172 protein-coding genes (2 of these 172 cut by a window edge) are annotated in these 230,686 nt (G+C 58.8%); 85 read left to right on the top strand and 87 right to left on the bottom strand.

From position 1 onward, the window contains the following. The 5 genes in view from SE16_RS01575 to SE16_RS01555 are tightly spaced (at most 23 nt apart) and all read right to left on the bottom strand, a layout consistent with a single transcriptional unit that may run on beyond the window. Positions 1-491, bottom strand: the 5' end (the start) of a protein-coding gene (locus SE16_RS01575; RefSeq protein WP_054492794.1) for a glycosyltransferase family 4 protein. The gene continues 814 nt to the left of window position 1, outside the view; the window shows 491 of its 1,305 coding nt (coding positions 1-491); its start codon is at positions 489-491; the stop codon falls past the left edge of the window. 23 nt (positions 492-514) lie between these two features. After that, complete coding sequence (locus tag SE16_RS01570; RefSeq protein ID WP_054492793.1) at positions 515-2,479, bottom strand: hypothetical protein; 1,965 nt, start codon at positions 2,477-2,479, stop codon at positions 515-517. A gap of 3 nt (positions 2,480-2,482) precedes the next feature. Continuing rightward, positions 2,483-3,796 carry a glycosyltransferase family 4 protein gene (locus SE16_RS01565; RefSeq protein WP_054492792.1) on the bottom strand — a complete coding sequence of 438 codons (1,314 nt, stop codon included), beginning with the start codon at positions 3,794-3,796 and terminating at the stop codon, positions 2,483-2,485. Further along, positions 3,789-5,015 carry a glycosyltransferase gene (locus SE16_RS01560; protein WP_082374195.1) on the bottom strand — a complete coding sequence of 409 codons (1,227 nt, stop codon included), beginning with the start codon at positions 5,013-5,015 and terminating at the stop codon, positions 3,789-3,791. Before SE16_RS01560 ends, SE16_RS01565 begins: the two co-directional genes overlap by 8 nt. Further along, on the bottom strand, positions 5,012-5,986 hold the full coding sequence (locus SE16_RS01555; RefSeq protein ID WP_054492790.1) for a class I SAM-dependent methyltransferase: 975 nt from the start codon (positions 5,984-5,986) through the stop codon (positions 5,012-5,014). Before SE16_RS01555 ends, SE16_RS01560 begins: the two co-directional genes overlap by 4 nt. A 174-nt stretch (positions 5,987-6,160) precedes the next feature. Between SE16_RS01555 and SE16_RS01550 the strand changes: the two genes are divergently transcribed. From SE16_RS01550 to SE16_RS01535, 4 genes are all read left to right on the top strand, one after another. Next, complete coding sequence (locus tag SE16_RS01550; RefSeq protein WP_054492789.1) at positions 6,161-7,198, top strand: homoserine dehydrogenase; 1,038 nt, start codon at positions 6,161-6,163, stop codon at positions 7,196-7,198. A 9-nt stretch (positions 7,199-7,207) separates the two neighbouring features. After that, on the top strand, positions 7,208-8,665 hold the full coding sequence (tilS, locus tag SE16_RS01545) for a tRNA lysidine(34) synthetase TilS (protein ID WP_054492788.1): 1,458 nt from the start codon (positions 7,208-7,210) through the stop codon (positions 8,663-8,665). A gap of 114 nt (positions 8,666-8,779) precedes the next feature. Continuing rightward, a complete protein-coding gene (locus SE16_RS15220; RefSeq protein ID WP_082374193.1) occupies positions 8,780-9,676 on the top strand; it encodes a sulfotransferase in 897 nt (298 codons plus the stop codon). 18 nt (positions 9,677-9,694) lie between these two features. Then, positions 9,695-10,603, top strand: coding sequence for a sulfotransferase domain-containing protein (locus tag SE16_RS01535; RefSeq protein ID WP_054492786.1), 909 nt, complete (start codon positions 9,695-9,697; stop codon positions 10,601-10,603). Here the strand turns inward: SE16_RS01535 and SE16_RS15640 are convergent. Beyond that, on the bottom strand, positions 10,583-11,968 hold the full coding sequence (locus SE16_RS15640; RefSeq protein WP_152918080.1) for an ABC transporter ATP-binding protein: 1,386 nt from the start codon (positions 11,966-11,968) through the stop codon (positions 10,583-10,585). The genes SE16_RS01535 and SE16_RS15640 overlap by 21 nt on opposite strands. Before the next feature lie 231 nt (positions 11,969-12,199). Between SE16_RS15640 and SE16_RS01525 the strand changes: the two genes are divergently transcribed. Next, positions 12,200-13,168 (top strand): DMT family transporter, encoded by a 969-nt coding sequence (locus SE16_RS01525; RefSeq protein ID WP_054492785.1) that lies wholly within the window; start codon positions 12,200-12,202, stop codon positions 13,166-13,168. Between the two features lie 50 nt (positions 13,169-13,218). Here the strand turns inward: SE16_RS01525 and SE16_RS01520 are convergent, their stop codons facing one another. Genes SE16_RS01520 through SE16_RS01505 form a run of 4 tightly spaced genes read right to left on the bottom strand, consistent with a single transcriptional unit; the run spans position 13,219 to position 17,318 of the window. Next, positions 13,219-14,220 carry a lysylphosphatidylglycerol synthase transmembrane domain-containing protein gene (locus SE16_RS01520; protein WP_082374190.1) on the bottom strand — a complete coding sequence of 334 codons (1,002 nt, stop codon included), beginning with the start codon at positions 14,218-14,220 and terminating at the stop codon, positions 13,219-13,221. 16 nt (positions 14,221-14,236) lie between these two features. Further along, on the bottom strand, positions 14,237-15,076 hold the full coding sequence (locus SE16_RS01515; protein WP_200907246.1) for a WecB/TagA/CpsF family glycosyltransferase: 840 nt from the start codon (positions 15,074-15,076) through the stop codon (positions 14,237-14,239). Between the two features lie 41 nt (positions 15,077-15,117). After that, positions 15,118-16,284 (bottom strand): tetratricopeptide repeat protein, encoded by a 1,167-nt coding sequence (locus SE16_RS01510; protein WP_160316968.1) that lies wholly within the window; start codon positions 16,282-16,284, stop codon positions 15,118-15,120. A gap of 50 nt (positions 16,285-16,334) precedes the next feature. Further along, complete coding sequence (locus tag SE16_RS01505) at positions 16,335-17,318, bottom strand: GDP-mannose 4,6-dehydratase (protein ID WP_054492782.1); 984 nt, start codon at positions 17,316-17,318, stop codon at positions 16,335-16,337. A 147-nt stretch (positions 17,319-17,465) separates the two neighbouring features. Here SE16_RS01505 and SE16_RS01500 point away from each other — a divergent pair, with 147 nt between their 5' ends. From SE16_RS01500 to SE16_RS01490, 3 genes are read left to right on the top strand one after another with little or no spacing between them, the layout of a single operon-like run. Beyond that, complete coding sequence (locus tag SE16_RS01500) at positions 17,466-18,617, top strand: glycosyltransferase family 4 protein (RefSeq protein WP_054492781.1); 1,152 nt, start codon at positions 17,466-17,468, stop codon at positions 18,615-18,617. Further along, positions 18,614-19,738: a glycosyltransferase family 4 protein gene (locus tag SE16_RS01495; protein WP_054492780.1), complete on the top strand. Its 1,125-nt coding sequence runs from the start codon at positions 18,614-18,616 to the stop codon at positions 19,736-19,738. The genes SE16_RS01500 and SE16_RS01495 overlap by 4 nt, the downstream gene beginning before the upstream one ends. Further along, positions 19,681-21,054, top strand: a complete 1,374-nt coding sequence (locus SE16_RS01490; RefSeq protein WP_082374188.1) for an MFS transporter — start codon at positions 19,681-19,683, stop codon at positions 21,052-21,054. The genes SE16_RS01495 and SE16_RS01490 overlap by 58 nt, the downstream gene beginning before the upstream one ends. A gap of 229 nt (positions 21,055-21,283) precedes the next feature. Here the strand turns inward: SE16_RS01490 and SE16_RS01485 are convergent, their stop codons facing one another. From SE16_RS01485 to SE16_RS16300, 8 genes are all read right to left on the bottom strand, one after another. Beyond that, the gene (locus SE16_RS01485) at positions 21,284-22,645 is read right to left on the bottom strand and encodes an ammonium transporter (RefSeq protein WP_054492778.1); all 1,362 of its coding nucleotides are present in this window, start codon (positions 22,643-22,645) and stop codon (positions 21,284-21,286) included. Positions 22,646-22,868: 223 nt separating this feature from the next. Next, complete coding sequence (locus SE16_RS01480; RefSeq protein WP_054492777.1) at positions 22,869-23,390, bottom strand: MogA/MoaB family molybdenum cofactor biosynthesis protein; 522 nt, start codon at positions 23,388-23,390, stop codon at positions 22,869-22,871. 20 nt (positions 23,391-23,410) lie between these two features. Next, positions 23,411-26,053 (bottom strand): LuxR C-terminal-related transcriptional regulator, encoded by a 2,643-nt coding sequence (locus SE16_RS01475; RefSeq protein ID WP_054492776.1) that lies wholly within the window; start codon positions 26,051-26,053, stop codon positions 23,411-23,413. Then, positions 26,050-26,997, bottom strand: coding sequence for a non-homologous end-joining DNA ligase (ligD, locus tag SE16_RS01470; RefSeq protein WP_054492775.1), 948 nt, complete (start codon positions 26,995-26,997; stop codon positions 26,050-26,052). Before ligD ends, SE16_RS01475 begins: the two co-directional genes overlap by 4 nt. Before the next feature lie 217 nt (positions 26,998-27,214). Further along, entirely contained in the window at positions 27,215-28,210 is a 996-nt protein-coding gene (locus SE16_RS01465; protein WP_054492774.1) for an electron transfer flavoprotein subunit alpha/FixB family protein, read from the bottom strand. A gap of 54 nt (positions 28,211-28,264) precedes the next feature. Beyond that, the gene (locus SE16_RS01460; RefSeq protein ID WP_054492773.1) at positions 28,265-29,047 is read right to left on the bottom strand and encodes an electron transfer flavoprotein subunit beta/FixA family protein; all 783 of its coding nucleotides are present in this window, start codon (positions 29,045-29,047) and stop codon (positions 28,265-28,267) included. Positions 29,048-29,166: 119 nt separating this feature from the next. After that, positions 29,167-31,950 carry a glycosyltransferase family 39 protein gene (locus SE16_RS01455; protein ID WP_060687114.1) on the bottom strand — a complete coding sequence of 928 codons (2,784 nt, stop codon included), beginning with the start codon at positions 31,948-31,950 and terminating at the stop codon, positions 29,167-29,169. Between the two features lie 77 nt (positions 31,951-32,027). After that, entirely contained in the window at positions 32,028-32,741 is a 714-nt protein-coding gene (locus tag SE16_RS16300) for a hypothetical protein (protein ID WP_054492771.1), read from the bottom strand. A gap of 340 nt (positions 32,742-33,081) precedes the next feature. Here SE16_RS16300 and nrdR point away from each other — a divergent pair, with 340 nt between their 5' ends. Beyond that, positions 33,082-33,573, top strand: a complete 492-nt coding sequence (gene nrdR, locus SE16_RS01445; protein ID WP_054492770.1) for a transcriptional regulator NrdR — start codon at positions 33,082-33,084, stop codon at positions 33,571-33,573. Positions 33,574-33,704: 131 nt separating this feature from the next. Next, entirely contained in the window at positions 33,705-37,424 is a 3,720-nt protein-coding gene (locus SE16_RS01440) for an adenosylcobalamin-dependent ribonucleoside-diphosphate reductase (RefSeq protein WP_054492769.1), read from the top strand. Between the two features lie 71 nt (positions 37,425-37,495). Here the strand turns inward: SE16_RS01440 and SE16_RS01435 are convergent, their stop codons facing one another. Next, positions 37,496-39,841 (bottom strand): amino acid permease, encoded by a 2,346-nt coding sequence (locus SE16_RS01435; RefSeq protein ID WP_054492768.1) that lies wholly within the window; start codon positions 39,839-39,841, stop codon positions 37,496-37,498. A gap of 131 nt (positions 39,842-39,972) precedes the next feature. Further along, entirely contained in the window at positions 39,973-41,391 is a 1,419-nt protein-coding gene (gene purB, locus SE16_RS01430; protein ID WP_054492767.1) for an adenylosuccinate lyase, read from the bottom strand. Positions 41,392-41,589: 198 nt separating this feature from the next. Between purB and mtnP the strand changes: the two genes are divergently transcribed. The 4 genes from mtnP to SE16_RS01410 are packed head-to-tail and all read left to right on the top strand — an operon-like array spanning position 41,590 to position 46,114. Continuing rightward, positions 41,590-42,462 carry an S-methyl-5'-thioadenosine phosphorylase gene (mtnP, locus tag SE16_RS01425; protein ID WP_054492766.1) on the top strand — a complete coding sequence of 291 codons (873 nt, stop codon included), beginning with the start codon at positions 41,590-41,592 and terminating at the stop codon, positions 42,460-42,462. Positions 42,463-42,468: 6 nt separating this feature from the next. Further along, positions 42,469-43,812, top strand: coding sequence for an FtsW/RodA/SpoVE family cell cycle protein (locus tag SE16_RS01420; protein WP_054492765.1), 1,344 nt, complete (start codon positions 42,469-42,471; stop codon positions 43,810-43,812). Further along, positions 43,809-44,645 carry an SDR family oxidoreductase gene (locus tag SE16_RS01415; RefSeq protein WP_054492764.1) on the top strand — a complete coding sequence of 279 codons (837 nt, stop codon included), beginning with the start codon at positions 43,809-43,811 and terminating at the stop codon, positions 44,643-44,645. Before SE16_RS01420 ends, SE16_RS01415 begins: the two co-directional genes overlap by 4 nt. Continuing rightward, positions 44,645-46,114, top strand: coding sequence for an ArnT family glycosyltransferase (locus SE16_RS01410; RefSeq protein WP_060687112.1), 1,470 nt, complete (start codon positions 44,645-44,647; stop codon positions 46,112-46,114). Before SE16_RS01415 ends, SE16_RS01410 begins: the two co-directional genes overlap by 1 nt. A gap of 91 nt (positions 46,115-46,205) precedes the next feature. Here SE16_RS01410 and SE16_RS15630 read toward each other — a convergent pair whose 3' ends face one another. From SE16_RS15630 to SE16_RS01400, 3 genes are all read right to left on the bottom strand, one after another. After that, the gene (locus SE16_RS15630) at positions 46,206-46,784 is read right to left on the bottom strand and encodes a hypothetical protein (protein WP_152918078.1); all 579 of its coding nucleotides are present in this window, start codon (positions 46,782-46,784) and stop codon (positions 46,206-46,208) included. A gap of 69 nt (positions 46,785-46,853) precedes the next feature. Further along, entirely contained in the window at positions 46,854-47,528 is a 675-nt protein-coding gene (locus SE16_RS01405; protein ID WP_054492762.1) for an anti-sigma factor family protein, read from the bottom strand. Then, complete coding sequence (locus SE16_RS01400) at positions 47,525-48,088, bottom strand: RNA polymerase sigma factor (protein WP_054492761.1); 564 nt, start codon at positions 48,086-48,088, stop codon at positions 47,525-47,527. The genes SE16_RS01405 and SE16_RS01400 overlap by 4 nt, the downstream gene beginning before the upstream one ends. A gap of 347 nt (positions 48,089-48,435) precedes the next feature. Here SE16_RS01400 and acs (SE16_RS01395) point away from each other — a divergent pair, with 347 nt between their 5' ends. The 10 genes from acs (SE16_RS01395) to SE16_RS01350 all read left to right on the top strand — a co-directional run bounded on the left by acs (SE16_RS01395) (position 48,436) and on the right by SE16_RS01350 (position 66,572). Then, positions 48,436-50,361: an acetate--CoA ligase gene (gene acs, locus SE16_RS01395; RefSeq protein ID WP_054492760.1), complete on the top strand. Its 1,926-nt coding sequence runs from the start codon at positions 48,436-48,438 to the stop codon at positions 50,359-50,361. A 121-nt stretch (positions 50,362-50,482) separates the two neighbouring features. Then, positions 50,483-50,749 (top strand): DUF4212 domain-containing protein, encoded by a 267-nt coding sequence (locus tag SE16_RS01390; protein WP_054492759.1) that lies wholly within the window; start codon positions 50,483-50,485, stop codon positions 50,747-50,749. A 12-nt stretch (positions 50,750-50,761) separates the two neighbouring features. Further along, a complete protein-coding gene (locus SE16_RS01385) occupies positions 50,762-52,456 on the top strand; it encodes a sodium:solute symporter family protein (RefSeq protein WP_054492758.1) in 1,695 nt (564 codons plus the stop codon). A gap of 66 nt (positions 52,457-52,522) precedes the next feature. After that, positions 52,523-52,924 (top strand): hypothetical protein, encoded by a 402-nt coding sequence (locus SE16_RS01380; RefSeq protein ID WP_054492757.1) that lies wholly within the window; start codon positions 52,523-52,525, stop codon positions 52,922-52,924. A gap of 33 nt (positions 52,925-52,957) precedes the next feature. Further along, entirely contained in the window at positions 52,958-54,769 is a 1,812-nt protein-coding gene (locus SE16_RS01375; RefSeq protein ID WP_054492756.1) for a DUF294 nucleotidyltransferase-like domain-containing protein, read from the top strand. A 20-nt stretch (positions 54,770-54,789) separates the two neighbouring features. Further along, positions 54,790-54,984, top strand: coding sequence for a hypothetical protein (locus SE16_RS01370; protein ID WP_054492755.1), 195 nt, complete (start codon positions 54,790-54,792; stop codon positions 54,982-54,984). 19 nt (positions 54,985-55,003) lie between these two features. Beyond that, complete coding sequence (locus tag SE16_RS01365) at positions 55,004-57,751, top strand: sensor histidine kinase (RefSeq protein WP_054492754.1); 2,748 nt, start codon at positions 55,004-55,006, stop codon at positions 57,749-57,751. Beyond that, complete coding sequence (locus SE16_RS01360) at positions 57,738-58,151, top strand: response regulator transcription factor (protein WP_054492753.1); 414 nt, start codon at positions 57,738-57,740, stop codon at positions 58,149-58,151. The genes SE16_RS01365 and SE16_RS01360 overlap by 14 nt, the downstream gene beginning before the upstream one ends. After that, positions 58,148-60,157, top strand: a complete 2,010-nt coding sequence (locus tag SE16_RS01355; protein ID WP_060687108.1) for a 3'-5' exonuclease — start codon at positions 58,148-58,150, stop codon at positions 60,155-60,157. The genes SE16_RS01360 and SE16_RS01355 overlap by 4 nt, the downstream gene beginning before the upstream one ends. A 124-nt stretch (positions 60,158-60,281) precedes the next feature. Then, on the top strand, positions 60,282-66,572 hold the full coding sequence (locus SE16_RS01350; RefSeq protein ID WP_054493867.1) for an SdrD B-like domain-containing protein: 6,291 nt from the start codon (positions 60,282-60,284) through the stop codon (positions 66,570-66,572). Positions 66,573-66,644: 72 nt separating this feature from the next. Here SE16_RS01350 and SE16_RS01345 read toward each other — a convergent pair whose 3' ends face one another. From SE16_RS01345 to SE16_RS01315, 7 genes are all read right to left on the bottom strand, one after another. Next, complete coding sequence (locus tag SE16_RS01345) at positions 66,645-67,628, bottom strand: oxamate carbamoyltransferase subunit AllH family protein (RefSeq protein WP_054493868.1); 984 nt, start codon at positions 67,626-67,628, stop codon at positions 66,645-66,647. Beyond that, entirely contained in the window at positions 67,625-68,824 is a 1,200-nt protein-coding gene (locus SE16_RS01340; RefSeq protein WP_054493869.1) for a CaiB/BaiF CoA transferase family protein, read from the bottom strand. Before SE16_RS01340 ends, SE16_RS01345 begins: the two co-directional genes overlap by 4 nt. Positions 68,825-68,980: 156 nt before the next feature. After that, entirely contained in the window at positions 68,981-71,341 is a 2,361-nt protein-coding gene (locus SE16_RS01335) for a penicillin acylase family protein (RefSeq protein ID WP_054493870.1), read from the bottom strand. A gap of 83 nt (positions 71,342-71,424) precedes the next feature. Next, positions 71,425-74,001: an endopeptidase La gene (gene lon / locus SE16_RS01330; RefSeq protein ID WP_082374407.1), complete on the bottom strand. Its 2,577-nt coding sequence runs from the start codon at positions 73,999-74,001 to the stop codon at positions 71,425-71,427. Positions 74,002-74,034: 33 nt separating this feature from the next. Beyond that, a complete protein-coding gene (locus tag SE16_RS01325) occupies positions 74,035-74,457 on the bottom strand; it encodes an Hsp20/alpha crystallin family protein (protein WP_054493871.1) in 423 nt (140 codons plus the stop codon). Between the two features lie 106 nt (positions 74,458-74,563). Further along, positions 74,564-75,325, bottom strand: a complete 762-nt coding sequence (locus SE16_RS01320; RefSeq protein WP_054493872.1) for a CoA-transferase subunit beta — start codon at positions 75,323-75,325, stop codon at positions 74,564-74,566. A gap of 31 nt (positions 75,326-75,356) precedes the next feature. Continuing rightward, a complete protein-coding gene (locus SE16_RS01315) occupies positions 75,357-76,241 on the bottom strand; it encodes a CoA transferase subunit A (RefSeq protein ID WP_200907420.1) in 885 nt (294 codons plus the stop codon). A 295-nt stretch (positions 76,242-76,536) separates the two neighbouring features. Here SE16_RS01315 and SE16_RS01310 point away from each other — a divergent pair, with 295 nt between their 5' ends. The 7 genes from SE16_RS01310 to SE16_RS01280 all read left to right on the top strand — a co-directional run bounded on the left by SE16_RS01310 (position 76,537) and on the right by SE16_RS01280 (position 84,211). After that, a complete protein-coding gene (locus tag SE16_RS01310; protein WP_054493874.1) occupies positions 76,537-77,670 on the top strand; it encodes a sigma-70 family RNA polymerase sigma factor in 1,134 nt (377 codons plus the stop codon). A gap of 191 nt (positions 77,671-77,861) precedes the next feature. Further along, complete coding sequence (locus tag SE16_RS01305; protein ID WP_054493875.1) at positions 77,862-78,995, top strand: S1C family serine protease; 1,134 nt, start codon at positions 77,862-77,864, stop codon at positions 78,993-78,995. A 32-nt stretch (positions 78,996-79,027) separates the two neighbouring features. Next, positions 79,028-80,044, top strand: a complete 1,017-nt coding sequence (locus tag SE16_RS01300) for a sigma-70 family RNA polymerase sigma factor (RefSeq protein WP_082374414.1) — start codon at positions 79,028-79,030, stop codon at positions 80,042-80,044. Positions 80,045-80,112: 68 nt separating this feature from the next. Then, the gene (locus SE16_RS01295) at positions 80,113-81,129 is read left to right on the top strand and encodes a phosphotransferase enzyme family protein (RefSeq protein ID WP_054493877.1); all 1,017 of its coding nucleotides are present in this window, start codon (positions 80,113-80,115) and stop codon (positions 81,127-81,129) included. A gap of 1 nt (position 81,130) precedes the next feature. After that, positions 81,131-81,670 carry a SelL-related redox protein gene (locus SE16_RS01290; RefSeq protein ID WP_235472411.1) on the top strand — a complete coding sequence of 180 codons (540 nt, stop codon included), beginning with the start codon at positions 81,131-81,133 and terminating at the stop codon, positions 81,668-81,670. Between the two features lie 94 nt (positions 81,671-81,764). Beyond that, positions 81,765-83,117, top strand: coding sequence for an acetyl ornithine aminotransferase family protein (locus tag SE16_RS01285; RefSeq protein WP_054493879.1), 1,353 nt, complete (start codon positions 81,765-81,767; stop codon positions 83,115-83,117). A gap of 128 nt (positions 83,118-83,245) precedes the next feature. After that, the gene (locus SE16_RS01280; protein WP_054493880.1) at positions 83,246-84,211 is read left to right on the top strand and encodes an SMP-30/gluconolactonase/LRE family protein; all 966 of its coding nucleotides are present in this window, start codon (positions 83,246-83,248) and stop codon (positions 84,209-84,211) included. A gap of 48 nt (positions 84,212-84,259) precedes the next feature. On the opposite strand, the gene SE16_RS01275 is transcribed toward SE16_RS01280, so the two are convergent. Both SE16_RS01275 and SE16_RS01270 read right to left on the bottom strand, forming a co-directional pair. Beyond that, complete coding sequence (locus SE16_RS01275) at positions 84,260-85,108, bottom strand: tRNA (adenine-N1)-methyltransferase (RefSeq protein WP_054493881.1); 849 nt, start codon at positions 85,106-85,108, stop codon at positions 84,260-84,262. 103 nt (positions 85,109-85,211) lie between these two features. Beyond that, positions 85,212-85,433, bottom strand: a complete 222-nt coding sequence (locus SE16_RS01270) for an Rdx family protein (protein WP_082374410.1) — start codon at positions 85,431-85,433, stop codon at positions 85,212-85,214. Positions 85,434-85,654: 221 nt separating this feature from the next. Between SE16_RS01270 and smc the strand changes: the two genes are divergently transcribed. The 4 genes from smc (at position 85,655) to mvaD (ending at position 94,714) form a co-directional block, all read left to right on the top strand. Next, complete coding sequence (smc, locus tag SE16_RS01265) at positions 85,655-89,314, top strand: chromosome segregation protein SMC (RefSeq protein ID WP_054493882.1); 3,660 nt, start codon at positions 85,655-85,657, stop codon at positions 89,312-89,314. A 14-nt stretch (positions 89,315-89,328) separates the two neighbouring features. Further along, positions 89,329-90,273: an asparaginase gene (locus SE16_RS01260; protein WP_054493883.1), complete on the top strand. Its 945-nt coding sequence runs from the start codon at positions 89,329-89,331 to the stop codon at positions 90,271-90,273. Between the two features lie 152 nt (positions 90,274-90,425). Beyond that, positions 90,426-93,674 carry a DEAD/DEAH box helicase gene (locus SE16_RS01255; RefSeq protein ID WP_161804497.1) on the top strand — a complete coding sequence of 1,083 codons (3,249 nt, stop codon included), beginning with the start codon at positions 90,426-90,428 and terminating at the stop codon, positions 93,672-93,674. Between the two features lie 59 nt (positions 93,675-93,733). Beyond that, positions 93,734-94,714: a diphosphomevalonate decarboxylase gene (mvaD, locus tag SE16_RS01250; RefSeq protein WP_060687105.1), complete on the top strand. Its 981-nt coding sequence runs from the start codon at positions 93,734-93,736 to the stop codon at positions 94,712-94,714. Between the two features lie 5 nt (positions 94,715-94,719). Here mvaD and SE16_RS01245 read toward each other — a convergent pair whose 3' ends face one another. Together SE16_RS01245 and SE16_RS15875 are read right to left on the bottom strand one after the other, a co-directional pair. Then, positions 94,720-95,550, bottom strand: a complete 831-nt coding sequence (locus tag SE16_RS01245) for a VOC family protein (protein ID WP_054493885.1) — start codon at positions 95,548-95,550, stop codon at positions 94,720-94,722. Next, entirely contained in the window at positions 95,534-95,779 is a 246-nt protein-coding gene (locus SE16_RS15875) for a hypothetical protein (RefSeq protein ID WP_160317031.1), read from the bottom strand. The genes SE16_RS01245 and SE16_RS15875 overlap by 17 nt, the downstream gene beginning before the upstream one ends. Here SE16_RS15875 and SE16_RS01240 point away from each other — a divergent pair. From SE16_RS01240 to SE16_RS01225, 4 genes are all read left to right on the top strand, one after another. Then, positions 95,778-96,704, top strand: a complete 927-nt coding sequence (locus SE16_RS01240; protein ID WP_054493886.1) for a S1 RNA-binding domain-containing protein — start codon at positions 95,778-95,780, stop codon at positions 96,702-96,704. The genes SE16_RS15875 and SE16_RS01240 overlap by 2 nt on opposite strands. 91 nt (positions 96,705-96,795) lie before the next feature. Further along, positions 96,796-98,376 carry a bifunctional metallophosphatase/5'-nucleotidase gene (locus SE16_RS01235; protein WP_054493887.1) on the top strand — a complete coding sequence of 527 codons (1,581 nt, stop codon included), beginning with the start codon at positions 96,796-96,798 and terminating at the stop codon, positions 98,374-98,376. A 3-nt stretch (positions 98,377-98,379) separates the two neighbouring features. Then, positions 98,380-99,456: a potassium channel family protein gene (locus tag SE16_RS01230; RefSeq protein WP_054493888.1), complete on the top strand. Its 1,077-nt coding sequence runs from the start codon at positions 98,380-98,382 to the stop codon at positions 99,454-99,456. A 39-nt stretch (positions 99,457-99,495) separates the two neighbouring features. Continuing rightward, positions 99,496-100,542 (top strand): apurinic/apyrimidinic endonuclease family protein, encoded by a 1,047-nt coding sequence (locus tag SE16_RS01225; protein WP_054493889.1) that lies wholly within the window; start codon positions 99,496-99,498, stop codon positions 100,540-100,542. A 29-nt stretch (positions 100,543-100,571) separates the two neighbouring features. On the opposite strand, the gene SE16_RS01220 is transcribed toward SE16_RS01225, so the two are convergent. From SE16_RS01220 to SE16_RS16290, 4 genes are read right to left on the bottom strand one after another with little or no spacing between them, the layout of a single operon-like run. Beyond that, positions 100,572-101,174, bottom strand: a complete 603-nt coding sequence (locus tag SE16_RS01220; protein WP_082374413.1) for an HD domain-containing protein — start codon at positions 101,172-101,174, stop codon at positions 100,572-100,574. Then, entirely contained in the window at positions 101,171-102,346 is a 1,176-nt protein-coding gene (locus SE16_RS01215) for a pyridoxal phosphate-dependent aminotransferase (RefSeq protein WP_054493891.1), read from the bottom strand. Before SE16_RS01215 ends, SE16_RS01220 begins: the two co-directional genes overlap by 4 nt. 15 nt (positions 102,347-102,361) lie before the next feature. Beyond that, the gene (locus SE16_RS16295; protein ID WP_152918198.1) at positions 102,362-103,300 is read right to left on the bottom strand and encodes a vWA domain-containing protein; all 939 of its coding nucleotides are present in this window, start codon (positions 103,298-103,300) and stop codon (positions 102,362-102,364) included. Between the two features lie 35 nt (positions 103,301-103,335). Next, positions 103,336-104,457 carry an ATP-binding protein gene (locus SE16_RS16290; RefSeq protein WP_152968806.1) on the bottom strand — a complete coding sequence of 374 codons (1,122 nt, stop codon included), beginning with the start codon at positions 104,455-104,457 and terminating at the stop codon, positions 103,336-103,338. A 164-nt stretch (positions 104,458-104,621) separates the two neighbouring features. Here SE16_RS16290 and SE16_RS01205 point away from each other — a divergent pair, with 164 nt between their 5' ends. The 7 genes from SE16_RS01205 (at position 104,622) to SE16_RS01170 (ending at position 113,168) form a co-directional block, all read left to right on the top strand. Further along, positions 104,622-105,830 carry a zinc-dependent alcohol dehydrogenase gene (locus SE16_RS01205; protein WP_060687104.1) on the top strand — a complete coding sequence of 403 codons (1,209 nt, stop codon included), beginning with the start codon at positions 104,622-104,624 and terminating at the stop codon, positions 105,828-105,830. Positions 105,831-105,851: 21 nt separating this feature from the next. Continuing rightward, positions 105,852-106,763, top strand: a complete 912-nt coding sequence (locus tag SE16_RS01200; RefSeq protein ID WP_054494086.1) for an ROK family protein — start codon at positions 105,852-105,854, stop codon at positions 106,761-106,763. Further along, a complete protein-coding gene (locus tag SE16_RS01195; RefSeq protein ID WP_054494085.1) occupies positions 106,760-108,718 on the top strand; it encodes an alpha-amylase family glycosyl hydrolase in 1,959 nt (652 codons plus the stop codon). The genes SE16_RS01200 and SE16_RS01195 overlap by 4 nt, the downstream gene beginning before the upstream one ends. Positions 108,719-108,891: 173 nt before the next feature. Continuing rightward, positions 108,892-109,560, top strand: a complete 669-nt coding sequence (locus tag SE16_RS01190) for an SDR family NAD(P)-dependent oxidoreductase (protein ID WP_054494084.1) — start codon at positions 108,892-108,894, stop codon at positions 109,558-109,560. A gap of 33 nt (positions 109,561-109,593) precedes the next feature. Then, on the top strand, positions 109,594-110,559 hold the full coding sequence (locus SE16_RS01185; protein WP_054494083.1) for an aldo/keto reductase family protein: 966 nt from the start codon (positions 109,594-109,596) through the stop codon (positions 110,557-110,559). Positions 110,560-110,769: 210 nt separating this feature from the next. Then, entirely contained in the window at positions 110,770-111,876 is a 1,107-nt protein-coding gene (gene ald, locus SE16_RS01175; RefSeq protein ID WP_054494081.1) for an alanine dehydrogenase, read from the top strand. Continuing rightward, positions 111,873-113,168 (top strand): acetyl-CoA hydrolase/transferase family protein, encoded by a 1,296-nt coding sequence (locus SE16_RS01170; RefSeq protein WP_161804496.1) that lies wholly within the window; start codon positions 111,873-111,875, stop codon positions 113,166-113,168. Before ald ends, SE16_RS01170 begins: the two co-directional genes overlap by 4 nt. Positions 113,169-113,239: 71 nt before the next feature. Here the strand turns inward: SE16_RS01170 and thrC are convergent, their stop codons facing one another. The 8 genes from thrC to SE16_RS01130 form a co-directional block, all read right to left on the bottom strand. Beyond that, positions 113,240-114,883 carry a threonine synthase gene (gene thrC, locus SE16_RS01165; protein WP_152918222.1) on the bottom strand — a complete coding sequence of 548 codons (1,644 nt, stop codon included), beginning with the start codon at positions 114,881-114,883 and terminating at the stop codon, positions 113,240-113,242. A 24-nt stretch (positions 114,884-114,907) separates the two neighbouring features. Next, entirely contained in the window at positions 114,908-117,622 is a 2,715-nt protein-coding gene (locus SE16_RS01160) for an ATP-binding protein (RefSeq protein ID WP_161804495.1), read from the bottom strand. A 263-nt stretch (positions 117,623-117,885) separates the two neighbouring features. Continuing rightward, entirely contained in the window at positions 117,886-118,701 is an 816-nt protein-coding gene (locus SE16_RS01155; RefSeq protein WP_054494079.1) for an SAM-dependent methyltransferase, read from the bottom strand. 20 nt (positions 118,702-118,721) lie between these two features. Continuing rightward, the gene (locus SE16_RS01150) at positions 118,722-119,543 is read right to left on the bottom strand and encodes an SAM-dependent methyltransferase (RefSeq protein ID WP_054494078.1); all 822 of its coding nucleotides are present in this window, start codon (positions 119,541-119,543) and stop codon (positions 118,722-118,724) included. A gap of 20 nt (positions 119,544-119,563) precedes the next feature. Continuing rightward, positions 119,564-120,391, bottom strand: a complete 828-nt coding sequence (locus SE16_RS01145) for an SAM-dependent methyltransferase (RefSeq protein WP_054494077.1) — start codon at positions 120,389-120,391, stop codon at positions 119,564-119,566. A gap of 116 nt (positions 120,392-120,507) precedes the next feature. Continuing rightward, positions 120,508-126,321 (bottom strand): GAF domain-containing protein, encoded by a 5,814-nt coding sequence (locus SE16_RS01140; protein ID WP_060687102.1) that lies wholly within the window; start codon positions 126,319-126,321, stop codon positions 120,508-120,510. A gap of 6 nt (positions 126,322-126,327) precedes the next feature. Continuing rightward, positions 126,328-128,031, bottom strand: a complete 1,704-nt coding sequence (locus tag SE16_RS01135) for a HAMP domain-containing protein (RefSeq protein ID WP_082374264.1) — start codon at positions 128,029-128,031, stop codon at positions 126,328-126,330. 9 nt (positions 128,032-128,040) lie between these two features. After that, on the bottom strand, positions 128,041-128,439 hold the full coding sequence (locus SE16_RS01130) for a response regulator (protein WP_054493149.1): 399 nt from the start codon (positions 128,437-128,439) through the stop codon (positions 128,041-128,043). 313 nt (positions 128,440-128,752) lie between these two features. Here SE16_RS01130 and SE16_RS01125 point away from each other — a divergent pair, with 313 nt between their 5' ends. Beyond that, positions 128,753-129,178 (top strand): hypothetical protein, encoded by a 426-nt coding sequence (locus SE16_RS01125; protein WP_054493150.1) that lies wholly within the window; start codon positions 128,753-128,755, stop codon positions 129,176-129,178. A gap of 52 nt (positions 129,179-129,230) precedes the next feature. Here the strand turns inward: SE16_RS01125 and SE16_RS01120 are convergent, their stop codons facing one another. The 4 genes from SE16_RS01120 to SE16_RS01105 form a co-directional block, all read right to left on the bottom strand. Further along, positions 129,231-131,189, bottom strand: a complete 1,959-nt coding sequence (locus SE16_RS01120) for an AMP-binding protein (RefSeq protein ID WP_054493151.1) — start codon at positions 131,187-131,189, stop codon at positions 129,231-129,233. Between the two features lie 124 nt (positions 131,190-131,313). After that, positions 131,314-132,105, bottom strand: a complete 792-nt coding sequence (locus SE16_RS01115) for a potassium channel family protein (protein WP_082381957.1) — start codon at positions 132,103-132,105, stop codon at positions 131,314-131,316. Positions 132,106-132,110: 5 nt separating this feature from the next. Continuing rightward, positions 132,111-133,496 carry a TrkH family potassium uptake protein gene (locus SE16_RS01110; protein ID WP_054493153.1) on the bottom strand — a complete coding sequence of 462 codons (1,386 nt, stop codon included), beginning with the start codon at positions 133,494-133,496 and terminating at the stop codon, positions 132,111-132,113. Between the two features lie 8 nt (positions 133,497-133,504). Beyond that, a complete protein-coding gene (locus tag SE16_RS01105; protein WP_054493154.1) occupies positions 133,505-134,797 on the bottom strand; it encodes a glycoside hydrolase family 1 protein in 1,293 nt (430 codons plus the stop codon). Between the two features lie 156 nt (positions 134,798-134,953). On the opposite strand from SE16_RS01105, the gene SE16_RS01100 reads away from it, so the two are divergent. From SE16_RS01100 to SE16_RS01090, 3 genes are all read left to right on the top strand, one after another. Further along, a complete protein-coding gene (locus SE16_RS01100; protein ID WP_060687098.1) occupies positions 134,954-135,664 on the top strand; it encodes an anti-sigma factor in 711 nt (236 codons plus the stop codon). A 10-nt stretch (positions 135,665-135,674) separates the two neighbouring features. Further along, positions 135,675-138,596: a CHAT domain-containing protein gene (locus tag SE16_RS01095; protein ID WP_060687096.1), complete on the top strand. Its 2,922-nt coding sequence runs from the start codon at positions 135,675-135,677 to the stop codon at positions 138,594-138,596. A gap of 114 nt (positions 138,597-138,710) precedes the next feature. Next, positions 138,711-140,252, top strand: coding sequence for a S8 family peptidase (locus SE16_RS01090; RefSeq protein ID WP_054493158.1), 1,542 nt, complete (start codon positions 138,711-138,713; stop codon positions 140,250-140,252). 28 nt (positions 140,253-140,280) lie between these two features. On the opposite strand, the gene SE16_RS01085 is transcribed toward SE16_RS01090, so the two are convergent. Genes SE16_RS01085 through SE16_RS01075 form a run of 3 tightly spaced genes read right to left on the bottom strand, consistent with a single transcriptional unit; the run spans position 140,281 to position 143,345 of the window. Next, entirely contained in the window at positions 140,281-141,093 is an 813-nt protein-coding gene (locus SE16_RS01085; protein WP_054493159.1) for an enoyl-CoA hydratase/isomerase family protein, read from the bottom strand. A 9-nt stretch (positions 141,094-141,102) separates the two neighbouring features. Further along, positions 141,103-142,395 (bottom strand): glutamate-1-semialdehyde 2,1-aminomutase, encoded by a 1,293-nt coding sequence (gene hemL, locus SE16_RS01080; RefSeq protein ID WP_054493160.1) that lies wholly within the window; start codon positions 142,393-142,395, stop codon positions 141,103-141,105. Positions 142,396-142,409: 14 nt separating this feature from the next. Further along, the gene (locus SE16_RS01075; RefSeq protein ID WP_060687094.1) at positions 142,410-143,345 is read right to left on the bottom strand and encodes a diacylglycerol/lipid kinase family protein; all 936 of its coding nucleotides are present in this window, start codon (positions 143,343-143,345) and stop codon (positions 142,410-142,412) included. Positions 143,346-143,543: 198 nt separating this feature from the next. On the opposite strand from SE16_RS01075, the gene SE16_RS01070 reads away from it, so the two are divergent. Continuing rightward, positions 143,544-147,233 (top strand): sensor histidine kinase, encoded by a 3,690-nt coding sequence (locus SE16_RS01070; protein WP_054493561.1) that lies wholly within the window; start codon positions 143,544-143,546, stop codon positions 147,231-147,233. Then, complete coding sequence (locus tag SE16_RS01065; protein ID WP_054493562.1) at positions 147,214-148,296, top strand: adenylate/guanylate cyclase domain-containing protein; 1,083 nt, start codon at positions 147,214-147,216, stop codon at positions 148,294-148,296. The genes SE16_RS01070 and SE16_RS01065 overlap by 20 nt, the downstream gene beginning before the upstream one ends. A gap of 49 nt (positions 148,297-148,345) precedes the next feature. Here SE16_RS01065 and SE16_RS01060 read toward each other — a convergent pair whose 3' ends face one another. From SE16_RS01060 to SE16_RS01035, 6 genes are all read right to left on the bottom strand, one after another. Beyond that, positions 148,346-149,578: an NYN domain-containing protein gene (locus SE16_RS01060; RefSeq protein WP_054493563.1), complete on the bottom strand. Its 1,233-nt coding sequence runs from the start codon at positions 149,576-149,578 to the stop codon at positions 148,346-148,348. 46 nt (positions 149,579-149,624) lie between these two features. Then, positions 149,625-150,344, bottom strand: a complete 720-nt coding sequence (locus tag SE16_RS01055; protein WP_054493564.1) for a DUF554 domain-containing protein — start codon at positions 150,342-150,344, stop codon at positions 149,625-149,627. A 140-nt stretch (positions 150,345-150,484) separates the two neighbouring features. Next, positions 150,485-152,806 (bottom strand): DUF2079 domain-containing protein, encoded by a 2,322-nt coding sequence (locus SE16_RS01050; RefSeq protein ID WP_054493565.1) that lies wholly within the window; start codon positions 152,804-152,806, stop codon positions 150,485-150,487. Between the two features lie 2 nt (positions 152,807-152,808). Further along, positions 152,809-154,020: a ribonuclease D gene (gene rnd, locus SE16_RS01045; RefSeq protein WP_054493566.1), complete on the bottom strand. Its 1,212-nt coding sequence runs from the start codon at positions 154,018-154,020 to the stop codon at positions 152,809-152,811. Positions 154,021-154,041: 21 nt separating this feature from the next. Then, complete coding sequence (locus SE16_RS01040) at positions 154,042-154,647, bottom strand: CDP-alcohol phosphatidyltransferase family protein (RefSeq protein WP_054493567.1); 606 nt, start codon at positions 154,645-154,647, stop codon at positions 154,042-154,044. Positions 154,648-154,662: 15 nt separating this feature from the next. Continuing rightward, positions 154,663-155,475 carry a 3'(2'),5'-bisphosphate nucleotidase CysQ family protein gene (locus SE16_RS01035; protein WP_054493568.1) on the bottom strand — a complete coding sequence of 271 codons (813 nt, stop codon included), beginning with the start codon at positions 155,473-155,475 and terminating at the stop codon, positions 154,663-154,665. A gap of 417 nt (positions 155,476-155,892) precedes the next feature. Here SE16_RS01035 and speD point away from each other — a divergent pair, with 417 nt between their 5' ends. The 3 genes from speD to SE16_RS01020 all read left to right on the top strand — a co-directional run bounded on the left by speD (position 155,893) and on the right by SE16_RS01020 (position 158,149). Beyond that, positions 155,893-156,288, top strand: a complete 396-nt coding sequence (gene speD / locus SE16_RS01030) for an adenosylmethionine decarboxylase (protein ID WP_082374334.1) — start codon at positions 155,893-155,895, stop codon at positions 156,286-156,288. Further along, positions 156,242-157,195 carry a spermine/spermidine synthase domain-containing protein gene (locus SE16_RS01025; protein ID WP_082374335.1) on the top strand — a complete coding sequence of 318 codons (954 nt, stop codon included), beginning with the start codon at positions 156,242-156,244 and terminating at the stop codon, positions 157,193-157,195. The genes speD and SE16_RS01025 overlap by 47 nt, the downstream gene beginning before the upstream one ends. 321 nt (positions 157,196-157,516) lie before the next feature. Further along, complete coding sequence (locus SE16_RS01020; RefSeq protein ID WP_152918163.1) at positions 157,517-158,149, top strand: hypothetical protein; 633 nt, start codon at positions 157,517-157,519, stop codon at positions 158,147-158,149. An 82-nt stretch (positions 158,150-158,231) separates the two neighbouring features. Here SE16_RS01020 and SE16_RS01015 read toward each other — a convergent pair whose 3' ends face one another. The 7 genes from SE16_RS01015 to SE16_RS00985 are packed head-to-tail and all read right to left on the bottom strand — an operon-like array spanning position 158,232 to position 166,490. Then, on the bottom strand, positions 158,232-159,146 hold the full coding sequence (locus SE16_RS01015; protein ID WP_054493571.1) for an LLM class F420-dependent oxidoreductase: 915 nt from the start codon (positions 159,144-159,146) through the stop codon (positions 158,232-158,234). A gap of 24 nt (positions 159,147-159,170) precedes the next feature. Continuing rightward, on the bottom strand, positions 159,171-159,806 hold the full coding sequence (locus tag SE16_RS01010) for a YigZ family protein (protein ID WP_054493572.1): 636 nt from the start codon (positions 159,804-159,806) through the stop codon (positions 159,171-159,173). Continuing rightward, a complete protein-coding gene (locus SE16_RS01005) occupies positions 159,803-160,642 on the bottom strand; it encodes an XdhC family protein (RefSeq protein ID WP_054493573.1) in 840 nt (279 codons plus the stop codon). Before SE16_RS01005 ends, SE16_RS01010 begins: the two co-directional genes overlap by 4 nt. Next, positions 160,635-160,967: an XdhC family protein gene (locus SE16_RS01000; RefSeq protein ID WP_054493574.1), complete on the bottom strand. Its 333-nt coding sequence runs from the start codon at positions 160,965-160,967 to the stop codon at positions 160,635-160,637. Before SE16_RS01000 ends, SE16_RS01005 begins: the two co-directional genes overlap by 8 nt. 13 nt (positions 160,968-160,980) lie before the next feature. Beyond that, the gene (locus tag SE16_RS00995) at positions 160,981-162,393 is read right to left on the bottom strand and encodes a peptidoglycan D,D-transpeptidase FtsI family protein (protein WP_054493575.1); all 1,413 of its coding nucleotides are present in this window, start codon (positions 162,391-162,393) and stop codon (positions 160,981-160,983) included. A gap of 20 nt (positions 162,394-162,413) precedes the next feature. Beyond that, entirely contained in the window at positions 162,414-163,655 is a 1,242-nt protein-coding gene (odhB, locus tag SE16_RS00990) for a 2-oxoglutarate dehydrogenase complex dihydrolipoyllysine-residue succinyltransferase (RefSeq protein WP_060687092.1), read from the bottom strand. Between the two features lie 48 nt (positions 163,656-163,703). Beyond that, positions 163,704-166,490, bottom strand: a complete 2,787-nt coding sequence (locus SE16_RS00985) for a 2-oxoglutarate dehydrogenase E1 component (protein WP_054493576.1) — start codon at positions 166,488-166,490, stop codon at positions 163,704-163,706. Between the two features lie 252 nt (positions 166,491-166,742). On the opposite strand from SE16_RS00985, the gene SE16_RS16115 reads away from it, so the two are divergent. The 5 genes from SE16_RS16115 (at position 166,743) to SE16_RS00960 (ending at position 170,686) form a co-directional block, all read left to right on the top strand. Continuing rightward, positions 166,743-167,078, top strand: coding sequence for a hypothetical protein (locus SE16_RS16115; RefSeq protein ID WP_054493577.1), 336 nt, complete (start codon positions 166,743-166,745; stop codon positions 167,076-167,078). A 143-nt stretch (positions 167,079-167,221) separates the two neighbouring features. Continuing rightward, the gene (locus SE16_RS00975; protein WP_060687090.1) at positions 167,222-168,061 is read left to right on the top strand and encodes a CDP-alcohol phosphatidyltransferase family protein; all 840 of its coding nucleotides are present in this window, start codon (positions 167,222-167,224) and stop codon (positions 168,059-168,061) included. After that, on the top strand, positions 168,058-169,314 hold the full coding sequence (locus SE16_RS00970) for a 6-carboxytetrahydropterin synthase (RefSeq protein ID WP_054493579.1): 1,257 nt from the start codon (positions 168,058-168,060) through the stop codon (positions 169,312-169,314). The genes SE16_RS00975 and SE16_RS00970 overlap by 4 nt, the downstream gene beginning before the upstream one ends. 29 nt (positions 169,315-169,343) lie before the next feature. Further along, positions 169,344-169,994: a GTP cyclohydrolase I FolE gene (gene folE, locus SE16_RS00965; RefSeq protein WP_082374337.1), complete on the top strand. Its 651-nt coding sequence runs from the start codon at positions 169,344-169,346 to the stop codon at positions 169,992-169,994. Continuing rightward, complete coding sequence (locus tag SE16_RS00960) at positions 169,991-170,686, top strand: SDR family oxidoreductase (RefSeq protein ID WP_054493580.1); 696 nt, start codon at positions 169,991-169,993, stop codon at positions 170,684-170,686. The genes folE and SE16_RS00960 overlap by 4 nt, the downstream gene beginning before the upstream one ends. A 69-nt stretch (positions 170,687-170,755) precedes the next feature. Here the strand turns inward: SE16_RS00960 and SE16_RS16550 are convergent, their stop codons facing one another. Further along, a complete protein-coding gene (locus SE16_RS16550; protein ID WP_201782263.1) occupies positions 170,756-171,109 on the bottom strand; it encodes a Trm112 family protein in 354 nt (117 codons plus the stop codon). 71 nt (positions 171,110-171,180) lie between these two features. Here SE16_RS16550 and SE16_RS00950 point away from each other — a divergent pair, with 71 nt between their 5' ends. Beyond that, positions 171,181-171,930, top strand: a complete 750-nt coding sequence (locus tag SE16_RS00950; protein WP_054492689.1) for a hypothetical protein — start codon at positions 171,181-171,183, stop codon at positions 171,928-171,930. Positions 171,931-171,963: 33 nt separating this feature from the next. Here the strand turns inward: SE16_RS00950 and pgeF are convergent, their stop codons facing one another. Both pgeF and add read right to left on the bottom strand, forming a co-directional pair. Further along, the gene (gene pgeF / locus SE16_RS00945) at positions 171,964-172,737 is read right to left on the bottom strand and encodes a peptidoglycan editing factor PgeF (RefSeq protein WP_054492690.1); all 774 of its coding nucleotides are present in this window, start codon (positions 172,735-172,737) and stop codon (positions 171,964-171,966) included. Continuing rightward, entirely contained in the window at positions 172,734-173,750 is a 1,017-nt protein-coding gene (gene add, locus SE16_RS00940; protein WP_200907233.1) for an adenosine deaminase, read from the bottom strand. Before add ends, pgeF begins: the two co-directional genes overlap by 4 nt. Positions 173,751-173,926: 176 nt before the next feature. Between add and SE16_RS00935 the strand changes: the two genes are divergently transcribed. Continuing rightward, the gene (locus SE16_RS00935; RefSeq protein ID WP_054492691.1) at positions 173,927-174,265 is read left to right on the top strand and encodes a LysM peptidoglycan-binding domain-containing protein; all 339 of its coding nucleotides are present in this window, start codon (positions 173,927-173,929) and stop codon (positions 174,263-174,265) included. Positions 174,266-174,377: 112 nt separating this feature from the next. Further along, positions 174,378-175,907 carry a histidine ammonia-lyase gene (gene hutH, locus SE16_RS00930; RefSeq protein WP_200907234.1) on the top strand — a complete coding sequence of 510 codons (1,530 nt, stop codon included), beginning with the start codon at positions 174,378-174,380 and terminating at the stop codon, positions 175,905-175,907. A 27-nt stretch (positions 175,908-175,934) separates the two neighbouring features. On the opposite strand, the gene SE16_RS00925 is transcribed toward hutH, so the two are convergent. Beyond that, positions 175,935-177,359: a vWA domain-containing protein gene (locus SE16_RS00925; RefSeq protein WP_054492692.1), complete on the bottom strand. Its 1,425-nt coding sequence runs from the start codon at positions 177,357-177,359 to the stop codon at positions 175,935-175,937. 13 nt (positions 177,360-177,372) lie between these two features. Continuing rightward, complete coding sequence (locus SE16_RS00920) at positions 177,373-178,311, bottom strand: AAA family ATPase (protein WP_054492693.1); 939 nt, start codon at positions 178,309-178,311, stop codon at positions 177,373-177,375. A gap of 280 nt (positions 178,312-178,591) precedes the next feature. Between SE16_RS00920 and SE16_RS00915 the strand changes: the two genes are divergently transcribed. The 3 genes from SE16_RS00915 to SE16_RS00905 are packed head-to-tail and all read left to right on the top strand — an operon-like array spanning position 178,592 to position 185,015. Further along, the gene (locus SE16_RS00915) at positions 178,592-181,972 is read left to right on the top strand and encodes a hypothetical protein (RefSeq protein WP_152968805.1); all 3,381 of its coding nucleotides are present in this window, start codon (positions 178,592-178,594) and stop codon (positions 181,970-181,972) included. Beyond that, positions 181,972-183,285 (top strand): Ig-like domain-containing protein, encoded by a 1,314-nt coding sequence (locus SE16_RS00910; protein ID WP_054493029.1) that lies wholly within the window; start codon positions 181,972-181,974, stop codon positions 183,283-183,285. The genes SE16_RS00915 and SE16_RS00910 overlap by 1 nt, the downstream gene beginning before the upstream one ends. Continuing rightward, positions 183,282-185,015 carry a glycoside hydrolase family 2 TIM barrel-domain containing protein gene (locus SE16_RS00905; RefSeq protein WP_054493028.1) on the top strand — a complete coding sequence of 578 codons (1,734 nt, stop codon included), beginning with the start codon at positions 183,282-183,284 and terminating at the stop codon, positions 185,013-185,015. The genes SE16_RS00910 and SE16_RS00905 overlap by 4 nt, the downstream gene beginning before the upstream one ends. On the opposite strand, the gene SE16_RS00900 is transcribed toward SE16_RS00905, so the two are convergent. Next, positions 184,994-185,635 carry a response regulator transcription factor gene (locus tag SE16_RS00900; RefSeq protein ID WP_054493027.1) on the bottom strand — a complete coding sequence of 214 codons (642 nt, stop codon included), beginning with the start codon at positions 185,633-185,635 and terminating at the stop codon, positions 184,994-184,996. The two genes, SE16_RS00905 and SE16_RS00900, sit on opposite strands and share 22 nt — an antisense overlap. After that, the gene (locus SE16_RS00895; RefSeq protein WP_054493026.1) at positions 185,628-186,296 is read right to left on the bottom strand and encodes a sensor histidine kinase; all 669 of its coding nucleotides are present in this window, start codon (positions 186,294-186,296) and stop codon (positions 185,628-185,630) included. Before SE16_RS00895 ends, SE16_RS00900 begins: the two co-directional genes overlap by 8 nt. Positions 186,297-186,597: 301 nt before the next feature. Here SE16_RS00895 and acs (SE16_RS00890) point away from each other — a divergent pair, with 301 nt between their 5' ends. Beyond that, entirely contained in the window at positions 186,598-188,664 is a 2,067-nt protein-coding gene (gene acs / locus SE16_RS00890; RefSeq protein WP_054493025.1) for an acetate--CoA ligase, read from the top strand. Between the two features lie 129 nt (positions 188,665-188,793). On the opposite strand, the gene SE16_RS00885 is transcribed toward acs (SE16_RS00890), so the two are convergent. From SE16_RS00885 to SE16_RS00870, 4 genes are all read right to left on the bottom strand, one after another. Then, on the bottom strand, positions 188,794-189,390 hold the full coding sequence (locus tag SE16_RS00885; protein WP_054493024.1) for a cytochrome c3 family protein: 597 nt from the start codon (positions 189,388-189,390) through the stop codon (positions 188,794-188,796). Beyond that, positions 189,390-190,517, bottom strand: coding sequence for a molybdopterin-dependent oxidoreductase (locus SE16_RS00880; RefSeq protein WP_054493023.1), 1,128 nt, complete (start codon positions 190,515-190,517; stop codon positions 189,390-189,392). The genes SE16_RS00885 and SE16_RS00880 overlap by 1 nt, the downstream gene beginning before the upstream one ends. A gap of 80 nt (positions 190,518-190,597) precedes the next feature. Beyond that, positions 190,598-191,878, bottom strand: a complete 1,281-nt coding sequence (locus SE16_RS00875) for a sensor histidine kinase (protein ID WP_054493022.1) — start codon at positions 191,876-191,878, stop codon at positions 190,598-190,600. Beyond that, positions 191,875-192,561 (bottom strand): response regulator transcription factor, encoded by a 687-nt coding sequence (locus SE16_RS00870; protein ID WP_054493021.1) that lies wholly within the window; start codon positions 192,559-192,561, stop codon positions 191,875-191,877. The genes SE16_RS00875 and SE16_RS00870 overlap by 4 nt, the downstream gene beginning before the upstream one ends. Positions 192,562-192,734: 173 nt before the next feature. Between SE16_RS00870 and SE16_RS00865 the strand changes: the two genes are divergently transcribed. After that, positions 192,735-193,505, top strand: a complete 771-nt coding sequence (locus SE16_RS00865) for a spondin domain-containing protein (RefSeq protein WP_054493020.1) — start codon at positions 192,735-192,737, stop codon at positions 193,503-193,505. A gap of 82 nt (positions 193,506-193,587) precedes the next feature. On the opposite strand, the gene SE16_RS00860 is transcribed toward SE16_RS00865, so the two are convergent. From SE16_RS00860 to SE16_RS00850, 3 genes are all read right to left on the bottom strand, one after another. After that, the gene (locus SE16_RS00860; RefSeq protein ID WP_054493019.1) at positions 193,588-194,025 is read right to left on the bottom strand and encodes an Hsp20/alpha crystallin family protein; all 438 of its coding nucleotides are present in this window, start codon (positions 194,023-194,025) and stop codon (positions 193,588-193,590) included. Positions 194,026-194,129: 104 nt separating this feature from the next. Further along, a complete protein-coding gene (locus tag SE16_RS00855) occupies positions 194,130-194,804 on the bottom strand; it encodes an HAD family hydrolase (protein WP_054493018.1) in 675 nt (224 codons plus the stop codon). Between the two features lie 183 nt (positions 194,805-194,987). Continuing rightward, complete coding sequence (locus SE16_RS00850) at positions 194,988-196,760, bottom strand: SUMF1/EgtB/PvdO family nonheme iron enzyme (protein ID WP_060687086.1); 1,773 nt, start codon at positions 196,758-196,760, stop codon at positions 194,988-194,990. 160 nt (positions 196,761-196,920) lie between these two features. Here SE16_RS00850 and SE16_RS00845 point away from each other — a divergent pair, with 160 nt between their 5' ends. Next, positions 196,921-197,997 carry a BON domain-containing protein gene (locus SE16_RS00845; RefSeq protein ID WP_054493016.1) on the top strand — a complete coding sequence of 359 codons (1,077 nt, stop codon included), beginning with the start codon at positions 196,921-196,923 and terminating at the stop codon, positions 197,995-197,997. A 69-nt stretch (positions 197,998-198,066) separates the two neighbouring features. Here SE16_RS00845 and SE16_RS00840 read toward each other — a convergent pair whose 3' ends face one another. After that, positions 198,067-199,077, bottom strand: coding sequence for a helix-turn-helix transcriptional regulator (locus tag SE16_RS00840; RefSeq protein ID WP_054493015.1), 1,011 nt, complete (start codon positions 199,075-199,077; stop codon positions 198,067-198,069). Between the two features lie 212 nt (positions 199,078-199,289). Here SE16_RS00840 and SE16_RS00835 point away from each other — a divergent pair, with 212 nt between their 5' ends. The 9 genes from SE16_RS00835 (at position 199,290) to SE16_RS00795 (ending at position 208,416) form a co-directional block, all read left to right on the top strand. Continuing rightward, positions 199,290-199,625: a winged helix-turn-helix transcriptional regulator gene (locus SE16_RS00835; protein ID WP_054493014.1), complete on the top strand. Its 336-nt coding sequence runs from the start codon at positions 199,290-199,292 to the stop codon at positions 199,623-199,625. 18 nt (positions 199,626-199,643) lie between these two features. Next, positions 199,644-200,981: a molybdopterin molybdotransferase MoeA gene (locus tag SE16_RS00830; RefSeq protein ID WP_054493012.1), complete on the top strand. Its 1,338-nt coding sequence runs from the start codon at positions 199,644-199,646 to the stop codon at positions 200,979-200,981. A 38-nt stretch (positions 200,982-201,019) separates the two neighbouring features. Further along, complete coding sequence (locus SE16_RS00825) at positions 201,020-201,724, top strand: DsbA family protein (protein ID WP_054493010.1); 705 nt, start codon at positions 201,020-201,022, stop codon at positions 201,722-201,724. Positions 201,725-201,862: 138 nt separating this feature from the next. Further along, the gene (locus SE16_RS00820; RefSeq protein ID WP_054493009.1) at positions 201,863-202,357 is read left to right on the top strand and encodes a bifunctional nuclease family protein; all 495 of its coding nucleotides are present in this window, start codon (positions 201,863-201,865) and stop codon (positions 202,355-202,357) included. A 126-nt stretch (positions 202,358-202,483) separates the two neighbouring features. Beyond that, positions 202,484-203,866: a replicative DNA helicase gene (gene dnaB, locus SE16_RS00815; RefSeq protein ID WP_054493007.1), complete on the top strand. Its 1,383-nt coding sequence runs from the start codon at positions 202,484-202,486 to the stop codon at positions 203,864-203,866. An 8-nt stretch (positions 203,867-203,874) separates the two neighbouring features. Continuing rightward, entirely contained in the window at positions 203,875-204,582 is a 708-nt protein-coding gene (locus tag SE16_RS00810; protein WP_054493005.1) for a DnaD domain-containing protein, read from the top strand. Next, positions 204,506-205,897: an ATP-binding protein gene (locus SE16_RS16280; RefSeq protein WP_082374234.1), complete on the top strand. Its 1,392-nt coding sequence runs from the start codon at positions 204,506-204,508 to the stop codon at positions 205,895-205,897. Before SE16_RS00810 ends, SE16_RS16280 begins: the two co-directional genes overlap by 77 nt. Before the next feature lie 62 nt (positions 205,898-205,959). Further along, positions 205,960-206,685 carry a histidine phosphatase family protein gene (locus tag SE16_RS00800; RefSeq protein ID WP_054493003.1) on the top strand — a complete coding sequence of 242 codons (726 nt, stop codon included), beginning with the start codon at positions 205,960-205,962 and terminating at the stop codon, positions 206,683-206,685. A 21-nt stretch (positions 206,686-206,706) separates the two neighbouring features. After that, a complete protein-coding gene (locus tag SE16_RS00795) occupies positions 206,707-208,416 on the top strand; it encodes an NAD(P)H-hydrate dehydratase (RefSeq protein ID WP_054493001.1) in 1,710 nt (569 codons plus the stop codon). Between the two features lie 69 nt (positions 208,417-208,485). Here SE16_RS00795 and SE16_RS00790 read toward each other — a convergent pair whose 3' ends face one another. The 5 genes from SE16_RS00790 to SE16_RS00775 all read right to left on the bottom strand — a co-directional run bounded on the left by SE16_RS00790 (position 208,486) and on the right by SE16_RS00775 (position 213,413). Further along, positions 208,486-210,036, bottom strand: a complete 1,551-nt coding sequence (locus tag SE16_RS00790) for an ABC transporter ATP-binding protein (RefSeq protein ID WP_054492999.1) — start codon at positions 210,034-210,036, stop codon at positions 208,486-208,488. 3 nt (positions 210,037-210,039) lie between these two features. Continuing rightward, the gene (locus SE16_RS00785; RefSeq protein ID WP_082374238.1) at positions 210,040-211,017 is read right to left on the bottom strand and encodes an ABC transporter permease; all 978 of its coding nucleotides are present in this window, start codon (positions 211,015-211,017) and stop codon (positions 210,040-210,042) included. Positions 211,018-211,087: 70 nt separating this feature from the next. Further along, positions 211,088-211,249, bottom strand: a complete 162-nt coding sequence (locus tag SE16_RS16275) for a hypothetical protein (protein WP_200907273.1) — start codon at positions 211,247-211,249, stop codon at positions 211,088-211,090. Beyond that, positions 211,224-212,201 (bottom strand): ABC transporter permease, encoded by a 978-nt coding sequence (locus tag SE16_RS00780; RefSeq protein ID WP_201782258.1) that lies wholly within the window; start codon positions 212,199-212,201, stop codon positions 211,224-211,226. Before SE16_RS00780 ends, SE16_RS16275 begins: the two co-directional genes overlap by 26 nt. Before the next feature lie 138 nt (positions 212,202-212,339). Continuing rightward, the gene (locus tag SE16_RS00775; RefSeq protein ID WP_054492995.1) at positions 212,340-213,413 is read right to left on the bottom strand and encodes a BMP family lipoprotein; all 1,074 of its coding nucleotides are present in this window, start codon (positions 213,411-213,413) and stop codon (positions 212,340-212,342) included. Positions 213,414-213,658: 245 nt separating this feature from the next. Between SE16_RS00775 and SE16_RS00770 the strand changes: the two genes are divergently transcribed. The 7 genes from SE16_RS00770 to SE16_RS15195 all read left to right on the top strand — a co-directional run bounded on the left by SE16_RS00770 (position 213,659) and on the right by SE16_RS15195 (position 225,652). Continuing rightward, positions 213,659-214,075 (top strand): GYD domain-containing protein, encoded by a 417-nt coding sequence (locus tag SE16_RS00770; RefSeq protein ID WP_054492993.1) that lies wholly within the window; start codon positions 213,659-213,661, stop codon positions 214,073-214,075. 26 nt (positions 214,076-214,101) lie between these two features. Beyond that, complete coding sequence (acnA, locus tag SE16_RS00765) at positions 214,102-216,888, top strand: aconitate hydratase AcnA (protein ID WP_082374233.1); 2,787 nt, start codon at positions 214,102-214,104, stop codon at positions 216,886-216,888. A 117-nt stretch (positions 216,889-217,005) separates the two neighbouring features. Then, entirely contained in the window at positions 217,006-217,917 is a 912-nt protein-coding gene (locus tag SE16_RS00760; RefSeq protein ID WP_054492991.1) for a R2-like ligand-binding oxidase, read from the top strand. Continuing rightward, complete coding sequence (locus SE16_RS00755) at positions 217,889-218,908, top strand: BtrH N-terminal domain-containing protein (protein WP_054492989.1); 1,020 nt, start codon at positions 217,889-217,891, stop codon at positions 218,906-218,908. The genes SE16_RS00760 and SE16_RS00755 overlap by 29 nt, the downstream gene beginning before the upstream one ends. Positions 218,909-219,122: 214 nt before the next feature. Beyond that, positions 219,123-220,262, top strand: a complete 1,140-nt coding sequence (locus SE16_RS16545) for a thermonuclease family protein (RefSeq protein WP_060687084.1) — start codon at positions 219,123-219,125, stop codon at positions 220,260-220,262. Between the two features lie 393 nt (positions 220,263-220,655). Beyond that, complete coding sequence (locus tag SE16_RS00745; protein ID WP_054493338.1) at positions 220,656-221,138, top strand: hypothetical protein; 483 nt, start codon at positions 220,656-220,658, stop codon at positions 221,136-221,138. Positions 221,139-221,191: 53 nt separating this feature from the next. Beyond that, entirely contained in the window at positions 221,192-225,652 is a 4,461-nt protein-coding gene (locus SE16_RS15195; RefSeq protein ID WP_082374297.1) for a DUF3883 domain-containing protein, read from the top strand. Positions 225,653-225,966: 314 nt separating this feature from the next. Here SE16_RS15195 and SE16_RS00735 read toward each other — a convergent pair whose 3' ends face one another. Then, positions 225,967-230,686, bottom strand: partial view of a DEAD/DEAH box helicase gene (locus SE16_RS00735; RefSeq protein ID WP_054493336.1) — the 3' portion only. It continues 383 nt past the right edge of the window; 4,720 of the gene's 5,103 nt are visible here — the last part of the coding sequence; its start codon lies beyond the right edge, outside the window; it ends in the stop codon at positions 225,967-225,969.

Genomic DNA, 230,686 nt, shown 5'->3' with positions numbered 1-230,686 from the left:
GCGCGCACCGTTGCACAATCTACACAATTGAGCCCCCACTGTGGCCCCCCACACACCTGCCCATCAGGACGAATCAGCTGGCTATTGGGGCAAAAGAACCAGTAGTCATGGAGTGTCAAAAGTGTTGGAATCGCCTTTGCCAATTCCAGCAGACGTGCTGAAACACCTTGCACATGCTGAAAATGAATAATCTCGGGGTGCACTTCTTGCAAAAATTGCGTGAACTGTCGCTCAATCGCACCATTACGGAATGTATGCCAAAATTGACGAGCGGCGTTTTCTTGCTGGTGAGGAAGCAATGCACGCCATACGTGTATGCCATCCCGCTCGAGACGGGCAGGAACGGCGGCATCTGGTTCCACCCAAAACGGGTAGAACACATGGACGTCATGCCCGATACGCGCCAAAGCCCGCGCCAGGCTCCATGTGTAGATTTCGGTTCCCCCCAAACTTTCGGGGGGGAATTTATGTACAACAAATGCAATACGCATATCAATCTCGTTTCCGTACCCTTCTAGCGCGGTATGAGTCTATACACGTAAATTGGATGAGCAAATTGCCACACGAGAAACGGATAGGGGGCTCGCTGTTGACCAATCATCGTGGACGCCCAAACATCGCGAGCAACCTGTTCGACAGTGTAGCCTTCTGGTACGAGCGCACGCGGCGGTTCAGGTTTTTGCGCTACAAGGTACAACGGACGCCCCAACGCGATATAGGTATCAGCCGCCCGACGCAAGGCGAGCGCATCAGGGCTGTCGCTATCCAAAAGAAGCGCCCACCGCCCATCAAACGCATACAGTGGTGCAGCCAACCACCCCACCCAGGAATCGTTATCCTGGGCTTCAAACCAAATAACGGCATCGGCGGGGAGACTCTCTGCCAAACGCGCAATGGTTTCCGGTGTTTGTTGTCCCGTCGCCACGTCCATACGTGGCCAGCTCAGGGCGCCTTCCCACAAAATGGCTATACACATGACAACACCAGCCAACCAGCGCCAGCGGCGTTGTGGCATCTGCAAGAGAACATCAAATACACAAGCGATAAAGATCGCCATCAATGGGAGAACATCACTCACCAAACGGCGCATCGAGACAGGGTAGACAGGTGCGGAAGTATACCGTGTGAGGAACACTGCGCTCAGGCTGATGAGTAAAAACCCTAATACCCCTTGCGGCAGGCGCACACCACGACATGCCACCGCAAACAACCCTAACCCCGCCAGCCAGAAGAAAAGGGGCGACGTGTACGATCCCGTAAACCAGACAATTTCCTGCAAAGGCGCAGGGGTTTCCCAGCCAGGAATCACCAAGGGCAACGTTCCCCACACGACAAGCCCACACCATGCTACGACGGCCCCCCACACAAACAGCGGCGCAGCTGCCTCCATCCATCGAACAACTTGTTTCCCCCACAACCACCCCACCGGCCACGCGACGACACAGCCCAAGAATGCCGCCAGCACAGCCCATGCAAACCACCACCATCGCGCCGCAACGAGTTCATACGTAGCGCCAACATACGCCCTATTTGTGCCCACCCCCAGCAGGAACACCATCGCCACCAGCACAAGCAGAGTCGAAGGTGCGCGTCCCCGCTCATGCCAAAGCCCTGCCAGAAACAACGCCAGCGCGACCGTGGGCAACAAGAGCAACGCATCGAGACGCGCCGCCCACGTTGTCGTCCATGCCAACAAGGTCAGCCATAGCCAGCGCTCATCACGCGTGCGTAACCAGACCAACAGCGTGGCGCAGCCCGCCATCATCCAAAATTGCCCCACAATTTCGGCATACGCCATGCGCCCAAAATGCACCTGCGGAAAGCTCAACGCCAGCAACAGGACGCCCCCCACTGCCGCCCAGCGCATCACAAACTGGCGTGCGACGGCATACACAGCCCATATCCCCAGAAGAGCAAAGAGCGGTGTGCTGAACAACATGGCACGCAAGCCCCCCCACTTGAACACGAACGCCAGCCAGGTACTCCATAGTGGGGGGCGGCTGACGTGGATACGCATGGTGGCCGGATCCAGGATATACCAGGCGCCATAGAGCAGTCCATCATACGAGCGCAGGTCGCGACGATGGGCTTGCTCGGTATCGGCTACCCAAAAGGGGTCGCTCTCACTGGTGGAAAGGGGCGCCAGCGGCTCATACACACCATGCAAAGCGCCTGTGCGTGCAATCCAGGTGGCTTCATTCACGTAAATGGAGGCGTCGCCATGTAAAGCAATGTTCGTATCGGGGGGAAGAAAGAGGAGCACTACGAATGACAATCCCGCCACAGTCCACCGCTCACGTGGCGCTAACCGCCACCACCCGACCACGGCAAGCCCCGCAGCAGCTACCAGCAGAGGCCACGCCAACCACCAGCCTTGGCGAAACATGCCCCACGCCGCCAGTCCAATGAGCACCCAATGGACCAGCGCCAACACCGCCAAGGCGCCACCCAACGCTGTGCGGCTCGTCAAGCGTGTCATAGGCTACCCATGAATGTGTGGCGCAACCTGTGCCGCCAAACGCACCAAGTTGGCGCGTTCACCACGCCGATGTGCTTGCACAATCGCCGTGTATACCCGCTCTAAGCGGTCAATGTAGCGATCGAATGTCCAACGATGTCGCACATCAGCAGCACCATTTTGGCTCAAACGGTGGTACAAGTCGGCATCGTGCATGAGCCGTACAAGCGCCTGTTCGAGCGCCGCGGGGTCATCCGGGGGAACAAGCAAGCCATTTTCGCCATCGCGAATCGCTTCTGGTGTGCCGCCTGTGGTTGTGGCAATGGTGGGGATTCCAGTTGCCAGCGCCTCCAACAACCCTCCCGAAAACGGTTCATCCCAAATCGAGCAGAAGAGATACACATCACCTTCTTGGAAGACACGCGCCAATTGCGCACGCGGCACAAACCCATGCACACGCACCACATCGCCAACACCCAGATCGGCTATCTTCTTGTGCAGGAACGCCATGAAATTGTCGGTCCCGGAACCGTAAATATCCAGCATCACCGGCGGTATATCGTTGCGTGCACGCAAGCGTGCCACAGCTTCAATTGCCACTTGCGGACCTTTGCCATGCCACAATTGCGCCGCAAACACAAGCCGCCAGGGGCGTTCACCGGGGAATGTGCGTTCGCGGTAAGCGAACATATCCGCCGGTACACCAAGATACGTCGCCAGGCTTTGTTCAGCGGGAAAACCGCGCGCGATATGAAGTTGACGAATAAACTCAGAGACGGCTAACACATAGTCAGGCATGGCAAATCGGCGCACCACAGGCTGAACACCCGAGCGCAACAACGTCAATGCCATCTGTTGCTTGCGATTGTGAACCGGCACTTGCAAACCGACATCCCACAAGCCGGCCACCAGCCATTTATCCGCCGGATGCGCCACAACAGGCCAATCGCCACCACGCGCCGCCGCCAACGGCGACATAGAAGCCTGGTATAAATTCCACGCGATGACCATGTCAGGGCGCAATGCCGCCAATGTAGCGCGAACGTTGCGATACGTGCGTGTATTGAAAATTTTCCAACGCATCACACGCGCCGCCGTCAATGGCAAACCGCCTAAAAACAGATCCTCCTTGCGGTCCAAATTGATATCAAGCACACCATGCGTGAACCCATCACGGGGAAGTTGTTCACCATACCCGGTCAGGATATGGACTGTGTGCCCACGGGCGCGCAAGGCTTCGGCTACATCACGCGCCAAAATTTCGTTCCCACCAACAATGTAAGGCGGGTATAAGTTGCAAATAAGAGCAATCGTCAAAGGTTCAATGGATTCAGACATGCGTCCGCACCTGTTGTTTGGCGTGTTGGGCAACCTCAAAGCAAAAATCGGCAAAATCGGCGCCAAGTTTGCGCCAGGAATAGCGTTCTTCCGCAATACGGCGCGCCTTGCGCGTCATCTCGGTGATTTCTTCGGCGGGAGCTTGCAAAAGGCGCACCAGCGCTTCGACAAATGCGTGTGGGGTATCAGCCAGCACAAGAGCGCCTTCCTCGGCCACATCCAATAACCCCTGTGCGCCCACGCTTGTACTCACTACCGGCACGCCCGCCGCCATCGCCTCAACAATTTTGAGGCGCGTCCCCCCACCGAGACGCAACGGCACCATAAGGACATGTGATTGCGCTAAATAAGGACGTACATCGGGCACCTTGCCGGTGACAATGACATTCGCATATTGCTTTTCCAATGCGCGAATGTCAGGCACAGGATTTTGCCCCACGATCAAAATGCGCACATTGGGCACACGGGTTTGCAACAAAGCATACATTTCATCAAAGAAATAGCGCACAGCATCAATGTTGGGATAGTAGGACATCGTGCCCATAAACATGATCGTTGGCTCATCAGCCGGCTGGCGCTGGGCAGGCGTAAAGAAATCGGTATCAGCGCCATTGATAATGACACGTGTCGGGACATCGGCATACAAATCTTTCAAAAGCGCCTCATCCTCCGGCGAGCAGACTACGGCTCCATTAAAAAAAGGCGCCACCTGACGCAGCATACGTTTCAATTTCACCGATTCCACCCAATCCAGCACTTTGTCAACCCCCCAGGGGCGGGCTTGCGCGAGCTCTCGATAATGCATCCAGTCTATTTTATGTAAAATCGAAACCAGTGGCACACCAACATGTGGTAAATGTGCCACATACGGCCACATGGCTAATTCATCACAGACAACCAAGTCATACCCGCGCAGCAATTCACTTTGCAGATAGAGCAAACTTTGCGCTGTATGGAAATGCTGCAATAAACGCGGTAATGGACGCAGGGCGCGCCGGTAAGGCTCATAGCGCGACCAACGCCGCCGCAATTGAATACTCTCAACACGTGCGCACATCTCTGCAAGTGGTCCGGGCTCAGGCGGTTGTTCTCCATAGTGCACAGTAAAGAGATCTACATCCGCCCGTTCCGCCAGCCCACGCAACAAATGGAATGAGCGCAGTTTTCCACCTGTATCTGCAGGCCAAGGCATAAATGGGGTGACGACTGCGGCTTTCATGAAAGAGCCCCCTCGCTTTTCTCAGGATCGGCTGGCTTGCGTCCTGTTACATACACCTCGCGCGGCGGATGAAGCCAGCGGATAGCGCGTTCAAGGCGTTCTGTGTACCGCTCCAATGCTTCAGCATACTGTGTAAGGCTTTGCTGCTGTTCCCAAGTGTGGCGCAAGATGTTTTCCATGGCTTGCAAATACATGTGCTGAAAAGATAATTGGCGGCGCATATCTACAAAAAGTGGTGCAAGCCAACGCCCCAAGCGCGGAAAAAGGATAGACCACAAACGCCCGCGCCACGTGTTCGGCCACTCAAAGGGAGGCGGCGTAGGGACATCGAGCGCGGGAAATGGGAGGGACGTGCCGTGTGGCAAATTCTTGGGAAACGGCGGGCGTTCACCGAGTATTTTGTCTATACCTTCCCACTTCGTTACCTCAAGAGAGCCGCTCTCTATCCCCTCAAATCCCGCAGCATAAAAGAAAAATTCCAGCAATTGGGAACTATAGAGACGCACGTGCGTTGGGTCGCGCCAAAATTCATGCAAATGCACCACAATCGAGGCCGCATTGGGAGTCCCAATCACCAAAAGACCGCCTGGGCGCAAAGCAGTGTACGCCGCACGGATGAGCGCCTGCACCTGTTCAGGCGACATATGTTCTACCACATTGGTTGAAAAAACCGCATCGAAGGCTTGCGGTTGCGCCTCTAACCACTCGATCGCGTCAGCATGATACGCCGTCAGTCCACGAGCACGACACGCTTCTATCATGCCCTCGTCAATATCAACGCCAATGGCTTCATGCCCATTGGCTTCGAGCAGTGCGAGAAACTCCCCGCGCCCACATCCGACATCAACGACACGAGGATACCCTTCAAAAAGCGGCAAATAGGCCTGTAAAACACGTTGCAAGGCTTCGGGGCGGCTGTATCCACGTGTATAGAGGTATTCGTAATATTGATGCTCTACATCGTTTGCCATACGATACACTCCATGTGTGCAAAAAGATGCCCCACATCTGTGGGGCGGGTTCATTATACGAAAACACGCCTTCACGCCAAAACGTCTTCTTGCCCCTCTTACTCAAGGTTTACATTTTCCGCTAAGCCCCATACAATCAAAACACCCGCATTCCCTGACAACAAGGAGCAAACCATGCAGACTATTGATGTTGTTTTGCACGGTGTTGGTCATGTTGGGCGGCATCTGCTGCGCCTATTTCAAACACAAGCCGACCTGTTGCGCGAACGCCACAACCTGACGGTACGTGTCATCGCTGCCGTGGATAGCCGTGGAGCGGCACTCAACCTCAACGGGCTTGACATTGCCGCACTCCTCGACGCCAAACAGCGCTCCGGCTCGGTCGCCGAAGCGCCACATGGGCAACGCGGCATGACGCTTCAAGGTGTCATGGCAAATGTGCGCACGCACGCTGTCTTGCTGGAAGCCACGCCGGTCAACCTTGAGACGGGGGAACCGGGGCTCAGTGCAATGCGCACCGCCCTTGAACGCGGATGGGATGTTGTTTCCGCCAACAAGGCCCCCCTGGTGCTCGCCTACCGTGACCTGGTGCAAATCGCCCATCAACGCCATGCTCGTCTTGCTTTTTCGGCCACTGTGTGCGGTGGACTTCCTGTTATCAATGTCGGACGCTACGACCTCGCCCATGCCACCATCACCCGTATCGAAGGCATTGTCAACAGCACCACCAACTACATTCTCAGTGAAATGCGTAAAGGGCGCTCGTTTGACGAAGCCTTGCGTGAAGCCCAACACGCCGGCATCGCCGAAGCCGACCCGACGCTCGATGTGAGTGGGTGGGATGCCGCCAACAAACTCATCATCATGGCGAACGCGATTTTGCACATTCACGCGACACGCCACGATGTTGACGTAGAAGGCATTGAACACCTCACACGCGAGCAACTCCTGGATGCTGAAACCAACGGGCAGACGATCCGGCTGGTCGCGAGCGCAGAACGGCAGGCAAATGGAACATACCGCTTGCGTGTCGCGCCACGCGCTCTTCCGAAAACCCATCCGCTTGCCATACTCGAAGGGCACCAAATGGGCGTTGTCTTTGAGACCGACATCAATGGGCGCATCTTCCTGGCTATCGAGGAAGAAGACCCTACACCCACCGCCGCCGCCATGCTGCGCGACATCGTTTTGCTCGCCAATCCACGCGGCTAGGAAAAGGGTATGGACGCCCTGGAACAAACCGTCAAGCAGGTCATACAACGATTGAACCTGCTCCGCCAAGGCGAGCGGGTTGTTGTCGCTGTAAGCGGCGGCCCCGACAGCCTGGCGCTTCTGCACATTTTGCACACCTTGCGCACACACTGGGACCTCACGCTTATTGTCGCCCATCTCGACCATGCCCTGCGCCCCACATCGCGTGAAGACGCCGCTTTTGTGGGACGTATTGCCGCGCAACTGGGGCTGTTTTGCGTGCGCGAACGGCAAGATGTGCGTGCCTATGCCAAAGCACACCGCTTGAGCCTGGAAGAAGCCGCCCGCGAAGTGCGCTATCAGTTTCTCGCGCAGGTCGCCCGCGCCACACAAGCAACCGTCATCGCAACAGGGCATACCGCCGACGACCAGGCTGAAACGGTGCTGATGCATTTCCTGCGTGGTGCGGGGCTCAGCGGTTTGAAAGGCATGCTTGCACGCAGCCGCCTTGTATTGCCCCCCCGTGAACCAGATACGCCGGCAGAACCGCCTGTTGATCTTGTACGCCCCCTCCTCTTCACCCCTCGGCGCGACATCGAAGCCTATCTTGAACGCAAGGGGCTGCATCCGGTTCAAGATGAAACCAACTTCGACACGGCATTTCATCGGAACCGCCTGCGTCACGAACTGCTGCCGCTTTTGGAACGTGAATATCAACCCCAACTGCGCACACGTCTGGCGCGCACCGCCGAAACACTGGCCGTTGACTGGGACTTCATCCAGCAGGCGGTCAACACCGCCTGGGAGCAACTTGCCCAAATCCATCCAGGTAGCATCACATTCCCGCGCGACGCGTTTTTGGCGCTACACCCGGCACTTCAACGTCGGCTTGTGCGGCGCGCTCTGTTCACATTGCGCCCACTGCTCCGCGATGTGGCATGGGACCATATCACCAACGCGCTTTTCATCGCCACCCACGGTGAAACTGGGGCGCAGGCCACCTTACCAGGGCATCTCATGCTTCGCCGCGAATACGACCAGATTCGCATCGAAAGCGACCCCGTTGTGCAAGAGTGGCCGCAATTGTCCGAACCAATGACACCTCCCCTCGATACCAATGCCACTTTCACCATTGGAGACTGGACGCTGACATTGCGCACCATACCTCGAGAGGCTTTGGACGTTTCGCCTTTCGAGAACACAGACCGCTGGCAAGCCTTCCTTGACGCCAATCGCATTCACTTCCCCGTGCGGCTCCGCACACGTCAAAAAGGCGACCGCTTTCACCCCTTGGGCATGCCGGGCGATGTCAATCTGGCCGATTTTCTCACGGCGCAAAAAGTGCCGCAGGCTGTCCGCGATGCTCTCCCACTGCTTGTTGACGCCAACGATCGCATTTTGTGGGTAGCGGGTGTACGCATCAGCGCCGATGCGGCTGTTCAAGAGACCACCACACACATACTCCATCTTATGTTCCAGAAAAGGTAAAAAGCCCCTAACACGTATCCCCCCACTTCTTTTATTGAAAATTCTGTTGACGAAAGACGCCTTTCTCATATGATAGTGGTTTGCTATCCTTGAGACATCTGGTGTTGCGAGCCCATGTCAACCAACAATCAACGCGTTCTTTGGCTTATCGGTAGTGGCCGAAGCGGCACAACCTGGCTACAGCGCGTCTTGGCGACGCTTCTCGATGGTGAAATTTGCTTTGAGCCGCTTCACCCAGAGTACGTCAACCTCCCCAACCTACACCCACCAATCAAACATTCAAACAGTCGCCCCTATCTTCGCGCGACACAGCACGCACCCTCGTGGGCTACATTTGTTCAGATCATTCAGACGGGGAAAGTGCATTCCCCCTGGCTGGATGTAGGCTATACCACTTCACGATGGCGATGGAAATGGCATCGCTTGCAACAGATGATTCGCTCACCTTTTCAAGCGCGAATCATCAAATCGATTCGTGCGACACTCCTTCTGGGATGGCTCAAATCCCATTTTGATGTACCAATTATTTTTCTCATACGCCATCCATGTGCTGTTGTGAGCAGTCAAGCGCGCCTTGGATGGTTCATGAACGCCCAGGAATTCCTGGAAGATAGCCTTCTTGTTGAGGACTACCTCCAACCGTATGTCAACCAGATTGCTCATTTACAAGGGGCTTGGGCACATCGTGCCGCCTTTTGGGCAATTGAAAACCTGGTTGGAATGCAACTAGCACAACAATTTGATATCCCCATTGTCTTTTACGAGCATCTTGTGTGCTCACCGCAAGAAACATTGCAATCCCTTCTTCACCAACTTGGTTATACCTGGCATGAACATCGATGGCGGCATGTGCAACACCGCTTGCTCAGGCCGGCAAGCCCAAAACATCTTGCTGCCTGGCGAAATACACTCGATCCCCAAACCATCCAGACCATCCTTGAGGTGGTGCATACGTTGGGGGTCTCAGTGTATGACGAAGATCCTTTGCCATCACCACGCATGTTGCATTGAGTGAAGCAGGAGAAGACAATGCCACAAAAGCATGTTTGGCTCGCAGGAAGTGGTCGTAGTGGGACAACCTGGTTTCACAATCTACTCGGCCTTGTCCCCAAAACAATGAAACTATTTGAGCCACTCAACCCCGATTTTGTGCGGCTTCCTCCATTGCGCCCACCCGTGCGAACGACCCATTCGCGTCCTTACTTACCACCTGAGAGCAGTTCTCTGACGTGGAGTCTTTTTATCAAATCCATTTTCGCGGGGTTCTTCTTGAATGACTGGGTTGTCTATACGTATGCTGCCCCCAAAATCAAGCAGAAAGCGCCCCGGTGGCAACGGTGGCAACAGCTCAGATATGCAGAACACGTTGTTGTCAAGGCTATCCGCTCAAATTTGCTGGTCGGCTGGATTGCTGCACGCAATCTTGCAAAAGTCGTTTTTATCATTCGCCACCCATGTGCCACTATTTGGAGCCAATACCAGCAGGGATGGCAAATGTCCATTGATGAATTTCTCGCGGATAAAAAATTGCTCCAAGATCATTTGCACCCCTATTTGCCCATTATCCATCAGTACAACCGAACCGAATGGCAACAACGGGCGCTTTTTTGGGCAATTGATAATCTTGTACCTCTTCACTATGCGCGCACTCTTCCTTTGCTCGTGGTCAGCTATGAGCAACTCGTGCTGAATACAGAACAGGAATTACAACGTGTGTTCTCTTTCTTGGAGTGGGATGTTGATGAACAAACATGGACGCACTTACGCCAACGCATCCACGCACGTGAAAAAAGGATAGACATCCTGGAGCGATGGAAAAAAGAAATGCCGGCCGAAGCGGTGGCCGACATTTTACAAATCACGCATGCCATGGGGCTGGATATGTACGATGAACAACCAACCCCACATGCATTCGACTTATTCACTCGATGGCTGTGAATGTTCCATCACCATATGTGGGGCTTCATGCTTCCATTCCACCGGCATGGCAATATCACCGTGAGCTGGCATATCTGAAACAACTTGGAACGTATAAAGCCATTGATGAAAATCACTTGGACGCTGCCAACGTGGATACTGCGGCTCTGGATAGCACGCAGCAGACAAATAATACCGCCCCATAGGCAAGGCCAAAACCGGCACACGCACAACAACACGCCCTGCCCCAGGTGACAAAATAGGATCTACTGGGTTGTCATAGGTATTTGACGCCCAGAGATAATGACCATCTAATTTGTGAATAAGCACGCTGAAAATTGGCTCTTCTACGGGTTCAACTGCTTCATACTCAATCACAAACTCAACAGGTGCAAGCGATTCAACCGACCACGTCGCCGCCCCCTCGGCATTGCGCATTTCAACATTCGTAATCTTGATAGGCCCATTCCCCCAACGGCGCGGAGGCGGATGATCGGGCACTTTGACGGGATAACGACGCGCCCACTTACTCAACGCCTCATCAACTTCTCCCGAGAGATCACCATCCCCTGTAGCCTGTTGCTCCTCTGCTTCCTTCAAAAGCATGCGTTTGATTGCTTCGTTGCGCTGAATAAGTTCCTCAGCTTCACGCTCGTTGACGGTATCCACATAGGCACGCACAACATCTTCAATCGCGCCCGACGCCTGCACCTCACCATCTTGCAACCAAATGGCGTGGCTACAAAATTCCACCATCTGCCCTAAATTGTGTGAAACCATCAAAATCGTTTTTCCTTGCGCCTGACGAATACGTAATAAATCAAGACACCGCCGCTGAAAACGCTCATCACCTACAGCAAGCACTTCATCAATCACCAGAATATCGGCATCAACATGCGCTGCGATGGCAAATCCCAACCGTGCTTTCATCCCGCTTGAATAGTTTTTGATGGGTGTATCAATAAAACGCCCCAATTCGGCAAAATCCACGATGTCATCAAACCGTTGGTCAATATACTCTTTGGAGAATCCCAAGAGTGAACCATTCAAGTAAATATTTTCACGCCCCGTCAATTCTGGGTGAAAACCAGCCCCTAATTCCAATAATGCTGCAACCCGCCCATTGACTTCAATCAGCCCTTCGGTGGGCTGTAAAATGCCGGCTACCATTTTGAGCGCCGTACTTTTCCCACTTCCATTCGGGCCAATAATCCCCACAGTACGCCCATATGGGACTGAAAATGAGACATCACGCAAAACCCAAAACTCATCATGTCCGTGGGAACGTCGTGCAAGCAAGTCAACAAAACGTTGTTGCCATGAGCGCGTCTCTTCGTGACGCAGAATAAATTTTTTGGAAACATGTTCAAAACGTATGGCATCCATCGCTACACTCCTCGCATTCAGACGCCCGATTATACGTTTCCATCAAGAGAAACCAAATCAAGCCTGCCTTTTTGCTTTGCCAGTAAAACTATGTCAAACTTTTTTCATCAGCAAAACCGAATGAAAAAATTACCAATCAAACAAATACGCATCTTCAAGCAAATGAAACGTAAAAACAATATGGTGTCTCCTGTCACAATCAAACGACGCTTGCCGACAGGAGCCCAACGCATGCGAAATCGAGATTACACGGTTGGCATCACGCTCACGTTGCTTTCAACGTTTGCAGCGGCGACGGCGCCTATCATTGGGAAACTTGCCTATCGGGCATCGGTGACACCCTACACGCTTGTTGCGCTTCGTACGGTTGTCGCTGCCACGACACTCTGGCTCTTTTATCTGCTCTTCTGGCGCGATGCTATCCGCATCAAATGGCAACACTTGCTTGGCTGCATCGGCATGGGTATTGCCAATGGTGTTGGCTCGCTGATGTACTATCCTGGGCTGGCGCGCATTGATGCCTCTCTGGCGCAACTCTTCTATGCGCTTTATCCGGTATGGGTGTTTATCTTTCTGAGCGCCGCCGGCCATCCCATCTCGCGTCTCGCCTTGGTACGGCTGGGGATAGCATTGGCCGGTGTCTTCTTCCTGACATTTTCGCCCGGCGCCCATTTTGATTTCCTCGGCGCTATGCTCCTTATTGCCGCCGGCGCTATGTATGGCTGGCACCTCGTTTTGGGGCAATGGACACTGGCCGACGCAGATTCGCGCAGCGTGACCTTGTACGTGATTACTACAATGGCCATTGTTGTGAGCATCGCCCGTATTGCCATCGGGCAGCCGCTTGAACCAATCTCCCTGGAAGGCTGGCTCGCTATCATCGGGTTGGGGTTGATTCCCATGGCGTTGGCGCGTTTGCTTGTTTTCGCCGGGCTCAGCCGCTTGGGTGGCATTCAAACCAGCATCCTCAGTGTCGCTGAGCTGGTGATTGCCCTTCTCCTGGCCTATTTGCTCCTGGGAGAACGCATGACAGCCTGGCAATGGGTCGGCGCGGCGCTGATTATGTTGAGTATGCTCCTCATCGGGCGGGAATCCAACCTCGATGTTGAAGGCCCCGAAAAGTGGTTGTGGGAGATGCAAAACGGGGTGCTGGAAGGAAAGACAACACTCCATGAAAATCGCCATCATGCTGTTTCATAAGACAAGAGGTTGCACAAATACAAAACCTCCGCGAATATGCGGAGGTTTTTTTATGAGGCATGGACGCGCTTCTGCTGACCAGCCTCATACCATGCAAGAAGCAAAAGCGCGCCTATCGTCGGCGGCAGAATCACCACAGCATGCAAAAGAACCCCAAACGTGACGCCCTGCACAGTTTCCGCACCAAAAAACCCCAATCCCACCATCGCCAAATACTCGAAAACACCAATACGCCCCGGTACAGTGAGAATTGAGGTCCCAACCAGCAAGACCAACATGGTGATCAGGGCTGCATCAAACCCAAAAGGCAGGTATAACGCGCGCAAGACCGCGTAGTTATTCAGCACCATGGTGAACCACACAATTACCGTTGCGAGGAGAATCTGCCAGGCGTGACGACTTTCCCGCAAAGCCTGCAAACTATCCAACATCGCCAACAGGCGTGATGCAATCCGTTGCCGCCCCCGCACTGGCACCATCTTCACCAGCCATACGACAAAGCGAGCAAGCGGCTCATGGGCGATAACCGCCCCTGCCAAGCCCAACCCAAGCACCAGAGCAATCACAAAGGCTTGTATTGAGGGGGGCGCAAACTGCGTCGGGAGGGGCGCCAGCACCAGGGAAAGGCCAAAAATTAACCCGAACGCTATCAGGTCAATGGTTTTCTCAAGCACAATCGTCCCCAATACAAAGGCGCGCCCCCGTTGTTCGGAATTGACTAAATACAACCGCCCAATTTCACCAACCCGACCAGGAACAAACGTGTTGACCAATTGTCCCACAAGATGCCCAGTCGCCAGGATACCCCACCCCAAGCGTGGGCCTTCTTCACCAAGCAAAGCGCGCCAACGCCATACTTTGGCTCCATTGTTGAGAAGCACACTGAGCAAAGCAAACACCAACCAGCCCAAATGGGCATGCCGCATCGCACGCCATACATCCGCCCACGGGATTCCCTGAATTGTTGCCCAAGTGAGCAAGCCGGTGAGGCACCCCCACACCAGAGGACGTATGGGCAGCGCAGACATGCTGAACGCGCGTCGTTGGTTCATAAAAGCGCCCCGGGCCTTATTGAGCAGATGAGAACACAGACCACCGTAGCAAGCGCCACAAGAAAAGCGGATTGCCTATCAAATACCGACGCCACAACCGCCGCGGCTCAATCAGCAAGCGCCCCAACCATTCCAAACCGTGGTCTGTCATCCAGCGGGGGGCGCGTGGCACAACGCCTGCGAGGTAATCAAATGCTGCCCCCACGGGCAACGCCACGTTCACGTGCAAATCATGCCAATTTTCATACAACCAGCGCTCCTGGAGCGGCATCCCAAATCCCACAAGAAGCAAGTGGGGTCGAACAGAGTTGATATGCGCTACCACGGCACGGTTCTCGGCGCTTTCACGACGCTTGTCGAAATAGCCATGATGCGTCCCCACAACGAACAAACCTCGTGCGGCTTCATCACGCTGCAAGGCAATGGCTGCTTCACTCGCAATACCTGGGCGTGCGCCAAGCAAATAAACACGCCAACGCTGTTGTGCCGCCAGCCGCGCCAAATCCGGCAACCAATCAGGCGGTGTCATGCGTTCGGGCAAATGCCGCCCCACCAACGCCGCCCCCCATTTGACGCCAAATCCATCGCAAAACACCAAAGCGCTTGTGTTCAAGTATTCACGAAACCAGGGCTGTTCATACGCCAGATTCATGGCACGCACATTGACGTTCGTGACAATAGCGCGGCGGTCTTCGGCAATGGTGCGCGAAATATAGTCAAGCAGTTCATGCAGGTGCACAGGGTGAATACGCACACCGAGCAAGTCAATCGGCTCAACGGGCGCTGGCAAAGGTGTTGTATCAAACAGGGGTGTCCACTCTGATTCATCCTGAGGTGATGAGGAAAAGTTGTGCATACGTCTTCGTCCATTTGATCGTCTTGTTTGGTGCATCTCCATTAGGGAGATTGCTGCAAGGCATCCAGTTCTTTGCGCGCCGCTTCGTGTTGCGGGTCTGCGTCTAACACCCGTTCATAGGCGCGGCGTGCTTTCTCTATCAGCCCCATATCGCGATACAAGCGGGCAACGCCAAGTTGCCAATCCACAGGAATATCCAGCGGCGCGATACGGTCAAGCGTTTGTTCCGCTTTTGCCGCAGCGCCAAGCTGCCAGTAGAGTCGCGCCATGTTCAATTGCAAATTGGGCGGTGGGTCGAACGCCCACAAGTCATCCAACGCTTGCTCGGCTTCGGCGGGACGTTCGGCTTGCATGGCTGCTTGTGCATAACTATACCATACCCACGGCGAATCCGAGCCTTTTTCAACCGCGCGGCGAAAATGCTCCAGTGCCGTTTCCCATTCGCCGCGTTCGCGTGCCAGAACCCCCAGCATATTCCAGGCGCGCCAATCATCAGGCCAACGCTCAACGATACGCGTGTACCATTGCTCCGCTGCGGCGGTATCCCCCTGCTTGCGCGCTACCTCAGCCGCAAGGAAATACAAACCAGCCGTATCCGGAAATTGCCTCACAGCATCATCCAACAATGCGGCCGCCTCATCCCAGCGTTCCAATCCCATAAGGATACGCGCCTGCCGCTCATAGAGCCACGGCGCATCCGGACTCAAGGCAAGGGCGCGCTCATTCGCTACGAAGGCTTCCGCATACCGTTCCTCAGCGAGGAGATACCCCGCCAGCACACTCCACGCCTCGCCATTCTGCGGATCACGCTGCGTCGCCACTTCGGCCGCTAAAATCGCCGCCTCGCGCTGTTGATCCCGCCATAATGCTTGCGCCTCCATCACAAGCAAAAATGGCTGCATGGCATTGCCCGCACAATAGCGTTCCGCCGCCGGCCGGTCGAGACGGCGCAACGCTACACGGCAAAGCCCCTTTTGGGCGGGAAACGCCGCACGCGCATCATGGCGCGCCAGTTCCCAATGGTATGCGGCGCTATCCCACTCGCCTGCATTGAAGGCGGTATTGGCTGCCAACAGGTGCAACGCCGCAGGCGCATCATCAGGCAATGGGGTGGGCACGCCTTCTTTCAAAGCACGCACCAACAACAGGTTTTCGCGCGCGTGTGGCACTGTCAAAAGCAAACCCGCCAGACTTGCAACAAGCGTCATGAGCCCCACACGCCCGCGCAACGACAATTGTCGCCATCTTTCCGCCAACATCATGCGTGAAGCCGCTCGCGCTCGTATGCAATCACCCGCCGCAAAATATCGTCCAAGCCCAACTTGGGCGACCAGCCCAAAAGCGTGTGAATGCGTGTGATATCAGGTACACGCCGCTGCATATCTTCAAACCCCTCGGCATACGCCTGCTCGTAGGGGATATGCACAATCGGCGATTGGCTTTCCGCCAAGGCGCGCACACGCTGCGCTAATGCATTGATTGTCGTCTCCTCGGTGGACCCAATGTTGTACACACGCCCCGGCGCATCGGGATGAAAGGCTAACCCAATAATCGCCTGCACGACATCACTCACATCACAAAAACAACGGCTCTGCTCCCCGTCGCCATAGACGGTGATAGGCTCACCACGCAACGCCTGGCGCACAAACCGCGGAATCACCATGCCATAGCGTCCCGTTTGGCGCGGGCCTACGGTGTTGAAAAAGCGCATAATCACCACAGGCAACCCAAATTCACGCTGGTAGGCAAGCCCCAAAAATTCATCCACCATCTTGCTGGCGGCATACGCCCAGCGGCTACGGCTTGTAGGTCCCAAAAGCACATCATCTTCTTCGGCAAAGGGGACTTTGCTCCCCTTCCCATACACTTCGGACGTGCTGGCGATAAGGGTACGACACCCATAGCGCAACGCCGATTTGAGCACCGCCTCCGTTCCCATAATGTTGGTCTCAATGGTGTGCACGGGGTGTTCAACAATCAATTTGACCCCCACCGCCGCCGCCAAATGCACAATCACATCCGACTGCGACGCCAGACGGTCCATGACAATCGCGTCGGTAATGCTGGCACGCGCAAAATGAAACCGCTCATGCGGCAACAAGTGGGCAATGTTTTCCAAACGTCCTGTGGAAAGGTCATCCACAACCGCAACAACATGTCCTTGCTCAAGCAAAGCTTCGGCCAAATGCGAACCGATAAACCCTGCACCGCCGGTAATCAAAAAACGTGTTGGGCTTTGCATACAACCTTTTCCTGTTGGTTTCTTTGTGGAATGCAGAGGTCAGTATATGCATGATTGCTCATCATGTCGAACATTCAACAGGCTTGCATCTTCCCCGTTCTCATGCTACCACTTGCCCCAACACACACAGTAAGGATGAACAAGCCCATGACCCGACGCATTTTGTTTGTTGACCACGCCGCCGGACTTGGTGGAGCCGAACGCAGTCTGTTGCTGCTGTTGCGCACACTCGACCAGACGCGCATCAAACCGCACCTGGCAACGGTCGAAGGCGACCTGGCGGCAGAAGCCCGCCACCTTGGCGTTCCTGTGCACATTGTCCCGTTGCCGCGCCTGCGCAACCCCTTGCGCTTTTTTCTCGATTGGCACATCGGCTCGTGGGGGCTGGTACACGTCGCGCGCGCCATCGAAGCAGACGCCCTCTACGCCAACACAGTACGCGCCGCCATGTTCGCCGCGCCCGCCAGCCGCATCGCTCGCCGTCCCTTCATCTGGCACATGCGCGATTTCTGGCTCAGCGAATCACGCCCACGCTTCACATGGGCTGACACCCTCATCAAGCGCGCGCTCTGCGCCACTGCTCGGCTGGTTATAGCCAACTCACACGCCACCGCCGCGTATCTCCCTTGCGCCAACACCGCCCAGGTGGTGTACAACGGGCTCGCGGCTGACGCCTTCGCGCAAGACCCCGCCTGGCGCGAGACCTTCCGCCGCCAGCACCACATCCCGCCCAATGCGCCCCTTGTGGGCATGGTCGGGCGCTTGCGTCCCTGGAAGGGGGCACACCGCTTTGTGGAAATCGCCGCCCACGTCCACGCGCACCGCCCCGACGTTCACTTTGTCATCGTAGGCGGCACACCGCTCACACGCGATATGGAATACCCGCGCTTCGTGCGTGCGCGCGTCGCCGAACACGGCCTGACGCGCTTCATCCACTTCACCGGCCACCTGACAGACGTTCGCCCAGCCCTCGCCGCCATGGACATCTTCGTCCACCCCGGCGACCCCGAACCGTTCGGCATGGTCGTGCTCGAAGCCATGGCGGCTGGTAAACCCGTTGTTGCTTTTGCACACGGCGCACTGCCCGAACTGGTTGAACACGAACAGACCGGCATCCTTGTGCCCCCTACCGAAAGCAGCGCCGCGGCAAACGCCATTCTCGCGCTGCTGGAACAGCCCGAACGAGCGCACGCATTGGGCGTTGCAGGGCGTGAACGCGCCCGAAACACCTTCTCCATCGAAACCACTGCGACGCGCATTGCCACCCTGCTGGAAGAGGCGACAGGAGCGCACCGGTGAAACACCACTACGTGTTGGACGCACGCACAGCAACCAACCACTTTCCCGGCATTGGGCGCTATGTGGCGCACCTCGCGCACGCCCTCGACCGCCTGCTGACGCCCGATGAAGAAATGACGGTGCTCTACCGCCCCAACGCTCCCGCACGTCAGCCGGTCTGCCCACACGCCTGGCAACGCACAACCTGCCTGCCCATCAACACATCGCCGTTCACGCCGCCCCAACAATGGCAAATCCCATCGCTCTTGCATCACCTGCGCGCCACTCTCTACCACAGCCCCTACTACCTCATGCCCTACCGTCCACAACGCCCAACCTTGCTGACTGTGTACGACGTCATCCCCCTGCGCTACCCCTACTACGTCTCATGGCGGGCGCGCTTGCTGTTCCGCCTCATGAAGCGCCTGGCGATTCGCACCGCCGACGCCATCATCGCCATTTCACACGCCACCGCGCGCGACATGCAAACCTTTTTCAACGTGGATCCAACCCGTATGCACGTCATTCCACTCGCCGCCGACCGCCATTTTCGCCCTTTGCCCCCCGAAAAACAGGCCGAAGCCCGCACGCGCATGGGGCTGCCTGCGCGCTACGTGCTCTATGTCGGCTCGAACAAGCCACACAAAAATCTCACGCGGCTTGTCCGTGCGTGGGCAACCCTGCGCCCCCCCGATACCACACTCATTATCGCCGGCGCGTGGCTACCAGCCTACCCGGAACCGCTCCAACTAGCCATGCATTTGGGGCTTGGCGAGCAACACATCCGCTTCCTCGGCCCTGTGGAAGAACACGACCTGCCCGCGCTCTACGCCTCCGCGCTGGCGTTCGTCTTCCCCTCGCTCTACGAAGGCTTTGGGCTCCCCGTGCTTGAAGCCATGGCGTGTGGCGTCCCCGTCGCATGCAGCAACGTCTCAAGCCTGCCCGAAGTCGCCGGCGAGGCCGCCTTGCTCTTCGACCCTCACGACGCCAACGCAATCGCCGCCGCGCTCGAACGCCTCCTGTACGACACAACACTCCGCGAGACGCTGGCGGCGCAAGGGCTGGCGCAAGCCGCACGCTTTTCATGGGAAGCCACCGCCCAACAAACAGTGGCGCTCTACCGCCAAACAGCCAACGGGTGAAACGCCCCCATGACGGCATCGTTTTGCATGTTCCACTCACCAATTTCCTCTCCCCAATTTGCCTTTTCGCCTCTCTTTACTACGATTGCGCCTACTTTCACAAGCGGGAGAGGAAAGCCAGCCCTATGAAACGCAAAAAAGAACTGCTGATTATTTTTGCCATCATCTTTGTCAACCTGATTGGCTTTGGCATCATCATTCCCCTCTTGCCACTCTACGCCGTCGAATTTGGCGCTACCGAGTGGCAAGTGGGCTTACTTTTCGCCTCCTACTCCGTGGCACAATTGATTGCCACACCTGTTTTGGGCGCACTCTCCGACCGATATGGTCGCCGCCCCATTTTGCTCCTGAGCCTGTTGGGCACTGTCATCTCGTTCGTGATGATGGCGCTGGCCAACTCGCTCGCCATGCTCTTCCTCGCGCGCATCGTGGACGGCATTTCGGGGGGGAACATTCCCACAGCACGCGCCTACATCAGCGACATCACCACGCGGGAAGAACGCGCCGGTGCCTACGGCCTGATTGGCGCCGCCTTTGGGTTGGGGTTCATTTTGGGGCCGGTGCTGGCCGGTCTGCTTGCCAACTTTGGGCTTGCCGCTCCAGCCTGGGGTGCGGCGCTTCTGGCGGCGATTGCCCTTGTGATGACTTTCTTCGGCTTGCCGGAAAGCCACACCGAACGCGGTCCTATGCGCATCCAGTTTCCCTGGCACGATATTCCCGAACTGCTGCGCCGTCCGGTGCTTGGGAAATGGCTGGTCATTGACCTGGTTTATTGGGCTGCCGCCGCCGTGTATCAGACCACATTTGCGCTCTTTGCCGCTCAACGCTTCGGCTTTGGCGTGAAAGAAGTCGGCTATGTGCTTGGCATTGTGGGCACGATTGGCGCGCTGGTGCAAGGCGGCGCTGTACGCATCATTGCGCGCCGCATCGGTGAACGCCGCACGCTGGCGTACGGCTTGCTCTTGGGGGCCATTTCCCTGGCGGCAGCCGCCTTCACCTACCACCCCATCATCTTCGTCGCCATTCTTGTCCCTGCAGCCGTGGGGCAAGCCATGGCGCAACCGGCACTCATCGCGCTGCTCAGCCAATCCGCCGACCCCCGCGAGCAAGGGCGCGTGCAAGGCGCCAGCAGCGCTCTGGAAAGTTTGGGGCGCATTATCGGCCCTGTTTGGGGCAATAGCGCGCTGGGCTGGTTTGGCGGCTGGGCGGCTTACTTTTCCGCGGCTGTTGTGCTGTTCATCGTGGGGCTTTTTGTCCTGGTTCGCATGCCCGCCACAGAAGGCGCGCCCCTGCCGGCTTCTTCCCGTCCGTCTTGAAACGCGCTTCAAACCGCCAAAGAACGCCAATAAAAAAAGCGACGCACCATGCAGGTGCGTCGCTTTTTGCGTGAAGAGAAGGCTTGGCGGTGTGTGTTGATTTACTCACGCTCTTCGGCGCGGAAGTAGCGGGGGGCAATCACCCACATCCCGAACATGACGACAAACGCTGCGGCTCCCAAAATGGCTTCCATTGTGCTTGCTCCTTTCTGTTCCTTTGGTTTCTTGTTTACGCACTTTGCGGTTCAGAGACGTAAGCCGGATAGCCGTGCTCACTCACATCCAGGCCTTTTTCTTCGTCTTCGTCGGGGACACGCAAGCCCATGGTCTTGTCCAGCAGGGTGAAGAGCACGAACCCGACGCTCCCCGTCCAGGCGAGCAAGGCCACCACACTCACCACTTGCGGAACGATGAGGCTGGTGCTGCCTGCCACCAGACCCGCCACATCGCCATATGTGCCATCCGCAAAAATCGCGACCGACAAGACACCCCAAATGCCCGTTGCGCCGTGTACTGCAAATGCGCCCACAGGGTCGTCAATTTTGAGCGTGCGCTCAGTGAACGAAGTCGCCCAGAGCATAATCGCTCCACCAATAGCCCCGATGACAATCGCCGCCCACGGAGCAATGAAGGCGCACGGCGCTGTGACAGCCACCAACCCGGCCAGAATGCCGTTGCATGTCGCCAGTACATCAATGCGTCCGGTGCGCATCAAGCCCACATACATGACCAGCACGCCACCCGCCACACCAGCCAATGCCGTATTCGCGGCGATAATCGAGATACGCAATTCAGTCGCTGCCAATGTGCTGCCGGCATTGAAACCGAACCAGCCGAAGAAGAGGATGAAGACCCCTAGCACCACATACACAACGTTATGCGCGGGTATCGTCTGCGGGCGGCCTTCAGCGTCAAAGCGCCCTTTGCGCGGTCCCAGTTTCCAAGCGCCGATGAGCGCCAACACACCGCCCACCGCATGCACCACACCAGACCCCGCAAAGTCCACCGCACCCAATTCACCCAGCCAACCGCCGCCCCAGACCCAGTGACCATAGACGGGATAAATGAGCGCGCTCACGAGGAACGAGTACGCCAGATAGGTTTCAACCTTCGTGCGTTCGGCCATCGCGCCGGAAATAATAGTTGCCGCAGTCGCCGCAAACACCATCTGGAAGAGCCAGAGCAAAATCGTGTTCACGTCATAGGCGGCGTTCAGCAGGAAGAACCCCGACGTGCCAATGAAGGCGTTGCCGGATTCCAACCCCGGCGCACCCGAACCGCCAAACATGAGCGCAAAGCCGAAGGCAAAGAACGCCAGTGCCGCAATACAGAAATCCAACAGGTTTTTGGTCAGAATGTTGACGGTGTTTTTGGCGCGTGTCAGTCCGGCTTCCACCAGGGCAAAACCCGCCTGCATGAAGAAGACCAACACCGTCGCCAGCAACACCCACACAAAGTTGACCGGCGCCCAGGGGTCGGCTGCGAGCGTCGCCGCACCGTCGGGATCGCCGCCTTGGGCAAAGGCCGGCGTGCTCCAGACCGCCAAGAGCACCGTGAGTACCAGTCCGATCGTGATGAGACGTTTCCGCATAAACAAACCCTCCTCCGTTCAGGTTGACAGGGTGAAAGCAAAAAGTGCACGCCCCTGCTGGGGGTGCACTCGGCATTGAGCGCTCTGCCGGCTTCCATCGTGCTTCTATGGTACTGTTGCACAAAAGGATTTGCTACGGGCAAGAGCGGCAAAACAGATCGCTGTTCAGTTGTGCAAGGTGCGCAAACATTCGTCAGAGGGGTACCCAAACGGAGAAGAGCGGCTACCGCCGATGGTCGTGACGTTCGGACGCGCCCGGCGCTTCACGCAACAATTCCAGCCCATGCGGCAAGGCAGGCAAAATTGTTTGCAGATTTTCACGCACGGCTTTGGGGCTTCCCGGCAAGTTGATGATGAGCGTTTGCCCACGCATGCCCGCCGCCGGGCGGCTCAGCATGGCATGGGGCGTCACCTGCAAACTGGCAACGAGCATCGCCACCACCAGCCCCGGCGCTTCACGATCAAGCAGTGGGCGGGTGGCTTCGGGGGTGCGGTCGCGCGGGGCGAAGCCTGTGCCCCCCGTGGTGAGGATAAGGTCGAGGCGCACATCGTCCGCCCAATGGCGCAAAACCCGCTGAATCGCCTCCACGTCATCAGGAACCACGGCACGCTCGGCAACCACCGCCCCCGCCAATTCGGTCTCGATGAGTTCAGCAATCACGGGACCACTGCGGTCTTCGTATTCGCCGCGTGCTGTGCGGTCGCTCACGGTCAAAATCCCAACGCGAATTGTGCCTGTGCTCATTGCATGTCCCCCTCTTGGTTTTATGTCAACCCAAGTTGGCGTGCCGCTTCCACGGCTTCGACTTTGTTATGCACGTTGAGTTTGCGGTAAATGCTCTTGATATGCGTGCGTACAGTGCTTGGGGCAACGGTCAGTTGCTCAGCAATCTGGGGGGCTGTCAAACCGGCGGCGAGCAAGCGCACCACTTCGATTTCGCGCTCGGTCAATGGTTCTTCCAACACCATTGCAGACGCCGGCATGTGTTCGCCCTGCATCATGTCCAGCAGGTCCGCCGCAAACGCCCAAGCATCGCTGTCGGGTTTGTGGCGGCGAAACGCCAGCAACATTTGCCGCATCAGTTCGCCTTCATCCAAAAAGAGGCGCACGTATGCTTCGGGAGCAGCCAGGCGCAAGGCTTCTTCCAGCACATCCAGCGCCGCCGTCAAAGTGCCTTTCTGGTAGAGCGCCATCGCACGCAACAGACGCAGTTCAATACGGTGCCGCCCCGCCAGCCCAGGCGAAAACGGCATGGCGCGTTCCAACATCTCCAACGCTTTGTCCGGCTGACGGTCGGCAAGATAGACGCGCACGAGCACCAGCATGGTGAGTTCGTGCATGGCGGGCAAATGCTCACTCTGTCGCCCGTTGGGCTGGCGTGCCGCCCAGGCGCGCGCCTCTTCCAAACGCCCCTGGCGCAACGCCAGAAGCGCATCCAGCGCCTGCAAATCACGCTGGGCGGAGAGCAGGGGCAACCGCGCCACATGTTGACGCACAATCTCCATCTGCTGCGACGCTTCTTCCGCTCGCCCGCGCGCCTGCCAGATGAAGGCGCTCATGGCGTGCAAGCCCATGACAAGCACGGGCATCTCGTCGCCCACCATCGCCAATGTCTGCTGGATGAGCGCCTCGGCTTCGTCGAGACGGTTCCACTGGTAGAGCAATTGCACCAAACCAAACGCCGCCACGCTCCGATAGAAAGGGCTTTCTTCCTGGTTGAGCAGAAAGCGAAACTGCTCGGCGGCAAGGCGCAAATGTCCCTGCATCAGGTGCAACGCCGCCCGCATGAGGCGAATGGGCGTCCCTTCGGCGCGCTGTGAGAGCCTTTCAATTCGCGCCAGGGCTTCATTGGCGGCGTCGTTTTCACCTTGCAGGCGGTAGGCGTAGGTCAGCATGAGCGAAAGCAGCCCCCGCAATAAGGTTTCATCATGCGGCAACAAATCCAGCGCGGCTTCGGCATGCTCCACCGCCAGGTCAGGCTTGCCGTCGGTCAGGGCGGCGTATGCGTGCAGGGCTTCCAGTTGCCCTTCGAGCAAGCGGCGTTCATCAGGGGGAAGCCCTTCGGCTTGTGAAAGCACCTGTTCGGCAAGGGCAATCTGTTCATCAAGCAGGTGGCGGTGTGTGGGGTCGAGCATGGTCCACGCAAAGAGCATCGCCATGTGCGGTTCGCGCCGCCGCCAGGCGTCGGGCAAGCGTTCCAGCCAGGTGCGCACGGTGTGCCATTCCCCTTTGAGCAACATGACCGGCCCGGCGTGCTGTAAGAGTGAAACCGCCAGGGGCCATTCTTCGGCGGCAAGCGCATGGTGAACCGCTTCGCGCACCATGTCGCGCGCGGCATACCGGTGCGCAGCGCGGCGGTGTACCAGGCGCACACCCTCAGGGTGTTCGCGTTTCAGCATGGCGCGCAAGAAGGTTTGCATCAGTGGGTGGTAGCGATACCACTCGCGGCGGGCGTCGAGCGGTTCGATGAACAGGTTGCGCTGTTCGAGTTCATCCAGCAGTGCGCGGCTATCCTCACGCTGAAGCACGGCGTTGCACAAATCAGCGTTGAACGTGTCGAGTGGGGCGGTGAAGAGCAAGAAGGTGCGCACCGTTTCCGGTTGTTGCACCAACACTTCCTGCGCGAGATAGTCAACAATGTAATGATGGTCGCCTTCAAACGAATTGAGCAGGCGCTGGACGTCGCCTGTTTCTTGCAACGAAAGCGCCGCCAGGTGCAACGCTGCCGCCCAGCCATCGGTGCGGGCTTCCAGCGTCGCCACCACGTCATCCGCCAGGTGCAACCCCATGATTTCGTTGAGAAACGCGCCGGCTTCTTCGATGGTGAAGCGCAAATCGGCGGCGCGCAATTCGCTGATACGGTTGCGCACGCGCCAGCGCGCCAACGGCAATGGGGGGTCGCTGCGCGTGGCGAACACGACATGCACGTTGGGCGGCTGGTGTTCCAGCCAGAAGGTGAGCGCGCGATGAATACCCGCATGGTGGATAAGGTGGTAATCGTCAAGCACCAGGATGACGGGTTCGCCGAGGTCGAGCAGGACATTGAGCACATTCATCACGAAGGCGTGCTCGTCGAACGGTTGGGGGGCTTCCAGCCAATGCGCCACCTGTGCCACAGCAGGCCAATGGGTGCGCAACGCTTGCACTACATACGCCCAAAACCGCACCGGCTCGTTGTCGGTTTCGTCAATGGTGAACCAGGCGACGGGTTGGCGGCGTTCACGCGCCCAATGGGCGAGCAAGGTGGTTTTGCCATACCCAGCGGGCGCCGAAACCAGCGTGATGGCATTCTGCACAGCGGCGTCGAGTGCATCGAGCAGGCGCGTGCGCACAACCAGTGTTTCCCGCGTGGGGGGAATGCGCCATTTGGTTGCCAATAACAGGGTGGTCGGTTCTCGCTCGGTCATCGTCTCTCATCCTCTGGGCTAGGATTGATACCGTGGCGCTGAAGGGCGTTGTGCAAGGAACGCACTGAAACCGCCCGGCGGTCTATCTCCCGCCAGGGGTCGGGTTTTTGCGCCAGGCGGCGAAAAATGGTGCGCACGGTGAACCGTTGGGCGTGCATGTCGGGACGTTGCACGTCGCGCCAGTCAAGCGGTGTGGCAACCGGTGCACCAGGACGCGCCCGAACGGCGTACGGGGCGACGGTGGTTTGCCCGTAGGCGTTGCGCAGGTAATCGAGGAAGAGCCGCCCCCGGCGTTCTTCACGCCGCAGGGCGGTGGTGTAGCGTTCAGGGAATTGCCGCGCCAGGTGTTCAGCAATGGCGCGCGCCAGTGCGCGTGTTTCTTCAAACACGGCGTCGGCTTGGAGCGGCACCACGACATGCAAACCGCGCGAGCCGGTTGTCATGGCAAACGCGGGGACGTCGAGTTGCTGCAATGTAGCGCGCAAGTCGAGCGCGGCGCGGCGCACCACCTCAAACGACGCGCCTTCGGGTGGGTCGAGGTCGAAAATGAGACGGTCGGGGCGCGTGATGTGCGGCACACGGCTCAGCCACACATGGGGGGTGATGGTGGCTTGCGCCGCCAGGTACACAAGCGTCGCGGCGGTATCGAGATAGACTTGGGGCTGGTGGCGCTCATCTTCATGCACATAGACAGACCAGCGGGGCATCCAGTCGGGAAAGTAGTCGGGGGCTTCTTTCTGGAAAAAGCCCGCTTCGGCAATGCCATTGGGGAAGCGTTGTAGAGAGACGAGGCGACCACGCACATGCGGCAACATGGTCGGGGCGATACGCTGGTAATAGCAGACCAGATCGCCCTTGGTCAGCCCATCATCGGGAAAGAGCACCTTGTCCCAACGCGGCACTTCGATTGTGCGCCCGTCAACTTCCACACTGCGCGTGGTCATGCGCTTGCTCCTGCATGGTTGCATTGCACGCTACACGATAGCACAAAACAAGAGGCATCAAAAGCCGGTTTTTCGGGTATGATGGGGGAAGGAAAGAGGGCACGCGCTCTTTGGAGGGGGCGTCGCCCTCGTGTATGCCGCAAGTGCCTGAACACTCCGCCCCATAAACAAACCCCGTGTGGGTACACGGGGGTTTGTTGGGTGCGCTCACGCCGATTTACGCTTCGGCTTCTTTGAGTTTCTTGATTTCCTCAATGAGCAACGGCACGATCTTGTGCAGGTCGCCCACAATGCCGTAATCGGCGATTTTGAAGATGGGCGCTTCGGGGTCTTTGTTGATGGCCACGATGTACTTGCTGGTGCGCATACCGGAGATGTGCTGAATCGCGCCGCTGATGCCGATAGCGAAGTAGAGTTGCGGCGAGACCGTCTTCCCGGTCTGCCCCACCTGTTCTTCGTAGGGGCGCCAGCCGGCGTCCACCACAGCGCGGGTTGTCCCGACAGCTGCGCCGAGCAGGTCGGCCAGTTCTTCGATAATCTTGAAGTTTTCAGGACCGCCGACGCCACGCCCACCAGACACCACGATTGAGGCTTCGGTGAGTTCAGGGCGTTCGCTCTTCGAGACTTCCACTTCGAGCACTTCGGTGCGTGGTTCGGGCAAGTCGTCCACGTCGAGTTCTTCAACATCGGCGGCGTCACCATCACCGGGCTGGGCGACAGGCCAGGTGTTGGGACGCACGGTTGCCATCTTCACGTCGCTAGCAATCTTGACGGTGGCAATCGCCTGCCCGGAGTACATGGGGCGGATGAAGAGGATGTCGTCGTCTTCCACGCGCAAGCCGGTGATGTCGGTCGCCAGGCCGGCTTTCACACGCGCCGCCACGCGAGGCGCAAGGTCGCGCCCGGTGGGGGTGAAGCCAAACAAGACCAAGGCGGGCTCTTCATCTTCGATGAGTTGCGCGAGAATCGCGGCATACGGTTCGACGGCGTACTCAGCCAGCCCTTCGTCATCGGCAACGAACAACACGTCAGCGCCGCGCGCCCCAAAGGTTTCAGCCAGGCCGTCGGCGTCCAGTTCGTTGCCAATGGCGAGCACCGCCACTTCGTAATCGAGTTCATCAGCCACTTCGCGAGCGGCTGTCAGCATTTCGTAGGTAATCTTCTTCGGCTTCCCGTCCGCCAGTTCGGCCACAACCAGCACTGTTTCTGCCATGGGAAAACTCCTTCTGCTTGTTTCAAACGCCACACTGGGCGGTTATCGTCGCGATTAGATGACTTTGGCTTCTTCGTGCAGCAGGCGCACCAGTTCGCGCACCACTTCTTCGGGTTCGCCTTCGAGAATGCGACCAGCGGTACGCGCCGGCGGCGGTTCGAGTGTTACCACTTCAACGAGTGGTTGCAGTTCGTCAGTGTCCACGCCAAGGTCGTCGGCGTTCCAGACGGTGAGCGGTTTCTTCTTCGCACCCATAATGCCGCGCAGGCTGGGGTAGCGGGGTTCGTTGGGTCCCTGCGCTTCGGCGAGGACGCAGGGCGTGGGCACTTTCACCTTCTTCACGCCGCCTTCGGCTTCGGCACGCACGATAATGTAGCCGTCGCCCACTTCTTCGACGGTCATCACCGCCGAGACATGCGGCAAATCAAGCAGTTCGGCGAGCATGATGGTGGTTTGGGCGTCGTTCGTGTCGGACGATTGCATACCGCCCCAAATGATGTCATACTCGCCAATTTTTTCGATTGCGGCGGCCAGCACGCGCGCCCGCCCCAGTGCGTCCAGGTTTTCAAAGGCTTCATCCTGGCACTGGTAGGCGTCGTGGGCGCCCATGGCAAGCCCCTTGCGAATTGTTTCCTGGGCTTCTTCGGGGCCAATGTTGAGCAGCGTCACGGTGCCTTCGCCCAGTTTTTCGACCAGACGCAAGGCTTCTTCAATGGCGTACTCTTCGTTGGGACCAATTGCCCATGTTTGCACGGCTGCGAGGTCCACGCGCCCATCGCGCACCGTCACGGGGTCCGCTGTATCGGGCACGCGCTTCATCGGAATGATGATTCTCATTGCCAGCCTCCATCGGGGGTTGCTCTATCACTTGTTGTTTGACGGCGCGGCTATTGTATCAAGCCTTGCAAAGGGCGTCAAATTCAACCAAACAATCGTTTGGTTGGGGAATTGTTGTATCACGGGGTTTCGAGACGCACGTGGGCAATCACCAGCATATCGCTGCCATCAGGAAGGCGCAAACGTTGCCCGGTTTCGGCGTCGTACACGCCGACGACAAGGCGATACGTACCGGGGGGCACATGCGGCGGTATGCTCAGTTGATGGTCATCGGTGATGTATTCGTCCGCCACCCACGCCGAAGAAGGCACAAGCGGCAGATGGTCGCTCACGGCAAAAAGTCGGCTTTGCTCGTCCAACAGTTGGACAAAGGTGCGCAACGATGGTTCAGGTGTGCGGCGCGGCTGCCACACCAGCGTGATGGGCACCGTGTCGCCGGGGTGCAGAACGGCGTCGGGGCGGGGCCAGGCAATGTTGACACCGTAGAGCACGACCATATCGGCAAAAAGCACGTCCATCTGCTCCGCCACGGCGGGCGGCGTGAAGGTGTGCGGGCGTTCTTCAACCGTAAAGCGCCCCAGGATGATGTGGTCTTGGCCGTCGGGCGTCGTGAGGCGTGCGCCGGTTTCGCGGTCATACAATCCCGCCTGCAAAACCCACTCGCCGGCGGGGCCCGTGGCGGGAATGCGCAAGGTATGCGGGTCGCGCACCAGGTCGCCGGCGCGCCAGCGTGTGGTGGGGAAAGCGCCATCCACCGGCGGCACGTCGCGGGCGGCGCGCAGTTCGCCGTTGGGGGCAAAGGCTTGCACAAACACCCAGTAGTCGCGTTCGAGATTGCGCTGGGCACGCCAGAAGAGCGTGAGCGGCAAGGTATCGCCCGTGCGCACGGTGCCGGTAAAGACCGTGGCGCCAATCAGTTCCACCGCCTCGCCCAACGGCGCCCGATACCACTGGGTGGCGGGCACGGCTTCGGCGGGAAGGGCGTGCGGGGGGCGCACAACCTCAATGTCGGCGAGACGCCAGGCGGGGGCGATTGGTGCGCCCTGCGGGTCGAGTACGTCGAGCGTGCGCCCATCTTCGGCACGGTAGAAGCGCAGTTCGATGTGGTAGGAGCCGGGCGGTGTGCCGGGGTCAATCAGCAATCCGACGCGCGTCAGCGGCGACTCGGTGGGAACGTCCATCTCGCCCCAGACCTTGCCGCGCTCATCCACTGCTTTGATGACGGCACGCGGTTGGGTAGCTTCCACGTCCAGCCCCAAAAGCATGGAAAAGACCCCCACACCGGAAGCCACCTGGGGAGACGATGTCGCCAACGTGGTCAACCGCACGCCATCGGCAAAGGCAAGGTTGAGCGTCTGCGGGGTGGATTGAGGCGCACGCGCCATCAGCCAGAGACGTGTGTTGCCATACCATTCATCCCACACATAGACGCCCGCGGTGTGCAGGCTTTTGGCGAGGCGCTCTTCCAAAATGCGCCCCTTGACCTGATAAGCGGGAAACCAAATGCGCGGATGTTCCGCATAGAGGCGTTGCACGCCTTCCCGTCGTGCGGCTTCATCATCCGACCACACCAGCGGAATTTCGATACTCTTCAAGCGGCGGTCGGGCACATAGGCGCGCAAGTAGCCTTCTTGCCAGGGGTACGTCCAGAGGTAGGCGTCGCCATCGGTCTGATGTGCGGCGATGTAGGCCAGAAGCGGGCGGTAGTCTTCATCCGCGTAACGCGGAATGGTGTAGAAGCCCGCAAGGCTAACCGCCATGGCCAGGGTCGGAATCATGAGCATGCCGGTGGCGCCGGTAATGGCGCGGCGTGGTTCAACACCGGGGCGCGTGGCAAAGCGCCACATGGCTTGAATTCCCAGCACCACCAGCATGAGATAGGCGGGCAAAACGGGAATCAACTGGCGCTCAATGCGTGGGTCTGTGAATGGAGCCAGCAGGTTGACGATGAAAACCCCCACGAACGGCAAACCAAACCAGATGAGCAGAAGCCCGGTCTGGCGGCGATAGGTACGCCAGCCATACACGCCTCCGACGATGGCAAAGCCCAGCACCACAGCGGCCGCCGGTGCAAGCCATTCCTGCTGCGGCATGAGATGTCCCAATGCAAACGTGCGCACATGCCGCCAGAGGAACATGAGGGGCGTCAGCGGCTCATCGGCTTCGATGGCGACTTTGCCGCGCACGTAGGTATAGAGACGCGGCGCGGCATAGAGCACCCAGGGCGCATAAGCGAGCAGGCTCGCCCCCAGCGCCATGCTCAAATGGCGCAGTGAGGGCGCGTGTGCGGCATGCCGACGCCACCACGCCCACATCAGCACAATCGCGGCGACGATGAACGCGGCGTAGTACTGGGTGTAGAGTAAGGCGGTCAGCGCGCCGGCGAGCACCGCCCCCCAAACAGGGCGGCGCGTTTCACTCCATTCAACCAGCGCAGAGACGGCGAGGATGGTGAGCAGCAAAAAGAGGGCGTACATGCGCACTTCTTGGGAGTAGTAAATGTGAAAGGGGGCGGTTGCCAGAAGCGCCGTTGCCAGCACCGCATCATCCCAGCCAAAAAGGCGCCGCGCGACACGCCACATCAGCGGCACCGCCAGCACGCCCAGCACCACACTGAGCAAGCGGGCTTGAAGTGCGCCCACGCCCACCAACCCAAACCAGATTTTCAAGAGGACGTAGTAGAGCGGCGGGTGAATATCCAGCGAGGTCAACTCAACCAGCCGCCCAATCGGCTCGGTGGCGAAAAAGATCGAGTAGCCCTCATCCCACCAAAGCGGTTGGAGATTGAGCGCATGGACACGCAAAGCGGCGGCAAGCACCAGAAGCCACCCCAGTGTCAGGAGTGTCCGCTGGCGGTTCGTGAGACGGTATCGCGTTGGGCGTCTCTGTGCTCGGCGTGCCATGCGCTGCCTCACCTTCATTCAAGCAAAAGCCCGGTGCTTCCCGCAGAAACACCGGGCTCATTTTCAATGCAACGTGACTAGCCGCAAATCTCCGGCTTGACGCACTGGAAAATCACCGTCGCGACCTGGTGGCCACTGCCGCCCGGCTCACACGGACCGGTATCGAAGTCCACCACCACGTCGTTGGAAATCTTCTCGCCATTGGGCGAGTAGAGCGCCACCGAAATGGGGTCTTCAAGCAAGCCTTGCTGCCAGCGCCCCCAGTCCCAACCACCTTCGCCCAGGTAGCTATACTGCGGACCGGTCGGCGCATCAATGATGGTGCCATACAGGTTCACCTTGACGACCAACCCGTTGACGGGTGAACCGCCCGACGTGTAGACATAGCCTTTGACCTGGTTGCCCCCACAGTTCGGTTCCCACTGCGTCAACGTGCCCTTGTAGGGGAAGGGGAACGTTGGTGTCGGTGTTGGCGTCGGCGGCGCGGGGGTCGCCGTGGGGAGTGGCCGCGGCGTGTTGGTCGGCAATGGGGTCGCCGTCGGTTCAGGCGTATCAGTCGGCGTCGGGGTCGCCGTTGCTTCGGGCGTCGGCGTGGGCGAGGGCGTAAACGTCGCCGTCGGCGTTGCGGTCGCCTCAGGGGTTGGCGTGAAAGTTGGCTTTGGCGTCTTGGTGGGTGTGGCGGTAAATTGCGCCTGGGCGAGTTCGCCATTGCTGCCAGAACCGCACGCCACAGCAACCAGAACCAGCAACAACATGAGCGCTATCAGGCTCACGGTTTGCTTGCGTTTCATTGAAAAAGCCTCCTCAGTTCTTCCACATTGCTTTGAAACGGCGGTCAGTATAATCGGGATGGGGCATCACGCAAGGTATTTTGCCCATGTGCACACGCTTACGCGAGAGGCTGAAACGCTCAATGAAAAAATTGTCATCATGCAGAACAAGAATTTTAAGCCAAATCGGGCGTGAAGGGCTTGCCCACCGTTCAGTTTTATGCTAGAATGGCGCTCGCTTACACCACTACATGTAGTATTCAACCTCAACGAAAACCACAACATATAGTTTTTGCAATTTTCAAGCTATTGAGGTTATCCTTCTAAAACAAGTGGGCTCATTGAGGAGGGTTTTGCAAAGATGAAATGCCCCTTTTGCGCAGAAGACCAACACCGCGTCATTGATACGCGCTCGGTCGGTGAAGGGATTCGCCGACGGCGCGAATGCCTGGCGTGCGGGCAGCGTTTTACGACATACGAGCGCATTGCACGCGCCAACCTCATGGTCATCAAGGCAGACGGGCGCCGTGAGGAGTTCGACCAGGACAAAATCTTCATGGGCATCAAGAAAGCCTGCGCCAAACGCCCCATCTCCATTGAAGCGATTGACCGCATCGTCAATGAAATCGAAGCCGAGTTGTACAGCCTGGGGCAATCGGAAATCCCCAGCAAGTTGATAGGCGAAAAGGTGATGGAGCGACTGGCTGAATTGGATGACGTTGCCTACGTGCGCTTCGCCAGCGTCTACCGCCGCTTTGCCGACCTCGACAGCCTCGCCGAAGAAATTCAGCGACGGAAAGCACAAAAGGCGTTGGAAGCCGAACGGCAACGCCAATTGGCGCTGAACCTGTAAACCATCCTTTCGCGTTCCCACCCCACAACGAGGACCACAATCGCACAACCACGCGCCAAAACGTGCGTGGTGGGGTTTTTGTTGTCTGTTGTCAGCCAATCCACAGGATGAATTGGAGGAGGTTTTTTCACATGGTGCAATCGCACACGCCAACCGAAACGCTGGAAACACCGCCTGTCCCAGAACATTTGTTGCAACGCGAGATTCCGCTCACCGAAAACGCGCGCAAAGTGCTGGAAAAACGCTATTTGCGCAAAGGGCTGGACGGCAAGCCGATTGAAACCATTCATGAAATGTTCTGGCGCGTCGCCTGGCATGTGGCGGCGGCGGAAGATGTGCTGGGAGGCGACCGCCAAAAATGGGCCGAAACGTTTTTTGATATGCTGACGCGCCTGGAGTTCTTGCCCAATAGCCCCACGTTTACGGGCGCGGGAACGCCTTTGGGGCAGCTTGCGGCATGTTTCACAGCCGATATGCGCGTGGCAACCATTGATGGGCTCAAACGCATTGCCGATTTGCAAGTGGGCGATTTGGTTTTGACCCATCAAGGGCGTTTCCGTCCAGTCACACAAACAATGCAACGTTCATACAATGGCCCGCTGTATCGCATCAAGGTCAAACTGATTGGAACGACGTTAGAGGTAACACCTGAACACCCGCTTCTGACGCCAACCGGTTGGACACGCGTCGAGGATTTGCGTGTGGGGGATAAGGTAGCAGTCGGCTTCCCGCAGGGCGAAATCCCAGCGCCAACGTTCGACCTCGCTGAATTGCCGTTTCCTGAAGAAATTGAAAGCGAAGCCACTAAAACCCAAGTGCGTGCACGACGCCCTGCAACGTACCAACATTCGGGGCGTCAATCGCAATGGTGCCGGCGTTTTATCACACTCACACCAGAATTTGCACGTCTCTGTGGGTACTATGTCGCTGAAGGAACGATTGATACTGAAGGGCGTTACGTACGATTTACATTGAGCACCGAAGAACGCGAGTATCAGCGCGACATCGTGAACCTCATTGAGTCCACGTTCGGCATCTCGCCTACCGTCAACGATTCACAGCAAGGGCGCTGGACGAATATTGACCTGTACAGCCGCACCATTGCGACCTGGTTCCAGGCTCATTTCGGGCGTGGTTCGGCGCACAAGCGGCTTCCAGCCTGGCTCCTCTTTGCTTCGCGTGAGGTGCAAGAAGAGTTTCTCGTCGGTTTGTTCCGTGGAGATGGCTTGTTTTTTGAACGCATCTACACTGTCAAGGGACGGAAAAGCCCAAAGACTTTCCGATCTTTCCGTATCACGCTCGCCAATCCCGGGCTGGTACATCAAATTTGGCAAATGGTTCTTCGTCTCGGCTACCACGCGGCTATCCGCCCGACTGATACCACTTACGTCACGCCCAATGCGAGTGAAACCGCCCAAGTCAGCATGCCGCCACTCCAATCACGTGATTTGATTCATCGTATCTTTGGTATCGAACTACCAGAGCCAGATGAACGTTTTGTGCGAACATATGTCACGGAGATTGATGGGCGTCCCTTCTTTGAAATCGAACGCATTGAAATTGTTCCATTCAGCGGCACAGTCTATAACTGTGAAGTCGCCGAAGATCATTCCTACATCACCGAAGGTATCGCCGCCCACAACTGTTTCGTCCTTCCTATCGAAGACGACATGGGCAAAATCGAAGGCGGTATTTTCGACACGTTGCGCAACGCGGCGCTCATCCAGCAAACGGGGGGCGGCAATGGGTTCTCGTTTAGCCGCTTGCGCCCCAAAGGAGCGCCTGTGCATTCCAGCGCAGGCATCGCGACAGGCCCTGTGGGGTTCTTGCGGGTGTACGATAAAGCGTTCGGTGAAATCGCCCAGGGTGGCTCGCGGCGTGGCGCGAATATGGGGGTTCTGCGTGTTGACCACCCCGACATCCGCGAATTTATCTCGTGTAAAGCGCAGGAAGGCGAACTGGAAAACTTCAACATCTCCGTCGCCATCACCGACGCCTTCATGGAAGCCGTCAAGAACGACGCTGAATTCGAGTTGGTCAGTCCACAAGATGGCAGTGTGTGGGAGCGCGTGCGCGCCCGTGAGTTGTTCGACGAGATTGTGAAATACGCGCACCACAACGGCGAGCCCGGCGTGCTCTTCATTGACGCCGCCAACCGCGATAACCCGGTGCCGCATTTGTATGAGTTAGAAGCAACAAACCCATGCGGCGAACAATGGCTTGGTCCCTACGAAAACTGCTGCCTCGGCTCGGTCAATCTGGCGCGCCACCTGGCGTGGGAAAACGGCCGCGCCCGCCTCGACTGGGAGAAACTAGCGCAGACCGTCCGCAAAGCCACCCGTTTCCTTGACGATGTGGTCACCGCCAACAAGTACGTGCCGGCCGTGCCCGAACTGCGTGAAGCCGCGGAACGCGCCCGCCGTATCGGGCTGGGCATTATGGGGCTGGCGGATGTGCTCTACGCGCTGCGTGTGCGCTACGGTTCGCCCGAAGGGCAAGAACTGGCAGCGCAAATCATGGAATGGGTGCGCTACCATGCCATGCTCACCAGCATCGAACTGGCGCAAGAGCGTGGTCCCTTCCCCGCTATCGAAGGTTCCATCTACGACCCGAACAACCTCAAATGGCAGCCGCCCACGCCGCTGGAACCCTACACCCACGATTGGGGACGCCCCGCCGTCGAGTGGGAGCGCGTTGTGGAGGGCATCAAGCGGCATGGGATTCGCAACGCCGCCCAAACAACGATTGCGCCAACAGGCACGCTCAGCACGGTCAGCGGTGTGGAAGGCTACGGCTGTGAACCCGTCTTCGCGCTTTCGTACGTCCGCCACGTGAGCGACGGCGACAAGACGCTCGACCTCTACTACTTCAGCCCGTTGTTCGAGCAAGCCCTGACGCATGAAGGCGTGGACGAAGAAACCCGCACGCGCATCAAAGAAGCGGTGGCGCTGACGGGGAGTTGCCAAAACGTGGAAGGCGTCCCCGAAGCGTTGCGCCATGTCTTTGTCGTGGCGTCGGACATCACGCCCGAAGAGCACGTGCGCATGCAAGCCGCACTGCAACGTTTTGTGGACAACAGCATCTCCAAGACCATCAACTTCCCCGAAACCGCCACGGTGGAAGATGTCGCCAAAGCCTATTTCCTGGCGTGGGAACTGGGATGCAAAGGGATCACCGTCTACGTCACAGGCTCGCGCGAGAAGGTGGTGCTGGAAACCAAGAAAACCCTGCTCGAAAAGAAGGGCGAAAAGGCGAGCGACGCTCTCAAGCAAAGCGTGCCCGTTTATCAAGCCGCCGAGCAGCAGACGGCACAGCGCAAGGCGCGTCCACGCTCGCTGACAGGCACAACCTACTTCATCCATACACCACTGGGCAAAGCCTACGTGACGGTGAACCGCGACGAAGAGGGGCAACCCTTTGAAGTGTTCGCGAACGTGGGCAAAGCCGGTTCGGATATTGCGGCGGTGAGTGAAGCGATTGGGCGGCTCATCAGCCTGATTTTGCGCCTGCCCTCGCCCATGTCGCCTGAGAAGCGGCTGGAAGAAGTGATTGACCAGTTGAGCGGCATTGGCGGTGGTCGCCCCATGGGCTTTGGCGCGAACCGCGTGCTCAGCCTGCCCGATGCGCTGGCGCGCGTCCTGAAAGAAGACCTGCAAAAGCATGGCGCTCCCGTGCATGAAACGGGCAACGGCAATGGCTCACATGCGCCCACGCCGCCGCCCAGCGCCGAGCAACCCGATCTCTTCCGTGGGGTGTTGAACGCGGACATCTGCCCCGATTGTGGGCACGCCAGCCTTGTCAACGAAGAAGGGTGCCGCAAGTGCTACTCGTGCGGCTATAGCGAGTGCTAAACCTGCCTGAGAGCAAAGAGCGGCGCACCGAACATGTGCGCCGCTCTTTTTTTGGCGGTTTTCCCGGCGGTTCAGGCGTTTTCTTTCTTCAACCCGTGCAACTCTGGGTCGGTCAGGTCAATCGGTTCCGGGGTGAACAACCGCCGCAACAGGCTCGCCACCTGCCCGCGGTACGCCTTGCACATGACCACGGTACGCGGCGAGCGGCGCATCACCTGTTCGGGAATGTTGCCGAAAAGCCGCTGTTCAAACAACCCCTGTTCCGACGCCCCCATGATAATCAAGTCGGCGTCATGACTTGCTTCGACAATGCCGTCCACCACGTTGTCCGCCTCGTACTCAATGGCGGAGATACGCACCCCCAATTCATCCGCCACGCGGTTCACCATCTGGTAGAACTGCTCTGTTTCGCGTGCATCAGTTGAAGGCAAGCGCAAGTGCAACGGTTGAACTTCTACCTCATAGCCGCCATGCGCCGGGTCGGCGTAGAAGGTTTGCAAATCGCGGGCGATAGAGAGCGCCAGGCGGGCATTCAAACCGGCGCCACGCAAAGGCACGACAATGCGCTTGGGTGGTTGCCACGCACCACGGAAGCGCACCACCGCCAAATCGCACGGGGGGTCTTTGCTGATGAGGTCAATGACGGAGCCAAACGCCACATCGCGCGAGCGGGTGTAGCCCGGCCACCCCAGCAACATGAGGTTGGCTTTGCGTTCGCGCGCCGTCTGCAAAATCGTCTCGCCGATGCGACGCCCCAGGCGAATCATGGTGCGCACGGGCACATCGTACTGCTTGCCTTTGGCAATCGCCAGGTCAAGCACGTGGCGGCGCTCTTTCAGCAACACGCGCCCCTCGCTCATGGTCAACGCCCGTGGCACGCGCACCACATGCAGCGCAAAGAGTTCGCCATCGTGCACCTTTGCCAAAATCGCCCCCAACTCACCCAGGCGGTCGGCTTGCCCCAAGTCGCTCACGGGCACCATCACGCTATACTCTTTCACCGCCACAACTTCTTCCAGCAAAATGGGGCGTTCCTCGGCGGCGCGGCGTTCCCGCTGGCGCACACCATACGAGAAGTAAATCACCACACCCGCGAGAATCCAGCCCAGGGCGGTGTACCAAGCGATAGGACTCAACTCGAAGAGGGTCAGCGAGAGCAGAAGGCAGAGAATGATGCCCAGCCAAGGCAGATAGGGGAAGAAGGGCACCATAAACTGACGGTCGAGGTCGGGGCGGCGTTCGCGCAAGGTGATGAGCGAGTAGCACACCATCATGAAGAGCAGCAAGAACATGATGTCGGCGCTGGCGGCAACGTCTTCGATGGGCAGGGCAATCGCCATCAAGATGATGAGGGCGCCGCTGATGAAGACCGCCCAGTGCGGCGTATGCGTGATGGGGTGAATGCGCCCGAAAATGTCGGGCAGGTTGCCATCGCGCCCCATGGCAAAACTGACGCGGCTACTGCTGTAAATGGTGGCGTTGAGGGCGCTCATGGTGCTGGCAAGCCCCGCCAACAACAAGATGACTTTCCCATAGGGCATGATTTGCCCGGCGGCTTCCGCCATCCCCAATTCGCCCAACTGCCCCAGATACTTGTAAATCGGTACGCCCGGCGGCGGTTCAATCGCGCCGAGCACCACAAAAGCCACCAAAAGGTAAATGGTCACCGCGATGACGATACTCAGAAAAATGGCGCGTGGAATGTTGCGGGCGGGGTCTTTCACTTCTTCGCCACTTTGCGCAATGATTTCGTAGCCCTCAAAGGCGATGAAAGTGAGCCCCATCGCCACAAAGACGCCTAACCAGCCTTCGGGCAAGAAGGGCGTGTAGTGCTCGAACGAGGTGGGGTTGCCAAAAATCTTCACCAAGCCAAACCCCACCAGCAACAGCAGAATGAAGATTTTGATGCTGGTGACAATGTTGCCCACCAACCCCGTTTCAGAAGCGCCGCGAAAGTTGATAAAGGTGAAGAGCGCGGCAATCGCAACACCCGCGCCAACTGCAAAGAGATGCTGTTCAACAGGCGGCGTCCCAAACCAGATTTTGTAGAGTTCGGCAGCGAACGAACCAAAACCAAGGGCGTAGAGCGAGCAAGCGACAGCGTGCGCAAACCAGGACATCCACCCCGACAAGAAGCCAAACATGTCGCTCATGCCCTGCTTCACCCAGAGATAGCCGCCGCCTGCTTCCGGGAAGCAACTCCCCAATTCGGCGTAGGCGGAGCCGATAATCGTGGCGATGATGCCGTTCAAGAAAAACGCGAGCATCAACCCCGGCCCGGCATGCCCGGCGGCAATGCCTGTCAGCACGAAGATGCCGGCGCCAATCATCGCTCCCACGCCAATCATGGTAATGTCGAGCAAACCGAGGTCGCGGCTGAGGGAGACTTCAACAGCATGGTTGTTTTCGCGGGACATGTGAGCCTCCATGTACACATTCAATCCTCATACGGAGCGCTATTCTGCTCCATTTTCAAAAAAAGCCGAAGCGCGTATACGAAAAGACCTGACGGGGGGTTGTGTGCGCCGCCAGGTCTTGCCAGGTGCTCTCACGCCGATGCATTCGCCTTTTCAAGCAGACGCCGAATCTGCGCCGCGAGTTCGCGCGCACGGTTGGGGGCGTCGCCGATGTGTGTGGTGGCGTCCAGCAATGTGCGAATTGTCTCAGCGGGCAAAAGCGCTGTCAAACGGGGGTCGTTGGCGAGCAAGTCGGGCAAGGGATTGGGTTCGCCACGCTGTACCGCCGCCCACGCCGCCATGCTGTGCTCGCGGATGACTTCGTGCAGATGCTGGCGGTCGCCCCCGGCGCGCACCGCTTCCATGAGCACGCGCTCGCTGGCGGCAAAGGTGCCGTAGATGCTCAGCGTGCGTTGCACAGCGTGCTCGTCAATCGTCAGGCGTGCGAGAATGCGCTGCGCGCGCAAAACCGCTTCCTCGGTCGCCAGGAAGGCTTCGGGCAAGACCGCGCGGCGGTTGCCGGAGTCGTCGAGCGTGCGTTCGAGCAGGGAATGGGCGGCGTTGTCCCACGCGACACGCGGCAAAGCGGCGACAAAGCGCGTCAGGCTGTCAATGTTTTCGGCGTTGATGGGGTTGCGCTTGAAGGGCATGGCGGATGAACCAACTTGCTTTTTACCGAAGGGTTCGCGCCATTCGCCAAAGGGGGGCGATTGCAGCAGACGCACATCAAACGCCAAGCGGTAGAGCGTCATCGCCACGCCGGCAAGCGCGTTCAGCACCAGCCAATCCTGACGGCGGGGGTAGGTCTGGTGGGCAATGAGGAAAGGCTCCAGCCCCAGCGCTTCCATGACGCGGCGTTCCATTTCGCGCGGTGTCATGCCTGTGCCCGCCAGCAGCTCCGCGTAGGAAGCCGCCGTGCCGACCGCGCCCTTGAAGCCCTTGCCGCGAATAGACGCCCGCACCTGTTGCAAAAATTCGTAATCCGCCAGCAGGTCTTGGGCGTAGTTTGCCAGCCGATAGCCGACGGTGGTCGGTTCGGCGGGTTGCAGGTGGGTGAAGCCCATGCACACATGGTCGGCTTCACGCTCGATGAGGTCGGCGAGGGTGGCAAGCAAGCCGCGCACCCGCTCGATCAGCACATCCAGGGCGCGGCGGATACGGAGCGCGTCGGCGTTGTCTTCAATGTCCATGCTGGTTGCGCCCAGGTGAATGATGCCGCCCCCCACGGGGCACTGTTCGGCAAACGTGCGCACTTCCGCCATCAGGTCGTGGTGGATTTCGGCTTCAATTTCGTGCGCCCGCTCAATGTCAATTTCATCCATGTGGGCGCGCAAGTCGGCCACCTGCTCGGCAGTGACCAAGCCCGCGGCTGCCTGGGCTTCCGCCAGCGCCACCCAAATGCGACGCCACAAGCGGCGCTTTTCCACTTCGGACCAAATGGCGCGCATTTCGGGCGAACCATATCGCCACGTGAAGGGGCTGATGAAGGTACGGTGCGAAAAGGTTTCCATCTTCTCCCTCTTTCTGTCTGGTTGGTTGACGTTGGTATTATCAACGCCTTTGGGGGGAAGGCAATCTCGAACAATCTGCGCTCAACGACCACATACGCCGACGCTTCTCCAAAACACTTTGTCGCAAACTTCCACATCCGCTACAATCGCGCCTGCCAAACCACCAGAAACAGTCCAACAATCCAAGGAGGCACCCCCATGGAAGAAGTCACAATCGGTGTCATTGGCGGGAGTGGCTTGTATCAGATGGAAGGTCTCACCGACATTGTTGAAGTTGACCTTGATACCCCCTTCGGCAAGCCGAGTGATAGCATTGTCATCGGCACGCTCGAAGGCCAGCGTGTCGCTTTCCTGCCGCGGCATGGGCGCGGGCACCGCATTCTGCCCGGCGAACTTCCCACCCGCGCCAACATCTACGCCATGAAGATGCTGGGTGTGAAATGGCTGATTGCCGTCAGCGCGTGCGGCAGTCTCCGCGCCGACTATGCGCCGGGGCACATCGTTATTCCCGATGGCTTGTTCGACCGCACACGTGGCCGCCCGCTCACCTTCTTTGGCGATGGGATTGTCGCCCACATCAGCATGGCAGACCCCTTCTGCCCGGTGTTGAGCGACGTGCTCTACAAGGCGGTGAAAGAGACCGGCGCAACCGTGCACAAAGGCGGCAATTTCATCGTGATCGAAGGACCGCGTTTCAGCACACGCACCGAATCGCACGTCTTCCGCGCGTGGGGCATGGACATCATCGGGATGACAGCCGTCCCTGAAGCGCAACTGGCGCGCGAAGCCGAGATCGCCTACGCGGTCATGGCGCACGTCACCGATTACGACGTCTGGCACGAAAGCGAAGAACCGGTCACCGTCGAGATGGTCATTCGCACGCTGAAGCAAAACGTCAAACACGCGCAAGAAGCGGTGCGCAACGCCGTGCGCCTGCTGAGCAGCCAGCCCGACCTCACCAGCCCGGCGTGGGACGCGCTGCGCGATGCGTTGATGACGGCGCCAGAGATGGTACCCATTGAAACGCGCCGCCGCTTGTCGCTTCTGCTCGACAAATACTGGAAGCAGTAAACGCGTATGCTGGCACGCTGGCAACAGACACTCGCAACCGCTTTGCCAACCTGGCGCTGGCGGGAAGCGGCGCTTTTGCTCTTCCCGCTGGCGCTCGCTGTCGCTGGCTTCTGGCTGTTGAACACGCTGGAAGCCAGCGCCTTCGGACCTCGCTGGTGGCCCTGCTGGCTCTTTGTGGGGCTGGTGCTGGTGGGGCATGTCGGGCTGGCGCGCTTTGCGCCTACCGCCGACCAAACCATCTTCCCCATCGCCATCACCCTGACCACCATCGGCGTGTTGCTGATTGAGCGCCTTGCCCCCAATTTCACCCTGCGCCACCTGCTCAATTTTGGCGTTGGCATTGCGCTGATGGTGGGGCTGGCGGGGTGGCCGTATTTACTGCGCACGCTGGAACGGTATCGCTACACCATCATCTTGCCGGGGATTGTGCTGCTCTTCTTCACGATTTTGCTCAGTTTCACCCCACTGGGGAATGGGCAAAGCCTTTTTCTGCGGATTGGTCCGTTTGGTTTTCAGCCGTCCGAACCGCTGAAGGTGTTGCTGGTGGCGTTTCTGGCCGGGTATCTGGATTTTCACCGTGAAAAGTTCAAGCACATTCGGCTGGGGCGGCTCTGGCGCGACCGGCGTTGGCTCTGGGTTTACTTCCCCATGCTCATCATGTGGGGCTTTGCGATGCTGCTGGTGGTGGCGCAGCGCGACCTCGGGGCGGCGTTGCTCTTCTTTGGCACGTTCCTCATCCTCACCTACCTGGCAACCGAACGCGCGGATTATGTCCTCATCGGGATGGGGCTTTTCCTCGGCGGTGCGTTCCTCGCAACCATGCTCTTCAGCCATGTGCAGGTGCGTATCGCCGTCTGGCGCGACCCGTGGAGCACGGCGACCACGACCGGCTACCAGATTGTGCAAGCCTTGCTGGCAATCGCCGCCGGCGGCATTTTGGGGCAAGGACTGGGGCAAGGGTTTCCGGACCTGGTGCCGGTGGTGCACAGCGATTTCATTTTTGTGGCAATCGCCGAAGAGTTTGGGCTGGTGGGCGTCTGCGCGGTCATTGCTTTGTACATGTTTCTGCTCGACCGCGGTTTTCGGTTGGCGCGCCGTCAAGCGGATTCGTTTTACTTCTTGCTTGGCGCGGGGCTGGTGTCGCTCATCTGCTTGCAAGCCTTTATCATCATGGCCGGCTCGGTCAAACTGATGCCGCTGACGGGTATCACGCTCCCCTTCATCAGTTACGGGGGGAGCAGTATCATGACGATGTACGCCACCGTTGGTATCCTGCTGAACCTGTCGGCTTACGCCAATCCCCCCACGCCCGCCAAACGCCAACACCCACCGAGGGAGGTGCGCGCATGAAAAGTATCCTCATCACCGGCGCTTCAACCGGCATTGGATACGCAACCGCCCGCCATTTCGACCAATTGGGCTGGCGCGTTTTTGCCGGTGTGCGCAAAGAAGCGGATGCGCAACGCCTGCGCGAAGCCTCTTCCACGCGGCTCACGCCGCTCATGCTCGATGTGACGCACAGCGAACAAGTCGCCACGGCGCTCGCCCAGGTGCGCGAAGCCGTCGGCGATCACGGGCTGGATGCGCTGGTCAACAACGCGGGCATCGCTGTGGGTGGTCCGGTGGAATATGTGCCACTGGAACGCTGGCGGCGTCAATTCGAGGTCAACGTTTTTGGCGTGGTAGCCGTCACGCAAGCGGCGCTCCCCTTGCTTCGGCAAGCCCGCGGGCGTATCGTCAATATCAGCAGTGTGAGCGGCTTGATCGCCGCCCCCTTCTTTGGTCCCTACGCGGCATCCAAATTCGCCCTGGAAGCGCTCAGCGACAGCCTGCGCCTGGAAGTTGCGCCGCAAGGCATCCGCGTCATTCTGATCGAGCCGGGGGCGGTTGCCACGCCGATCTGGGAAAAGGGGCGGCAAGAAGCCCAAACCTTGCGCGAACATTTACCCCCCGAGGGCATGCAATGGTATGGGCGGCTTGTCGCACGCATGGAACGCTGGATTGCCGCCAGTGAACGCAACGCCATGCCGGTTGAACACGTTGTGCGCGTGATTGAAGAAGCGGTCGCCGCGCCGCGCCCCAAGCCGCGGTATGTTGTTGCGCGTGGGGCGTCGCGGTTTGCGCCGCTCATGCGGTGCCTGCCCACCGCGCTGCGCGACACGCTATTCAAGCGACTGGGATGATGCGCACGCCATCGCTCGCACGCCTGGTCTGGTGGGCGCTGGCGTTGCTCTGCGCAACGGCCAGCCTGCTGACCTTTGCCAGCCCCACAGCCCCCTGGTTGGACGGCGCGTTGTGGGCGTTCCTTGCAATGCTGGCCGCACGTGCGGCGTTTCAGCGCCCACGCACTGCCTCCACACTGCCGCCCATCTGGGAAGCCCTGTGGGACGCCGCCGTCCAGCGTCCCTGGCGGGCGGTGAGCATGGGGGCGGCGTTCGCGCTGACCATCTGGGTGCTGCATCGCCTGCCCATTCTGCCCCCTGGCGGGACGTATCGCGCCTATGTGGTGCTTTGGGTGCTCGCCATCGCGCTCTATCTGCTCGCCGTCGCGCCGCCGCGCGGCTGGCCGCGCACGGATTGGAGCATCTGGTGGGAAGTCAACCGGCGCACTGCGCTCGCCGGCTTCACGATTGTGGCGCTTGCCTTCATCGTGCGGCTTGTGCCGCTCACGCCGCCCACTTCGCTTTCGCTCCTGACGCTTCCCGCGCCGCCGACCGGCAACCCGTTCACCATCACGCCCGAAGGCATCCCCACAATGAGCCTGCTCATCACCAGCAGCGCCACCCGTCTGGCGGGCGGCGCACTCGTCGGCGGGCGATTGGTCTGGGTGCTCATCGGGACGCTGACGGTGGCCAACGCCTTTTGGATTGGTACGCGCCTCAAAGGCGTGCAGATTGGCTTGCTCACGGCCTTCTTCGTGGCGCTCTGGCCCTTGCACGTGCAAGCCTCGCACCATGCTGAACCCACCACCGCCCTGCTGTTCGGTCTCACGTTGAGCACGCTCATGCTCCAACGCGGCCTCGACCGCCGCAGCCCCCTCGACTGGGGATGGGTGGGGGTTGCCTGCGCCGCGACGTTCTACACAGCGCCCGGCGGATGGCTTGCGGGGGTGGTCGTGTTGGCGGTGCTGGGGTATCTTCTGCTCGCCGAGCGCCGCGCCATGTGGGTGCTCCACCGCGATGGTCTGTTCATCGCCTTGGGGGCGTTCTTCCTCACCATTGCGCCACTATTGCAATTTGTGTGGCGCACGCCCCAACGCGCCGCCTTGCTTGCGTTGCCGCAAACGCTCCATCTCACGAGTACACTCAATGCGCTGGCGTCCATCGGCTCGCGTGAGACGTTGTCGCCCCTTGTCGCCGCCTTGTTCCTCTTCGGGCTGTTTTACGCCACGCTGCGGCTCTTTTTGCGCGAGGCGGAGTATCGCATGGCGCCCATGGTGCTCTGGTTCTGGTGTGTGCTTCTGTTGCACGCCAACAGCCCCACGCCATCCACACCCACAATCACCCTTGCGCTCGGCGTTCCGCTGCTCTTCTTCATCGCTCTTGCGCTCTGGCATCTTGCTTTGCTGGGACAACGCGCCTGGCGGGGGCTTTCCATTCCCACCACACTGATCACGGGGGCGCTCCTTGTGGCGCTCGCGCTCGTCGCGTGAACGCGGCGGGTTCGCTCACATTCAGGTTGCACCAAACAAAAACGGGGCGGGCTCTTGCGAGCCTGCCCCGTCGAGGTGGTTCGCCGGCGTCCTAGCGGCGGCGACGCGCCACGAGGGCTACCACGCCGGCGGCTGCGAGCGCCATCGCGCCAACGAGCACGCCAACCGGGCGGCCGGTTTCGGTGGCGGCGGCGCCGCTAAAGACTTCCAGCGTGACGGCGGTGGGACCTGTGCCTGTTTCGAGATAACCAGCATTATAAACCACAGGAATTGCGTTTTGGGTAAATTGATACTGAATGGTAGCAGGTGTCCCTTCTGGTGGATTACAAGGTGTTCCTACACCCATATAACATGTAAAATCAATCAAAATCTCCAGGGTTTTGCCATTATAAGCAGCCGCTGTGCAATCAACAACTCCACTCGCACCCAAGGCATTATCAGACCCCGTTAAAGATAAATTGAAATTACCATTGGCACCCAACACACCTGTCGCACAAACATTTCCTGTATTTGGATCGTAAACCCATACTTCACCTCCATACGTCCAGCCCTGTTTCGTTTTGCTGTCAATGACCTTCCCTGATACCCCACTGAAGGCAGCAACAGGACCAGCGAGAACAACCAGGGACACAAAAACAACCATGAAAAATAGACTCAGAAAACGTTTCATCATTACTCCTCCTTTGAAAACTACACGGTTGACGGTTGAACAGCCCAACACCTCACTCTCCGCAAAGGCTCACAACCGAACAGACGACAAGCGCGGGGAAACGCGCAAAAGGGGCGTCATCAAACGCGCCAACGCCAACCCAACCACAAGGGCGACCGCCAGCGTCAGCACCTGATAGAAGAGGGCACTCCGTCCACGTTCATGCGCCGAAAGTGTCGCCAGGGCTCGCCCTTGGGCGTCCACCGCCACAACGCGATAAACATACTCGCGGTCGGGACGCACGAACGAATCCACAAACACGAAGGTCGTGCGGTCTCCAGCCGGCAAGAGCGCCATTTGCTCCGGCGCGCCCTCATCCATCTGCCGATAGACCACAAACGCCGCGTAGGTATCCGCCGCTGTGGGGTCCACCGTCCAGCGCAGGACAATGCCGGGCGAGACCGCAGCCCAGACCAGCACCGCCACGATAATCAGCAAGCAAGCGTGCCACGCCCACGCCAGCAGGCGCGAGGGTTGCGGTTCGACCGCGTGTAAAAGCGCCTCGCGCAGGTGCGGCGACGGAGCGGGGGGCGTGCGTGTGGTCCACGCTTGTTGCAGCATCCGCATCTCGTGAACGGCCTCTTGCATCTCCGTTGAAGTGGCCAGCGCGACTTCCACCTGCGCGGCTTCCTCCGCATCAAGCGTACCGTTGACGTAGAACGGGAGCAACGCCTCGATTTCTTGTTGCATATGCGGCGTTTTCATGCTTCCTCCTCACGTGCGGGTATCGCTGCTCCCCGCAAGTAATGCAACTGTTCGCGCAAGGCTTTCAACGCATAACTGACGCGGCTCTTGACCGTCCCGATCGGGCATCCCAGCACGTCAGCCGCCTCGCGATACGAGAGCCCAAACCCAAAGACAAGTTCCAACGCTTCGCGGTGATGAACCGGCAACTGCGCGACAGCCCGGGCAATTTGCATCTCTCGCCAGATACGGCTGAACGTCTCAAATCCATCCTCACCCACCAAACCATCCACCATCTGCTCATCCAACTGTTCTTCATAGCGTCCGTTGAGCCGCGTATACGCCTTGTAGCGTGCAATCCCCAAAATCCACGTTTTCACACGCGAATCACCGCGAAATTGCCGCGCCTGTTGCCAAACCGCCAAAAACGTCTCTTGCAAAACATCTTCAGCCGCGTCTTTTTCTCCCAAGAGGATGAGCAGATACCGATACACATCCGCCGCAAGCGCGTCATACAAAGCGGCAAAGGCTGTCCGGTCGCCATGTGCAATGCGTTCGAGCAAACGTTTGTCCTGGTTCATGGGACGTTTGATGATTCCCTTCTACTTATGAGTCTGTTTTCGGGGGGAAATGGTTCAAAAGAATTCATGGGACAAAGGCACTATTTTCAAAAAAAGGACAAAGGTCCTGCATTGTTGGGGCATCTTTTGCCAGGCAGTATAGCAACACCCCCTGTTTTGCGCACGCCACAAGGCTACACGAACGGGTAGGTGGCGACTACACAGACACAAGCCCCACAACCATCCACAGGCATGTTGAGGGCGTGCGGGCTGCTTGCTATGGTGGTATCGCCCCTTTTCGCCAGCAACACCACCGGGGAACCCACACCCAACAGCAACTGGTTGCACGCTTGCAAAGGAGCAGGACCATGCAAAACGTTGATCTCATCAATCCCATCGTTCGGCGCAAAATGGCCGCCGCCCGCGAGCGCCCGGAGCACTTTTGGGCGCAAGAAGCCCGCCGTCTCCACTGGTTCCGCCTCTGGGACAAGGTCTTCGAGTGGAATTACCCCGAACGCTATCGCTGGTTCATCGGTGGCGAAACCAACCTCTGCTACAACGCGCTCGACCGCCATGTGGAACAGGGACACGGCGGCCACACCGCCCTCATCTACGCGAATGAACGCGGCGAACAACGCCTTTTCACCTACGCCCACCTTTTGCACCACGTCGAACGCGTCGCTGCCGCCTTGCGTGGCATGGGTGTACAAAAAGGCGACCGTCTCACCATCTACATGCCCGTCTGCCCCGAAGCCATCATGCTCATGCTCGCAGCGGTACGCATCGGGGCGATTCACGTGGTGGTGTTTGCGGGTTTCGGCGCGAAAGCGCTAGCCAGCCGCATTCAAGCCAGCGGCGCCAAACTCGTTTTCACCGCCGATGTCACCTACCGCAAAGGGCGCGATATCGCACTCAAAGGCATTGTGGACGACGCCCTCGCGCTTGGAGAGCACCAGGTGGAGCATGTGGTGGTGCTCAACCGCACGGGCATGGATTTGCCTATGCAAGCGGGGCGTGATCTCACCTGGGACGAATTTCTCGCACGTGGCGAGGAGCAAAGCGGCGCCGTTCAGCCCATGGAAGCGAACGAACCCGCGTTCATCATGGCGACTTCGGGAACAACGGCACGCCCCAAATTGACCGTCCATTGCCACGGCGGCTACGGCGTCTGGATTTTGAGCACGGGCGATTGGCTTTTCAAACTGCGTCCGTCCGATGTCTGGTGGGCGACATCGGACATCGGGTGGATTGTGGGGCATTCGTACATTGTGTACGCCCCGCTCATGGTCGGAGCGACCACCATCGCCTATGAGGGGGCGCTCGATTACCCCGGACCTGAGATGTTTGGCTCGCTGATTGAAACCTTTGGCATCACAGGCATCTTCACCGCCCCCACCGCAGTCCGCATGCTCATGTCCTACGGCACAGGTCCCGCCCGCCGCCACAACCTCTCTTCGCTCCAACGCATTGTGTGCGCCGGCGAACCGCTCAACGCCCCCGCCTGGGAATGGCTGCAAAAACATGTCTTGCTCGACCGTGTGCCGGTGATTGACCACTGGTGGCAAACCGAAACCGGCGGTCCCGTCATCGGCAACCCCTATGGGCTGAACATGGTCCCCATCAAGCCGGGCTCTGCCGCACTCCCCATGCCCGGCATCGAGATTGAAGTGATGACGCTGGAAGGCCAGCCCTGTGCGCCCAACGAAAAAGGCATTCTGACCATCAAGCACCCCTTCCCTGGGCTGACATCCACGCTTTGGGGGGAACACGACCGCTACAACCGCGACTATTGGGAACGCATCCCCGGTCAGCGCGTCTATTTCACAGGCGACGCTGCCCATCTCGATGAAGACGGCTACGTCTGGTTTGCCGGGCGGGCGGATGAAGTCGTGAACGTTGCCGGACACCGCATTGGCACCATCGAAGTCGAAACGGCGCTCCTCACGCATCCCGCCGTTGCCGAAGCAGGCGTCACAGGACGCCCCGACGAGGTGCGCGGCGAGGTGCTGTCGGCGTTCGTCGTGCTCAAACCGGGGCACACACCCAGCCCCGAATTGGAGCAAGAACTGCGCCAAGCGGTACGCCAATCTCTGGGACCAGTGGCGGTCATCGGCGAAATCAACTTCGTCAACATGCTGCCCAAGACACGCAGCGGCAAAATCATGCGCCGCGTGCTCAAAGCCGTCATTCTGGACAAGGACCCCGGCGACATCACCACGATTGAGGAAGAAGGCTCTGTGGAAGAAGCACGCGCCGCCTGGCGCACGATGAAAGAAGCGCGCCGCACCGAGTAAGCAAGCCGTTTGCCCACGGCTGCCATTTTCCAATGAAGGGGGGTGAGAAACGCCATCAAGTCCAAGCCGTGCGTGTTGTGTCGTGAGCCCAATCAACCAGCACAGAGAGGAGGGACAACAGATGAACCAGCAGCAACAAGAGAAAGCGCAAGCCTACTGGCGCGCCAATGTACGCCTCATCACCACATTGCTCATCATTTGGGCGCTCGTCTCCCACGTTGCCGCCATTTTGCTCGCCAAGCCGCTTAGCGGCATCACCTTTGGGCGCATCCCGCTCAGTTTCTGGTTCGCCCAGCAGGGTTCTATGATTATTTTCGTGATTCTCATTTTCGTCTACGCCTGGCGCATGAACAAACTCGACCGCGAATTTGACGTGCATGAAGAATGAGAGGAGCCAGCCATGAACACTGAATCCTGGACTCTGCTGATTGTTGGCATCACCTTCGCGTTCTACCTCTACATCGGGTATCTGAACCGCGTGCGTGAAACCGCCGGCTTCTACGTCGCCGGGCGTGGCGTGCCAGCCATCGCCAACGGCGCCGCCACCGCAGCCGACTGGATGTCGGGGGCGTCGTTTGTCTCCATGGCGGGGCTGATTGCGTTCCTGGGCTACGACGGCGCGGTCTACCTCATGGGCTGGACAGGTGGGTACGTGCTGCTGGCGCTCCTGCTCGCCCCCTACCTGCGCAAATACGGCAAGTACACCGTGCCCGACTTCATCGGCGACCGCTACTACTCGAACCGTGCGCGCGCCGTTGCCGCCGTCGCCACCGTCTTCATCTCGCTGACCTACGTCGCGGGACAAATGCGCGCGGTGGGCATCGTGTTCAGCCGTTTCTTGCAGGTGGACATCATCATGGGGGTTGTGATTGGCATGGCGATTGTCGCCTTTTTCGCCATTTTGGGCGGCATGAAGGGCATCACCTGGACGCAGGTCGCCCAATACGGCGTGCTCATCCTCGCCTATCTCATCACGGCTGTCGCCATTTCGGCGCGCCTGACCGGCAACCCCATCCCCCAATTGGCGCTCACGTTCAGCGACATTGCCCCCCGCCTCAACCAGATTCAAATTGAACTGGGCTTGAAGGAATACCTGGCGCCGTTCCAAAACTTCTCCCAGTTGAACGTGCTCTTCATCACCCTGGCGCTCATGCTCGGCACCGCCGGCTTGCCCCACGTCATTATCCGATTCTACACAGTGCCGAGCGTCGCCGACGCCCGCAAATCGGCCGGCTGGGCGCTGTTGTTCATCGCCATTCTCTACACCACCGCGCCGGCGCTGGCCGTTTTCGCCAAGTACAACATTCTGGAAACGCTGAACGGCAAGACGGTGCAGGAAGCCCGCAGCATTGACTGGGTGGTGAAGTGGGAAGAAACCGGCTTGCTCAAACTGGAAGACAAAGACGGCGACGGGCGGCTGGTGATGACGAGCGACAACGCCACCAGCGAAATCATCTTCGACCGCGACATCATCGTCCTTTCCACGCCCGAAGTGGCGGAACTGGCGCCCTGGGTGGTGGGGCTGGTCGCCGCCGGTGGGCTCGCCGCCGCACTTTCGACCGCTTCGGGACTGTTGCTCGCCATGTCGAGCGCCTTCTCCCACGACATCTACTACCGCATCCTGCGCCCCGACGCCGACGAACGCCAACGCCTGCTGGTGGGGCGTGCCACCATCTTTGTCGCCATCCTCATCGCGGGCTACTTTGGCGTCAACCCGCCCGGCTTTGTGGGTGAAGTGGTCGCGTTCGCATTCGGGCTCGCCGCCGCCAGCCTCTTCCCCGCCATCATCCTGGGCATCTTCGACAAGCGCATGAACCGCGAAGGGGCGATTGCCGGCATCCTCACGGGGCTGGTTTTCACACTGGTGATGATCATCCTCATCCGCTCCGACCGCCTGCTCGGTACAGAAGCCCCCATCCTCAACTCGTTCCTGGGCGTCAACGCGCAAGGCGTCGGGGTGTACGGCGCAATTCTCAACTTCATCGTGTCGTATGTGGTCTCGCGCATGACGCCGCCGCCGCCCGAACACATCCAGCACCTGGTGGAAGACATCCGCGTCCCGCGCGGTGCAGGCGCCGCCGTTGCCGAACACTAGCCGCAAACGGGGGATGGCGCATCGTGCGCCATCCCCCACTTTCAGCAACCGGCAAGGAGTAGACGCATGGCTACGCGCAAACAAGAACCCACATTCGTTGTTCTGCCCAACCTGCCCTTGCGCCTGATACGCACGGCGCTGGGGGTTGCGCTCTTTTTCTTCGCCTTCTACATCGGCGGGCACTACCTCTTTGGCTGGGTTTTTCCCACGCCACTCGCACTGGCGCACATCCTCATCACCGCATCGGGCGGCGTGCTGCTTGGGTGGGCGTTCAGCCGCGTCTGGCCGCTGCCCCCCACCGTGGGCTTTGAGCGCGTCGTCCGCACATGTCTGCTCATGGTACCGGCGCTGGGTATCGGCATCGCCCTGCATGTCTGGCTGCAAGGTCCCCAACCCGAACGCGCCCTCTACTTGATTTTTGCACTTGCCGCGTGGCTGGGCTCAGGCTACATTGTGCGTACCACCTGACCCAAAACGGGCTCGCACCAACGGGGGAGCGCCATGCAACCGTCCGACTTTCTGCGCCAAACACCACCTTTCGACCAACTGGACGAGGCGACCATCCAGCAGATTGTCGCCACACTCAAAATTGTGCGCTACCCCGCCAAAACGCCCATTCTGGAAGCCGGCGGCGAACCAAGCCACTTCCTCTACATCGTGTACAGCGGGAGTGTGCGGCTGGAACGCAACGGGCGCACCGTCCTCTTGCTGGAAGAAGGCGACCTGTTCGGGTTTCCATCCTTGCTCGCCCAACGTCCCCCCGTGTTCGACGTCATCACCGACGAGGAGAGCGTCATCTACCAGATTCGCGAGCCCGTGTTCCGCGACCTTTTGCAACGCATCCCCGCTTTTGCCGACTATTTTTTGCGGGGGCTGGGCGAACGCCTGCGGCGCACCACCACCATCGAGCCAACCGCTCCCACAGGATTGGCTGATTTCACCACCAGCGTGCAAACGCTCATCCAGCGCCCCCCCGTGTTTGTCGCCCCGCAGAGCAGCGTCGCCGAAGCCGCCCGCACCATGCACCGGCACAACATCAGTTCTGTGCTGGTGGAACACGACCCCGTGGGCATTCTCACCGTGCGCGATTTGCGCAGCCGTGTGCTTGCCGCCGAACGCCCCCCCGAAACGCCCGTGCACTCGGTGATGAGTTGCCCCGCCATCACCATTCCCGCCACCGCCACCCTGCTTGAGGCGCTGCTGGTGATGATCGAACACGGCATTCACCACCTGCCCATCGAACAAGCGGGGCGCATTATCGGCGTCATCACCGACACCGACCTGCTGCACCATCAGTTGCACAACCCCCTGCTCCTGTTCGAGCGCCTGCGCCGCGCCCAACGGGTGGACGACGTGCGCACCTACACACGCGACCTCACCGCCACAGTCGTCTGGCTCTTTGAAAACGGGCTGGACGTGCTGCACATCGGGCGCATTGTCGCCACGCTCAACGACACCCTCACCACGCGCCTTATCACGCTTGCTGAACACGAACTGGGCGCGCCCCCCTGCCCCTACGCCTGGCTGGTGTTTGGCTCCGAGGGGCGCATGGAGCAACTCCTCATCACCGATCAGGACAACGCGCTGGTGTACGCCGAAACAACGCCCGAACACGACGCCTACTTCGCCCAATTCGCCGCCTTTGTGGTGGAAGGGCTGATGGCGGCGGGGTTTCCCCCCTGCAAGGGGGGCTACATGGCGACCCATTGGCGGCGTCCGCTGGACGAGTGGGAGCGGCTCTTCCGCACGCTGGTGGACACCCCCACCCCCGACGCCCTGCTTGAAGCGGGGATTTTCTTTGACATGCGCCGCGTCCACGGCACGCTTTCGCTCGCCCCGCTGGAAACCATCATCCGCCACAGCGGCACGCAACCGCGCTTTCTGGCACACATGGCGCGCGCCGCGCAAGCGTGGCAGCCACCGCTGGGGTTCCTGCGCCGCATTCGCGATGAGCAAGGCAAAGTAGACCTCAAACGTGGGGGCATCGCGCCCATTGTAGCGCTGGCGCGGCTCTACGCGCTCGAAGCCCAAAGCCCCGCGCGCGCAACAGTCGAACGCTTGCATGACGCCATCGCCCGCGGTATCCTCAGTGAAGAAGGGGGGGAAACGTTGCAAGAAGCCTTTCGCTTTCTCATGCGCTTGCGTTTGCGCGCCCAACTTGACGCCGTGCGCGCCCACCAGCAACCTGGCAACGCCATCACGCTCGCATCGCTCTCATCGCTGGAACGCCGCATGCTCAAAGAGACATTTCTCGCCATTCGCGATATGCAAGAAGCCATCGGCTTGCGGTATCAAACAGACTTGCTGGGCTAACTGAACCTACACGGGGAACCATGAACCGCCAACGTTTTCTCGGACAACGCCTTGCCGCGCTTGCCATCGTTGGGTTTTTGCTGCTCAACTACCCGATTTTGTCGCTTGTCAACCGCCCCCATCTGCTGGGGGGGATTCCCGTCCTGTACATCTACCTGTTCGGGGTCTGGCTGGGATTGATTTGGTGCATGGCTTTCTTGCTTGAACGGCGATAGGCTTGCGGAGAGAGCCGCCATGTCGCTTCTGCTCATTGCGCTGGCATCGTTTACATACATCGGCATTCTGTTCGCCATCGCCTACTATGGCGACCAACAAGCCGAGCGTGAGCGCAGCCTGGTCAACAATCCCTACATCTACGCCCTCTCGCTCGCGGTCTACTGCACCGCGTGGACGTTCTACGGAAGCGTCGGGCGTGCCGCCACCAGCGGCGTGGACTTTCTGCCCACCTATCTGGGTCCCACGCTCATGGCGGCGCTCTGGTGGTTCGTTCTGCGCAAAATCATCCGCATCAGCAAAACCCAGCGCATCACTTCCATCGCCGACTTTATCGCCTCGCGCTACGGCAAAAGCACCTTGCTCGGCGGCATCGTCACCCTGATTGCCGTGCTCGGCATTACCCCCTATATCGCCTTGCAACTCAAAGCCGTCTCCGTCAGTTTCACGCTGTTATGGCACTACCCATCGCTCACCCTGCCCGACCTGGAAACCATCCCCTTCTTGCGCGACACGGGATTTTATGTCGCGTTGATGATGAGCCTCTTCGCCATTCTGTTCGGCACACGCCATCTTGACGTCACGGAGCATCACGAAGGGCTTGTGCTCGCCATCGCTTTTGAGTCGGTTGTCAAACTGGTCGCGTTTTTGTCCGTTGGCGTTTTCGTCACCTTCGGGCTGTTTGGCGGTCTGGGCAATCTGTTTCAGGCGGCGGCGGAACATGCTGAATTGCGGGCGCTCTTCACCTTCCCCGACACACCGCATGTGTACGAAAACTGGTTCTGGCTGACCACGCTCGCCATGCTCGCCATCATTCTCTTGCCGCGCCAGTTCCAAATGGCGGTTGTTGAAAACGTGGACGAGCGGCACGTGCGCACCGCCATCTGGCTCTTTCCACTCTACCTCTTCCTCATCAACATCTTCGTCTTGCCGATTGCCCTCGCGGGGCGGCTCACCTTTGCAGGCGACGCACCGCCCGACATGTACGTCCTGCTTCTGCCGCTTGTGCAAGGGCACAACTGGCTGGCGTTTCTGGCGTTTTTGGGCGGGCTGTCCGCCGCCACCGGCATGATCATCGTCGAAACCGTCGCACTCAGCACCATGCTCTCGAACGACCTCATCTTTCCGTTGCTGTTGCGTTCGGGCATCTTGCGCGAGGAGCACAACCTGCCCGCCATTCTCCTGCGCCTGCGCCGCGGCGCGATTGTCATGCTCGTCTTCCTGGGCTATCTCTACTTCCGCCTGACGGGCGACACCATCTCACTGGTCTCTATCGGGCTGATTTCGTTCGCCGCGGTTGCGCAATTTGCGCCCGCCTTGCTCGGCGGCATCTACTGGAAAGGCGGCACGCGCCTGGGCGCTTTCCTGGGGCTGGCGGGCGGTTTCCTCATCTGGTTCTACACCCTGCCACTCCCCACCTTCATCCAAACCACCGGCTGGCTCTCGCCCGCCCTGCTCGACCGGGGACCCTGGGGGCTGGCATGGCTGCGCCCCTACGCGCTGTTTGGGCTGGAAGGGTACGACCCCATCGTCCACGCACTCTTTTGGAGCCTCACCGCCAACAGTCTGCTCTACATCCTCGGTTCGTTGTGGAGCCGCCAAAGCGTGCTCGAACACCGCCAGGCGGCGCTCTTTGTGGACGTGTTCCGCCATATTGACACGTCGCAACTCCACCTCTGGCGCGGCACCGCCTCGCCGCTCGACCTGCAAACATTGTTGGAACGCTTCCTGGGGCGGGCGCGCGCCCACGAGGTGATGAGTGAATTTGCCGCCCGCAAAGGCGTCAACGATTGGCACGACCTGGAACCGGACGCTGAAATGGTGGAATACGTTGAGCGGCTGCTCGCCGGTTCCATCGGGGCGGCATCTGCACGGGTGGCGATTGCCAGCATCGTCACCGAAGAACCGCTGGACATCGCCGAAGTCATCCACATGCTCGATGAAACATCACAGGTGGTGGCGTACAGCCGCCGCCTGGAACAAAAATCGCGCGAACTGGAAGCCGCCACCGCCGAACTGCGCGAAGCCAACCGCCGCTTGAAAGAACTCGACCGCCTGAAAGATGAATTCATCTCCACCGTGACGCATGAACTCCGCACGCCGCTCACATCCATCCGCGCCCTGACCGAGATTTTGCGCGATAACCCCGACCTGCCGCCCGAACAACGCCAGGAATTTCTCGCTATCATCACCAAGGAAAGCGAACGCCTTTCACGCCTCATCAACCAGGTGCTCGACTTCGCCAAACTCGAATCGGGGACGTTCAAATGGGAAATGGGCGCGGTCAACCTGGCGAACGTCGTGCGCAACGCCATTCACGCCACCCAACAACTCTTCGACGAACGGGGGATTACCCTCGAAGCCACCATCCCCGACGACGTGCCTACCATCATCGCCGACGAAGACCGCCTCATGCAGGTCATGCTCAATCTGCTTTCCAACGCCGCCAAATTCGCCCGCTCGCACGTCCAGGTGCGCCTGCGCGTCGAAAACGCCTATCTTCGCGTGGACGTGCAAGACGACGGTCCAGGTGTCGCCCCCGAATACCGTGAAGCCATCTTCGACAAGTTCAGCCAGGTGCCGCTCCCCGACGGCAGACGCCCCCACGGCACCGGCTTGGGGTTGCCCATCAGCCGCGCTATTATCACCCAACTTGGTGGGCACATCTGGGTCGAAAGCGAAGTCGGAAAAGGCGCAACATTTGCGTTCATCTTGCCCATCGTTTCATCGGAAGAACAAGCCAGGGAGTTGTCGCATGTCGCACCATGAAACCAACTCATCCCGCCCGCGCGTGCTCATCGTGGACGATGAGCCGAACATCGTGATTTCCATCGAGTTTCTCATGCGCCAGGCAGGCTACGACGTGCAGGTCGCCCACAGTGGGGAAGACGCCATGGCGCTCATCAGCACAAACCCGCCAGACCTCGTCATTCTTGACATCATGCTGCCGGGGATTGACGGCTTCGAGGTGTGCCAGTGGATTCGCGAACACCAAGAGTGGGACGACGTGAAAATCGTCATGCTCACCGCCAAAGGGCGCGACGTGGAAATCTCCAAAGGGTTCGCCCTGGGGGCAAATGCCTACATCACCAAGCCCTTCTCCACACGTCATTTGGTCGAAGAAGTCCAGCGCGTGTTGCGTGAACGGCGCAACGTCAAGGAGTCATGAACCGCCGTGTGGAACCCTGGGCGGCGCTGGCGCTGGGCGGCTTTGCGCTGGGCGTCGGGCTTGGCGTGGCGCTCGCCACGCGCTTCACCCCCACTCAACGGCTGGCGCTCATCCTGGGGGTGGGGCTGGTTTTGCTGGTGGTGGTGGGGGCTGTCTGGCGTCGCCTGCGCGAAACAAGCCGGCTGGCGCGCCGCCTCGCTTCGGACGTGCAGACGATTACCACCGTCAACACCGCCCATCGCCTGAAAACCGAGCCTCTCCCCGACGGGTTCGACGCGCTTGCCCACGCCGTCAACGCCCTGGCGAACCGGTATGACCGCCTGCTTTCCACCCAACACCTGGCGATTGAACATGCCCGCCGACAATTTGCGGACGAGCACGCCCGCCTGGTGGCGCTGCTCCACAATCTTGCCGAAGGGGTTCTCATCTGCACACCCGACGGGCGCATTGCACTCTACAACCAGCACGCCGAAACCCTGCTTGGGCAGCGCATTGCCCTGGGGCGCTCCCTCTTCGACAGCCTCGACCGGTCTACGCTGGCGCCCATTCTGGAAGCCATGCGCAACGCTCCCGCATCGCACGCCCGCACGCTGGTTGTGCGCACACATGCGGGGCGGTTCGTTCGCGTGCGCATCGCCCCCGCTCTCGACGCCGACGAGCATGTGCGCGGCTTTGTACTCGCGCTGGAAGACATTACCCACCAGGTGGAAGCCAGCAGCCGCCGCGACCAACTGGTGCAAACGCTGAGTGAAGCCGTGCGCCGGCGCATCGCCGCCATTCGCGCCGCCATCGAAACGTTGCGCGAATTTCCCGCGGTGGACGCCTCACTGCGCGAGGAACTGGAAGCCGTCATCGCCGAAGAAGCCACCCGCCTGAGTGCCGAACTGGATGAGACGCTCCGCGAGTACGCCGATGTGCTGCGCGCCCGCTGGCGGCTGGATGACATTCCTCTGAGCGACTTTTTGAATGTGCTGGCGCAACGCTTGAACGCCCCCCTCGACGAGACGCCGCCCCCCGCCGTCTGGGTACGCACCGAAACGCACGCGCTGGTGCAGGCGCTGGCGGCTTTGCAAGCCCATCTTGGGCGTCCTCGCCATCTCGCCGCAACCAGCGACGGCGATTTTGTGCGCCTGGTCATTCACTTCCCGACGACGCCGCCCGAAACCGGCAGACTGCGCCGCATCTTCCAGACGAGCAGCCCCACAACGCCCGCCCTCGCCGACGTTATCGCCTACCACGGCGGCGAAATCTGGGCACAGCGCACCACGGACGGGCTGGATGTGGTGGTTTTGCTCCCACGCGCCACGCTCCCCACGCCAACGCCCACAGAAGCGCGTGTCGCACCGCGCCCCGAATACTACGACTTCGATGTCCTGTTCCGCACGGCAACACCACCCCCGGACGTGAACGCCGCCCCGTTGCGCACACTGGCGTACACCGTCTTCGACACCGAAACGACCGGGTTGGACCCGCTGGGCGATGAAATCGTTGCGATCGGCGCGGTTCGCATCGTCAACATGCACCTGCTCGAAAACGAAACGTTTGACGAACTGGTGCGCCCACGCCGCCCGATTCCCCCAAGCGCCACACGTGTGCATGGCATTCGCCCCGAAGATGTCGCGGACGCGCCCCCCGTGGAAGCGGTTGTGCGCCGCTTTCATGCGTTCGTCGGCGATGATGTGCTTGTCGCGCACAACGCCGCGTTTGATATGCGCTTCTTGCGCACCGCTGAACAAGCCGCCGATGTGCGCTTCAATCACCCGGTGCTCGACACCCTGCTACTCTCGGCGCTCGTCCACCCCGAACATGACGACCACAGCCTGGAAGCCATCGCCGCCCGCCTGGGCGTGCCCGTAGTGCGTCGGCACACGGCGCTGGGCGACGCCCTTACCACCGCCCACATTTTCCTGAAACTCATCCCCTTGCTGGAAGCACAAGGCTTGCGCACGCTCGGCGAGGTACGCGCCGCGGCAGAACAAACCTACCTGGCGCGTATTCGGTATTGATAGGCGTTTTGCAGGAGTCTTTCTCAAATCAAATAATCTTTTTGTTGTAATATACATCGTAATATATTTCTATTATACTTCAATGCACTTTTTTTAACTTAATTAAACATACAAGGAGCAGAGCATGCGTTCACGCCGTGCCGTCTTTGTTTTTTTCCTGCTGGTAGGTGTCCTATGGACATTTGTTCATATGACACCACTTCACTCTGCCGGAACTCTCTCTGTGGAAATCATTGCCGCCCCCAACCTCGTTGTTGACTCAAATGTACTCACACCTGCCACCTATGCCCCTAAAGTAGCGACCGTCATTGGGAAATTTTGTAATACGGGCACTACCCCCATCACCAGCGCCACCGCTTACATTGGTGATTACACTGGAAGCGGTTCTCTACTCGGCACCCCCGGAGTATATCCCAGCAAAACAAACCCCACAGTCGGTGGGTTGACGTATAGTGGCACATACGTATTCATCCATCTCGGGGGCAGTGCCGATGCAGCCCGCTCACTCGGCACGCTGAACCCCGGCCAGTGCAAATACCAGTACTGGTCTTTTGAGTATCCACACCTCGCGGTAAACGATGCCGACGGCAGCACCATTCCAACGTGGGGCACATCCGTCAAGCCGGATGACGACCTGTCGCTCGACTTCGACATGTGGGCCATCGGGTCAGACGGGGTCTCGACACTTTCGGCCAATGCCACGCACACGGCTACCATGCGCAATGAAATCAGCGCCATGGCTAACAAGATCAAACCCAATGGCAATCCACCAGGCAAATGGTTCAACACCGATACAAGCACGGTGTACCCCGGGCAAATCATCACAACCAACGGCGTTCTCTATCGCTTGGGGAATGTCAATCAAGGGTTTGATAACAATAATGACGGCGTTCCAGATTACAATGCCTGGCTTCAACCCTTTGGCGATCCCTCCTACGACCCATCCTGTTTCCGCTTGATTGGGGCCAGAGGGGTTTTGACCGTAACCCGCAGTGGCGGCAATCCAGACCTCATTATTCCCTTTGAACATACACTCTACTTCACCGATTTACCCTCTGACAACACAGACGTGCGCGGCGAAGTTTATTACACTTTCCAGGCATTGCGCGGCCCATGCGTTGTACCCATCTCACCGTATCAAGAAGTGGCGTCAGGGTCGGACAACGAGAAATTCAACGGTGACTATGGGACTGGTGTCCCCTTCCCCATGAGCTATGCGCCCACCGTTACACTCTCCAAGTCCGCACCGGGGACGCAGGCCGAAAACACCACCTTCACCTATAGCATCCCCTTTGAAAACACCTCCAGCACCACGCAGGCTGGATTGGTCCTGAGCTCAGGTGAGTATACTGGCACGTTGATGATCAGCGACACTGTTCCTATCGGCCTCACGTATGTTGGCGGTAGCGCTGCAGCCAACAACACCATCCCAGCCGGCAACAGCGTCACCATCCGCTACTCGACCGACGGCGGACAGACCTGGAGCAACACTGATCCCGGCAACGCCACAAGCACCAGCACGAACCCGGTCGTCATCCAATGGTGGCTGGATGCCCCACTTGACGTGCAGGGCAGTGGGAAGAACAGTGGTACGGTCACCTTCCAGGCGACCATTCCATCAGGGTATATTGCTGGTGGCGGAGATCCCTTCGTCGAAAACTGCACGACAGGCCACTTTGGGGATGCCCCTTCCTTTGCCCAAGCATGCGCCACAACATTGGTCGAAGGTACGAACAGCATTGGCGACTTCGTCTGGCAGGATGATGATGGCGATGGCATCCAGGACACAGGCGAAAGCGGCATCAGTGGTGTGCAAGTCTCCCTCTACTGGGATCGTAACGGCGATGGCACGCTAGACAGCAACGACGTACTCATCTCAACGCAAGACACAGATGCCAATGGGAATTACGACTTTGCCAACTTGCCCGACGGCAATTACCTTGTGCAGGTAAACACCACAGACGCGGATCTCCCCACAGGATATGGTCCGACCACAACAACCACATGGCCAGTCAGCGTCAGCGGCAGCCAGGACTACAACGACGCCGATTTCGGTTTTGGCCCTATCTTGCAGATCGCCAAGACGCTGAATACCTTTGACCCAGCCTACAACGGAGAATTGATTACCTTCACCATCAGCCTCAACAACCTGCTGCCTGGAGATGGCACATCCAATGGCGCCTGCCAGTACCCCGTCTGGGCCACTATCGCCATTCCGGACAGCAGCGGCACGCCACCAGGTGGCAACTCGGCCAACGCGCAGTGGATCAATCCCAACAACGCGCTGACCCCACCGGATGGCGAGTATGCGAGTACGAATTTGAGCGACAACGCCGACTTACTTGGGTTGAGTGGCTTTAACACCGCCGGAAAACTGGGGAATATCACCAGCGTCAAGGTGATGGCGTATGTCAAGGAATTGAAGGATCTGCAAAGTGGTGACACATTCGAGATCCGCGTGTATCGCAACGATAGCACTTACGAGACCTTTACTTTTGATGGCACCACCGACTTCACCGGCCCAGCTGGTACAATCTACACATTTGAAAGCACAGTAACCCCGCCCGCTGGGGGTTGGACATGGGCCGATTTCCAGAATAACGTGACTGAAGCCCAACTCTACGCTAACAAAGGCACCGGCAACGTCAACGGTGACATCGGAGTAGATGCAATCGCATTTGTGATCACCACTGACCAGACCTGCGGCGGCGCAGACAGCACTATCGTCACTCTGCCGCTGACTGATACCTACGACGCAGATATTCTCGAATTTGTGCGCGCCAATCCCGCTCCCGCAAGCGCTACCACCAGTGGCACGCCGCCAAATAGCGTGGGCACACTCACCTGGGAGAATCTGGGACCGCTCTATGCTGGCGGGCGGCGCAATGTGCAGGTAGTTTTCCGTGCCCTGGACACTGCCTCGCCGACGCCCACAACCAATACGGCTACGGTGACCAATGCATATTTGGCTAATGGTAAACGCGCCAACGATGACTCGGATACCGCCACTGTCGAAATCAAGACGTCCGGCTCTATCGCCGGCACCATCTGGGCTGATACGAACGGTACCACCGGTTGGGCAGGTACCACAGGCTATGACGGCAGTGATACCTTCATCCCCGAGGCAACAGTCCAACTCTACGCCTGTACATTGCCCAACGGGCTGCTGTTACACCCCGCGGATGCGTCAACGAACAAGGACTGCGGACAAAACGGCGGCACCTGGAAACTGGTTGCCACCACCACAACCGATAGCAGCGGCAACTACACGTTCTCTGGCCTGCGTGATGGCTTCTACAACGTGAAAGTGGATACGACCACGCTACCGGCGGGCTTCACGGTCACCAGCGCCGAGGCCGACCCGGCCGGAAACGGCGCCGGCTCGACCTGCAGCACGTGCGACAACCAGTGGAACAGCGATTCGGCGAACCTCGGGACCTTTAACTCGGTGGACAACTCCGGCGGTTCGGACAACATTACCAACGTCAGTTTTGGCTACCGTAACGCAAGCAACAATGGGGCCGTCACCGGTTACGTGTGGAATGATCGCGACGGCCAGGGCGACTGGAATGCCGGCGAAGAGCCCATTGCTGGGGTAACTGTTTCCCTTTGCAGCGACAGTTCCTGCAACACCGTTACAGCTACGACGAATACCGATGCCAACGGCTTCTACTCCTTCGGCAACGTCACGCCGGGCACCTATTACGTTCGGGTGGATACGACTGATTTACCCGGCATGAGCCAATCCGGCGACCCGGATGAGACCGGTGCTTGCACCACGTGTGATAGTACGACCACCAGCGGCTTCACCGTGAGCGCCAACGAAGTCGAGGGCACCTACAACTTCGGCTACACTGGCGGCCTGAGCATCGGTGATACAGTGTATGCCGACTGGGACGGCGACGGCACGCAGGAGAGCGGCGAAGAGGGCATCAGCGGCATCACCGTCTACCTCTACCGCGACTGGGACGGCGACGGCGTGATTGACAGCAACGACACGCTGCTCGCCACCGATACGACCGACGCCAGCGGTGTATACGGCTTCAGCAACCTGCCCGGCAACGGGGCGAAATACATCGTCAAGGTGGCCGATGGCGACATCCCCAGCGGCTATAGCCAGACCGGCGATCCGGATGAGGCGGGCACCTGCAGCACCTGCGATAGCCAGGCATCCGTCACGCTGAACACGACCAACGTGGACACCGCCGACTTCGGCTATCAACCTCAGGGTTTCGGTAGCATCGGCGACACCATTTGGAACGATGCTGACGCCGACGGCACGCAGGACAACGACGAGAGCGGCATCCAGAACGTGGTCGTCAACCTCTACCAAGACCAAGACGGTGACGGCGTCATTGACCCTGAGGATGCCCTGGTGGATACCCAGACCACCGATGCCAGTGGCAACTACGCCTTTTCCAACCTGCCCGCCGGAGACTTCATTGTGCAGGTTGGCAGCAGCAACTTCAACGTGGGCCAACCTCTGGCTAATCTGACCATCAGCGGCGACCCGGACAGCACAAAGGACAGCCAGCACGCTGTGACGCTCACGGCTGCCCAGTCTTACCTGGACGCCGATTTCGGCTACACCTCCAGCTCCATCGGAGACTTCATCTGGGCCGACTACGACGGCGACGGCAACCCCGACCCCGGCGAACCGGGCATCAACGGCGTGGTGGTCGAACTCTACGCTGACACCGACAATGACGGAAATCCCGACGGCGCCGCCATCGCCACCACGACCACGGCGAACAACAGCAGTGGTGCCCCTGGCTACTACCTGTTCGGCGGCTTGGGCGAGGGCAACTACATAGTCAAGGTGGCCTCCAGCAACTTCAACGCCGGCGGCACGCTGTACGGTTACACCCAAACCGGTGACCCCGACGCGCCCAGCCAGCCCTGCTCCGGTGGCGACTGTGACAACACTAGCCTCCTGGAAGGCTACACCGCGCCGGATAGCACGTTCTTCTACGGCCTGCAACTTGGCCAGAACGACCTGAGCCACGACTTCGGCTATAAGCCGTCGGGAGCCTCCATCGGCGATACGCTCTGGATTGACACCGACGGAGACAACGTGCGCGACGCCGGCGAGCCGGGTATTGCCGACATCACTATCAAGCTGTGCAGCGATGCGAGTTGCACGTCGGTGGTCGCAACTACCAGCACGGATGCCAACGGTGAGTACGCCTTCGGCGGTGTAGCGGACGGCACCTATTACGTCCAGGTGGACACCAGCGATCCCGATTGGCCGGGTAGCCTGACGCAAACCTACATGCCAGACGGCGGCAACGCTGACAATCAGGCTGACAATGTGGTCGTCAGTGGCGGTAACGTGACGCAAATTGGCACGAATTCCTGCAGCAATTGCGATCTGGACGTGGACTTCGGCTATCGCTTCGACGGCACGAACAGCCTCAGCGGTACGGTCTGGCACGACACGGATAGCGGCGGGCAGACGAGCGGCATCGGCGACATTGACGCCGACGAGACCGTCCGCTACAACGGCGTGCCAGTCTACCTCTGGTACTGCGGCGCCGACAACACCTGCGGCAATAGTGATGACATTCTGGTCGGCTCGACCACCACGGCCAGCGACGGGACATACGCATTCCCCAACCTTGCTGATGGCACCTACCGCGTGGTGGCGAACGCCAACGCCTACAGCCTGCGTGGTACAAGCCCCACAACCACCACGGACTACGACGGCAACCCAGCCACTGACCCAGCGGTTACCTTCTCCGGCGGCGGGAATTCGGCCACCCGCGACTTCGGCTTTATCTCCACTGTGGACTTGGGCGACCTGCCTTCGTCCTACAACTTGACCAAACTGGCGGTGGACGGCGCCCGCCACACTGTGGGCACGTTAAAACTGGGTTCGGTCGCAGACACTGACCCGGACGGACAGGAAAGCCCTGACGCAACAGGCGACGACAACGATGGTAGCAACGATGATGATGGCGTGACACGCACAGCCGGGGTCAAATGGAGCGCAGGCAACAATGGCGGAAGCGTGGACATCACCGTGAGCGGCTGTTCCGGCACCTGCTACGTGAGCGCCTGGATTGACTGGAACCACGATGGCGATTTCTACGACAGCGGAGAACAAATCCTGACCGACCAGTCCGTGGTCAACGGAACGCAAACCATCACCTTCGACATCCCGTCCGGTACGAACATTGGGGCTACTTTCAATGCTCGCTTCCGTCTGTACGAGCGGAGCACAAACGGGCTGGCACGTCCCACAGGGCTAGTAACAAATGGTGAAGTAGAAGACTACCAATGGCAGTTTGCACCAACAGCCATTACGCTGACAGCCTTTGACGGGGCTGTTGCCCATCAACGGCTCACGGCATTGGTGGCTAGCGCATTACTGACTCTGATGGGTATGTTCGTGCTGTGGCGCCGACGCCACTAACGCTTGACGACATGCACACACAAAAAACGGGGCACACCATGTGCCCCGTTTTGCATCTCACAAGAAGCCGCTTTATTCCGCTTCCCCGTGTCGCTGATCCCACAAAAACGGCAACAAGAACCCCGCTAACCCACTCGACGCCAGCGCGTCCGGCCGTTTCAACCATGCCTGCAAGAGCGCCATCAGCGCCTCGCGCTGCTCATCCGGGGGGCGTGCGTCGGGTGGTTCACGCAACAACGCCGCCAGATGATGCCAGGGTTCGGCATAGACGTGGTTGAGTGCATCGTTGAGAAGCATCCAGCCCAGCAAACTGGTGCGCTCTGCGGCACCGGCAATCATGCGCTTCAACACCGGTTCCACGCGCAAGCCGCTCGCTTCAATCACCGCAGGCCACAAGCGCAAACCGGCAATCAGCCCCATCAAAAAATGGTCGCCCGCCGGTGGGGAGCCCGGTCCCAAGCCGGCGGCGCGGTTCGTCAGCGTTTCCACCGTGCGCATGTCGCCATTTTGCAACGCCGGCATCAGCCCGCGGAGCACACGCGCCGCCCGCCAGCGGAAAAGCCGCACATCGCGGGGAAGGTCGGCGCGGTCGGGCATGGGTTGCTCGGCAAGGAGTTCGGGCAACAAGCCGGCGAAAGAGCCTTCGGGCGCCCGTGCCAGCAACGCATCACCCAGCCAGGCCAGGCGACGCGCCAGCACGTCGGGCGGGGTGTCGAACGCCCGCCAATCCAACGCCCCCGACCACGGGGGGCTTTCGGGCAGGCGCACAGTGAGGCTATCGCCAATCCACAACTCGTTTCCAACGCGCCAGGCGTATGTGCCGCGCGGAATCAGCCGTTGCAAGGGGGGCGCGTCGGCGTCCAGCACCAGGTAAAAATCACCGTCGCCAATGGTATGCGGCACAATGCGCACCATCTCACCATCATCGGTGAGCAGCAACGCCCCCTCGGCTTCCGACGTCCAGACACGAGCCAGCCAATCATGATGCAACTGCGCCGCGGCGCGTTCACCCCATGAAATGGCGTTTGCCCGTGCAATAATGCGTGTCCGACTCACACAATCACCCCTTCTCTCCGCAGTGTTTCAATCGCTTCTTGATTATAGCCAAGTTCGCGCAAAATCTCTTCCGTATGTTCACCCAACAACGGCGACGCCCGATGCACGCTCGGCGGTGTACGCTGTAAATGCACAGGGTTGCCCAAGGTGCGCACACGCCCCGCCGCCACGTGCTCCATCTCCCACACCATGTTGCGGGCGAGCACGTGCGGGTGCGCCAGCGCCTCTTCGGGGCGCAAAATGGGCCCACACGGAACGCCCGCCGCTTCCAGCGCCTGCAACCACGCCGCCACAGGGCGTTGCTTGAAAATCGCCGCCAGCCGCGGCACTAACACATCCCGATGCCGCACGCGGTCGGCATTGGTGGCAAAACGGGGGTCCTGACGCAGGTCGTCCGGCGCTTCGATGGCGTCCAAAAAGCGTTGCCACAACCGTTCGCTCCCGACCGCCACGATAAACCAGCCGTCGGCCGCTTCAAACGGTTGATACGGCACAAGGTTGGGGTGGGCGTTGCCCAATTTGCGCGGTTGTACGCCCGCCATCAAAAAAGCAGAAGCGACATTCGCTAACCAGGTGAGTTGTGAATCCAGCAACGCCATGTCAATCACCTGCCCCCGCCCACTGCGTTCGCGTTCAAACAGCGCCGCCAAAATCCCCAGCGCCGCATACACCCCGGTGGTGATATCCGCCATGGGCGTCGGGAAACGTACCGGTCCCTGGTCGGGTTCGCCAGTGAGCGCCATTGTGCCGCTCATCGCCTGCGCCAGCACATCATAGCCCGGCTTCTCGGCTTCGGGACCCGTCAAGCCAAAACCGGTGATACTCACCCAAATGAGGCGTGGATTGCGCGCCATGAGCGTTTCCGCATCAATCCCCAACGCGCGCCGACTGGACGCCCGCGGCACATTGTGAATGAGCACATCCGCCGCATCAACCAGACGCCACAGAATCTCACGCCCCGCCGGCTGCTTCAAGTCCAGCGTCAGGCTGCGCTTGTTGCGATTGGTGCCCATGAAGTACGCACTCTCCCCGGCGAGGAAGGGCGGTCCCCACCCACGCGCCTGGTCGCCGCCGCGCGGATGCTCAATCTTGATGACGTCAGCGCCGAGGTCGCCCAGCAGTTGCGCACAGTAGGGTCCCGCCAGGGCTTGCGTCAAATCGAGCACGCGAATGGAATGCAACGCCGTTGTTGCCATACAAAAACCCCTTTCGTGTTGTCATGGTGGTTGGTGTGAGAAATAGGCTCTTGGTCCGAATATGATAGCACAAAACGCAACATTGCGCGCTGTGTGAGGAAGAAAAAACGGCGCGCCGCTTGCCGCAGCGCGCCGTCCGCTTTGCGTGGCGGTTCGTCAATCCACGCCCGGCTCCAACACCAGGCGGTGCGCCTGCACCCGTTCGACCGCTTCCCGCGAGAATGCCAGCGGGTGCGATTGCCCCACATACCACTCATCCAGCAAATTGGTGGTGTACAGCGTACCGGGAACACCGCACTCGCCGCCGGGCAACGCCGCGCGACAGGCGTCCCAATCGTGCAGGTCGGCGATGAAACGCCACGAAGGCCCTGCGTAGAGGTCGCTTTCGGCCACGTAAGCGAACGCCGCCGTCATGCTCGCAAACGGCGCGCTGGGGCTTCCCGAAATCGGGCGGGCTTCCGGTTCAAACAGCCGCCCCACCAGCGGCAATTGCCCCAACGGGTGCGCCAGCCGCGCCCGGTTCAGTTCGCCCCACGTGGGCAAGCGCCCGTCGAAGCGTGCGCGCAAATCATTCACCGCCAGTTGCAAGGCTTGCACCAGCATACTTTCATACGTTGCCGACGGGTCGCCGCGGACATGCCACCAGGTATCGTGAGGGTTCTGCACCTTCTCAATCACCCATGCAACCGAGCGATAGACCAGTGGCGTTGTGGGCCAATGAGCGCGGTCTGCCATACGCCGCCCGACAAAGTGCACACCCACCGCCCCCAGTTTGTCGCTCACCAACAGCCAGCGCAAGCGGTAGAGCGTCGTGGCTGCGAGCGCCGCCGCCACACTGTCAGCATTCATGTGCCCATCCCACGCCGCCAACGCCTGCTGCGCCACCACCAGGTCAGGCGGGACCTCTTCGAGGCGGGCGATGGCTTGCGCCAGTGCATGCTCAGGGCGTCCATAGGTGTCAAGTTGAATGTCGGCAAACGTGCTGGTGTCATGTTGCGGCTCGGCTTCCAGGCGTTCGCTGATACGCTGCGCGCGATACCCTGGGAAGAAGGATTCGCCAATGGGATACGGGTAAGAATCATCCACCGGGCGGTTGTTGGCGTGCACCACATAGCCGGCGTCGGGGTTGAAGACGGCGGGCATTTCATCCATGGGAATGTAGCCATCCCACTCATACGCCCCCGATGCACCGTCCACGGGCAGTGTGCCATCGTGTGCGCGGCGGATAGGCAAGCGACCACCCACCACCCAGCCAATGTTGCCGTCCACGTCGGCATACGCCACATTGAGCGGCGGTGCGCCAATCTCGTAGAGCGCCGCGCGGAATTCGTCCCAGTTTTGGGCGCGGTTGAGTGCAAAAATCCCGCCCAGCGAGAGCACGGGGTCGTAGAACGTCCAGCGCAGGGCAAGGTCGCGCGTTTCGTCGGGCAAAAAGTCGCTCACCAGCGGCCCATGATGCGTGACGACCACCCGCAGGGCTTCGGGTTGCTTGCGTCCGCGCACCCGGATACGCTCTTCGACAATCTCCGCCTGACGCCACTCATCACGAAAGCGGAACAGGTGCGGCTCGTCGGGGTGGCGTTCTTCAATGTAAAGGTCTTGGCAATCCGTCATGCTGTTGGTGATGCCCCACGCAATACGCTCGTTGTGCCCAATCACCACACCGGGCACACCGGGCAAACTGCCGCCAATGACGTGGAAATCACCCCCATGCAGGTGAATTTCGTACCACGCGGCGGGGGTTGTGCAGGTCATGTGTGGGTCGTTCGCCAGCAGGGGCGCGCCTGTGCGGCTGCGTTCCCCAGCCACAACCCAGGCGTTGCTGGCGCTCACCCCACGTTTGACGCCCGGCAGGGAGATGATAGGCGTATCCACGGGGTACGCTGGCCAAATCTCTTCCCAGCCGTCACCAACCAGGCGCTTCAACGCATCACGCACCAGTTCGACCTCAAAATCCTCGGAGAAGCCCAGCACCACCTGCGCAAGCACGCTCAGCGTATCCACAGCCGTCCAGCGTTCAGGGCGATACCGCAGCAGCCGAAACTCCGGCGGCCAGGCGTCGGTCGCTTCCATGCGGTCAATCGCCGCATTGATGCCGGCAACATAAGCCACCACACGGTTGCGTGTGTGTTCATCCTGGCGCTCCCAATGGCGTTCGGCTGTGCGCCGCAAGAGCAAAATACGCGCCCAGCGGTCGAGTTCCAACGTCGCCTCACCAAAGACCTCGGAAAGCCGCCCGCTTCCCATGCGGCGCAAGAAGTCCATCTGGAAGAGGCGGTCAGTGGCGTGCAGATAGCCCTGCACCCAAAAGAGGTCGTGCTCGTTTTGGGCGTACACATGGGGAACACCCCACGTATCGCGCACGATTTCAACCGGTTCGCGCAAGCCGGGGAAGTGCAAAGTGCCATCAAGGATAGGGACGGCACGCTTCTGGAAGCGTTCGTAGAGCTGCCAGGCGGCGGCTCCCGTCGCCGAGAGCGCCGTGGCAACACCCATCAACCGTTTGAGTCCTTTCATCGTCGCGTCTCCCCCTTGTGTGCTCTCCATTCACATGCAGAAGCGTGGGGCACGCTCCCATGCCCCACGCTCCCCACCGTTCGCTATTCCGTCTGCGCCGTTTCAGGCGTCGTTTCAGCGGTTGTTGCGGCGGCTTCGCCCACCGTTTCGGCCGCATCAGTGGACGGCGTCGGTTCCAGTGCGGCGGCGAGCACTTCATCCACCGTTTCAACCAGAATGAAATTCATCTTTTCGCGCACTTCGTCGGGCAGGTCGTCCAGGTCTTTCTCGTTGCGCTTGGGCAAAATGACCGTATCCAGCCCGGCGCGGTGCGCCGCCAGCACCTTTTGCTTGACACCGCCAATCGGCAACACTTGCCCACGCAAGGTGACTTCACCCGTCATGCCAACGTTGCTCCGCACCGGTCGCCCGGTCAAGAGCGATACAATCGCCGTGACCATGGTAATGCCGGCGCTCGGACCATCTTTGGGCACAGCGCCCGCCGGCACGTGCAGGTGAATATCGCTGTGCGAGAAAAAGTCCGGGTCAATGCCCAGGCGCTCGGCGTTGGCGCGCACATATGAAAGGGCGATTTTGGCCGATTCGCGCATCACGTCGCCCAGTTGCCCGGTCAGCGTCAAACCTTTTTGGCCAGGCATGCGCGTGGCTTCCACAAAGAGCACATCGCCACCCACGGCGGTCACCGCCAATCCGGTCGCCACACCGGGCACAGACGTGCGTTGCGCCACCTCGAAGAAGTAGCGCGGTTTGCCCAAAAAGTCGGTCAGGTTCTCGGCGGTCACGTGTACAGGCGTTTCGCCCTTGCCCTCGGCAACCCGCGCGGCAACCTTGCGCATAATGCGCCCAATCTCGCGTTCCAGGTTGCGCACGCCCGCTTCGCGTGTGTATTCGCGGATGATGCGCAAGAGCGCCTCGTCGTCAATGGTCACTTCATCTTCGCGCAGGTGGTGCGCTTTCAACTGGCGCGGAATGAGATAGCCACGCGCGATGTGCATCTTTTCATGCTCGGTATAGCCATCCAGGTAGATGACTTCCATACGGTCGAGCAAGGGCGCCGGAATCGTCTCGACCCAGTTCGCCGTAGCGATGAAGAGCACCTTCGACAAGTCGAAGTCCACGTCCAGGTAATGGTCGCGGAAGGCGTGGTTTTGCGCCGGGTCGAGCACTTCCAGCAGCGCGGACGTCGGGTCGCCGCGAAAGTCGCGCCCGATTTTGTCCACTTCGTCCAGCATGAAGACGGGATTTTTGACGCCCACGCGCTTCAACGCCTGAATAATGCGCCCCGGCATCGCGCCAATGTAGGTGCGGCGGTGCCCACGGATTTCGGCTTCATCACGCACGCCGCCCAAACTCATGCGCGTAAACTTGCGCCCCAATGCGCGCGCAATGCTCTGCCCCAGGCTGGTTTTCCCCACACCAGGGGGTCCCACGAAGCAGAGAATGGCGCCCTGGGCTTCGGGTTCTTCGGGCGTCGTCGCGCCTTCGCCTTCGCCTTCTTCACCTTCCGACGCAGCGGCTTCCTGCGCCGCACGTTCATGCGCCAGTTTGCGCACCGCCAGGTATTCGATGATACGGTCCTTGATTTCTTCCAGGTCGTAATGGTCTTCATCAAGGACACGGCGCGCGTGCTCAATGTCCAGATTATCGGGCGTGACCTTGTCCCACGGCAGGTCAAGCAACCAGTCCAGATAGGTTTGAATCACGCCATACTCCGCGGCTTGGGGCGGGATTTTTTCCATGCGCGAGAGTTCGCGCAGGGCTTGCTCGCGCGCTTCCTCGCTCATGCCGCTTTCTTCAATGCGGCGGCGGTATTCTTCGATGACCTTTTGCTCTTCGTCCTCGCCCAGTTCGCGCTGGATGGCTTTCATTTGCTCGCGCAGGAAGTACTCGCGCTGCATGCGCTCCATTTCGGATTGCGCTTCGGACTGGATTTTGCGCCCCAGTTCGAGCACTTCCAGTTCGCGGTTGAGAATGCGCGTCAACAGGCGCAGTTTTTCGGTGACGGTCGGCGCTTCCAGAATTTGCTGGGCTTCGGCGATTTCCATGCGCACGCTCGTCGCCACAAGATAGACCAAATGGCGCGCGTCTTGTGCATTCTCAGCCGCCATCACCAGTTCTTCGGACAGGTAGGGCACCAATTCCACCAGACGGCGGAACAAATCAAGCAAGTTGCGCGACAGGGCTTCAACTTCGAGTGTTTCTTCAACTTCCTCTGGGCGCAGTTCGATACGCGCTTGCAAGTAAGGCTCTTCGGCAACCCATTCGACAATTTCAAAGCGCTCCAAGCCCTGCACAATCAAGCGCACGCTGCCGTCGGGAACGCGCAACATGCGGTGAATGACCGCCACCGTCCCGATTTGATAGACCTCATCCGGTCCCGGTGTCTCAATCGAGGGGTCAAGCATGCCCACCAACCCGATGAGACGATTGCCCTGCATGGCGGCGTCAATCAACCGCAACGAGCGCGGTTGTTCGGCGCTCAGCGGCAAGACCGTCATCGGATAGACAACCGTGTTGCGCAAGGGCAGAATGGGCAACACCTCAGGAATATCGGGCTGGTTGCGCTCCTCTTCATCCGACGGCGTCGGCGCGGGTGATTCGTTTTCAGGCGTCTCGTTGACTGCTTCCAGCAATTGTTGCAACAGGTTCTTGGCATCCATAAGTCATCACCTCGTATGTGTGCGGGTTTTGCATCAGTGCGACGTGTTCTTGGCTTTCTTGGGCAACGTTACATGCAAAAACCCATTGTCATAGACCGCCTCGACCTCATCCACCAGAACATCATCGGGAAAGCGCACAGCGGCAATAAACTCGCCGTATCGGATTTGCGATTGGTGGTAGGTGCGCGGCGGCGATTGCGGCTCAGGCCGCGTTCCGCGAATCAGCAACACACCTTCTTGAAAGAGAATGTCAAAGTCTTCGGTACGCATGCCGGCGATTTCCATGCGTACCACATACGCTTGCTCCGTCTCAAAGACATCAAGCGGTGGCGTCCACGCATGCGATTGGCGATACACACGCGCCACCCCTTCGGCAATCATCTGGTCGAACAGGCGGTCAATCTCCGCCTGCAATGCCAGATGCCGGGGTCCAAAGAGTGAACTGTACCGTGACATGGTCGCCTCCAAACAGTCTGGACAGTCTGGCTCATTCTACACAACAACTTGCCCAAGTTTTGGGCGAGACTTGTTAGAATGGTGCTAGAAGAATGTTAGAATATCGTCATGGTGTTCCCACCCAGACGCCTTCGGGGTCGTAGGCGCGTAATGCCTGCAATTCGGCATCGGTTGGTGGCGGGGTCATGGCAACATTGGGCGCAATCCGCAGATCCCAGCCAGTGTGTGCGCGCACCTCTTCGGGTGTGGTGAAAGGGTGATACGACGCCAGGTAGGCTTCGCCGTGTTCATCAAAACGCAACACGCCCAATGTGGTAATGATGGCAGAAGGACCTCCCCCTGGCAAACCCACCTGTGCGCGCCAGTCATCACCAGTGCCATAACCGGGTGAAGTTATGTAGTCTACCTCTTCCACCAGGCGGTGCGGTTCATGCGGCATGAGAATGACGGTGCGCTTGGCAAAGGCAGCAATGTCCGCTGCGCCGCCGCTTCCGGGCAAACGCATGCGGGGCGCACGCGCCGGCCCGATGCGCGTGGTGTTCAGGTTGCCAAAGCGGTCTACCTGTGCGCCGCCCAAAAAGCCCACATCCACGTGCCCCGTCGCGAGCAAGCCCATCACATCCACCAAGCTGCCCGCCCATGCCGCCCCCTCGACGTTCGCGGGGTCGGATACGGTGTAGAGCAGGGTTGCGGGGAGCGTCTCACGAATCAAGCCGCTCCCAAAGTAGCCCACGGCATTGGGCGCATGGGTCTGCTTCGCCACAACAAACGCCACCAAGGGCAAACGTATGCCGACAAACACAATCTCGCCGTCACGGATTTCACGCGCGGCGGCAATAACCATCATTTCGCGTGGTGTGAACGTCATTGGTCTGCACTCCTTCTCGCTGGACGTTGGTTCAGGCTTGGGGGCGCGCCGCCTGCAACGCCTGCCAACGCGCTTCACCCAAACGGCGCAAATAGGCGTTGCGGTCGGGCGTATCAAGCACCCACTCACGCAACCACGCTTCAAACCCCTCCACGGTGCGCGTACGGGCGTGGTACTCCTCAAAAAACGCGTGGTCGCGGTCGTAATAGCCGTAGAGGGGGGAAGGATGCGCCCCGCCAGGCAGATGCACCACGGCCGCCACCTTGTGCGCGGGCGCGACGATACGGTTGGGGTCGCGCAAAAGGGTTTCGCGCGGCACAATTTCTTCGGCGGTGATGATGATGCGCCGCGCCGCTAACACCGCCTCACGGGTGACGCCAAGCGGTCCCCAGTAGTGCGCATGCCCGTCAACATCGGCACGCTGGACGTGTAAAATGAGCACATCCGGTTGCAGAGCGCGCACCAGCAAAATCGGTTCGCCCAACTCGTTGAGCGGGTTGGTGCTTTCAATCAGATCAGGGTTTTCCAGCGGCAAATCCGAGCCCATGAGCGTGCGGGTGGGGATGAAGGGCGCGCCCAACCCCGCCGCCAGCAACGCCAGCCCAATGCTGAAAGTGCTGTGGTCGCGGATTTCCACAGGTGCGGGAATGCCCTCTTCGACGGCACGGCGCACACAATGCGCCAGCCCGGCGCTCATATTGCCAACCCACGCCGCCGAAATCCGGCGCACACACCCCGCCCCGACCAACTGGTCGAACAAAATATCCGAGACTGGACCCACCAGGGTCAAATCGCGCCGGTGTTGGCGAATGATCTCATGCCCCGCCGCAAATGGAATGGCGGCTTCGAGGCATGTGCCCAACGCCACAACACTGCCATCAGGGATGAAGCGCTCAATCGCTTCCGTCAGCCTCATCTGCTTGCTCATCGAAGTTCCCCCATCGGTTCGGTGATAGGCGCATTATCGGGCGATGCCGCATTCCGTCAATTCATCTGTCCCCAAACAGCACTTCAACGCCTGAATACCGCATATCGCCCGAAAAAGGACTTTTGTCCTTGCAATTTTTGTATGAATAGGTCAAAAGATTTACCAAAAATAGCACAAAAAAGGGGTTGAAATTTGGTTTCATTTTTGCTATACTTGACAATAAACACCAACTCCTGCTTCCCAACCAACCACACAACCAATCAAGCGCACCGGGAGACGGCACATGACCGCTATCCGACATCTGGACGTTCTACAACCGCTTTTGCATTTGGGGCAACAACGCGGCTACCTGCACGAGCAAGACCTTGCACGGCACGTGCCCGACATTCAGCACGACCCCCAGGCGCGCGATGCGTTGATTGAGTGGTTGGAAATGAAAGGGGTGAAGGTGAAAGCCCTTCCCCACCACCGCCGCCACACGCCGCCTACCTTTGACAATGTGAATACCGACGACAACATGGCGCTCTACTTGCGTGAAATCAGCAGTATTCCCCTGCTGACGCCGCAAGAAGAAAGCGCCCTGGCGGAAGCCATTGTCCGCGGGCGCGAAGCCGCCGCCCTGCTTGAAGCCGCCGGCGACCACTCACTCGACCCCGACGAAGAAGCCCGCTTGCGCGCGCTCATCCGCGAAGGTGAATGTGCCCGCGACCATCTCATCAAAGCCAACTTTCGGCTGGTGGTGAGCATTGCCAAGCGCTACATGGGGCAAGGTGTCTCTCTGCTCGACCTCATCCAGGAAGGCAACATTGGGTTGATGCGGGCGGTCGAACGGTTTGACCACACGCGCGGCTACAAATTCAGCACCTACGCCACCTGGTGGATTCGGCAAGCCATTACCCGCGCCGTCGCCGACCAGGGGCGCACCATCCGCCTGCCGGTGCACATGCACGAACGCCTGAACCGCATTCACCGCGAACAGCGCCGCCTGATGCAAGAACTGGAACGCCCGCCCACGGTGGAAGAACTCGCCGACGCTTGCGACCTCAGCCCTGAACAGGTTGCCCATGCGCTCAACGTCAGTCATCACACCGTCAGCCTGGCGTCGCCGATGAACGATGAAGACGAGACCGAACTCGCCGACTTCATCTCCGACGAACAAAGCCCCTCGCCGTTCGACATCGTCAGCCGCGAACTGCTCTCCTGCCATCTGGAACGCATCTTGGTGGCGTTGACCCCACGCGAATGCCGCGTGCTGGAACTGCGCTTTGGGCTCCGTGGGAATCGGTGCCACACATTGGAAGAAATCGGTGAAAAATTCGGCGTGACCCGCGAGCGTATCCGCCAAATCGAAAGCCGCGCGCTGGAAAAACTGCGCAACCCCCGCCGCGCGCGCACCCTGCGCGACTACCTCGCTTGAAACGGCATCCCACCCGCCCAAGGACGTGCGACGCGCGTACATGCGTCGCACCTTTTCTTTTGTGCATCACATGGCTTTTTATCTCATGAGAGTTTTAGCGTTTTCTCATCTTTTTCTCATTTTTCCCCCGTATACTACCCTTGCCTGCAATAGGCAATCACATCAGGCAAGGGGGAATTGAAACAGGCGTTATGTTCGAGCGGCTCGACACCTGGACGAACAAAATACCGTTGAACGTGCGCCTTGGTGTCGTGGCTCTCGTTGGCGTTACAACATTGAGCCTTGCCTTGCAATCATTCATCTGGCCGCTCATGGCAACACCATCAACACTCGCGCCCATCAATGACGCGGCCAACGTGTATGATGCTGAATGGCACGATTTGCTTGCCAACGCCGTTTTCGACATTGCACTGGATGGCGACTCAGAGCAACACACGGCGGTGCTCTGGAACAACGATGGGTATCTGTTGGTGCCCGCCCATGCCATCGCCGATTGCCGTATGCTCAACATGACCTTGCCCAACGGCAACCGTGTGCGTGGGCGTGTGGTGGGCTACGACCTGATCAGCAACATTGGGGTTATCGCCATCGAAGAAAGCCAACAACTTGGGCAAGCCGTACCCAAACGCACACGCCCTCTTGCCAGAGGCGAGCAGGTCTACATGCTCAACCGCGTCAACGGTCAGACCCAGATGGTCGTCGGCGAGGTTGAGCGCGTAAGCGCCGTTGCTCGGGTTGAAACGCACAATGGCTATTCTGTGCCCTTTCCCGATGCAATGGTGATTGCCGTCCAACAGCCATTGGCGCACATCTCCAACGTGGGGGTGTTCGATGGCGAATACCGGCTGGCGGGGGTTTCCCTGCGAAGCATGCCGCTGGCAACAGCGACTATCACACGCACGTATGCGTTGCCCATCACCGTTGTGGCCAAAATCGTGGATGACATTCTGACAACCGGTGAACACGCCTATCCGTGGCTTGGCTTCGCAGGTGAAACAGTGGACCCCGAAATGAGCACGATTTTGGGCTTGCCCGAGACGGGCGTTTACGTGATTCAGGTGCTCACGGGGTCGCCGGCTGAACAAGCCGGTTTGCGAGGCGCGAACACATTGCTCGAAATCAACAACCGCCAGTTTCGCGCCGGCGGCGACGTAATTGTCGCCTTCAACGGCCAGCCGGTGCATTCCATGGAAGAGTTTATTACGCGGCTGATGCACGAAAGCCAACCGGGCGAAACCATCACGCTGACCGTCATGCGCGGACAAACACAAAAAACGTTGACGGTCGTCGTTGGGAAACGCCCAGATGAAATGTTTTTACACTAACAAATTGAATTGATGGAAGGCAGGTGATGCGTATGTTGGAAGAACGCAAGAACGTTTTGCAAGCGCTGGAAGAAGAAAAGGAAACACGCCCTGTGCGCCGCTTCGAGGAAGAAGAGGTGCCAGGTTTGGAAGAGATGGACACGCACAACCTGGTGGCGCTCTACCTGCGCGAAGGCGGTCGCCATGAGTTGCTGACACGCGAGCAAGAATACGAATTGGCGAGCGCCTGGCAGGCCGCCCGCCGTGCGCGCGAACGCCTGGAACAGGAAGGCGACACGCTGAGCGATGAAGAACGCGCCGAATTGGAAGAAATCATCCGCAAGGGCGACGCCGCGCGCCAGGAGTTGATCAAGGCGAACCTGCGCCTGGTGGTGAGCGTCGCTGTGCGCTATCGCGGCTATGGCGTGCCGCTGTCGGACTTGATTCAGGAAGGCAACATGGGCTTGATGCACGCCATTGACAAGTTCGATCCGGAGCGTGGCAACAAGTTCAGCACCTACGCCACATGGTGGATTCGCCACGCGGTGGGGCGCGCCATCGCCGACCAGGGGCGCACCATTCGCCTGCCTGTCCACATGGCGGAAAAGATTCGCAAGGTGAAGGAAACGGCCTTCCGCCTGGCGCAGGAAACGGGCAAAGAACCAACTATCGAAGAAATCGCCGAAGAGATGGAGTTGCCCGTGAGCAAGGTGGAGCAGTTGTTGCTCTTCGCCCAACATCCCGTCTCGTTCGAGACCCCGGTGGGCGACGATGAAGACGCCACGTTGGGCGATTTCCTGCCCGATGAAGACGCCGAAAAGCCGATTGACCTGATGATGACGGACGGGCTGCGCGAGGAGTTGCAGCGCGCCCTGGAAGTCCTGACGCCGCGCGAAGTCCACATTTTGAACTTGCGCTACGGCTTGAAGGACGGACGCGAGCATACGCTTGAAGAAGTGGGGCGCAAGTACGGCTTGACGCGCGAGCGCATCCGCCAAATCGAAAAAGAGGCGTTGCGCAAGTTGCGCCATCCGAGCCGTAGCCGCAAACTGCGCGCCTACCTTGCCTAACAGCCCAAGCGGCGGCATGTATGCCGCCGCTTTTTCTTTTTGTTTGAACCAACACCCTTGAGCATCTCATGAAGCCTTTTGAGAATCTCACCCCACGTGGGCAAACCCGCCGTTTGCGGCGGCTTGCGCTGGAAGCATTGCGCCACTACGACATAACAGTGCGCGACGTACGCTTGCTCTCACGTGCATACAACACCATCTTCCGCGTCGAAACCGACCGGGGGCGCTTTGTATTGCGCATCAACCGGCCACACGAACGCAACCGCGCCGAAATTCTGTCGGAATTGGCATGGATTGAGGCGCTCCGCCGCGAAACATCCGTGCCCGTGCCCACCCCCTTCCCTACGCGCCACGGGACGTTCGTCGTCGAAGCGACCGCTCCCGGCGTTCCCGAACCCCGTTTGTGCGTGCTGTTCGCCTGGCTTCCCGGACGCCTGCTCGCCAAGCACCTTTCAACGCGCACATTCACGCAATTGGGCGAAACGATGGCGCATCTCCACCGCCACGCTGCAACATGGACGCCGCCCCCGGCGTTTACACTGCGCCGTATGGATTCGCCTTTTCCTTTCAACGACCCCATTGTGCTCTTCGAACCGCACCACCTGGAAGAAGCCCCGCCGCACGCTGAAACACTCTTCCGACGAGCACACGCGCTTGTACAAGCCACCATCAGCCGGTTGTGGCAAACCGAATCAGACGCCATCCGCGTCCTCCACGGCGACCTTCACCCATGGAACGTGAAAGTGTGGCGCAAACAACTGCTCATCTTCGATTTCGACGACGCCATGTGGGGGCATCCCGCGCAAGACATTGCCATCACCTTCTTTTACATCTTCGACCGCGATGATTTCACGCACCTGGCGCACGCGTTTCGCACGGGGTACGAGCGTCTGCTCCCCTGGCCCTTTCACGATGAACGCGATATGTGGTCGCTTCTCATGGGGCGCACGCTTGATCTGCTCAATTTCGTGCTCTATCATGAACCGGCGTCGCACGCGACCTACCTGCTGCGCAGTGTGAAACGTCTTGAACGCGCCTTCGCCTGTTTGGAAGCCGCGCCCAACCGCAATCACTTGGAGGTCTAACATGGCTCTGCGTGTTGGCGATAATGCACCCGATTTTACGCTCCCCACGCTCGACGGCGACGCCTTTACGCTCTCGGCGCACCGCGGGCACCCTGTTGTGCTCATTTTTCTGCGCCACCTGGCGTGACTGCCCTGCCGCGAACATGCGGTGCAGGTGTACCGCGCCAAAACCGAGTTTGAGCGCCTCGGCGCGCGCATTGTGCTCATCACGTTCGGGCATCCCTACTGGGCGCGCGCATGGCGTGAAGAAACGGGCGTTGATTTTCCCATTCTGCTGGACGAGGAACGCAAAACCTACCGCGCCTACGGGCTTGAACGTTCGGCAAGCCGCACGTACAGCCCACGCACACTTTGGTTTTATGTCAAGAAAGTACTGCGTGGTGAATCACTCCGCCCCGCCAAGGGCGACCCGCTCCAACTGGGGGGCGATTTCGTCATCGCGCCTGATGGGCGCATCGCGCTCGCGCATCCCAGCCGCGAACCCGTTGACCGCCCCTCGGTGGCTGAATTGCTCGCCGCCATACGTCATCCGCCCCCGTAGCAGGCAAAAACCTTGCCAACTTCCTCTAACGGCATAGGATGAGCACCCGCCTGTTTGCAAGAAAACAACAACATCAGTGAAGATGGAGGTTTGTATGACGCAAGGAAGCGTGAACACGAAACGGCCGGAAATCCGCACCCCGTTGCCGGGACCACGCGCTGCTGAAATCATCGCCAAAGACGCCGAACTCATCTCGCCCAGTTATACGCGCGGCTATCCCTTTGTCATGGCGCGCGGTGAAGGTGTGTGGGCGTGGGACGTGGACGGCAACAAATTCCTGGACATGACCGCCGGCATTGCGGTGACGGCGGTGGGGCATTCGCACCCCCGCGTCGTAGAAGCCATCAAACGCCAGGCGGAACAATTCCTGCACATGTCCGGGACCGACTTTTACTACGAACTGCAAATCCAACTGGCGGAACGCCTGAACCAGATTGCGCCCGGCACAACGCCCAAACGTGTCTTCTTCACCAACTCAGGCGCCGAGAGTGTGGAAGCCGCGCTCAAACTGGCGCGCTACGCCACCGGTCGCCAGCGCATCATCGCCTTCCTGGGCGCGTTCCACGGTCGCACGATGGGGGCGCTCTCGCTCACCGGTAGCAAGCCGGTACACCGCCGCGGCTTTGCGCCGCTGGTGAACGGCGTCATCCACGTGCCCTACCCCTACTGCTACCGCTCACCATTCGACCTCTCGAAAAAATCCTGCACCGACTGGGTGATTGATTGGATTGAGCACGAAATCTTTGGGCACATCACCGCCCCCGACGAAGTCGCCGCCATTATCGTTGAGCCGATTCAGGGTGAAGGGGGGTACATCGTCCCGCCGGATGACTTCCACCCGCGCCTGCGCGAACTGTGCGACCGCTACGGCATTTTGATGATCGCCGATGAAGTGCAAACAGGCGTCGGGCGCACGGGCAAGTGGTACGCCATGGAACACTGGAACGTCGAGCCGGACATCATCTGCACCGCCAAAGGGATTGCCAACGGCATGCCGCTCGGCGCAATCATCGCCAAACGCGACCTCATGTCGTGGCCGCCGGGGGCGCACGCCAGCACGTTCGGCGGCAACCCCGTTTCGTGTGCGGCGGCGCTGGCCACGCTCGACGTGATTGAAGAAGAAGGGTTGCTCGAAAACGCCACGCAAGTGGGCGCGTACATGCTGGAGCGCTTGCAAGCCATGCAACAACGCTTCGACGTAATTGGCGACGTGCGCGGCAAGGGGCTGATGATTGGCGTCGAGTTCATCACCGACCGCGACACCCACACCCCCAACCCCGACCTGCGCGACCGCGTGGTGGATGAAGCCTTCAAGCGCGGTGTGCTGTTGCTGGGGGCGGGCAAGAATGTGCTGCGTTTCATGCCCGCGCTGACGCTTACCCGTGAAGAAGCCGACGTGGCGCTGGACGTGGTCGAGGAATCGCTGCAAGCCGTGTTGGGCGCATAACAGGTTGCCCCACACCAACACCCCCGCCGGCATCAGTCGGCGGGGGTTTCTTTTTGAAAAAGTGCCCCCTTGCCTGTAAGATAGCGCGCGTCTCTTCCACCAACCAACCACGCGGGGAGGATTTTGGCATGTCCCTCCAAGATTTTCGCGTTGACCCGTCCACCCTCACCTTTGTTGGGCGGGATTTGGCACGCCCCGAAAGTGTGCTCGCTGAACCTGATGGAACGCTCTGGTGTTCCGACGCACGCGGAAGCGTCACGCGCATTGCCCCCGACGGAACGCAAACACTGCTCGGCTCGCAAGGGCACGAACCCAATGGGCTGGCGATGAGCGCCGACCGCCAAACGCTCTACATCGCCAACTTCGGTGATGGGCGCGTTTATCAGATGGACCGCGAGGGGAACGAGCGCGTGTTTCTCGACAGCATCGAAGGGCGTTCACCGCTTGGCGCTGCGAACTTCGTCTTCATTGATAGCCGCGACCGCTTTTGGATTTCGGTCTCGACGCTGGAAATTCCCTGGTGGCCCGCCGCCCAACGTCCCCGTCCCGACGGCTACATCATCCTGGTTGATGAAAACGGCGCGCGCATCGTGGCTGACGGCATCTACTTCCCGAACGAAATTCGCATGAACCACGATGAATCGTACCTCTACGTTGCCGAGACGATGAAGCGCCGCATGGTACGCTACCCCGTCCTGCCCGACGGCTCGCTGGGACCGCAAGAAGTGGTGCCGCCGGGCGATTTGGGGCGTGGGGCGTATGTGGACGGCTTCGCTTTCGACGCCGAGGGGAATATCTGGGTGACGCTGTTGGTGCGCAACGAGGTGGTCGTCATCACGCCGGATGGTGACGTGTACACCGTACTCTCCGACGTGAATGAAGCCGCCATTGACAACGCCGAAGCCAAACTGGAAGACGGGACGCTAACCCCCATGGACATGTTCGCCTGTGCGGGACCGCACCTGCAATTGCCCGCCAGCATCACCTTTGGCGGTCCCGACCTGCGCACAGTCTATCTCGGCTCGTTGGGCATGAACCGCCTACCAACGTTCCGCTCGCCCATTCCGGGCTTGCCCATGCGGCACTGGCGCTAAACAAGAACAACGCCCTGACAGAGTAGCGCGTTCTGTCAGGGCGTTGTTTTATTCCTCCGGCGCATCCTCACCCTTGGGTGCATAGCGCACCGCATCGTCCACCGTGCCCTCCGTTTCGGCGCGCACCTCGGGCACGTAACGCGCAAACAGCAAAAACGCCGTATGCGCCACCATGCGGTCCGCCGGACGCAAGCGGGCGTGGTTCACTTTCCAACGCCGCTCCAACGTCTCGATAATCTCCACATCGAACCAGGGACCGCCTTCCATCGCTTCCACCAGGGCGCTCACCTGATTGACCGTCGGCAACAGCGCCCCAAAGAACCCACCCGGTGTGAGGGCTTCCACCACCTGGTGGAGATACCGCCACGGTTCGCGCACATCCAGAAAAACGGCGTCCACATCGCGTTCTTCAAAGCCTTCGGCAATATCGCGCGTGTAGAACGTGACATAGTCACGCAAGCCAACCTTCGCCAAGTTGCGTTCGGCAATGGCGGTCATTTCGGGGCGCTGTTCGTAGGAATAGACATGCCCGGTCGGCGCGACCGCATGCGCCAGAATGGTGGTCAACCCACCGCTTCCCGTGCCCGCTTCGATAATGTGCGTCCCCGCGCACACATTCATGCGCACCACAATTTGCCCGCTATCCTTGGGGTAGATGATTTGCGTCGTGCGCTTGATTGCTTTCGCCAAATCGGCAATGCTGGGTTGCAACACCGTGAACGGCGTTCCCAAATGCGAGTACACCACCCGCCCCAACGGCTGCCCTATCAAGTCATCGTGGTGCACAATGCCCCGATTGCTATGGAAAGAGGCGCCCGCTTCCAGCGTGAGCATGTACCGCTTGCCTTTGGGGTCAATCAACAACACACGGTCTCCAACCTGTGCCACTCGTGCCATTGCCTATCCTTTCTCAAACCTGTTTTCCGCCTGCGACATGAAAAGCGCACCCACAAAACGGGTGCACTTTTCGGCAAACGGCGCTCCGTCAACCCAAACCGTGTTACGAATCCGCATCTTGCGCGGCGTGGGGCACAACCTTCAAGAAGGCTTCGCGCACTTCGGCATAGACGGCATGCCGCCCCGTTTCCTTCTTGGAGTAAATCAGCGTCCCATCCACCGCGACTTCAAACACACCCCCCGATGAGGGAATCAGCGTGAACGATTCAATGTGGTGTTGAAACTCCGACAGCAGTTTGTCCGTCAAACTGACGGCGCGCGGCAAGTAGTTTCAAACAGCGCAGTATTCAAGCGTGACTTTGACCTTCGACATGTTGTCCCTCCTTGTGATATGGGCTTGCACCGTTCAGTATATGCGCTCTGCCCGGCGCGTCAAAGCCAGAAAAAAGGGCGGTTATCGCCAAGCCCACCTTCCCGCAAGATTGACAAACCGAGCGCTCCCTTCTACACTTGCGCCTTGCGAGTATCGAGCCATGCGGAGGAGATGTGACGGAGTCGAACACAGCCACCATCTCACCATCGGAAACATCACACCCGAAAAAAGGCGGGGCGTTTGTCCGACGCCTTGAAATTCATGGCTTCAAGACGTTTGCCAGCCAAACGGTCTTCGAGTTTCCCGAAGGGATTACCGCCATTGTCGGCCCCAACGGCTCGGGCAAAAGCAACATCGCCGACGCCATCCGCTGGCTCTTGGGCGAGCAACGCATGAGCGTGTTGCGCGCCAAAAAGAGCGAAGACCTCATCTTCAACGGCACCGACCGACGCGCCCGCATGGGCATGGCGCAAGCCTTCCTCACGATTGACAATTCCAGCGGCATTCTGCCCATTGACTTCTCCGAAGTCGTCATTGGTCGCCGCACCTACCGCAGCGGCGAAAACGAGTACCTCATCAACGGGCGTAAAGTCCGCCTGCGCGACATTCAGGAACTGCTGGCGCACGCCGGCATTGGCGTCACCACCTACACCGTCATCGGGCAAGGGCTGGTGGACGCTGCGCTTTCCTTGCGCGCCGACGAGCGGCGTCAAATGATTGAAGACGCCGCGGGACTTGGCGCGTATCAGGGCAAACGCAACGACGCCCTGCGTAAACTCGCCGAAACAGAAGAAAACCTGCAACGCGCGCGCGACATCGTCGCCGAACTCGCCCCGCGTGTGCGGCGCTTGCAACGCCAGGCGGAAAAAGCCGAAGAATACATCCGCCTGAACGAGCAACTGCGCGACCTTCTGCGCAAATGGTACGGCTACCAGTGGGGGCAAGCCACCCAAGCCGTGCAACAGGCCCGCGCCGCCGTGCAGGAAACCAGCGCCGCCCTCGAAGCGGTGCGCGAAAAAATCACCGCCCAAGAAGCCCACCTGCACACCCTACGCGCCGAAGCCGTGCGCCTGCGCAACGAACTCGAACAATTGCGGCGCGACCGTGCCGCCGAGCGCCGCCGCGTTGAAGCCCTGCGGCGCGACCAGGCGGTCGCCGAAGAACGCGCCCGCCTGCTTGCCCGCCAGGCCGAAACCTTGCGCGAAGAACTCGCCGCCCTTGACGCCGAACGCGAAACCCTGGCTGCACGGGGCAACGACTTGCGCGCCGAACGTGAACGCCTCGAAGCCGAACGCGCCCAAGCCCAAGCCGCGTTCCAAGCGGCGCAAGCCCGTTTGCGCGACGCCGAGCAAGAACGCGAACGCCTGCGCCGCGAAGTCGAAGCCGCCCGCAAACGGCTCGCCCGCCTCTCGGCGCGGCTCGTGGAAATCGAACAACAGCAAGCGCAAATCCGCGAACAACGCGAGCGCCTGAACCGCGAACTGGAAGAACACCAAGCCGCCATGAGCGACCTGCGCAAGCGGCTGGCACGTCATGAAGGCGAAATCCAGTTGCACGAAGACGAACTCGAAACCCTGCGCCGCCAAGCAGGTGAATTGCAGGTGGCGCTCCTCAAAATGAAGCGCCTCATCGAAGAAACCACCGCCGAGCGCGACGCCCATCGCGAGGCGCTCAACCAGGCGGAGCGCGAACTCAGCAAACTGGAAGCCCGCCGCGACCTCTTAGCCCGCTTGCGCGAAGAAGGCACCGGCTACGCCGAGGGCGTGCGCGCCCTTCTGCAAGCCGCCCGCCGCGGACAGGTGTTCGGCATTCTGGGGCCCGTCGCCGATTTCCTGCGCGTGCCCCCCAAACTCGCCGTCGCCGTCAGCGCCGCACTGGGCGACCGCCTGCAAGGGCTTGTCGTGCGCGACCTCGAAGCTGCCATCGTCATTCGCGAGTGGCTGGCGAACCACAACACCACGCGCGTGACGATTCTGCCCCTGGCGAACCTGAAAGGTCCGCGCTACCGCGCCATTCCCCAAGATGCGGGGGTGCTAGGGCGCGCCGCCGACCTCGTCCAAGCCGAAGACCCCGGCTTGCTGGAACATCTGCTCGGCGCGTGGCTCATCGTCCGCGATTGGAACACCGCCGCCCGCCTGGCGAACCGCGACTTCTGGAACATCGTCACCATTGACGGCGACGTGCTGCACGCCGACGGCTCGCTTCAGGCGGGGCAAGGCGATACCGGTGGGCGCTCACTGCTCGAACAGAGCCGCGAATGGGCGGAACTGCCTGAACGCCTCGAAGCCGCCCGCCGTGTGGTGGAAGAGGTACAAGCGCGGCTGGAAGAAATCGAAGAACTGCTAGCCGAACACGAAGCCGAACGCGAGCGCCTTTTGCGCGAAATGGCCGACGTCTCACGCGCCATGGAGCGGGTGGGGCAAGCCATCGAACGCGAAAAGCGCGAAATTGAGCGTGTTCAGCAAGAGCAGAACTGGCGCAGTGAATTGATTCGCCGCCTGAAAAAAGAATACGAAGCCCTGCGCGTGCAGGCTGAGGAACTGGAAACCGAAAGCCAGCGCGTCTCCGCCGAGCAGGTGCAGGCTGAACTGGCGCTGCAAACCGCCGAACAGGCGCTCGAAGCCGCCCATCCCGGCGCCCTGCGCGAAGCGGTGGAAAAAGCCCGCACCGTCGTCGCCGTGCTGGATGAGCAACTGAGCGGCTTGCGCCGCCAATGGCGTGAATGGGAGCAAGCCCTCGAACGGCTCGAACGCCAGCGCGCCCAAAAAGAAGCCCAACTGGCGGCATTGAGCGAGGAGCGCGCCAAACTCGCCGAGCGCCAGCAACAACTCGCCCAACAAATCACCGCCATCGAAGCCGCCATGGAAGGCTACCTGGCGCGCATTCGTCCCATCGAAGAGCGGCTGGCGGCGATTGAAACCGAACAGGTGCAAGCCGAAGAGCATCTGGACGCGCTCCGCAAGCAGGGGCAAGCCGCCGACGAAGCCGCCCACCGTGCGCGGCTTTCCCTGCAAGCCGCCGAAGACCGCCTGGCGCACCTCGGCACGCAAATTGAAAACGACCTTGGACTGGTCGAATACGAGGATTTGTCGGGCGACGTCCCCCAGCAAACATTGCTCCCGCTCGACGAACTGGTGACAACCCTGCCCAAAGTCACCGTTCTGCCCGAAGGGCTGGAAAACGACATCCGGCGCTTGCGCCGCCTCATCGGGCAATTGGGCGCCATCAACCCCGAAGCCCCCCAGGAATACGCCGAGTTGAAAGAGCGCTACGAGTTTCTCACCACACAAGCCGACGACCTCGAAAAAGCCGCCGCTGACTTGCGGCACATCGTCGCCGAACTCGACCGCTTGATGACTGAGCGTTTCCGCGAAACGTTCGACGCCATCAACGCCGCCTTCAAACGCTACTTCAAGCGGCTTTTCGGCGGCGGCACGGTTGACCTGGAACTCACCAACCCCGAAGACCCGCTGTCAAGTGGGGTGGAAATCATCGCCCGCCCACCGGGCAAGCGCCCCCAAAGCATCGCCTTGCTCAGTGGCGGCGAGCGCGCCCTCACCGCTGCGGCGCTCATCTTTGCCATTCTCTCGGTCAGCCCCGCGCCCTTCTGCGTCCTCGACGAAGTGGACGCCATGCTGGACGAAGCCAACGTGGGGCGTTTCCGTGAAACCTTGCTGGAACTCGCCGAGGAAACCCAATTCATCGTCATTACGCACAACCGCGGCACCATTGAAGCCGCCGACACCATCTACGGCGTCAGCCAGACCGAACCGGGCGTTTCGACGGTCATCTCGCTGGCGCTTGATGAAGCCATCCGTGCAGCGAAGCACTAACGAGGCAACGAACCATGGCACGACGCAACAAAATCGTCATCATCTCCACCGGCGGCACCATCGCCATGCAAGACAGTGGCGAAGGGGCGGTGCCCGCCCTGAGTGGTGAAGAACTCGCCGCACGCCTGCCCCAATGGGGTGAAGGCGTAGAGATTGAAGTCGAAACATTCAGCAACATTCCCAGCGGTCACCTCACCCTGGAACAACTCTGGCAATTGCAGAAAGTCGTCGCTGAGCGGCTGGAACGGCTCTACGTGCGCGGTGTCGTCGTCACGCATGGCACCGACACCATGGAAGAAACCGCCTACCTGCTCGACCTGACCGTGCCGTCCAACAAGGCGGTTGTGCTCACCGGCGCCATGCTCCACGCCAGCGAACCGGGCTACGACGGCGTGCGCAACCTCACCGACGCCGTGCGCGTCGCCCTCGACCCCCAATCCGACAACCGCGGCGCTATGGTGGTGATGAATGGCGAGATTCACGCGGCGCGCTATGTCACGAAAATGAAATCGCACGGCGTGGACGCTTTTGCATCGCCGGGGCGGGGTCCCATGGGGCGCGTGATTGAGGGACACGTGCACTGGTATTGGTCGCTTGAACGCGAAGCCCTGCCCGTGCGTCGGCTGGTTCCCAATGTGCACCTCATCAAAGCCACGCTCGGCATGCCCGACACACTGCTCCGCGCGCTCATTGCGCAAAACGTCGCCGGCATCGTCATCGAAGGCTTTGGCGGGGGACGTGTCCCCCCCTGGTGGATGGACGCCATCCGCGAGGCACGCCAAAAGGGCATCCTCGTTGCGATTGCGGGGCGTGTGCCTGTCGCGCACAGCATGGACGGGTATGGATACCCCGGCGCCTATCGCGATTTGGAAGAAGCAGGGGTGCTCTTCGCCGAAGGGTTGAATGGCCCCAAAGCGCGGCTCAAACTCATGGCAATTCTGGGCGGTCTGGTCGGGTAGCAAACAGGCCGCCGTTCCGCCGTCCGCTTCCCGCCGCCACGCTCATGCGCACGCATAGCGTGGCGTTCTTTCACTTTTCCCCATTTGGTGAAATCTTTCCCCATGTAGTACAATTGACGGTCGAAATTTTGCAACAACGCACAGATACGCCCATGGAAGACTTTTATTCAGCAACCGTCTTTGAACGATTTGCGCTCGGCGACATCCTCCAACAAGTTCCGGATTTTGTTTCCGCTAAAGCCATTGACTTGTTGGAATCAGACGCTGTTGAAGTTCGCCAACACAAGCGAAACGACGCTACGGGGCGCGTCCATACTGAAAACGGCACGTACAACGTGACGATTCTCACCACATCGTCGCGCCTGTATGCCTTGTGCACCTGCAAATCGAACGAGCACCCCTTCTGCGAGCATAGCCTTGCGCTCTTGTTGGCGCTGGCTGAATCGAGCACTATCGTTTCAGAACCCAACCATCTCGTGCTTTTGTCAGAACGCATCGCTACCTTGCTTGACTACGCGCCGGACAGCCAGACGCGGCAACGGAAAACACGACGCGGGCATACGCCTCTGCGCCTGGCGTTTGTATTGCTCAAAAAGAAGTACGATTTTATGGTTGTGCCCATCGGCTTAGGCGGACGCGCAGCGCTTGCCCAAACGCCCGCCGAGTTGTTTGCAAAGGACGGCGACGAGACCTCACCACACACGCTCCTCGTCCACCCATCCGACAAGGAAATCTTTCGCACGTCCCGCGATTTGGATGAGCGCATCATCGCGACACCGGGCGAATTTTCCCTGGCGCGACTGTTGCTCCGCACCGAAGGCCTTGCGCGCGCGGGCTATCGGCGCACCCCTTACCAGCCGGGCGAAGTGCTTGATTTGCTCGCGGCAACAAACACGCCCTGGATTTTCTATGCCGAGGAAGATCAGTTCACCCTTCTCACCGGTCCCGTGACCATCGTCAACGGGCTGGGCGAGTGGGTCCTGGCCTGTGAGGGGGACGAAACCAGTCATTTGCATCTCCACGTTCAAGTACGCCTGCCGCATGGCGAACATATTGACGCCAAAACGCTCGACATCATCACAGACGAACCCATGTGGCTGTATGACCCCACCACGCTGCGGCTCATTCGCATGGCAACCCCGCTTGACGACGAGGCGCTGGAAACCGACATCCAGGTCCCGCCGTCGCTGTACGACACCTTCGTCGAAACGCATCTGCCCAAACTCGCCGAAGCCTGGACGTTCGCCGATACCCCTCTCTGGAAGACCATCGAGGGCATCAAGCCGGTACCGCGGCTCTACCTGTTTGACGATGAAGAAAACACCATCGGCGCTGAACTGCGCTTTGCCTATGGCGATATCGAAGTCGCGGCGGCGCGCACAGTGCCCTCGCAAACCTTCACCACCGACGAAGAGGGGCATCTGGTGCGTGTTGTGCGCGACATTGAGACCGAAATCAACGCGATCGAACTGGTGCGCCAACACGGGCTCAAATACGGGCGGGAAGAAGGGGCGTTCGCCTTGCGCAAAAATACCGACCCGGTGGACTTCCTGCTGCACCATATCCCCATGCTTTTGCGCAAGGGCTTTGAAATCTTTGGCGAAGAATCGCTCGCATCCATCAAAGTCAATCGGCGCAAGCCCTCTATGCGCCTTTCGATTTCCTCAGGGATTGACTGGTTCGACCTGCAAGCCGAAGTCTCATTCGGCGATGTCAACGTCTCCCTGGCTGAAATTCGGCGTGCGCTACGACGCGGACGACGGTATGTCAAACTCGCCGATGGGTCGGTTGGCGAATTACCCGAAGAATGGTTGGAAAAATTCAAGCATGTGTTTGGGCTCGCCGAACTCTCCGATGAGGGCTTGCGTTTCCGCACCACGCAAATCGGCCTGCTCGAATCGCTGTTGGGCGACGTAGAACAGGTTGACGTGGACGAAGAGTTTGAACGGCGGCGCGAACTTTTGCATCGCTTTGACGCCATCGAGGATGTACCGCTCCCGCGCGGGTTTCAGGGCGAACTGCGCCCCTACCAGAAAGCCGGCTACAACTGGCTCCATTTCCTGCACCGCTACCATTTTGGCGGTTGTCTGGCGGACGATATGGGGCTTGGGAAGACCGTCCAAGTGCTCGTCTTCCTGCTCTCCCTGCGCGAAAGTGGGCACGCGCAACGCGCCGACTTGATTGTGGTGCCCCGTTCGCTGGTTGAAAATTGGCGGCGCGAAGCCGCACGCTTCACGCCTTCTCTGCGGGTGCTCGTTCACGCGGGTCCCCAGCGCACCGAAGACCCGTCGGTGTTCGACCAGTACGACCTGGTGATTACCACCTACGGCACCGCCCTGCGCGACGCCAAAATGTTGCGCCAATACACGTTCCACTACGTCGTGCTGGATGAATCGCAAGCCATCAAAAACCCCCTCACCAAAACAGCGCGCGCCCTGCGCCTGCTCAAATCCGACCATCGGCTTGCCATGACCGGGACGCCCGTGGAAAACAACACCATCGAACTCTGGTCGCTCTTTGCGTTCATCAATCCGGGGTTGCTGGGCAATTTCAAATACTTCCGCGAACATTTTGCTACGCCCATTGAACGCTTCCAGGATGATGAAACCGCCGACCTTCTGCGTCGGCTGGTCTATCCGTTCATCTTGCGGCGCACCAAAGCCCAGGTGGCACCCGAACTGCCGCCGCGCACGGAGCGCGTCTTCTTCACCGAGATGACGAACGAGCAAGCCGCGCTCTACGAACATTGGCGCACACACTACCGCAATCTCTTGCTTGGGCTTATTCAGGAAGAAGGGTTGCAACAAGCCCGCATGAAGGTGCTTGAAGGGCTTTTGCGCCTGCGCCAAATCGCCATTCACCCCAAATTGGTAGACCGCACCTATCAGGGGACGTCTGGGAAGTTTGAACTGTTGCTGGAAACGCTGGAAACATTGCGCGAGGAAGGGCACAAGGCGCTCATCTTCTCCCAATTCGTCAAGGTGCTTGGGCTGGTGCGCGAAGAACTGGACGCGCGCGGTATTCCCTACGCCTACCTGGACGGGCAAACACGCGACCGCCAGGCGATTGTTGACCGCTTCCAGCATGACGAAAGCCTGCCCTTCTTCCTGATTAGCCTGCGCGCCGGTGGGGTCGGCTTGAACCTGACCGCCGCCGACTACGTCATTCACATTGACCCGTGGTGGAACCCGGCGGTAGAACAACAAGCCGCCGACCGCACCCACCGCATCGGGCAAGACAAGCCGGTTTTCGTCTATCGCCTCATCACGCGCGATACGGTTGAGGAAAAAATCCTGGATTTGCAAGAACGCAAGCAACAACTGGTCTCGCAACTGATTACTACCGAAGGCGGTATCTTCAAGAACCTGACGCCAGAGGATATCGCCGTCCTGTTCGAGTAAGGCGAGGCGACGCCTCAATGCACCCATCATCCAATCCCAGGCACAAGGAGCAACAGCCCATGAACGCATACCCTCGTTCCGCAACAGCCAACGCCGGCGCCAACATCGCCCTGATCAAATACTGGGGCGTGCGCGACGCAACGCTCAACATTCCGCTGAACGACAGCGTCTCGTTCACGCTGGACACCACCCGCACCACCACCACCGTCACCTTCGACCCCGACCTGCCCGCCGACGAACTGCTCATCGGGGGCGAACCAGCCGCGCCGGCCGCGACTGAACGCGCTTCACGCCACCTGGACATTCTGCGTGAAATGGCGGGGGTCTCATGGCGGGCGCGCATCGTCTCCGAAAACACCTTCCCCATGGGGGCGGGGATTGCCAGCAGCGCCTCCGCCTTTGCCGCATTGACGGTTGCCGCCGCCGCGGCATTGGGGCTATCACTCGACACCCGTGCTCTGAGCCGCATTGCACGGCGTGGCTCCGGGTCAGCGGCGCGCTCGATTGAAGGGGGGTTTGTCTGGTGGCACGCCGGCATTGACGACGCCACCTCCTATGCGGAGCAAATCGCACCACCCGAACATTGGGACCTGTGCGACATTGTGGCCGTGGTGGAAGAGGGCGAAAAGCGCGTTTCCTCGGCGCAAGGGCATCTGCTGGCGGAATCCAGCCCCTTCCTGGAAACGCGGCTCTCGCTGGTGCACAAAGCGCTGCCGCGCGTGCGCGAAGCCATCCTCAACCGCGACCTCGCCACGCTGGGACCTATTATCGAAACCGACGCGCTGGCCATGCACTTTGTGATGATGAGCAGTCAACCGCGCCTGTTCTACTGGACGGGGGCGACGCTCGACATCTTGAAAGCCATCGAACGCTGGCGCGATGAGGGGCTGCCGGTCTGGTTCACGATTGACGCCGGACCCAACGTCCACCTGATTTGTGAAGCCAACCACCGCGACGCAGTAGCGACGGCGGCGCGTTCACTGCCCGGCGTGCGCGACATCATCATCGCCCGCCCCGGTCCAGGGGCGACGTTGGTGTAAGCCGCTTACAACGCATCGGGGACCAGCGTCAACGGGACGTGCAACTCCGGCGGAAATTCAACCGTGCCGGCCATGTGGGTATCGTGTGTGCGCAGTTCCAGCGCCCACGGGCGCGCCGCCCGATTACCCAGCGCGTTGCGTTCCTCATCGCTTATCGGTTCGCGCACTTCCACACGCGCCGCGCCCAACGCAAACAAAATGCCGTGCTCGTCAAACCGGACCGGCGACACATCGAGCAGCATCTCGTAATGCGCCGCTGTCTCCGCCGGACGACGCGCCAACACAACCAATTTGCGAATGCTGTACGCCTGATTGGGGTGCGCCGCGCCCTCCACAGGCACACGCCACTCACGCGGCGTCAGGTCTTGAATGAAGAAGGGCAAATCCGCATCCTGCGGCGTAGCCGTAATCCAGCGCACCTCGCGCCCATCAGGACGAGCGCGCGCCCCTTCAATAGCGGGCGTCATCAGCACACCCCGCGCTTCCGCCGCCTCAGCCTCGGCAGCGGCGTCTTCCACATTGACGGCAAAATCCACCAGGCCGTATGGTCCCAACGCATAGCGCACCATGCGCTTCTGAATGGGCGAAAAGCCGCTCAGTGCACCATCAAGCAAGCCCACCCGCGCCGCCGCCCGCAACGCCTGCCAGCGCACCGCATTGGTGGGCGCAAGCAACTCCAAATAGGAGCCATCTTCCAGCACCACCAGGGCGTTGTGCGTCAAACCGCCGGCATGCACCCCGCCCTCAATGACGTGAAACCCCGCCGCCCGCCAGGCGGTAATCGCCGCTTCCAGCGAGGGCACGCCAATCACCAGATGATCAATGCCAATTCCCATAAAAACCTCCTGACATGCGAACATGAAAACGCTTGAAAACAGAAACACTTTGTGTAGGCGTACCACGCAATGCGTTCCTCGTCAAACGCGCCCAAATGAACGCCAATTTGTTCCATTCTTCACGTGCAAATTGCGCTTTTGTGCGCTTCTTGTATAATGCCTTATTAGCCCATGATTCAGTTGAAGAATCAGCATTTTGAAAATCTTTTTGGAAAAGGAGACGCACCATGAGCGAGCACATTGAACCGCAGGCTCCGGAGGTGGTGGAAACACCCACGGAGACCACGGAAGAACGCCCGACCGCCGAAGTTGAAGAAACGACCGTAGCCGAAGCCGAAACCCCCGAAAGCACCAGCGAGCCCACTTCCGACCAAGAGGCCACGAGCGAAAAGCCCAAGAAACGCCGCCGACGCCGCAAACCGCGCAAGCAGCAGCGCGAAATTACGGTGCACATGGATGAATTGACCCCCGGCATGGAACTCAAAGGCATCGTGCGCAGCACGCAGGATTACGGCGCGTTTGTGGATATCGGCGCGGAAACCGACGGTCTGGTGCACATCTCGGAACTCAAAGACGGCTTCGTCGAAAAGGTGGAAGACGTGGTCTCCGAAGGTGATGAAGTCACCGTCTGGGTCAAAGAAATTGATCTGGAACGCAAACGCATCAGCCTGACGATGATTGACCCCAACGCGCCGCGCGAATCCCAACGCGAAGCCGACGACGGCAAACTGCGCTTGCGCGACCTCGAAGAGGGGCAGGAATTCACGGGAATCGTCACCAGCATCGTTGATTTCGGCGCCTTTGTGGACATCGGTGCGGAAACCGACGGTCTGGTGCACATCTCGGAATTGAGCGAGGAGCGTGTGAACCGCGTTGAAGACGTGGTCGAAGTCGGGCAAGAAGTGAAAGTGCGCATCATCGGGATTGACCGCAAGCGCAAACGCATCAGCCTGAGCATGCGCGAACCGCGCGAAGCCATTGAGTACACCTTTGACGATGAAAGCGACGACCAGCCTGTCTCGCTCTTCGCGCTGGCGCTGGCACGCGCTCAGGAACGCGCCAAGAAGAAGCGCAAGAAGAAACAAGCCGACGAAGAAAACCCGCTGGACGATATCATTCGCCGCACCATCGAGCAGATGAAAGCCGATCAATAAGCAACCTTTCGCACGCTTACAGCCGCCGCTCTCTTTTGGGGCGGCGGCTTTTCTATCCCGCATTCAGACGCGCCAAAAGAAGGAGTGTTGCATGTTTGCTCGTCGTCTGCTATTCACACTCGCCATCCTCGCCTGCGGGCTGGTGCTGGCGTGCCAACCAGCATCTCCCGCCCCAACGCCAACACCAACACCAACACCAACGGTTTCCAGCGCGGCGACGGCGACACCGCCCGCCACCACCACACCCGAAACCGTCCACAGCACGCCCACCACAGATGAGATTCGCCATCTCACCATCCTGTACACCAACGACGAACATGGCTGGCTCGAACCCCACGAACGCGACGGGCGTCGGGTGGGCGGCGTGGCGGAACTGCTGACCCGCTGGCGCACCGAAGAAGGCTACGACCCTGCCGATGAGTCGTTCCTTCTGCTGAGCGGCGGCGATAACTGGACGGGTCCCGCCATCTCGTCTTTCTTCGATGGGGAATCCGCCTATGAAGTCATGGACGCCATGGGATACGATGTTTCCGCCATCGGCAACCATGAGTTCGACTTCGGGTTGGATGTGCTCAAAGCGCGCATGGCGGAGGGACTTATCACGTATGTCGCCGCCAACATCGTGGACGCCGAAACGGGCAACATCCCCGAAGGCTTCACCCCCTACACGATACTCGACGCCAACGGGGTGCGTGTGGGGATTGTGGGGCTGACCACCACATCCACCCCCTACACCACCAAACCCAACAACGTCGCCTCGTTGCGCTTCCGCCCCTACGATGAGACACTGCGCGAATGGGTCCCCCGCCTGCGCGAAGAAGGCGCGGACATCGTTATCGCATTGGGGCATATCTGTCTGGATGAGATTCAAGCACTTGTGCCCACCGCCGCCCAACTTGGTGTGGATGTGCTCACTGGTGGGCATTGCAACGAATTTGTCGCCGACGAACGCGACGGCGTGCACATCATCATTGGCGGGAAACATTGGGAATCGTATGCGCGCCTGGACCTGGATGTAGACCCCACAACCAACCGTATCGTTTCAGCCAACGCCTCATTGCACACGCACACCCCCGACGCGCTGACGCCAGACCCTGATGTTGCCATGATTGTGGCGCGCTGGCGCGACGCCGCCGCCGATGTGCTCGAAGAGCCAATCGGCTATACCGAAAACGGTATCAAACGGGGAAGCGCGCTCTATAACCTCGTCACCGACGCATGGCGCTTCGCCTATCCCAACGCCGACATTGCCTATACCAACCTGGGCGGTTTTCGAGCCGATTTGTCGCCCGGCGTCATCACGGTGGGCGATGTGTATGGCGTGTTGCCCTTCGATAACACACTGGTTGACGTGGAAGTGAGCGGGCAAGACATTCTCGACAATTTCGCCTGCTGTGGGGGCACATTCAGCGGCATGCGGTTCCAGGGCGGCACCTTTGTGCTGGACAACGGCAACCCGCTCGACCGCGACGCGACCTACCACGTGCTCATCAATGATTTCATGTACGCCGGTGGGGACGGCTATTTATTTGGCGAACAAGACCCCAACGGGTACGATACCACCATCCCATGGCAACAGCCCGTGATCGAGTACATTCGCGCACTCGACACATCGCCCGAAGCGCCACTGGAAACACGCATTGACACATCGCATCGGGGTTGGCGACGCTAACGTATGCCGCAATCACCCTTTTCGCTCGAACCCATCTTCACGGCGGCATGGCGCATCATCCGCGCCATGCTTAGCGACCCTGTGCGCCGTTTTCAATTCTCGCTTCTTCTGCTCGCGGTCGTCTTGCTTTTGGGGACTGTGGGCTACGTGCTGATTGAAGGGCTGCCGTGGATTGACGCCCTCTACATGACCGTCATCACGCTCACCACGGTTGGCTTTGGTGAAGTACGCCCCCTCTCGCACACCGGGCGGCTCTTCACGATTTTGCTCATTCTCGTGGGCGTGGGCACAGTGGCGTGGGCGGTGCAAAACGCCGTCGAAATTATTTTGGGCGACCGCCTCTGGCAATCGGTGCAGGAACGCCGTTTGGAGGAAGAACGCATGAAATTGAGCAATCACTACATCATCGCGGGGTATGGGCGCATGGGGCAACAGGTTGTGCGTGATTTGAAACGCCAGGGGGTGCCTTTCCTTGTCATAGACAGCAACCCCGACATTCAGGAAGAACTCATCGAGCAAGGCATCCCCTTTCTCATCGGCGACGCCACACAAGACGAAACCCTGCTCGAAGCGGGAATCGAACGCGCGCGGGGCTTTGTCGCCGCACTGAGCAGTGACGCGGATAACGTACTCGCCGTCCTCACAGCCCGCGGGCTCAACCCCAACTTGCGTATCACCGCCCGCGCCTCGAATGAGCGCACCGAAAGCAAACTGCGCCGCGCCGGCGCTGACCGTGTGGTCAGCCCCTACACAATCGGCGGCCATCGTCTCACGCTGGCGACACTGCGCCCAACCGTGCATGACTTTTTCGAGAGCATGTTCCACGAAACCGACAGCGATATTGACATTGGCGAATTGACCATCGGCGAACATTCGCCGCTCGCAGGACAGACGCTCAGCGGGTGTGATTTGCGCCGTGTGTGGCACGTCAACGTGATTGGCGTGCGCCGCACCGACGGGCGTTTCCTGTTCAACCCACCCGCCGATTACGTCATCGCCCCCGGCGAAACCTTGATTGTCATGGGACCCGCCGAACAAATCCGTGCGCTTGAAGAACGCAACCAATCGCATATCATCTGAGACAGTCCAACGAAGAGTGCCAGGAGCAGAGGGACGCACATGAACGAAATCACCATCGGCATTGCCTTATCCGACTTGAATTTGGCGGACCAACCATCGCGCCTGACGGTCCCCGACGACCTGATGGCCTACGCGCACCGTTTCAGCAACACCCTCAACACCGAAACGGTCTTTTTTGAACTGCAACCCGAAGCGCGGTTCGTCAATCTCACCACCTACCCCGACCAGTTTCAGGGGAATTTGCACAACCCCTGGCTCAAAATCATGTACACCGAACACGCGCTCCAACGTTTCCTGCGGAGCGAGCATATACGCATCGGATTGCACATGCCCACAACAGGGCGCGACCCACTGAGCAGCAATTTTTACGCCAAATACCGCGCACTCGAAGAAACCAAGCGCGTCATGGACCTGGCGCAAGCCATCGAAGCCGATTACATGGTGTTTCACCTGGCCACTCGCGATAAATGGACTTGGGAACGCCAGGACCAGGTTGCCAAGGGGCTGAAAATCTACAAGGAAATTGCAGCCTACTACGCCTCCCGCGGGTACACGTTCACCCCTCTGATCGAAGTCTTACCCTATCCGCGCTTCCCGGCGCATGGCGGCGAACTGCTTTCGATTTTCAATCAGGCGCAACACATTCTGCACAACACACGCATCGCCTTCAACATCTCCCACCTGTGGCAAACCTATCGGCGGCTCATGGCGCTGGGGCAATGGGATGAGCGCGTCTCATTCCTCGACCACCTGGAATACAGCCTGAGCAACGTATGCGATATGATTCACGTCATCCAATTAGGCGGGTGTTGGGAAAGTGAAACGCACGCCATTCCGGGGCTTCACCCCCAACAAAACCCCTTCGATTCGCCGCTCAAACTGCGTGAATCGCCGGGCATCTATGCCGAATCGGGGGAAATCAACCTCAACGGTGTGCTCGACCTCGTGGTCAAATACACGCTCGGGGTGGGTCGCCCACTGCACCTCATTCTCGACATTCGCGACCGCGACATCTCGCAAGTGCTGGAAGCCGCGCGTCAAATTCGCGCCGATATTCTGGCGCGTGTACGTGAGCGCTTTATGTAAACGAAACCTGACAGGTCATGTGTGACCTGTCAGGTTTCTTCCCCTTCCCACTCGCGCCAAAAGTGCGCCAAAAACTGCTCCATCACCCTATGCCGTGCTTCCGCCAGCCGTCGCCCTTCGGCGGTATGCATGCCATCCCGCAAACGCAGCAACTTGTCGTAGAAATGCTGAATGCTATTGGTGGGGTCTTCGGGGTCGTAGATGGCACGCCCACGCGCCCCGCCATAGGCAAAACAGCGCGCAATGCCAATCGCGCCCATCGCATCCAGCCGATCCGCATCCTGCAAAATCGCACCCTCAATCGAGGTGGGCGGCGCTCCGCGCGAAAAACTGTGCGTGTTGATGGCTTCGGCGGCGCGTTCGAGCAGAAGAAGCGGCGCATCCAGCGGCGCGAGCGCGTCCGCCAGCCATGCCGCCGTCACGGGGGCATGACCACCTTCGGGGCGCTTGGGCATCACATCGTGAAAAAAGACCGCCACTTGCAGAACCCGCATGTCGGCAGTCGGCTCTGTACGCGCAATGCGCTGCGCCAAGCGCCAAACACGGCGCACATGCCACCAATCATGCGCGCTGTCGGTTGGCATCACAGCACGGGCGCGCGCTTCCAAAAAGGCGTCATCAAACATGGTCATCGCTGCTCCCAATACGCTGCAAAACGGCGTTCCACCTCGTCGAACGTTTCATCCCGTTTGGCAAAGGCAAACCGCACCAACCGCCGCCCCAACTCTGGGTGCCCGGTGTAAAACGCACTCCCCGGCACAACCGCCACGCCCACATCAGTAATCAAGAAACGCGCAAAGGCTTCATCGTCGCCGTCAAACTGCCAGGCTGAAAAATCAGCCAGTACGTAATACGCGCCTTCGGGCGGGGTTGCGTTGAAACGCGCCTGTTCCAGAATGCGCATCATGCGGGCGCGGCGATGGTGAAAAGCGGCGCGCACCTGCTCGTAATAGGCGTCCGGCAATGCCAGCGCGGTCAACGCCGCATGCTGAAACGGCGTCGGCGCACAAATGGTCAAGTAGTCATGCACTGTGCGAATGGCGGCTGAAAGCGGCGGCGGCGCAATCACATAACCCAATCGCCACCCCGTCACGGCGTAGATTTTGGAGATACCGCCCGTGGTGATGGTGCGTTCCGCCATGCCCGGCAAGGTTGCAAAGGCAATGTGTTCGCGTCCATCGTACAAAATTTCATCGTAAATCTCATCGGTGAGCACCAGCAGGTTGTACCGTTCGGCAAGGTCGGCAACCGCCAGCAACTCGGCACGGGTGAAGACGCGCCCACTGGGGTTGTGCGGCGTGTTCAGGATGAGAACGCGCGTGCGTGGGGTGACGGCGGCGGCGAGGGCGTCAACGTCCAGCGCGAATTTGGGTGGGCGCAACGGCACAAAGCGGGGCACGCCCCCCGCAAAAGCGGTGGCAGGCAGGTAGTTTTCGTGCGCGGGTTCAATGATGATGACTTCATCACCTGTTTCCAGCGTGGCGAGCAATGCCGCCACGACGGCTTCGGTCACGCCGCAGGTAATCGTCACCTCGCGCTCAGGGTCGGCGTGCAGCCCAAAACGACGCGCCACACGCGCCGCCACGGCTTCGCGCAGTTCCGCCAGCCCCCACGTCACGCTGTATTGGTTCTTGTCTTCGGCAATCGCGCGAATCGCCGCCAATTTGACTTCGGGCGCGGCGGGGAAATCCGGCGCGCCTTGCGCCATGTTGACCGCGCCGACGTCCATTGCCAGGCGCATCATGTCCCGAATCTGGGACGGTGCGAGCGCCTGCAAACGTGTGGGACGCTGGAACGTGGGCATGCTGTGTCTCCTTGGTTAGCGTGTGTAGCGGTGTACCAGGCTCGTCAGCGCATCGGGCGAGAAGTCTTTGAGTTTGAGGCACTCCGCGCCCATCTCGTCGGCTAACTGCTGCGCCAATCCACGGTCGAAGGCTTCATGCTCGGTGTTGACGACAACGGCGGGGATGTGGTGTTCCTTGTAGAGGCGCGCCACCTGCAAGGCTTCTTGCTGGGGCGGCATTGACCCCATGGAGACGTTCCCAGCGCCGTCGGTCAACAGCACAACCAGCGGCACCACTTCGGGATTGCGGCGGCGTTCGCGCTCCACAATTTCAAAAGCGGTGTAAAGCCCGCTCGACAGCGGCGTTTTGCCGCCCACCGGCACTTCTTCCAGCGCTTTGCGCGCCAGTTCCACACTGTTGGTTGGCGGCAAGACCACCCGCGCCCGATTGCGCTGGAAGACGACCATGCCCACGTGGTCGCGCTTTTGGTAGGCGTCCATCAGCAAGCCGAGAATCGCGCCCTTGGTGGCTTCCATGCGCTCGCTCGCCGCCATGCTCCAAGAAGCATCCACCACAAAGAGGATGAGGTTGCTGGTGCGGCGCACACGCACCTTGCGCTGGACTTCTTCGCGGCGAATGCTGACCGCCAGGTCGTCATCCTGACGGTGGATTTGGTGCGGCGCGGCGGCGCGGAGTGTCGCATCAAACGCGATATCATCCAGGCGGTCGCGGGCTGGGCGGGCTTTGATGTAGCGCCCACGTTTGCGGTTGGTGCGCGTCGTGGTGCGTTTCCCGGCGCGGCGGCGCACACGGCGGTCAAGGTCAGGCGCGAGGCGGGGTGGTCCAAGCGGATCGGATGGGCGCACGGGGCGGTCGTTGCCATTCTCGGCATCGTCGCCGCCCCGTTCAGGTACACGTTGGGGAAGCGGACGGCTGGCGTCGGGCGATTCGCCCGCTTTTTCATTCGCCGCCATCTCGCTTGTCTGACCAAGGTCGTCGGCGGCGTCGTCTAGCGTGCCGTCATCTGCGTTTTTTTTTCACCGGTTGCGTCGCCGTCGTCGCCTTCGCCTTCTTCTCCTTGCTCGGCTTCGCGGCGGGCGGCTTCTTCGCGCGCTTGTTGCAAGCGTTCGTGCAACGCTTCCAGGTCGCGGGCGGTGTCTTGCAACGGTCGGCGTTTCAGGCGGTGCGGCAACGCCAGTTCAGCGGCGGTGAGGATATCCACTTCGGTAACGCGCGTGCGCCCCTCGAACGCGGCATTGGCAATCGCTGCCTTCAAAATGGTGATGTCGGCGCGGTGGCCGTCCACCCCCAACTCGGCGGTGAGCCGTGCAATCGAGTACAGGTTTTCGGTGGTGTAGGTCACCTGGGGCAAGCGGGCGCGCGCTTCGGCAATCTGGCGCGAAAGGGCTTCCTCAGATTCACGCCAGCGTTCGTAGAAGGCTTGCGGGTCGTTTTCAAATTCGATACGCCGCTGCAAGATGAGCATGCGCTGTTGTGGGTCGCTAATGCCTTCAACATCCACCATCAGCCCAAAGCGGTCGAGCAATTGGGGGCGCAATTCCCCTTCTTCGGGGTTCATCGTCCCCACCAGAATGAATTGCGCCGGGTGCGAGAACGAAATGCCTTCACGCTCCACCACATTGACCCCCATCGCGGCGGAGTCGAGCAGCAAATCCACCACATGGTCGTCCAGCAGGTTGACTTCGTCCACATAGAGGATACCGCGATTGGCGGCGGCTAGCACGCCAGGCTCAAAGTGCTTCTCCCCCTTCTTGATGGCTTGCTCAATATCCAGCGTCCCCACCACGCGGTCTTCGGTGGCGCTGACGGGCAAATCCACCACGCGGATACGGCGGCGCGCCACGGGCAACGTTTCACCCCGTTCGTAGCGCGCGCGACAGTTATCGCACAAGGTCAGCGGGTCGTGCGGGTCGCAACTAAACGGGCAATCAGCGACCACGTCAATCTCAGGCAAAAGCGCCGCCAATGCACGCACGGCGGTGCTTTTCGCGGTTCCGCGTTCACCGCGAATCAGCACACCCCCCACGCGGTGGCTGACCGCGTTCAGGATGAGCGCGCGTTTCATGCGTTCTTGCCCAACAATTGCCGTAAACGGAAAAATGGCTGCCATGGTTTGCTCCACTCCCTCGAAAATGTCATCGCAAAGTATAACCCCGCGGGCGCGGAACGCCAAAGCACCAAGCCGCCCACACGCTTGTTCCTCATTTTTCGCCTTCTGCGCGGCTTTTCGTATGATACGGGCAACACGTCAATACCTGCGGATGTAGGTGTGCCATGCAAGCAATTTATGTTGACAAGCATATTCCCCGCCTGCTCGCCGTCAAAGCGCTCAAACGCATCTGGCCGAACGTGGTGTTTAGCCCACTCTCGCCCGCCCGTTTCGCGCACTGGCCCGACCCACCCCTGCCGGGGGCGCGCTGGGTACGGGTACGCAACCGCTTGTGCGGCATCTGCGCCAGCGACATTGCGCTGCTCATGGCCGAAGCCGACCCCACCATTGCCCCCGCCGCACTCCCCGGCACCAATCGGTTTTACCTGGGGCATGAGGTGGTGGGTGAAGTCGTCGAAGTCGGCGACGGTGTGCGCAACGTGCGTGTGGGCGACCGCGTGATCATGGACACCCGTTTTCAGGGCGCGACCTGTCTCAGTCAGGAGATTGCGCCGCTTTGCCGCCACTGTGCCGTGGGGAACTTCACGCTGTGCGAAAACGCCTCGCTTGGGGCAGGACCGCGCGGTGAAGGCGGCGGGTGGGGCGATTCCTTCACTGCCCACGAAACCGAAATCTACCGCGTGCCGGACGACCTGACCGACGAGGAAGCCATGTTCGTCGAGCCGCTCAGCACCGCCGTGCGTGCCGTTTTGCGCCGCCCACCGGAAGCGGGCGCGCGCGTGCTGGTTGTGGGGTGCGGCATCGTCGGGTTGAACACCATTCAAGCCGCGCGCGCCATCCAACCCGACTGCCATATCACCGCCGTGGCGCGCTACCAACACCAGGCGGACGCCGCGCGCCGTTTGGGCGCCGATACCGTCCTGCTGCGTGAAGACCCGTTCGAGGTGGTGGCGTCGCTCACGGGGGCGCGTGTGTACCGCGGCATGTTCGGCAACCGCATGGCGCTGGGCGGGTGGGACGTGGTGTATGATTGCGTCGGCTCGGCGCGTACTGTGCAAGAGAGTTTGCGGCTGGCGCGGGCACGCGGCGCGGTCGTCATGGTGGGCATCACGCTCGCCCCGCTCAAAGTAGACCTGACGCCCGTCTGGTATCAGGAAGTGGATATGGTGGGCGTGTACGCTCACGGGGCGGAATGCTGGCACGGCGAGCATCGCCGCACCTACGATGTCGTGATCGAACTGCTGCGCGCCGGCAAACTGACCACGGCGGGGCTTATCACGCATCGTTTTCGGCTGGATGAATGGCGGCAAGCCATCCAAACCGCAATGGACAAACGCAGCGGCAGCATCAAAGTCGTGTTCGACTACACCTGAACGCAGAGGAGGCTTTTGCGCATGTCCTCACCCCTTTTTGGCGGGATTGAAGCCGGCGGCACAAAATTTGTTTGCGCCGTCGGAACCGACCCTGACACGCTCTTGCACGAAACACGTTTCCCCACCACCACGCCCGACGAAACGCTGAGGCGTGCACTCGATTTTTTCCGCGCCATTCAGCGCGAAACACCACTCGCCGCACTGGGCATCGCCTCGTTTGGGCCGATTGACCTGCATCCCACATCGCCCACCTACGGCTTCATCACCAGCACCCCCAAACCGGGGTGGGCGAACACCGACGTTGTGGGGTTTTTCGCGCGCGAACTTGGTCTGCCCATCGGCTTCGATACGGACGTGAACGGCGCGGCGCTGGGCGAATACCGCTGGGGCGCGGCGCAAGGGCTCGACACCTTCCTCTACCTGACCATCGGCACGGGTATCGGCGGCGGCGCATTCGTCAACGGGCGACTCGTGCACGGGCTTCTGCACCCCGAAATGGGGCACATCCGCCTGCCCCGCGACCCCAACCGCGACCCCTTCGAGGGGATTTGCCCCTACCATGGCGACTGTCTGGAAGGGCTGTGCAGTGGTCCGGCGCTGGCGGCGCGCTGGGGGCAAAACGCCGAAACCCTGCCTGCCGACCATCCCGCCTGGGAACTGCAAGCGCACTACCTGGGGCTTGCGCTGGCGACGTTCATTTGCACCCTCTCACCGCAACGCATCATTCTGGGCGGCGGGGTCATGAACGCGCCCCATCTGCTCCCTCTGGTGCGCACCGCCACCCAACAGGCGCTCAACGGCTACATCCACGTCCCCGCCATCACCGAACAGATTGACGCGTACATCGTCGCGCCCGGATTGGGCAACCGTGCGGGCGTGCTGGGCGCGATTGCCCTGGCTGAACAGACCTGGAAGGAGCGCTCTTCCCTATGACGACACATGCTTTTGACCACGCCTCTTGGGCACTGGAACGCCTGCTCCCCCGCCTGGAACAGCGTTTTGCCGACGCCATCGCTACGCATCCGACAGAATGGGCGGCGTTTGCAGAACGCCTGCGCCGCCATTTTCCGCGCCTGTTCGACCACCTGACCAGCCTCTACAGCGGGCATTACGATTTCTTCTACTACCTGGAAGAATTGCTCGCCACCATGGCGGACGCCTGGCTGACACGCAGCCCCGAACTCAAAGCCCTTGACGCCGAACGCGAAACCCACCCCGATTGGTTTCAACATCACACGATGATTGGCGGCGTCTGCTACGTGGATTTGTTCGCGGGCACACTCAACGGCGTGCGCGAAAAACTGCCCTACTTCAAAGAACTCGGACTGACCTACCTGCACCTCATGCCGCTTTTCAAAACGCGCCCCGGCGAAAACGACGGCGGCTACGCCGTGAGCGATTACCGCCAGGTGGAGGCGCGGCTGGGCACAATTGACGACCTGCGCCGCCTCGCGCGCGACCTGCGCCGCGAGGGCATCAGCCTCGTGCTCGATTTCGTGCTCAACCACACCGCAGACGACCACCCATGGGCGCAACAAGCGCGTCGGGGGCACCCGCTTTACCGCCAGTACTACTGGATTTTCCCCGACCGCACCATGCCCGACGCCTATGAGCGCCACTTGCGCGAAATTTTCCCCGAAGAACATCCGGGCGCATTCAGCCCCCTGCGCGATGAAGCCACCGGACGCGAAGAGTGGGTCTGGACCACTTTCCACACCTACCAGTGGGATCTGAACTACTCGAACCCCGCCACCTTCGTGCAAATGGCGTCGGAAATGCTCTTCCTTGCCAATGTGGGCGCCGACGTGCTGCGCTTCGACGCGCTGGCGTTCACCTGGAAAGCGTTGGGCACAAACTGCGAAAATTTGCCGCAAGCCCACACCCTCATCCGCGCCTTCAACGCCGTGGCGCGCATCGCCGCCCCTGGGTTGCTCTTCAAATCCGAAGCCATCGTCCACCCTGATGACGTGGTGAAGTACATCGCGCCGGAAGAATGCCAACTCTCTTACAACCCGCTGCTCATGGCGCTGCTCTGGAACACCCTCGCCACGCGCGAAGTCAACCTGCTGGAACAAGCACTGCGCGAACGCCACGCGCTCCCGCCGGGCACCGCCTGGGTGAATTACGTGCGCTGCCACGACGACATCGGCTGGACTTTTTCCGACGAAGACGCCGCGCGGTTGGGCATCAACGGCTACGACCACCGCCGCTTCCTTAATGCGTTCTACACTGGGCGCTTTCCGGGCAGTTTTGCGCGTGGACTGCCCTTCCAGGAAAACCCCAAAACAGGCGACGCGCGCGTAAGCGGCACATGCGCCTCGCTCGCCGGGCTGGAAAAAGCCCTGCTGGAAGAGGGCGAACACGAAGTCGAACTGGCGATTCGGCGCATCTGGCTGCTCTACGGCATCACCATGACAGCGGGGGGCATCCCCCTCATCTACCTGGGCGATGAAATCGGCGTTCTGAACGACTACGAGCAGGCGCGCCAACCGCACCACCTCGGCGATTCGCGTTGGGTGCACCGCGTCCCCACCGATTGGGAGCGCATGGCGCGCCGCCATGATCCCCACACGCTCGAAGGGCGCATCTACGAGGGCTTCCAGCGGCTCATTCGCATCCGTCGGCAAACGCCTGCACTGGGCGGGAACACGCTGCACGTCATCACCACGGGCAACCCGCATGTGCTGGCGTTCGTCCGCGAACACGCCGGCGACGTGGTGCTGGTTTTCGCCAACTTCAAAGAAGCCCCCCAAACCCTGGAAGGCGACATGTTGCGCCGCTATGGCTACGACTACGAGTTTGAAGACCTCTTCAACGGCGAACGCCTTTCGGCAACGCACCCCCTCACGCTTGAACCGGTGCACCTGCGCATTCTGCGCCCTCTGTGAAACGGGCAGGCTCACCGCGAGCAGGGGGAAACAGGCGTCTCATTTGCTCAACACCTGAATTCGATTACAGTTCGTAAGGCAAACAATGCAGACAACGAGACAACAATGGCACGCATACGAGGCGCAAACCGCACACGTCCACTTACAAACGTTCTGCAACAAGGAGGCGTCGCATGAGTTGGGCGGCAAACGCACGCGCGGCGCTTGTCTTGCGCAACAAAGTTGCCGTGGTGACGAACAGCGCCGAACCGCCCGGTTTGTTGCTGGCGGCGGCGCTGGCGCAAATGGGCGCCGCCATCGTGCTCACCGCACCCGACATGAGCGCCCTCGAAGCCGCCTACGCCGAATTTGAGCCCATTCCCGGCGTGCAGGTGCTGGGCGTGGATAGCGCCCTCGACACCGCTCAAAGCGCCGCGCTGGTTGTCGCCCGCACACTCGACACCTTTGGACGGCTGGACGTGTGGGTGAACAACGCGCTTCCCACGCCGTCGGAAGCCGCTACACTGCGAAGCGAAACGCCGCAAGCGTGGGCGGTGGCGCGCCGCCTGCTGGATACGGCGATTCTCGGCACGTGGGCCGCCGTCGCGCAAATGCGCCACCAGGGGCGCGGCACGCTCGTCAACGTCTTTGGCGCGCGCGACGACGACGAAGCGCCCTTTTTCTCCATGGCGAACACCGCCATCGCGCACCTCACGCACCGCACCGCACGCCAGGCGGTGCCGCGTGTGTACACGCTGGCACTTCCCGACCACGCCAGCGTGCTCCAAGCCCCGGATGAAGCCTGGGCGCAAACACTCATGGAACGCCTGGTGCGGCTCGTCAGCGGGCTGGGTGACGAATAACCATCAACCAACACAACCACAAGGAGGAAGACCATGCAATATCGCCGCTTGGGAAAAGCCGGCATGAAAGTGAGTGCTGTCTCGCTCGGTGGCTGGATCAACTTTGGCGAGGGCAAAGTTCCCGATGATGAAGCGCGCCGCATTGTCGAGCGCGCCTACGAGTTGGGCATCAACTATTTCGACCTGGCGGACATCTACGGCAAAGGGGGCGCGGAACGGCAAATGGGCGAAATTCTGCGCCAATTCCCCCGCCATACGCTGGTCATTGCCACCAAAGTCTTCTGGCCTATGAGCGACGACGTGAACGACCGCGGGCTTTCGCGCAAACACATCATGGAAAGCATTGACAAGAGCCTGCAACGCTTGGGCACCGACTACGTGGATATCTACTTCTGCCACCGCCCCGACCCCGAAACGCCCATTGAGGAAACAGTCCGCGCCATGGACGACCTCATTCATCAGGGGAAAGTGCTCTACTGGGGCACGTCGGAATGGAGTGCGGCGCAAATCGTGGAAGCCTATGAAATCTGCGAGCGCTACAACCTGTACAAGCCGCAGGTTGAACAGCCGCAATACTCCATGCTCTGGCGCGAAAATGTCGAAAAGCACCTGCTCCCCGTGGTAGAACCGCGCGGCATTGGGCTGGTGGTCTGGTCGCCGCTGGCGATGGGCATGCTGACCGGCAAATACGACGAAGGCATCCCCGCCGACTCCCGTTTTGCGCGCGAACCGTGGGCGGCTGAACGCTACTTGACCGAAGAGAACCGCGAAAAAGTGCGCCGCCTGAAGCGCATCGCCGACGAATTGGGCATCACCCGCGCCCAACTGGCGCTGGCGTGGGTGTTGCGGCTGAATGCGGTGAGCAGCGTCATCACCGGCGCGACCAAAGTCTCACAAGTGGAGGACAACGCGCGCGCCGCCGACGTCGTGCTGACCGATGACGTTCTCGCCGAAATTGAGGCGATTTTGGGCAACGCGCCGACATCCGAACACGCATAAACTAGTCAACCGGCCAGGGCGCGCCTCGCCCTCTGGCGGATGACAAGCGCCGCATGTTGCAGTATGCTGATGATGGTGCGGCGCGGCACGGTGCAAAAAAAGACAACGCCGCCCTTCTTTGTGAATATGCGCCGTGCCGCGCCGCTCTTTCTTTGTCTGACAATGTCAACCGGTTCATCCAACCGGAAAGAAAGTGGTATGAGGTGACGCATGGACATAGGAGTTCCCAAAGAAGTTCGTCTCATGGAACAGCGCGTTGCCCTCACCCCCGCCGCCGCCGACGCGCTGGTCAGGGCGGGGCATCGCGTGTTTGTTCAGCATGGCGCCGGCGAGGGCGCAGGCTTTCCCGATAGCGCGTATGAAGCCGTCGGGGCAACCATCGTGTACACCGCCGAAGAAGCCTACGGACGCGCCGACCTGGTTGTCAAAGTCGCTCGCCCCACCGAAGCGGAATACCGCTACTTTCGGCCGGGGCAAGTCATCATGGCGTTTTTCCACCTGGCTGTGGCTTCCCCTGATTTGCTGGAAACGCTGCAAGCCGATGGACTGACCGCCATTGCGTATGAAACCATCGAAACCGACGACGGCTTTCTGCCCGTCCTGCACCCCACCAGCATCCTGGCGGGGCGTATGGCGCCCCTCATCGCCGGGCAACTGCTGGAAAGCACCAACGGGGGACGCGGCATCTTGCTGAGCGGTATTCCCGGCACGCCGCCGGCGGCGGTGGTCATCCTGGGGGCGGGGACGCTAGGGCGCAACGCTGCACAGGCGTTTTGCGGGCTTGGCGCGCAAGTCACCGTGCTCGACCAGAATCTGCGCACCCTGCAAGAGTTAGATCGGATTCTGGGGCAACGTGTGAGCACCATGCTGGCAACCCCCTACAACATCGCCAAAGCCGTCTCGTTCGCCGACGTGCTTATCGGCGCGGTCTCTGTTCCCGGCGCGCGTGCACCCATCCTCGTTTCGCGTGAAATGGTGAAGACCATGCGCCCACGCGCCGTCATCATTGACTTTTCGATTGACAGCGGTGGGTGTATCGAAACCAGCCGCCCCACCAACCACGTGCATCCCTTCTACATTGAAGAAAACGTCATCCACTATGCCGTGCCCAATGTGCCGGCACGGGTGGCGCGCACGGGGAGTTATGCCCTGGCCAATGCGGCGCTGCCCTTCATTCAGGAAATTGCCGACAAGGGGCTTGCCATGGCGTTGGAACAGACCCCGGCGCTGCAACGGGGCGTCAACGTCTGGCAAGGCAAACTCGCCAACGCCCGCGTAGCGGCGGCGCTCGGGCGCGAAGTGGAGGTGACGCTATGAACTGGGCACACATGTATCGCTCGAAAGTGACAACGCCCGAAAAAGCCGTGGAGGTGGTGCAATCGGGGCATCGCGTGTATATCGGTGGTGGGGCTGGTGCGCCACAAGCCCTCATCAACGCGCTGGTGGAACGCGCCAACGACCTGCGCGATGTGGAAATCGTCCACGTGTTGCATTTCGGCGACGCGCCCTATGTGAAACCCGAATACGCGCAGAGTTTCCGCCACAATGCGCTCTTCATCGGACACAACGTGCGCCAAGCCGTCAACGAAGGGCGGGCGGATTTTACGCCGATTTTTCTCTCAGAGATTCCGGGGCTCTTCCGCAATGGGCGTTTGCCGCTCGATGTCGCGTTTATCCAGGTCTCTCCGCCTGATGAACACGGCTTCTGCTCGTTCGGTGTCGAAGTGGGCTGTACCAAGCCCGCCGCCGAAGCCGCCAGGGTCGTGGTTGCCCAGGTCAATCGTCACATGCCACGCACCCATGGAGACAGTTTTATCCACATACGCAACCTTGACATCATCGTAGAAGCCGACGCCCCACTGCCCGAAGCGCCGCTGGGCGGCATGTCCGATGTGCATAAACGCATTGGGGAAATCATTGCCGAGATGATTCCCGACGGGGCAACCCTGCAACTGGGTATCGGCAGCATCCCCGACGCCGTCCTGAACAACCTCTACTCGCACCGAGACCTTGGCATTCACACCGAGTTATTCTCGGACGGCGTCATGCACCTCATCGAAGCCGGCGTGATCACGGGGGCGAAGAAGACCATTCACCGCGGCAAGGTTGTCGCAGGGTTCTTCTTCGGTTCGCAAGCGCTGTACGACTTCGTCGCCGACAATCCGATTTTCGAGTTGCATCCAACAGATTATGTCAACGACCCATTTGTGATTGCCCAACACGAAAAGATGGTGAGCATCAACAGTGCCATCGAAGTAGACCTGACGGGGCAAGTCGCGGCAGACTCCATCGGCACACGCTTTTACAGCGGTGTGGGTGGGCAATTGGACTTCGTGCGTGGCGCCGCCCGCTCGAAAGGTGGCATGCCCATCATCGCCTTGCCCGCCACCGCCAAAAACGGCACCATTTCGCGCATCGTCCCCATGCTGAAGCCCGGCGCGGGTGTCACAACAACGCGCAACGACGTTCACTACGTGGTGACGGAATATGGCGTGGCTGACCTGTACGGAAAACCCATTCGCGAACGTGTCAAAGCCTTGATCAACATTGCTGCGCCGCAGTTTCGCGAAGAATTGGAACGCAAAGCGCGCGAATTCTGCTATCTCTAGAACGCGCTTTCGCATCAAAAAGCCCCCACCCATTGCTTGGTGGGGGCTTTTGCGTTGCATCCAGGCGATGGCTACTTCAACGCCGATTCGATATCGTCCATCAGTTCCGTATCAATGAACTCACCCTTGCGAAGCAAGGAGCGCACATAGCCGCTCAGGCGCTTGCGTTCGCTTTCGGTCAAATGCGCCGCCGTAATCACGATGACGGGGATATTTTCAAGCGTCTCATCAGCCTTCAGGTGGTCAAGCACCTGATAGCCGTCCATTTCGGGCATCATCAAGTCAAGCAAGATGAGGTCGGGGCGCACTTGCTTGATGACTTCCAAACCCCGCCGCCCATTTTCGGCTTCGTAGATTTCGTATTCACCGCGTGCCTGCAAAATGCGGCGCAGAAGGACGCGAGCGGGGGCGTCATCTTCCACAATCACGATTCGGCGCACATCGCCGCCCAGATTTTCGAGCGACGCCAGCAACCCTTCCTCACGATTGGGCACAGTATGCGACGTTTCCTCTTCGTGAGACAGGTCGAGGTCGTGCGCCCACCCTTCTTCCAGCAAATGCTTTTCAACAGGGAAGGTGTGCCCACTGAGGCAAATCACCACCGTTTCATCAGGCTTGATAACGCCTTCGCGCAGCAATTGCATTGTGCCGGCAAACGCCATGGCAGCGGCAGGCTCCATCGAGAAACCATCCAGTTTTGCCATGATGTGCATGGTGCGGAAGGCTTCTTCGTCCGTAACGGCGACAAACGTACCGCCATAGCGTTTCGCGGCATGGTACAAAATGGTGTAAGCAATCCCAGGTTTCCCGGTCGCCACCGTAGTAATCAACGTCTGCGGCGATTCAACATTGATAGGTACGGATGAATTTTCCTGCCATGCTTTGACCATGGGGGCGCAGCCTGTGGCTTGCACAGCGGCAATTTTGGGAATTTTGTCAATCAAGCCCATGCGGTAGAGTTCCTGAAACCCTTTCAAGACCCCCACGGGCCCCATGCCGCCACTCACCGCCTGCACATACCAGTCAGGCGCACGCCATCCAAAATCTTCGGCGATTTCATACGCCAGTGTCTTCATGCTTTCACGCGCTGCCACACTACGAATCCCACGGTCGAGGTGTAAGCCGCGATGCTCAGCAAATTGGGCGGCGACTTCCTTCGTGCGGTCATATGTCGCCGTCACTTTGACAACTTCGGTGCCGTACAGAGCGACTTCGCGCATCTTGTCCGCCGGCACGCTTGATGTGAGGAACGCCCAAAGTTTGATGCCCGCTTGCGCCGCATAGGCCGAATAACTGATGGCAACATTGCCGGTTGAGGCCACAACGGCTTCGCGGATGTTGTGTTCCTTCATCAGGCTGATGGCAAGCGAGGCTTGCCGATCCTTGAAACTGCCGGTTGGTCCCTGGCGCTCATCTTTGACGTACAAATTGGGTGCGCCAAACATCAACCCTAAATTGCGCAAACGGATGAGTGGCGTACCGCCTTCACCCATGGAGATGATGTTTTCATCATGGGTAATAGGCAGAAACTCGCGGTAGCGCCACATGGTACAGCGCCGCTTGGGCACTTCTTCCAGCAAAATCGGTTTGAGTTTTTCGTACGGGAACCGCGGTTCGAGCCAGTCATGCCCGCAATGTGGGCATGCGGTCAACGGTTTGTCGGTTGGTATATCGGTACGTCCACAACGCGCACATTCAAGCCACCACTGATTCATGACATCCTCTTCTGTATTTGAGTATTACGATGGTGAGACCTTCTGGCGAATATGTACCAGATTATTGACGGCTTTCACCAATTCATCACGAACAATAGGTTTCCGCAAAACAGCTTCGACGCCGGCTTGTGATAATTCATTCTCATCACCATTGAGTGTGCACACAATCATGGGAATATCACGCGTGAGCACATTGCGCTTCAACGCCCGCACCAAACTCATGCCGGCCACATGCTTCAGGCTGACTTCCATAAGCAAGAGATGGGGCTGGTGTTCTTCAATGGCTGCCAAGAGTTCGCGTTCATCGGTAAGCGTAACCACCTTATAGCCTTCCGGCTCCAGGTACTTGCGATACAACTCCAAAATACCGGGTTCGTTGTCCACAGCAACAACGGTGTACCCTTTCCCCGGCAAAGACGCCCCTTCTCCATCCTTCTTCTGAGCGGCTTGTTCCGGGCCGCCAATAGGAAGCGAGAACGAGAACGTCGACCCTTTCCCAACGGTACTCCGCACCCAAATTTTCCCACCGTGCATTTCGACAAAGTGGCGTGTAATCGCCAAGCCCAAACCGGTCCCGCCAACTTTGCGTGTCATCGAACCGTCAACCTGGTAGAACGCTTCAAAGAGCTTATCCAGCTGGTCTTCGGGAATACCGGGACCCGTGTCAGAAACGCTGATGATAATCTCATCGGCGGCTTGGGTCGCCGTCACACGAATTTCACCTTTTTCGGTGAACTTGGCGGCATTCGAGAGCAAGTTCAGCAAAATCTGGCGGACACGTGTAGCATCAGCGATAATCTGCGGCAAGCCTTCGGGAATTTCGGACACCAACTGAACCGGTTTGTCTTTGATCAGCCCCTGTGCGGTGCTGAGCACACTATCAAAGATTTGATACAAATCCACTTTCTCGAAGTCAAGCCGCATCTTGCCAGCTTCAATTTTTGAAATATCGAGAATGTCATTGATAAGGCTCAGCAAGTGCTGACCAGAGTTGTAGATTGTTTCGAGGTCTCTCCGCTGCAAATCATTGATAGGACCGTCAATCCCCTTCAAAATCACGCGCGAGAAGCCGATGATGGAGTTGAGCGGTGTACGCAATTCGTGGCTCATATTCGCCAGGAATTGCGACTTCAACTGGTCCAGTTCGCGCAAGCGTTCGGCGGTTTCACGCTGGCGTTCGTATGCACGCGCGTTTTCGATGGCGATAGCCAACTGGTCGGCGAGTGTTTGCAGCACGGCGATATCTTGGGGAGAGAACACGTCAGGCTCGGTGCTCTGCACGTCCAGCGCGCCGATAATACGCCCCCCAACCCGCAAAGGCACCGCACATTCAGCCCGCGTCGCGGGGAGCAATTCGTTCTTGCGGTGGATTGTGTCCTGGTCTGTATCACGCGCCACGACGGGCTCACCGTACTTGGTGACCTGCCCAATGACGCTTTTGCTCCCAACGAGCAAGTGGTGTTTTCGCGCCAACAGCTTGCGCCCGGCCTCGCCGGTACTCGCTTTCAACCACGCCGCATAGCCTTCGTCGTCCACCAGGAAGACTTGGGCGTGGTAATACCCGAATGCATCGCGGATTAGGTCCACTGTGCGGTTGAGCAACTCATCCAGATCAAGGAGTGAAGACGCTGCACGCCCCACTTCGGCAGCCGCCTGCAATTGGAGTGAACGTCGCTGCTGTTCCTGGAACAAACGCGCCATTTCCAACGCGTTTGTAAGAATTCTCGACGCCTCCTCGACAAGGCGCACTTCGTCCTCGTCCCATTCACGCGGCTCTTCGCTTTCCAGAACAATCCCGCCAATGGGCGTCCCACGCACATCCAGAGGCGCGGTTATCCGTTGCGGTTCAACCATCACATGATAAGGGCGGAGTAAATCTGTGCCCACCGGCGGCTTCTCCAACACATGAAACTCGGTACCGTCGAGCAACAATCGCTGGCGCATGAGAGATGCCGCCGAGCGCCACCCTTCAATCGTTTGGCGCTGTACAATACGCTCAACTTCTTGCAACTGCTCAGCGGTCTGCTCATACGCCTCAGTCATCTGCACAGCGCGTGTGATGATCTGTGCCAGCGTTCTAAAAACAGATTTGTGTTGCTGGCTGATCATCACAGAAGGCGGCAATTGTACATAAAAGATACCCGCTTCCTGCCCCTGGCCTGCAAATGGAACCGCCACATGGGCGCCTTCTAGCGTATATTCGATCTGCATTTGCCCCTGTTGCCACGCCTTTGCTGCCAGCATTGTTTGGGCGTCGGCACGCTGAATGCGTTCAGCGCCAACGGTTTCGGGAATATCGCCTACGGTCGCCACCCTTCTCAATACATCCCCAGCACCAAACCAGATAGCCGCGGCCTGTGCGTCAAACAGCGAAACCAAATTTTCAACCGTTGCCTGGAATACTTCTTGCAGCTGATGTGATTCCAAAATCAACTGCCCAAACAGCGCCACGCGTGTCATGAGGTCATTCAACACGCGCAATTGCTCTTGTTGCTCTGCAATGGCTTTTTGCAACGAAGCGCGAATGCGGTCTTGCTGCTCCAACACAGCCCTTTGGGCAACATTGGTGTAGCCAATCGTCAATTCGGCCACAAGGCGCGTCAACCGCCTGGCGCATGCAACACGTTCCTCTTCATCCAGGCTTTCTTTCAGAAATGTCTCAAAAATGGCCAACAATCCGGGGAGAATCTCGGCGTGAATGCAGCGCAGCTCCACCAGAATAGCACCGGCGGCGCGCATGGCGCGTGGCTCAAACGGTTCACTACACAATGTTTCTATGAACAATTGTGCAAGTTTCTCCACACGCGCTGTAATTTCATCAAGAGACAGCGGTATATAGGCACTACGCCGCAGATACTTGCGAATCTCTTTGACAAGCGCCGCCTTCCGCGTCTCGAGTTTGGATTGGATTTGGGTCATATCTGCCATACGCAACTACCTCTCACACCGAGATTCTCTTCTGCGTTGAAGGATGTTTCCATCCATACCATCCTACAGCTTCATTATGGCTTGACGGCAACGCCACCATACCATCCAGATGCTCGTTGAACTTCTTCTTCGAGCGACTCTTCATCATCCGGTCGCCACAAAGGCAGTGTAACCAAGCCAGGCTCAACCAAACGCCACCCGTTGAACATAGCTTCAATTGCTGATAATTTTCGGAAAAAGAGCGGATTTTGTGATTTAGCGTAAATTTCCTGCACCATCCGAATAACGCGCTGTGCTTCGGGACCAAATTCTTCCCCATCAGACGAATGTGTAATGGCGAGATAACTCCCCGAGACAGCCAGACTGTGCATGGCACTCAGAATCTTTTGCACACCTTCATCTTCAATAAAATGCAAAAAGGCGATAGCCAGAATGCCTATCGGTTTTGTGAAATCCAACAAGCGTTGCGCATCGGGGTGATTGATGATGCTTTCCACATTGCGCGCGTCGGCTTGAATCACTGTGGCGTTTTCATTGTCTTCCAGAATTGCTTGCCCATGCGCCACCGCCACCGGGTCAATATCCACGTACACCACCCGCGCGTCGGGGTTTATGGCCTGCGCAATCTCGTGCACGTTGCCCGCCGTCGGAATCCCCGACCCCAAGTCCAAAAACTGGTCAATCCCTTGCGACACCATGAAACGCACAGCCCGCCGCATAAAAGCACGATTGGCAACCGCCGCATCACGCACTTGCGGGTACACCTTCAAGACAGATTCGGCCGCCTGGCGGTCCACTTCAAAGTTGTGGAAACCGCCCAGGTAATAGTCGTACATCCGCGCGGCGCTCGGTCGTGTCGTGTCAATATCCGGCAAGTTCGATTCTGTCATCCTCGCATACTCCCATTTGTTCAAGGCTTGATACCAACGCCACCATACATTCCCAAAGCAGCCGGGTCGTCCAATCCGGGGTCATCCTCACCTTCCGGTCGCCAAAGCGGAACAAACACCAACCCCGGCTCTACCAGTTTCCACCCCTCAAACATCGCTTCAATTTCGTGCTTTTTGCGCAAATATAAAGGGTTAGGGGAACGGGCGTAAATTTTCTTCGCAACATCCAAGGCCTGACGATTGCGATCATTGGTGATAATTTCATCGTCATCTGATCCATGAGTTATTGCCAAATAACTCCCTGACACCGCCAGAGAGCGGAACGTCTCCAGAATTTTCTTCACTCCTTCATCATCAACGAAGTAGAAAAAGCCCACCGCCAAAAAACCCGTCGGCTTGGAAAAATCAATCAAGCGTTGCACATCGGGATGGTTGATGATTTGTTCAATATCGCGCGCGTCGGCTTGAATCACTGTGGCGTTTTCATTGCCTTCCAGAATTGCGCGCCCATGCGCCACCGCCACCGGGTCTATATCCACGTACACCACCCGCGCGTCGGGGTTTACCGCCTGCGCAATCTCGTGCACGTTGCCCGCCGTCGGAATCCCCGACCCCAAATCCAAAAACTGGTCAATCCCTTGCGACACCATGAAACGCACAGCCCGCCGCATAAAAGCGCGATTGGCAACTGCGGAATCACGTACCTGTGGGTAAATTTTGAGAAGCTGATCCGCCGCCTGGCGGTCCACTTCAAAGTTGTGGAAACCGCCCAGGTAATAGTCGTACATCCGCGCGGCGCTCGGTCGTGTCGTGTCAATATCCGGCAAGTTCGATTCTGTCATCCTCGCATACTCCCATTTGTTCAAGGCTTGATACCAACGCCACCATACATTGCCAAAGCAGCCGGGTCGTCCAATCCGGGGTCGTCATCACCTTCCGGCCGCCAAAGCGGAACAAACACCAACCCCGGCTCTACCAGTTCCCACCCTTCAAACATCGCTTCAATTTCGCATTTTTTGCGCCAATATAAAGGATTGGGAGAACGAGCGTAAATCTCCTTCCCTTTCTCAATGGCTGCACGAATGTGGTCATTGGTGACAACTTCATCATCATCCGACAAATGCGTCAATGCCAAATAACTCCCTGACACCGCCAGAGAGCGGAACGTCTCCAGAATTTTCTTCACCCCTTCATCATCAACGAAGTAGAAAAAGCCCACCGCCAAAAAACCCGTCGGCTTGGAAAAATCAATCAAGCGTTGCACATCGGGATGGTTGATGATTTGCTCAATATCGCGCGCATCGGCTTGAATCACTGTGGCGTTTTCATTGCCTTCCAGAATTACGCGCCCATGCGCCACCGCCACCGGGTCTATATCCACGTACACCACCCGCGCGTCGGGGTTTACCGCCTGCGCAATCTCGTGCACGTTGCCCGCCGTCGGAATCCCCGACCCCAAATCCAAAAACTGGTCAATCCCTTGCGACACCATGAAACGCACAGCCCGCCGCATAAAAGCGCGATTGGCAACTGCGGAATCACGTACCTGTGGGTAAATTTTGAGAAGCTGATCCGCCGCCTGGCGGTCCACTTCAAAGTTGTGGAAGCCGCCCAGGTAATAGTCGTACATCCGCGCGGCGCTCGGTCGTGTCGTGTCAATATCCGGCAAGTTCGAGAAACCTTCAGTCACCCTTTCATCCTCCTGTCGGTTTAGGGGTTGATACTGGCACCAACCAATACGCCAATGGCAACATCGTTGCCCAACACGCACCGTTTATGAATACCCTTTCTTTGAAAAAAGGGCAATTAGATGTTTTCATCGCTATGACCATTCCCATCGTCCAATTTTGGACGCCTGAGAGCGCCAGTCGCAAATGATTGCGTCTCATCCTCTTGCTCTTGCAAATGGGCTGTTTCAATCCACGCCGCGACACGGCGCACCCCCAGCGCCTGTTGCAACTCCTGCATGCCCACTTCGAGCACATCGCGCGGGTTGTTCAACATGAAGACTTTGCTGGCAATACGCGCCACGGTTTCTTCGCGCCACGCACGGCGCTGTGCCGATTGGAAAAGACGCAAGTTCTCAATCACAACCGCAGCCTGGTCGGCCAGCGTCAGCAAAGCGTCGAGTTGTTGGGCATCAACATGGGCGATGTCGTTGGCGCGCAAACTCACCCACCCTAACCAGCGGTTGCCTACCACCAGTTGGATGAGCGCCAAACGGCGCGCTTTCTGCGCCAACAACATCTGGCGCGCTGGTTCCGTCAAGCGTTCATCTGTCGCTGCATCTTCAACAATCACAATGCGCTCTTTCATCACATGCTCATACATGGGGATAACCGGGCGTTCGAGCACTGTTCCCGGCGGCAAAACAGCCTTTTCAAGTGGCGCCGCCGCCCGCAAGATAACTTTCTCAGGAGGTGTTTCACCCACATTCACAGGCTGCGGGAAGAGCAGCAAACCAACACTTTCCCACCGATCTTCCAATGCTTCCAGGAAGGCATCAGCAATTTCTTGTATGGTCGATGCGGCACTCATGCGGCGGCTCGCGCGATACAAGCGCTGAGTACGTTCGAGCGTTTGTTGCACTGTTTCTAGCAAACGACGGTTCTGCAACACAATGGCTGTTTGCGAGAAGATTGCCGCAAGCAGGCGGTCTTCATCTTCCGACACCTTTCGCGGATGCGCCCACGTGATAATAGCTACACCAAACCAGGTGTTGCCGCGTGTCAGCGGATAGACGGCCAAGGCACGCGCCCCCGTGCGAGTAATCACTTCTCGCAACGCGGGGTCGTCTTCCAATTCGGCTTCAGCATCGGTGATGAAGAACGGTTCCGACGCACGCAAACGTTTGATCGTGGGGAAACGATCCGCGGGCAAATATGAACCAATCGGCATGTTGATTGCTTCTTCGCCCCCCGACGAAACCAACCGCAAGCCTTCAGGATGCTCATCTACGCTATGCGGGCGGTCAAAGAGCCACAAGCCCACACGCAAGGGGTGCACACGCTCCGCCAATGTCTCGTAGAGGCGTTGCTGAATATCCTCGATCGTTGTCGCCATCAACAGGTTCTGAATTGTGTCGTACAAGGTGCGCGTTTCTTGCAACGCCTGTTGCGTTCGCTCGAACAGACGGCGGTTTTCCAGCACAACACCGATTTGCCCCGCCAATGTCTGGAGACGCTGGATTTCCGAGGGGGTATATGCACGCGGACGCGCTTGTCCCATCTGTATCAACCCGTAGCCATCAGTACCAATGCGGAACGGGACCAGCACAGTGCTGCGGAAGTTGAGCGCACGCGCCGCTTCCCGGTCGGCGGCGGTCAACGCGTCTGCTGTCTCGATATCTTCAAAAACCAACGGGGTATCGGCATTGGGGTCCAGGGTGCCCATGGCGGGCATTTCTCGCACGTCAAAGACGCGTCCCTCAAAGCGATCTTCTGCTGAAGGCACCGATGAGGCCAAACCAATCACCCGCAACGACGTGACGCGACCATGTGGGTCAACATGCAGTTCATCCACAGCAATGAAAGCGGGCACATCAGGCGTAAACAATCCTGATTCCTTGGCACTTTCAAAAAGCAAGCGCGCCATATCTCGCGGCCTTTCGGCTTGCAACAAACCACGCGAAACGCGGTACAACGCTTGTGTTTCGCGCAATTCGTTTTCGATACGCTCAATCAGTTGCAAGCTTTCCAGCGCCAAGGCCGTTTGCCCCGCAAACGCCCTTGCTACTTCAAGTTCTTCTTCTGTAAAGGCGTGTGGTTCTACAGAGCTAAAAACCAGGAAGCCTTGCACCTGTCCACGTACACGCAATGGCACAGACAACAGCGCGCGTATGTCGTTTTCTTGCAACAATTTACGCAATTGTTCAGGCAATGGTGCATTTTCAACATCATCAAAAGCAATGTAGGGTTGATTTTCCTCAAAGAGCGTGCGAGCCATATCGAAAAATGCTTTTGACATGAGGCGGCGTTCGACGTCGCCATGCCGCACATCAGCCACATAATTAACCAGGGCGTCCTCACCCGTTTCTTCCACCAACAAAGGCATGCTCACCCACTGGTGGCCAAAATAGCGTGCCAGCGGCAAAGCCGCAGCCGCCAGGTCGCTATGCTCATCGGCTTGTGTGAGGAGCCGCCCGGCTTCATACAAGGCTTCGGTGCGCTCCAACGAACGGCGCGTCTGCTCAAAGAGCATGACCGTTTCAAGCGAGATGCTTGTTTGTTCGGTCAATGAGAGGAAGAAACGTTCTGTCTCGCGGTCAATCTCCAGTGAATCACGCGCCACAAGGAGAAGCACCCCTGTCATCTGGTCACGCGTCATCAGGGGACGGAATAGCATTGTTTGAAATTCAGGCAATGTCACGCCTTCAGCACGAATCAGAGCCTTGACACGGCGATGCGCTTCCTCATGTTCAATACCAACATATTCGCGGTTGGTAAATGTTTCTTTCAAAAAGGCGCGTGCCTGTTTTCGCCAGCGGAATCGGAATGGTGTGTCAGGCAACCCTTCCACCCACGTGCGCGGCACCACGGTGTATTCATGCGCCAAAGCCTCTTCAACATCCACACGTACGGGCTTCGGCAACACAGCCAAGTAAGCACCGTCGAACCCTTGTGCGCGAGCCGTATCCGCTAGCACATCGGCAATCGTTTCCACTGATTCAGCCTGTGCAAACCGACTCACTGTCTGATAAAGTCGGTTGGTGCTCTCCAATGCTTCGGCTGTACGGCGTAGCAAGCGAATGTTTTCGATCACCGTACCCGCCTGGTCAAAGAGCGTCAGGTATGGTGTCAACTGCTCGATCGAGAGCATCTCGCTCCAGTTACCAGCCAACACAGCAACCGCAAACACAGTGCGCTCAACTACGAGTGGCAAAATAGCCACATACGGCATATCTTTCACGATGCGACGCACCTCTTCCGAGAGCACATCGCGGGTATCCTGATCGAGCAAAACGGCTTCGTCCTGCGCCAACAACTCCATAAAGGCATGCGCATTTCTCTGGAAGAGCGGCACAACCTGCCCGCAGAACGCTTGTTTTTCTTCTGTTGGCAAAACGCACATGCACTCAATGCGAACAGTCCCCTCGGTAAACGAATCAACCGTTGCCAAGAACCCTTCGCGCAAACGCAACGTTTCGACGGCTGTCGCTTGGAGTGCTTCATCCAGCTGTTGCAGGACTTCTTTTTCTTCTGTTGCTTCAGCAATCAAGCGGCTGCGGGTGTAGAGTTCGTTGGTTGTGCGCAATGTTTCCTGCACCCGGCGGAGCAAACGCGCGTTATTCACAGCGGTCGCAATCTGGTTGGCGAGAATTTGCAACGCCACGACGTCGTCTTCGCCAAACGCATCCGGCTTGACGCTTTGCACGTCCAACGCGCCGATAATGCGATCCCCCAATTTCATCGGCACAGCCAATTCCGCACGCGTTTGCGGGAGCAATTCATTCTTGCGGTGAATACTGTCTTTGTCAGTATCACGGGCAACAACAGGCACCCCATCAGCGGTGACACGCCCGATAACACTGCGCGAGCCAACCTGTAATTTATGTCCACGGGCTAGCAATTGGCGGCCTGCTTCGCCAGTGCTGGCACGCAAAACCGCCCACTCGTTGTTTTCATCCACCAAGAAGACCTGGGCGTGATAAAAGCCAAAGCGTTCACGAATCAGTTCAACGGTGCGTTGCAGCAACTCATCAACTTGCCCACCTTGCAGGGCAACAGATTCCTGGCTCACCAAAGCAGCCGTTTCCAACTGACTTGTGCGGCGTCGCACACGGGCATCCAGCGTCTCAAGCAAATCTTGCAAGCGCGCCGCCATTTCGTTGAAAGTACGTCCAACCAGGCCCAACTCGTCACGCGAGACAATATTGACACGCGCCGTCAATTCGCCACTGGCCATACGTTGCGCGGCGTCGGCCAACTGCAACGCCTCTTGAATAATCTGCTGGGAAACCGTGCGTGAAACAAAAAGTACAATCAACGTAATCAGCGTGGCGACACCCAGGAGCGTCAGCGTCCCACGCGCTTGTTGTTCCAGGAGGGAAATCACGCTCGCTTCAAACTGTTGATTCGCCTGCGAAGACAATTCGCGGGTCCAGTTTTCGATCACCAAGGCATTGCCTTGCATACTGTTGCGTGACAATTGCATCTCTGTTTGATATCGAACAACACCCTGGAAGGCAGCGCGCTCGTTTTCCAGGGCGCGGTCAATTGCGCGCCATTCATCAAAAGACAACTGTGGGCGCAAAACCTCATCCAGCGCTTTATCAATCGCTGTGTAGGTTTGGTTGGCTTCGTAGACCCGCACACCGCGCCCGCTAATCATGTACGCCAGCTGAGCCTGGCGCAATTCAGCCAAGAGGGGGGCTAATGTTGTATAAACCGTTTCATTGGCAGCAACCGTCTCTTGCAAAACAAGTTGCGACTGATACCAGCGCCCCATTTCACCGCTCTGCTCGTCGCCGCGGGTCATAATGGCGCCAAGCATGGCACCAATGTCATTGCGATACCGCTCGACAGCTGCTTCAATAAGACGCACTGTGTTTTGCTGCCGCTCGGTCAATGGCAATTCCTTCAAGTGCTCTACATCCGCCTGGACACGCGCCATGGCTTGCTGCCAATCATTGACCATCTGCACGTCAACAGCCTGTGTTGTAGGACCCGAAGCGTTCGCGACAATATTCCGCTCATAAATGCGTGTGGCGCGAAAATCGAGCATGAGTTGCGTTGTGGCTTCCAAAATTTCATGTTGTACGGTGGTAACATTTTCAACCGTGAAGTTATTGCTCCCAATTGTCGCCACCGAAATAGCCACCAACACCCCAGCCAGCATCAAAGCCAGGCCAAAACCGGCTTCCAGTTTCAAGCCAATGGAATAGCGCCCGAGGAAGCGCGTAAACGTATCGAGCACGCTCTCCGATTGAATGATGAACATAAAGCCCAGCGCCAACGTCAACAGCAACACTGTGAGCTGGCCCACAATCATCGAATCGAGCCAGATGCGCGTGGGAACGACGATAAACAAGCTCACTGTCATAACGACAATGAGATACGAGACAGCGTTGTACTCGGGAGAAACCCGCTGTTGCAACCGCCACCAACGCCAGGCGGCTTGCACCAACAGAAGCAAAGTGACGACAGCAAACCCAATGCCGCTAAACCGAGCAATATAGGGGTCAAAAGGTCCTGTTGTTTGCCAGAAATCCGAGGAAATGGAGAAAGAATCTAATACAACAACCAGGTCCTGGGGAGTGGTTACAGTTGCTAAAACATCCGCTGCATGGTCGAGGATTTCCCAAGCCATGCGCACCAGTCCTAATAAAAAGATGGGAAGCAAGTGGACAAGCCGCCCCACCATCTTCCGCTCATACAAGTAGTAAAACGCGCCGACAGCGTAGATAAAAGTCATCAGTGGCAAGAGAAACGCCGCTGTCCAGACGGCGCGCCGAAAGGCAAATGTGTTTGGCGCCAGACCATACAACAGAAGATAAGCGCCGTTGCCCACGAGGCCAACAAGCAAAATGAGAATCCAGTACCAGGGCACGCGTTTGGTACGCAGGCCATACAATATCAGAATCAATTGCGTGAGCAGTGTAATCGAGAGAATCGTCCCCATACCTGTTTACTCCATTTCTGCTTCTGCTACCTGTTCGAGTGCGATCTCTTCATTGCTTTCGGCTTCAATCAGTTCGAGCATGCCATCGAGCAAATCCAGCAAATGTTGGCCATTTCGGTTGATATATGTGAGATCAGAACGCTGCATCTCGGTCAAAGGCCCTTCAATTTCGCGCAACATCAAGGTCGAGAAGCCTATAATCGAGTTCAACGCCGTGCTCAATTCGTGTGACATTTTCCCCAAAAATTGCTCGCGGTGTTTCTGAAGCATCTGCAACTTCTTGCGCGCCAGCCGCTCGTATTCGATGGCACGTGCATTTTCCAGTGCAACCGCCAATTGATCGGCAAGCACTTGCAACGTTTGCAAATCCCCCGGCTGGGCTTCATCGGGCATCACGAGCGCAAGGACGCCTGTCACCTGTTCCCCCATCCGCAAGGGCAAAACCAAAAATGTACCTTCTTCCGCAGGAAGAATACGGCCATGCGCCGCAGCAACCACTTCGCTCAATGCAGGCTCCACATGCTGAGGTGATATGTCACCATGATGATGTCGTAATGTCAAATGTGGGCGATCGCCATTCCGCGACGCATCCAGCAACCAAACCGCCGCCCCGGCAAAGTTCATACGCTCGCAGATTTGAGGCAACGCCGCCTGCAAGACGGCTGTCGGGCTTTCGAGACGCCCCACCTCGCGGATAATGCGCGCGCTGGCTTCAAGATAGCCCGCGCGTCGTTCCAGGAGACGGTTGGCGCGCGCCACTTCGGCGGTCCGCTCGGCCACACGTTGTTCGAGTGTGTTGAGCAACTCTTGCAACCGGTCAGCCATGGTGTTGAAAGCAAGCGCCAATACGCCTAGTTCATCGTCGCGATCAACGCGCGCTCGCTTGTCCAAGTCTCCCTGGGCAATCGCAATAGCCGCCATCGTCAAGTCAAACACCGGGCGCGTAATCCGCCGAATGACATACGCCGCCGCTACGGTTGTCAACAAAGCAACCGCCAGCGCCGCGGCAATCAATGCGCCGGCCATGGCGTTGCTTGCCGCCAATGCAATATCACGCGGTTGAGCCACGACCAGCATCACCCCGTCATCTAATGCTTGCCGCACAGCAAGCCAATCGGGCGATTCATCCGTCAGAAGCCCAGCATCATCTATCTTTATGGCCGCGGCGCCATCTTCCACTAACGGAATCACTTCACCATCGGCAATCAGCCAAATCGCAATTCCTTCCTCAACCACCTCTGTCCCAGAAAGCAAGGATGGACGCGCCCGCGCCACCAATGTCTGTTCACCCAACGGTACCAGGCGCCACACAAAGACACGCCCCATCTCATCAGCCCGAATCACTTGCCGCCCCCGCTGGGCAAAAAGCGTGTCGGGAATCGGTTCTGCTGTGGTGCTCCGCACAACGTGTTGCTGGGCATCCAGCAACCAAAAGGATTCTTCATTCAACGTGGGAGAAAACGGCGCGCCCTGCATCCACAGAAGTGCATCGCGTTCCAGCATGATGGCGTCATTCGTCAAGCGGGCGGAAATCAAAGAAGCCTGGTGCTCAAGAGCAATACGTGCAGCATTTGCGGTTTCCGCACGCATACGCGTGAGGCTGTAAAAACTGATGATACTGAGCGGGACGATTGTCAAGACCAAAAAGGCGGTTAGCAACGTTCGTCCAAGCCCGCCCCGCATATAGTTCGGTCGAACCGAGCGACTCATGGAAAAAGACTACCCTTCAATTCCACGGCGTTCGCGGCTCAATTTCAAAAAACGCTCCACCTGTATGGGCAACTCATCCACATCCACGGGCTTCCGAATATAACCATCACAGCCGGCGGCAAGCGTTTTCTCACGGTCCCCTTTCATCACATTTGCGGTCAATGCAATGATGGGAATATCGCGCAATTGTTGGTGCTGACGCAAGCGCGCCGTCAATGTCAACCCGTCAATTTCCGGCAAGTTGATATCCATCAAAATGAGGTCCGGTTGTAATGAAACTGCTGCTTCGTAGCCCGCGTAGCCATCTTCGGCTTCCAAAACCTCGTAGCCTTCAATTTCAAGGATGCGCTTGACAAGTTCACGGTTTGCCAGGTTGTCTTCAATGTACAGAATGCGTGCCTTTGCCATATGGACTTCCCTCAACTCTCTTCGTGTTCACACATAGGCTGCGGGCATTGGGAATCTACATTATAGTATACTGGATGACATTGCCGAAGAGACATAGCCCGCTTGTCCTACTTGTTCAATCAACATCAATCTCATCTGGGCGAGAAAACAGCACGTTTATTCTACAAACATTCATCCATACTGGCAACATTGTTTTGCCTGACAAACTCTCTGTTCAACAAAAGCGAAATGCTTCTACTTTGCCAACTTGTGAAAAACGCAAAGCCGTTTATTGTAGCACAGGCAACCAACGCTTGTACGAGGTGTTTTCAAAATGAGTCGGCTCATTTCAACACATGGCAGCCCAACCACACAGCGCAACCGCTTGCGGCGCACCATTGCTGAAGCCCTGCGCACACTCATGCAAAAACAAACACTTGACGAAGAAACACGGGACCTCGCGGCGCTTATTTGGTTCAGCCTGCGTGCTCTTGAAGCCAACATTGACCAAAGCGCGAGCGCGTGGGAAAAACGCAATTACTACATCAAAGCCGATCGGTTTCGTGCCCAATGGGAATGGCTGACGCCCATGCAACGCCGCCTGGAGCGTATTTTGCGAGAAGAATTGTGGGAACTGCTGCCGCCACTCCTGGCAGACTTGTCGCGCTATTTTGATGATATCACTGTGAACAGGCGTACCCGTTCCAAGGCGTTATGGCAAGGCGCGTATCAGCGCTTCTTGGAAGAAATGCGCAAGTAAAAAAGGCGGAAGCCAAGCAAGGCTTCCGCCTTTTTCCGCCCTCGCTCAATGCTCATTGTGAATGACGGATAGCGTCCACCGCCTCGGGATTGACCAAAGCGCTGGTATCTCCGGTCGGTTGCCCCAGGTAGGCCGCACGCACAATACGCCGCATGACTTTGGCGTTGCGTGTTTTGGGAATATCGGTCACGAAGCGAATATCCTTCGGTGTCAACGGCTTGCCCATTTCACGCGCCACCAACTCGCGCAATTCGGCGCGCAATTCTTCACTTGGTGAATAGCCCGGCTGCAAGACAACAAAGCCGACAATCACTTGCCCTTTCACTTCATCAGGAACACCAATGGCGGCGGCTTCAGCCACAGCCGGATGACTCACCAGCACACTTTCCACTTCAGCAGGCCCCACACGCTTGCCGGCAACTTTGATTGTGTCATCCGAACGCCCCAAAATGTACCACATGCCATCTTCATCCACTGCGGCAAAATCGCCGTGTACCCACACATTGGGGAAGCGGCTCCAATACGTTTGCAGATAGCGTTCAGGGTCCTTCCAAAAGCCCCGCGTCATCCCAATCCAGGGCTTGCGAATCACCAGCTCGCCAACCGCATTGCGAATGGAACGGCCTTCTTCGTCCACCACATCCGCCGCCATACCCGGCGCAGGGGCGGAAAAGGCGCACGGTTTCAACGGGCGCAGCACATTCCCCAACAAGATCCCACCACTGATTTCGGTACCGCCTGAGTAATTGATGATAGGAATACGCTTGCCGCCCACCTTCTCAAACAACCACATCCACGGGTCGGGATTCCACGCTTCGCCGGTGGAGCCGAACGCATACAACGAACTGAGGTCGTGACGTTTCACCGGCTCTTCGCCATGGCGCATAATTGCCCGCACAAATGTTGGCGCCAGCCCCAAATGTGTGACGCCATGCCGCTCAACCAACGCCCACACACGATCAACATCGGGATAGTCGGGTGCGCCGTCGTACAAGAGCATGCTAGCGCCCAAAATTGTCACGCCAAAGACTTCCCACGGCCCCATCATCCAACCCATGTCAGTCATCCAGAACATGGTATCTTGCGGCTGGACATCAAAGCCATGCGCCATATCCTGCGCGCTCTTGATCGGAAAACCGCAATGCGTGTGAACAGCCCCTTTGGGGCGCCCGGTGGTGCCGCTTGTGTAGATAATCATCAGCAAATCTTCGGCATCGGTACGTTCAGTGGGCGTTTCGGTCGGTTGCCCGGCCACAAATTCATCCCACCAGACATCACGCCCCGCCTGCATGGGCGTTTCGTCAAGCCCCACGTAGCGATAGACAATCACCTTCTCGATGGTGGGCACATCGTTGAGAGCTTCATCAGCGGTGGGTTTCATGGGGATAACGCGGCCACGCCGCACCATCGCATCAGCTGTGAAGAGTGCTTTGGCGTCGGCGTCAGCCAGGCGGGTGGCTACCGCCCCCGCGCCATAGCCCGAAAAGAGCGGCAAGATGACACCGCCAATCTTGGCAATCGCGAGCAGAGCAACAACAATTTCGGGCACCATGGGCATGTAAATACCGACGGCGTCCCCCTTGCCAATGCCCGCGGCGCGCAACGCCGCCGCCACGCGATTCACTTCACGATAGAGTTCGCGATAGGTCAGCACGCGCACATCGCCCGATTCACCTTCCCAGCGGACAGCCACCCGATTTTGGGTTGGTGTGCCCATCCACTTGTCCAGGCAATTGTGCACAATGTTCATCTTGCCGCCGACGCACCATTGGGGCCACTGAATGCCGCGCGACAAATCAACAATGCGTTCATACGGCTCATAAAATTCAATACCCAAATCTTCAAGCACGGCTTCCCAAAACCATTCAATGTCTTCGGTGGAGCGGGACATCAATTCATCAAAGGTGGCAATACCATGGCGTTCCATAAAGGTGCGTAAGCGGCTGCGGTTCACGTACTCAGGCGAAGGTTCCCACACAATGGGTTGTCCAAAGGGGAAAGTATCCGACATCGTTGTCACCTCCTTGTTCAGTTGTCCTGTTGGGCGGTATGGCGCAAGGATAGAAAGAGTACTCTCAAAAAGCAAATAAAGGCGAGGGGAGTCCCTCGCCTTTGTCGAAGTCCCAGCAACCGGGTCAGTCGCTCAGGCGCTCCGCATCTTCCAAACGCCCCACAACCAACAACTCGTTGCCCTCTTCAATCACGGCATCTGCGGGCGGATTGACCTGCAATTGCTCGCCGCGCCGAATAGCGATGACCGTCAACCCATATTTGCGACGCAAATCGGCTTCAACCAAGGTTTTGCCGTGCAAATGGCTCGGCGCCACCATTTCGATGATTGAAATCTCAGGGCTCACTTCGAGGTAATCCACAAAATCCGCTGCCGACAAACGACGCGCCAGGCGTACACCCGCCTCATGTTCGGGCAAAATGACTTCGTCCGCCCCAATGCGCGACAAAATCTCGCACTGTGTGCGCGTGCGCGCCTTGACAATGACGCGCCGCACGCCCAGCTTGCGCAAGAGCACGGTCGCGAGCAAGTTGGCTTCAAAGTCGGTAGAGATACAAACAATACCTGTATCGAAACTATCGGCGCCGATTTCGCGCAGTGCGTCCAGGTTGGTGGCGTCCAATTGGACGACGTGCGGCAATTCGCTCGCCAGCGCCTGTACGCGCTTGTAGTCCACGTCCGCCGCCAGGACATCATGCCCTTGTTCGACCAATGTGCGCGCGACGCTTGTGCCAAAGCGCCCCAACCCAATGACGATGAACTCGCGTTTGTGTTGGCGACCACGCAAGCGGCGCGGGCGCGGGCGTGTTTCCTCCGCCGGCTCATCCACTCGTATCACCGCTTCACCAGCGGGGCGATCTTCCCCTTCCACAATCGGTTTTTGTGACTGAAATAAACGCCGAATATGTTCGAACATATTGCTCACCCTATCACGATTTGTTCAGTTGGGTAATGGACTAATGTGGGACGTTCGCGCTGCGCCAGCATCACAACCAACGTCAAAGGACCAAGGCGTCCCCAGAACATGGTGAAAACGATGAGCAAGCGCCCGAACGTATCCAAATCACCCGTAATTCCGAGCGAATAGCCCGTATTGGAAAATGCACTCACCACTTCAAACGCAACGGGGAACATTGCTCCCGTGCGGTCGGTCAACAACGCCAGGGTGATGGTAAAGCAAAGAAGTGTCCCCACGGTCATAATCGCCATCGCTTTGGCAATCGTTTCCAAGGGAAGCACGCGCCCAAAGACCACGGCTTGCGGCAATCCGCGCACCGTTGAACGGACCGCCACCCAAATAACCGCAATGGTGCTCAACGTCACGCCGCCCGCCATGGAAGCCGGCGCGCCGCCAATGAACATGGAGACCATGACAACCAGGGCGCTTGCCTCGCTCAGCTGGTCCATGGGCACAATCGTCAGCCCGGCGGTGCGTGCCGAAACCACGGTGAACAGTGAGGTCCAGAAGCGTTCCCAAGTTGTCATTCCGGCGAACGCATGCCCTCCAAACAGGTCGTCGAAAAAGACAATCGCAAAGCCCGCCAGAATGAGCACGGCGGAGCCGGTCAGCATCAAACGGGTATGAACGCTCAGCCGGCGGTCCCGCGGATAGGTGATGAGGTCCATAATGACCAAAATGCCCAAGCCGCCAATGACAATCAACGCCATCATGACGGTGAGCGTCCACGGGTCGCGGCCGTAGCCAAAGAGAACGCTCCCCGTACCGGCGAACAGGTCGAACCCGGCGTTGCAAAACGCACTGACCGCATGAAACAGCGCTAAATACGCGCCACGTGCAACTCCCTCAGTTGGCGCCCAACGCACCCAAAGCAACAAAGCGCCCACCAATTGCACGCCAATCGTCACGCCGAGCACGTAAATCGTGAAACGCACAATGCGTTCCGCTTCCATCACGCCCAGCGATTGCTGGACGAGCATGCGTTCAGCCACCCCCAAACGGCGGCCAATCAACGCAAACAGAACCACAGAAAAGGCGATGAAGCCCACCCCGCCGACTTCGATCAGCAACAACACAACCAACTGCCCAAAAAGTGACAGGTCAGTTGCCGTCGTCAAAACCACCAATCCGGTGACGGTGGTAGCGCTGGTTGCGGTGAAGAGCGCTTCCATGAACGTCAGAGGGCGTTCCATTGCACTGCTGGCAGGCAACATGAGCAAAAACGTGCCCACAAGAATAATCGCCGCAAATCCCACCACCAAGATGGTGGCATTACGGCGAGCGAGTGGGCTATGTTGGCTCAGTTGGGCTTCAACAAAATAGGTTTCGCTGGTTGTATCCATCGCCATAGAAGTTGCTATCCCACTTCTTCAACATCCATTTCACCACGGCAAATAGCCGCATAGAGATGCGCACTGGGTTTCAAAAAACGCGCCTGAGTATATGGGTTTACGCCAATCAATCCAAAACGGGCGCGCCACCCTTCCGCCCATTCGTAATTGTCCACCAAAGACCAGAAGAAGTATCCACGCACATCCACGCCTTCGCGGCGCAAGCGTTTGAGTGCCCCAAGCATCTCTTTCAAAACACGCTGGCGCAAACGGTCGTCATCGGCGTTATCCAGCACGCCATTCTCGGTGACATAGACCGGTTTTCCCGCCGCCGCCAACCGCTTGATGCTTGCCGCAAATGCCAGCGGGTCTGGCTGTCCCCAATCGTTGTGTTCCAAACGTACCGTCGGCTGCTGCACATGCCGCCCAAACAACATGGCGGGAGCACGCCAATCGAACATGACATCATACCGCCCGTAGAAATTTAACCCCAGAAAATCGAACGTGTTGGCGATATCTGGTGCTGGTTGGGCAGGCCATGCCAGTGGGGGCGCAAATTCCCCACGTACCAGCGCATGCAGTTTCACGCCGTTGAACAGCCAATCTTGCAACCACGTGACCACACGATCAAGGGGGTGCGCGGCGCGCGCTGGCACAAAATGCGGCACATTCAACGCAATACCCACCTGCGCCTCAGGCTGGATGCGCTTGAAGAGACGATACACCACCGCATGCGCTTGCAACAGATGGCGCAATGCGGTAATGCCCGCGCCAAAATTGCCCATGCCAGGCGGCCAGCGCGTGCCGGCATAGGCCTGAAACGCCAGCACCATGGGCTCGTTGATGGTGATCCAGAACGGCACCAGGTCACCCAGCCGCGTTGCGCACGCCTCAGCCAACGCGGCAAGGCGGTCAATCAACGTGGGGTTTGTCCAGCCGCCCATGGCGGTTGCCCATTGGGGCAATGTAAAGTGGTAGAGCGTCACAAACGGCGTCAGTCCCAGAGTGTGCATGTGGCTCAAAATATCACGATACCGTGCAAAAGCCGCCTCATCAAACTGCCCCGGCTCCGGTTCCAGGCGGCTCCATTCCAGGCTCATACGGTGCGCATTCTGCCCAAGCGCGGCGGCTTGCGCTAAGTCATCTTCGGCGCGTCCCTGCCACCAATCACACGCGGCGCCGCTTCGGCTGGCGTCATCAATAATGTCGGGATGGGCTGTTTCCCACTGCCACCAATCATTGCGCCAATTGCCGCCTTCCACCTGGTGCGAGGCTGTGGCAGCCCCCCAGAAAAAATCTTGCGGAAAGTGTGTGGACATAGAGCCTTCCTTTCGTTGTCATAGAGCCACTTTGAGCGCGCGAAATTGTACAACAAAGCCGCCCGCTATCAAACACGCTTTCTTCCCCAAAACCATCCCCCTATGCGTTTAGTGCACCAGAATCAATAAATGCGCACAAACTTTTGGAGCAAGACGATGCCGAAACAAACGCTTCTCACCCACCTCACGCCCGAAGTCATCATGCAGACGTTATATGGCGATGCACCCCCGACGGCTTACGAACATCTCGCCATCTGCCCAGCCTGTCAGGCTAGTCGGCAAGAGATGCGTATGGCGTTGGTGGCGCTCACACAAAACCTCTTCCGTGCGCCTTGCCCCTCACCAGACGAGTTGAGCGAAGCGGCCATGCAGGGCACCGCCTCTCTCCACATTGCTCAACACCTGGCAAAGTGCGCCGACTGTCGCGCCGAGTGGCACATGCTGACGCACCTCGCCCAACTGCCGCTTGCCTGCCCCAGTTTCGCCACCCTGACAGACGCCTTGCGTGCACACATGCGGGTTTTGCGCGCCACGCCGGCATCCGCCCCTATGCCGGACACAGCCCCCTTGCGCGGGGCGCAGGCTATCGCGCCGTATCTTTTCCACACAGATATCGCCGACATCATGATTGGGATTGCTCCTTCCGATGAAATGCCCAATCGCTACCAAATGCAAGGCATGTTGATCAATAAAACCAATCAACGCTTGCGAAATGTCTTGCTGTATGGCACAGCCACCCCCGTCCTGAATAGCGAAATTGACGATGAAGCGCTTTTTGCATTCGACAATCTGCCCACAGGCACCTACAATCTGCTCATCAGTGATGGTGAAACCGCCCTGTACCTTCCCGACATAGCCATTGCCTGAGGACGTGTGTATGAGCACCACGAACACGAACCAGCAAGAAAGCGTCATTGCGCAATGGGCAACACTTCCACAGGCGGAGAGGGTGCCCTTTCTGCAACAACACGCCCACTTGTTGACGACGGACTTCTTCAACGAACTCAAAGATGAAGCCACACGCCACATCTGGCGTGATACCGACCACGCACTGGCGCTTGCCGAAAGCATTGTAGAAGCCGCCGAAAAAATAACGCGCCACCCTGTTCATCGCGCCCTTGGCTTGATGGCTATTGCCAACGTATACGCATTCGGCAAAGGGCATTTTGCGCGCGCTTTGGGATTGTACCGCGCCGCTGTCGAAGCCTGTATTGAAGGAAACGACCACACATACCGCATCAATGCGCTTATCGCGCAGGTCTATGTCCTGGGCATGCTGGGGCGCTACGATGAAGCCCTGGAAATCGGCGAAGGCGTGCGCCGTATGGCGAAAAGCCACAACGACTGGGTAACGTTTGTGCGCGCGTCAAACAACATGGCGATTGCCTGCCAGCGCAAAGGGGACACCGCCACGGCGCTGGAGATTTACAACGAAATCGTGGCCATGCTCGAAGGGCAAACTTCTTTCCGTAGCGAAGATGAGCGTACCTTCCACACCGAGCAACGCTTCCGCACCTATCTCAACCGCTCCAACGCCCTGCGCGACATGGACCGCTTCCATGAGGCGCTCGATTCAGTCTTCAAGGCGCTGGAAATTGCCAACACACTCAGCGGCTCTATCCCACGGGGCAAAGCATTCGATAGCATCGGCATTACGTACTTCTTCCTGGGGCGCTACAATGATGCGCTGCACTACTTCCAAAAAGCCCGCGACGCCTTCCAGGAAGCGAACGCCGAACGCGACTACATTGTCGAAGAACTTTTTGCCACACAATGCTGGCTGGCGCTCAACGCGTGGGATGATGTTATCCACAGCGCCCAAGCCATTCTTGAACGATGTGCGACTTTCGACGCCGGCTACGAATTTGAAATGGCGGTGGCACACCTCTACCGCGCGCAAGCATTGCGCGCGCAGGGCGCACTTGACGCCGCCCAAACCGATGTCGCACGCGCGATTGACCTCTTGACACAACTGGACAATACGCGCTGGCTGGCTGTTGCTTGGAAAACACAAGCCCAACTCGCTCTCGAAAGCAACGACCTGCCCAATGCGCTGCATTTTGCCCAACAGGCAATGCATATCTTTGAAAACCAGCAACTCCCTGTGGAATATGCGCAAACAGCACTCGTCTATGCCGAAGCGTTAGAGCGCCGTGGCAACATTGAGGAAGCCCGCCGCACCTATCGCGATGTAGCAACCATGGCGGAAGCCGAAGGACTTGACTGGCTGGCTATTCCCGCCTTGCACGGACTGGGGCGCTGCGCCTGCGCCGAGCAAGATAGTGAAAACGCGCGCACCTTTTTTGAGAGCGCCATTACCCGCATTGAAGAAATGCGCACCACCCTGGCGCTCGGGCTGCGTGCCACCTTCCTCAGCGACAAACTGGCCGTCTTTGAAGACGCCATCCGCCTTGCACTGCAGCAAAACAACCCTCTCGAAACATTTTATCTTGTTGAGCGGGCGCGGGCGCGCGCCATGCTTGACTTGTTCGCCACCCAAACCGACGAAACGCCCATCAAAGCGCTGGATGAAAACGATCGCGCTATCGTCGAAAACATCAACACCCTGCGCGAACAACTCCGCTGGGTACAGCAGCACCTTGCACACAACATCGGTCTGGACTACCGCGATACGTTCACCGAAGAACGACGTCAACAATGGCAAGCCGAAGCCCGCACGCTTGAACAGCGTATCGCAACCCTCATCCGCGAACTTGAAGTCCGGAATGCTGCTTACAGGCAACAACCACTTTTCGCCACCGTCGAACGCGATATTCCAGACCTGCCGCCACACACGAACCTCATCGAGTACTTTACTGTGGACGGCGTGCTCCACGCTTGTGTTGTTCAACCAGGCGGGCATATTGAAATACGCCAACTCGCGCCGCTCAAAGCCTATCAAAAACTCCTGGCACGGTGGCGCTTACAACTCAACTACACCACGCATGAGTTTGTTCATCACCGCGACGTTGCCCACACAACGCCACAAATCCAACGCTTGTTGGCGCGTTTTTACGACTTGCTGTTGCGCCCACTGCAAGACACCTTTGCATCAGCCCAACGGCTCTACATTGTCCCACATGGTCCCACGTACTACGTACCTTTTTCGGCAATGTATGACAGTGAAACGAACACGTACCTTGTGGAACGCACAGCCGTCAGTCGGCTCCCCAGTGCCGCCATTCTGCGCATTCTGCAAGAACGACGCAAGCAACTTGTTTACACCTACACCTCGCAAGTGTTGGCGTATAGCCTGCAAGGCGCACTGCCCTACGTCCACCGCGAAGCGGCTTTGATCGCCGACATGTTGCAAGCCGACCTGTACATCGAAGACGAAGCAACCAGTGATGCCCTGGGACGCGAACCACGCCCAGTACGCCACATTGCCGCGCATGGCATTGTGCGTAGTGATGCACCGCAATTCTCGTCCATTACGCTGGCGGACGGCGATTTGACCGCACTTGATTTGACGATGATGTCTATCCCCACAGGACTTCTGGTCCTGAGCGCCTGTGAATCGGGGTTGGGCGTCGTCCACCCCGGCGACGAATTTATGGGGCTGAGTAGCGCCGCTTTGCACGCCGGTGTACAAAGCATGCTCATCAGCCTGTGGCGTATTAGCGACGAAAGCACATTCACATTGATGCAAACATTTTACGAGCACCTTTTGAAAGGCTCTTCCCCTGCCGAAGCCCTCGCCGCTGTTCAACGTGAAGCCATTGCCCACCCGCAATTTGCCCATCCCTTCTACTGGGCGGCATTCACCGCCATGGGGGACGCCTTCCAACCACTCCTCTAACGCCTTTTCAACACCATAGCGTATCACCCAGGGATGGCTTTGAACCATCTCCGGGTTTTTCATGCTGTATGGCGGTTTTTCAAAGAACAGATATGTGCCAAGGAGGTTGTTTTCATGAAGAAGTTTCCCCCCAAACCCAAAAAGCCGTTCAAGCGATGTCGCACGCACACCTTTACGTTGAGTGGTCCCACACAGGCGCTTGACGAAGCCGAAGCATCCCTCAAAACTTTGAAAGCCTTGGGGACAATTACACGCCAACCCGACACTCCCCCCATCGTTGTCAAGCGCAAAAATGGGAACTGGCGTGAAGTGGATGTGAGCGATTCAGACGGCGCCACCCCCTCCATGGAAGTACGTACGTATCGCTACACGAAGCACAAGCCCGTGGACAAAGCGCTCTCAATCATCAACGCCCACCTCGCCCAAAACCCCAACTCTGTCCGTGTGCGTGTGTGTGAAGATGATGTCTTCATCAACCCCAACGAAGGCAACCCTGCGCCGAATGAGGGCAACCCGGCACCAAACGAGGGCAACCCCGCGCCGAACGAGGGCAATCCCGCACCGCAGACGCTGCCGGCACTGGTTGACAAAACCCCCAACGCGCTCGCCACACAACCGCTCTTCCAGCGCATTGGCGCAACCAGCACGACCGTCCAACAATCGTCAGCCAAAGGCGCCAGCGTCACGGTTGTCATTCTGGATTGCTTCCCCTACTTTGGCGAGCACAAGCCATTCGAGCCGGATAAACTCGATATGGCAGGCACCTACGTGGATACGCTGGTACTTTTCGACATTGATGAGGAAACCGGCCGCGACACAACCCCAGATGAAGATGAAGAACACTGCCCCTACGCCCCCTTGCCCGAAAGCACCCCCACGACAAGCACTGTCTCTTTTGACGACCTGCTCCCCTATCACGGCACCATGGTGGCATCAATTGTCAAAACCCTTGCCCCAGAAGCCACAGTGATTGGCGTGCGCATCATCAACAATCATGGTGTGACATACAGCACCGACATTCGCCGCGCAATCACCTGGGTCCTCAACAACCCCACCGTTGACGGCAAGCCATTGTTGCACGACCCGCAAAAAGTCATCTTCAACCTGAGCCTGGGGCTGCGCCGCACGCAAGCCGAAACCGTGCAATCGTGTTGCACCTTCTACACACTCAACGAAGCCGCCCAACAAGGCGCCTGGTTTACGATCGCCGCCGGCAACGATTCCGCGGGACGTAACGAAAACCCGGCTGAACCCGCCGCCTATGGGCATTACTACCACACCGAAGCCACCTACCAGCGCATTTTCGGGGTTGCCGGCACCGGGCAACCCAACCGCCTCGCGCGCTATTCCAACGAGGGGCGCTTTGCCGCGCCGGCAACCGGTATCCTGCTCGATCCCGACTGCGTCCCCGGCCAGGCCTACCATGCGATTGGCGATAAACTGGTGCGTTGGCACGGAACTTCATTTGCCGCGCCGCAAGTCGCGGCTTTGCTCGCTCGCTTGCTCTCCTTGCCAACACCGCCGTCCAATCCCAAACAGCATATCTGGCAAACAGCAACGTCGCCGAGTGCATGGGATGAAGTGCCCGAAATTTCTTTCGCGCAGGCATTGCAAAATATGACGCCCCAACAAGTAACAAGCGGGGCGACAATGTAGCCCCGCTCCCTGCTTTTGCCGCAGTTGCTCACAACGGCGCCTTCGGTTCAAACCGTGGGCGCCGTTTTTCGCGCAAAGACGCCAGTCCTTCGCGCACATCAGGCCCACGAAAGCCCAAAAATTCGAGCGCCAACGAGGTATCGAAAATGGGGCCCGCAACGCGCAGCCAGTTATTCAAGGCATATTTGGTCCAACGAATGGCGGTCGGCGAGCCCGCCGCCAGCCGCCGCGCAATATCGAGCGCGGTTGCGTAGACCGCATCATCCTCCACCGCCAACGAGACCAACCCCATGCGCTCCCCATCTTCACCAAACACCGGTTCGTTCAACAGAAGGTGGTACTTGGCTTTCGCCATCCCCACCAAGAGCGGCCAAATAATCGCCGCATGGTCGCCAGCGGCAACCCCCAACCGTGTATGCCCATCCAGCAAACGCGCCCGCTTGCCGGCCACAGAAATATCCGCCAGCAGAGCCACCGCCAGGCCAGCGCCCACAGCCACGCCCTCAATCGCTGCGACAATGGGTTTCGAGCAGTTGATAACGTTGTACACCAAATCACGCGCTTCTTTCCACACACGCACCAGCACGTCGTAATCTTCAATCATCTCCTCAATCAAATCGAAACTGCCCCCCGACGAAAACACGCCATTCGCGCCACGCACCAACACAACCGCCACATCGGGGTCTTCGTCCACGGCGCGCCACACAGCCGCCAAATCACGGTGCATCTCCGCATCGGCGGCGTTCAATGTCTGCGGATTTTCGAGGATAACCTCCAAAATCCGCTCTTCGGGTTGCGCAAAACGCAAAGCGCGAAAAGCCGTTGTGTAGCGTTCCAGCATCTTCGCCTCCTATTCGGTTGTCAGCGTCATCACCGCCTCGGCGACGGCATCCAGCGTTGCGTCAATCACGGCATCGTCATGCACCAGCGAGAGAAACGCCGCTTCAAACTGGCTGGGCGCAAGATAGACGCCACGCTCAAGCAACGCGTGGAAAAAGCGCGCATAAAGCGCCGTATCGCTCGTTTTGGCGGTGGCGTAATCCACCACATCCGTCTCGGTAAAGAACAGGCTGAACATCGTGCCCACCTGGTGCCCGGTTGCCGGCAGACCGGCACGGCGCACCGTTTCAAGCATGCCTTGCGCCAATCGTTCAGCGCGCGCCGCCATTGCTTCAAAAGCACCTGGGCGGCGAATCAACCGCAACGTCGTCAATCCTGCGACCATCGCGAGCGGATTGCCGCTCAGTGTCCCCGCCTGATACATGGGACCCGCCGGCGCTACCATTTCCATAATCTCGCGACGCCCGCCATAAGCCCCAACCGGCAACCCGCCGCCAATCACCTTCCCCAATGTCGTCAAATCAGGCTGAATGCCGTAGAGCGCCTGCGCGCCCCCCAGCGCCACACGGAAGCCGGTCATCACTTCATCGAAGATGAGCAATGCGCCATAACGCGCTGTCAGCTCGCGCACCCCTTCCAGATACCCCGGCCGGGGCGGGACAACGCCCATATTGCCAGCCACAGGCTCCAAAATCACGGCGGCAATCTCATCACCTATTTGCTCGAAAACAGCACGCAGGGCGTCCAGGTCGTTGAAAGGCACAATGATGGTATCCTGCGCCACGCCGGGGGGGACGCCGGGACTGTCAGGCAAGCCCAACGTCGTCACGCCGCTTCCCGCCGCCACCAGCAAAAAGTCGGCATGACCATGATAGTGCCCCTGCATTTTGACGATTTTGGTGCGCCCCGTGTACGCTCGTGCCAATCGGAGCGCGCTCATGGTGGCTTCTGTGCCGCTGTTGACAAAGCGCACCATCTCCACCGAGGGCACCAACTCGCAAACCAGTTCGGCGAGCTCCGTTTCCAGGACGGTTGGCGCGCCATAGCTGGTGCCACGTTGCGCCTGTTCGCACAGCGCACGCACAACATCGGGGTGCGCATGCCCCGCAATCAGGGGACCCCACGAAAGCACGTAGTCAATGTAACGATTGCCGTCAATGTCCCAGACGTAAGGTCCTTCGCCACGCGCGATAAAACGGGGCGTTCCCCCCACACCCTTGAAGGCACGCACAGGTGAATTGACACCACCCGGAATCACTCGCTTGGCCGCCTCAAAAGCAGCTTGCGACGCTTGTGTATTCATCAGGTGTGCTCCTTTCAGTTGGTTGTCGATTGCTCAAAGTTATCTGCCAACACAGCAAGACGGCGCGGAAAAACGCGCACGCGGATTTCTTCCAAATTTGTGCCCAGCAATTCCCCATCAACCTGGGAGGGTAAAGGGCGGTCGCTTTGCAACACCACTTCACGCGCCCTGTCAAACGCTACGCGCGGGTGATGAACATGTGTGCCGCGCATCACACGCGGCAAAAGCGGCAACAAGTGCCATGGACGCATGGCGTCGGCGAGAGCCACATCCAGCCACCCATCATCCACACGGGCATGCGGGCAAATCCAAAACCCCCCACCGTAGCAAGGTCCATTTGTGACCGCCACCATGGTGATATCCCGTTCCACGGGGTGGCGTTCATCCAGCCACATGCGCACACGCGCCGTTGGGTATCGCGGCAACACTTTCAACACAGCCCACAAATACGCCGCAAACCCGCGCAAACGACGTATGCGGTAGACTTCTTCGGCAACAAAACCATCAAAGCCCCAGCCCAAGCCGTTCAGGAAATAGCGCCCATTGGCGCATCCTACATCCACCTCGCGCGGGGTTGCCCGCCACAACACATCCATCACACGCTCGAATGGTTGCCGATACAGCCCCAACACCTTGACGAAATCGTTGCCGCTGCCCGCGGGCACAATACCCAACGTGGGCAGCGCCACACCTTCATCCTCAGCATGCAACAATCCGTTCACCACTTCATTGATGGTGCCATCGCCGCCTACTGCCACAACAACAGGCCATCCTTCACGCGCCGCTTTCGCCGCCAAGCGCACCGCATCCCCCCGCGCATTCGTCGCCTGCATCTGAAACATCGCCCCACGGGCTTCCATCCATGCCTGCACCGCCGCCGCCCGACGGCGTGCCCCCCCACGCCCCGCCACAGGGTTGTACACAATGAAAAAAGCCTTTGTTGGTTTCACACCTTCCCCCCTCTGTAAACATGCAGGCGCATGATATGCAATCCCCCCGTTTGTTCAAAAGTCTTCATCAAAACCAACGTGCGTATTCATCTTGAAAACCATAGAGAAAAGGTACTCTCGTGTTTGCTGAAACGCCTTCTTGCTCATAGAATAACAGAACCCAGCTCTGTCAATAGAAGCATGTAAAGAAAAAATCCTATGGCGAAACAAATTGAGCGTCAGCCTTTACGCCAATTTTCACGCAGTTTGGTTTATCGTATCTGGTTCGGCTATGTCGTTGTCCTGGGAATTGCGATCATTGCGCTGCTTTTTTCCTATTATCGCATCACCCAACAACAAAACCGCATTTTGTCCATCCTCACTGACGCCACCAGCGAACTTGAAGCCGTTACACACCTCAACGAAGATTTTTCTCTCGCAGAAGCGAGTTGGGAACTCTTTCTGACGAGCGAGTCGAATGACGCTCTCGCCCAATTGACCGCGACCCGCGCGGCATTGACCCAAACCTTCAACGATTTGGAAACCGCTTTTGCAGATGAACCTGAGCGGTTCAACACACTCCGGGCGGCACAGGCAGCCTATCAACAATGGGAATCCCTCGTTGTGAGCGCTCTCGAAAATACGGATACGCTCACCGAGGACGATAAACGCACCTTGTTGCGTGAAACCGAAAGGCTCGCGCGCGAGGTCCAAAGCCACATTCAAACGTTGCGTGAAAATGAATTTGAAGAGTTCCAGGCGCTCCAAATCACTTCGCAAACACTCAGCCGTGATGCCGCGCTCATCGTATTGGTCACATTCCTGTTAGGCGCACTCTTTGCCCTCGGCAGCGTTGTCTTCATGATGCGTTCGATTGCGCGCCCTGTTGAGCAATTTATTGCCGCCACGCAGCGTGTCCGCAAAGGGGATTACAGCCCGCTTGCGCTTGCACAAGCGCCGCGCGAATTCCAGGAAGTCGGTGTTGCCTTCAACCAAATGCTGGATTCACTCCGTCAGCGCGAGCAACAACTCAACGCCCTCAACGCGATGTTGCGGCAACGTGTGCGCGAACTGAACACGTTGCTCGATATTAGCCGTTCCATCAGCAGCTCTCTGGATATGGAAGAAGTGTTGCGCCGCATTCTGCGCGACACCGTCAAGAGTTTCCCCAAAGCTCGCAAAGCCATCATCCACCTGGTGGATGAAGAACGCAAAATGCTCGTGCCGGTCGCCCTCTCCGACGAGGAGATTCCGGTCCGCGAAAAACCTACCATGCACATTGGTGAAGGTATCGCCGGACGTGCCGTCCTCGAACGGCGCAGCTTTTGCATCACCGACACGACCAAAGACCCCGCGTTCATTGACTTTGGTTCAGGGGTGCGCTCACTCATGGTCGCGCCGCTCATTATCGAAGACCGCGTTATTGGGGCGCTCAGCATTGATAGCGACCAACCCGGCACATTTACATCCGACCATGAATTGATGCTGCAACTGCTTGCCAGTCGTGTCGCCGCTGCCATTCAAAACGCGCAACTCTACCAGCAAAGTGAAAGTCGCATCCGCGCCCTGACGCGCCTCTATCAAAGCCTCTTGCGACTGGCGGGTGAGCACGACGTTGCGGCGCTCCGCCGCCACATTCTCCAAGAAGCGCTTGACATGCTTCCGGCACGCGCGGCGGCGCTCTTCATCAAGCGCGGGGAACACCTGTTCCTTGCCGAACATATCAACATGCAACGGCATACCAATTTGCACGAAATTTTGCTGCAAGGCGATTTCATTACCTTCGTGCGTGCGATTGGTGCCACAACAGGCCAAGGTCCCATTCAAGGGAAACGCAACGACGGCTCAACCTTCACGATTGAATGCAAACAGTACATCGCCGCGCCACTTGCCTGGGAAAACGAAGTGCGCGCTATCCTTCTGTTGCTCGACCCCGAAAAAGTAGCCAACGACACCGTTCAAATCTTCTCGCTCCTTGCGCAAGAAGCCGCCGCCGCCTACGAAAATGCGCTTCTACTGGCGCAAGAAAAACGACGCATCGAACAACTCACTCTCTTGCACGAAATTGGTCGGCGGCTCTACACCATTCTGGACCTTGACCACCTGCTGACGGAAGTCGTCTTTGCGATTCAACGCGCCTATGGGTACGCCCAGGTCAATATCAACCTGGTCAAGGACGAATACGCCTATCTCGCTGCCACGACTGATACCAGTTTGCTCACGCGCCGCAAAAACCGCCCGCTCAAAGTCGGTTCAGAAGGGATTGTGGGGCACGTTGCCGCTACCGGAAAGCCGCTCATTGTCAACGACGTGCAAAACAGCGCCTTCTACGTGCCCACACTCGAACAGACACGCGCCGAAATGGCGCTCCCCATTTTCAACCGCAGCGGTGAAGTCATCGGCGTGCTCGATTTGCAAGACGCCCGTACCAACGCGTTCGACGAAAGCGATTTGCTCTTGCTTCAAACGCTCACCAATCAGCTGAGCGTTGCCATTGAAAACGCCCAGCTCTTCCGCAAGGTCCAACAACACGCCGAACAGGTCACCCGCCTGTTGGACATTATTCAACACCTGCGCCGCCAACCCGACTTGCCCACACTCTTTGAACAGGTTTGCCGCACGGTCAGCGAAACGCTGGGCTGGAACACGGTGGCGCTCTTCTTGCGGGATGAGGAACGTGGCGTTGTCTTGCCCGCGGCAGCCGTTTCACGCGACCCCGCGCTTGAAAAGCGCATTTTAGGCTTGCCGCCTTCGCCCATCGAAGAATCGTTCTGGCAACACGAAAAGTACCGCATCAGCCAATCCTACTTCATTCGCGCCGAACAACTCAGCCAGGAACAGTTGGAATATCTGCGCGAAACCGACCGCCTCATCTTGCAGGATGAAGTCATCATCCTCAATGAATCTGAAGGGCGTCATCGCTGGCATCCTGCTGACGTGTTGATTATTCCCATCCGCCTGGGCGACCGTATTCTCGGGCATCTCTCAGTTGACGGTCCGGCGGATGGATTGCGCCCAACATGGGAACAAATCCAGGTGCTCGAACTCTTTGCACACCAGGTTGCTACCGCCATCGAGGACGCGCGGCTCATCTCGGAATTGCAAGCGCGCACCGAAGAATTGCAACGCGCCAACGAAGAGCTGGCGCGCGCCTCACGCTTGAAGAGCGAATTCCTCGCCAACATGAGCCACGAATTGCGCACACCGCTCAACTCCATCATCGGGTTCAGCGAAGTGTTGCAGGATGAAGCCTTTGGCGAACTCAACGAGCACCAGCACCGCTACCTGAACAACATTCTGACCAGCGCCCGCCACCTGTTAGACCTCATTAACGATATTCTGGACCTCTCGAAAATTGAAGCCGGGCGCATGGACCTGCATTACGAACTGTTTGACCTGCACGGCGCTATCGAAGAAGTTGTGAGCGTTGTGCAACCACTTGCCGAAAAGAAAGGGCTGGAACTCAAATACACCCTTGACCACGCCCCCGCCCGCATCGTCGCCGACCGTCTGCGCTTCAAACAGGTGCTCTACAATATTGTTTCCAACGCCATCAAATTCACCGAAGAAGGGTCGGTCACCATTTGGGCGTGGGAAGAAAGCGACAGGTTGCGCCTCACGGTCGAAGATACCGGGGTCGGCATTCCCGCCGATAAACTGGATACAATTTTCGAGGCGTTTACCCGCATTGAAGAAGACCGCTATCGCCGCTCAACCGAAGGCACGGGCTTGGGGTTGACCTTGACCCGCCGCCTGGTTGAAATGCATGGTGGGCGTATCTGGATTGAGAGTGAGGAAGGCAAAGGAACGCGCGTGCACATTGAAATGCCGTTGCAAGGGCAAGAACAGGTTGACGAGCGCACCCAGATACTGAATAAAGAGGGTCGTCATGACGCAAGCCAAGAGTGAAAACAAGCCACGCATTCTTGTGGTAGATGACCATCCACACAACGTGGAACTGGTCGAAGCGATGTTGATTCCACAAGGATACCTCATTTTCACAGCATACGATGGCGTTGAAGCCCTGGAAGCCGTCGAAAAACATGATCCCGACCTCATTATCCTGGACATTATGATGCCGAAGATGGACGGCTTCGAGGTCGCTCGGCGTTTGCGCGCTGATGAACAAAGGCGCGCTATCCCCATCCTCATGCTCACCGCTCTGCGCGAAGTGCAAGACAAGGTCAAGGGGCTGGAAGCCGGCGCCGATGATTTTCTCAGCAAGCCGTTCAATCGCGTAGAACTCTTGGCGCGTGTGCGCTCTTTGCTGCGTATCAAGCAACTGCATGATGAATTGCAAGCCAAAAACGCTTTGCTGGAACAGGTTCTGACGCGCTACGTCTCGCGCGAAATCGCCCAGACCATTCTCGAAAACCCGGATGAGAACTTGCGCCTGGGGGGGCGCACATGCGTCATCAGCGTTCTTTTTGCGGATATCCGCGGCTTTACGCACTTTGCCGAACGCCGTGATGCAGCCCTCGTGCTGGACGTACTCAACCGCATTTTCAACGTGCTGACGCCGCTTGTCTTTGAATACGGCGGCACCATGGACAAATACCTCGGCGACGCCATCATGGCATTTTTCGGCGCACCGCTTGCCAGCGAAAACGACGCCGAGCGCGCGATTCGCACGGCATGGGCGATGCAACAAGCGTTCTTGCGCATGCGCGAAGGCGATGAGTTGCTGCAAAAACTTCACATTGGGATTGGTATCGCCACAGGGGAAGCGGTAGTCGGCAACGTAGGCTCAGAGCAAGTGATGGATTACACCGCGATTGGGAACACGCCAAACACCGCCAAACGCCTGCAAGAAATTGCGCATGGCGGTGAGATTTTGATTGACAACGCCACCTATGAGCGAGTCAAAGACCTGGTTGTCGTACGCCCCATTGAACCGATTGTGCTCAAAGGGCATAGTGAACCCATTCGGGCGTACCGTGTGGAAGAAGTCAAAGAGCCTACCCCCGCCTAAACGCAAGTGGGGGACTCTCACGGAATCCCCCACCTAGCACTTTCGCCCTTCATGATGTTGTCGGTGTATCCCCAGACGCTGTTTTCTCACCTCGACGGAATCGACTCAACGCCAACGGGTCTTCGCCCGGCAAAAAGACCTCGTGCACGGTGCCCGTTGTCAAGGTTTGCACAAGCCCTTGCGCCTCGGCGGCTTCGACCAAATCCTTGAATTTGCTGAACGGCTTGCCATCGGGCCCAACAAAACGGCGCTCATCAAAACCGGGGTAGAGCTCCTTCATCAGCACTTTGAGCGTTGCCATCGTACACAGGTTGTTGCGTTTGCGCGCCTCGTGCACAGCTTGCACAAGCAACTGCAACGGGTCCACATCCCCCTGTATCAAGCGGCTTGAACTCGCTTCTGATGGCGTCTCAGCGGTATCGGCTTTGTGCGCGCGACCACGCCGCCCTTTCTCGCTTTTTTCTTTCTTGCCATTGCCTTGTTCACCTGCGTACACAGCCATAGAGAGGTCTTCGCCCGGCAACAACACTTCGTTAACTGTGCCGCTACTTACAATGCGAATCAAGCCCCGCCGTTCACATTCCTTCATGAAGTCCTTGAATTTTTGGAATGAGCGCCCATGGCGGTCTTTCAGTTTGGTGTGGTCGAACTCGCCCAACAATTCCACCAAGAGAAGTTTGATGATGGCAAATGTGGGCACATTCCCCCGTTGGCGCGCCAGTTTGACAGCTTCGGGAACCGCCTCAAAGGGGTCCATTTTCTCACGGGCGGGGCGAATATCATCAGAAAGCTGATGGTAGAACAAAAACTCGTCGGCGCTTTGCGCCAAATGGCTGCTTGCCGTATCGGCAACCCCAATCACGACACACATCTTGCCCTTTTGGCGAATCGCGTGAATCAGCGGGATGAAATCCCGGTCGCCGGTGACGAAGACATACACGTCAATGTTTTCGTGCGTGTAGAGCGTCCGCATGGCGTCAATCACCATGTGGATGTCCACACTATTTTTGATAGCGGTCGCTTTGTGCGGTTCTTGCCCGTAGTAATACGTCGGTACATAAACGGGCTCAATCCCGTTGGCGTAAAGCGCATTAGTCACACGCTGATACCGATACCAATCAGCATACGCTCGCGCAATAATCACACGACCATATTCGGCCGCTTTTTCCATGATGTATTCAAAATTCGGATTTTGCCCATACACTTCACGGACAGAGATATAGACGTTCTCAAAATCAACAAATAACGCAACATCTCGTTGCTCGGTCGGTAAACTCATCATGCCTTACTCCTCATGTGGCGTGCGCTCTTGCAAGCACACTTTTTATTTATGGAATGAGGTGTTGCACCAGGAAGACCAACAGCGGAGCAAAGACGAGCGCGGGAAGAAAGTTGGCGACACGGATACGCTTGATATCCAGCAATCCCAAGCCTATCCCCAAAATCAACACCCCTCCCGTCGCGGTCAGTTCCACAAGCGCGGGGGTGTCCGCCGTCAATGAGCCTGCCAGCGACTGCGCAAAGAGCATCGCCCCCAGCGAAATGCCCCCCTGGTAGATGAGAATGGTGAACACGCTGAGCAAAACGCCCCATCCCATCACAGACGCAAACGCCATCGCGGCAAAACCATCCAGCAGGCCCTTGATGGCCAACAGTTCAAAGTTTCCCGTCAACCCATCTTGCAACGCTCCCAACACGGTCATCGGTCCTACACAAAAAACGAGGCTCGCTGTCACAAACCCTTCACTCACGCGCGATGTCGCCTGATTGTCGGGATGCACAAGGCGCTGCTGAAACCAGTCGCCCAATGCCTCCAAACGGTCATCAAGCCGCCACCACTCGCCAACAACACCGCCCAACAACACGCTGAAAATGACCACGAGCACATTTTGCGTAGTCAAAGCCATTTGCATTCCAACAACGAGCGTCGCCAATCCCAAACCATGCATGACCGTGTGGCGCGTCTTTTCCGGCAAACGGTTGCCAAACAGCAAGCCAATTGTGCCACCCACAAGAACCGTTATGGCGTTGATGAGTGTTCCCAACATACGTTTTCTACTAGCACAAATAGGTTTGTTGCTCAGATTGGCACTTTCCGTTTGCCCAAGGTGATGCAACACCAGTGGAAAGTATAGCACAAGACAAACGCACGTATCAATCGGGGCGCCTTCATCAGGCAAGCCCCCGTCTATTTGTCGTCCTGCACCACAAATTGATGGACTTCGAGAGCATTATCGGGCGTCCCCGCAGGTACGCGCTGCCCTGTTTGCGCATCATACAAGCCCACAATGAGCCGATACCGCCCCGCCGGCAGGTCGGCAGGCAGTGCAATGATATGCGGATCTTGAATGCGCTCACCCGGCTGCCAATCCACAGTTGGCCGTAGCCCAACAGCCGGCTGGCTATCATGTTGCGCCACCAGTTGCCCCGCTTCGTTCAGCACCTGCGTAAAGACAGTCAGCGGCACATCCGTTGCGCCGCCTGCCTGCCATGTCAACGTCACGGTATAGGGCTGCCCCGCGGTGACATACTCGTCTGCCGGCACTTGCACGCGCACCAACTCAGTGGGGACAGGCGTGGTTTCAAAACGGTGCGGCAACGCCACTTCGGCATCCGCCCATCGCGCTGGTGGGTGTTGTGTCAACCAAACCGCCCCCTCCGGGCGATACCCCACATCACCGGCAAAAACAGTTGGCGAAAGCGCCTGCTCACCCTGCCGCACCTGCACAGCGACGCCGAACGGCTCCGGCACAGGCCAAGGCAACATGCGCGTGCGCACCGTCTCGCCTTCTTTCCACATCACAGGCGGATACCAAATCGTTTCCACCATGGGGCGCAACGAGGTGTCTTCCAACACAGACCCCGTCCGCAGGTCAAAATAAAAGGGCCAGAGGTGCGTATCCGCCGAGGCAGGCCCCACACGTTGCCAGTACAGGGTGAGACGCCACCCTTTGCGTTCTTCGGTCAAGGTGTACCCCACCAGACGCACGGCATTCCCAAACTGCACATCAACGGGCACGGCGGCTCCATCGGGCGTGGTGCGGGCAAAGGTGTAAAATTCATCCGGGAAGGTTTTACGCGATGCGCCACGCCGCAACAAAAGCCACCCATCTTCAGCGGCTTCAATCCCCCACTCGCCCGCCAGCATCTCTTGCACCGTGCGATACAGATCATTGGGATGTTGCAAAAGCAGCGGGATGGTGACATCAATCAACACATAGTCGGCATCGCGCACGTCAGGGAACTGGTAGATACGCTCGCGCTGGCTCACGTGTGGATTGAGCCGCCATTGCGCCGAGACCGCGGCATCGGGGGGGATACGCGCGATGATACGCTCGCCAATGCGGTGATGTTCGGTCACGCGCGGCCACTCGAACCAGCGCGCAAGCGGCGTTGCACCATCCTGCCGGTGCGCCCACATCAGCAATGGGAGCGCCAGAAGCACGCCCACACGCGCCACATGCTGTGGTGAGCCGCCGCGCGCGCGCCACCAGTGCGCCAGCCGCGCCAATCCCACAATACTCGCGGCAAAGACAAAGGGGGTGATAGGCGCAGGATAGTGAAAGCCAACCGGCGTGCGCATGGGTTCGGACGAACTGAGCAAGTTGACGGCAAATGAAGGCGCGGCAATCAGCAGCACCTCGGGGGCAAGCAAAGCCAGAAAGCCCAGCGGCGCCAGAATCGTGGCGAGATACCTGATTGCCCCGCCTTCCAGCGCCCGCATGATGATGCGCTGCGGTGCAGTCAGCGCCGTTTTCACCAACCCCCAAAAGCCATCCCCCAACCCTTCGTAGTAGGAAAGAAAAACATGCTCGCCTTTGGGGCTAAAATAAGCCGTCACCACTTCGATGGCGAAAAGCGACCAGCCCGCCCCCGCCAGCATGGTCACCAACCCCAGACGACGCCGCCCTTGCACGAAAAAGGCATACGCGCCCATGAGCGCCACCAGGAAGCCGATTTCTTCCTTGGTCATGGCGGCGAGGAATGCCGCCAGAGCGAAGAGGCGCACGCGCCCTTCATCCAGCCAATTGAAGGCGAACAAAAGCAAACTGGACGCCAACGCCACTGCGTGAAAGTCAAACAGCACGACCCCTTCCAGCGGTGGGTACAAGACCCACGCCAGTGGGAAGAAAAGCGCCGCCCAGTCGTCTTGCAAGCGCCGTCTTGCCAGCCAGTAGGCGGGCAATGCCCCCGCCATCACGACAGTCGCCTGCACAATCAACAGCATGCGCGGGTCGCTCCACAGCCAATAGAGGGGCGCAATCAGGAAAAGAATCGGCTCTACATGGTGCGCAAGCCGAATGTCTACACCGGGAATGTTCGTGAGACGCAGCGGGCGACCATGCGCCGTGTTCCAAACCGCCTGGTCGTAGTTCCCAAGGTCAAAGGCTGTGGTCAGAAAGGCGTTATGGCGTTGAACGGTCAACGCCACAAAAAAAAGCAGACCGGCGACAGTGATCAACCAAGCGATATACTCAGGAAGAGAGCGACGCTGCATGATACGAGGCATAGTTACACATCGTCAGCCAGGTTGAGATATTCGAGGCGTCCATCTACGGGGTTCCACATCAAGGCGGCGCGGCCTTCCAGCAACGCCAAAAGTGATTCACCGACCACTTCACGCCGCCATCCCTGCAAAAGCGGCAAACCGGTACGCGCTTCCGGTTCAGAGGCGAGCAAGTGTTCCAGGTCTTCACGTGTCGCCAATGTGTCCGGGGCGACGTTGGCTTCGCGGGCGCGCACCTGCACCCACGCCAACAAGACATCGACAAACTCATGTTCCGATTGGGTGAGTGCGCGGCGTTTTTTCGGCCGTTTCGCGTTTTTTTCATGCTCAGCAGATACCAGAGCGTCGAGCAACTCGGGCCCATACTGTTCAAGAAGCCAATCGGGGATGTCGTGAACGTCGGCTAATTCCTGCAACGAGGACGGTCGCCGTCGCGCCAGATACAGCAACGTCTGATCGCGGAGCACGAAAGGCAACGCCATATCGTGTTCGCGGGCAATGCGCTCGCGCAAAGCCGCCAATGCCCGCAAAGCCGCCTGCTCGGTACGGCGCAAGCGTGAAGCGCCCTTGAACGAACGCCACACATCATCGGGCGCATGCGGGGCAAAGTTGTGCGGTTCGCTCACGCGCTCCATCTCTTCCCAAAACCAGCCGATGCGCTGCATGGCGTCGAGGCGGCGCGCCAATTCGTCCCACAAGGGCAGCAGATAGCGCACATCATCCAGTGCATACTCAATTTGATGCGGGGACAATGGGCGGTGCGACCAGTTTGTCAGCGTTTGCGCCTTCTTCAACTCGATACCCAGCACCTGCCGCACCAGATTGGCGTACCCCACCTGCGCCCCAATTCCCACGATGGAGGCGGCCACTTGCGTATCGGCGAGTGGGCGGGGCACACGTTGCAGCAGGTCGTACAGAATTTCGAGGTCCTGGCGGGCGGCGTGCATGACTTTGAGCACGCGGTCATCCAGCAAACACTCAGCCAAGCGCCCAAGCGATTGCAACGCGCGGTAATCAAGCACCGCCAGCAGGTCATCCGTGGCCAATTGGATGATTTCCAGGCGCGGGCGATACTGCCGGTCGCGCACAAATTCGGTATCCAGCGCAAGGCGCGTCGCCCCTTCAAGATGGCGGTCAAGTTCGGCTAAGGCTTCGGGCGTATCCACCCAAAGCACCGGCAATGTTTTGATGACGACATTCGGACGACGTGGTTTCATTGTTGCTCGACTTTGTTTGCCTCAGACTGGTTCACCAAAGAAGAATCGCTTGCTTTCATAGACAACAGGCGCGCCGCGCAGGATTGTAATGCCCACAGTCAGGATGACAAGCCCGGTGAGCACCAGTTGCAAAGGCGCTAACCAGGCGGCTTCGGGTTGCCAGGCTTGCAATGCCAGGAACAGCGCCAGGGCTGCAAAGACAAAGGCTTTCATGAAGCCGTAGAACGCTCGCATGGGACGCCCGCTCACCAGCCAGCGCGCCCAGGGCGTTTTCATCATTTCAAACGCCGTTTCGCCCTTGGCAAGCGCATACGCCCGAATGGCGTCCGTAATGATGCCGCGGCTGATCACGATGAGCGGAATCAGCACATGAACCAGCCCCAAATCCATGTACACAATCCAGAAGACATTTTCAACCACGCGGTCAATGGCGATATCCATGACGGCGCCGAGGTCGCTCACTTCGCCCCGTTTGCGCGCCACCCAGCCATCCACACCGTCAAGCGCAATCAAGAACAGAATCAACACGAATGCGACCACGCGCGGCGCCACACCATGCACATACAACAGCGCGCACGCCACAGCAAGAAAAATCAAGCGGCTGAGTGTGATGGCATTCGCAACCATGCACATCCTCCCTCGTTATTCGCGATAGAGCGGCGAGACAATGCTGATAATTTTGCGGTGTGCACGCCCATTGCTGGCCACCACGCCGTAGCGGTTTTTCACCACATCGGCGCTGTACACCAGCGGGCGACCATGGCAATCGGTCATGACGCCACCCGCGGCGGTCAACACGGCTTCGGGGGCGGCGGTATCCCACAACTTGGTGTGCGGGCTTGGGTGAATGTACACCTCTGCGCGCTGTTCCAGCAAGGCGGCGACCTTCATCCCCACACTGCCAATGCGCGCCACGTCGGTAATCCCCAGGCGCTTCAACATTTCGTCAGTGATGCCCTCGCCATGCGAGCGGCTCACCACAGCGCGGAACGTCGCGAGGTCGCTCCGTTCACTCACACGGAGCGGCGTCGTCGCTCCTTCATGCTCCAACCATGCCCCTTCCCCCACAATGCCGTAGTAGAGGCGATCGCTACTTGGTTGATAGACCACTCCCATTTGGGGGCGTCCATCCACCACCAGCCCGATTTGCACAACGAATTGGTCAATGCCTTCCAGGTATTCGCGTGTGCCGTCAAGCGGGTCAATCACCCAGACACGGCGATGCGTGTGGGCGCGCATGGTGTCAGGCGATTCTTCGGCGAGAATACCATCTTCAGGAAAATGCGAATGCAATGCCTCAACAAGCAAACGGTTACTTGCACGGTCGGCTTCGCTTTGGGGTGAATTGCCGCCTTTGTCAATCACAGCGCCGACATTGTCACGGTACTGCAAAAGCAAAGCGCCGGCTTCACGGGCGAGTTGCCGTGCGATATCCAGTTCGCGTTCGTATGCCATACGTCATCCTTTCACCATTTCGATTGATTGAGGCAAAACCAGCAGGCATGATAGCATAGGTTAGCGAGAGTGCCAGAGCCCATGACGTTTTTCCTATTTGACACCCACGCTTTCCATTTTTATACTTGGGCGGCTTGTTAGCCTTTTTGTCAACCGCGTTCTTTCCTCGCTTCGGCGGGGGGAACGCTTTTTTCTGTACTGTAGGGGGGTGAGACGCCGAGACCGCCTTCACACTGCAGCGGTCAGAGCCAAAAGGACCAAAAAACACACCTTGTCTCCGGGGTTTGCCTGAGGCTTTGTGCTGATGAGCAGCCAGGAGGCCCATCACAAGTGAATACGGTCCTCCCCCTCGGTCGTTAGGCCTGGGGTGTCCCTTGGGGGCACGAGCAACCATTTTACGCATAAAGGAGGCTCGTTATGACGATTGAGAAGGTGCATGCTTCTCTGGGGGAACTTCTGGGGGCGACCGAGAGGATCGTCCTGGGCAAACACCTGATTGTCGAACTCTGGTCACGTTCTCCTGAACTCTTGAACGACGTTGAACATATTCGCGAAAGTATGCTGGCCGCTGCGGAAGGCGGCGAATTGACGGTTCTCAACATCGCCATGCATGCTTTTGCCCCGCATGGTGTCACCGGCGTGATGCTGCTGGCGGAATCCCACCTTTCCATCCACACCTGGCCGGAATACGGCTACGCCGCCGTGGACGTCTTCACGTGTGGCGGTTTACCCTACAAAGCGCTTGAAATTCTCTCGGAGCGACTCGATGCCGAACGCACACAAATCGTCGAACTGGATCGCGGCGTCCTGTGATCGCACCCACCCCACGTTCGTTGTCCTGACGGGGATTGAACGTTGGGTGGTGCGCACACAATCGCCTTATCAAGAAGTGGTCATTGCCGACCTGTGGAAAGGTGGGCGCGCGCTCTTCCTGGACGCCAATATCCAAATTTACGAAGGCGACGAATTCATCTACCACGAGCGCCTGGTATTGCCGGCCTTGCTAGCGCATCCTTCGCCCCGTCGCGTCCTGATTTTAGGCGGCGGCGATGGGCTTGCCTTGCGCGAAGTACTCCGCGACCAACGTGTTGAAGAAGTGGTCATGGTCGAACTGGACCAGGTGGTGCTGGACGCTTGCAAAGAACACCTCGCCCACATCCACCAGGGCAGTTTCGACCATCCCAAAGCCACCATCATCATTGGCGATGCGCGCAACTTCTTGCGTGAAACAGGCCAGCAGTTCGATGTCGCTATCGTTGACCTTGTAGACCCCTACGAGTTGGAAGGGATGGCGCTCTATGAGGAAGTGATTGGGTTGGTGAAGCGAGTGCTTGCGCCGGGCGGCATTGTCGCCACTCATGGGGAAACGATTCACGCCCCCAACTTCTACGCACTACAAGTGCGCGTTTTGCTGGATCGGCATTTTCGCCATACAGCGCTCCACGCCGCCCATATCCACTCGTTCGCCGGCTCATACGGTTTCATTCTCGCGTCAGACGAAGTGGACTTTGCACACATTCCAACAGAAGTATGGGAAGCACGCACGACGTTTCTCAATGGCGGTTTGCGCGCCCTACGCCCCAATCTGTTTCCGCAAGAGTTGACATTGCCACCTTATCTGGAAGAAGCATACCAACGCTTCCGCGTACACGGGGCTTTCGTCCCGCCAGAGGAACCACCTGACACGTATTGGTGGGAAGAAAACGTTCCTCTTCCCTGACCATTTTCCTATTTCGCCTGTGTCACTATGCAGTACACTCAAGCCCGCTTCGGCGGGCTTGTTGTTTTTGTCCCAAAGAAGTGCTGGAAAATAAAGCGCACAAAACAACAGAGGAAAGAGCAGATGCGTAAGCGGTTCATTTTGGTGATTGGGTGCATTGTTTTTTGCAGTCTCATCTGGTTTCTCAATCTCCCTGCAAAACCAGCGGTACACGCCACAACCACAAATAACAAGTACGTCTACTTGCCAGCCATTGTAAAAGCTCCACCCCCAACACCAACACCGACACCAACCCCCGATCCCTGCGAACCAATCTCCGGCGTGTCTTACACTGCATTCACGATTGAAGGGTCACCTACCGACCGCCCAGCCACCCAACACGCTGACATCAACCTGGCATTGCGCGGCTACGAACCAACTAATGCGTTCCGCGGGCTTGTTGATTATGGCGGCGGATACGACCCCAACGCCCCTCAACTCTATGGGCTGTTCGGCGACCAACGCACGCCCACCTTCACCCAACAATACCGCGTTTACGATTGGGATTGGGGATGCAATTGTCGGGGGAATTTGCTCACAACCTGGTCTGTGACGCTGAGCGGTATGCAAACAACGCCTCTGGAAGTGATTCGCGTTCCCGACAGCGGCTACAACATCGGATATGGGTATGACGCCCTTGTGCTTTACGCAACGCGCGAGCGCATAACGCTCAAATACACCCGCGAAGATAACGTGGTGCATGGGTATACGGTGCATATCGAGAACATCTGTGTGGAACCGTCACTGCTGGCGTTGTACGAACAATGGAACACCGCCGGGCGTACATCGTTGCCGGCGGTGATGGGCGGCCAACCCATCGGGCGCGCCCGCGGTTCGGAAATTCGCGTTGCCATTCGCGATAACGGCACATTCATGGACCCCCGCTCGCGGAAGGATTGGTGGCGCGGGCGCTAGCGCCCACCTGCGCCCACGCGACACACAAAGACCTGGCAGACGTTGAAAGCCTGCCAGGTCTTTTCATGCAGCCGGTACGCTGTCAGTGGAGCAGCGCCTCGGCGAGCGCCGCCAGCCCGTCCACATCGTCCAGACCGAGCCATTGGAGCATGACACGCTGGACACCCACGGTGTCCAACGCGGCAATTTGCTCGCGCACTTCCGACGGCATGCCCACAATCAGCCCGCGCGCCCGCAACTCGTCAGCCGGTGGACGCCCTTCCAACTTGCGCGCCAGTTCGGTTGCATCACGCCCGAAGATGAGCCCCGTCATCAATGAGCGGCGCACGTCGCTGGGACGCCGACCTTCTGCACGCAGCAACTCATCCAGCCGCGCATTCAATTCGGCAATGCGTGCAGGCGGAATGAACACGGCGTTCCACTCATCTGCGTAGCGCGCCACCAGCGGCAACGTCCGCCGCGGGCCGTTGCCGCCAATCAGCACAGGCGGTCCCCCCGGTCGGTGCGGGCGCGGCAAGAGAATGGCATCCTGCAAGTGGTAGTAACGCCCATAAAACGTGACGCGCTCCTCAGAGCGCAGCAGGCGGGTGATGACTTCCAACCCTTCTTCAAAACGGGCGAACCGTTCACGCACCGAAAGCAAATCAAAGCCGAACATGGCATGCTCGCGCTCTTGCCAGCCAGCCCCCACACCAAGCACCAGCCGCCCGCCTGACAAATCGTCCACATCTTTCGCCATGCGGGCTGTAAAGACGGGATGGCGGAACGAAACCGGCGTGACCAGGGGACCAAACTCGATACGCGAGGTGTGGCTCGCCAGCCAGGTCAACGAGACCCACAGTTCCAGCGAGTCTTTGTCGGGTGGGTTGGCGTTGGTGAAGTGGTCGGAGCGATAGAGCCCTACAAAGCCCAAATCTTCCACGGCATGGGCAATGCGCTTCCAGCGCTCCCAATTGAGGCCATTTTGCCCTTCAATCATGATGGCAATCTCAGGCATTGTGCGCTCCTTTGTGCGATTGGTTTAGCCGATTGAATGGGGTTCACCAGGTGCGGGTTCCACATTCAGGCGACCATGCGTCAATTCCCGCACGGCTTCGATGAAAGCATCCGCCTGTTCTTCGGGGACATCCAGCGCCAGGCGAACGTGCTCGGTGTACGTTTCTTCGCGCACATCCGCTTCAAACGAGGGCAAAAGCCGCTGAACAGGCGTCAGGAAGGAATAATCGAACGTGAGCACCAGACGCCGCCGTGGGACTTTTTCAACCAGCGGCAACGTTTCCAACGCCAATTTGACGCCGCCGCTGTACGCCCGCACCAGCCCCCCTTTGCCCAGTTTGATACCGCCGTAGTAGCGCGTGACAACCGCCACAATCTCCCCGACGCCGCTATGCAACAGCACCGTCAGCATGGGACGCCCCGCCGTGCCGTGCGGTTCGCCATCGTCGCTCATGCCGACCTGCGCCGTGGAGCCCGGCGGTCCAACCACATACGCCCAGCAGTTGTGTGTGGCGTCGGCGAATTCCTCGCGCACGTGTGCAATGAACGCGCGGGCGGCTTCCACAGTTGGGGCATGCCCTATCGTGGTGATAAAACGACTGCGGTTGATGATTTCTTCAACACGGTGAACACCGGCGGGAATCGGGTAGCGTTCGCTCATTGTGCATCCCCTGTGCCACGGTTCCGTTGAGTGCGCCATACATGCACGCGCCGCTTCCCCACCCACAACGCATCCGACAGCGGTCGCCCCGTGCCGCCGCGCCGCACGAGGATGATCTCCCCCATGATGGCAACCGCAATCTCCGCGGGCGTTTCAGCGCCAATATCCAGCCCGATGGGCGCATACACGCGCGAGAGTTGCTCATCCGTCAGGTGGTGGGTGGTTTTCAGCAACGCAAACACGCCCTGAATGCGCCGCCGCGAACCAATCATGCCGATATAGGCGAGCGGGGCATCGAGAATGCGCAAGAGCACATCAACATCATGCTGGTGCCCGCGCGTCACCAGCACCACGTAGGTATCGCGGTCCAGCGGAACATGGGCGGGAAGGTCATCGAACGGGATGGCAAGCACCTCGTCGGCGGTAGGAAAGCGGTCGGGACGAGCGTAGGCGGGGCGGTCGTCCACCACGATGACGCGAAAATCGCACAGCGCCCCCACCTGTGCCAGCGGTTGCGCAATGTGCCCCGCGCCGACGATGAGAAGCGTGGGCGGTCGCCCAATCACTTCCATGAACACCTGGACGGTGGTGGTTGCATCCAGCGCGTAGGTCTGCGTGGTGTGCCGCCGCTGTTCAATCGCTATGCGGGCATCGCGCACAACCTGCGCCCAGACCGCTTCGGGTAGCCCAAGTGCGCCCAACGGGTCGCCCTGCAACCACACCAGCGCCTGCCGCCCGACAAGCGGCTCTGGTCCAGCAATGAGCACCACACGCGCCACCGGCTCGCGCCGCTGGATTGCCGCATAGAGCGCACGGCGCAGGTCGTCCTCAGGCATGGTCGGGCTCCTGCGGCGGCCAGGGTTCGATGAAGACATCCATCACGCCCCCACACACCCCCAACGACTGCATGGTCACATCATCGGTCAGGTCAATTTCGATCAAGCGCGGGCGTCGCGTGTGAATGACATCCATGCCGGCGCGAATGACATCGGCTTCGCCGCATCCGCCCCCGACTGTGCCGTAATGCTGCCCGTAGGGGTGAATGACCATCTTGGCGCCGACTTCGCGGGGTACGGAACCGCGCACACGTACCACCGTTGCCACAGCCAGCGGCACCCCTTCGCGCTCCATTTCGGCTAATTTGGCGTAAAACTCATCCATCGCGTACCTGCTTTCACGGCGTACACACCAGCATCTCGATCAACCGCCGCGCAATGGGGGCGGCGACATCGCCCCCCAACCCGCCGTTTTCCACAAGCACAGTGACGGCATAGCGCGGTTGCTCCGCAGGGGCAAAGGCGGTAAACCAGGCATGCGGCGCGAGCGTTCCCCCCAACTGCGCTGTGCCCGTCTTGCCGCCAATCGCGGTGCAAGCCGGCGCACCGGCGCGCGCGTAGCCGTCGCGCGCTGCAACGACCATCGCCTCGCGCACCTGCTCCGCAACACGGCGGCTGACGGCGCGCTTCCAGGTCATGGGGCGAATGGTTTGCAGGGTGTCGCCGTCGGCGGTGCGAATAGCCTGCACCAGGCGCGGGCGCGGCAACTGCCCATCACGCGCAACCGCCGCTGTGATGAGGTTGACATGCAAGGGCGTCATCTGCACCTGCCCCTGCCCAAACGCGGTACTCGCCAGCCCCACATCGTCCAGCAGAAAATCATCGCGCCCCAGGCGGCTCGCTTCGGCTTCAATCGCAATGGGGGGCGGTTCCCCAAACCCAAACGCGCGTGCGGCTTCACGCATGGCATCCGCCCCCAGGCGCAAGCCCAATTGGGCAAACACCACATTGCTGCTGTACGCCAGGGCGTGCGCCGTATCGAATTCGTCTTGCGGCGGCTCTTCAAAATCGCGAATGGGAAAGCCATTCACGAAGAAAATGCCGTTGGGGTCTTGCCAGCGTTCATCGAGCGAGGTTTTGCCTTTCGCCAACGCCCCCGCCAACGTCACAATTTTGAAGACCGAGCCAGGCGTGTAGAGCCCCTGTGTGGCGCGGTTGAGCAGTGGATTGGCGGGGCTTTGTTGCAAAGCCTCGGCGTCATCCTCAAAGGTGTTGGGGTCGTAGGTGGGCAGACTCACCAGCGCGAGAATGTCGCCCGTCTCCACATTGCTGACCACCACCGCGCCGCGCCGCTCGCCCAGCAAGCGCACCGCTTCGGCTTGCAGGGCGGGGTCTACGGTGAGCACCAGGTCGTACCCGCGCACGGGGCGGTGGAGCAGGTTGTCGAGCAGTTGGGTGAACGGTTCGCCTTTGCGCCCCGCCAGCCACTCATCGTAAGCGGCTTCCAGCCCGCTGTTGCCGTAGCGCAAACTCCACACGCCGGTAATGGGGGCGAGCGCAGGCATGTGGTACATGCGCTGCGCCAGCCCCTCTTCGTCGAATGTGGTTTCCACCAGCACGGTTTCGCCGTCACGCGCCAGCATAGCGCCACGCGCCACACGCCGCTCACGTTCCAAACGGCGCAAATTGTCGTTGCGCGCGTTAAGGTCGTCGGCGCGCACAACCGCCCAATAGCCCGTCGTCAACGCCACGGCGAAGAAGGCGGTCAGGAAAAAGAGCGTCAGTTTTTGCAACGCATCGAGCGAACGCATGGCGCTTCTCACAAGGTTGGTTAGCCTTCCAGCAACAACCGTTCGGGGTTTTCGATCATCTCTTTCACATGCACCAGGAATTGCACGGCTTCGCGCCCGTCCACAATGCGGTGGTCATAACTGAGCGCGAGGTACATCATCGGGCGAATGACAATTTCGCCATTGCGCACCACAGGACGCTCTTCAATGCGGTGCATGCCCAAAATGCCGACTTGCGGCGGGTTGAGAATCGGCGTTGAGAGCAGCGAGCCGAACACGCCCCCATTGGTGATGGTGAACGTGCCGCCTTGCAATTCTTCAAGCGTCAGGGTGCCTTCGTTGGCTTTCTTCGCAAATTCGCGGATTTTGGCTTCGATTTCGTAGAAGGTCAGGCGGTCGGCGTCGCGCAGGACAGGCACCACCAGCCCCCCTTCCGCGCCAACGGCAATGCCGATGTCGTAGTAGTACTTCACCACGATTTCATCGCCCTGAATTTCGGCATTGAGCAAGGGGAAGGCTTTGAGGGCGCTCACCACGGCTTTGGTGAAGAAGGACATGAAGCCCAGACGCACGCCGTATTTTTCCTGGAAGTGCTCCTTGTAGCGGTTGCGCAGTTCAATAACGGCGCTCATGTCCACGTCGTTGAAGGTGGTGAGCATGGCGGTGTTCTGCTTGGCTTCCAGCAAGCGGCGCGCAATGGTCTGGCGGCGGCGCGACATGCGGATACGCTCTTCGCGACGCCCAGGCTGTACCAGCGGCGGCGCAACAGGGGCAGGCGCGGGTGCGGGCGGCGGGGTTGGCTTGGGTTCGGGTGTGGGCGCGGTGCGCTGCTGCGAGGCGGCGAGCACGTCTTCTTTGGTAATGCGCCCAGAGGGTCCACTGCCCTGCACCTGCCGCAAGTCAACGCCGGTTTCTTCCGCCAAACGGCGCGCCACGGGTGTGGCTTTGATGTCTTCAGCGGGTGAAGAGGCCGGTTGGGACGCCGGCGGCGGCGCGGCGGCTTCGCGCGGGGCGGGTTCGGGTGCGGCGGTTGCCGCGGCTGTGGCGTCGGTTTCCAGATAAGCGAGGATGTCGCCCGGCGCCACGTCGTCGCCTTCATGGCGTACAATGCTCACCAGCACGCCGTCCTGCTCGGCGGCGACTTCGACGTTGATTTTATCGGTTTCGAGTTCGGCGAGCACCTCGCCCGCTTTGACAGGTTCGCCCTCTTTTTTGAGCCACCGCCCGACGGTGGCTTCGACAACGGATTCGCCAAGTTGTGGGGCTCGGATTTCGAGTTTCATCGGTTCACCTCGGTTCACACCTTCTCACAGTTGGACTTGGGTTCGCGCTCATTGCAATGCTTCGGCGACAATACGCGCCTGTTCACGGGCGTGCCATTCGGGCGCGCCTTCGGCGGGGCTTGCCCAGCGTGGGCGTCCCACGTAGCAAAGCGGCAAGCCATCGGGCAAGACTCGTTCGGTCAGGCGGGGGAACATGTATTCCCACGCGCCCATGTTTTGCGGTTCTTCCTGCACCCAGCAAACTTCTTCCACGTTGGGGTATGCCGCCAGCACGTCGCGCAATTCTTCTTCGGGGAAGGGGTAGAGTTGCTCGACGCGCACCACGGCTACGTGTTCGGCGGTTTTGTACTGCTCCGCCCCCACCAGGTCAACGTAGATATGCCCACTGCACAACACCAGGCGGCGCACACGCTCCGCCCGCTGCAAAGCGGCTTCATCCTGAATGACGGTTTGGAACGTGCCCTGCGCCAGGTCGGAGACGTGCGAACGCGCCAACGGGTGGCGCAACAGGCTCTTGGGCGTCATCACGATGAGCGGGCGCGGGTCAAGGTGAAGCAATTTCGCCTGACGGCGCAACAGGTGGAAGTATTGGGCGGCGGTGGTGCAGTTGGCAATGCGCACATTGCCTTGCGCGGCTTGTTGCAGGAAGCGTTCCAGGCGTGCGCTGGAATGCTCAGGACCGGCGCCCTCGTAGCCATGCGGCAACAGCATGACGAGGGCGGGCGTCTGGTGCCATTTGACTTTGGCGGACATGATGAACTGGTCAATGATGACCTGCGCCACGTTGACAAAATCGCCGTATTGCGCTTCCCACAACACCAGCGCATCGGGGGCTTGCACGTCGTAGCCGTATTCAAAGCCCAGCACACCCGCTTCTGAAAGGGGGCTGTTGTAGACCTCGAAAGCGGCTTTGGCGTGCGGGAACGCCTGTATGGGCGTATAGCGCCGCCCCGTCTCCTGGTCGTGCCAGACCAGGTGGCGCTGGCTGAACGTCCCGCGCTCGCTATCCTGCCCCGTCAGGCGAATGGGCGTGCCGTCCGCCAGGATTGTGGCGAACGCGAGCGTTTCGGCATGCGCCCATTCCACCATGCCGTCGCCGTCCGGTTCCAACGCCTGGCGCCAGCGTTCAACGATACGCGCCAGGCGCGGATGAATGTTGAAGCCCTCGGGCACGGTGAAGAGGGCGCGGTTGATGTCGCGCAGGGTTTCCAGCGGAACAGTCGTATCCAGCGGACCAAAACGCCCCGGTTTGACAGGTTCGGGCACGTCGTGCTTGATGTCGCGCTCGCGAATGGTATTCCAGATGGATTGCAGGCGCTCCATGTGGGCTTGTTCGAGCGCGTCGGCGTCTTCCTGCGTCAACGTGCCATGCGCCACCATGTGCTGCACCCAGAGCGTGCGCACGGTGGGGTGGTTTTTGATTTTCTTGTAGAGCAGGGGCTGTGTAAACGTGGGGTCGTCGCCTTCGTTGTGCCCCCAGCGGCGATAGCCGATGAGGTCAATCACAAAATCTTTGCGGAACTGGCGGCGATACGCCATCGCCAGCCGTACCGCCGTGAGACAGGCGAGCGGGTCATCGGCGTTGACGTGCACAATGGGCATCTTGAACCCTTTGGCGAGGTCGCTCGCGAACAGGGTGGAGCGCCCCATGTGGGGGTCGGTGGTGAAGCCCACCTGGTTGTTGGCGATGATGTGCACCGTGCCCCCCACCCAATAGCCCGTCAGGCGGGAGAGGTTGAGCGTTTCGGCGCTGATGCCTTCGCCGATAAACGCAGCGTCCCCGTGAATGAGCACCGGCAAGGCACGCACAGGGTAGAGCGACGGGCGACCAGGCTCGCCGCGTTCGGTCTGTTCGGCGCGCGCCATGCCCAACACCACGGGGTTGACAAATTCGAGGTGGCTGGGGTTCGGCGCCAGCGTGACTTGCAGGTCAACAGTTTCACCCCCATCCAACGCACGGCGCGCCCCCAGGTGATACTTCACGTCGCCTGTGTAGCCTTCTTCTGCGGCTTCAATCGCCGAGGCGGGCAAGGGATCCGAGCCGTAGAATTCGGTCAAAATCTCTTCGTAGGGCTTGTTGAGGTTGTGCGCCAACACGTTCAAGCGCCCACGGTGCGCCATACCCAGCACAATGTGGCGATAGCCGCTTTCCGCAGCCGTGCCGATGATTTCATCCAACATCGGCACGAGCATATCCAACCCTTCGATGGAAAAGCGCGTGCGCCCTGGGAACGTGCGGTGCAAAAAGCGCTCGAACACTTCCACCTGCGTCAGCCGTTCCAGCAACGCCCGCTCGTTGATGGGGTCGTGTTCGGGCGTAAAGCGTCCTTCCTCGACAACGGCGCGCAACCATTCACGCTCTTCGGGCACGTGGATATGCTCGAAATCGTAGCCGATGGTGCCACAGTAGATGGCGCGCAAGGCTTCGATGGCTTCCAGCATCGTTGTGGTGCGCTGGGCGATGGGACCGCCCGCAATGTCGGACGGCAAATGCGCGAGGTCGTCTTCGGTGAGGTTGTAGGTGGCGAGTTCCAGGGCGGGGTCGCCCGGCGGTTCACTGCCCAGCGGGTCGAGCCGTGCCGCCAACAAGCCGAATTGGCGAATGGCGTTGGCAAGTTCGTGGGCGGCGACGATTTTGCGGCGCAACTCCGCCGGCGGGGTGGCCGTTTCAGGCGCGGCAACACGCCCCACGGCAGCGGCGGGCGCCCAATAGCGGAAAAACTGCTGCCATTCGGGCGGAACACTGCCCGGTTCATGCAGATAGCGTTCGTACAGTTCTACAATGTAGGCTTCATTTGGACCTGTAAGTGAGGGGATTGTCACTTGTGGTTCCATAGGTTTCTTTCAATCTCTCCACACATCATCGGTTCAACATTGAAAATGGCTCGACAGAGCGAGCCACGTTTGAATATGCGCACAGGGCACTCTAACTATACCCCAATTTGGGGTTGTGTAAAACCTTGTTTTTCGCGCCGTGCGCCATGGTGGTGCCAAAAAAAATAGGACTAAAATATGACCAAAAGGGGATAGACGCGCGCCCGCATATGGTGTAGGATGGCGGCGTAGAGTTGAAGAAAGGAGCGAACCATGCGCCCATTCCGCTTGAGCCTGTTCATCACGCTTGCGTTAGCGATTGCCCTGCCCTTCGCCATGCGCGCCGTCAACATGAGCACTGCGTCCCCCACGGGCGTTGTGGCGCACGCCAACCCGCTCTCCACCTATCCCGGTCCCTACCCTGAACCCAACCCCTGTGCGCCAGCCACGCCAACGCCCTACCCGTACCCTGTGGCGGCGCAAGCCACACCAACCGCCCACACCGCGCCGCAACCCTACCCCTATCCCGAACCAACGGCGACGCCCACTCCCACACCGACACCCACGCCCGCTACGTGCAACGTTTACGTCCCCTACGTCGAGCGGTAGCAAGAGCGCCCCGCCCACAACAGCGGTGCGTTTTGGTGTTTCAGCCTACCCAAACAGCGAATCCCCGCCATTTCACCTTGACAGACGCGCCGCCTCGGTCATAGTTATCGTTCACACCTGACCGAGGAGACGGAGCGCCCTGCATGAACAGACAACCCATCGCCACCAAACTTCCGCCTGAATACGCCTTCTACGATCTCAGCGGCTTTGGCGGGCGAATCACCCACGCCGCGGTCGCGCGCCTGGCACAAAGCCCCATCCAGCCGCTGCATTTGACGGGCGGCTTTCTCGCCGCGGGCATTGGCGCGGCGCTGGCGCTCCTGCGCAACACGCCCCGCCTCGACCGCGTTGCCGCCCTGCTTCTGCTGGTGAAGCACCTGCTGGACGGCATGGACGGCGCGCTGGCGCGCATTCGCCAACGCCCCTCGCGCCTGGGGCGCTACGCGGACTCCGTGGCGGATTTTGTCGTCAACGCGGCGCTGTTTGCTGCGGTGGCGTATCGGCGCGGCAACCGCCCCCGTGATTGGCTTGCCGCTGCGGCGGGGCTGGTGAGCATGCTGTTGCAATGCTCGCTCTACAATTACTACTACGTGCTCTATCGCCACACCCTGCCCGGCGAACGCACCAGCCTGCCGGACGAACGCCACGCACGCCCCTACCCGTGGGACCCCCCACGCGCGACGCGCCTGTTCCAACGTGCGTACCTGCTCATCTACGGCTGGCAAGACCGCCTCGTGGCGCGGCTTGACCGCCTGGCGACCGGGCGCACCTTCACCTTGCCGCCCCGTCGCTTCATGACGGCGCTGTCGGCGCTGGGGCTCGGCAGCCAACTGGCGCTCTTCGCCCTGCTGGCGTGGCGTCGGCGGGTGGCGCGCGCCCCCTTTGTGTTCGGCGTCGTCCTGAACGCGTATGCCCTGCTTCTGCTCGCCTGGCGTCGCCGCCTTCTGCATCAAGCAACCCACTCCGAGGAGATACGTTCATGACGCTTCAACCACGCATCTGGACAACCAAGCGCTTCGAGTTCTGCGCCTCGCGCCAACTGTGGCGCACCGATTGGTCGGCAGAGCAAAATCGCCGCCTGTTCGGACGCCTGGCGTCGCCGCACGGCTACGGGAGCAACTTCACGCTCTTTGTGACCGTCAGCGGCACCGTCAACCCCGACACAGGCATGACCATGAACGTGGTGGACCTCAAGCAGACGGTCAACACGGTGCTTGAAGCGTTCGACCACCGCCACCTCAACATCGAAACGCCCTACTTCACCACACGCCCCGCTACTCTGGAAGCCATCGCGGACGCGCTGGCCGACGCCATTGCGCCGCACCTGCCGCCGGATATCCGGCTGGAACGCTTGCGCCTGCACGAAGACGAACACCGCTTTGCCGAATGGCTTCGCGGCGACATCCGCATCGGGCGACGAACCCTCTTCAGCGCCGCCCACCGCACCGCCAGCCCTCACGTCTCCGCGGATGAAAACCGCGCGCGCTTTGGCGTCTGCACGCGCACACACGGGCACAACTACGTCCTCACCACCACCTTTGGCGGCGCACGCCACCCCGAATTTGGCTGGCTCGCCCATCCCGACCATCTCGACACCCTGGTGGAGACCGTGCGCCGTGAATTCGACCATTGCCACCTCAACGATGACCTGCCCTACTTCCGCAACCAGGCCGCCACCACCGAAACGATTGTCGGCGTGCTGTTCGACCGCTTGCGCGAAGAAGCCGCCACCCTCGTTCCCGACATCGCCGTACTGCGCGCCGAACTCGCCGAACTACCCGACTTTCGCGCCGCCACCGAAGGCGAACCGTGGCGCGACTTCATCCGCGAATACACCTTCTCCGCGGCGCACCGCATGGCAAACCCCAACCTGAGCGAAGCCGAAAATCGGCGGCTCTACGGCAAATGCGCCAACCCACATGGGCATGGGCACTCGTACCGCGTTGTGCTCACGCTGCGCGCCCCGCTCGATGAACGGTGGGGCATTGCCGCCGACCTTGTCGAAACCGACCGCGCCGCCCAAGCGGTCATCGAACAAGTGGCGTTCAAACGTCTGGACGCCGACATCCCCTTTTTCCAAACGCACGTCGCCACGACCGAAAACCTGCTCACCTACCTGTGGAACGCTTTTGCGCATGCTTTCGGCGAACGTTTGCATCACATCGCCATTTGGGAGACCCCCAACAACCTTTTTGAATACGGACGCGCCCCACACTTTCAGGGCGCCGAAAAATAACCAACGGGATATGTGGAAGGAGCAAAACCATGACACACGCACATGACGAACATCCCATCCTCAACCAATTGGATACCGCTATACGCGCCCAGGCGCGCACCGCCGCGCTTGCCAACACCGACACCACCGCCCAGGCTGTGCGCGCCTTGCTGGAAGCGATTGGCGAAGACCCCACACGCGAAGGACTGGAACGCACGCCGGAACGGGTAGCCCGCATGTATGCCGAACTCACGGCGGGCTATTACGTAGACCCCGAAGAACTGGTCAACGACGCCCTGTTCGACATTTCCTACGATGAAATGGTGATTGTGCGCGACATCGAGTTTTACAGCCTCTGCGAACACCACCTGCTCCCCTTCTTCGGGCATGCCCACGTCGCCTACATTCCCAACGGGCGCGTCATTGGGCTGAGCAAAATTCCGCGCGTGGTGGACATGTTCGCCCGCCGCCTGCAAGTGCAAGAACGCATGACCGTGCAGATTGCCGATTTTCTGGAAGAAACGCTTTCGCCAAAAGGCGTGGCGGTGGTGGTCGAAGGCATGCACATGTGCTCGATGATGCGCGGCGTGAAGAAAGCCAACGCGCGCATGGTTTCAAGCGCCATGCGCGGCATTTTCCGCACCGACCCACGCACACGCAACGAATTTGTCAACCTCGTACAACGTGGAGAACACCTATGAGCAGACAAACCGCTTTCATCACCGGCGCCAGTAAAGGCATTGGGAAGGCGCTCACGCAGGCGTTGCTGGAACGTGGGTGGCGCGTGATTGCCCTGGCGCGCCACACCGAACCACTGGACGCCCTGACCCAGACATACGGCGACCACTGTCGCCCCGTCGCGGTTGACGTGCGCGACGCCGCCGCTTTGCAAGACGCCGTGCGCACGCACATTGCGGCACCCGCGCAGAGCGTCCACCTGCTCTTTCCATCAGCCGGGCTGGCGCACGTCGGCGCATTCGAGGCGATGCCGCCTGAAGCGTGGCGTGCGATGATTGAGGTCAATCTGACGGGGCTGATTCAAACGGTGCAACTTGTGCTCCCGCACATGGCGGACGGCGGGCATATCGTCATCCCAGGGAGCATTGCCGGTGCAACAGGGTTCGCCAATTGGGCGGTGTACAGCGCCACCAAGTTCGGCGTGCGCGGCTTTGCCGAAGCGTTGCGCAACGAAGTGCGCCCGCGCGGCATTCACGTCACCCACCTGACGCTCGGCGCAACCGCAACACCACTGTGGGAAGCCGTGCCAGGCGCATGGGACCGCCGCAACATGCTCACGCCTGAGGAAGTCGCCGCCTGGATACTCCACATCCTCGACCACCCGCAAAGTGGTGTGGAAGATTTGCGCCTGTTGCCGCCGAAAGGCGTTCTCTAAACAGCCGCCACACATGCAAAAGCCGCCCTGCAAAGAGGGCGGCTTGTTTTCTTCTCACCACCGCTGGCGTTATTGTTCGCCTTCGGGCTGTTTCACCAACGAGGGGTCCTGATACTTGCGCCCCTCTTCCAACAGCATAACGGGAATGCCGCGCCGAATGGGATAGCGATAGCCGTTGCGCGGATTGACCAGGAATTTGCCATCTTCGCTCAATTCCAGCGGACCTTTATCGGCGGGGTCAACCAAAATTTTCAACAAATCGGGGTTGACTTCGCCCCCCAATTCGGCTTCATCCATCGCGGTTGTTGCAGGTGTCGGCGCAGACGGGGCGGGCTGGCTTTGCGTTTTATCCAGGAAACGGCGAACGCCCGCCACAGCCACAGGCACAACAGCCGCTGCAGCCAACAGTTTTTTCTTGCTCATTTTTGCTTCCTCCTCACAATCCAGTGGGTCCATGACGGTGGTAGCCTAGCGTGAAGCATGAGGGGTGTCAAATGGCATCAATCGCATATGTGCCTTTGCTCAACGAACAACGGCGCTTGTACGACCAGCCGCGCGGCATGGAACGGTTCCGCGCCTACCTGCGCACCATGCTCGACGCCGAACGCGGCGACATCGCCTTGCCGCTTATGGCGCTCAACCCTATGGGGAAAGAGCATGTCGCCACGTGTCTGGATGCGTATCTCGCAATGGATGCGGATACTCACGCCGCCCACGCGCTCATGCAGAAAAGCGCAACGCTTGCATGCCCTCTCCCTTCCCTGCGTGTGGCGCTGGTACTCGCCGATGACGCCCACGGGCAATGGACGAACCGCTACACGACCGAATACGCGGCGACCTTTGACATCACGCCCTTGCTCAAGCGGGGGTGGGCGGTTGGCTTGCTCTGGACAAGCGAACCCCCATCGTTGGAAAACGCCCGCGTCGCCGCCTTGGCAGCGTTTGCCCGCACCTGCTACGTGGCGCAACACGGCGTCGCCCGCACGCTCCGCGAACATTTGCGCCAGGAGCAAGTGGTGCTCCAATTTGCCGGCGCGTCCACACCACGCCTCCCCGATGACGACGCCGCCTATACGCGCGACGTGCTGACGCCCCTGCTCGACACCGACAACTACGCCACCATCCTGGTGGCTCTCTTTGGAGATGACGCCGCGCATGCGTTGGGGTATCCGCCATTGGGGCTTTCATTCCGTGCGGGGCTGGCGCTCGCCCACCAAAGCCCCGTCTCTGTGCTGGAATGGTAGCCGCTTTGCAGGCGGCGCATTTCATCTCGGAAGTTATGACAACTCAACGATGACGCCAAAACGCCCCGTGGCGGGCTTTTCGCGCCGATAGGAGAAAAATTCATCGGTGCGGCAGGCGGTACACAAGCCCGCATCTTCGATGACCTCAACACCCATGCGCTGGAACAAGGCGCGATTCGCCGCCGAGAGGTCGAAAAAGAGCCGCCCGTCGCGCTCGTGGAGCCAGGCGTCGCCACCGGGCCAGGTGCGTGCCGCCCGCGCAACATTTTCGCCCACTTCGTAGCAACAAACCCCAATCGCCGGTCCCAAAAAAGCCTGCAAACGCTCCGGGCGCGCGCCAAACGCCACCTGCATCGCCCGCACCAGCGAGAGGGCAATCCCCCCCAGCGTGCCGCGCCAGCCCGCATGCGCCAACCCGACGGCGTGGTGCTCGGGGTCGTACAGCACAAGCGGCTGGCAATCGCCAAAGGTCATTGCCAGCGGCAAACGACGTTCGGCGGTAATCAGCCCATCGGTATCGGGAAGGCGCTTGCCCGCATCGGCGGCGCCGACAAGCGCCACACGTGTGCCGTGTACCATGCGCACACGTACAGCCCGCGTGGCGTCCGCGCCCAGCGCCGCGTAGAGTCGGCGCACATTTTCGCGCACGGCGGCTTCATCGTCGCCAACCGCCCAACTCACGTTGAGCGTGTCGAACGGCGGTTGCGAAACGCCGCCGTGCCGTGTGAAAATCGCATGGCGCACGCGCGTCAGCCGCGTGAAACGGTACGCGGGAATTTCGCCAAGCAGCACCCGTTCCAGGCTCATACCACCACCTGCATGACGCGGTCTAACAGGGCGCGGCGCGCTTCGGCGTCGCCAAAGCCACTTTCGAGCGCGTAGCGCGTGGTGGTGCGCACGTGTTCCACACCCCACCCAAACTGGCGGCTCAAAAGGGCGTATTCGCGCGAGACGGTGGTGGGCGTAATCGTGCGCGAATCGGTGCTGACGCTGACTTTGACGCCCAGGCGATAGCAGTAGTCAATCGGGTGGGCTTCCAGGCTTTCGGCAGCGCGTGTCTGGACATTGCTGGTGGGGCACATTTCCAGCAAAACGCCTTCGCGGTGGACACGCGCGAGCAAGTCGGGGTCTTCGACGGTGCGCACACCGTGCCCAATGCGCATCGCGCCCAGCACGTCCAGCGCCTCACGCACGCTTTCAGGACCAGCGGCTTCGCCCGCGTGGACGGTGCGCGGCAAATCGGCTTCGCGCGCCAGTTCAAAGGCTTTGCGGTGTGGTGCGCCCGGATAGCGGGCTTCGTCGGCGGCTAGGTCCAGCCCAATCACCAGAGTTTCGCCGCGGTCGCGGTGTCGAATAGCCAGCCGCGCCACTTCTTCGCTCAAATCGGGCGGCTCGTGGCGCAGGCAACAGAGAATTTGCCCCACTGTCACGCCAAAATCAGCCGCGCCGGCTTTCAACCCACGCGCTACGGCTTCGACCACGGCGTCCATGCTCAACCCCTCGCGGGTGCAGAGTTGGGGCGCATAGCGCACTTCACCATAAACAACGCCATCGTGCGCCCACGATTCCACCAGTTCATACGCGACGCGTTCCAGGGCTTCCTCGGTCTGCAAAACAGCCAGTTGGGGGTCTACACGCCGCAGAAAGTCAGCCAGGTCGGCACAACGCGGTGGTGCGATCATGAAAATTTCCAGCGGCTCAGGCAAATCAATCTCATATTTGCGCGCCAGTTCGCGTGCGGTTTCAACACGCACACACGTATCCAGGTGCACATGCAATTCGGCTTTGGGTAACGCCCGAATCGTCTCCAGGTCCATCATCTCGCGCCTCCTCGTCGCTCCACAGAGGTTCTTGCTCTTTGAAAAGGGTCGGCGAGTCTAGCATGAGGGGCAAAACTCGGCAACTGCAAAATGTTCAACAATGGCTATACACGTTTGTCTTCATCACTGCGCCGCATAGAATGCGCCACGTCGTCAACGCTGAGAAGGAGGTGCCCATGTCCCGCGCCGTACCTGTGCTACTTTTCATCCTCGTCGCGCTTCCCGCTTGTGGGGCGAACGCCAACAGCGTCCGCCCGCTCGCCACGCCCATCCCGATTGCGACGGCGATTGCGCCCCCCACAAGCACCATTCCACTGCCGCCGCCGACGCCCACGCCGCGCGTCATCCTCTACGTTGTGCAAGAAGGCGACACGCTTCTCAGTATCGCCGAGCGGTACGGCACAACCGTGGAAGCCATCATCGCCGCCAATCCCGACCTGGAAAACCCCGATTGGATTCAAATCGGGCAAGAGTTGCGTATCCCCGTCGCGTCAGATGAGGAGACAACGCCCTAAACCGTGCTGCGTGCAGGCGGCGCCGTCGCCGCACAAGCGCCCATTTGCCCACGCCCCGGCTTTGCGTTGAATAGAGGCAACCATTTCCCAAAAAGAGCGAAAGGAGACAACGGTGTCTGCGACGATTCTGATTGGTCAACCCTTGACGCTTGAAGACGTGGTGCAGGTTGCCCGTCATCACGCCCCCGTGGCGCTGGATGATGAGGCGCGCGAGCAGGTGCGCGCCTCGCGACGCTACATCGAGCAGGTGCTGGCTGAAGAGCGCGTGGTCTATGGTGTGACGACCGGCTTTGGCAAATTCGCGCAAGTACGCATCAGCCCCGAAGATACGCGCTTGCTCCAACGCAATCTGCTGCTTTCCCACGCCATGGGTGTTGGCGACCCCTTCCCCACCGAGGTTGTGCGTGCGATGATGCTGCTCCGCGCCCAAAGTCTGGCGTTGGGGCACAGTGGTATCCGCGAAGAGGTGCTTGACCTGCTGATTGCCATGCTCAACCGTGGGGTGCACCCGATTGTGCCCTCGCAAGGGTCGGTGGGCGCCAGTGGCGACCTTGCCCCGCTGGCGCACATGTGCCTGCCCATCATCGGCGAAGGGCGCGCCGAGTATCAGGGGCGCGTTCTGCCCGGTGGGGAAGCCTTGCGCGCCGCGGGGTTGACGCCCATGGTGCTAGAAGCCAAAGAGGGGTTGGCGCTGGTCAACGGCACGCAGGCGATGACCGCGGTTGGTCTGCTGACGGTGTACGACGCGTTTGACCTGTGCACGGTGGCGGACATTGCCGGCGCGATGAGCCTGGAAGCCCTGAAAGGAAGCCTGCGCCCGTTTGACCCACGGGTGGCGCGTGTGCGCCCGCACCCCGGCGCGGCGCTGGTCGCCGAAAACGTGCGCAAGTTGGGCGCGAACAGCCCCATCCACAAATCGCATGAAAATTGCGACAAAGTGCAAGACGCCTACTCGCTGCGCTGTATTCCCCAAGTGCACGGCGCCAGCCGCGACGCCCTCGCCCACGTGGCTGACGTGCTCGAACGTGAAATCAACAGCGTGACCGACAACCCACTCATCTTTGCCGAAGATGATGACGTCATCTCAGCGGGGAACTTTCACGGGCAACCGGTGGCGCTCGCCATGGACTACGCCAAAATTGCCATTGCTGAACTCGCCAACATCAGCGAGCGCCGCATCGAGTACATGCTCGACCCGGCGCTTTCGGGATTGCCGGCGTTTCTGGCGCGCCAAGGGGGGCTCAATTCCGGCTTGATGATTTCACAGTACACCGCCGCCAGCCTGGTCTCCGAAAACAAGGTGCTGGCGCATCCCGCCTCGGTGGATTCCATTCCCACAAGCGCCAACCAGGAAGACCACGTCTCCATGGGCACAACCGCCGCACGGCAAGCGCGCATGGTGCTGGAAAACGCCCGTTGGGTGATTGCCATCGAACTCGTCAACGCCGCCCAGGCGCTCGACTTCCACAAGCCGCTGGAACCTGGTCCGGGCGTGAAAGCCGCGCTCGACGCCCTGCGCACCCGCATCCCGCCCCTCGACCGCGACCGCATCATGACGCCGGACATTGAAGCCGCACGCGAGATGATTGTCAGCGGCACGCTTCGCCGCGCTGTGGAAGCCGTTGTGGGGGCACTGCACTAGCGGAAGAGGAAGAACGCGCTCGGTTGCCTACGCCACCGAGCGCGTCAGATACGCCATCACCTGCCGCAATTGTTCCAGATTACGGCACTCGGTCAGCACATCACACTCGCGGGCGTACAAATCAATAATGCTGTCGCCAATGCCCCATGCGTATTGGGATTCTGGATTGAGCCAAATCACCTGGCGCGACCGACGCCGAATTTCAGCCAGCGCATCCAATTGCGGGTCAAAATAATTGCTGCGCCCATCGCCCAGAATCATCACCGTTGTGCGCGAGGTGAGCGCATCGCCATACTCGTCCAAAAACTGGCGGAAGACACTCCCAAAATCGCTATGCGCCCAGTAGCGGATATTGGCTTCGCCCGTCGCCATTTCCACAGCGGCGTCCACCGAATTGCGCTCGAAAAACTCCGTCACTTCGTCCACATCGGCGATGAAGACGAACGAGCGCACATGCCCGCGCTGTTGTTGCAAACTATACACCAGTTGCAACATGAACCGCGACGCATTACGCACCGATGAGGAGACATCACACAACACCACCAACCGCAATTTGTTGCGGCGGTGCTCCTTGAAGACCAATTCCATCGGCACGCCCGCTGTCTGATAACTGGCGCGGAGCGTGCGGCTCACATCCAGCCGCCGAATACCGCCGCGCCGCATGCGCCGCGCAAAATCTTCGCGCAACTTGCGCGCCAATTCGTCCACAATCTCCTGCATGGCGCGGATTTCCTCTTCGGTGAAGCGTGCAAACTCCTTGCGCTCCAAATCGCGCGAGACAGGCTGTTGTTGCGCCGCGGGGCTCATGCGCTCAAACGCCTCGTTCACCTGCTCGGCGACCCAACGCGGGAAGAGTTCTTGCAACTCCCACAGCCGCTCGCGCACCTTCTGCGCCAGTTCAAACTCGCCCGCCGCCTGCAATTCGCGCGCCAGTTCCCCAATTTGCTGCTGAATGCGCTGCCAACCCATCTGGTCGAGAATGTAGCGCGTCAGCCGCCCCCGCTGCAACAGGGATTCCAGTTGCTGCAATTGTTCCGGCGTCATGTGTTGCAGCATTTCGGCGGTGATGACCATCACATTCCCCGTCAACAGGGCTTCCGTCAGGTGGTCGAGTTGCGGCAAGCCGAGCCGCTCCATGGCTTCGCGCAAGGCTTGCATAAACTGTTCGTGGGGCTTCAAGGGGTGGTCGCCTTGCTGTCCTCCCTGCCCCATCTGCGGCGAGATGGGCAATTCTTCCACATTGGGGTCGAAGTAGCGGTCGAACAAGTCATCAAAAAGTGGAATGTCTTGCTGGCGTTTGATGAGCGCCGCCCGCAATGACGATTTGAGCAAACGGCGGTTCTGAATGCCGGCAAGACGCCCCGCCTGAATGGCGTCCAGCGCCTCGCTGGTTGAGACGCGCACACCCGCCGCCCGCAACACGCGAATAAAGCCCACAAGCACATCGTCCATAACGCCCTCCGCCTTACTCTTCCCACTCACGCAACCGCAGTTGCGCCCGCCGCAACAATTCAGGGATAGATTGGCGCGTGCGCATCTGGTCGCCTTCATGCTTGATGATGACGCCGAGCGTGCGCTCAACCTCTTTCACGCCCAAATGGTGCACATTGAGCAACGCCAACGCCCGCGCCCAATCCAGCGTTTCGCTCAAGCCCGGCACTTTCTTCAATGCCAGGTTGCGCACTTCCTGCACGAACGCCACCAACTCAGCGGCAAGGGCTTCGCTTGCTTCGGGGACGCGCATGCGCACCACGCCCAACTCCTCGGCGAAAGAGGGGTAGTTGATGAAGAGGTGCAAGCAGCGGCGCTTCAAGGCGTCGGACAATTCGCGCGCCTGGTTGCTCGTTAGCAAGACAAACGGTTGGGTGCGCGCGCGAATCGTCCCCAATTCGGGAATGCTCACCTGGAAGTCGCTCAGCACTTCCAGCAAGAAGGCTTCAAACTCGGGGTCGGCTTTGTCCACTTCGTCAATCAACAAAACGGGGCGTTGTTCCGCCATGAGTGCGCGCAACAGCGGACGCGGGAGCAAAAAGCGTTCCGAGAAGAATAAATCTTCTTCTTCGGCAATGCGCTCAAAGGCTTCGCGCAGCGTCTGGGTGTCGGCAAGCAGTTCTCCCACACGGTCGCGCAAAACCTGCGTGTAGAGCATCTGCTTGGCGTATTGCCACTCGTACAGGGCTTTGGCTTCGTCCAACCCTTCGTAGCATTGCAATCGAATCAACTCCGCGCCGAGCGCGTCGGCAATCGCCTTCGCCAGTTCGGTTTTGCCCACGCCTGCCGGTCCTTCCACCAGAAGCGGCTTGCCCAACTGGTCGGCGAGAAAAACCACAGTGGCGATATCATCGCTGGCGAGGTAATTGGCGGCTTTGAGGCGGTGCTTGACATCATCAATGGACTGAAACATGCGCCCTCCTTCGGCGGGTTGGGTGGTTGATACACTCGCGCCTGTGTGCAACGTGGGGGACTGTACCAAGGCGACAGGCTTGTTCTGCTTTGAATTGTAGCCAACCGAGCGCGATTGGTCGAATATCCAACATGCGTGCCATGAAGACGCCATGCCTGTTTTTTGAAAGAACCTTCACACATGCGATTTGAAGTCTTCATGCACTATTCACCCTCAAAATTCATAGTATCCGTCAGCAGAGGTACAATTTCCACATGCAAGCGAGCCAGAAAAGGCAACGATGAGCACAACTCAAAGCGTCGGTAGAGCCGCCAACAACCTGAGCACACGCATGCGGCAACAACTCGACCGCATGTACATCTCCATGTGGGACCTCAACCCGCATCTCTTGCTGGCGTTGGCGCTGGTGCTGGCGTTTCATGGGGGCTTGCTCCTCAGCGGCACATTCAAGCGCACCTATGACGCCTACATTCACATCTTCTTTGGCGACCACTATCGCCGCGCCTGGTTCGACCACTGGGAATATCGCTGGTACACAGGCTTCCCCATGGTCTCCTATCCGCCGGGGTCTCAGCAATCGATCGCCCTGCTTTCGTTTGCGGTGGGGCTGCTGAACGGCTTTATCATCACGCAGTTGTTTGCGCTCTTCATGGTCGTCATCGGCATTTATCGCTTCTCGAAAATTTGGGTGAGTGAAGAAGCCGCGGGCTATGCCGCGCTGCTGGCTGTTTTCGCATCCAGCATCAACGAGACCGTGCACGTCTTTGGGCAATTGCCCACCACTTTTTCGCTGGGCTTCTTGCTGAACGCGCTGCCCTACGCCTACCGCTGGATTCGCGACGGCGACCCGCGCATCCTCATCATCGCCTGGATTGTCAATGCCGCTACCACCGCAGGGCACCACGTGACGACGCTCTTCGGCGCGGTCTTTTTTGCGGGTCCCGTCATCGTCTTGGCGATTGTTGAAAAATTCCGCGAACCCCTGCCCGACGAACCCCGCGCCCACCCCACCGTGGTGACGCGCGAGAACATCAAGCCGCTGATCATTCGGCGCTTGCGGCGCATCATTCCCGCCACATTGCGCTCCGGCATTTACGGCGGCGGCTTGATTCCCATCCTGCTCATCGTGGTGCTGCCCTACTGGATTTGGAGCCGCGTTGACCCCATCAACCAGGTGCCCATCCCGCACGCCTCGCGCGACAACTTTCTGGAAAACACCGCCGCGGGGCTTGTCTTCTGGCTGGTGCCCTACGGCACAACGCTGATTGCCCTGCCCTATGTCTTCTACAAAGGCTTCACCACCCGCGCCTGGCCTATGGCGCTTTCACTCTGGTTGCTCTTCATTCTGGGCACAGGCGGCACCACCCCCATCCCGCGCCTGATTTTGCGCGGCGCGTTCGACATTCTCACTCTCGACCGCTTCACCTTCTGGGCGACTATTCTCATGTTGCCACTGCTGGGCGAGTTTGTGGTGAGCCTGCGCCATCGGGGGCTTGCCAAGTATCTGCGCGAACAATTCGGCGACCTGACCTGGCGGCTTGTGCAAGCCGCGCTGGTGGTGGCGTATCTGGGCTTTGCCATTTTCACCGCCAATCTGACCCAGTTCCGCAAGTTTCAGCCTGCGGCGATTGACATGGCGCCCATCGTCAGCTTTCTGGAAAAAGACGAACATTGGCGCTGGCGCTACATCACGCTGGGCTTTGGCGACCAAATGGCGTGGCTGTCGGCACAAACCACCGCGACCAGCGTGGACGGCAACTACCACTCAGCGCGCCGTTTGCCCGAATTGACCACCACGCCGGTGGAGCGTCTGGAAGGGGCAAAATACAGCGGTATTCCGGGCATCGGTTCGCTTCAACAGTTTTTGGCGGTTCCCGACAAGTACAACCTCAAATTCGTCTTCTCGAACGACCAGTTCTACGACCCACTGCTCTACTTCTCAGGCTGGCATCGCATTCAACGGCTGGAAAACGGCATCATGGTATGGGAACGGGGCGATATTCCCCCGCTTCCCGAAGTTCTGCCGCGCAAAGAAATTCCCATGTACCAGCGCATCATGTGGGGCACCATCCCCATGGGCATGATTTTCCTCTCGTTCTTCGCCATGACCGCGTTCATGTGGGGACCGCCGCTGCGCCGCCTGCTGGACGAAATGGGCGCGATTGCGCTTGCGGCGCGCTTCTGGCGGCTGGGCGTGCGCCTCTGGTTTGCCCTTCCGGGGGTGCCCAAGCGCAACGTGCTGCGTGATTGGTGGCGGCGCTTCGACGATTGGCTCTTGCGGCATTCATATCTGCCCACAGAAGACGACTCGCCCGAAATTCCGTGGCAAGTCTGGATGACCTGGTTGCAGCGCATCCCACGCCCCAAACCAGCCCCGCCGTCGGCGCACCAGGTACGCCTGACCCTGCTGGTCTGCCTCGTTCTCGCGGGGGCGCTCCTGGGGTATCGCTCCTATCGCAACCGCATCAACGACCCGCTCCGCATCGTCGAAGCCTACTACGACGACCTTGATTTCCGCCGCTTTGGCGACGCCTACGAACGCCTGGACCCTGAAACGCGCCCCAGTTATGAGCAATACCGCCTGGAACTCTCGGTTGTCGGGGGGCTGCTAGCGTCGTATGCCAAACTCGATTCGGTCTATACGTCTTTTGTGCGGCAAGAACCCGACCGCGTAGTCGTTCGCGCCGACACCATCTGGATTACCGCCCTGCAAGAATACCGCACCACACAAACGCATACGCTCGTCAAACGCAACGGCAAATGGTACTTGCTCTTTCCCAAGTCCGACATTCGCATCCCACCCGACCAATTTTTCCGCCAGCCGTCGGTCGCCTGGGGGTCGCAGCAACGCCGCCGCGTCACCGACCGCACAACTGCATTTGCGGACATTCTCGACCGTCCCGAACTCCAAATCCTCTCGGCGCGCCTGGTCAAAGTCAACGACCGCTACTCGGTGGTTGGTGAACTCATCAACACCGACGTTGACCCCGCCGACCTCACGGTCACGTCCTACCTGTTCGATGAAGACAACAACGCACTCACCTGGTATAACGCCCAATACGCCATCATCCACAAAATTTTGCCCAAGGAAGTGACACCCTTCCGCATTGACTTTGAAGGCGTCGCCGGCATGCGTATCGAAGAACGCCAACCCGGCGCGCTCGAATTCGACCCCAACGCCTTCACGCCGCCCGACATCCGCGCGCCCATCGCGAATTTTGAAGTGTACGCCAAAGCCCTTGTCACAGGGCGTGATCTCTACCGCGGTGTGGGGGTGCAAGACGTGCAGGTGGTGCAAGAAGATGGCGCGTACCGCCTGCAAGGGGAACTCATCAACAACGGGACGTTGGAAGCCACCATCCCGCACCTTCTCATCACATACTACGACGAGCGCAATCAGGTTGTGTGGGTAGACCACTTCTACCAATCAGAGAGCATTCGCCCACAGCGCACGCAACGGTTCGACGTTCCCATCACCCCCGCCGCCGACGTGGAAACCATTCTCGACAAAGGCGACATCTTCGCCAACATCCTGCGCGAAGAGACCTCGTTTGAAGCCGATTGGAGCGAGCGCATCATCCTGCCGCCCGACCTGCAAGAAGCGCTCGGCTACCACAGCATTCGCGTCACGGTACACTCATTCGTGGGGGCAAGTTTCTAATGCGTACCCAACACCGCCGCACACGCTGCTTCATCTTCCTGGGCATGCTCGCCCTGCTGGCGTTGGCGTGCCGCAAGCAAGAAACGCCGCCCGCGCCATTCCTGCTTGACGGGGAACTGCCCATCAGCGTCGCCGCCGAAGCCCCCGTCGGCGAACCGTTGCCCGTCACCATCGGACCCGTCAACGCGCCCGATGGCACGCCCATCCTGCTGACAGCCACGGGCACTTTTGGCACATGGGCGTTCCGCGGTCTGTTGCAGGGCGGCTACCTCACCATCACCCTGCCCCCCGAATTCACGCGGCACAGCGGACTGGTGAGTCTGGTCGCCACCAGCGGGCACGCCGTGGGTGAAGCGGAAACACGCCTGCTCGCCGGTGAGCCTGTAGAACCGCTCGTGCCGCTCGTGGGGGCGCGTTCCATCATCGCCGACGCCGCACATTGGAGCATGACCGTCACCCTGCCGCAAGACCGTTTCGACAACCCGGTCGCCGACGGCACGCCGGTGGAAATCCGCGCCCTGCACCCCGGCGGGCGACTGGAAACGCGCGTACAGCCGGTGGAGCACTTGCTCGCCTGGATTCGCCTGTACAGCGGCACAAAAGCGGGCGAAACACGTATCGCCGTCGAATCCGGGGAAGCCGTGGGTCCCGAAGGGCTTTTGCTGGAAATTCCCGGCTGGCCGACGCCCTTCACCCTGGAAGCCGAGCCATCTACACAGCCGGCTGACGATCGCTCACTCATCACGGTGCGCACATCCACCATCCGCGATCAATTCGGCAACGTCGTTCCCGACGGCACCATCGTCACATTTGTTGCCGAAACGCCCGACGGTCCCCGCTTCATTCCCAGCGTCACCGTCAACGGCGTTGCCGAAGCCCCCATCCAGGCACCTGATGAGCCCGCCGTCTTCCAGATTGTGGGGTCGGTGTACGGCGTGCGCAGCAAGCCGCTGACCGTGGCGTTCACGCCCGGTCCCGCCGTCAATCGCTTCACGGTCACGCCCCATTTGGACGAACCCAACGGCGCGCTCTACCTGGACGCGGGACCCCTGCTTGGACAACTCAACCAATACATCCCGGACGGCACGCCTGTGCTCTACCACCTGACCCACGAAAGCGGACAAGAAGAGTGGTTGAGTGCCCCCGCCGAAGCCGGGCACGCCCGCGCCGAATTGCGCTTGCGCTTTCTGCAACCTGGCACCTATACCGTTGAAGTGCTAGCCGGCGTGGGGCGCGGCGAAACCACCTTCGTTGTGGAAAAAGCCGTCATCGAACGCGCCCAACAAGCGGCACGTGAGGCTGGTGAACCATGAGCATCTCCAAGCACCGCCTGAAACTGCTGCTCTGGCTCATCCTCTCGCTGGTATTCGGCGGCATCGTGTACGCCGTCGTAGCCGGCGTGGCGGCGCTTGCAGCCTACTTCCAGCAAGGCGCCGACCCGGCGCAGGCGCTCAACATCGTGCCCAACAAACCGCCCGACTTGTACGTCAAACTTGTCTGGAAACCCGACGACCCCGACACCGGGCGCGAAATGGAACCCCTCACACGGCGGCTCATCGAAGGGGCGTATCTGCGCGCCTGGTTGCAGTGGAACATCTCTCACCTGCGCGGGCAACCGTATGGCTTGCGCACCTACTTTGTCGGGCCAACGCTGGACAACGTGAGCGAAACGGTGCGCCGCGTCGCCAACGACGGCTGGCACATGACCCAGGTGGACACCGAGCACACGCTTACCTTGCACTTCTACTCCGCCGACGGCTCCATTGCATCGTTTACTGATGAGAACATCAACATTGTGCAAATCCTGGAAGATGAAGCAGGTATTCAGCGGCTACACGAAATGACGGCGACGTATGACGTCGTCATGTTTCTGGAAGACGGCAATTGGCGCGTGCGGGCGTGGGAACGCCGCCAAGCGCGCCTGTTGCCCAATCGCCTCGACCCACCACACACCGACCCACTGCCGGGTATGGTCTACGCCGAGGGCAACCGCCTCATGCACGACGGCAAGCCGTTCACCGTGGCGGGCGTCAACTACTACCCCGCCGACGCCCCTTGGAGCGAATTCTGGACGAACTACGACGCCGCCACCGTGGAAACCGACTTGCTCCGCATCGAAGACCTGGGGTTGAACACCCTGCGCATCTTTATCCCCTTCGAGACGTTCGGCGGTCCCACCGTGGACCCACTCATGCGCGCCCGCTTGCGCGATTTTCTCGACCGCGCCGAGGCGCACGGGTTGAAAGTCATCGTGACGCTTTTCGACTTCCGCAATGACTATGCCCCCCTGCTCTGGCCCCACGCCGACCGCCATCTGGACGCGATTGTGGAGCCGCTGAGCAGGCATCCCGCTATCCTGGCGTGGGATATCAAAAACGAGCCCGACCTGGACTACGAAGGCACCGACCCCGCCATCGTCAACGGCTGGTTGACGCACGTCGCCCGCCGCTTGCGACGCCTTGACCCGCATCACCTCATCACCATCGGCTGGGCGCATGCCGAAAACGCCGACCAACTGCTCGACATGGTGGACGTGGTTTCATTCCACTTTTACGAAGACCCCGCCACGCTGCCAGACGCCTACGCCGCACTGCACCAACGCACCACCAAGCCCATCTTGCTCACCGAATTTGGGCTTTCGACCTGGAACAGCGCCTTCTTCCCCAACGGGCACACCGAAGCCGAACAAGCCGCCTACATCGCGGACGTCTTGCGCGGTGTCTATGCCAGCGACATGAGCGGCTTCCTCGTCTGGACGTTGTACGACTTTGAGCACGTCCCGCGTTCAGTGTTCGGCTGGCAACCCTGGCGGCGCTTCCCACAAGCGCACATGGGCATTCTGCACAGCGACGGCACCCCCAAACCCGCCGCCGCGCTCGTGCGTCCCGACGCCGCCCTCGACGCACCCGCGCCGACGCCGTGGGCGCGCTTCTTCAAGCCCTTCTGGCGCTCGGTCTATGTGGTTGTGGTGGTGGGGCTTTTCCTGCTATGGCGAGGGGCGCGCTGGTGGAAACGCCGACGTCAGCGGCGTATGGGCTTATAACGGTCGCGGTGCTCAAAATACCACGCAGCCGCTTCGGTTCGATTGGAGACATGCAACTTCTCGAAGATATTTTTGAGGTGAAAACGCACCGTGTTCTCGCTGACATAGAGCGCGGCGGCAATTTCAGCGTTCGTTTTGCCCCGCGCCACCTGTTCCAACACTTCCCACTCGCGCTGTGAAAGGTCGGTTTGATGACCGCGTTGTTGTGCCATCAAGCGGTGCGCCGCGCGCGGGTAGACGAGCATGCCCGCCGCCACCTGCCGAATCGCCATGACCGTTTGGCGCGGCGGCTCTGTTTTGAGGGCAAACCCTTCGGCTTCCAGTTCAATCGCGCGTTGCATGCTTTCGCCATCGCCAAAGGCGGTGAGCACCAGCACCCGCACAGGCAACCGCCGCTTGCGGATTTCTTCCAGGGCTGTGAAGCCGTGGTAGGGCATTTCCAAATCCAGCACGACGACATCCACGGACTGACGCTCCAACACCGCCAGCAATTCATCGCCGTTGGTCACGGTTTCGACGACTTCGATATCGGGCGTGCGGTCGAGGAGCGCCACCAGCCCTTCCAGCACCAAAGCGTGATCGTCCGCCAACACGACGCGAATGCGTTCTTGTTCAGACATACGTCGGCACCTTTGCCACAATGCGTGTTCCTTCGCCGGGACGGCTGTACAATTCAAAATGCCCCTTCACTAACTGCACACGCTCCTTCATGCCGCGCAAGCCGATATGCGCATCATTTTCCTGCACGGGGGCGTCCAGGTCGGGCAATTCAAACCCCTTGCCGTAGTCTTCCACTTCCAGCCAAAGCCAGCCGTCTTCACCACGCAGGCGCACGTAAAACTCATCAACGCCCGCATAGCGGTAGGCGTTGGCGAGCGCTTCCTGCACCAGGCGATAAATGGTGATTTTGACAGGCAACGCCACCGTCTCAGGCACATTTTCAAGCGTGAGGTGAACGCGCGTATTGGTTGCCTCTTCGTGTTGCAGCACCAACCCCTGAATAATCGCCGCCAGCGAACGCCGCCGAAATTCCGGCGGGCGAAACGCCCCCAAAAACGACTTGATTTCGTAGAGCGAGGATTCGAGCAATACCGCCACCCGCGCCAAATCGGGCATCAGGTCGGCTTTTGCCGGATCGTGGGCAATCTCTTCCTGAATGCCCGTCAAAATTGAAAGAGCCGTGAAGATATACTGCACAGGGCCATCGTGGATATCCAGCACAATGCGGCTCAACTCTTCTTCGGCAATCGTCAGGATATCCGACAAGCGAGGCTCAGCCATACCCTTCTCCTCATGCAGATGGGGCGCATCACTGGGGTATAGCATACAAAAAGGCGTCCGTTCGGTCAATGCCCGGCGCATGATGACCTGACAAACCTACCTGAATGAGTAGGCGACGCCTACCGTATTGGAAAGGTGCAATCTATCAGTTCTGTGGTTGTTGCCCGCCGCTGTTTCTTTTAGTATGATAGCGAACAGCCACGGCTCGCCTGTTCATCACGCCTTCCATGACCCGTGTGCTGAACCTCGGTTTCCCCCAAAGCCAGCAGAAACAATTGAACAGCCGAAAGGAGGCGCTTCCATGGCGGATGAAATTCGCACTGACTACACCGAAGCGGAAGTCACCGAAGCGGAAGTGGCGGTACATTGGGGCGAAGAAGATTACTACTATCCCCCCATGCACTTCATCGCCCAAGCGAACATGACGGATGAAACCATTTACGAGCGTTTCAGCGAGGAAAACTTCCCGGAGTGCTTCAAAGAATACGCCGACCTGCTCGACTGGGACCAATACTGGCATACAACGCTCGACACCAGCAATCCGCCCTTCTGGAAGTGGTTTGTGGGCGGCAAGTTGAACGCCTGCTACAACTGCGTTGACCGCCACTTGCCCAAATACCGCAACAAAGCCGCTTTCATCTTTGTGCCCGAGCCGGAAGATGAACCGCACCTCGTGCTCACCTACCAGGAACTCTTTGTGCGCGTCAACGAAGTCGCCGCCATGCTCCAATCGCTGGGCTTGAAAGCAGGCGACCGCGTGACCATTCACATGCCCATGGTGCTTGAATTGCCCATCACCATGCTGGCGTGTGCGCGTCTGGGCGTCATTCACTCGGTCGTCTTCGCCGGCTTCAGCGGCAAAGCCTGCGCCGAACGGGCGGTGGACTCGGGCAGTAAAATCCTCATCACGATGGACGGCTACTACCGCAACGGCAAAATGCTCGACCACAAGGTCAAAGCCGATGAAGCCGTCCAGGTTGCCGCTGAAATGGGCAGCCCCATCGAAAAGGTACTCGTCTGGCGGCGCTATCCACGCCAGTACCAATCCAAAGCCCCCATGGTCGAAGGGCGCGACGTCTTTGTGGACGACCTACTGAAAGCCCACCGGGGCGCACGGGTGAAGCCCGTTTCAATGCCCGCCGAAGCGCCGCTCTTCCTCATGTACACCAGCGGCACCACCGGCAAGCCCAAGGGGCATGTCCACAGCACCGGCGGCTATCTGGCATACACCGCCTGGACCTCAAAGAACATTCAGGACATTCACCCCGAAGACGTTTACTGGTGCATGGCAGACATCGGCTGGATTACAGGGCACTCCTACATCGTCTATGGACCGCTCGCCGTGGCGGCAACCAGTGTCATCTACGAAGGTGTGCCCACCTACCCCGACGCCGGCCGTCCATGGCGCATTGCGGAACAATTGGGCGTCAACATCTTCCACACCTCGCCCACCGCTATCCGCATGTTGCGCAAAGCCGACCCCGAAGCGCCGCTGCGCTACAACTACGAATTCAAGCACATGACCACGGTCGGCGAGCCGATTGAGCCGGACGTGTGGCGCTGGTACTTCCACGTGGTGGGGAAAGAGCGCGCGGTCATCGTGGATACGTGGTGGCAGACGGAAACGGGCGGCTTCCTCTGCACCACCATTCCCGCCCTGCACCCCATGAAACCCGGGAGCGCCGGACCCGCCTTGCCCGGCATTTACGCCGCCATTCTGGACGATGAAGGCAATGAAATTCCACCCGGTGCAGGCAAAGCGGGGAACATCGTCATTCGCAACCCGTGGCCCAGCATCACGCAAGGCATTTGGGGCGACCCCGACCGCTTCATCAACACCTACTACGCCAAGTACAACAAAGACCCCAACAGCAAAGATTGGCGCGATTGGCCCTACTTCGCGGGGGACGCCGCCACGCAAGCCGCCGACGGCTACTTCCGCATCCTTGGGCGCGTGGACGACGTGATCAACGTCGCCGGGCACCGCTTGGGCACGAAGGAACTTGAAAGCGCCGTGCTGACGGTGGAAGCGGTAGCCGAAGCCGCTGTGGTGCCGCGCCATGACGAAGTGAAGGGGCGTGTGCCCGACGTGTATGCGTCGCTCAAACCGGGCTACGAACCCAGCGAAGAAATCCGCCAGGAAATCGTGCGTGCTATCGAAACCATCATCGGCAAGATTGCGCGCCCGAAGAATGTGTACATCGTGCCCGACTTGCCCAAGACGCGCAGTGGGAAAATCATGCGCCGCGTCCTGGCTGCTATCTCCAACGGGCATGACGTGGGCGACGTGACCACGCTGGCGAACCCCGAAGTGGTCGAAGTCATCCGCCAGATGGTGCAAGGCGACGAACTCGCCGAAGCGTTCTAACGCCTGCTTGTTTCCCTCCCCCCAGCCCCTCTCGTCAGGCGACGAGGGGGGCTTTTTTGCGCCCACAGAAAAAACCCCCGGCAGGCTCGCACAACCCGCCGGGGGAGCGGCGTTTTGACGCCTTTGCACTCATTGCCCCATGTCGGTGGGACCACGCCCTAAAGCGGCGTGGCATTCTTCACACAATGGGAACACCACCGGACGCGAGAGGTACAGGTCGAAATCATTGCCGGGGGCGTGCGACACGTGGCAATCGGCGCACCGAATATCGGTCGGCGCGCCTTCCTCGGCGAACGCCCAATGCACATGGTTCTCGAATGCGGGGTCGTCGGCGTAGTCGGCGTGGCATTGGATACAAGTTTCATCCGGGAAGGGCTCGCTCAGGTGGGCGGGCTGTTCGTAGCGCCCGCTCACAAACTTCACCGTGTCGCCTGCCGCCGTCGCCAGCGCCATGACGCGCCCACGCACGCCAACCCCGCCGTGGCAATCAATACACCGCACACCATCGGCGTCGGCATCCGTTGGGAGCGCGTGAAACGCCGCCAGCGTTTCGGCAAACCCCTGCGTCTGCGCCATCTCAATCTGGCGTACGTAGGTTGTTTCAGGCTCGGTGTGGCAAGCCGCGCAAAAGGGGTCGTGTTCTTCCAACGCGACAGCACCCCCCGTGCCCGCCGCCAAAGCCAGCACAACCAGCCCAATGAAGAACGCCCAACGTCGCGGTGTCATCATGATGTCTCATCCAGGAAGATAGCGCGCGCATGAATGAGCGAGGTGCCATCAGGGAAGGTGTCGCCAAAGAGCCCGCTTCGCGTGCCTTCCTGCGTGTTGCCTTCGCCGTCGGTGGCGCGGGCTTTCAGCACATAGCGCCCCGTGGGCATGCCGCGCGTATCCCACACATACCACCAGATAGTCCAGACGAGTTCGGGGTGCTCAGGCGCTTGCACCAGGTTGGCATCGTGCCAGGTTTCGCCATTGTCGGTACTCACTTCCACCCGCTGAACACCCGACCGCCCGGCAAACGCCCGCCCACTGATGAGCACTTGCTCGCCCACGGTAAAGCGCTCCTGGTCACCCGGCAGTTCGATTTGCGAGTTGACCTTGATGAAGGCGTCGTTGCTCCACCCCTGTTGCTCCCAATAGCCGGTATGGGGCTGGTCGGTCACTTCAATCTCCACCAGCCATTTGGGTTGTTTCATGCCGTAGCGCCCAGGCCAAAGACAACGCACAGGGAAGCCATGCCCTCGCGGGAGCGGTTCCCCGTTCATGCTGATGGCGAGATACGCCAGTGGGTCCAGCGCCGTATCGAGCGGCACACTTGTGTGGAAGCCGTCGGCGGCGCGGGTGATAATTTCCACCGCCCCCGGCTTGACGCCGGCTTCTTCCAGAAGTTCGCGCAGGGGGATGACTTCCCACACGGCGTTGCCAATGAGATTCCCCCCCACGGGGTTGGAGATACACTCCATGGTGCGCATGTGCGCCCCCGCCGAGCGGCGGCGCAGTTCATCGAGCGAGAGTTCGAGTTCGCGTTCGACCAACCCGGTAATGCGCAGGCGGTAGGTGTCGGGGTCAATCTTGGGTTGCCCGCGCCCAATATCCACCTCGTAAAATTCATCGTTGGGCGTAATCCGCACTTCCGTGGGCACGCCATCGGGGAGCGTAGGCGTCGGCGCAACGGCATTCCCACCCATGCTTTCGGCGGTGGCGGTAGGCGGACGCGCCGCGGTTGACGCTGTGGACGTGGGCAAAGCGGATGACGGCGGTTGTGTGGTTTGGCGTCCACACGCCGCAAGCACCAACGCCGCCGCTCCACCGGCGGAAACCCGCAAAAATGCTCGACGATCAAGACGTTTCATGCGATCCAACTCCTCTCTCCGTTCGGTTCGCGCTGAGCGGCGCTTCTCTTACCATGTACGTCACGCCAACGCTCAGCAGTTCACTCATGCCCGGCAGGCGTGCGCGGCAGGGTGAACCGCACGCACGTTCCCTCTCCCGGCGCACTCTCAATCTCAATCGCGCCGCCATGCGCCTCCACAATCGCCCGCGCAATCGCCAGCCCCAACCCCGCGCCGCCTGTGGCGCGTCGGCGCGCCTGGTCGCCGCGGTAAAATTGATCGAAGACGTGGGGCAACTGTTCGGGGGCAATCCCTTCGCCCGTATCGCGGACACTCACCACAACCATCTCTCCCTCGCGTTTGGCGGTGATGAACACCGCCCCGCCCGCCGGTGTATGCCGAATGGCGTTGGTGACCAGATTTTGCACCACGCGCGCCACTTTGAGCGCATCCATCCAGACGGGGTCAATATCGCTCTCGGCGTGGGCTTCCAGGCGCACACCTTGCCGCGCCGCCAGCACCTGCGCACTTTCCAGTGTATCCGAGAGGATATCCGTCAGCGCCCCCCACGCCATATCCAGGGGAACGCCGCCGGCATCCAACTGCGCCATTTCAAACAAATCTTCAATGAGCGCAGCCAACCCCGCCACATCACGGCGAGCCGTTTGCAGATAGCGCATGCGCTCGTCGGCGTCAGGCACCACATCATCCACCAGCGCATCCAAAATGGCGCGCAACGACGCCAGCGGCGTGCGCAAATCATGCCCAACCCAGGCGAGCAAATTGCGGCGCAATGTTTCCGCTTCGCGGCGAGCACGCTCGGCGGCGGCAAGTTGTGCCGCCATGTGGTTGAAGGCTTGCGCCAGTTGCGCCACTTCATCGCGCCCGTCATCCGCCACCCGCACCTCAAACGCCCCCTCGGCAACGCGCACAGCCGCATCGCGCAAGGTGCGCAAGCGGCGCGTCAGGGTCAACGAAACCATCGCCCCCAATGAAACGGCAATCAGCCCGGCGAAGAAGAGCAAAATGGTCGCCAGTTGCAAATCGTGCTGGCTGGCAAACATCAGCCGCGCAATGAGCCACACATTCAAAAAGGTGAGCAGGCTGGCGAGCACATAACTGCTCAGCAACGCCCAATGCAAGGAAGGCGCGTGCCGCAACCACCCCAGACGATACGCCCCATAGCCAACGCCCACCGAAGCGAGCGCCGTCCCGCCCAGAAACAGCCCCATCAGCCAGAAATCGCGTGGGGGCGGCTGCATGGCAAACACGAACACCACCAGCGCCACAAGCGCCGCCAACGCCACACCGACGGCATAGACCAGCGGCGGCACGCTCAACCAGGATGGAACACGCCGGCGCAACAAACGCCCTTCATTCATGCGTCCCCCTCAAAGCGATACCCAACACCCCACACCGTTTTGATGTAGCGCGGCGCCGAAGGGTCGGGTTCGATCTTCTCACGCACGCGCCGAATGTGAACCGTCACTGTGCCGGGGTCTATGAACTCATCGCTTCCCCACACCAGCGTCAACAAGCGGTCGCGCGAGAAGACCTGGCGCGGGTGTGAAGCCAAAACCCACAACAGGTCGAATTCGCGGACGGTGAGATGGCACACCGCACCACGCACGCGCACTTCACGCGCCACAGGGTCAATCACCAGCGCGCCACCGTCAAAGACGAGCGGCGGCATCTCCGGCGACGGTTTGGCACGGCGCAAGACCGCCCGCACACGGCTGACCAGTTCTTGCGGGCTAAACGGCTTGACGACGTAATCATCCGCGCCCAGGTCAAGCCCGGCAATGCGGTCGGGTTCATCGCGGCGCGCCGTCAGGATAATCACAGGTACGTTGCTTTGCGAGCGCACCCAGCGCAAGATATGCCAGCCATCCACGTGGGGCAACATCAAGTCGAGCACAATCAAGTCCGGTTCGACTGCGTCCAGTGCTTGCAGCGCCGCCGCGCCGTCATGCGCCACTGTGACGTGGTAGCCGTCGCGTTCCAAATAGCGCTGGACAACCTCGGCAATGCTGGTTTCGTCTTCGACAAGCAAAATATGAGCCATGCTCATTCCCTCAACTGTTGTATGAAGCCTCTCAAGTATAGCACGTATTTCTTACAAAAGGCTTACAAACAGGAAACGCAAGCCTTTCGTGAGCCTTTTGTAAGCCTTTCGTAAGCAAAAGGGTGCATACTGAGACCGTCTCAGCGAACCATCAGAAAAAAGGAGTTTACCCCATGAAGTTTTTACGTTTTTCCGCCCTCTCGTTCGTCCTGGCGCTTCTCGTCCTGCTCGGCACCACACCCACCAACGCCCAAATGATGACCTATGCGTACGATATCACCATCACCAACCTGACCAACGCCCAAGTCCTGACGCCGCCCCTGCTCGCCACGCACGACGCCATGCAACACGTCTGGATGGTCGGCGACCTGGCGTCGCCTGAATTGCAAGCCCTGGCGGAAACGGGCAACACCCAGCCGCTCGCCGAGGCGCTGGCGGATGCGGCAACCGACGTGCAGGTGGGCGATGGCATGATTGCGCCCGGCGAGAGCATGACCATTCGCATCACAGCACACGACGGCGACGCCCTGACCGCGCTCACCATGTTGGCCTTCACCAACGACGGCTTCACCGGGCTGGATGCCGTGCCCTTGCAAGAAGGCAGTATCGAAGCCATGGCGTATGACGCCGGTACAGAAGAAAACACCGAATCAGCAGCCGACGTTCCCGGTTTGGGTGGTGAAGGGCATGTGCCTACCGAACCGCAAGCGCCCATCGCCATGCACCCCGGCATCCAAGGCAACGCCGACCTGGGGGCAGAGTACGCATGGGAAGGCGCCGTCGCCCGCTTTGACATCGCCATGGTTGGCGACATGGCAGCGCCCGAAACCCTTCCCGAAACAGGAGGCGACGCCGCACAGCCGCTGACGCTCTACCTGCTCCTGCTCGGTGGTGCGCTGCTCGTGCTCGGTGTGGGAACGCGGCTTCTGCGCCGCACGCCATAACCAACCGTTGCACCAAAAGAAAAAACGCGGGGGCTCAGGTGAGCCCTCGCGTTTGGTGTTGAGGAGGTGATGCCCTATGACGTTAGGCCGACTTCACCGTAATGCGGCGCGGTTTGACATCTTCCGTCTTGGGCAGCGTAATCGTCAGGATACCGTTTTCGAGTTCGGCTTCGATCTTGTCCGCATCAATCGGTGTCGGGAAGGTCAGCACGCGTTGGAACTTGCCGTACCAGCGTTCGCGCAGATGGTAGGTCGCGTTTTCATGTTCGACGAACGGAATTTCGCCCGAAATCACCAGCGAACCATCGCTGTATTCAATGTTGATATCTTCATGCGAGAGACCGGGCACAACCGCTTGCACGACGAACGCATCGGGCGTTTCCCACACATCCACCGGCAGGCGATAAATCGTTTCAGCCACCGTGCGAGTCGTCGGCGTCATGAACGATTCTTCGAGCAGTCGGTTCATGGCATCACGCAGTGTCATCATTTCGCGGAACGGATCCCAGCGGTTCAGCATACGCCTCACCTCCTTTCGTCAAGGTTTTTCTTTCTCCGTCGAAATCCGCCCCAAAAAGTAAACACCGCGTGTTAGAAGAGCATTGGCGGAGTGTTAGAAGAATGTTAGCATTTTTGCCCAGCCAGGTGCATCGCCAACCAGGACGCCACTTCATGGAGCGAGGCGAACTCATGCGCCGCCAGCGCACGCACCTCATCCGGCGGTTGCATCATGTCGGGGACGAAGACGGGCGTCATGCCGGCGCGCGCAGCGGCTTGCAACCCCGCGCCGGAATCTTCCAGCACCACCACATGGGCAGGCTCGACGCCCAGCGCGGCGGCGGCTTTGAGGAAAATTTCGGGGTGCGGCTTGGCATGCTGAACATCTTCACGCCCCACCACCGCCTGAAAACGTGGCGCTAGCCCCGTTTGCGCCAGAAACTGCTCCGCCACCCAACGCGCATTGGACGTTGCCACGGCACGCGGCACACCATGCGCATCGAGCAGGTCGAGCAGTTCCAGCACACCGGGCTTGAGCCGTACACCGCCATTCGCCAACACGTCTTGCGCATACGCACGACGGCGACGGCGAAACTCTTCGATGGGGAACGTCTCGCCAAACAAGCGCTGCATGACGGCTTCGCCGTGGTCGCCATCATGCCCTAGAATGTGCGCCGTGTAGGTTTCCTCGTCCAGCGCATACCCCAGCGCCCGCGCCGCCGCCACCCACGCCTCGGCGTACACACGTTGCGTATCAAAAAGGACACCGTCCATGTCAAAGAGCACGGCTCGAAATGGCATGTTCCACCTCTCAAACAGTTATGCTTGGCTGGTGTGTATCGTAAAGAAAAGCCCTCGCAAGACAAACACCTGGAAAAAGAACGCGGATATTTCAATCAAAAGATACATGCATGCGAACAGCGCCCGCCCCAACCAAAAAGCCCGCGTTGCAACGCGGGCTGACACATGCCGATTGTGGCTTGCTTACACGTTGCGCGTCTCCTGCGGGGCTTCATCCCACACCACGCGAAAGCCCACATCGTCATAGCCGCGTACAGGGTCGGCGTAAAGCCGCTCCCACGTGCGGGCGGCTTCCGCCGGCTCGAACCATGAGCCGCCTTTGGCAATCGCTTGACCCTCTTCGGTTGTCGCCGTCCATTCCCAGACGTTGCCCGCCAGGTCGAGCACGCCTTCCGGCGTGGCGCCGTCGGGATAACGCCCCACCGGCGCAGTCGAACGCGCGCCCTGCTCGGCGGTATGGGCGCAGGTGGCGCACCATTCATCGCCCCAGGGGAAAATGCGCGCCCGGTCGCCGCGTGCAATGCGTTCCCACTCCTCCTCCGTCGGCAAGCGCCCCCCCAGCCAGGCGGCAAACGCTTCGGCTTCCGCGCGCGCCACAAACACCACCGGATGGTCGCGCAACTCGGCGGGCGGCGTCATGCCGCCCCAGTGCGGCGGCGGTTCCGCCCCCGTTGCCGCCACAAACGCGGCGTAGTGGGCGTTGGTAATCGGCGTGCGGCTCACCCAGAGCGCCCCCACCGAGACGCACCGTTCTTCACCCAAAGGACCAACCCAGGCGTCCAGGGGCGGCAGGGCGCACACTTCCAGCTCCGCCAGCACATCGAGCGTCAAATCGGGCGGCGGGGTTGTCGGCGTCGCTTCCTCCGGTTCAATCAGCACCACTTCATCACGCTGCGGCGCAGCCCCCACAACCGACCAGAGCCGGCTATTGGCGCGGCTCAAATAGAGCGCCGGCGTGCTCCAATCCAGCCCGTGCGCTTGCGCCAAGGCTTTGCGCCCATGCGCCAGGGCGCTTTCCAGCGTCCAGCCTTCGGCAAGCGCCTCGTACACGGTCTGCGTCAAGGTGATGGCGGCGGCGTCGCTTATCGCGCGGTGCATCGCCACCACCGCCGGCACGCCCAACTCCATGAACCGCTCGGCAAGCGTGGGCACATGCGCCCGCTCATCGGCACTGTGGCAACTGTTCAGCCAGAGAAGCCGCACCGTGGGGACATCCGCCAGCAAGCGCGCCCACTCACGCCCCCCCATCGCCACGGGCGCGCCGCTATCGCTTTGCAGAAAGATACGCCCCGACGGGTCGCCATGCGCCGCCACATGCACCACATGCGGCTGGAAGCGCCGCACGGCGCGGTGCAACATGCCGGGGGTGGCGTTGCGCACAACGTGCAGGGTAAACATTCCCGCCGGCGAAACGGTCTCCAGCGCCGTCTGCAAACGCGCTTCTTCCGCGGCAACATCCAGCGGCGGCATCCCCTCGGGCGAAGCGAAAACCGCCAGCAGGCGCAACGGCGGTTCAACAAGCATGGGTGGTTCGTTTGTGTGCGGCGTCGGCACAAAACGCACCACCGGCGTCAGCGAAGAAAACGCCAAAAAATCCCCCTCGGGGTCGCGCAGCAATTCCCACGGCCAGGCTTGAAACGCCTGCGGCAAATAGAGTTCCAGGCGCAAGGCGTCGCCGTGCGCGTGGGCAATCGCGCGGCTTTCGTGCCACAATGCGCCCACCTGCTCGGCAAACAACCAGGCAAACAGGCGCTCGCCCAACTGTACCGCCAACAGGTCGTCGGCGTCCGCTACGGTGGCGGTGCGTTCCAATTCGTCCAGCAACCGCACCAATTCGCCCGGCGCAAATGGGGCGCGTCGGCGCTCGACCACATCACCGGCGGGCGTATCGAACGCAATCAGCAAAATGTCGTCTTCATTTGTCTGTTCCAAACGCAATCGGAAGCGTCGTATCATCTCATTGCTCCTTGCTGACAAAAGGGCACCTTACGAAAAGCCGCCTGAATGTCAAAAAAACAGCACCTTCTAACAGGGGATTACAAGTTTTCCAACATTGTTCCAATACTTCCCCCCTATCTTGCAGACGATAAGCCAACGCAAGAGGAGGTGAAACGCCATGCTGCGTATCGGAGCACCCGTTCTCGCTACCGACGGTGAAATCGGCACGTTGAAATACGTGATTCTCGACTCGCGCACGCGCGCGGTGAGCGATATTGTTGTGGAAAGCGGCACCATCTTCAAACGGGCGCGTGTTATCTCCGCCCGCCATATCGAGCGTGTGGATGAAGACGGCACCGTGCATCTCTCTGTGGATAGCGAATTTGTGCGCAACTGCCGCATCTTTGAACACAAGGAATTCAGCACGCCGGAGTGGGCAAACGAAACCGGCTACAACGCCCAAAACGTGCTCATCTGGTCCGACCCATACGCCGGTCCAACGCTCAAAGAACTCCCTCGCCCGACGGTGCGCCTGCACATTGACCGGGGCGTCGGCGAAGAAACGCTGCTGGTGGGGCGCGGCTCGGCGGTCTACACCAAAGATGGCGAACGTGTGGGGACGATTGACCACATCGCGATTGACCCGGCGACCATGCAACCGCTCTACGTGGTCGTTCGCCTGCCCGGCATTCGCAAGCGGCGCGTCGTGGTGCCGGCTGAAAAGGTGCAAGAGTGGCAACATCAAGCCATCACACTCGACATGGAGAAGAAAGAGTTGCACGCCCTGCCGCCCTACACGCCGCGCACACCCGACATCAAATTGGGCGAAGCGGTGCGCGAAGCCATTGAGGCGCTGGGCATTCCGGTGGACGCCCTGAGCGTCTTTGTGGACAAAGGGCACGTGCTGGTGCGCGGGCATACCCACTCGCCTGAAGACCGCCGCCGCATCGAAGCCGCTGTGCGCAAGGTGGAAGGCGTGCTGAGCGTCACCAATGAAATCACCACCGACCGCGAACTTGAATTGCGCGTGCAGTCGCGGTTGCTCGCCGACCCCGTGGCGGGGCTCTATCCGGTGGACGTGGTGGTCAACAACCGCGTGGCAACGGTCATCGGCACGGTGCCGCATGAAACCATCCAGGACCTCATCCTGAAAATCGTGCGGCAAACGCCCGGCATTGCCGCCGTGATTGACCACATCACCGTTGACCCGGACGCGTTCAAAGAAGAACCGTTGCCCGTCATCGTCATGCGCTAAACGCGCCCTAAAAGAACGCCAGCCCGCTTGCAAACCAAGCGGGCTGTTTTGCTTTCGCCCCTCACGGCATCATGCGCCTTGCGCATCTTGCTCATCAGCGTACAAAGCCGCCAATTGTCGCGCTTCTTCCGCCAGTTTGCGCCGCAAAGAGGCCGGTTCCAGCACTTCCACCGCCGCCCCCCACGACTTGATCCAGGGCTCGATTTCGAGCGTTCCACTCACGCGCAACCGCATCAACCGCCCGCCATCGGGCAACGGTTCAACCACCTGCGACGGGTGCCAGATACTTTCATCCACGCGCCGCGCCACTTCGGGCGCAAACCGCAGCACCACCTCTTCGACCTCGTCATTCCAGATAATGCCCCACGCATGCCGCAAGACTGAGGACGGCAAGAAATCTTCGGGGAGTTCATAGGTCTCATCGAGCAGTTGCGCCTGCAAAATGCGCTCCATCTTGAATGTGACAATAAGCGGCTCGCGGTCATCGCGCCCTTCCAGACGCGCCAGCACATAGACCGTTTTGTTGCCCGGTTCCAGCAGATAAGGGGCAATCACATGCTCGCGGCTCTCCTCACGCGATGCCGCCCGGTAGCGAATGCGCACCTTTCGCCCGGTCGCCCAGCCCAAAGCCAGCGTTTCCAACACATGGCGAAACTGGCGGTCTTCGCCGCGCTTCGTCAAATCCTGAATGGTATCCTGCAAGGCGCGCGCCAGCGTTTCCGGCAAAACCGTTGCCAGTTGGGCAAAGGCTTGCGCAATCTCCGGCGTGCTTTCATCGGCGTTGCGGCAAAAGAGCCGCGCCGCCAGATAGAGCGCCGTGGCTTCGCTCAGTGTCAACTGCAACGGGGGAATATAAAACCCTTCCACAATCCCATAGCGGGGGGCGTTGGGCTCTTCATCCTCGGTGCTCCACAACGGCACGCCCGCCTCTTCCAGCGCCTTCAAATCGCGCTGAATGGTGCGCACCGAAACACCAAACATCTCGGCAATGTCGCGCACGCGCAACCCCTGGGGGTGCCGATAGAGCAAATGGGTGAGGCGGAACAAACGGGCTTGCTTATCGCGAATAGACTCAGACATGGGGGGTATCCTCGACAACCTTCGATTGTCAACATTCTGTCAAGTAGCACCTTTCATTATACTCACCTGCGCTTTTCCATGAAAAAAAGCACCACCTGGAAAGGGCGCACCCCCCACGTGCTACTTGCTACCAATTTGAAACTTGGCAACAGGCGCGGCTTGAATATGATGTCGGTATCCAACACCGATTTCGCACGTGGGTGGATACAACCATGCCCCATAAAAAGACCGAGCATCAACTTTCTCAATCCAAATGCCCCATTGCGCGTGCGGCGGCGCTTGTCGGCGACCCCTGGGTTTTGCTCATTCTGCGCGAACTCCGCGAAGAGGCGCGCCGTTTCAACGAACTGCGCAACGCCATCGCCAACATCAGCCCGCGCACCCTCTCGGCGCGGCTCAAATTTTTGGAACAGGAAGGCATTGTGGCGCGCACCGTCATTCCCGAAACCCCGCCGCACGTGGAATACAGCCTGACCGAAAAAGGGCGCGCGCTGGTGCCCATCATCGCCCAACTGCAAGAATACGGCGAAACGTGGCTGAAAACATAACTGGATTGCGAGGTATCCATGAACAAAACACCCGTCGTTGAACATCGTACCGTCGAAGAAGCCCGCCGCGACATTCTCACTGCGTTTCAACGCCTGCCGGCGGAACGCATCGCACTGCATGAGGCGCTGGGGCGTGTCCTCGCCGAGGATATCCGCGCCCCGCACGATGTCCCCCCCTTTCGCAACTCCGCCATGGACGGCTACGCTGTGCAAGCCGCCGACGTCCAACACGCCACCCCCGACCAACCGGTTTTCCTGCGCGTCGTCGCGACGATTGCCGCAGGCGGAACGCCCACCCGCCCGCTTCGTGCAGGCGAAGCCATGCGCATCATGACCGGCGCGCCGGTGCCCGAAGGCGCCGACGCTGTGGTGCGCTTTGAGGAAACCAGCGATACATGGGCGCCCGAAGAGCGTCCCCCCGAACAGGTTGCCATTTTGAACCCCGTGCGCCCCGGCGACAACGTGCGCGAAGCCGGCGAAGACGTGCGCCAAGGCACGGTCGTGCTGCCCGCCGGCACACGGCTGACCCCGGCGGGGTTGGGCGTGCTCGCTTCGTTGGGCTTCCCCGAAGTGCCGTGCGTGCGCCAGCCGCGCGTGGGCATTTTGGCGACCGGCGACGAGTTGGTGCAACCGGGAGAACCACTCGCGCCAGGGAAAATTCGCAACTCCAACGAGTATGTCAACGCTGCCCTGGTGCGCCGCGCAGGGGGAATTCCGGTGCCGCTCGGCATTGCCCGCGATACCGTTGAAGCGTTGACCGGCAAAGTGCACGAAGCGCTTGCGCTGGGCGTGGACATGCTCATCACCTCAGCCGGCGTCTCCGTCGGCGATTACGATTTCGTCAAGCACGTGCTGGCTGCCGAAGGCGAAATGCACTTCTGGCAAGTGAGCATCAAGCCGGGAAAACCGCTCGCCTTTGGCTTGCTGCGCGCCCCCGATGGGCGCTCCGTGCCCCTGCTGGGGTTGCCCGGCAACCCGGTGGCGGCGTATGTGGCGTTTGAAGTCTTTGCGCGCCCCGCCATCCGCAAAATGGCCGGGCTCACGCCAATTCTGCGCCCCACCATCAAAGCCCGTTTGCAAGAAGATGTCCGCAACAGCGGTCGGCGGCACTACATGCGCGCCCGTGTCTGGCGTGACGCCGAAAGCGGTGAGTTGCGCGTCAGCACCAAAGGCGACAGCCTGCGCGTGCAAGGTTCCGGCATCCTGAGTGCGCTTGTCTGGGCAAATGCTTTCGCTATCATACCCGAAACGACCGCCCATGTCCCCGCTGGGACGTGGATTGAGGTCGAACTTTTGGATGTGCCCGAACATGCCTTGCCGCTGATTGACCCAACGGTCGCTCAGTACGAGGCATGAGGCGATACCCCAACATTTTGCAAAAGGAGGAGTATTCTGTGGCCAAAGTCAAACGTCAAAAAACTCAATCGCCCACAAAACAACAAGATATTTTCCAAAAACCGGCTTTCTGGCTGGGGAGCGGGGGGCTTTTGTTCGTGCTGATCATCTTGCTGGCGTTCTTCGCCAACCGCAGTGGGGCATCAGCGCCTGATGTGCAGGCTGTCAGTGGGCGCTTTGCCGAGTTGGGGGCTGTGGGACGCGCCGTCGGTCCCGAAGACGCGCCGGTCAAAATCGTCGAATTTAGCGACTACTCATGCCCCCACTGTCTGACGGCACACAAAACACTGCTGGACCCCATTCTGGAATACGTAGAGCAGGGGCAAGTGCGTTTTGAAGTGCACCCCGTCGCCTTCCTGGGCGAACCGACTGTTATGGCAACGCAAGCCGCCCTCTGTGCACAGGAACAAGGCATGTTCTGGCCCTATCACGACCGTCTGTTCCGCGCCCAGGAGCAATACGGGCGCAGCGCCTTCACCGACGTGCGGCTGAAAGAATACGCCACCGAGGTTGGGCTTGACCTGGACGTTTTCGCCGAATGTCTGGACAGCCAAAAATACCTGGCGGAAGTCCAGCGGTTGACACGCGAAGCCAACAGCGAAGGCGTTGTCGCCACACCGACCTTCTTCATCAACGGGCAAAAAATCGAAGGCGCACTGCCCGAAGACCAGTTCCGCCAGCGCATCGAAGCCGCCTTGCCATGATTCACCGCAACACCCCCGTCATCAACGGGGGTGTTGCTTTGTCGGTCAAGCAGGCAAATGCTTGAAGCCGAGCGCCGGCTGTGGTATACTATTTGCACCGAGCAACTTCCCTTGTGAACCCATAAAGGAGAGGGCGCTATGATTCCGGTCACAATTGATAGCATTCGCGTCAGTCTCATTTCTCAGCACCGCATTGTGGTGCTCAAAGAGCAGGAAGGCGAGCGGCATCTTGCCATTTGGATTGGTCCCTATGAAGCCGACGCCATTACGTTGAGCCTGCAAGGTATTCGTGTCGCGCGCCCTCTAACCCATGACTTGCTCAAAAACGTCATCGAAACGCTTGGCGCTCGCGTTGAATACATCGTCGTCAACGACCTGCGCGATGACACCTTTTACGCCAACATCATGCTCGACGTGAACGGCGAGACAATCGCCATTGACTCGCGTCCGAGCGACGCCATCGCCCTTGCTGTGCGCGTCAATGCGCCCATCTTTGTCGAAGAGCATGTCATGGACGAAGCCGGCATCACACCTGAACCTGGGCACGAAGAACTTTCGCCCGAAGAAGAAGAAAAGCTTTCCGTCTTCAAGGATTTCGTCGAAAGCCTGGACATTGACTTCGACGACGAATAATCTGCAAGGGGGTTTCCCTTGCACGAGGCGCGTTCAAGCCCCACCCAATTGAACGCGCCTCATTTGTTTGTGTCATCAAACGCTCATACGGTTGATTGAAACAAATTTGTTTTTGAGAAACATGCCATGACTGAACGCCCAACGCGCATTTTGCCATACAACATCGAAGCCGAAGAAGCCGTCTTGGGGGCAATGCTCATTGACCCTGAGGCGATTACCAAAATAGCACCGTTTTTGCGCCCCGAAGACTTTTACCGCGAAAAACATCGCTGGATTTACGAGGCGCTCCTCAATCTGCATGAGCGCGATGAACCCGCCGACGAATTGACGATTGCCGACGAATTGGAGCGCATGGGGCGGCTCAGCGACGTGGGAGGCATCGCCGCCATCCACGAACTGGCGCTCAAAGTCCCCACCGCCCTGCACATCGAACATTACGGGCGCATCGTCGAACGCAATGCGGTGCTCCGTCGCCTGATTGAAGCCGCCGAAAACATCGCCCGCCTCGCCTACGAAAACAGCGAGGACGATATCTCCGAAATCATCGACCGCGCCGAGTCGTTGCTCTTTGCCGTCTCACAACACCGCCTGACCGGCGCGATGATTCCCATCCAGCAAATTCTGGGCGAATTTTATGAGCAGGTCGAAAAGCTGTTCATCGAACGCCACCCGGTCGGGTTGCCCACCGGCTTTACCGACCTGGACCGCCTGCTGGGCGGTTTTCAGCCGGGCGACCTCATCATTCTCGCCGCCCGCCCCAGCATGGGGAAAACCGCGTTCTCGCTTTCGATTACCGAGAACGTCGCCCTGCAACAAAACGCGCGTGTGGCGTTCTTCAGCCTGGAAATGAGCGCCGACCAGCTGGTGCAACGCCTTGTTTCCAGCCAAACCGGCATCAACGCCCAAAAGCTGCGTGTCGGTCCCATCACCGAAGAAGATTTGCAGCGTGTCTCAATGGCGGTGGATACGTTGCGCAACACCCGCATCTTCATTGATGAAACCCCCGCCATCAGCCCTATCGAACTGCGCACCAAAGCCCGCCGCGTCGCCAGCGAGCACGGGCTTGACTTGATAGTCGTGGACTACTTGCAGCTGATGCGCGGCGTAGGGCGCACCGAAAACCGCGTGCAAGAAATCTCGCAAATCAGCCGCTCGCTCAAAGCATTGGCGCGCGAACTGCGTGTGCCGGTTTTGGCGCTTTCGCAGTTGAGCCGCCAGGTCGAAAGCCGACACGACAAGCGCCCCATGCTCAGCGACCTGCGCGAAAGTGGTTCCATTGAGCAGGACGCCGACGTGGTCATGTTCATCTACCGCGATGAGGTGTACAATAAAGAGACCGACAAACCCAACATCGCCGAAATTATCGTTGCGAAGCACCGCAACGGTCCTACCGGCGTGGTGGAATTGCGGTTTGTGCGCGAAAACGCCAAATTCAGCAATCTCGAAACCATTTACGTTGAAGAAGATTTTGGTCCCATTGAAGGCGACCTGGACGATATTATTTTCTGAGATGCGCCATGAAGACTTTCGACGGGTTTCCCGACGGCAACCTGCGTTTCACACCTTTGCCGGATTTGTTTTTCAGCGAACTGCTACCGCACATTGACGATTTGGCAGAGTTGAAACTGACGCTACACTGTTTTTGGCGCCTCTATCGCCAACCCAAGCGCGCCTATCTTCGCGAGCCGGAACTGCAAGCCGACGGGGTATTGCTCCAAAGCATCAAACGCCCCGGGCAACCGCCGGAAGAAACCTTGGCGGAAGCCCTTGAACGCGCCGTCTATCGCGGCACACTGCTGGCGCTCCGTGTCGAACACAAAGGGCAAAGCGAAACGTGGTACTTTCTCAACACCGCACGCGGACGCCAGGCGCGAGCGGCGATTGAAGCCCGCTTGCGCCAAACCAACGTGTTGGTACAACCTGTCGAACCAACCACCGTACCCGATGAGCGACCACTCATCTTCAAACTCTATGAAGACAACATCGGGCTTCTGCAACCGGTGATTGCCGAAGAACTGCGTGAAGCCGCCGCAACATATCCCGAGACCTGGATTCAGGAAGCCTTTCGGTTGGCGGCGGAACGCAACAAACGCAACTGGCGCTACATCCGTGCAATTCTCGAACGGTGGGCACGAGAAGGAAAAGACGATGAAAGACATCCGCGACATTCTGGAACAGAGTCGTTTGACGAAACTCGACGCCGTTTCCTCGACGAACTCGAATAACCCAACCCCCGCCCAGCGCGACGTCTGCCCGATTTGCAAAGGGGCGGGGTTTGTGCGTAAGGACGTGCCGCCGGGGCACCCCTTATTTGGGCGCGCCATTCCGTGCACCTGCAAACGCACAGAACTTCTGCAAAAACGCCGCTCCACTATCGAGCGGTTTAGCGCCCTCGGCTTGCTGAAACATATGACCTTCGAGACCTTCCACCCCGACGGTATCGGGCTGCAACCACACCAGCGCCAAAGCCTGCGGCTCGCCTATGACATTTGCCGCCAATACGCCGAGCGTCCGCGCGGTTGGCTGGTGTTGCTGGGCAATTATGGGTGCGGAAAAACGCACCTCGCCGCCGCCATCGCCAATGAGCGCCTGAAACGGGGCGAAGAAGTGCTCTTCTTCGTCGTCCCCGACTTGCTGGATTACTTGCGTGCGGCGTTCAACCCCAACAACGAAGAAACCCAGGACGAACGCTTTGAGCAAATTCGCACCGCGCCGCTCCTCATCCTCGACGATCTGGGCACACACGCCGCCACACCCTGGGCGCAAGAAAAACTCTTCCAGATTTTCAACTATCGCTACAACGCCCAACTGCCCACCGTGGTGACCACCAACCACGCTCTGGACGAAATCGAAAGCCGCATCCGCTCACGGCTGGAAGACCAATCGCTGAGCCAAATCGTGCACATCAAAGCGCCGGATTACCGCCACGGGCGCTCAGACGAACACCAGGACCTTTCGACGCTCCATCTACTCAGCCACATGACCTTTGAGACATTCGACCTGCGCGCCATCGAACTCAAAGGCGAAGACCGCGAAAAACTGTTCCAGGCGGTACGGATTGCACGCCGCTTTGCCCAAAACCCCAGCGGCTGGCTCGTCTTTGTGGGGGGGTACGGCGTGGGGAAAACCCACCTCGCCGCCGCCATCGCCAACGAAGCCGTCGCCCACGGGCACGAAGCGCTGTTCATCGTCGTGCCCGATTTGCTAGACCATTTGCGCGCCACCTTCAACCCGTCCAGCCCCGTCAGTTATGACAAGCGGTTCGAGCAAGTGCGCCGCGCCGAATTGCTGGTGCTGGATGATTTGGGGACCCACAGCGCCACCCCCTGGGCGCAAGAAAAATTGTTCCAACTCTTCAACCACCGCTACATGGCACGGTTGCCCACCGTGATTACCATGAACAATGTTGAAACAGTAGACCCGCGCTTGCTGGAACGCATGATGGAGATGAAAATGGTCGGTGCGGGCAGTCTCATCAAACTTGACATCCCGCCCTACCGAGGGCTAGCCAAACGCAAACCGCACCCCCCCAACATGTGACGAAGACACCAAAACGGTTCTCTCCAACAGAGAACCGTTTTGATACCTGCATGTGAGGCGCTATGAACCTGTATCTCATCCGACATGCTGAATCGGTCAACAACGCCCGTTTTCGCGACGCCGACGTCATAGACCTGAGCCTGCGCGACCCCGATCCCGCCCTCACCGATTTGGGGCGCGTGCAGGCTGAACATCTGGCGCGCTTCATCGCTCACGCCGCCGAACCGTACACCCAGCACCCACACGGCAGAGCGTTGCTCACGCATCTCGTCGTCAGCCCCATGCGCCGCGCCATCGAAACCGCGCAAGCCATTGCCAGGCAAGCATCTCTTCCCGTCGAAGTCTGGGACGATATCCACGAAGTCGGGGGCATTTTCGATAGTGTGGACGACCAACAGCAGCCCCTCCCAGGCATGACCCGCGAGGAGATTCTGGCGCTCCTGCCAGACGCGCATTTGCCCCCAAGCATCACCGAACGGGGCTGGTGGCATCAGACCACAGTGGAAACATTCGCCCAAGCCCACGAACGCGCCCAGCGCGTCGCCGAACGCTTGCGCGCATACGCCGCGGCGCACCCCGAAGCACGCCTGGGGCTGGTCAGCCACGGCATCTTCTTGACGTTGCTGGTTCGTGTGCTGGTTGGCGCGCCGTTTCGCGAGCCGTTGCCGGCTTACTTCTACCACAACAACACCGGCATCACACGCCTGGAATTTATCCAACCGCATGAAATCGCCATTCACTACACCAACTTTATTGGTCATTTACCGAGTGAATGCCTCACGTACTAACCTGAGAAGGAGCAAAACGCCATGGCAATCTATGTGTACACCACCGAACAAATGCGGGCACTTGAACGCGCCGCCGATGCGGCTGGTCATTCCTATGCGGAGATGATGGAAGAAGCAGGGGCAGCGGTCGCCCGTGTGATTCACATGTTGTGGCCTGCGGAAGAGACGCGCGTTGTCGTGCTTGCGGGACCCGGCAACAATGGGGGCGATGGGCTCGTCGCCGCGCGTTTTTTGGCGCAAGCCGGCTTCAGCGTGACGGCGTTCCTCTGGAAACGCCCCGAACAAGACCAACAAGCCGAGCAAGCGCGCGCCACAGGTGTCGCGATTTTTCCCGCCGAAGAAGACCTGCACCGCCTGCAACGTGCCATTGAGCGGGCGCACATCGTCATTGACGCCCTCTTGGGCACAGGGCTCAACCGCCCCATCGAAGGCACACTCGCCGACATCTTGAAGATTGTGCAGGAAGAACAAAAACGTTCGCGCCAATTCGACGACGCGCCGCTGGTCTGGTTCACCGAAGACCCCTCGTTTTCCATCAAAATTCCGCACCGCCTGAGCGTTGTGGCTGTGGACATCCCGACGGGCATCAACAGCGACACCGGCGCCGTGGACCCCGCGACGGTGCCGGCGGACATCACCATCACATTCGCCGGTCCCAAAGTCGGGCAACTGCTTTCGCCCGCCGCCACCATGCAAAAAGCCATCATCGTCGCCGACATCGGCATTCCCGAAGCCGTCAAAGAAGCCAGCCCCGCTATCGCCGAGCTGGTGACGCCGGCGCTCGCCGCCACGCTCTTGCCGGAACGCTCCTTGTTGGGGCACAAAGGCACATTCGGGCGGGTGCTCATCATTGGCGGTAGCGTCAACTACCCCGGCGCCCCCGGTCTGGCAGCCATGGCCGCCCTGCGCAGTGGCGCGGGGTTGATTACGCTCGGTGTACCCGACCTGGTGGCGATGGCGCTTGCCCCCAAGCAAGACCTCACCAACTGCACCTGGCTCATGCTCCCCCACGACCTGGGCGCACTCAAACCGGACGCCATCAAAGTCCTCGCCGACGAGATTCCCGCCTACGACGCTCTGGTTTTGGGACCCGGTTTGGGGCAAGAAGAGATGACCTTTGCGTTTGTATGGGCGCTGTTGGGGCTTCGCGCGCATGTTGCGCCACGACCGAGCGGCATCGGCTTCATCAAAGAACACGCCACCCCCGAACCAGAAGCCCCGACACTGCCCCCCACCGTGATTGACGCCGACGCGCTGAACGCCTTGGCAGCGTTCGATGAAGAATGGGCGCCGCGCCTGCCCCCCAATCACTTCGTGCTCACGCCGCATCCGGGCGAAATGGCGCGTCTCTGCGGGGTTGAACCGTCGTATGTGCAGGCGAACCGTCTCCAACTGGCGCAGCAAAAAGCGCAAGAATGGCAACAAACCGTTGTGCTCAAAGGCGCCTACACCATCATTGCCGCGCCGGATGGGCACGTTAGTGTGTCGCCGTTTGCCACGCCCGTGCTCGCAACCGCAGGCACCGGCGACGTGCTGGCGGGGTTGATTGGCGGCTTGCTGGCGCAGGGGCTCGCCCCTTACGACGCGGCACGCCTGGGCGTCTTCTTGCATGGGCTTGCGGGGCGTTTGCTGGCGGACGAGTACGAGACCGACCGGGGCGTCCTGGCGACCGAGGTGGCGCAATGGCTGACACACGCCATCTCGGCGCTTGCCAACATTGCGGGCGAATAAAGCCCTTGCCCGAAAAACCAAAAGCCCCCGCCGCGCGGCGGGGGCTTTTTTCTTCACACGGCTCCACGCTCAATCGTTGGCGGCGGGCGTTTTCGGCGGCGTGGACTCTTCACGGATACCCGCCATCAACAACCCCAGGCGCTCCGCAGTGGCTTCCTCGACAGGCAAAATCGCCATGATTTGCCCTTCATACATCACCGCCACACGGTCCGAAAGCGACAAAATCTCGTCCAACTCTGTTGAAACCAGCAAGACCGCCGCGCCCTCATTCCGCTTCTCCACCAAACGCCGGTGGATGTATTCGATAGAGCCCACGTCCAGCCCGCGCGTCGGCTGGACAGCGTACAGCACGCGAATAGGGCGCGAAAATTCACGAGCGATAATCACCTTTTGCTGGTTCCCACCCGACAACGCCCCGGCGCGGGTGTAGATCCCCGGTGTGCGCACGTCAAATTCCTTCACCAGGCGCTCCGCCGTTTCGGCAATCACGTCATGTTTGAGCACCATGTTTTCGGAATAGGGCGGCTTGTAGTAGGTGTTGAGGATGATGTTGTCCTTGATAGGCAGGCTCAAAATCAATCCATCGTGCTGACGGTCTTCGGGCACGTGCCCCAAGCCCAACTCGTAGAAGGTGCGCGGTGAAAGGTTTGTCACGGGTTGACCGGCAATGCGAATGTGCCCTTTTTCGACATGCTTCAAGCCGCTGAGCGCCTTCACCAATTCGGTTTGCCCGTTGCCCTGCACGCCGGCAATCCCCAGAATTTCGCCCGCGTAGAGGGTGAAAGAGACACCCCGCACCGCCATATGGCCGGTATCATCACGCACCCAGAGGTCTTCCACTTCGAGCACAGGCATACCGGCATCGCGGGGCGGTTTTTCGACACGCAACAACACCGAACGCCCCACCATCATCTCCGCCAACTGTTGCTCGTTGGTCTCTTCGGGGCGTACTGTGCCAACCACCTTCCCACGCCGCAAAACAGTAATGCGGTCGGCAATGGTAAGCACTTCCTTGAGCTTGTGCGAAATGAAAATCACCGACTTCCCTTGCGACGTCAACGCTTCGATGATTTCAAAAAGTTCGTCGACTTCCTGAGGCGTCAAAACCGCGGTCGGTTCGTCCAGAATGAGAATGTCGGCTTCGCGGTAGAGGGTTTTGATGATTTCGACACGCTGACGCACCCCAACCGGCAAATCCTCAACAATTGCGTAGGGGTCTACTTTGAGCCCGTACTGTTCGGAAATCTGGCGAATGCGTTCGGCGGCTTCGCGCTTGTTGAGGAAGGGGCCGCTGGTGGATTCAATCCCCAGCATCACATTTTCCACCACGCTCATCACGGGCACCAGCATAAAGTGCTGGTGCACCATGCCAATGCCATGCTCAATAGCTTCGCGCGGGCTGCCCAACTGCACTTTTTTGCCCTTGACGATAATCTCGCCACTGTCGGGATGATACAATCCGTAGATGATGTTCATCAGCGTGGATTTCCCCGCGCCGTTTTCCCCCAGCAACGCCAGCACTTCCCCCCGGTGGAGCGTCAGGCTCACGTTGTCGTTTGCCACCACACCGGGGAACGTTTTGGTGATATTGCGAACTTCCAAGACCACTTCGGCGCTCATGGCTTACTCCTTCTCGTAGGGCTGGCCAATGGCAGCGGGTGGGCGAGCACGCCCGACGAAGCCGGCCAACACCACAATCGTCAAGATGTAGGGCAACATGCCGACAAACTGATGTGGAATGGTGCTAATCCCCAGGAACTGGAACTGTGTTTGCAAAGCGTTCGCAAACCCAAAGAGCAACGCCGCGCCCCAGGCGCCGAGCGGCGTCCATTTACCGAAAATCATCACCGCCAACGCCACGAAACCGCGCCCGTTGGTCATCGCACGCTCAAACGAGCCCACCGCTTCCAGCGTGAGGTAGCCGCCGGCGAGCCCGGCAATCATGCCGCCGATGATGACGTTGATGTAGCGCATGCGGATAACGTCAATGCCGACGGTGTCGGCGGCTTTGGGGTGTTCACCCACAGCGCGGGTGCGCAGCCCCCAGACCGTGCGGAACAGCAGAATGTGCACCACCACCACCAGCACCAGCGAGAGGTAGGTGATGGGTGGATTATTAAACAACACCGGTCCAATGAGTGGAATGTCAGCCAGCACGGGGATACGAATGGGCGTCAACTTGCCCTGTGTCGTCAACCCTTGTTGATAAAAGAACCCCGTCAATTCCAGCGCCAGAATGTTGAGCACCGTGCCGCTGATAATCTGGTCCATCTTGAGCGTGATGGACATGAACGCATGCGCCAGCCCCATCAACGCCCCCATGAGAATCGCGGCGAGCACAGCCAGGAACAAATTGCCCGTGTAGACATTCGCCAAAAAGCCCACGAACGCGCCCATGAGCATCATGCCTTCAATGGCAATGTTGATGACGCCCGAGCGCTCACAGAAAATCCCCGACAACGCCCCCAAAATCAAGGGCGTTGATTGCCGAATTGTCGAAGCCAGCAGAGCCGTCGTCACCGCAGGCGTGGCGCCATACGAAACGAAAATCAGCGCCGCGACGCCGGCTATCAGCAACCACGAACTCCGTTGGCGTACCATTGTCAAAGCATCATTTGGCATCAATATCCCTCGCAAGCCTTCAAGGATATGGTCTCAGGTCAAAAACAACTCAGCCCGAACTGCCCCAGCCGGTGCTGAGCACCACTTCTTCGCCCCCTTCGGGCGCACGCAAGCGGAAGAGTTTGCGAATGATGATGGGCGCCGAGACAAAGAGCAGCATTGTGCCCTGCACAATGCCGATAATCTCAGCGTCCACGCCATACAACTGCATCTGGTTCGCGCCGGCGCGCATCACGCCAAACAACAACGCGGCGGGGGACGACGCCCAGCGGGCTGGTTTGCGCCAGCAAGGCAATCGTAATGCCGTCAAACCCCAGCCCTGTGTTGAAGCCGGGTTGATAGCGGCCAATAATGCCGAGCGTCTCAACCGCGCCCCCCAAACCAGCCAGCAAGCCGCTAATCGCCATACTGGCAATCACGGTGCGCCCCACCGACATGCCCGCATAGCGCGCCGCCGCCGGATTCAACCCGACTGCGCGGATTTCGTAGCCAAAGGTGGTGTTGCCCAACACCCACCACGCCAGCACCGCCATGACAATCGCAATCAGCAAGCCCAGCGGCACCACGCCAATCGAAGGCAATTCCGCCGAGGGCAAAATGGCGGGTGTACGCGCAACGATGTTGCCCGGCGAACGGTCTTTCCAGGGGCCATTCGCCAGGTAGTCCGTCAGGTTGATGGCGACGAAGTTGAGCATAATCGTCGTGATGACTTCGTGCGCGCCTGTGAACGTTTTGAGCGCCCCCGGAATAGCGCCCCAAATCGCGCCCGCCAGCATGCCAGCCGCCAACGCCAGCGGCAAGTGCACAACGGGGGGCAACCCTTCAAACGCAAACCCAACGTAGGCGGCGGCAATCGCGCCCAAAATCAGCTGCCCTTGCGCGCCGATGTTGAACAAGCCCGCCTTGAAGGCAAACGCCACCGCCAGCCCGGAGAAAATCAACGGGGTCGCCTTTTCAAAGGTGCGCGCCAGACCGCGCGCCGAGCCCAACGCCCCGCGGAACATAGCCGTGTAGCCTCCCACGGGGTCCGCGCCGGCAATCACGATGATGATCGCCCCGACCACCATGGCTAGCACCACAGCCAACAGGGGAATCGTCAACGCCTGCACAAACCGCTGCCAAAGCGTTGGGGGTGTTCCGTTTGCTATCTTTGCATCAGCCATCTTCGTTTTTCCTCGCTTTGAGAATTGTGAAGAGCAGAGGGGGAGGAACAAACAGGGAGACGTTTGCGCCACCCACTCTCCTCTTCAACGGAAAGTGGGCGCCCACGTATGAAACGTGGACGCCCACCGAAGAGGCCATCAGCCGGGGTTGTAGCCGGTTTCGATCGTGCCGTTGCGCAAGCCTTCTTCGATTTCCTTCAGCTTGTCTTTCACTTCTTGCGGGATCTTGTCTTCAAAGTCGTGGAACGGCGCCAAACCGACTTCACCCACGTAGTTGCCGCTCGGGAAGTTGCCTTCCTTCGCCATCTTGATGAGGTCGAAGACGCCCGGCGTGATCAGCTTCATCGCGCTGGAAACGAGGCAGGGATGCGCTTCGGGCACCGTCAGCCACTGGTCGGTGTCCACACCAATGCAGTAGACGCCTTCGTGCGAGGCGGCTTCAATCAACGCCCCGTTGCCGGTCTTGCCGCCGGCGCCGAAGATGACATCAGCGCCCTGGTCAATGGCTTGCTTGGCCGTCGCTGCGCCCCATTCGGGGTCGGTGAAGGCCACATCCAGACCGCCGGGGTGGTAGGTCGAGATGATTTCGATATCGGGGTTGATGTAGCGGGCACCGGCTTCGTAGCCTTCCTTGAACGCCACCACAGGCGGCACCAGGTCGGTCCCCAGCACAGCCGCAATCTTGCCGCTCTTGGTAATTTGCGCCGCCAGCGCGCCCGCCAGGAAGCCCGCCTTGTCTTCATTGAAGATCAAGCCAGCCAGGTTGGGCTTTTCCGTGCCCGGCGCCTGGAACTGGTCAACGCCGATGAAGTAGATGTCGGGGTATTCTTCGGCCATCTTGGCGGTGGCTTCACCCAACGCAAAACCGACCGTCACGATGACGTTGTAGCCCTGGTCGGCGAAGAGGCGGATGTTTTCTTCGTAGTCCTTGGCGTCTTTGGTTTCGATGTAATCCACTTCCGCGCCCAACTCTTCCTGTGCACGCAAGACGCCTTCCCACGCCGACTGGTTGAACGACTTATCGTCAATCTCGCCCACGTCCGTCACGAGACCGACCTTGAACGTCATGGCTTCTTCGCCACCGCTGGTTTCCTCGGTGGTCTGTGCGCTTTCCTCGCCGCCGGCTGCGGGCTCTTCCGATGAACCACCACAAGCCGCCAGCAGGAGCGCCAGAAGCGACAGCAAGATGAACAACAATGTTCGTTTGCGCATACTTCTCCTCCTGCATCTTTCAATTTTCGGCCTTTCTGAGCAAAGGCTCGCCGAGCCATTGTATCGGATTTAGCAAGGCGCACAAAATAGCCTTCTTCTCCCACCCCAACATGCGCTTATTTCACCACCGCGGCGATTGAGCGCGCGTTCGATGGGCGTGCTCCGCCGCAACGCTCTTTTGCCATCCGCCAACTCTGGTATAATAGGCGCGCCGTCTCAAATGTCAGAACCACAGGGAGGGGCGCATGGCGACATACCTGATTGCCTGCACACTGGCACCACACCCAACACACGCAACGATTTCGTTCACTGCGCTGGAACGCAAAGCACGCGCCAAACTTGCCGCGCTTTGCCCCAATGCCCAGATACACGCGCGCTATTCGCTCCTGGGTCCTTACGACACGCTCTACATTCTCGAAGCACCCGACAATCAGCACGCGCTCAAAGCCGCCATGGTGCTCCGCTCCGTCGGCTACGCCAAAACGGAAATCTGGCCGGCGGTCGAAAGCGAGGCGTTTGACATACTAGCCACGACGTTTGAACGCCAAAGCCGGCAATTTGAAGCGACCTTCGACCCTGTGGATGAAGCGCTGGAAGAAAGTTTTCCCGCAAGCGACGCACCCTCCTGGACAGGAGGTTCCGTCACACCATCGGAGGAATAAATTGTTCAACCAAAAGAGGTGAGCCTATGACTTTACCAAACCCATTCGGCGCAAAAGATACCTTTGAAACCGGCAGTGGCCCAGCTGTCATCTATCGCTTGAGCCGCCTCGAAGAAGAGGGGCTCGGCACCATCTCGCGGTTGCCCTACTCCATCCGCGTCCTGCTGGAATCGGTGTTGCGGCAGGTGGACGGCTTCCGCGTGACGGAAGAGGACGTGGCGACACTGGCGGGCTATGACGCGAAGAACGTGCCGGCGCGCGAAGTGCCCTACTTGCCCGCCCGCGTCGTCCTGCAAGACTTCACGGGTGTGCCCGCCGTGGTGGACCTCGCGGCGATGCGCTCCGCCATGCAGCGCTACGGTGGCGACCCGACCCGCATCAATCCCCACATCCCCGCCGACCTGGTGATTGACCACTCCGTGCAGGTGGATGCGTTCGGTTCGGCGTATGCGCTCTTCTTCAACGCGGAACGCGAATACGAACGCAACCGCGAGCGCTACACGCTGTTGCGCTGGGCGCAAACGGCGTTCGACAACTTCCGCGTGGTGCCGCCGGCCACCGGTATCATCCACCAGGTCAACCTCGAATATCTGGCGAAGGTGGTGCACCTGGTCGAAGTGAACGGCGAGCGTGTGGCCTTCCCCGACTCGCTGGTGGGGACCGACTCGCACACCACCATGATCAACGGGCTGGGTGTGCTTGGCTGGGGCGTCGGCGGGATTGAAGCCGAAGCCAACATGCTGGGGCAACCCATCTACATGCTCATCCCCGAAGTGGTGGGCTTCAAACTCTACGGTGAACTGCCCGAAGGCGCGACGGCGACCGACCTGGTGCTCACCATCACCCAAATGCTGCGCCAGAAAGGCGTCGTCGGGAAATTCGTCGAATTCTACGGTCCCGGCGTCAGCAAACTGAGCCTCGCCGACCGCGCGACCATTGCCAACATGGCGCCCGAATACGGCGCAACCATGGGCTTCTTCCCCGTGGACGAAGAAACCCTGCGCTATCTCATCGGCACCGGTCGCAGTGAAGAACTGGTGGACCTTGTCGAACGCTACACCAAGGAGCAAGGGCTCTTCCGCACTGATGACGCGCCCGAACCGGTCTATACCGACACGCTCGAACTCGACATGGGCACCGTGCAGCCCAGCGTGGCTGGTCCCAAGCGCCCGCAAGACCGCATTTTGCTGAAAGACATCAAGCGCTCGTTCTGGCTCGACATGAAGAAAACCTTTGGGCGCGAGGTGGACACCACCGGCATTGACCCCGAGGTGATTGAGGCGCTCGAAACGGGCAAGGAACTGCCCACCAGCACCGAACGCACCTCGCTCTACAAGAACCACGAAGTCGAATTCAGCATTGACGACGTGGACGCCCACATCACGCACGGCTCGACGGTCATCGCCGCCATCACCTCGTGCACCAACACGTCCAACCCCTCGGTGATGATTGGCGCGGGCTTGCTCGCCAAGAAAGCCGTGGAGCGCGGTTTGACGGTCAAGCCGCACGTCAAAACCAGCCTTGCACCTGGTTCGCGCGTGGTGAGCAAGTATCTGGAAGAATCGGGGTTGCTGCCCTTCCTCGAAGCGCTGCGCTTCCACATCGTCGGCTACGGCTGCACCACCTGCATTGGCAACAGTGGTCCGCTGCCAGAAGCCATTGCCAACGCCATCACCGAAAACGACCTGGTGGTAAGCGCTGTGCTCAGCGGCAACCGCAACTTTGAAGGGCGTATCAACCCCTACGTGCGCGCCAACTACCTCGCCTCGCCGCCGCTGGTCATCGCCTTTGCGCTGGCGGGCACGGTGGATATTGACTTCGAGCACGAACCCATCGGGCACGACCCCAACGGGCAACCCGTCTATCTGCGCGACATCTGGCCGACGCAGGAAGAAATCCGCTCGTACATTCGCCGCGCCCTCAAGCCTGAAATGTACCGCGAAGAGTACGCCAACGTCTTTGAAGGCGATGAGCACTGGAAGGCGCTCGAAATTCCCAAGGGCAAAATTTACGAGTGGGATCCGAATTCAACCTACATCCAGGAACCGCCCTTCTTCATGGACTTCCCGCTCGACGTGCCCGACCTGACGCCTATCCGTGGGGCGCGCGTGCTCGCCTTGCTGGGCGACACCATCACCACCGACCACATCTCGCCCGCCGGTCCCATTCTGGTGAACAGCCCCGCCGGGCAATACCTGCTCTCCAAGGGCGTCCAGCCCAAGGACTTCAACACCTACGGCGCACGCCGCGGCAACCACGAAGTGATGATGCGCGGGACGTTCGCCAACGTGCGCCTGCGCAACAAACTGGTGCCCGGCAAGGAAGGCGGCTGGACGGTTTACTTCCCCACGGGCGAAGAAATGTGGATTTACGACGCCGCCATGCGCTACAAGCAAGACGGCACGCCGTTGCTGGTCATCGCCGGCAAGGAATACGGCACCGGTAGTTCGCGCGACTGGGCGGCCAAAGGCACCTACCTGCTGGGAATCAAAGCGGTCATCGCCGAATCGTTCGAGCGTATCCACCGCAGCAACCTGGTGGGGATGGGCGTCCTGCCGCTGCAATTCAAGGAAGGCGAAAACGCCGAATCGCTCGGGCTGACGGGGCGCGAAGTGTACGACATCCTCGGCATTGACAACGACCTGCAACCGCGCCAGACGTTGACCGTGCAAGCCACCGACTCCGAAAGCGGCGAGACCAAGACCTTCGAGGTCATTGTGCGCCTGGATACGCCCGTGGAAGTCGAATACTACCGCAACGGCGGCATTCTCCACACGGTGTTGCGCAACATGCTGCGCGAAAGCCGCAACTAAGCCGCTTCGCGTATCTCCACCCGAACCTGTCAGGTCGGCAACGGCCTGACAGGTTTTTCTTTTGCGGCTATACTTTCACCGCAACCCCGAGCAACCGTGCCAGAGAGGAGGAAGCGTATGGACTACACCCGCACGCAGTTTCTCACCGCCACGCGCGGCGCCCTCAACCGCCAGCACGCCGCCCTGCGTTTGTGGGAACGCGCCAAAAAACTGGGCGTCTGGAACCCCGCCGACCTCGATTTTTCGCAAGATACCGCCGACTGGAACCGCCTTTCCGACCCCGAACAAGACGCCATCTTGCAACTGGCGGCGCTCTTTGAAGCCGGTGAGGAAGCCGTCACGCTCGACTTGCTGCCGCTGTTGCAAACCGTCGCGCGCGAGGGGCGGCTGGAAGATGAAATCTACCTCACCTCATTCCTTTGGGAAGAAGCCAAGCATGTGGACTTTTTCGCCCGCTTCTTTGAAGCCATCGGCGTCACCCGCGATTTACACGAGTACCACGGCGAAAACTACCGCCGCATTTTCTACGAGGCGCTCCCGAACGCCCTGCACCGCCTGGAAGAAGAGCCCTCGCCCGTAAACCAGGCGGTTGCCTCGGTGACCTACAACATGATTGTGGAAGGCGTGCTCGCCGAAACGGGCTATCACGCCTGGCACGCCGCGCTGGAACGCAACAACCTGATGCCCGGCACCATCGCCGGCCTTGTGCACATCAAGCGCGACGAATCGCGCCACATTGCGTTTGGTATCTACTTCCTCTCGCGCCTGGTAGCCGAACACGGCGACCCCGTTTGGAACGCGATTGAGCAGACCATGGGGACGCTTCTGCCGGTGGCGCTGGGCGTGGTGCACGAAATTTTTGACCGCCATGAAAGCCGCTACGGCGCGATGCCGTTCGGGCTCTCGCGTGATGAGTTTCAGGAATACGCCACACGCCAGTTCCAGAAACGGTTCATGCGATTGATGCACGCCCGCACCAAATCGTTAGAGGAGATTGTGTATGGTGAAGACGCAACCGAGGACGCCTAAACCGAACACGCTGCTGCCCCTGCCGCACGCCGTGGGTGTGCACTGTTCATCCACCAGCGTGCGCGACGTGCTCGCCTACGACGGCGTCCATCTCAGCGAAGCCATGGTTTTTGGGCTGGGGAGCGGGTTGGGCTTCGTCCTCTGGCCCGACCCCGACCAGCCGCCCGCCCTGCGCTTCAACGGGCGCGCCCGCGACCTGGAAGGCAAGTTCTACGCCAACGTGGGCGCGCCGCTCACATGGGCGCGCCGCTGGGACCCCCACGCCATGCGCGAGGCGCTTGAACGTGGTCGCCCGCTTCTGGCGCAAACCGACATTCAACCGCTGCCCTACTACGACGGCGTGCATTTTGCCGGGCATGGCGTCGTCATCGTCGGGCTTGACGTGGAGGCCAACACCGCCTGGCTGGCGGACGTCATCGCCGACGAGCCGCAACCCGTGCCGCTGGATGCGCTCCAGCGCGCCATGGGTCCCAACCCCTCGCCGCTCACCGAAGCGTACCACTGGGCGCCCGCGCCGCGTGTGCACCTGCACATGGGCGCGCCGCTCATTCGCCGCGCGGTGCGCGTCGTTGTGGAGGAGATGCTCGCGCCCGACACGCCCGAGGCGGTGGGCTTGCCCGCCATGCGGCGCTACATCGCCGCCCTGCCGGAGAGCCGCCACGCCCCCAATCCGCAGTGGGTGGCGCGGTTCGCCTACCAGACGATTGAAAAGCGCGGCACAGGGGGCGGTGCGTTCCGCCTGCTCTATGCGCAGTTCTTGCGCGAAGCGGCGGCGTGGGTCCCCGCGCTGGCGGCGCTGGCTGAAGAGGCCGAAGCCATTGGGCGGCGCTGGCAAGCGCTGGCGCAGATTTTCAAGCGCACGTTCATCGAGAACGATTGGGACGGTTTCACGCAAGCGGCCGAGGCGCTTGCCGCCATCGCCGACGCCGAAGAAGCGTGGCTGGCGCGGCTGGCGGAGGCGGTGGAAGTGGAGGGTGTTTCTCGTCGGTGAGGAGCACGCCACCAAGCCCCAACCAACCACAAAAATCCCCACTGCCTTGGTGGGGATTTTGTGTTGTGCTCACTTATGCCCGCCCGGTTTCCTCTTGCACGCACCACAAGGCGCTTTTCGCGTTTGGGGCCAATGATGATACACTCATTTCCCTTTCTCCTTGCGCGGTTTCCCGAAGTGTTGCGAGCGCGCCGACGCGCGAAAAGAGGTGTGTATGCAAACCCAGAATCCGCAACCGTCCTCGTTTCCTCGGCTTCCGCTTGTGTTCTGGCTGCTGCTTTGCGTGGTCACGTTTCACGTCGTGGAGAAAATCAGCGACGATCGAAAGAGCGAGCCGCGCAGTGCACGCCAAAGCCCCACCGCGATTGTGGCAACGCGCACGCCTTCTCCCACCCCACGCCCCACTCACACGCCACGCCCGACACACACGCCGACGCGCACCCCTCAGCCCACGCCAACGCCCTACATGGTCGTCACCTCTCCCGCTGTGAACGTGCGCGTCGGGCCGAGCACAGCATACCCGGCTGTGACGCAACTGCCCTCAGGGGCAACCGCCCCCATCGTGGGGCGCGACCGCACAGGCGAATGGTGGTACATTCTGCTGGATAACGGACGCAAAGCGTGGGTTGCGGCGTGGGTGGTGCAAGCGTTTGGTGCAGATGCACACGTGCCCATTGTAGCCGCGCCGCCTTTGCCGACGGCGACGCCCACACCTTCGCCGGTGGTGGCGTCCACAGGAGTATCTTGCCTTGCGGGACGCCCCGCACAATCCGCCCAGTTGGTCGGTGTGGTGGACGGCGATACCATTGATGTGTTGCTGGACGGTCGTGTGGTGCGTGTGCGCTACATTGGCGTTGACACGCCCGAGCGAGGAGATGCGTTGTATGCAGCCGCAACCGAAGCCAACCGCCGCTTGCTGGGCAACGGCGCTCTTCTGCTGGTGCGTGACGTGAGCGAAACCGACCGCTACGGGCGCTTGTTGCGGTACGTGGTGGCCGGCGACACGTTTGTGAATGCGGAACTTGTGCGGCAAGGGTATGCGCAGGTGCTCACAGTGCCGCCGGATGTGGCGTGCGCCGATTGGTTTGTCGCCCTCCAACGCGAAGCCATCGCCGCCGGGCGCGGTCTTTGGGCGACGCCGCCCACCCCGGTCCCACCGCCCACACCCATCCCGCCCGCGCCGCCACCGCCGCCCCCGGCGAATCAATGCGATCCCTCGTATCCGGATGTCTGCATTCCACCACCGCCCCCGGATTTGGATTGCGGCGACATTCCCTATCGGCGTTTTCGCGTCTTACCACCCGACCCCCACCGTTTCGACGGCGACCATGACGGGATTGGCTGTGAACGGTAAATGCATGCCGGCGTTGCCGAGAAGGATGTGCTTAGCTGGAGCAGCAACAGCAGCGACCAAGCATTGGTGCACTCTTTCTTCCTGGTGCTCCTTTCCGGACAACCACGCAAGGCGTTATCGCCCAACGTGGAGCAGCTCTGGCTGTGGACCTTGCACGCCAGCACCTCACACTCATGGAATACGCACTATTCGCGAGCGTTTCCCCCGCCATCGAGCTTTCCAGCGCGAGATTGAGAAGGCTTTGAGGAGGGGGCATTGAAGTGAAGAGGAGTATATCGAGGCAACACATCACCACCCAACACGCCCCCGCCCCAACAGATTGACGCCCATTCAACGCTGGCGTATAGTTGCCTTATCACCGCGCTATATTCGACCGACACGTGAGGGATGCTCATGGCCGTTCTGCTCCGCCTGCGCACCTGGCAAGGCGTTGTACGCACCACGCTGGACGACCAGACTGTCGCCGAGACGCCACTGAGCGCGCTGCCAGACCTGCAAACCTTTCAGCACGATGACGATACAAACACGCCTGGGCTGGCGCTTTTCCGCGCCCTGGGCGGCCAAGCCCTGCTGGAACGCCTGGACGCGGACCCCGACGGGCTTTTGCTCCTGGACGCGGACGAAGCGGCCGACGCCCTGCCCTGGGAGTTCGCCGCGCTGCCCGACCGCAAGGCCCCGCTCTGCCTGGACTACGGCTTTCTGCGCCTGGTGGACCGGCCTGCGCCGCCCCCGCCCCCCGGCGAGGTGCTCCACCTGGTCGCTCTGGCCGCCGACCCCTTGGTGGACGCGCAGGGCAATCCCCGCCGAGAAGGCCGCCTGGACTTTGACAGAGAACTGGGGGAAGTGCGCGAGTATGTGGGATTTTACTTGCAGTGAGCAGATCCCCGAATCTAGACAAATAGTTGCAATTATTAAGGAGAAGGAAGACTATGACTGCAGATCGGCCCTTATCTCGCTCTGTTGACTATTTGGGTTTCATTGGTGCAAAACTGCGCGATTTGCAAGGGTATCGCACTCTAGCCAGTGAATTGATTCAGAATGCAGATGACGCGCGTGCGACATCTCTGTCTTTTGATATTACGGATAAAGCACTTATCGTAGATAATGATAGTGTGTTCAGCGATTGTGGTCATGCGGAAGAAGAAATATGTCTTTGGAAAAAGGAACGAGGCTATAAATGTGACTTTCATCGTTTTCGTTCTGTGGCTTCAGGAGACAAACGCTGGCAACAAGATACCATTGGCGCTTTTGGTATTGGCTTTATCGCTGTTTACCAGATTACCGATTATCCAGAGCTTATCTCTGCAGGGCGACACTGGAAAATCCGCGAGGATAATCCCGAAGAGAAACGTATTATGGCATGTGGTGGATGCACCACATGCCAAAAAGGACATTTACCAAGAACTCGCTTCATCTTGCCATGGGCATATGAAAAAGGATCTCATTTACGGAGTTCCTTACGTGTTGAATCTGTCCCCCCAGATGGACCACAGCGATTTCGCCAAGAGTTAGAATCCTTCCTTCCTGAGGCTATTTTGTTTCTTAAGCATCTTAAGAAGCTTTCGATTCTTTACAATGGCCAACTTGTACGCACGTTTGAAAAGATTCATCTAGACGGTCAAATGATCGTAAGTGAGGGTGCCCCAGAGAATGATCGAATTTGGTATCTATTTCAAGGAGACTTCACCGAAGAATCTGTAAATTTAAAACAAAAATATAAACAAATTGAAGACAAACGTTCTTCAAAAGTAACATTAGCTGTCTCAGATGCATCCTTAGAAAAAGGTTTGGTATATGCCTATTTACCTACTACCTATAATGCAGGGCTCCCATTCCATATTAACGCTGACTTTTACACTACCAATGACCGCAAACGTATTATTTTGGAAAACGATTACCAATCGGAGTGGAACAGAGCAGCTCTCCGGGCCGCTGCTCAGACATTTGGTGATGCCATTAAGCAACTACCTCAGATCCTTGGCCCCGAAAAATTTTGGGCACTTTTGAAAAAGGTTCGGGAAGTTTTTTTGCAAAATAAATGCTCTGGCGAGCCTACCCTAAAGGCATTCTGGGAATACGCACGTGAATCCCTAGCCAAAGAACGAGTTATCTACACTACACAAAAGCAATGGGTTCTTCCAAAAGAAGCATATTTTCTCTCACAAAAAGAGGAATCTAAAGCAATACCAGTGCTCGAAGCCTTAGGTTTCAAAATTGTAAACGAAATTCTACGCCCATACCAATCGTTACTTCGTGAAATCAAAATACATAAGTTGGATATCAGAGCAATATATGAAAAATTTCAAGAGTTAGGTTTTATACAGCGTATCAAGCCTAACGAACTCCCCCCTGCGCTAGCCCAAAAAGAATACCTCGAGGCTTTATGGTCGGAAATAGCCCTTCTGTTAAAGCATCAACCTGAATTTTCTGAAAGAATCAAATCTCTGCCACTCGCCCCAGGTGATGATGGATCTCTTTGGCCTTGCAAAGACATTTATCAAAGTGATGAGGAGACGATAAACCTTTTTAAACGTCTATGCCCAGATATTGTTTTTTTATCTTCAGAGGAAGCGTTTAAGCCTCTTCGCCACCTCTGTCCTCCATTTACTGCCAGAGTAGCAGTGAAACTTTTACAAGAAATGGATTCTCAATTTCTAGAACATCTTTGGGCGCAACGGCATCTACCAATCGATCAAATTTTACAATGGTTCGAAAAACGACGAGATATTGTTTTGCAAGATAAAAATCTCAAAAAATCTTTCAAGCAAATCCCTATGTTTCCCAGTGGGAAGAATTTGCGACGACTAGCAGATCTTGCATTACCAGGTAACTTTAAGGATCCGATTGGTCTTGCCGATGTGGTTGATCTTCATGCTATTGGTATGCGCTACGATTTTTTACGTGATTTGGGTGTGCAAGAACTTGATTTTCTTACATATGCCACTAAATTTCTTCCAGAAGCATTAAAAGATGATATCCCCCACGAAAAGCGCCGCGCTGCAGTGCGTCTTTTAGCCCATCATCTTGGAGAGTTAAAAGAAAATCCAAGTGCCCGGGATATCCTAGCACAGATTCCTCTTATAGAGTGTTCGGACGGACGTTCTTATCCAGCTACTGAATGTTACTTCCCTAATGCCGACGTGCGCAAGTGTCTTGGTGACTCTACACCCTACGCTCTTCTTGAAAATCCGCCTAGTGAACCAATTGAGGACCTGTACCGGTGGTTGGGTGTGGCAGATAAACCGCGAATTGACGATCTTTTGAAGAAAATCGACGAAATTTCTTCGAGACACTATAGTCCTGAATCCGTGAAACAAATCGAACTCATTGTAGGATTTTTAGACCAATATTATCAAACAGCCAATGAAGTAACGAAGCAAAAACTAGAGAAACTTAAACGAATCGCTTGGCTTCCGGCTGAAGGGAAAATTGACCAATGGTACAAGCCTGATGAATTATATGCTGTATATCAGAAATACCTTTTCGAGAGCCAAGCGCTATTTCTAGGCTTATCTAGGGCAGTTCAAAATGAGGCTAGTAATTTCCTTAAGTTTTTGGGCGTTCAACATGTTCCACCCACAGAATTGGTTGTCAATCACTTACTGCATTGCATTGAGCGACAAAAAAAACCTCATAAAGAAATTTACAATTTCTTAAATTCCAAGACCAATGACCCTAACATTAAAAAACTACAAGGAACAAAATGTCTCTGGTCTGATGGAGCATATTACAGGCCTGATGAAGTTTTTTGGCAACAACATAATTTTGGACGTTATAGAAAGCAGCTCGAGTCAAACCTTCGTCAAATCAATGATTTTCTAGAGAAAATCGGGGTAAAAGAGCATCCCACGTGGGAAGATGCTTTAAAGGTATTACAAGAAATTTCGGAAGAATTTGGCTCCAGAAATATACCTCTAGACGAGGAAGCACATACTGTGCTTTGGCATTGCTGGATCATGCTCAACGAAGCATTAGAAAATGAAAACGAAAACATTGTAAGCCAAGCACTTAAAACCTTGCAAACAATCAAATGTGTTCCCAACAACCAACGAATTTTATATCAGCCAAGTTGGATTTTCATAGAAGACCAGCACGGTCTTGCAAATAAATTTAATGATTTTTTGAAAGGGAACATTGTTATCCCCCCCCTGAATACACGCAAAGCTTTAACGGCTGCGGGGGTTCGATTACTCAGAGAGGCTGTTCAAGTACAAATTGTTGAATGTGAACAAAGAGTTGATGATCTCGAATTGACCGAGATCATTCGGACTCGCCGCCTCCTTTTCCAGCGGATAGTAGCATCTGCAGATAAAGATATCCGTGAGAAACAACTGCTTCGTTTAGATACTTTACGCTGTCAATCTGTTGCATTATTAAAAATTCGATATCGATTGCAAGCTTTTAATCGTGAAATCATAAGTAATCCAGAGACAATATCTGCTCTTTATATTGAAAAAGACAACTTGCTTCTTTTTACACCACAAAATAGGGAATATCCTTACCTACCCTTAGCCCGCGAATTGGCTCTAGCCTTACTTGCAGATGGAGACCCAGGACTTTTGGCGTCAGCATTTAAAGACGTACTCGCTGCAAAAACTTTTAAGGAAGCCCAAAGAACACTTGATGAATTATACTATGCTCCCTTAGGAGAGATACCTACCCAAGTGACGAAGAATGTTGAGGCTATTAATACATTAGGTGAGGATAGGTTTATTGAGACGATATATCCTCCCGAGAGTACTCAAACACATAACACTCCTGCTGATACTCTTTTGGACGAATCTATCAAATCCAACCCTGCTGAAAATCTGAATGAAGAAAAACATCAGGCACCCCCAAAAACTAGAAAAGCATACGACTTCCCGCTTACTGAAAAATATTCAAAAAAGAAAAATTCATCCCGCCATCGCCAATCTACACGTATGGTACTCAGGAGCTATGTCATTCACTCTGATGAATCTGCAGCACTCACAACAGAAGATTCTCCAAGCATAAGCCAAGAACATAGAAAGCGGATAGATCAAGCCGGCATTCAGCGGGTTTTAGACTTTGAGAAGAATGCGGGGCGTATTCCAGAATCAATGCCTCATACTCATCCCGGGTACGATATTCTTTCTAAGGATAAAGAAGGGAATATAGTGCGCTATATTGAAGTCAAGTCTTTATCAGGTAAATGGAATGGGCAATATGTTACTTTATCAAAAACTCAATTTGAAAAAGCGCAAAAACTAGGCGATAAATTCTGGCTGTACGTAGTTGAACAAGCTGAAAGTGAAAATTACCGTATTTACTGCATACCAAATCCTGCAGCCTACGCTAATCACTTCATGTTCGACGATGGCTGGCGAAGTATTGCAGAAATTGAACCAACTACCTCTAATTCTGAATAAAAGCCCTTTCTTTTGCTGGTGTTCTTTAGATCACGGCAAAGAAAAGGCTCTGCGCACAATGGGTAACTAACCAATTCCCAAGATAAATCTCTATGAGCAGTTTAGCATATTAGGGCACATGGTTAAAGAATTTTTGCATCCATTGACTTATATTTTCCCTAATCAACCAATCAAGCGTAATGTGGTTGCCTTAATATGTCATGCCACTTGCTGCAGCACATCAGCAAAGCCATGTAGAGCGGAGGAAGGTTAATAAAAATGGGAAGAAGATAACACTTCTTCCCATTTACACAGACCGCGGAACAAATTCGAAGTTATGTAGAATACCCCATACCAAAGACTTCTGGATACATCTTTATCTGGCTTTCTAGAGGTTGATCATACCGTATTACAATAACCCGATACCCATTTTGTTCTAACGCAGAACGAATAGACGCATCTCTTTCTCTCTGAGAAGAAATATCATGCACGCTCCCATCACAAAACACACAAATATTAGGTTCATAGAAGAAATCTACGTTGCAACGAGGAAACTGAATTGCATATTGTACATCATTTGGCAAATTATATCCTCCTTGCTCCAAAATATCTAAAAACTGCTTCTCTAACACAGACTCTTGATCAATATGCGATCGTAACCAAGCGATATGCTCTCTGCGACGCCTGCCAGCGATACGCATTTCGGCTGTACTTTGAGTCATCTGAGCAAGAAAATCCGCGATCAAATGCCGATCAATAAGGAGCGCCTGATGCTGATTATGATAAGTGAGTAAACATTCATAACAAGCCTTGATACATTCTTCTGACAGATTCTCTCCTGTTGATGAATCAAAATGGCATCGTTCAAGGGCATTTTTTGCAATTTCTGAAATATCCTTTGGCGATTTAATAATTCGTCTTAATACTCCACTTCCACCTTCTGACGTTTCATAAAATAAAATTGCCATATATTCACCCATGCCAACGATAGCCGCGGCCAACTCACTTTCATCAAGCTGATATACCATTTCTATGCCACGTTTTAATGCATTCATCAAAGTAATTGCAAACGCCAGCCCATACTGCGGATCTAAAAACAAATCTTCCTGGGCAGGGCGGACCAGCAATAAATTGCGCGTATTGCGGACGAACAAATGTACACGCTCGACTTCACTTACAGCATGACTAGGGGAGCCGTAAACGGGTTGACGACCTTCCTCATTCCGCACCCATTCACCCGTTGTCAAATTGATATCAAACCCCGGAACTTGCTCAGTACGTAAACCGTGGTTCACTCGAATAAGAGTGGCCGCATGTGCATATGTCAACTGCAAAAGGTCTGTTGCGCCAAAAACAACATCAGACTCTTCAATGCGAGGACGATTGTTTTCTGTGGCAAACTGATAAAAAATGCCAATATCGTATCCTCGCCGACGACGCTCTTCTTCATTTGACGTAATGTTACTACGTCGGCGAGTGCGTACGTCAGTCATTTCCAATAGATAGGTAAGTGGTCCATAAGTAGCATCAAGACGTTGCTGGCACACTAAGCACACATCAAAACCAGACGAATTAAATGCACCACATCGTTTGCACAGCTTGAATTTCACTCTTCTTGAACGCAAGCCTCCCGGAGGAGTATTGAATGCCACAACTTCCCATTGTTTCCCTTCATGATAAATAAAAGCTCCTGGCGCAAATTCACGGACCGCAAGAAAACGAGGCCGCGGAATATATTCACCACTTGCACCACGTGGGATCCACGCACGAATAGGTAACGCTGGGAAATTATAGCCTGGCAAGAACCCTTCACTTGCCAAGTAGCGATACGGATAAAAATCACTTTCTTCACGTGCTGTTTCAATTTGCAAAAGCAAATTTCTTTGACGCCGCGCCTCATCGAGGCGACGTTGAGCTTCATTTTGCATTTCCTTGGAGCGAGCACTTAATAATGTCTCCATAGCCTCCTGCATCTGTCGGTCCGCCGCCTGATAAAGATCCCGCCAACGGTCAAAAGCACTGTTAAACCGTTGGGGAGCATCACGCAGGATTTGCAAGATTTGGTCGTAATGCCCATGTTCAAAAATTTCCCCCTGCTCACGATCATATCGAAGCATCTCTTCTATGCGTGCGGCTAACGCCTGCAAACGTTTGTCATTGAGGCGTATTTGCTCAGCCACCTCAGGGCGCAAAGGTAGATTGGGGGCACCTGTATCAATAACAGTCTCAATCGATTGCCGCATCGGCAAACCAATCTCAGCCAACCAAACAGCATGAATATGCGCTTGCAGCAAAGATGCATTGTTCAAGTCAATTTGCGGTGGACGTACTGTCCCGGCCACCATTTCTATTCGGTTTCTAAAAAAGTATTGATCATGCGAGTTGAAAGCACCACAATAAACTAAAATTAAGCCTGGTTGCCCTTGCCGCCCAGCGCGTCCACTCCTCTGAGCATAGTTTGCCGGTGTCGGCGGGACGTTACGCATATGAATAACATCCAGATCAGCAATATCAATTCCAAGTTCCATTGTGGGAGAGCAAACCAAATAAGGTAATCGGCGCCCCAGATTCTCTTTCTCTGTATCTTTTTGATCCCACCGAAAACGCCGTTCCCGTTTTTCACGCTCACCAGGCGCAACGACTTGTGCCGTATGTTCACGCGCTTCTAAACCAGCTAATCTCTCGGGGTTCTCTTTGTAAAATTGCTGGAAGAAGGCATTCGCCGGTTTCTCTGCGACTTCGTATCCTTCTTGGGCTATCCGCGCATAAAAAGCATCACGCCGCGGGATGCCATTCCCTCTTTGCCACCAAAGACAGTTTGCATCAATTTGGTACCCAATCCCTTTCTTTAAAGATTCCGGCCACAAAATACCATGCTGAACAAGCAATTGCAGGAACGCATCCCGCTGCTCAAGATATGTTTGTGCATCAATCCCTAATGAGCGTTTCAAATAGCGTGCAATCGCACTTCGTTCTCCAAGACTGAAAACATCGCGTACATTGCCAGCAGGCTCAGTCGCAAAAAAAGAAGCACTTACTAAACTGCCCTCCGGATCCGGTCCCCAAAAATCATTCAAGGTCGATTCCCATTTGCGTCGCTTGATACGTTGTGTATTCCACTGTAAAGAAGGGGCATGAATAGCTAGTTTACGCCGAAAATAGTCCAAAATATTACGCAGATGCTCAAAACGCTCTTTGGGGGAAAGAGCATACCACTGTGGAGAAAAACGCCAGGCTTCATCACTCTGGGCGAGAATGTCAAGCCCACGATAAGATATTTCAAGAAGTCCTACCTCTTCCAGGTTGGGTTGGTTAATACGCCAACCTCGTTTTAAATCTTCAAGGAGAAGATACTCCACCCATTCTGTAAATATTTGCCAAGTTTCGTCCGCAGCAGGCGTATCTGGTGCCAATTGCGCATTAGCTGCGATATCACGAAGTGTTAATCCACAATGCCGCACAACCGCAGAGGCCACTTCGCTCATATGCAATCGAGGAGATTCATCCAAAGCGGCTACTAACGCAGAACGTAAAACAGCCCGATGTACGAAATCATTAAAATGTCCCGCTTGCAAAGCAGCATCTTGCCGATTGTCAGTAAACGTCAATAGTTTATCGGCAATCGAAGGAATAGTGGTGGCGTGCCGCAACACTGATGTTGCGAGAATAGTTGTTGCACTTGAGCGAGCTTCACTTGAAAGGGTTGTGAGTTTAGTGTATTCACTTTCACGACGAGTATAGTACTCTCCACATCGCAAACAGAGCGCAAATGGCTCTGGTTGGAACCAGGTCTTTACCCCCACAGCATGATGCACGATCTCACCTGAAGCATTAACATAGTATAATTTTGGAACACGATCACGATATGCACGACGTAAACGTCCTTGATCATCAAACCATTCATCTGGAAGCAGATCTTCCGACCAATCCAGATCTGTTGTTGCGACCATAAGATATCCAGATATGCATTCGTCATCCAGTTCTTCAAAAAAAGATCCTGTCCAAGGGAGAAAACGTGAGCTCATTTTATGTACGCGATAATATTCCTGACCACAATGCCGACAAAAATTGAGGGGGTAATACAAACTTCCTTCTGCCGTCTGAATTTGTCCGGACAACGAAATTGAACGCTGTCCAGGATCTTCAATAGTCGCATATACAGCACGTCCCTGCGATATAAATTGATGAATTTTAAATGCAAAAGCACGCCCATGCTCAGATGAAGGTATCTGGCTCCCAAGTGTGAGCCAATTTAGTAAAGCGCGTTGGCATAATCCAATATCAAGCCCAGTCTCCTTCTGAAGTTGCATAGCTGCATCTGTAATACTTTGTGGAATACGGCGTCGATAAGAGCCATCATGTTCTTCTAGCCCGAAAAAACGTTCTATCCACGAGGATAAAGGGTTTGTGAGATATTCCTCTGCAGTGAATGTAACGAGGTCGTCAGGAGAAAGTGCACATGCCTCATGTATACTTTCGATAAGAACGTCACGTGCAAGAGTAGAATGGCGGGTGGCCGGTATAAGTGTTTCCTCAATTACGTCTTCAAAAGCAAATGGATACCCAAACATCCGCTGTGCAAAATGCGCAACAGTCTCGCGCCGCTCCCGCGCAGAGGCGTTGCGATTGGCTACCATTGTTGCAGATGTACCAATGTGAATGAGGTTGGGTGCCGCCGCATACTGCTTGAGCCGCCGAATGAGCATGGCGACATCTGCTCCTTGTCGCCCCGTATACGTATGCAATTCATCAAATACCAGGAATCGCAAGCCGCCCGCAGTTTTATCGAGCAAACGCCGGTCCTCAGGACGAACAAGCATGAGTTCAGCCATAACATAATTGGTAAGCAGAATATGCGGCGGTTTTTGCCGAAGTGCTTGCCGAAGCTCGTCGCGCGTATCACCTGTATAGCGTGCAAATGTGACGGGAAATCTCTTTCCGGTACGCGCCTCATAATCCTGGCGCAACTGTTCAAGCGCCTGTAATTGCGAGTTGGCAAGTGCATTCATGGGATACACAATCAAGGCAACAGTACGGCCATTGGGTATTTGCTCA

Origin of the sequence: Ardenticatena maritima (assembly GCF_001306175.1) — a bacterium.
GTDB lineage: Bacteria > Chloroflexota > Anaerolineae > Ardenticatenales > Ardenticatenaceae > Ardenticatena > Ardenticatena maritima.
This window is presented reverse-complemented; position numbering and strand designations above follow the sequence as displayed.

Bases quoted from the DNA above. Each gene is read 5' to 3' on its own strand.
- SE16_RS01570 (WP_054492793.1), bottom strand. From the start codon at position 2,479: ATGACACGCTTGACGAGCCGCACAGCGTTGGGTGGCGCCTTGGCGGTG.
- SE16_RS01565 (WP_054492792.1), bottom strand. From the start codon at position 3,796: ATGTCTGAATCCATTGAACCTTTGACGATTGCTCTTATTTGCAACTTA.
- SE16_RS01560 (WP_082374195.1), bottom strand. From the start codon at position 5,015: ATGAAAGCCGCAGTCGTCACCCCATTTATGCCTTGGCCTGCAGATACA.
- SE16_RS01555 (WP_054492790.1), bottom strand. From the start codon at position 5,986: ATGGCAAACGATGTAGAGCATCAATATTACGAATACCTCTATACACGT.
- SE16_RS01550 (WP_054492789.1), top strand. From the start codon at position 6,161: ATGCAGACTATTGATGTTGTTTTGCACGGTGTTGGTCATGTTGGGCGG.
- tilS (WP_054492788.1), top strand. From the start codon at position 7,208: ATGGACGCCCTGGAACAAACCGTCAAGCAGGTCATACAACGATTGAAC.
- SE16_RS15220 (WP_082374193.1), top strand. From the start codon at position 8,780: ATGTCAACCAACAATCAACGCGTTCTTTGGCTTATCGGTAGTGGCCGA.
- SE16_RS01535 (WP_054492786.1), top strand. From the start codon at position 9,695: ATGCCACAAAAGCATGTTTGGCTCGCAGGAAGTGGTCGTAGTGGGACA.
- SE16_RS15640 (WP_152918080.1), bottom strand. From the start codon at position 11,968: ATGGATGCCATACGTTTTGAACATGTTTCCAAAAAATTTATTCTGCGT.
- SE16_RS01525 (WP_054492785.1), top strand. From the start codon at position 12,200: ATGCGAAATCGAGATTACACGGTTGGCATCACGCTCACGTTGCTTTCA.
- SE16_RS01520 (WP_082374190.1), bottom strand. From the start codon at position 14,220: ATGAACCAACGACGCGCGTTCAGCATGTCTGCGCTGCCCATACGTCCT.
- SE16_RS01515 (WP_200907246.1), bottom strand. From the start codon at position 15,076: ATGCACAACTTTTCCTCATCACCTCAGGATGAATCAGAGTGGACACCC.
- SE16_RS01510 (WP_160316968.1), bottom strand. From the start codon at position 16,284: ATGACGCTTGTTGCAAGTCTGGCGGGTTTGCTTTTGACAGTGCCACAC.
- SE16_RS01505 (WP_054492782.1), bottom strand. From the start codon at position 17,318: ATGCAAAGCCCAACACGTTTTTTGATTACCGGCGGTGCAGGGTTTATC.
- SE16_RS01500 (WP_054492781.1), top strand. From the start codon at position 17,466: ATGACCCGACGCATTTTGTTTGTTGACCACGCCGCCGGACTTGGTGGA.
- SE16_RS01490 (WP_082374188.1), top strand. From the start codon at position 19,681: ATGGGAAGCCACCGCCCAACAAACAGTGGCGCTCTACCGCCAAACAGC.
- SE16_RS01485 (WP_054492778.1), bottom strand. From the start codon at position 22,645: ATGCGGAAACGTCTCATCACGATCGGACTGGTACTCACGGTGCTCTTG.
- SE16_RS01480 (WP_054492777.1), bottom strand. From the start codon at position 23,390: ATGAGCACAGGCACAATTCGCGTTGGGATTTTGACCGTGAGCGACCGC.
- SE16_RS01475 (WP_054492776.1), bottom strand. From the start codon at position 26,053: ATGACCGAGCGAGAACCGACCACCCTGTTATTGGCAACCAAATGGCGC.
- ligD (WP_054492775.1), bottom strand. From the start codon at position 26,997: ATGACCACGCGCAGTGTGGAAGTTGACGGGCGCACAATCGAAGTGCCG.
- SE16_RS01465 (WP_054492774.1), bottom strand. From the start codon at position 28,210: ATGGCAGAAACAGTGCTGGTTGTGGCCGAACTGGCGGACGGGAAGCCG.
- SE16_RS01460 (WP_054492773.1), bottom strand. From the start codon at position 29,047: ATGAGAATCATCATTCCGATGAAGCGCGTGCCCGATACAGCGGACCCC.
- SE16_RS01455 (WP_060687114.1), bottom strand. From the start codon at position 31,950: ATGGCACGCCGAGCACAGAGACGCCCAACGCGATACCGTCTCACGAAC.
- SE16_RS16300 (WP_054492771.1), bottom strand. From the start codon at position 32,741: ATGAAACGCAAGCAAACCGTGAGCCTGATAGCGCTCATGTTGTTGCTG.
- nrdR (WP_054492770.1), top strand. From the start codon at position 33,082: ATGAAATGCCCCTTTTGCGCAGAAGACCAACACCGCGTCATTGATACG.
- SE16_RS01440 (WP_054492769.1), top strand. From the start codon at position 33,705: ATGGTGCAATCGCACACGCCAACCGAAACGCTGGAAACACCGCCTGTC.
- SE16_RS01435 (WP_054492768.1), bottom strand. From the start codon at position 39,841: ATGTCCCGCGAAAACAACCATGCTGTTGAAGTCTCCCTCAGCCGCGAC.
- purB (WP_054492767.1), bottom strand. From the start codon at position 41,391: ATGGAAACCTTTTCGCACCGTACCTTCATCAGCCCCTTCACGTGGCGA.
- mtnP (WP_054492766.1), top strand. From the start codon at position 41,590: ATGGAAGAAGTCACAATCGGTGTCATTGGCGGGAGTGGCTTGTATCAG.
- SE16_RS01420 (WP_054492765.1), top strand. From the start codon at position 42,469: ATGCTGGCACGCTGGCAACAGACACTCGCAACCGCTTTGCCAACCTGG.
- SE16_RS01415 (WP_054492764.1), top strand. From the start codon at position 43,809: ATGAAAAGTATCCTCATCACCGGCGCTTCAACCGGCATTGGATACGCA.
- SE16_RS01410 (WP_060687112.1), top strand. From the start codon at position 44,645: ATGCGCACGCCATCGCTCGCACGCCTGGTCTGGTGGGCGCTGGCGTTG.
- SE16_RS15630 (WP_152918078.1), bottom strand. From the start codon at position 46,784: ATGAAACGTTTTCTGAGTCTATTTTTCATGGTTGTTTTTGTGTCCCTG.
- SE16_RS01405 (WP_054492762.1), bottom strand. From the start codon at position 47,528: ATGAAAACGCCGCATATGCAACAAGAAATCGAGGCGTTGCTCCCGTTC.
- SE16_RS01400 (WP_054492761.1), bottom strand. From the start codon at position 48,088: ATGAACCAGGACAAACGTTTGCTCGAACGCATTGCACATGGCGACCGG.
- acs (WP_054492760.1), top strand. From the start codon at position 48,436: ATGCAAAACGTTGATCTCATCAATCCCATCGTTCGGCGCAAAATGGCC.
- SE16_RS01390 (WP_054492759.1), top strand. From the start codon at position 50,483: ATGAACCAGCAGCAACAAGAGAAAGCGCAAGCCTACTGGCGCGCCAAT.
- SE16_RS01385 (WP_054492758.1), top strand. From the start codon at position 50,762: ATGAACACTGAATCCTGGACTCTGCTGATTGTTGGCATCACCTTCGCG.
- SE16_RS01380 (WP_054492757.1), top strand. From the start codon at position 52,523: ATGGCTACGCGCAAACAAGAACCCACATTCGTTGTTCTGCCCAACCTG.
- SE16_RS01375 (WP_054492756.1), top strand. From the start codon at position 52,958: ATGCAACCGTCCGACTTTCTGCGCCAAACACCACCTTTCGACCAACTG.
- SE16_RS01370 (WP_054492755.1), top strand. From the start codon at position 54,790: ATGAACCGCCAACGTTTTCTCGGACAACGCCTTGCCGCGCTTGCCATC.
- SE16_RS01365 (WP_054492754.1), top strand. From the start codon at position 55,004: ATGTCGCTTCTGCTCATTGCGCTGGCATCGTTTACATACATCGGCATT.
- SE16_RS01360 (WP_054492753.1), top strand. From the start codon at position 57,738: ATGTCGCACCATGAAACCAACTCATCCCGCCCGCGCGTGCTCATCGTG.
- SE16_RS01355 (WP_060687108.1), top strand. From the start codon at position 58,148: ATGAACCGCCGTGTGGAACCCTGGGCGGCGCTGGCGCTGGGCGGCTTT.
- SE16_RS01350 (WP_054493867.1), top strand. From the start codon at position 60,282: ATGCGTTCACGCCGTGCCGTCTTTGTTTTTTTCCTGCTGGTAGGTGTC.
- SE16_RS01340 (WP_054493869.1), bottom strand. From the start codon at position 68,824: ATGGCAACAACGGCGTTGCATTCCATTCGCGTGCTCGATTTGACGCAA.
- SE16_RS01335 (WP_054493870.1), bottom strand. From the start codon at position 71,341: ATGAAAGGACTCAAACGGTTGATGGGTGTTGCCACGGCGCTCTCGGCG.
- lon (WP_082374407.1), bottom strand. From the start codon at position 74,001: ATGGATGCCAAGAACCTGTTGCAACAATTGCTGGAAGCAGTCAACGAG.
- SE16_RS01325 (WP_054493871.1), bottom strand. From the start codon at position 74,457: ATGTCACGGTACAGTTCACTCTTTGGACCCCGGCATCTGGCATTGCAG.
- SE16_RS01320 (WP_054493872.1), bottom strand. From the start codon at position 75,325: ATGACGTTCACACCACGCGAAATGATGGTTATTGCCGCCGCGCGTGAA.
- SE16_RS01315 (WP_200907420.1), bottom strand. From the start codon at position 76,241: ATGAGGCTGACGGAAGCGATTGAGCGCTTCATCCCTGATGGCAGTGTT.
- SE16_RS01310 (WP_054493874.1), top strand. From the start codon at position 76,537: ATGACCGCTATCCGACATCTGGACGTTCTACAACCGCTTTTGCATTTG.
- SE16_RS01305 (WP_054493875.1), top strand. From the start codon at position 77,862: ATGTTCGAGCGGCTCGACACCTGGACGAACAAAATACCGTTGAACGTG.
- SE16_RS01300 (WP_082374414.1), top strand. From the start codon at position 79,028: ATGTTGGAAGAACGCAAGAACGTTTTGCAAGCGCTGGAAGAAGAAAAG.
- SE16_RS01295 (WP_054493877.1), top strand. From the start codon at position 80,113: ATGAAGCCTTTTGAGAATCTCACCCCACGTGGGCAAACCCGCCGTTTG.
- SE16_RS01285 (WP_054493879.1), top strand. From the start codon at position 81,765: ATGACGCAAGGAAGCGTGAACACGAAACGGCCGGAAATCCGCACCCCG.
- SE16_RS01280 (WP_054493880.1), top strand. From the start codon at position 83,246: ATGTCCCTCCAAGATTTTCGCGTTGACCCGTCCACCCTCACCTTTGTT.
- SE16_RS01275 (WP_054493881.1), bottom strand. From the start codon at position 85,108: ATGGCACGAGTGGCACAGGTTGGAGACCGTGTGTTGTTGATTGACCCC.
- SE16_RS01260 (WP_054493883.1), top strand. From the start codon at position 89,329: ATGGCACGACGCAACAAAATCGTCATCATCTCCACCGGCGGCACCATC.
- SE16_RS01255 (WP_161804497.1), top strand. From the start codon at position 90,426: ATGGAAGACTTTTATTCAGCAACCGTCTTTGAACGATTTGCGCTCGGC.
- mvaD (WP_060687105.1), top strand. From the start codon at position 93,734: ATGAACGCATACCCTCGTTCCGCAACAGCCAACGCCGGCGCCAACATC.
- SE16_RS01245 (WP_054493885.1), bottom strand. From the start codon at position 95,550: ATGGGAATTGGCATTGATCATCTGGTGATTGGCGTGCCCTCGCTGGAA.
- SE16_RS01240 (WP_054493886.1), top strand. From the start codon at position 95,778: ATGAGCGAGCACATTGAACCGCAGGCTCCGGAGGTGGTGGAAACACCC.
- SE16_RS15875 (WP_160317031.1), bottom strand. From the start codon at position 95,779: ATGGTGCGTCTCCTTTTCCAAAAAGATTTTCAAAATGCTGATTCTTCA.
- SE16_RS01235 (WP_054493887.1), top strand. From the start codon at position 96,796: ATGTTTGCTCGTCGTCTGCTATTCACACTCGCCATCCTCGCCTGCGGG.
- SE16_RS01230 (WP_054493888.1), top strand. From the start codon at position 98,380: ATGCCGCAATCACCCTTTTCGCTCGAACCCATCTTCACGGCGGCATGG.
- SE16_RS01225 (WP_054493889.1), top strand. From the start codon at position 99,496: ATGAACGAAATCACCATCGGCATTGCCTTATCCGACTTGAATTTGGCG.
- SE16_RS01220 (WP_082374413.1), bottom strand. From the start codon at position 101,174: ATGACCATGTTTGATGACGCCTTTTTGGAAGCGCGCGCCCGTGCTGTG.
- SE16_RS01215 (WP_054493891.1), bottom strand. From the start codon at position 102,346: ATGCCCACGTTCCAGCGTCCCACACGTTTGCAGGCGCTCGCACCGTCC.
- SE16_RS16295 (WP_152918198.1), bottom strand. From the start codon at position 103,300: ATGGCGGCGAATGAAAAAGCGGGCGAATCGCCCGACGCCAGCCGTCCG.
- SE16_RS16290 (WP_152968806.1), bottom strand. From the start codon at position 104,457: ATGGCAGCCATTTTTCCGTTTACGGCAATTGTTGGGCAAGAACGCATG.
- SE16_RS01205 (WP_060687104.1), top strand. From the start codon at position 104,622: ATGCAAGCAATTTATGTTGACAAGCATATTCCCCGCCTGCTCGCCGTC.
- SE16_RS01200 (WP_054494086.1), top strand. From the start codon at position 105,852: ATGTCCTCACCCCTTTTTGGCGGGATTGAAGCCGGCGGCACAAAATTT.
- SE16_RS01195 (WP_054494085.1), top strand. From the start codon at position 106,760: ATGACGACACATGCTTTTGACCACGCCTCTTGGGCACTGGAACGCCTG.
- SE16_RS01190 (WP_054494084.1), top strand. From the start codon at position 108,892: ATGAGTTGGGCGGCAAACGCACGCGCGGCGCTTGTCTTGCGCAACAAA.
- SE16_RS01185 (WP_054494083.1), top strand. From the start codon at position 109,594: ATGCAATATCGCCGCTTGGGAAAAGCCGGCATGAAAGTGAGTGCTGTC.
- ald (WP_054494081.1), top strand. From the start codon at position 110,770: ATGGACATAGGAGTTCCCAAAGAAGTTCGTCTCATGGAACAGCGCGTT.
- SE16_RS01170 (WP_161804496.1), top strand. From the start codon at position 111,873: ATGAACTGGGCACACATGTATCGCTCGAAAGTGACAACGCCCGAAAAA.
- thrC (WP_152918222.1), bottom strand. From the start codon at position 114,883: ATGAATCAGTGGTGGCTTGAATGTGCGCGTTGTGGACGTACCGATATA.
- SE16_RS01160 (WP_161804495.1), bottom strand. From the start codon at position 117,622: ATGCGCGCCGCCGGTGCTATTCTGGTGGAGCTGCGCTGCATTCACGCC.
- SE16_RS01155 (WP_054494079.1), bottom strand. From the start codon at position 118,701: ATGACAGAATCGAACTTGCCGGATATTGACACGACACGACCGAGCGCC.
- SE16_RS01150 (WP_054494078.1), bottom strand. From the start codon at position 119,543: ATGACAGAATCGAACTTGCCGGATATTGACACGACACGACCGAGCGCC.
- SE16_RS01140 (WP_060687102.1), bottom strand. From the start codon at position 126,321: ATGGGGACGATTCTCTCGATTACACTGCTCACGCAATTGATTCTGATA.
- SE16_RS01135 (WP_082374264.1), bottom strand. From the start codon at position 128,031: ATGAGTCGCTCGGTTCGACCGAACTATATGCGGGGCGGGCTTGGACGA.
- SE16_RS01130 (WP_054493149.1), bottom strand. From the start codon at position 128,439: ATGGCAAAGGCACGCATTCTGTACATTGAAGACAACCTGGCAAACCGT.
- SE16_RS01125 (WP_054493150.1), top strand. From the start codon at position 128,753: ATGAGTCGGCTCATTTCAACACATGGCAGCCCAACCACACAGCGCAAC.
- SE16_RS01120 (WP_054493151.1), bottom strand. From the start codon at position 131,189: ATGTCGGATACTTTCCCCTTTGGACAACCCATTGTGTGGGAACCTTCG.
- SE16_RS01115 (WP_082381957.1), bottom strand. From the start codon at position 132,105: ATGTTCGAACATATTCGGCGTTTATTTCAGTCACAAAAACCGATTGTG.
- SE16_RS01110 (WP_054493153.1), bottom strand. From the start codon at position 133,496: ATGGCGATGGATACAACCAGCGAAACCTATTTTGTTGAAGCCCAACTG.
- SE16_RS01105 (WP_054493154.1), bottom strand. From the start codon at position 134,797: ATGTCCACACACTTTCCGCAAGATTTTTTCTGGGGGGCTGCCACAGCC.
- SE16_RS01100 (WP_060687098.1), top strand. From the start codon at position 134,954: ATGCCGAAACAAACGCTTCTCACCCACCTCACGCCCGAAGTCATCATG.
- SE16_RS01095 (WP_060687096.1), top strand. From the start codon at position 135,675: ATGAGCACCACGAACACGAACCAGCAAGAAAGCGTCATTGCGCAATGG.
- SE16_RS01090 (WP_054493158.1), top strand. From the start codon at position 138,711: ATGAAGAAGTTTCCCCCCAAACCCAAAAAGCCGTTCAAGCGATGTCGC.
- SE16_RS01085 (WP_054493159.1), bottom strand. From the start codon at position 141,093: ATGCTGGAACGCTACACAACGGCTTTTCGCGCTTTGCGTTTTGCGCAA.
- hemL (WP_054493160.1), bottom strand. From the start codon at position 142,395: ATGAATACACAAGCGTCGCAAGCTGCTTTTGAGGCGGCCAAGCGAGTG.
- SE16_RS01070 (WP_054493561.1), top strand. From the start codon at position 143,544: ATGGCGAAACAAATTGAGCGTCAGCCTTTACGCCAATTTTCACGCAGT.
- SE16_RS01065 (WP_054493562.1), top strand. From the start codon at position 147,214: ATGACGCAAGCCAAGAGTGAAAACAAGCCACGCATTCTTGTGGTAGAT.
- SE16_RS01060 (WP_054493563.1), bottom strand. From the start codon at position 149,578: ATGATGAGTTTACCGACCGAGCAACGAGATGTTGCGTTATTTGTTGAT.
- SE16_RS01055 (WP_054493564.1), bottom strand. From the start codon at position 150,344: ATGTTGGGAACACTCATCAACGCCATAACGGTTCTTGTGGGTGGCACA.
- SE16_RS01050 (WP_054493565.1), bottom strand. From the start codon at position 152,806: ATGCCTCGTATCATGCAGCGTCGCTCTCTTCCTGAGTATATCGCTTGG.
- rnd (WP_054493566.1), bottom strand. From the start codon at position 154,020: ATGAAACCACGTCGTCCGAATGTCGTCATCAAAACATTGCCGGTGCTT.
- SE16_RS01040 (WP_054493567.1), bottom strand. From the start codon at position 154,647: ATGGTTGCGAATGCCATCACACTCAGCCGCTTGATTTTTCTTGCTGTG.
- SE16_RS01035 (WP_054493568.1), bottom strand. From the start codon at position 155,475: ATGGCATACGAACGCGAACTGGATATCGCACGGCAACTCGCCCGTGAA.
- speD (WP_082374334.1), top strand. From the start codon at position 155,893: ATGACGATTGAGAAGGTGCATGCTTCTCTGGGGGAACTTCTGGGGGCG.
- SE16_RS01025 (WP_082374335.1), top strand. From the start codon at position 156,242: ATGCCGAACGCACACAAATCGTCGAACTGGATCGCGGCGTCCTGTGAT.
- SE16_RS01015 (WP_054493571.1), bottom strand. From the start codon at position 159,146: ATGCCTGAGATTGCCATCATGATTGAAGGGCAAAATGGCCTCAATTGG.
- SE16_RS01010 (WP_054493572.1), bottom strand. From the start codon at position 159,806: ATGAGCGAACGCTACCCGATTCCCGCCGGTGTTCACCGTGTTGAAGAA.
- SE16_RS01005 (WP_054493573.1), bottom strand. From the start codon at position 160,642: ATGCCTGAGGACGACCTGCGCCGTGCGCTCTATGCGGCAATCCAGCGG.
- SE16_RS01000 (WP_054493574.1), bottom strand. From the start codon at position 160,967: ATGGATGAGTTTTACGCCAAATTAGCCGAAATGGAGCGCGAAGGGGTG.
- SE16_RS00995 (WP_054493575.1), bottom strand. From the start codon at position 162,393: ATGCGTTCGCTCGATGCGTTGCAAAAACTGACGCTCTTTTTCCTGACC.
- odhB (WP_060687092.1), bottom strand. From the start codon at position 163,655: ATGAAACTCGAAATCCGAGCCCCACAACTTGGCGAATCCGTTGTCGAA.
- SE16_RS00985 (WP_054493576.1), bottom strand. From the start codon at position 166,490: ATGGAACCACAAGTGACAATCCCCTCACTTACAGGTCCAAATGAAGCC.
- SE16_RS16115 (WP_054493577.1), top strand. From the start codon at position 166,743: ATGCGCCCATTCCGCTTGAGCCTGTTCATCACGCTTGCGTTAGCGATT.
- SE16_RS00975 (WP_060687090.1), top strand. From the start codon at position 167,222: ATGAACAGACAACCCATCGCCACCAAACTTCCGCCTGAATACGCCTTC.
- SE16_RS00970 (WP_054493579.1), top strand. From the start codon at position 168,058: ATGACGCTTCAACCACGCATCTGGACAACCAAGCGCTTCGAGTTCTGC.
- folE (WP_082374337.1), top strand. From the start codon at position 169,344: ATGACACACGCACATGACGAACATCCCATCCTCAACCAATTGGATACC.
- SE16_RS00960 (WP_054493580.1), top strand. From the start codon at position 169,991: ATGAGCAGACAAACCGCTTTCATCACCGGCGCCAGTAAAGGCATTGGG.
- SE16_RS16550 (WP_201782263.1), bottom strand. From the start codon at position 171,109: ATGAGCAAGAAAAAACTGTTGGCTGCAGCGGCTGTTGTGCCTGTGGCT.
- SE16_RS00950 (WP_054492689.1), top strand. From the start codon at position 171,181: ATGGCATCAATCGCATATGTGCCTTTGCTCAACGAACAACGGCGCTTG.
- pgeF (WP_054492690.1), bottom strand. From the start codon at position 172,737: ATGAGCCTGGAACGGGTGCTGCTTGGCGAAATTCCCGCGTACCGTTTC.
- add (WP_200907233.1), bottom strand. From the start codon at position 173,750: ATGATGGACCTGGAGACGATTCGGGCGTTACCCAAAGCCGAATTGCAT.
- SE16_RS00935 (WP_054492691.1), top strand. From the start codon at position 173,927: ATGTCCCGCGCCGTACCTGTGCTACTTTTCATCCTCGTCGCGCTTCCC.
- SE16_RS00925 (WP_054492692.1), bottom strand. From the start codon at position 177,359: ATGGACGATGTGCTTGTGGGCTTTATTCGCGTGTTGCGGGCGGCGGGT.
- SE16_RS00920 (WP_054492693.1), bottom strand. From the start codon at position 178,311: ATGTTTCAGTCCATTGATGATGTCAAGCACCGCCTCAAAGCCGCCAAT.
- SE16_RS00915 (WP_152968805.1), top strand. From the start codon at position 178,592: ATGAGCACAACTCAAAGCGTCGGTAGAGCCGCCAACAACCTGAGCACA.
- SE16_RS00910 (WP_054493029.1), top strand. From the start codon at position 181,972: ATGCGTACCCAACACCGCCGCACACGCTGCTTCATCTTCCTGGGCATG.
- SE16_RS00905 (WP_054493028.1), top strand. From the start codon at position 183,282: ATGAGCATCTCCAAGCACCGCCTGAAACTGCTGCTCTGGCTCATCCTC.
- SE16_RS00900 (WP_054493027.1), bottom strand. From the start codon at position 185,635: ATGTCTGAACAAGAACGCATTCGCGTCGTGTTGGCGGACGATCACGCT.
- SE16_RS00895 (WP_054493026.1), bottom strand. From the start codon at position 186,296: ATGGCTGAGCCTCGCTTGTCGGATATCCTGACGATTGCCGAAGAAGAG.
- acs (WP_054493025.1), top strand. From the start codon at position 186,598: ATGGCGGATGAAATTCGCACTGACTACACCGAAGCGGAAGTCACCGAA.
- SE16_RS00885 (WP_054493024.1), bottom strand. From the start codon at position 189,390: ATGACACCGCGACGTTGGGCGTTCTTCATTGGGCTGGTTGTGCTGGCT.
- SE16_RS00880 (WP_054493023.1), bottom strand. From the start codon at position 190,517: ATGAAACGTCTTGATCGTCGAGCATTTTTGCGGGTTTCCGCCGGTGGA.
- SE16_RS00875 (WP_054493022.1), bottom strand. From the start codon at position 191,878: ATGAATGAAGGGCGTTTGTTGCGCCGGCGTGTTCCATCCTGGTTGAGC.
- SE16_RS00870 (WP_054493021.1), bottom strand. From the start codon at position 192,561: ATGGCTCATATTTTGCTTGTCGAAGACGAAACCAGCATTGCCGAGGTT.
- SE16_RS00865 (WP_054493020.1), top strand. From the start codon at position 192,735: ATGAAGTTTTTACGTTTTTCCGCCCTCTCGTTCGTCCTGGCGCTTCTC.
- SE16_RS00860 (WP_054493019.1), bottom strand. From the start codon at position 194,025: ATGCTGAACCGCTGGGATCCGTTCCGCGAAATGATGACACTGCGTGAT.
- SE16_RS00855 (WP_054493018.1), bottom strand. From the start codon at position 194,804: ATGCCATTTCGAGCCGTGCTCTTTGACATGGACGGTGTCCTTTTTGAT.
- SE16_RS00850 (WP_060687086.1), bottom strand. From the start codon at position 196,760: ATGATACGACGCTTCCGATTGCGTTTGGAACAGACAAATGAAGACGAC.
- SE16_RS00845 (WP_054493016.1), top strand. From the start codon at position 196,921: ATGCTGCGTATCGGAGCACCCGTTCTCGCTACCGACGGTGAAATCGGC.
- SE16_RS00840 (WP_054493015.1), bottom strand. From the start codon at position 199,077: ATGTCTGAGTCTATTCGCGATAAGCAAGCCCGTTTGTTCCGCCTCACC.
- SE16_RS00835 (WP_054493014.1), top strand. From the start codon at position 199,290: ATGCCCCATAAAAAGACCGAGCATCAACTTTCTCAATCCAAATGCCCC.
- SE16_RS00830 (WP_054493012.1), top strand. From the start codon at position 199,644: ATGAACAAAACACCCGTCGTTGAACATCGTACCGTCGAAGAAGCCCGC.
- SE16_RS00820 (WP_054493009.1), top strand. From the start codon at position 201,863: ATGATTCCGGTCACAATTGATAGCATTCGCGTCAGTCTCATTTCTCAG.
- dnaB (WP_054493007.1), top strand. From the start codon at position 202,484: ATGACTGAACGCCCAACGCGCATTTTGCCATACAACATCGAAGCCGAA.
- SE16_RS00810 (WP_054493005.1), top strand. From the start codon at position 203,875: ATGAAGACTTTCGACGGGTTTCCCGACGGCAACCTGCGTTTCACACCT.
- SE16_RS16280 (WP_082374234.1), top strand. From the start codon at position 204,506: ATGAAAGACATCCGCGACATTCTGGAACAGAGTCGTTTGACGAAACTC.
- SE16_RS00800 (WP_054493003.1), top strand. From the start codon at position 205,960: ATGAACCTGTATCTCATCCGACATGCTGAATCGGTCAACAACGCCCGT.
- SE16_RS00795 (WP_054493001.1), top strand. From the start codon at position 206,707: ATGGCAATCTATGTGTACACCACCGAACAAATGCGGGCACTTGAACGC.
- SE16_RS00790 (WP_054492999.1), bottom strand. From the start codon at position 210,036: ATGAGCGCCGAAGTGGTCTTGGAAGTTCGCAATATCACCAAAACGTTC.
- SE16_RS00785 (WP_082374238.1), bottom strand. From the start codon at position 211,017: ATGGTACGCCAACGGAGTTCGTGGTTGCTGATAGCCGGCGTCGCGGCG.
- SE16_RS16275 (WP_200907273.1), bottom strand. From the start codon at position 211,249: ATGCAGTTGTATGGCGTGGACGCTGAGATTATCGGCATTGTGCAGGGC.
- SE16_RS00780 (WP_201782258.1), bottom strand. From the start codon at position 212,201: ATGGCTGATGCAAAGATAGCAAACGGAACACCCCCAACGCTTTGGCAG.
- SE16_RS00775 (WP_054492995.1), bottom strand. From the start codon at position 213,413: ATGCGCAAACGAACATTGTTGTTCATCTTGCTGTCGCTTCTGGCGCTC.
- SE16_RS00770 (WP_054492993.1), top strand. From the start codon at position 213,659: ATGGCGACATACCTGATTGCCTGCACACTGGCACCACACCCAACACAC.
- acnA (WP_082374233.1), top strand. From the start codon at position 214,102: ATGACTTTACCAAACCCATTCGGCGCAAAAGATACCTTTGAAACCGGC.
- SE16_RS00760 (WP_054492991.1), top strand. From the start codon at position 217,006: ATGGACTACACCCGCACGCAGTTTCTCACCGCCACGCGCGGCGCCCTC.
- SE16_RS00755 (WP_054492989.1), top strand. From the start codon at position 217,889: ATGGTGAAGACGCAACCGAGGACGCCTAAACCGAACACGCTGCTGCCC.
- SE16_RS16545 (WP_060687084.1), top strand. From the start codon at position 219,123: ATGCAAACCCAGAATCCGCAACCGTCCTCGTTTCCTCGGCTTCCGCTT.
- SE16_RS00745 (WP_054493338.1), top strand. From the start codon at position 220,656: ATGGCCGTTCTGCTCCGCCTGCGCACCTGGCAAGGCGTTGTACGCACC.
- SE16_RS15195 (WP_082374297.1), top strand. From the start codon at position 221,192: ATGACTGCAGATCGGCCCTTATCTCGCTCTGTTGACTATTTGGGTTTC.